This is a genomic window from Paenibacillus sp. UMB4589-SE434 (assembly GCF_030226685.1).
Classification (GTDB): Bacteria; Bacillota; Bacilli; order Paenibacillales; family Paenibacillaceae; genus Paenibacillus_B.
Genome location: NZ_JASOYK010000006.1, coordinates 57,672 through 288,357, shown reverse-complemented (window position 1 = coordinate 288,357; position 230,686 = coordinate 57,672). Strand labels below are relative to the sequence as shown.

At 46.3% G+C, this 230,686-nt stretch carries 186 protein-coding genes, 1 tRNA gene, 3 riboswitches and 1 other annotated feature (2 of these 191 only partly in view); of the genes, 71 read left to right on the top strand and 116 right to left on the bottom strand.

Going from position 1 to position 230,686, the window contains the following annotated elements:
• A protein-coding gene (locus QP775_RS19930) for a DUF2161 family putative PD-(D/E)XK-type phosphodiesterase (protein ID WP_285108631.1) crosses the window boundary here: on the top strand, positions 1-551 show its 3' portion. 439 nt of this gene lie to the left of the window's left edge; only the last 551 of its 990 coding nucleotides appear in the window; its start codon lies off the left edge, out of view; the stop codon is at positions 549-551.
• Between the two features lie 175 nt (positions 552-726).
• Here QP775_RS19930 and QP775_RS19925 read toward each other — a convergent pair whose 3' ends face one another.
• The gene (locus QP775_RS19925) at positions 727-1,935 is read right to left on the bottom strand and encodes an aminotransferase-like domain-containing protein (RefSeq protein ID WP_239331964.1); all 1,209 of its coding nucleotides are present in this window, start codon (positions 1,933-1,935) and stop codon (positions 727-729) included.
• A gap of 72 nt (positions 1,936-2,007) precedes the next feature.
• On the bottom strand, positions 2,008-4,341 hold the full coding sequence (locus tag QP775_RS19920; protein ID WP_285108629.1) for a sensor histidine kinase: 2,334 nt from the start codon (positions 4,339-4,341) through the stop codon (positions 2,008-2,010).
• A 218-nt stretch (positions 4,342-4,559) separates the two neighbouring features.
• On the opposite strand from QP775_RS19920, the gene QP775_RS19915 reads away from it, so the two are divergent.
• On the top strand, positions 4,560-4,970 hold the full coding sequence (locus QP775_RS19915; protein WP_239331967.1) for a hypothetical protein: 411 nt from the start codon (positions 4,560-4,562) through the stop codon (positions 4,968-4,970).
• 10 nt (positions 4,971-4,980) lie between these two features.
• A complete protein-coding gene (locus tag QP775_RS19910; RefSeq protein ID WP_285108659.1) occupies positions 4,981-6,045 on the top strand; it encodes a phosphodiester glycosidase family protein in 1,065 nt (354 codons plus the stop codon).
• A 365-nt stretch (positions 6,046-6,410) separates the two neighbouring features.
• Here QP775_RS19910 and QP775_RS19905 read toward each other — a convergent pair whose 3' ends face one another.
• Together QP775_RS19905 and trmL are read right to left on the bottom strand one after the other, a co-directional pair.
• Positions 6,411-6,659 (bottom strand): AbrB/MazE/SpoVT family DNA-binding domain-containing protein, encoded by a 249-nt coding sequence (locus tag QP775_RS19905; protein ID WP_239331969.1) that lies wholly within the window; start codon positions 6,657-6,659, stop codon positions 6,411-6,413.
• Positions 6,660-7,089: 430 nt separating this feature from the next.
• The gene (gene trmL, locus QP775_RS19900; protein ID WP_239331971.1) at positions 7,090-7,554 is read right to left on the bottom strand and encodes a tRNA (uridine(34)/cytosine(34)/5-carboxymethylaminomethyluridine(34)-2'-O)-methyltransferase TrmL; all 465 of its coding nucleotides are present in this window, start codon (positions 7,552-7,554) and stop codon (positions 7,090-7,092) included.
• A gap of 163 nt (positions 7,555-7,717) precedes the next feature.
• Between trmL and QP775_RS19895 the strand changes: the two genes are divergently transcribed.
• The 3 genes from QP775_RS19895 (at position 7,718) to QP775_RS19885 (ending at position 12,254) form a co-directional block, all read left to right on the top strand.
• A complete protein-coding gene (locus QP775_RS19895) occupies positions 7,718-8,167 on the top strand; it encodes a MarR family winged helix-turn-helix transcriptional regulator (RefSeq protein ID WP_239331973.1) in 450 nt (149 codons plus the stop codon).
• Positions 8,164-11,325: an MMPL family transporter gene (locus QP775_RS19890; protein WP_285108625.1), complete on the top strand. Its 3,162-nt coding sequence runs from the start codon at positions 8,164-8,166 to the stop codon at positions 11,323-11,325. Before QP775_RS19895 ends, QP775_RS19890 begins: the two co-directional genes overlap by 4 nt.
• A gap of 218 nt (positions 11,326-11,543) precedes the next feature.
• Positions 11,544-12,254, top strand: coding sequence for a response regulator transcription factor (locus QP775_RS19885; protein WP_028546081.1), 711 nt, complete (start codon positions 11,544-11,546; stop codon positions 12,252-12,254).
• A 240-nt stretch (positions 12,255-12,494) separates the two neighbouring features.
• On the opposite strand, the gene serC is transcribed toward QP775_RS19885, so the two are convergent.
• From serC to metA, 20 genes are all read right to left on the bottom strand, one after another.
• On the bottom strand, positions 12,495-13,589 hold the full coding sequence (serC, locus tag QP775_RS19880) for a 3-phosphoserine/phosphohydroxythreonine transaminase (RefSeq protein WP_239331977.1): 1,095 nt from the start codon (positions 13,587-13,589) through the stop codon (positions 12,495-12,497).
• A 518-nt stretch (positions 13,590-14,107) separates the two neighbouring features.
• Positions 14,108-15,532, bottom strand: a complete 1,425-nt coding sequence (gene glnA, locus QP775_RS19875; protein WP_239331979.1) for a type I glutamate--ammonia ligase — start codon at positions 15,530-15,532, stop codon at positions 14,108-14,110.
• A gap of 288 nt (positions 15,533-15,820) precedes the next feature.
• Positions 15,821-16,882, bottom strand: coding sequence for a 3-deoxy-7-phosphoheptulonate synthase (aroF, locus tag QP775_RS19870; protein WP_239332383.1), 1,062 nt, complete (start codon positions 16,880-16,882; stop codon positions 15,821-15,823).
• Positions 16,883-17,184: 302 nt separating this feature from the next.
• Entirely contained in the window at positions 17,185-17,646 is a 462-nt protein-coding gene (locus QP775_RS19865) for a DUF2062 domain-containing protein (RefSeq protein WP_239331981.1), read from the bottom strand.
• Positions 17,647-17,685: 39 nt separating this feature from the next.
• Entirely contained in the window at positions 17,686-18,630 is a 945-nt protein-coding gene (locus QP775_RS19860) for a 4-hydroxy-3-methylbut-2-enyl diphosphate reductase (RefSeq protein WP_239331983.1), read from the bottom strand.
• A gap of 58 nt (positions 18,631-18,688) precedes the next feature.
• Complete coding sequence (locus QP775_RS19855) at positions 18,689-20,155, bottom strand: sensor histidine kinase (protein ID WP_239331985.1); 1,467 nt, start codon at positions 20,153-20,155, stop codon at positions 18,689-18,691.
• 3 nt (positions 20,156-20,158) lie between these two features.
• A complete protein-coding gene (locus QP775_RS19850; RefSeq protein ID WP_028546074.1) occupies positions 20,159-20,845 on the bottom strand; it encodes a response regulator transcription factor in 687 nt (228 codons plus the stop codon).
• Positions 20,846-21,004: 159 nt separating this feature from the next.
• Positions 21,005-22,657, bottom strand: coding sequence for a S1C family serine protease (locus QP775_RS19845; RefSeq protein WP_285108619.1), 1,653 nt, complete (start codon positions 22,655-22,657; stop codon positions 21,005-21,007).
• A 196-nt stretch (positions 22,658-22,853) separates the two neighbouring features.
• A complete protein-coding gene (locus QP775_RS19840) occupies positions 22,854-23,264 on the bottom strand; it encodes a YugN family protein (RefSeq protein WP_285108617.1) in 411 nt (136 codons plus the stop codon).
• Between the two features lie 47 nt (positions 23,265-23,311).
• Positions 23,312-23,965 (bottom strand): response regulator, encoded by a 654-nt coding sequence (locus QP775_RS19835; RefSeq protein ID WP_285108615.1) that lies wholly within the window; start codon positions 23,963-23,965, stop codon positions 23,312-23,314.
• Complete coding sequence (locus QP775_RS19830) at positions 23,962-25,053, bottom strand: HAMP domain-containing sensor histidine kinase (protein WP_343224477.1); 1,092 nt, start codon at positions 25,051-25,053, stop codon at positions 23,962-23,964. The genes QP775_RS19835 and QP775_RS19830 overlap by 4 nt, the downstream gene beginning before the upstream one ends.
• 11 nt (positions 25,054-25,064) lie before the next feature.
• Positions 25,065-26,114, bottom strand: a complete 1,050-nt coding sequence (gene liaF / locus QP775_RS19825; RefSeq protein WP_285108613.1) for a cell wall-active antibiotics response protein LiaF — start codon at positions 26,112-26,114, stop codon at positions 25,065-25,067.
• 509 nt (positions 26,115-26,623) lie between these two features.
• The gene (locus tag QP775_RS19820; RefSeq protein ID WP_239331997.1) at positions 26,624-26,761 is read right to left on the bottom strand and encodes a hypothetical protein; all 138 of its coding nucleotides are present in this window, start codon (positions 26,759-26,761) and stop codon (positions 26,624-26,626) included.
• Positions 26,762-26,926: 165 nt separating this feature from the next.
• Complete coding sequence (locus QP775_RS19815) at positions 26,927-27,787, bottom strand: 3D domain-containing protein (protein ID WP_285108610.1); 861 nt, start codon at positions 27,785-27,787, stop codon at positions 26,927-26,929.
• A 387-nt stretch (positions 27,788-28,174) separates the two neighbouring features.
• The gene (thrS, locus tag QP775_RS19810; RefSeq protein WP_285108608.1) at positions 28,175-30,139 is read right to left on the bottom strand and encodes a threonine--tRNA ligase; all 1,965 of its coding nucleotides are present in this window, start codon (positions 30,137-30,139) and stop codon (positions 28,175-28,177) included.
• A 487-nt stretch (positions 30,140-30,626) separates the two neighbouring features.
• Positions 30,627-31,547 (bottom strand): putative sporulation protein YtxC, encoded by a 921-nt coding sequence (ytxC, locus tag QP775_RS19805; RefSeq protein ID WP_285108606.1) that lies wholly within the window; start codon positions 31,545-31,547, stop codon positions 30,627-30,629.
• 274 nt (positions 31,548-31,821) lie between these two features.
• A complete protein-coding gene (gene mqnC / locus QP775_RS19800) occupies positions 31,822-32,964 on the bottom strand; it encodes a cyclic dehypoxanthinyl futalosine synthase (RefSeq protein ID WP_275444767.1) in 1,143 nt (380 codons plus the stop codon).
• A gap of 240 nt (positions 32,965-33,204) precedes the next feature.
• Positions 33,205-34,365, bottom strand: a complete 1,161-nt coding sequence (locus QP775_RS19795) for a trans-sulfuration enzyme family protein (protein ID WP_285108604.1) — start codon at positions 34,363-34,365, stop codon at positions 33,205-33,207.
• Between the two features lie 3 nt (positions 34,366-34,368).
• A complete protein-coding gene (locus tag QP775_RS19790) occupies positions 34,369-35,577 on the bottom strand; it encodes an aminotransferase class I/II-fold pyridoxal phosphate-dependent enzyme (protein WP_239332007.1) in 1,209 nt (402 codons plus the stop codon).
• A gap of 1 nt (position 35,578) precedes the next feature.
• On the bottom strand, positions 35,579-36,520 hold the full coding sequence (gene metA / locus QP775_RS19785) for a homoserine O-acetyltransferase MetA (RefSeq protein WP_239332009.1): 942 nt from the start codon (positions 36,518-36,520) through the stop codon (positions 35,579-35,581).
• 138 nt (positions 36,521-36,658) lie between these two features.
• A riboswitch (SAM riboswitch) is annotated at positions 36,659-36,799 on the bottom strand.
• Positions 36,800-37,304: 505 nt separating this feature from the next.
• On the opposite strand from metA, the gene corA reads away from it, so the two are divergent.
• The gene (gene corA, locus QP775_RS19780) at positions 37,305-38,240 is read left to right on the top strand and encodes a magnesium/cobalt transporter CorA (RefSeq protein WP_239332387.1); all 936 of its coding nucleotides are present in this window, start codon (positions 37,305-37,307) and stop codon (positions 38,238-38,240) included.
• Positions 38,241-38,332: 92 nt separating this feature from the next.
• On the opposite strand, the gene QP775_RS19775 is transcribed toward corA, so the two are convergent.
• Positions 38,333-39,454, bottom strand: a complete 1,122-nt coding sequence (locus QP775_RS19775; protein ID WP_285108600.1) for an HRDC domain-containing protein — start codon at positions 39,452-39,454, stop codon at positions 38,333-38,335.
• Positions 39,455-39,699: 245 nt separating this feature from the next.
• Here QP775_RS19775 and QP775_RS19770 point away from each other — a divergent pair, with 245 nt between their 5' ends.
• Entirely contained in the window at positions 39,700-39,993 is a 294-nt protein-coding gene (locus QP775_RS19770) for a DUF3055 domain-containing protein (protein ID WP_239332013.1), read from the top strand.
• 137 nt (positions 39,994-40,130) lie between these two features.
• Here the strand turns inward: QP775_RS19770 and QP775_RS19765 are convergent, their stop codons facing one another.
• The 10 genes from QP775_RS19765 to QP775_RS19720 form a co-directional block, all read right to left on the bottom strand.
• Positions 40,131-41,315: a phosphodiester glycosidase family protein gene (locus QP775_RS19765; protein ID WP_285108598.1), complete on the bottom strand. Its 1,185-nt coding sequence runs from the start codon at positions 41,313-41,315 to the stop codon at positions 40,131-40,133.
• A gap of 159 nt (positions 41,316-41,474) precedes the next feature.
• A complete protein-coding gene (locus QP775_RS19760) occupies positions 41,475-42,380 on the bottom strand; it encodes a 5'-3' exonuclease (protein WP_239332017.1) in 906 nt (301 codons plus the stop codon).
• Between the two features lie 211 nt (positions 42,381-42,591).
• On the bottom strand, positions 42,592-48,117 hold the full coding sequence (locus tag QP775_RS19755) for a non-ribosomal peptide synthetase (protein WP_285108595.1): 5,526 nt from the start codon (positions 48,115-48,117) through the stop codon (positions 42,592-42,594).
• Positions 48,118-48,179: 62 nt separating this feature from the next.
• Positions 48,180-48,914 carry a VOC family protein gene (locus QP775_RS19750; RefSeq protein ID WP_285108593.1) on the bottom strand — a complete coding sequence of 245 codons (735 nt, stop codon included), beginning with the start codon at positions 48,912-48,914 and terminating at the stop codon, positions 48,180-48,182.
• Positions 48,886-51,300, bottom strand: a complete 2,415-nt coding sequence (locus QP775_RS19745; protein ID WP_285108591.1) for a bifunctional Gfo/Idh/MocA family oxidoreductase/class I SAM-dependent methyltransferase — start codon at positions 51,298-51,300, stop codon at positions 48,886-48,888. Before QP775_RS19745 ends, QP775_RS19750 begins: the two co-directional genes overlap by 29 nt.
• Positions 51,287-52,423, bottom strand: coding sequence for a saccharopine dehydrogenase family protein (locus QP775_RS19740; protein WP_285108589.1), 1,137 nt, complete (start codon positions 52,421-52,423; stop codon positions 51,287-51,289). The genes QP775_RS19745 and QP775_RS19740 overlap by 14 nt, the downstream gene beginning before the upstream one ends.
• A 281-nt stretch (positions 52,424-52,704) precedes the next feature.
• Positions 52,705-61,821 carry a non-ribosomal peptide synthetase gene (locus tag QP775_RS19735; protein ID WP_285108587.1) on the bottom strand — a complete coding sequence of 3,039 codons (9,117 nt, stop codon included), beginning with the start codon at positions 61,819-61,821 and terminating at the stop codon, positions 52,705-52,707.
• 38 nt (positions 61,822-61,859) lie between these two features.
• Positions 61,860-64,862 (bottom strand): salicylate synthase, encoded by a 3,003-nt coding sequence (locus QP775_RS19730; protein WP_285108585.1) that lies wholly within the window; start codon positions 64,860-64,862, stop codon positions 61,860-61,862.
• A gap of 134 nt (positions 64,863-64,996) precedes the next feature.
• The gene (locus QP775_RS19725; protein WP_285108583.1) at positions 64,997-65,776 is read right to left on the bottom strand and encodes a thioesterase II family protein; all 780 of its coding nucleotides are present in this window, start codon (positions 65,774-65,776) and stop codon (positions 64,997-64,999) included.
• A gap of 360 nt (positions 65,777-66,136) precedes the next feature.
• Entirely contained in the window at positions 66,137-67,150 is a 1,014-nt protein-coding gene (locus tag QP775_RS19720) for a helix-turn-helix domain-containing protein (protein WP_239332033.1), read from the bottom strand.
• A gap of 164 nt (positions 67,151-67,314) precedes the next feature.
• Here QP775_RS19720 and QP775_RS19715 point away from each other — a divergent pair, with 164 nt between their 5' ends.
• From QP775_RS19715 to QP775_RS19695, 5 genes are all read left to right on the top strand, one after another.
• On the top strand, positions 67,315-67,935 hold the full coding sequence (locus QP775_RS19715; protein WP_239332035.1) for an MptD family putative ECF transporter S component: 621 nt from the start codon (positions 67,315-67,317) through the stop codon (positions 67,933-67,935).
• On the top strand, positions 67,932-68,615 hold the full coding sequence (locus QP775_RS19710; protein WP_285108580.1) for an energy-coupling factor transporter transmembrane component T family protein: 684 nt from the start codon (positions 67,932-67,934) through the stop codon (positions 68,613-68,615). The genes QP775_RS19715 and QP775_RS19710 overlap by 4 nt, the downstream gene beginning before the upstream one ends.
• Positions 68,612-70,048: an ABC transporter ATP-binding protein gene (locus tag QP775_RS19705; protein ID WP_285108579.1), complete on the top strand. Its 1,437-nt coding sequence runs from the start codon at positions 68,612-68,614 to the stop codon at positions 70,046-70,048. Before QP775_RS19710 ends, QP775_RS19705 begins: the two co-directional genes overlap by 4 nt.
• Positions 70,049-70,143: 95 nt before the next feature.
• Complete coding sequence (locus QP775_RS19700; RefSeq protein WP_483312033.1) at positions 70,144-71,847, top strand: ABC transporter ATP-binding protein; 1,704 nt, start codon at positions 70,144-70,146, stop codon at positions 71,845-71,847.
• Positions 71,847-73,586: an ABC transporter ATP-binding protein gene (locus QP775_RS19695; protein WP_285108575.1), complete on the top strand. Its 1,740-nt coding sequence runs from the start codon at positions 71,847-71,849 to the stop codon at positions 73,584-73,586. Before QP775_RS19700 ends, QP775_RS19695 begins: the two co-directional genes overlap by 1 nt.
• Before the next feature lie 197 nt (positions 73,587-73,783).
• On the opposite strand, the gene QP775_RS19690 is transcribed toward QP775_RS19695, so the two are convergent.
• From QP775_RS19690 to QP775_RS19645, 10 genes are all read right to left on the bottom strand, one after another.
• Positions 73,784-74,152 (bottom strand): arsenate reductase family protein, encoded by a 369-nt coding sequence (locus QP775_RS19690; RefSeq protein WP_285108573.1) that lies wholly within the window; start codon positions 74,150-74,152, stop codon positions 73,784-73,786.
• The gene (locus QP775_RS19685; protein WP_285108571.1) at positions 74,149-75,156 is read right to left on the bottom strand and encodes an RluA family pseudouridine synthase; all 1,008 of its coding nucleotides are present in this window, start codon (positions 75,154-75,156) and stop codon (positions 74,149-74,151) included. The genes QP775_RS19690 and QP775_RS19685 overlap by 4 nt, the downstream gene beginning before the upstream one ends.
• Positions 75,149-75,739 (bottom strand): cob(I)yrinic acid a,c-diamide adenosyltransferase, encoded by a 591-nt coding sequence (locus tag QP775_RS19680; protein ID WP_285108569.1) that lies wholly within the window; start codon positions 75,737-75,739, stop codon positions 75,149-75,151. Before QP775_RS19680 ends, QP775_RS19685 begins: the two co-directional genes overlap by 8 nt.
• A gap of 28 nt (positions 75,740-75,767) precedes the next feature.
• On the bottom strand, positions 75,768-76,340 hold the full coding sequence (locus QP775_RS19675) for an adenosylcobinamide-phosphate guanylyltransferase (RefSeq protein ID WP_285108567.1): 573 nt from the start codon (positions 76,338-76,340) through the stop codon (positions 75,768-75,770).
• Between the two features lie 38 nt (positions 76,341-76,378).
• Positions 76,379-76,942 (bottom strand): hypothetical protein, encoded by a 564-nt coding sequence (locus tag QP775_RS19670; protein ID WP_239332062.1) that lies wholly within the window; start codon positions 76,940-76,942, stop codon positions 76,379-76,381.
• A 110-nt stretch (positions 76,943-77,052) separates the two neighbouring features.
• Complete coding sequence (locus QP775_RS19665; RefSeq protein WP_239332064.1) at positions 77,053-77,313, bottom strand: aspartyl-phosphate phosphatase Spo0E family protein; 261 nt, start codon at positions 77,311-77,313, stop codon at positions 77,053-77,055.
• Between the two features lie 148 nt (positions 77,314-77,461).
• Positions 77,462-78,670, bottom strand: coding sequence for an aminotransferase class I/II-fold pyridoxal phosphate-dependent enzyme (locus QP775_RS19660; protein WP_275444759.1), 1,209 nt, complete (start codon positions 78,668-78,670; stop codon positions 77,462-77,464).
• Positions 78,671-78,681: 11 nt separating this feature from the next.
• The gene (locus QP775_RS19655; RefSeq protein WP_239332066.1) at positions 78,682-79,182 is read right to left on the bottom strand and encodes an Lrp/AsnC family transcriptional regulator; all 501 of its coding nucleotides are present in this window, start codon (positions 79,180-79,182) and stop codon (positions 78,682-78,684) included.
• A 176-nt stretch (positions 79,183-79,358) separates the two neighbouring features.
• Positions 79,359-79,754 carry a spore coat protein gene (locus QP775_RS19650; RefSeq protein WP_239332068.1) on the bottom strand — a complete coding sequence of 132 codons (396 nt, stop codon included), beginning with the start codon at positions 79,752-79,754 and terminating at the stop codon, positions 79,359-79,361.
• Between the two features lie 28 nt (positions 79,755-79,782).
• A complete protein-coding gene (locus QP775_RS19645; protein ID WP_239332070.1) occupies positions 79,783-80,034 on the bottom strand; it encodes a hypothetical protein in 252 nt (83 codons plus the stop codon).
• A 127-nt stretch (positions 80,035-80,161) separates the two neighbouring features.
• On the opposite strand from QP775_RS19645, the gene QP775_RS19640 reads away from it, so the two are divergent.
• Entirely contained in the window at positions 80,162-81,400 is a 1,239-nt protein-coding gene (locus QP775_RS19640; RefSeq protein WP_285108561.1) for an NAD(P)/FAD-dependent oxidoreductase, read from the top strand.
• 47 nt (positions 81,401-81,447) lie between these two features.
• On the opposite strand, the gene QP775_RS19635 is transcribed toward QP775_RS19640, so the two are convergent.
• From QP775_RS19635 to QP775_RS19620, 4 genes are all read right to left on the bottom strand, one after another.
• Positions 81,448-82,641: an MFS transporter gene (locus tag QP775_RS19635; RefSeq protein ID WP_285108559.1), complete on the bottom strand. Its 1,194-nt coding sequence runs from the start codon at positions 82,639-82,641 to the stop codon at positions 81,448-81,450.
• A 105-nt stretch (positions 82,642-82,746) separates the two neighbouring features.
• Positions 82,747-83,319, bottom strand: a complete 573-nt coding sequence (locus QP775_RS19630) for a hypothetical protein (protein WP_285108557.1) — start codon at positions 83,317-83,319, stop codon at positions 82,747-82,749.
• 154 nt (positions 83,320-83,473) lie between these two features.
• A complete protein-coding gene (locus QP775_RS19625) occupies positions 83,474-83,893 on the bottom strand; it encodes a DUF350 domain-containing protein (protein ID WP_239332078.1) in 420 nt (139 codons plus the stop codon).
• A 28-nt stretch (positions 83,894-83,921) separates the two neighbouring features.
• On the bottom strand, positions 83,922-86,279 hold the full coding sequence (locus QP775_RS19620) for an endonuclease MutS2 (RefSeq protein WP_285108556.1): 2,358 nt from the start codon (positions 86,277-86,279) through the stop codon (positions 83,922-83,924).
• Between the two features lie 156 nt (positions 86,280-86,435).
• Between QP775_RS19620 and QP775_RS19615 the strand changes: the two genes are divergently transcribed.
• Both QP775_RS19615 and QP775_RS19610 read left to right on the top strand, forming a co-directional pair.
• On the top strand, positions 86,436-86,798 hold the full coding sequence (locus QP775_RS19615) for a phage holin family protein (RefSeq protein WP_239332082.1): 363 nt from the start codon (positions 86,436-86,438) through the stop codon (positions 86,796-86,798).
• A 238-nt stretch (positions 86,799-87,036) separates the two neighbouring features.
• Positions 87,037-87,414 (top strand): cupredoxin domain-containing protein, encoded by a 378-nt coding sequence (locus QP775_RS19610; protein WP_239332084.1) that lies wholly within the window; start codon positions 87,037-87,039, stop codon positions 87,412-87,414.
• A 47-nt stretch (positions 87,415-87,461) separates the two neighbouring features.
• On the opposite strand, the gene QP775_RS19605 is transcribed toward QP775_RS19610, so the two are convergent.
• The 4 genes from QP775_RS19605 to pheS all read right to left on the bottom strand — a co-directional run bounded on the left by QP775_RS19605 (position 87,462) and on the right by pheS (position 95,310).
• Entirely contained in the window at positions 87,462-88,079 is a 618-nt protein-coding gene (locus tag QP775_RS19605) for a CvpA family protein (RefSeq protein ID WP_239332086.1), read from the bottom strand.
• 13 nt (positions 88,080-88,092) lie between these two features.
• The gene (gene zapA, locus QP775_RS19600) at positions 88,093-91,485 is read right to left on the bottom strand and encodes a cell division protein ZapA (RefSeq protein WP_285108555.1); all 3,393 of its coding nucleotides are present in this window, start codon (positions 91,483-91,485) and stop codon (positions 88,093-88,095) included.
• 317 nt (positions 91,486-91,802) lie between these two features.
• The gene (pheT, locus tag QP775_RS19595; protein ID WP_285108554.1) at positions 91,803-94,241 is read right to left on the bottom strand and encodes a phenylalanine--tRNA ligase subunit beta; all 2,439 of its coding nucleotides are present in this window, start codon (positions 94,239-94,241) and stop codon (positions 91,803-91,805) included.
• Positions 94,242-94,275: 34 nt separating this feature from the next.
• Positions 94,276-95,310: a phenylalanine--tRNA ligase subunit alpha gene (pheS, locus tag QP775_RS19590; protein ID WP_239332092.1), complete on the bottom strand. Its 1,035-nt coding sequence runs from the start codon at positions 95,308-95,310 to the stop codon at positions 94,276-94,278.
• A gap of 58 nt (positions 95,311-95,368) precedes the next feature.
• Positions 95,369-95,632: a binding site (T-box leader), on the bottom strand.
• A gap of 487 nt (positions 95,633-96,119) precedes the next feature.
• Between pheS and QP775_RS19585 the strand changes: the two genes are divergently transcribed.
• The gene (locus tag QP775_RS19585; RefSeq protein ID WP_285108553.1) at positions 96,120-97,172 is read left to right on the top strand and encodes a mannose-1-phosphate guanylyltransferase; all 1,053 of its coding nucleotides are present in this window, start codon (positions 96,120-96,122) and stop codon (positions 97,170-97,172) included.
• Positions 97,169-98,119 (top strand): GDP-mannose 4,6-dehydratase, encoded by a 951-nt coding sequence (locus QP775_RS19580; RefSeq protein ID WP_239332096.1) that lies wholly within the window; start codon positions 97,169-97,171, stop codon positions 98,117-98,119. The genes QP775_RS19585 and QP775_RS19580 overlap by 4 nt, the downstream gene beginning before the upstream one ends.
• A gap of 130 nt (positions 98,120-98,249) precedes the next feature.
• On the opposite strand, the gene QP775_RS19575 is transcribed toward QP775_RS19580, so the two are convergent.
• The 4 genes from QP775_RS19575 to QP775_RS19560 form a co-directional block, all read right to left on the bottom strand.
• Positions 98,250-98,326, bottom strand: a tRNA-Pro gene (locus QP775_RS19575).
• A gap of 172 nt (positions 98,327-98,498) precedes the next feature.
• Complete coding sequence (locus QP775_RS19570; protein WP_239332098.1) at positions 98,499-99,158, bottom strand: response regulator; 660 nt, start codon at positions 99,156-99,158, stop codon at positions 98,499-98,501.
• Positions 99,109-99,993 (bottom strand): sensor histidine kinase, encoded by an 885-nt coding sequence (locus QP775_RS19565; protein WP_285108552.1) that lies wholly within the window; start codon positions 99,991-99,993, stop codon positions 99,109-99,111. Before QP775_RS19565 ends, QP775_RS19570 begins: the two co-directional genes overlap by 50 nt.
• A 200-nt stretch (positions 99,994-100,193) precedes the next feature.
• The gene (locus QP775_RS19560) at positions 100,194-101,198 is read right to left on the bottom strand and encodes a LacI family DNA-binding transcriptional regulator (RefSeq protein ID WP_285108551.1); all 1,005 of its coding nucleotides are present in this window, start codon (positions 101,196-101,198) and stop codon (positions 100,194-100,196) included.
• A gap of 291 nt (positions 101,199-101,489) precedes the next feature.
• Between QP775_RS19560 and QP775_RS19555 the strand changes: the two genes are divergently transcribed.
• Positions 101,490-101,816 carry a YbjQ family protein gene (locus tag QP775_RS19555; protein WP_239332104.1) on the top strand — a complete coding sequence of 109 codons (327 nt, stop codon included), beginning with the start codon at positions 101,490-101,492 and terminating at the stop codon, positions 101,814-101,816.
• Positions 101,816-102,076 (top strand): HD family phosphohydrolase, encoded by a 261-nt coding sequence (locus QP775_RS19550; RefSeq protein ID WP_285108550.1) that lies wholly within the window; start codon positions 101,816-101,818, stop codon positions 102,074-102,076. Before QP775_RS19555 ends, QP775_RS19550 begins: the two co-directional genes overlap by 1 nt.
• A 460-nt stretch (positions 102,077-102,536) precedes the next feature.
• On the opposite strand, the gene QP775_RS19545 is transcribed toward QP775_RS19550, so the two are convergent.
• A complete protein-coding gene (locus tag QP775_RS19545) occupies positions 102,537-103,505 on the bottom strand; it encodes an aldolase catalytic domain-containing protein (RefSeq protein ID WP_239332110.1) in 969 nt (322 codons plus the stop codon).
• A gap of 257 nt (positions 103,506-103,762) precedes the next feature.
• On the opposite strand from QP775_RS19545, the gene QP775_RS19540 reads away from it, so the two are divergent.
• From QP775_RS19540 to QP775_RS19530, 3 genes are read left to right on the top strand one after another with little or no spacing between them, the layout of a single operon-like run.
• A complete protein-coding gene (locus QP775_RS19540; protein ID WP_239332112.1) occupies positions 103,763-103,996 on the top strand; it encodes a FeoA family protein in 234 nt (77 codons plus the stop codon).
• Entirely contained in the window at positions 103,993-106,017 is a 2,025-nt protein-coding gene (gene feoB, locus QP775_RS19535; RefSeq protein ID WP_285108549.1) for a ferrous iron transport protein B, read from the top strand. Before QP775_RS19540 ends, feoB begins: the two co-directional genes overlap by 4 nt.
• Complete coding sequence (locus tag QP775_RS19530) at positions 106,018-106,206, top strand: FeoB-associated Cys-rich membrane protein (protein ID WP_350338989.1); 189 nt, start codon at positions 106,018-106,020, stop codon at positions 106,204-106,206.
• Positions 106,207-106,415: 209 nt separating this feature from the next.
• Here QP775_RS19530 and QP775_RS19525 read toward each other — a convergent pair whose 3' ends face one another.
• Positions 106,416-107,306 carry a LysR family transcriptional regulator gene (locus QP775_RS19525; RefSeq protein WP_239332118.1) on the bottom strand — a complete coding sequence of 297 codons (891 nt, stop codon included), beginning with the start codon at positions 107,304-107,306 and terminating at the stop codon, positions 106,416-106,418.
• A gap of 202 nt (positions 107,307-107,508) precedes the next feature.
• Here QP775_RS19525 and QP775_RS19520 point away from each other — a divergent pair, with 202 nt between their 5' ends.
• Positions 107,509-108,486 (top strand): DMT family transporter, encoded by a 978-nt coding sequence (locus tag QP775_RS19520; RefSeq protein WP_239332120.1) that lies wholly within the window; start codon positions 107,509-107,511, stop codon positions 108,484-108,486.
• Between the two features lie 250 nt (positions 108,487-108,736).
• Here QP775_RS19520 and QP775_RS19515 read toward each other — a convergent pair whose 3' ends face one another.
• The 3 genes from QP775_RS19515 to QP775_RS19505 form a co-directional block, all read right to left on the bottom strand.
• Positions 108,737-110,254: a leucyl aminopeptidase gene (locus QP775_RS19515; protein WP_483312032.1), complete on the bottom strand. Its 1,518-nt coding sequence runs from the start codon at positions 110,252-110,254 to the stop codon at positions 108,737-108,739.
• Between the two features lie 85 nt (positions 110,255-110,339).
• Entirely contained in the window at positions 110,340-111,794 is a 1,455-nt protein-coding gene (locus QP775_RS19510) for an ATP-binding protein (RefSeq protein WP_239332124.1), read from the bottom strand.
• Positions 111,795-112,153: 359 nt separating this feature from the next.
• Entirely contained in the window at positions 112,154-112,561 is a 408-nt protein-coding gene (locus QP775_RS19505; protein ID WP_239332126.1) for a hypothetical protein, read from the bottom strand.
• Between the two features lie 203 nt (positions 112,562-112,764).
• Here QP775_RS19505 and QP775_RS19500 point away from each other — a divergent pair, with 203 nt between their 5' ends.
• From QP775_RS19500 to QP775_RS19480, 5 genes are all read left to right on the top strand, one after another.
• A complete protein-coding gene (locus QP775_RS19500) occupies positions 112,765-112,980 on the top strand; it encodes a KTSC domain-containing protein (RefSeq protein WP_275444771.1) in 216 nt (71 codons plus the stop codon).
• 229 nt (positions 112,981-113,209) lie between these two features.
• Positions 113,210-113,749: a DUF4912 domain-containing protein gene (locus QP775_RS19495; protein WP_285108547.1), complete on the top strand. Its 540-nt coding sequence runs from the start codon at positions 113,210-113,212 to the stop codon at positions 113,747-113,749.
• Positions 113,746-116,766, top strand: coding sequence for a 1,4-alpha-glucan branching protein domain-containing protein (locus QP775_RS19490; RefSeq protein WP_285108546.1), 3,021 nt, complete (start codon positions 113,746-113,748; stop codon positions 116,764-116,766). The genes QP775_RS19495 and QP775_RS19490 overlap by 4 nt, the downstream gene beginning before the upstream one ends.
• Positions 116,766-119,192 carry a sugar phosphate nucleotidyltransferase gene (locus tag QP775_RS19485; protein ID WP_239332134.1) on the top strand — a complete coding sequence of 809 codons (2,427 nt, stop codon included), beginning with the start codon at positions 116,766-116,768 and terminating at the stop codon, positions 119,190-119,192. The genes QP775_RS19490 and QP775_RS19485 overlap by 1 nt, the downstream gene beginning before the upstream one ends.
• Positions 119,193-119,196: 4 nt before the next feature.
• Entirely contained in the window at positions 119,197-121,221 is a 2,025-nt protein-coding gene (locus tag QP775_RS19480) for a glycoside hydrolase family 15 protein (protein ID WP_239332136.1), read from the top strand.
• Positions 121,222-121,303: 82 nt separating this feature from the next.
• Here QP775_RS19480 and QP775_RS19475 read toward each other — a convergent pair whose 3' ends face one another.
• Complete coding sequence (locus QP775_RS19475; protein WP_239332138.1) at positions 121,304-121,849, bottom strand: peroxiredoxin; 546 nt, start codon at positions 121,847-121,849, stop codon at positions 121,304-121,306.
• A 428-nt stretch (positions 121,850-122,277) separates the two neighbouring features.
• Here QP775_RS19475 and QP775_RS19470 point away from each other — a divergent pair, with 428 nt between their 5' ends.
• From QP775_RS19470 to QP775_RS19450, 5 genes are all read left to right on the top strand, one after another.
• Positions 122,278-122,955 (top strand): class I SAM-dependent methyltransferase, encoded by a 678-nt coding sequence (locus tag QP775_RS19470; protein WP_285108545.1) that lies wholly within the window; start codon positions 122,278-122,280, stop codon positions 122,953-122,955.
• Between the two features lie 36 nt (positions 122,956-122,991).
• Positions 122,992-124,077, top strand: coding sequence for a glycosyltransferase family 61 protein (locus QP775_RS19465; RefSeq protein ID WP_285108544.1), 1,086 nt, complete (start codon positions 122,992-122,994; stop codon positions 124,075-124,077).
• Positions 124,078-124,266: 189 nt separating this feature from the next.
• The gene (locus QP775_RS19460) at positions 124,267-124,911 is read left to right on the top strand and encodes an acetyltransferase (RefSeq protein ID WP_285108543.1); all 645 of its coding nucleotides are present in this window, start codon (positions 124,267-124,269) and stop codon (positions 124,909-124,911) included.
• Positions 124,912-124,941: 30 nt separating this feature from the next.
• The gene (locus tag QP775_RS19455) at positions 124,942-126,048 is read left to right on the top strand and encodes a DegT/DnrJ/EryC1/StrS family aminotransferase (protein ID WP_239332146.1); all 1,107 of its coding nucleotides are present in this window, start codon (positions 124,942-124,944) and stop codon (positions 126,046-126,048) included.
• 32 nt (positions 126,049-126,080) lie between these two features.
• Entirely contained in the window at positions 126,081-127,760 is a 1,680-nt protein-coding gene (locus QP775_RS19450) for a DUF4214 domain-containing protein (RefSeq protein WP_285108540.1), read from the top strand.
• 30 nt (positions 127,761-127,790) lie between these two features.
• On the opposite strand, the gene QP775_RS19445 is transcribed toward QP775_RS19450, so the two are convergent.
• The 6 genes from QP775_RS19445 to ilvB all read right to left on the bottom strand — a co-directional run bounded on the left by QP775_RS19445 (position 127,791) and on the right by ilvB (position 135,630).
• Complete coding sequence (locus QP775_RS19445; RefSeq protein WP_285108538.1) at positions 127,791-128,960, bottom strand: glycosyltransferase; 1,170 nt, start codon at positions 128,958-128,960, stop codon at positions 127,791-127,793.
• Positions 128,961-129,184: 224 nt separating this feature from the next.
• Positions 129,185-130,279 (bottom strand): 3-isopropylmalate dehydrogenase, encoded by a 1,095-nt coding sequence (gene leuB / locus QP775_RS19440; RefSeq protein ID WP_239332152.1) that lies wholly within the window; start codon positions 130,277-130,279, stop codon positions 129,185-129,187.
• Positions 130,280-130,595: 316 nt separating this feature from the next.
• On the bottom strand, positions 130,596-132,146 hold the full coding sequence (locus tag QP775_RS19435) for a 2-isopropylmalate synthase (RefSeq protein ID WP_239332153.1): 1,551 nt from the start codon (positions 132,144-132,146) through the stop codon (positions 130,596-130,598).
• A 93-nt stretch (positions 132,147-132,239) separates the two neighbouring features.
• Positions 132,240-133,232 (bottom strand): ketol-acid reductoisomerase, encoded by a 993-nt coding sequence (gene ilvC, locus QP775_RS19430; protein ID WP_239332154.1) that lies wholly within the window; start codon positions 133,230-133,232, stop codon positions 132,240-132,242.
• A gap of 155 nt (positions 133,233-133,387) precedes the next feature.
• Positions 133,388-133,888: an acetolactate synthase small subunit gene (gene ilvN, locus QP775_RS19425; RefSeq protein ID WP_239332156.1), complete on the bottom strand. Its 501-nt coding sequence runs from the start codon at positions 133,886-133,888 to the stop codon at positions 133,388-133,390.
• The gene (gene ilvB, locus QP775_RS19420) at positions 133,885-135,630 is read right to left on the bottom strand and encodes a biosynthetic-type acetolactate synthase large subunit (RefSeq protein WP_239332158.1); all 1,746 of its coding nucleotides are present in this window, start codon (positions 135,628-135,630) and stop codon (positions 133,885-133,887) included. Before ilvB ends, ilvN begins: the two co-directional genes overlap by 4 nt.
• Positions 135,631-136,202: 572 nt before the next feature.
• On the opposite strand from ilvB, the gene QP775_RS19415 reads away from it, so the two are divergent.
• Positions 136,203-136,643 carry a GNAT family N-acetyltransferase gene (locus QP775_RS19415; RefSeq protein ID WP_285108533.1) on the top strand — a complete coding sequence of 147 codons (441 nt, stop codon included), beginning with the start codon at positions 136,203-136,205 and terminating at the stop codon, positions 136,641-136,643.
• A 140-nt stretch (positions 136,644-136,783) separates the two neighbouring features.
• Here QP775_RS19415 and QP775_RS19410 read toward each other — a convergent pair whose 3' ends face one another.
• Positions 136,784-137,116: a hypothetical protein gene (locus QP775_RS19410; protein WP_285108531.1), complete on the bottom strand. Its 333-nt coding sequence runs from the start codon at positions 137,114-137,116 to the stop codon at positions 136,784-136,786.
• A 291-nt stretch (positions 137,117-137,407) separates the two neighbouring features.
• Between QP775_RS19410 and aspD the strand changes: the two genes are divergently transcribed.
• The gene (aspD, locus tag QP775_RS19405; RefSeq protein WP_285108529.1) at positions 137,408-139,051 is read left to right on the top strand and encodes an aspartate 4-decarboxylase; all 1,644 of its coding nucleotides are present in this window, start codon (positions 137,408-137,410) and stop codon (positions 139,049-139,051) included.
• Positions 139,052-139,762: 711 nt separating this feature from the next.
• Here aspD and QP775_RS19400 read toward each other — a convergent pair.
• Positions 139,763-140,836 carry a nucleoid-associated protein gene (locus QP775_RS19400; protein WP_239332166.1) on the bottom strand — a complete coding sequence of 358 codons (1,074 nt, stop codon included), beginning with the start codon at positions 140,834-140,836 and terminating at the stop codon, positions 139,763-139,765.
• 268 nt (positions 140,837-141,104) lie between these two features.
• Between QP775_RS19400 and QP775_RS19395 the strand changes: the two genes are divergently transcribed.
• The 7 genes from QP775_RS19395 to QP775_RS19365 all read left to right on the top strand — a co-directional run bounded on the left by QP775_RS19395 (position 141,105) and on the right by QP775_RS19365 (position 148,072).
• A complete protein-coding gene (locus QP775_RS19395; RefSeq protein ID WP_239332391.1) occupies positions 141,105-142,778 on the top strand; it encodes an alkaline phosphatase in 1,674 nt (557 codons plus the stop codon).
• 61 nt (positions 142,779-142,839) lie between these two features.
• Positions 142,840-143,562: an ABC transporter ATP-binding protein gene (locus QP775_RS19390; RefSeq protein WP_285108526.1), complete on the top strand. Its 723-nt coding sequence runs from the start codon at positions 142,840-142,842 to the stop codon at positions 143,560-143,562.
• A complete protein-coding gene (locus tag QP775_RS19385) occupies positions 143,559-144,917 on the top strand; it encodes an ABC transporter permease (RefSeq protein WP_285108524.1) in 1,359 nt (452 codons plus the stop codon). Before QP775_RS19390 ends, QP775_RS19385 begins: the two co-directional genes overlap by 4 nt.
• A gap of 51 nt (positions 144,918-144,968) precedes the next feature.
• The gene (locus QP775_RS19380; RefSeq protein ID WP_285108522.1) at positions 144,969-146,027 is read left to right on the top strand and encodes a hypothetical protein; all 1,059 of its coding nucleotides are present in this window, start codon (positions 144,969-144,971) and stop codon (positions 146,025-146,027) included.
• Positions 146,028-146,180: 153 nt separating this feature from the next.
• A complete protein-coding gene (locus QP775_RS19375; protein WP_285108520.1) occupies positions 146,181-146,825 on the top strand; it encodes a TetR/AcrR family transcriptional regulator in 645 nt (214 codons plus the stop codon).
• Between the two features lie 4 nt (positions 146,826-146,829).
• A complete protein-coding gene (locus QP775_RS19370) occupies positions 146,830-147,486 on the top strand; it encodes a hypothetical protein (RefSeq protein ID WP_285108518.1) in 657 nt (218 codons plus the stop codon).
• Positions 147,467-148,072 carry a GNAT family N-acetyltransferase gene (locus QP775_RS19365; RefSeq protein ID WP_285108516.1) on the top strand — a complete coding sequence of 202 codons (606 nt, stop codon included), beginning with the start codon at positions 147,467-147,469 and terminating at the stop codon, positions 148,070-148,072. Before QP775_RS19370 ends, QP775_RS19365 begins: the two co-directional genes overlap by 20 nt.
• A gap of 145 nt (positions 148,073-148,217) precedes the next feature.
• Here QP775_RS19365 and rplT read toward each other — a convergent pair whose 3' ends face one another.
• The 6 genes from rplT to QP775_RS19335 all read right to left on the bottom strand — a co-directional run bounded on the left by rplT (position 148,218) and on the right by QP775_RS19335 (position 155,338).
• Positions 148,218-148,577, bottom strand: a complete 360-nt coding sequence (gene rplT / locus QP775_RS19360; protein WP_239332180.1) for a 50S ribosomal protein L20 — start codon at positions 148,575-148,577, stop codon at positions 148,218-148,220.
• 83 nt (positions 148,578-148,660) lie between these two features.
• Positions 148,661-148,861, bottom strand: coding sequence for a 50S ribosomal protein L35 (gene rpmI, locus QP775_RS19355; RefSeq protein ID WP_239332182.1), 201 nt, complete (start codon positions 148,859-148,861; stop codon positions 148,661-148,663).
• 72 nt (positions 148,862-148,933) lie between these two features.
• Complete coding sequence (infC, locus tag QP775_RS19350; RefSeq protein WP_239332393.1) at positions 148,934-149,431, bottom strand: translation initiation factor IF-3; 498 nt, start codon at positions 149,429-149,431, stop codon at positions 148,934-148,936.
• Positions 149,432-149,759: 328 nt separating this feature from the next.
• On the bottom strand, positions 149,760-152,066 hold the full coding sequence (locus QP775_RS19345) for a DUF4434 domain-containing protein (protein ID WP_285108514.1): 2,307 nt from the start codon (positions 152,064-152,066) through the stop codon (positions 149,760-149,762).
• A 232-nt stretch (positions 152,067-152,298) separates the two neighbouring features.
• A complete protein-coding gene (locus QP775_RS19340; RefSeq protein WP_285108512.1) occupies positions 152,299-153,540 on the bottom strand; it encodes a glycosyltransferase family 2 protein in 1,242 nt (413 codons plus the stop codon).
• A gap of 574 nt (positions 153,541-154,114) precedes the next feature.
• A complete protein-coding gene (locus QP775_RS19335; protein ID WP_285108510.1) occupies positions 154,115-155,338 on the bottom strand; it encodes a glycosyltransferase family 4 protein in 1,224 nt (407 codons plus the stop codon).
• Positions 155,339-155,582: 244 nt separating this feature from the next.
• On the opposite strand from QP775_RS19335, the gene QP775_RS19330 reads away from it, so the two are divergent.
• Entirely contained in the window at positions 155,583-156,113 is a 531-nt protein-coding gene (locus tag QP775_RS19330) for a phosphatase PAP2 family protein (RefSeq protein WP_239332192.1), read from the top strand.
• Positions 156,114-156,281: 168 nt separating this feature from the next.
• Positions 156,282-157,448: an MGDG synthase family glycosyltransferase gene (locus tag QP775_RS19325; protein ID WP_239332395.1), complete on the top strand. Its 1,167-nt coding sequence runs from the start codon at positions 156,282-156,284 to the stop codon at positions 157,446-157,448.
• 118 nt (positions 157,449-157,566) lie between these two features.
• Here QP775_RS19325 and trmB read toward each other — a convergent pair whose 3' ends face one another.
• Positions 157,567-158,289, bottom strand: a complete 723-nt coding sequence (trmB, locus tag QP775_RS19320; RefSeq protein ID WP_285108508.1) for a tRNA (guanosine(46)-N7)-methyltransferase TrmB — start codon at positions 158,287-158,289, stop codon at positions 157,567-157,569.
• Positions 158,290-158,516: 227 nt separating this feature from the next.
• Positions 158,517-158,684, bottom strand: coding sequence for a hypothetical protein (locus tag QP775_RS19315; RefSeq protein ID WP_285108506.1), 168 nt, complete (start codon positions 158,682-158,684; stop codon positions 158,517-158,519).
• Positions 158,685-159,106: 422 nt separating this feature from the next.
• On the opposite strand from QP775_RS19315, the gene mnmL reads away from it, so the two are divergent.
• The 4 genes from mnmL to QP775_RS19295 all read left to right on the top strand — a co-directional run bounded on the left by mnmL (position 159,107) and on the right by QP775_RS19295 (position 162,191).
• Entirely contained in the window at positions 159,107-160,072 is a 966-nt protein-coding gene (gene mnmL / locus QP775_RS19310) for a tRNA modification radical SAM protein MnmL/YtqA (RefSeq protein WP_285108652.1), read from the top strand.
• A 1-nt stretch (position 160,073) separates the two neighbouring features.
• The gene (gene mnmM / locus QP775_RS19305) at positions 160,074-160,658 is read left to right on the top strand and encodes a tRNA 5-(aminomethyl)-2-thiouridylate-methyltransferase MnmM (RefSeq protein WP_285108504.1); all 585 of its coding nucleotides are present in this window, start codon (positions 160,074-160,076) and stop codon (positions 160,656-160,658) included.
• 149 nt (positions 160,659-160,807) lie between these two features.
• Positions 160,808-161,200, top strand: a complete 393-nt coding sequence (locus tag QP775_RS19300) for a VOC family protein (RefSeq protein ID WP_239332202.1) — start codon at positions 160,808-160,810, stop codon at positions 161,198-161,200.
• Between the two features lie 22 nt (positions 161,201-161,222).
• On the top strand, positions 161,223-162,191 hold the full coding sequence (locus tag QP775_RS19295; RefSeq protein ID WP_285108501.1) for a type I phosphomannose isomerase catalytic subunit: 969 nt from the start codon (positions 161,223-161,225) through the stop codon (positions 162,189-162,191).
• A 250-nt stretch (positions 162,192-162,441) separates the two neighbouring features.
• On the opposite strand, the gene QP775_RS19290 is transcribed toward QP775_RS19295, so the two are convergent.
• Both QP775_RS19290 and QP775_RS19285 read right to left on the bottom strand, forming a co-directional pair.
• The gene (locus tag QP775_RS19290) at positions 162,442-162,759 is read right to left on the bottom strand and encodes an ArsR/SmtB family transcription factor (protein WP_239332206.1); all 318 of its coding nucleotides are present in this window, start codon (positions 162,757-162,759) and stop codon (positions 162,442-162,444) included.
• 150 nt (positions 162,760-162,909) lie between these two features.
• Positions 162,910-164,841 carry a helix-turn-helix transcriptional regulator gene (locus QP775_RS19285; RefSeq protein ID WP_285108498.1) on the bottom strand — a complete coding sequence of 644 codons (1,932 nt, stop codon included), beginning with the start codon at positions 164,839-164,841 and terminating at the stop codon, positions 162,910-162,912.
• 128 nt (positions 164,842-164,969) lie between these two features.
• Between QP775_RS19285 and QP775_RS19280 the strand changes: the two genes are divergently transcribed.
• On the top strand, positions 164,970-165,803 hold the full coding sequence (locus QP775_RS19280) for a CPBP family intramembrane glutamic endopeptidase (protein ID WP_285108496.1): 834 nt from the start codon (positions 164,970-164,972) through the stop codon (positions 165,801-165,803).
• A 253-nt stretch (positions 165,804-166,056) separates the two neighbouring features.
• Entirely contained in the window at positions 166,057-167,250 is a 1,194-nt protein-coding gene (locus tag QP775_RS19275) for an MFS transporter (RefSeq protein WP_285108494.1), read from the top strand.
• Positions 167,251-167,323: 73 nt separating this feature from the next.
• On the opposite strand, the gene QP775_RS19270 is transcribed toward QP775_RS19275, so the two are convergent.
• Entirely contained in the window at positions 167,324-169,120 is a 1,797-nt protein-coding gene (locus QP775_RS19270) for a B12-binding domain-containing radical SAM protein (RefSeq protein WP_239332214.1), read from the bottom strand.
• Positions 169,121-169,301: 181 nt separating this feature from the next.
• On the opposite strand from QP775_RS19270, the gene QP775_RS19265 reads away from it, so the two are divergent.
• The 4 genes from QP775_RS19265 to QP775_RS19250 all read left to right on the top strand — a co-directional run bounded on the left by QP775_RS19265 (position 169,302) and on the right by QP775_RS19250 (position 174,446).
• A complete protein-coding gene (locus tag QP775_RS19265; RefSeq protein WP_239332216.1) occupies positions 169,302-170,537 on the top strand; it encodes an aminopeptidase in 1,236 nt (411 codons plus the stop codon).
• Between the two features lie 361 nt (positions 170,538-170,898).
• Positions 170,899-171,825: a polyprenyl synthetase family protein gene (locus QP775_RS19260; protein ID WP_285108490.1), complete on the top strand. Its 927-nt coding sequence runs from the start codon at positions 170,899-170,901 to the stop codon at positions 171,823-171,825.
• A gap of 81 nt (positions 171,826-171,906) precedes the next feature.
• Positions 171,907-172,086: a hypothetical protein gene (locus QP775_RS19255; protein WP_285108488.1), complete on the top strand. Its 180-nt coding sequence runs from the start codon at positions 171,907-171,909 to the stop codon at positions 172,084-172,086.
• Complete coding sequence (locus QP775_RS19250) at positions 172,077-174,446, top strand: ATP-binding protein (protein ID WP_285108486.1); 2,370 nt, start codon at positions 172,077-172,079, stop codon at positions 174,444-174,446. Before QP775_RS19255 ends, QP775_RS19250 begins: the two co-directional genes overlap by 10 nt.
• Positions 174,447-174,643: 197 nt before the next feature.
• Here the strand turns inward: QP775_RS19250 and recQ are convergent, their stop codons facing one another.
• Complete coding sequence (gene recQ, locus QP775_RS19245; RefSeq protein ID WP_285108484.1) at positions 174,644-176,479, bottom strand: DNA helicase RecQ; 1,836 nt, start codon at positions 176,477-176,479, stop codon at positions 174,644-174,646.
• 557 nt (positions 176,480-177,036) lie between these two features.
• Here recQ and QP775_RS19240 point away from each other — a divergent pair.
• Complete coding sequence (locus QP775_RS19240; protein ID WP_239332396.1) at positions 177,037-177,924, top strand: RluA family pseudouridine synthase; 888 nt, start codon at positions 177,037-177,039, stop codon at positions 177,922-177,924.
• Between the two features lie 156 nt (positions 177,925-178,080).
• Here QP775_RS19240 and helD read toward each other — a convergent pair whose 3' ends face one another.
• Entirely contained in the window at positions 178,081-180,438 is a 2,358-nt protein-coding gene (gene helD, locus QP775_RS19235; protein WP_285108482.1) for an RNA polymerase recycling motor HelD, read from the bottom strand.
• A gap of 494 nt (positions 180,439-180,932) precedes the next feature.
• Between helD and QP775_RS19230 the strand changes: the two genes are divergently transcribed.
• The 3 genes from QP775_RS19230 to QP775_RS19220 all read left to right on the top strand — a co-directional run bounded on the left by QP775_RS19230 (position 180,933) and on the right by QP775_RS19220 (position 184,183).
• Positions 180,933-183,107, top strand: a complete 2,175-nt coding sequence (locus tag QP775_RS19230; RefSeq protein WP_285108480.1) for an anthranilate synthase component I — start codon at positions 180,933-180,935, stop codon at positions 183,105-183,107.
• A gap of 293 nt (positions 183,108-183,400) precedes the next feature.
• Positions 183,401-183,826: a GNAT family N-acetyltransferase gene (locus QP775_RS19225; RefSeq protein ID WP_285108478.1), complete on the top strand. Its 426-nt coding sequence runs from the start codon at positions 183,401-183,403 to the stop codon at positions 183,824-183,826.
• A 102-nt stretch (positions 183,827-183,928) separates the two neighbouring features.
• Positions 183,929-184,183 carry a YciI family protein gene (locus tag QP775_RS19220; protein ID WP_239332232.1) on the top strand — a complete coding sequence of 85 codons (255 nt, stop codon included), beginning with the start codon at positions 183,929-183,931 and terminating at the stop codon, positions 184,181-184,183.
• 81 nt (positions 184,184-184,264) lie between these two features.
• Here the strand turns inward: QP775_RS19220 and QP775_RS19215 are convergent, their stop codons facing one another.
• Complete coding sequence (locus QP775_RS19215; RefSeq protein WP_285108474.1) at positions 184,265-185,059, bottom strand: GNAT family N-acetyltransferase; 795 nt, start codon at positions 185,057-185,059, stop codon at positions 184,265-184,267.
• A 105-nt stretch (positions 185,060-185,164) separates the two neighbouring features.
• Between QP775_RS19215 and QP775_RS19210 the strand changes: the two genes are divergently transcribed.
• Entirely contained in the window at positions 185,165-185,554 is a 390-nt protein-coding gene (locus QP775_RS19210; protein ID WP_285108472.1) for a tautomerase family protein, read from the top strand.
• A gap of 107 nt (positions 185,555-185,661) precedes the next feature.
• Here QP775_RS19210 and QP775_RS19205 read toward each other — a convergent pair whose 3' ends face one another.
• Positions 185,662-186,039 (bottom strand): VOC family protein, encoded by a 378-nt coding sequence (locus QP775_RS19205; RefSeq protein ID WP_285108470.1) that lies wholly within the window; start codon positions 186,037-186,039, stop codon positions 185,662-185,664.
• 227 nt (positions 186,040-186,266) lie between these two features.
• On the opposite strand from QP775_RS19205, the gene QP775_RS19200 reads away from it, so the two are divergent.
• The 4 genes from QP775_RS19200 to QP775_RS19185 all read left to right on the top strand — a co-directional run bounded on the left by QP775_RS19200 (position 186,267) and on the right by QP775_RS19185 (position 190,932).
• Complete coding sequence (locus tag QP775_RS19200; protein ID WP_285108469.1) at positions 186,267-187,049, top strand: FkbM family methyltransferase; 783 nt, start codon at positions 186,267-186,269, stop codon at positions 187,047-187,049.
• A 320-nt stretch (positions 187,050-187,369) separates the two neighbouring features.
• Positions 187,370-187,702 (top strand): YnfA family protein, encoded by a 333-nt coding sequence (locus QP775_RS19195; protein ID WP_239332242.1) that lies wholly within the window; start codon positions 187,370-187,372, stop codon positions 187,700-187,702.
• Between the two features lie 209 nt (positions 187,703-187,911).
• Positions 187,912-189,408, top strand: a complete 1,497-nt coding sequence (locus QP775_RS19190) for a gluzincin family metallopeptidase (protein WP_285108465.1) — start codon at positions 187,912-187,914, stop codon at positions 189,406-189,408.
• Between the two features lie 180 nt (positions 189,409-189,588).
• Positions 189,589-190,932: an aminotransferase-like domain-containing protein gene (locus tag QP775_RS19185; RefSeq protein ID WP_285108463.1), complete on the top strand. Its 1,344-nt coding sequence runs from the start codon at positions 189,589-189,591 to the stop codon at positions 190,930-190,932.
• A 59-nt stretch (positions 190,933-190,991) separates the two neighbouring features.
• Here the strand turns inward: QP775_RS19185 and QP775_RS19180 are convergent, their stop codons facing one another.
• The 4 genes from QP775_RS19180 to QP775_RS19165 form a co-directional block, all read right to left on the bottom strand.
• Positions 190,992-191,402: a VOC family protein gene (locus QP775_RS19180; RefSeq protein WP_285108461.1), complete on the bottom strand. Its 411-nt coding sequence runs from the start codon at positions 191,400-191,402 to the stop codon at positions 190,992-190,994.
• A 179-nt stretch (positions 191,403-191,581) separates the two neighbouring features.
• Complete coding sequence (locus QP775_RS19175; protein WP_285108459.1) at positions 191,582-192,454, bottom strand: sugar phosphate isomerase/epimerase family protein; 873 nt, start codon at positions 192,452-192,454, stop codon at positions 191,582-191,584.
• Between the two features lie 87 nt (positions 192,455-192,541).
• Complete coding sequence (locus QP775_RS19170) at positions 192,542-193,606, bottom strand: Gfo/Idh/MocA family protein (protein ID WP_239332252.1); 1,065 nt, start codon at positions 193,604-193,606, stop codon at positions 192,542-192,544.
• 58 nt (positions 193,607-193,664) lie between these two features.
• On the bottom strand, positions 193,665-194,528 hold the full coding sequence (locus QP775_RS19165) for a sugar phosphate isomerase/epimerase family protein (protein ID WP_285108457.1): 864 nt from the start codon (positions 194,526-194,528) through the stop codon (positions 193,665-193,667).
• A 298-nt stretch (positions 194,529-194,826) separates the two neighbouring features.
• Here QP775_RS19165 and QP775_RS19160 point away from each other — a divergent pair, with 298 nt between their 5' ends.
• Both QP775_RS19160 and QP775_RS19155 read left to right on the top strand, forming a co-directional pair.
• Complete coding sequence (locus QP775_RS19160; protein WP_285108455.1) at positions 194,827-195,900, top strand: hypothetical protein; 1,074 nt, start codon at positions 194,827-194,829, stop codon at positions 195,898-195,900.
• 213 nt (positions 195,901-196,113) lie between these two features.
• The gene (locus tag QP775_RS19155; protein ID WP_285108453.1) at positions 196,114-196,821 is read left to right on the top strand and encodes a M50 family metallopeptidase; all 708 of its coding nucleotides are present in this window, start codon (positions 196,114-196,116) and stop codon (positions 196,819-196,821) included.
• A 219-nt stretch (positions 196,822-197,040) separates the two neighbouring features.
• On the opposite strand, the gene QP775_RS19150 is transcribed toward QP775_RS19155, so the two are convergent.
• From QP775_RS19150 to QP775_RS19125, 6 genes are all read right to left on the bottom strand, one after another.
• Positions 197,041-198,051, bottom strand: a complete 1,011-nt coding sequence (locus tag QP775_RS19150; RefSeq protein WP_285108451.1) for an ABC transporter ATP-binding protein — start codon at positions 198,049-198,051, stop codon at positions 197,041-197,043.
• Positions 198,044-199,030 carry an ABC transporter ATP-binding protein gene (locus QP775_RS19145; RefSeq protein ID WP_285108449.1) on the bottom strand — a complete coding sequence of 329 codons (987 nt, stop codon included), beginning with the start codon at positions 199,028-199,030 and terminating at the stop codon, positions 198,044-198,046. The genes QP775_RS19150 and QP775_RS19145 overlap by 8 nt, the downstream gene beginning before the upstream one ends.
• Before the next feature lie 13 nt (positions 199,031-199,043).
• Positions 199,044-199,970: an oligopeptide ABC transporter permease gene (opp4C, locus tag QP775_RS19140; RefSeq protein WP_239332264.1), complete on the bottom strand. Its 927-nt coding sequence runs from the start codon at positions 199,968-199,970 to the stop codon at positions 199,044-199,046.
• Between the two features lie 75 nt (positions 199,971-200,045).
• Entirely contained in the window at positions 200,046-200,999 is a 954-nt protein-coding gene (locus tag QP775_RS19135) for an ABC transporter permease (RefSeq protein WP_285108447.1), read from the bottom strand.
• A 67-nt stretch (positions 201,000-201,066) separates the two neighbouring features.
• The gene (locus QP775_RS19130; protein ID WP_285108445.1) at positions 201,067-202,809 is read right to left on the bottom strand and encodes an ABC transporter substrate-binding protein; all 1,743 of its coding nucleotides are present in this window, start codon (positions 202,807-202,809) and stop codon (positions 201,067-201,069) included.
• Between the two features lie 432 nt (positions 202,810-203,241).
• A complete protein-coding gene (locus QP775_RS19125; protein ID WP_285108443.1) occupies positions 203,242-204,213 on the bottom strand; it encodes a helix-turn-helix domain-containing protein in 972 nt (323 codons plus the stop codon).
• A 135-nt stretch (positions 204,214-204,348) separates the two neighbouring features.
• On the opposite strand from QP775_RS19125, the gene QP775_RS19120 reads away from it, so the two are divergent.
• Positions 204,349-205,035, top strand: coding sequence for an MOSC domain-containing protein (locus QP775_RS19120; RefSeq protein WP_285108441.1), 687 nt, complete (start codon positions 204,349-204,351; stop codon positions 205,033-205,035).
• Between the two features lie 169 nt (positions 205,036-205,204).
• Here the strand turns inward: QP775_RS19120 and QP775_RS19115 are convergent, their stop codons facing one another.
• From QP775_RS19115 to QP775_RS19085, 7 genes are all read right to left on the bottom strand, one after another.
• Entirely contained in the window at positions 205,205-205,636 is a 432-nt protein-coding gene (locus QP775_RS19115; protein WP_285108439.1) for a DUF6157 family protein, read from the bottom strand.
• Between the two features lie 182 nt (positions 205,637-205,818).
• Positions 205,819-207,264 (bottom strand): MDR family MFS transporter, encoded by a 1,446-nt coding sequence (locus QP775_RS19110; protein ID WP_285108437.1) that lies wholly within the window; start codon positions 207,262-207,264, stop codon positions 205,819-205,821.
• A gap of 230 nt (positions 207,265-207,494) precedes the next feature.
• The gene (locus QP775_RS19105) at positions 207,495-208,187 is read right to left on the bottom strand and encodes an ABC transporter permease (protein WP_239332278.1); all 693 of its coding nucleotides are present in this window, start codon (positions 208,185-208,187) and stop codon (positions 207,495-207,497) included.
• Positions 208,188-208,212: 25 nt separating this feature from the next.
• The gene (locus tag QP775_RS19100; RefSeq protein WP_285108435.1) at positions 208,213-209,115 is read right to left on the bottom strand and encodes a glycine betaine ABC transporter substrate-binding protein; all 903 of its coding nucleotides are present in this window, start codon (positions 209,113-209,115) and stop codon (positions 208,213-208,215) included.
• A 33-nt stretch (positions 209,116-209,148) separates the two neighbouring features.
• Positions 209,149-209,808, bottom strand: coding sequence for an ABC transporter permease (locus QP775_RS19095; RefSeq protein WP_239332282.1), 660 nt, complete (start codon positions 209,806-209,808; stop codon positions 209,149-209,151).
• Between the two features lie 4 nt (positions 209,809-209,812).
• Positions 209,813-210,985: an ABC transporter ATP-binding protein gene (locus QP775_RS19090; RefSeq protein WP_239332284.1), complete on the bottom strand. Its 1,173-nt coding sequence runs from the start codon at positions 210,983-210,985 to the stop codon at positions 209,813-209,815.
• Between the two features lie 369 nt (positions 210,986-211,354).
• A riboswitch (cyclic di-AMP (ydaO/yuaA leader) is annotated at positions 211,355-211,488 on the bottom strand.
• Positions 211,489-211,629: 141 nt separating this feature from the next.
• Positions 211,630-212,148 (bottom strand): DUF2179 domain-containing protein, encoded by a 519-nt coding sequence (locus tag QP775_RS19085; protein ID WP_285108432.1) that lies wholly within the window; start codon positions 212,146-212,148, stop codon positions 211,630-211,632.
• A 224-nt stretch (positions 212,149-212,372) separates the two neighbouring features.
• Between QP775_RS19085 and QP775_RS19080 the strand changes: the two genes are divergently transcribed.
• Positions 212,373-213,221, top strand: coding sequence for an EcsC family protein (locus tag QP775_RS19080; protein WP_285108430.1), 849 nt, complete (start codon positions 212,373-212,375; stop codon positions 213,219-213,221).
• A 318-nt stretch (positions 213,222-213,539) separates the two neighbouring features.
• Here QP775_RS19080 and QP775_RS19075 read toward each other — a convergent pair whose 3' ends face one another.
• The 11 genes from QP775_RS19075 to cobD form a co-directional block, all read right to left on the bottom strand.
• Positions 213,540-215,111 carry a cobyric acid synthase gene (locus QP775_RS19075; RefSeq protein WP_285108650.1) on the bottom strand — a complete coding sequence of 524 codons (1,572 nt, stop codon included), beginning with the start codon at positions 215,109-215,111 and terminating at the stop codon, positions 213,540-213,542.
• 179 nt (positions 215,112-215,290) lie between these two features.
• A complete protein-coding gene (gene cobS / locus QP775_RS19070; protein ID WP_285108428.1) occupies positions 215,291-216,133 on the bottom strand; it encodes an adenosylcobinamide-GDP ribazoletransferase in 843 nt (280 codons plus the stop codon).
• Entirely contained in the window at positions 216,130-216,687 is a 558-nt protein-coding gene (gene cobU / locus QP775_RS19065) for a bifunctional adenosylcobinamide kinase/adenosylcobinamide-phosphate guanylyltransferase (protein WP_239332292.1), read from the bottom strand. Before cobU ends, cobS begins: the two co-directional genes overlap by 4 nt.
• Positions 216,684-217,739 carry a nicotinate-nucleotide--dimethylbenzimidazole phosphoribosyltransferase gene (gene cobT, locus QP775_RS19060; RefSeq protein ID WP_239332294.1) on the bottom strand — a complete coding sequence of 352 codons (1,056 nt, stop codon included), beginning with the start codon at positions 217,737-217,739 and terminating at the stop codon, positions 216,684-216,686. Before cobT ends, cobU begins: the two co-directional genes overlap by 4 nt.
• A gap of 219 nt (positions 217,740-217,958) precedes the next feature.
• Entirely contained in the window at positions 217,959-218,903 is a 945-nt protein-coding gene (locus QP775_RS19055) for an ABC transporter ATP-binding protein (protein WP_285108424.1), read from the bottom strand.
• 7 nt (positions 218,904-218,910) lie between these two features.
• On the bottom strand, positions 218,911-219,981 hold the full coding sequence (locus QP775_RS19050; protein ID WP_239332298.1) for a FecCD family ABC transporter permease: 1,071 nt from the start codon (positions 219,979-219,981) through the stop codon (positions 218,911-218,913).
• Positions 219,982-220,039: 58 nt separating this feature from the next.
• On the bottom strand, positions 220,040-221,029 hold the full coding sequence (locus QP775_RS19045; RefSeq protein WP_239332300.1) for an ABC transporter substrate-binding protein: 990 nt from the start codon (positions 221,027-221,029) through the stop codon (positions 220,040-220,042).
• Between the two features lie 291 nt (positions 221,030-221,320).
• Positions 221,321-221,513: riboswitch (cobalamin riboswitch) on the bottom strand.
• Between the two features lie 160 nt (positions 221,514-221,673).
• The gene (locus QP775_RS19040; RefSeq protein WP_285108420.1) at positions 221,674-222,735 is read right to left on the bottom strand and encodes a histidine phosphatase family protein; all 1,062 of its coding nucleotides are present in this window, start codon (positions 222,733-222,735) and stop codon (positions 221,674-221,676) included.
• Positions 222,651-223,619 carry an adenosylcobinamide-phosphate synthase CbiB gene (cbiB, locus tag QP775_RS19035; RefSeq protein ID WP_285108418.1) on the bottom strand — a complete coding sequence of 323 codons (969 nt, stop codon included), beginning with the start codon at positions 223,617-223,619 and terminating at the stop codon, positions 222,651-222,653. Before cbiB ends, QP775_RS19040 begins: the two co-directional genes overlap by 85 nt.
• A 62-nt stretch (positions 223,620-223,681) precedes the next feature.
• Positions 223,682-224,488, bottom strand: a complete 807-nt coding sequence (locus tag QP775_RS19030; RefSeq protein ID WP_285108416.1) for an adenosylcobinamide amidohydrolase — start codon at positions 224,486-224,488, stop codon at positions 223,682-223,684.
• 22 nt (positions 224,489-224,510) lie between these two features.
• Positions 224,511-225,779: a threonine-phosphate decarboxylase CobD gene (gene cobD, locus QP775_RS19025; RefSeq protein ID WP_350338988.1), complete on the bottom strand. Its 1,269-nt coding sequence runs from the start codon at positions 225,777-225,779 to the stop codon at positions 224,511-224,513.
• A 351-nt stretch (positions 225,780-226,130) separates the two neighbouring features.
• Here cobD and QP775_RS19020 point away from each other — a divergent pair, with 351 nt between their 5' ends.
• Positions 226,131-226,595: a phosphatase gene (locus tag QP775_RS19020; RefSeq protein WP_239332310.1), complete on the top strand. Its 465-nt coding sequence runs from the start codon at positions 226,131-226,133 to the stop codon at positions 226,593-226,595.
• A 161-nt stretch (positions 226,596-226,756) separates the two neighbouring features.
• Here the strand turns inward: QP775_RS19020 and QP775_RS19015 are convergent, their stop codons facing one another.
• On the bottom strand, positions 226,757-227,311 hold the full coding sequence (locus tag QP775_RS19015; RefSeq protein ID WP_285108412.1) for a nitroreductase family protein: 555 nt from the start codon (positions 227,309-227,311) through the stop codon (positions 226,757-226,759).
• Between the two features lie 155 nt (positions 227,312-227,466).
• Here QP775_RS19015 and lplA point away from each other — a divergent pair, with 155 nt between their 5' ends.
• Together lplA and QP775_RS19005 are read left to right on the top strand one after the other, a co-directional pair.
• Positions 227,467-228,471: a lipoate--protein ligase gene (gene lplA / locus QP775_RS19010; RefSeq protein ID WP_285108410.1), complete on the top strand. Its 1,005-nt coding sequence runs from the start codon at positions 227,467-227,469 to the stop codon at positions 228,469-228,471.
• Positions 228,472-228,938: 467 nt separating this feature from the next.
• Complete coding sequence (locus QP775_RS19005; protein WP_239332316.1) at positions 228,939-229,745, top strand: Cof-type HAD-IIB family hydrolase; 807 nt, start codon at positions 228,939-228,941, stop codon at positions 229,743-229,745.
• 104 nt (positions 229,746-229,849) lie between these two features.
• On the opposite strand, the gene QP775_RS19000 is transcribed toward QP775_RS19005, so the two are convergent.
• On the bottom strand, positions 229,850-230,686 hold the 3' portion of the coding sequence (locus QP775_RS19000; RefSeq protein WP_285108406.1) for an MBL fold metallo-hydrolase. It continues 24 nt past the right edge of the window; 837 of the gene's 861 nt are visible here — the last part of the coding sequence; its start codon lies beyond the right edge, outside the window; the stop codon is at positions 229,850-229,852.

Here is a 230,686-nt window from a genome sequence, read left to right as displayed (position 1 = left end):
TTCCACGGCAGCACAAGACTGAACTACAATCCGACCAGGCAGCAGGACAAGAAACAATCATGCACACTGAAGCAGAAGTAGACACAAGGGATCAGACTCAATCGCCTAGCACATCTATAGTCTTGAGTCCCGGTGCATCCACATACGAAATACAGGATGGTGGAGCAGTGAACTACTCTGTTAATAGTGACGATAGGGGCAGCAAGGCAGCACCTAAGCCCAAAGTTCGCGCAGCTCGCCAGAGCAAGCTGCTGCGCGAATTCGCCGAACGGAGCGGCGACTATAATGTCGGCGGCAGCACAAAGCGGCCGCTTATGACCGCATACCGTGAGAAGGCGCTGCGCTTGGCGGCCGCGTTAGCCGAAGGGCCGAATCAGCCGGCAAGGCTGCGTGAGCAGAGCGGCGTCGGGGATGCTGCCGCGATCTTGCAGCACAACTATTACGGCTGGTTCGAGCGTATCAAGCGAGGGGTCTACACGCTTACGCCCGAGGGCACTACGGCGCTTGAGCGTTATGCAGATGTGCTTGCAAGCAGCATAGACAAGCCGTAGCGCAGACTTTAGAACGGTGCAAGCTGCACCTTAAGACTGCGACCACGAGCTGTTATCCACTGCGACGCCCGCCGCACATCAAAAAAAGAGCAAGCGAGGAATGAACCGATCCTCACTTGCTCCAGGCGGAATGAAGCTGTATAACTTGATTCATTCCGCTGTCATACGGCCGTGTCTACACGTGACGGCCGAGAAACTCTCCAACAGCTTCGCCCAGACGATCCATCCCCGTATGGATGACCTCAGGCTCCGCAAAGGAATAATTCAGCCGCATCGTATTCCGTTTGGCTTCGCCCGCAAAAAACGGCGTTCCCGGCACAAATGCAACTCCTTTGCCAACTGCGCATTTCAGCAGTGCCTCCGCATCCAATCCTTCCGGCAGCTCCACCCAGAAGAACATACCGCCTTGCGGCATCTTCCACACAGCTTCGCGCCAAGGAACGTCCTGCTGCAGATGTGTGGCCATCGTTTCCATTCGTTCTTTATATACAAGCGACAGCTTATGTATATGGTCATCCAAAGAGAACGTGTCCGATTCCAGCAGTTCACTAAGTATCAGCTGATCGAATACACTTGAATGTAAATCTGAAGACTGCTTGCCGCGTGCCAATCGTTGAATAACACGCTTATCGGCAACAATCCATCCGGTCCGCATGCCTGGTGTCACCGTCTTGCTGAATGTACTCGTGTAAGCAACGATTCGATTGGCTGCATTTCCTTCTAATGCCGCAATATTGGGCACCTTGTTGTTGCTAAACCGCAGCTCTCCGTAAGGATCATCCTCCAAGATCAGCACTTCATGCTCGGTGCATAGCCGCAGCAGCACCTCACGCCGCTCTACACTCCATACACGTCCCGTTGGATTGCTAAATGTTGGCACTACATACACAAACTTAGGTTTATATTTCTTCAGCTTCGCTTCAATATCCTCAGGAATCATCCCGTAATCGTCACTTTCAACACCGATCACGTTTGCCCCGTACAATTGAAGCACCTGCAAACAGGCTAGATAAGTCGGATTCTCCACTAGCACTACGTCACCGGGATCAATCATCGCCTTGGCAAATAAGTCCAAAGATTGCTGCGATCCAGATGTAATCATGATCTCGTCAAGCTCAACGGGTATATTTCGATAGGTAATCATACGTTTGGCTACCCGTTCCCGTAGTGATGTCGCACCTTCAGTTAACCCATATTGGAATGCTTGGGTTCCCATACGGAACACCTGTTCAGAAGCTGATTTAAGCGCATCGATCGGAAACCATTCCTCTGCAGGTAATCCTCCTGCAAAAGAGATAATCCCTTGTCCTTGTGTCAGCTTTAAAATATCTCTCACTGCCGAGCTTTTTACGGCTTCAATCCGTGAGGAAAATGAGTATTTCATTATATACCGCCCCTTTCACTATTTCCAAAATATACACCTATGCCCGTTACTTTGCAATCGCAAACTCATGAATCAGCCACCAATTGTGTAGGTTGAAATTTCGGTACTTTTTACCATTGGCAGGCGAATCTGGATTTTGGATCCATTACCATCTGTGCATAACGCCTCAATCGTTCCATCCAATAGCTGAACCCTATTCCTGAGCTGCATAAGTCCATGTGCAGAATCGTTCGGCTCCATAGCTAACTTGGCAGCAAATCCTACACCATCATCCACATACACCAACTCCCAGTTGTCATCTACTTGCTTGAATGACAATTGAAGCAAAGAGGCATACGCATGCCGCTTGCCATTGTGCAGCAATTCCTGTGCCATCCGAAATACATGACGTTTCCAATCTTGAGATTGAGCCTCCAGCAATTCGGCACTGCCAATCTCCATCTGAACAACTGGCATCTTCTCCGCAAATTCACCCTCGATCCAAGATCGCAGCGCATGCTGCAAACCTACCGTCTGGATTAGTGTAGGCCGCAAACCTGAATTTAGATGCTGCATATATAAACTCACATCTTCCAAATTACGCTGGATATGCTCCATCCCTGCCTGCACCTGTTCGACATCTTCTAAAGCTTTTGTTTCCTCCATCATAATTGCCATCTCATGCAGCGGCTTCATTGCCTTCTGCTGAATCGATTGTGCTACCAACCCTCTGTTCTTTTCCTGCATATCAAACAGTAAGGAAACCATGCTCTGCTCAATCGTGTCATTTCTATTGGAATGATGATATTGCAGATCTGTTAGCTGGCTTTGCAAGACTCTGGCCCGATAAATATGATTTAAGCTAATCGATAAATAAGTTAATACATGTTCCATCCACTGCTTCTCTTCCCGATTCAGCTCAGCCTTGGAAGAACGGCGCTCGATAACGATGTAATATCTATTCTCTACTTCCAAATTGATATCAAACCAGAACACATAAGGATGCTGGAAATTCCCTTTTAAGAGCTGTCTTTTAAGTAAATCAGCCTCCATCTCGCCCTCCATTATGATGTCGATGGCGCCATGTCGGTCTTTGCGGACAATAGCAGCAGCGTTACACGTCAATGTGTCAACGATAACACGCAGCACTTCTTCGTTCCAGTCTTCACGATGCTGAATGTAGCCAAGCCGAGAAGCAATACGCTTTAACGATTGATCAAGTTTAGTCTTGCGAGGAAACAATACTTCCTCCAGCTTGCCGCACGAATATTCAATCGTAAACATGAAGGTCGTAACAATAAATAGAATGAATAAAAATGTAAATATCTGAACAATCATCGACTCTTGGTCGCCGAATACAATCGCGTCCCATCCCATAATAATCGCGCTGGGAACTACAGCAATGAGACCAATTGTGAGTACACGCTTCATAATGACACTTATGTCATGCAAGCCGTAAAAGGTCGTGAGCCAAGCCAGCCCCATCATAAACATGATTCCAAACCAACCCGATATGAGCGGAGACACCAAAGGGAGTCCTGAAAAAATATTGGGCACAAAGGACAGGCTGACAATCGGCATAAATGCAATCCCAACACAAAAAGAAATCAGCGTTAAAGCTGACGTAAAATAAGTACGCTCATGTCGGTATTTGAAATACAGTCTAAACATAAACAGTACATTTACAATCGCAATTAACACAAAGAAAAAGTATGTAAATACATTATCAAATTTGTAGGCTATGTACGTGCGATCAGAAACCATATATACCCACTTCACAATCGAACATGTAAAAATAAATGTGTACAAGCCTTTGATATACTTCGTTGACAGCACCAAGCTCGCCTTCTCTTTAATATAAAGATAGACGTAATGTAAGAACATCACCGGAATTAGCATCAGTCCCGTAAACATTAGCCAGTAACTAAGCACGTCTCCACGTAAAGATGCTCCATAACACAAATAAATCAAACCCATCATAAAAAATAAACAAGCAAGCATCTTGCCCGCAGTTGACCCATCTCTTCGCTTGAGCAGCAGCCACCCGATAGTAAACAACACCATCTCCGTTATAATTGGCATAAAATCATACAAAGGATGCCGTTCATTCTGATCGAGGCGAACCGTTAGAACTTCTCCTCCCCGCGCCACAACGACAGAATTGGCTTGTTCAAGCTTATGCCATTTCTTCACTGGCATATGTGCCTCTGGCACATGTCCGTTAATACGGATGATATGATCGCCGATACGAAGCTTTCGCATATCAAATTGTTCTGTGGTCGCAAAGCGCGACACAACCCATGCATGGTCTTGTTCCTTTACGTGCACGCCAATATACGGATACTTGATAATCACAAATAACAACCATATTTGTACAATGGCTAAGCCTACAATCCCCCACTTGCGTAAACTGGTAAGGTTTATCATTTCTCTCTATTTCTCCATGTCTGTTTATATCAATCTATGAAACTTTAGTCTCAGCTATACCCGAAATTTGATCTAATTCGATTGTATCGAACGCTTTCCGATATAGCAATAAAGCGAATTCTGTCATTTTGCCCCGACTTGACAGTCATGATAGAATAATAGAATGTATTTTAAGTACTGGGTCTAATTGGATAGACTCTTGTTCGAGGTGAAGATTGATGGAACCTACTTTGGAACCCGGTCGCGAGTCATCTCGCCGTACCCGAACGAAGGCGAACGGAGCCCCTGCAAAATGGTTTTTGCTATTTTGGTTCGTCATGATCGGAATCGGCGTAACCGCGACGTATTATTACAGCCAGCACATCAAAGTGACGATGTTGACTCAATTGGAAACACAGACAAATGCCCAGATTCAAGCGGTTCAGAAAACCTATCAGGAGCAATTGCACAAGTTGGAAACCAAGCTGGTTGAAATGCAAAGTAAAATCGATTCATTTAACGAGTTACTGACCTTTACAAAAGATAACGCTTCTAATAAGACAGATAACAGCAACAAACTGTACACGCAGCTCAATGAAGTGAAGAAGCAGTTGGACACGTTAAAGAAAAAAATGGATTTGCTTAAATAAGTGAGGCGAAATAGATATGAAAGTAAAATTCGTCAACCGCTTGTTTATGATGACAACCGCACCGTTCCTCGGTCTGATGCTGTGGATGGTCTTCTCTTCCTTAACAGTATCTGTAGAGCTTACTAACGCTAAACCAGCAGAAATAAACACGTGGAACACAGCTTACGAGCACGTAACCGAGGGGTTGGATCAAGCAGGGAAGACGGCACAATATACAATTGATGCTGTCCGCCGTGTCTCTGTCCTGTACAAGCAGACGACTTCAACGATGAACGATATTGTATACACAGCATCTAAACAAGCCAATCGCCCGGAGACGATCTACAACAAACGGATATCCTCCAAACTTGGAGCGCCAATCGATCATATCGAGAGCGATAACATACGTGCCGAGTTATATGCGATTAATCAGGCTACATATAATGGTTATGCAATGAAGGTTAAGCTGAAAGAACAGAAAGCTATGAAAATGACACTTGGCAAGGATAAATACGGCGGATCAGAAACGACGATGCAAGCCGTGAAGCGTTATGGCGCAGTTGCTGGCATCAACGCTGGTGGTTATGCCGAAGGTCGCGGCAATCGCTATCCACTTGGAACAACGGTTCTGAACGGAGACTATGTGAGTGCCTTCGAGCCAAGCTTCAAAGATCTGGCTTTTGTCGGACTTGATACCTTAGGTCGGCTGATTGGCGGCAAATTTTTCGACAAGACGCAGCTTGATCAGAAGAATCCGAAGTTTGGAGCTACCTTTGTTCCACACCTGTTGAATAATGGCAACAAGCTTACGATACCCGACAAGTGGAAAGCACCCAATCGCGCTCCGCGTACGACCATCGGCAACTACAAAGACGATCAGCTCTTGATTATGGTTATTGACGGCTACAATGAAAATGGCGGATCAGGTGCAACGCTTGAAGAGATGCAGCAGAAGATGATTAATTTAGGTGTGCGAGATGCTTATAATTTGGATGGCGGGGGCTCCTCATCACTCATCTTTAAAGGACGGGTTGTGAATCACCCTTCTGACGGCGAGCTGCGTCAACTGCCTACGCACTTTTTATTTTTTGAATAGTTTAGCGTAATTTTCTTATTTACCCAAATGAAAAGCAGTTATTATAACACATCATCCATTGACTTACTGTACCATAATTCACACCTTTTTCATTTTCTTTTTGGAATGTATTGGGTATAATAATAGTAGTCTATTGGAGGTGTGCGCATCATGTCTCTTACGTTTTGGATCATTATGTTAACTCTTGCATTGTTTATTACAGCCATGCTCACATCTGGCTACAACGAAGACAAGACAAAAGGACTGTAGTCCATACTTACGCAGAAGCCTCCCATAATCATAGGGGGGCTTCTTTCGCTATTATCCCATGGACAGCACGAGGGCATCACGTTAGTGATGCCCTCGTGACCCCTATGTCGTCAACACTAACGCACCAGATGCGTCATGTCAGTCATACATTGTGAACATATGTAACGCTCTTTGAATTCGGCAACGCCATTCATAGAGCCACAGAACACACATTTTGGACGATATCGCTCTAAAATAATATGATCGCCCTGAACCAGAATTTCGACAGGATCCCCTTCATTCATTTGGTAACGCTTTCTAAGCGATTTCGGAAGAACAATTCGCCCCAGTTGGTCGACTTTACGGACAACACCGGCAGGTTTCATCAGTTACACCTCTCTTGTATATTCGTCTCCTCATGATTACCCTAGAGAACTCTGCCCCTATACCCTATTATTTTCGCTGTATTATTCATAATTCCTGCTGAAAACTGTCAAAATAATTAGTTTTTATTCAGTTACTGTCATAAAATTGTTTTTGTCTTTTGACTACCTCTGCTGCGCATCATGCCGAATAATATCCAGTGCTGCTCAAGCAAAATACAGCCAATCACAAGTGATTGGCTGTATTAGCATGAATGCAAATGAAAAAAGTTGGCCAAGCTCCACCGATTTCTGATTATTGACCACTATATAATTACCGGGCTGCGTCCTAACACGATGTCTATTAAGACTATCCTAATCGTCACCCGAAGCCTGGAATAACAACTCACTGCATCGCATATATTCGTTACGCCGCTCACGGCGGTCGCAAGGCTTATTCCATGCCTGGATAATTCAGCTGTCTTAACGCTTCATAGACAATAATCGCAGCCGAATTAGATAAGTTAAGTGAACGTACCTTGTCTGTCATCGGCATACGAATGCAGGTCTCTCGATTAGCCTCAAGCAATGGTTCCGGTAATCCCTTTGTTTCTTTGCCAAATACAAAGAAATCTCCGTCCACATACTCAAAGTCGCTATATCGCTTGTCCGCTTTGGTTGTCGCATAAAAAAAACGCGAATCTGCATAACGATCCCGCACTTCAGCGAACGAATCATGATATTCGATATTAACTGCATGCCAATAATCCAAGCCTGCACGCTTTAAAGTTCGGTCGTCCGTATTAAATCCGAGCGGTCTGACCAAATGAAGGTGTATGCCTGTTGCTGCGCATGTTCGTGCAATATTACCTGTATTAGCCGGAATTTCCGGTTCCACTAGTACGATATGTAGAGCCATCTGATGTGTCACCTCACAATTATTCCTTTCTATTATACACCAATCTGAGATTTGCCAAATAGCTCTGCCTAAGCGGTACCATTTGACAATCAAAATTCACCACGATATAGTTCTATTATCGAACTATTCGATAATAGAACTATTAGAAAGGAAGTCACTTCCCTTGACCTTTAATCCGCAGCAACTTATCCAACGGTACATGTCTGCGCAATCGACCGTGATAAAGCAGCTATTTCAACAGCTTGACAGTTCCACACCTAATACAATGACACCAGAACAGTTCCAAACCATATGTATTATCTATGATCAGGGAACATGCACGCCGACTTATCTCGCAGACACGTTAATGGTCGGCAAAAGCTCAATTACCGCCATTGTCAGCCGACTAGCCGATAGGGGGCTTGTAGAGCGCTCCCGTGATGATTCCGACAGGAGGCAAGTCTATTTATCACTCACCGAAGCCGGCCAAGAAACTTACCAGCACATGTCTGGCAAAGTGCATGCCATTGTATCTTCTTATTTAGTTCATTTTCAAGAAGAAGAAATTGAATCGTTCATTAGCAAGTTTGAAAGATTGGCTACATTAATGGCAGAAGGAAGTGACACCAAATGAGAACCATACTGAAAGCAAGATGGGCCATTATGGCTATCTGGATTGTGGCAGCAATTGCCTTATTTATGACGGCCCCCTCCCTTAGTGAGCTTGTAAAAGAAAAGGGTACTATTCGTGTCCCGGATGGTTATTCTTCGTCCAGAGCCCAGGAGATCCTGGATGAAGTAGCCGCAGCAAATGGGGACTCTCACAAGTCTCAAATCGCGCTATTATTCCATAATCCAAACGGGCTATCAACGGATGAGAAACAAGAGGTCAATCACACGTTGACAATGCTTGCAGACAGCAAAGCAAAGCTGCACATTATATCCATGCTTAACCCATTTGAACAGCCCGAATTAGCGGATAAACTTATATCCAAAGATGGCAAAACGATTTTAACCTCCCTCACCGTTGACACAGGCAGCGTCAGTTCACAAGAGGTGAAGGAAGCAATCTCTACTCAACTAAACGACGTTAAAGTTGAGCATTACATGACAGGCCGACAGCAGATTGATCACGATCAGATCGAAAGCTCACAAGCAGGCTTGAAAAAGTCAGAGTCCATTACAGTTGTCTTTATTTTGCTTATATTATTTGTAGTTTTCCGGTCGTTTGTAGCTCCGTTTATTCCCCTATTGACGGTAGGTCTGAGCTACATTGTGTCCCAATCCATTGTTTCTTTTCTGGTCGACAGTACTGATTTCCCGTTATCTACCTTTACCCAGATCTTTATGGTTGCGGTTCTCTTTGGGATAGGTACTGATTATTGCATTCTCCTGATCAGCCGTTTTAAAGAAGAGCTGGCACAGCACGAAGATACTTGGGAAGCCATTATCGCTACCTATCGTACCGCTGGCAAGACTGTTTTGTTCTCTGGACTCGCCGTACTGGTTGGGTTTTCCGTTATTGGCTTGTCACAGTTTATCCTGTACCGTTCTGCGGTTGCGGTTGCCATCGGGATTGCTGTGATGCTGCTTGCACTTGTTACGGTAGTGCCCTTCTTTATGGCAGTGCTGGGCAAGAAGCTATTTTGGCCAACTAAAGGCTCGCTTGAGCACAAGGAAAGTCGTATCTGGGGTGCCGTCGGCAGCTTCTCCCTCAAGCGTCCGCTGGCCGCTTTCTTGATTGTTGCCGCTGTAACTGTGCCGTTCTTGATAACCTATAGCGGTCAGGTATCTTTCAACAGCTTGGAGGAGATCGGTGACAAGTATGAATCTGTCAAAGCCTTTAATCTTATTTCGCAAAGCTTTGATCCGGGTGAGTCTATGCCTACTCAGGTCGTGATTAAGACGGCCAATCCACTTAAGGAAACCGAGTACATGGCATTAGCGGAGAAAATGAGCCGCGAGATCATGAAGGTGGACGGTGTATCAAGCGTGCGCAGCTTGAGTCGGCCTGCCGGCGACGAGATTCAGGATTTCAAGGTTGCCGAACAAGTTAAAAGCTTGGAAAGCGGTCTAAAAGAAGGCAACAAAGGCATCAATGACATCAAGTCTGGACTGTCGGAGGCTAACAGCCAATTAACAAAAAATGAGCCTCAGTTAAAAAAAGCAGCTTCCAGTACAGATAAATTAACTGACGGAACAAAACAATTAACATCTGGCATTACTCAGCTTCAAGGTGGACTTTCGCAAATTCAGAAAGGGATAGCAGATGGTTCGATGGGAGCTGGTCAGCTTAAGCAAGCGCTGCAGCAGGCCAAAGCAAGCGCACAACAGCTTGCACAAGCTCATGAGAAGCTGCTGCAGAGCTACCAGCAGCTTGGTGGTGGAATGGTGCAGATGAGCAATGGCCTAACTCAAATGCAGCAGCAAGTAGAGGGGGCAGCCAAGTCGCTGCAAGGGCTGGAGCAGCATTTCACCAGCTTGCAAAGCCGTTACCCTGAGCTGCAGCAGGACCCTGATTATGTGACGATTCATGCAACAGTCACCCAATCTGGCAAGGGAATTGGTCAACTTGGTGCTGCGTTAGGTCAAGTGCACAGCCAAATGCAGCAAATTAGCGGTGGCATGAAGCAGGCCAACGATGCCTATACACAAGCTGCTGCCGGTCAGAGATCGCTAGCCAGCGGACTTGATCAGCTTATTGCCGGTATCAGCAAGCTGGAATCCGGCTTGAATCAAGCCGCTGCTGGTCAAAGCCAGATTATCGGCAAGTTGCCAGGCATCGTGCATGGCCTCGAGCAGCTTCAAGATGGTCAAAACCAGATTGGCCAAGGTTTCACCCAATTGACAGGACAATTGACTCAGCTCACCAACGGTTTACAAAAGAGCGTGGACGGTCTCTCGCAAATCTCAGGTGGTCTGCATTCAGCCAACAATTATTTACAGCAAGTCGGAAGTACGGCTGACAACGAATTGGGAGGCTGGTTCGTCCCTGAGGAAGTTGTACAAAATAAAGAATTTAAGCAAGCGCTGGATTTATATTTGTCAGCTGACCGTAAAGTAATGACATTAGACGTTGTATTCAGCGTGAATCCATACGGGACTAAAGCCATTGATTCCGTAAAAGAAGTGCAAGCGGCCGTCGACCGTGCCGTAAAAAACACAAAGCTTGAACAATCCGATATTGCCCTGGGTGGCGTATCCAGTACATTTGCCGACTTAAAGCAAATTTCTGGCGAAGATTATACCCGTACTGTAGCACTAATGCTTATTGGCATCTTGTTGATTTTAATCCTATTGTTCCGTTCTATCGTTATGCCGTTGTATATTATTGCATCTTTGCTGTTAACCTTCTTTACCTCAATGGGAATAACAGAGCTTGTATTTACAAATATTTTGGGTTATTCCGGCGTGACATGGGCAACTCCGTTCTTTGGATTTGTAATGCTGATGGCACTCGGCGTTGATTACAGCATCTTCTTAATGGATCGTTTTAATGAAAATAAACATTTAAGCGTTAAGGATGCGATTTTGTTTGCCATGCGTAATATGGGACCGGTTATTATATCCGCCGTTATCATTCTGGGCGGTACATTCGCTTCATTCTACCCGTCAGGCGTGTTATCTATGATGCAGATTGCAACCGTCGTACTGTCTGGCTTATTGCTTTATACCTTCCTGCTGCTGCCATTTTTCGTACCGGTTATGGCAAAAATGTTTGGCGCAGCCAATTGGTGGCCTTTCGCTCCCAAATCGGAGCACGCTGACAAAAGTCAAAAAATAAGCGCGTAAATGGTACAGTTTATGTTTATCTAGCAAGGGGTAAGCAAGCATCGGCCCAGGCCAATGTATGCTTACCCTTGTTTTTTCAATTTTCTTGCTATTAAAATTACATATTTTACACCCATTTTACGTTAGTTTAATATGACGCTGATAAACAGGTTGCATAATAAGAATATCAACTGCAACTTAAGCGTTTATTATGAACGTAAAATCTGGGGAGGTACGTGATGAAGTCCAAAATACTGGTCGTCGACGATGAGCCATCCATCTCGACTTTGATTGAATACAACTTAAAACTAGCCGGTTATGACGTGCTGTGCGTATACGACGGAGAAGCCGTATTTGATGTCCTTTCCACGTTCCGCCCTGATCTAATCGTGTTAGACCGCATGCTCCCAAAGAGTGACGGACTTGAAGTATGCCGCAAGTTGAGAGATCACCAGAACATGGTGCCTGTTATTATGCTAACGGCGATGCAAGACGTCGGAGACAAAATTGCAGGTCTTGATAATGGCGCTGACGATTATATGACAAAACCCTTTAGTCCTCAAGAGCTCATCTCACGTATACATGCCGTAATGCGTCGCATCCAATCACTCCCGCCTTCGGACGATGGACGAATATATAGTATTGGGCACTTGAGTGTGTTAGCCGATCAACGTGAAGTAATGCTAGATGGACGTTCCGTAGAATTAACACCTAAGGAATTTGAATTGCTTGTCTTCCTTTGCCGCCATCGCGGAAAAGTGCTAAGTCGCCAGCAGCTGCTGCATGGCGTATGGGACTATCATTTCTTGGGCGATACTCGAATCGTGGACGTACACATCAGCCATCTCCGCGATAAGTTGGAGAAAAATGCACGCAATCCAGAATACATCATGACAATCCGTAACGTTGGTTATAAACTGACAGAACCGTCCAAGAAACATTTGGCATAATTGTATTACATTCTCGTCCTTATACGTATTCCTCTCATTTTCGATATGAAGCCCGTTGGCCCCCCCGAGCCAGCGGGTTTCTTTTCATTTCAGCACATCACATTGTATTCTTCCATCACATCACAGGCTGCTTTGAACTCCATGAATGCCAAATGACCCGATAAGGGGAATCCTGCCATTTGTAGCAGACTTCCTCTTTCGGGCCACTGAAAAGGGTAAAGCAAATAATTTAGCCTTTAATTAGCTGTTCTTTTGTTGAAAATGGTTCATAAACTGGCTCAAAGCAGCACAGTTCTCATGTGGAACGGCATTATAAATCGATGCACGCAAACCACCAACGCTGCGATGGCCTTTGAGGCCGATAAAGCCTTCCTGCTCCGCTTCTTTAGCGAAAAGCTTCTCCAGCTCTTCCGTTCCTAAGCGGAACGTCACGTTCATGCGAGAACGGCTGTCTACCGCTGCAACGCCTTTGTAGAACCCGCCGCTGCCGTCAATTGCATCATAGATCAGCTTTGCTTTTGCTTCGTTAGCTTCTTGAACAGCTTGTAAGCCACCACGCGCTTTAATCCATTGAAGAACCAAATTAACGATATATACTGAGAATGAAGGTGGAGTGTTATATAAGGAATTGTTTTTCTGATGAATACTGTACCGCAGCATCGTAGGAATCGTCTTCGGGCTGTTCGTTAACAGTTCTTCCTTAGCAATTACCACTGTTACACCTGAAGGACCCAGATTCTTCTGTGCACCGGCATAGATCATCCCGAACTTCGACACATCAAGCGGTCGACTAAGAATATCACTGGACATATCCGCAATCAGCGGCACCTCTCCGGTGTTCGGAAATGACTGGAATTGTGTACCTTCAATCGTCTCATTAGACGTTACATGCACATAAGCAGCATGTTCAGGTACCACAATGTCAGCGACAGCAGGCACACGTGTAAATTTATCAGCCTCCGTTGAAGCGATTACTTGTGTTTCCCCTACCAGTTCCGCTTCCTTAATCGCCTTTACGGCCCAGCTTCCCGTATTTACATAAGCACCGATCTTGCCTGGTGTCAGCAGATTCATCGGAATCATCGCAAACTGTGTGCTGGCTCCCCCTTGCAAGAACAATACATCGTACCCATCAGGAATGCCTAGCAATTCCTTTAGCAAGTCCTTCGCTTCATTGTGTACGCCCTCGTAGACTGGTCCACGGTGCGACATTTCCATGATCGACATGCCGTTGTTGCGGAAATCAACGAATTCCGTCTGGGCACGCTCCAATACTTCGAGCGGTAGTGCTGCCGGTCCCGCATTAAAGTTGTAAGCTCGTTGACGTTGTTCCATACGGTTCTCCCCACCTTCATCTTATTTCTCATCTCATATTTGCATCATACGTATGAAATATTATTTGTAATGATAGCAGGTAACGCAATCCCTATCAAGTTAATAGTACGAAAAAAAACTAGCGATATAACAGATTTCATTCGGAAATGAGGCATCATATTTACAATTTCAAAGTTATTCCTGTAATTTTCACACCATTTTAAAATAACATTGTGAAATTAAATACATTACATACTTCCTGCTGCACGCTCTTTGGCCTCTATTTTGTACCATCTCCATCTCCAGCCCCCATGCCCTTGCAGCACTATATCCATATTTTCGTAATCCCCCGAGACCGTTTTATCAATCTCCAGTTACGACTCGGACCTAATGGTTTACGCACGCAGGATACGAAAAATGTTGATGGAATGCTATCTATAATCTCATCGAGCCCCCCCCCCTCTTCGCTTCGCCCTTGCTCGCTAACACAAATAGACAGAACACGCCTTTGAAGACGCGCCCTGCCTATTGAGTCGCTATTAACAGTCGAAGTAAAGATTGTACTCTTGTGGATGGATACGGATTGCAACAGATTTCGCTTCCGAACGTTTAACGGCAATGTAGTTGTCGATAAAGTCTTTTGTGAATACGCCACCGTCTAGCAAGAATTCATGGTCAGCCTCAAGCGCATCAAGCGATTCTTCCATCGTTCCTGGTACGCTGCGAATCTCTCTCTTATCAGCATCAGATAATTCGTAAATATTTTTATCAAATGGGCCGTACCCAAGCGCACTTGGATCCAACTTTCGCTTAATGCCGTCCAGGCCAGCCATCAACATCGCGGCAAACGCCAAGTATGGGTTAGCAGTGGAATCTGGCGTACGGAACTCAATACGACAGCCTTTAGGTGTAACAGCAGCCACCGGAATACGTACCGCTGCGGAGCGGTTCCCCTTGGAGAATACCAAGTTAACCGGAGCCTCATAGCCAGGCACTAGACGCTTAAAGGAGTTCGTGCTCGGATTCGTAATGGCAAGCAGCGCAGGAGCATGGTGCAAAATGCCCCCAATATAGTGCAGTGCCATTTCACTGAGGTTTCCATACCCGCCTTTTTCATAGAACAATGGTGTGTCACCGTCAAAGATTGATTGATGAACGTGCATGCCGCTGCCATTGTCCCCAAACAACGGCTTTGGCATAAATGTTGCTACTTTGCCGAATTGGCGAGCAGTATTGTGAACGATATATTTATATTTCATCAGGTTATCAGCCGTACTTGTTAACGTATCAAAGCGGAAGTTGATCTCACCTTGGCCTGCTGTGGCTACTTCATGGTGATGACGTTCAACGCGCAGTCCTGCTTCTTGAAGCAGTCGGCACATCTCACTGCGCAAGTCCTGCTGTGTATCTACCGGAGCTACTGGCACATATCCACCTTTTGTGCGGACCTTAAAGCCCAAGTTGCCGCCTTCTTCTTTACGGTTTGTATTCCAGGAAGCTTCTTCGGAATCTACATAGAAGGAAGAGCTGTTCATAGAAGTTTCATAACGGACATCATCAAAAATAAAAAACTCGGATTCAGGGGCGAAGTAAGCAGTTGTGCCTATGCCAGCCGTTTGCAGAAACTCCTCCGCTTTCTGAGCGATACTACGTGGATCACGCTCATAACGGTCTCCATCTGGAGTATGGATGTTGCACATTACGATTAATGTGGCGTGTGCTGTAAATGGATCAACATATACCGTCTCTGTATCCGGCATCATAACCATGTCGGATTCTTCAATACCACGGAAGCCTTGAATGGAGGAACCATCAAATGCTACTCCATTAACAAAAGTATCTGCATCTACTTCCGTTGCCGGCAAGCTAATGTGGTGAGCTTTGCCGCCCAGATCCACAAAACGAAAATCTACATACTCAATCTTTTTTTCCCGAATCAATTCCAACACTTGGTTCACCGACATGTTAATTCCTCCCCAAAATCCGAACATTAACCATCCAATTGACGTTAATTGTTCAACATCGTTTTTATATTGTTGTCATTATAAATCCAGAAATTAAATCTCGTCAATACTCATGTCAGGTATTTTTTTATTTCATGTAAGGTATACTGACATCAATAAAATAATTTCCTTTTTTACCTTAAAAAGAAAATAAACTTCTGCACGTTATTTGTCTCTAACCAAACAAAAATAACCGCCCTTGGCTGCTGCCAATAACGGTTATCTTATGATAAGATTCATCATTACCTTTTATTTTTTCCAACTCTCAAATGCGGATGCTGGTTGTTTGGCTGTTGCAAATGTACTGCCGCACAGCGGTGCTAACTGTTCCAATTCTTTCAGCAGACGCGCGAATTGATCAGGGAACAACGATTGCACACCATCTCCAGTCATCGAATTGTCAGGATCTGTATGCATCTCAATAATGAGCCCATCCGCCCCAGCAGCAACTGATGCTTTAGTCATCGGTTCAACGAGTTCACGCCGCCCCGTTCCATGACTAGGATCAGAGATAACCGGCAGGTGAGTCAGTGACTTCATGACTGGAATAGCGCTAAGATCCAACGTATTACGCGTGTAACTCTCGAATGTTCGAATACCACGTTCACAGAGCATAACGTTCGGATTGCCCCCAGCCAGAATGTACTCTGCTGCATTCAGCCATTCGTCATAGGTGCTGCTAAAGCCGCGTTTCAGCAGAACTGGACGATTCGTCTCCCCAAGCTTGCGCAGCAGATCAAAGTTCTGCATGTTCCTTGTGCCTACTTGCAAGATATCAGCATACTCTGCACACACATCCACATATTCTGGTGTCATCACTTCCGTAATGGTAAGCAATCCATGCTTGCGTCCCGCCTCAGCCATCATGATAAGCCCTTCTACGCCTACCCCTTGGAAACTATAAGGACCTGTCCGTGGTTTAAAAGCCCCACCGCGCAATATTTGACCACCGGCTGATTTGACCAAACGAGCAATCTCATCGATTTGCTCTGCGGATTCTACAGCACAAGGTCCACCCATCACAACAAGTTCGCCACCCCCGATACGTACGTCACCGATCTCAATGACGGTATCTGCCGGATGGAAGTCACGGCTTGCCAGCTTATAGGACTTCGATATCTTCACAACGTTCTCTACGCCATGCAATTGACGCAGATGTTCTGCAATTGGAGGTTCTACGGTACCAATAATACCTATAACGGTACGATCTGTGCCTTTAGAAATATGGGCTTGCAGCCCTTTTCCTTCAATATAACTAACAATTTCCCCCATGCGGGCTTCCGATGTATGATTGGATACGATAACGATCATAGCATTCCCATTCCCTTCTTTTACTTCCATACTTAAACGCTTGTTCGCGTCTATGCTTTTATCAATTAAAGAAATGATACCTCTATTTATCTTTTTCGTCAAGCTATTCCCTCCTACCAATCCATATCACCCTCTGAATTGTGAACAAGCCGTCATATTTAATATGTAACCTCATGTGTTAAATCCAACTTCATAGCTATGAAAAAAACGGTCGCGCATAACGGGGACAATATATCCCACATCATGCACGGCCCGTTTTCCTATAAGCCTTGCCCTTTATTATCCTAAATCAACTTATCTGCTTACGTCGGCATACGCTGCAATCTTCGTTTCTCACGACGACGCTGTTGCAGCAATTCCAGCCCTTTCTTAACAGGCAAATACATCATAAACGCCAAAATACATCCGTCAATGATCCCACCGACAATAAGGTGCAAATTTATAGTCATCAGATGGTTCAGCCAATGCGGAATCCCATGAAAATGAACTACAAAATGTTCAGGCAGCAGCCAATGCCCCACCCGTTCATTGAGTACAGCCACCGGGATATAAATAATTTTACCAAAAATAAATCCAACCAGTGCCGAAGCCATCCGCCCGCGCAGCATATAAACAAATGGAAATATTAAAAAAAATGCCAAGCCTGCTGTCGGCAGCGTAAACATCTCAATGGCAAGACCAATGCTAAAACCTTTTGCTACAGCAGAAGCGCTGCCGTTAGTCCGCATTAGCTTAAGTGTCTGATACTTCAACCATCTTTTCATGACAGAGACCTCTTTTCGACGCCCTAGTTGATGCAAGAATTAGGATTTGTCTCGGAGCCGAGGAAGCAGCTTGCTCATATTGACGGTCCGCTTCTTCTCCCATGTGGATTCATCGGCTGGATCGTACTGCTCCAGAAACTGCACCACTTCCTTCGTAATCGGACTTGGTGTAGACGCTCCTGATGTAACTCCAACGATCTCGATGTTGTTCAGCCACTCTAAATTCAACTCCGACAAGTCCGAGATACGATGGGCAGGCACTCCCGCTATTTCTTCCGAAACCTGTGCAAGACGGTTCGAATTGTTGCTGCGCGGATCACCCACCACAATCAACAATTCACATTCGTGCGCTTGATCAGCAACAGCCTGTTGTCTTTCTTGTGTCGCCATACATATTTCATTATGGATTTCCGCTGTCGGAAATTTCTGAATGAGCCGATTCATAATATGCTTGATATCCCATTGACTCATCGTTGTCTGGTTCGTAATAATGATCCGCTCTGTATCAATCGTTAAAGAATCAATCTCTTCTTCTCGTTCGATCAAATGAACGTGAGCAGGAGCAACACCAATGGCACCTTCTGGCTCAGGATGGCCCTTCTTGCCGATATAAATAATATCATAACCATCTGCAGTCTTCTCACGAATCAAGTCATGAGTCCGCGTCACGTCTGGACACGTCGCATCAACGGTAGTCAGGCCTTTCTCTCTTGCCTTGCGACGCACTTCAGGTGAGACACCATGAGCTGTAAATATAATCGTCCCTTTATCTACCTGATCCAAAATATCCAAACGGTTCGCACCATCAAGCGTAATAATACCTTCGTCTCCGAATGCATCCGTGACATGACTATTATGCACTATCATACCTAATATATAAATCGGTCGCGGCAAGTCCAGATTGCGAGCTGTCTGCTGCGCGATAACCATCGCATCCACAACACCATAGCAATATCCTCGCGGCGTTATCTTATGAACCTTCATGATGCACCTACTTTCTAACGGATAAGATCCAGTATCACTTTTAGTGAATACTTCTCTATTATACTGGATCTACCTTATCCACGTCGACAACTGCAAGCGGCAGCCAGATAAGGAAGGTCGTTCCTTCACCCGGTTTAGTCACTACCTCGACTGAGCCTTTGTGTTCATCGATAATCCACTTCGCGATCGATAACCCCAATCCTGTTCCAGATGTTACCCCACGCGAGACGTCAGCACGATAGAAGCGTTCGAAAATATACGGTACTTCCTTTTCATTCATGCCTATGCCGGTATCTTTAATCTTAATGCCTACTTGACGATCCAAAATGACAGCACTTAATATGACAGAGCCGCTTTCTGTATATTTAAATGCATTTTCAATAAAAATGAACAACATTTGCTGCAAATAATCTTTGTTGCCGTACACAGCCACTTCTTTCAGGCCTGCTTCCTCTTCAATAACCCAATCCGCCTTACGAGGCAAAAATTGGGCACGGCGTACAACATCGTCAAGCAGCGGCTTCAACTCCAAATACTGCTTCTCCATCGTATATCCCGCATCTGCACGAGCAAGTGACAGCAGATCGTTCACCAATCTTGTCATCCGCCGTGACTCATCTGCGATATCGCTAAGCGCCTCAAGCGACATGACTTCACGCTCCTGGGCCGACAGCGGAGTCGCTTGGGACTGATTCACCCACATCTTTTCGAGGAGATCAACATTCCCCCGGATCGTCGTTAATGGTGTGCGCAGCTCATGCGAAGCATCTGACACAAATCGCCGCTGAGCACGATAGGCTTCATCCAGCTCATTGTAGAACGTTTCCATCCGACCTAGCATGCTGTTGATCGTTTCGGTGAGCTGTCCAATCTCATCCTCCGGCGCGCCTTCGCGCGGAATACGCATGCTAAGGTCCGTCCCTTTCTGAATCCGGTTAGTAGCTTTGATGACGTTCTCGATTGGCCGCAGTGACTTTTGAGCGAGAAATAGCCCTAGCGAGAAGGCTAGTACAACCGTCACCATTGATGAAATGATAAGAATACTGCGCAGTTCCCTGAAAAATCTAGCTTCTTGTCCAGTATAAGACAGTACTTGAATAGCACCGACAATCTGACTCTTGATTGTAATCGCTTGTTCATAAATCAGAAATTCATTACCGCGAATATCAACGGTCCGATAGCCGTCTCGAATGTCGCGCGGAGATTTCGGCGGCTTAAGCTCGATACGACTTGCAATCATTTCGTCTGACTGCTTGACACTTCCGTTCGTATAATTAGTAAGCTGCGTAAACAAAGCTTCATTAACAAGACGATTAGCATCCCGAGGTGTTACGTCAAAGTCAAGACCATTTTGAAAGTCCAGCGTTGGAAGAATGGTGATCTGATTCACCGTGTCACTAATGCGCTGTTTGATATCCCCGTATATTTTGTAATCAACGAATGTATAGATGGAAATTCCAAACAAAAACAACGTAAACGCCAATAACGCGGAATACCAAACGGTTAGCCGAAGACGAATCGACATCCGTTATGTGTCCCCTCTCAACACGTAGCCAGTACCACGAATCGTCTGTATGATTCGTTTTCCGCTGTGTTCCTCTGTTTTTTGTCTTAACATGGCAATATATACTTCGAGTACGTTGGACTCACCACTGTAATCGTAACCCCATATTTTCTCCATAATGACATCTCGAGGAAGAACTCGCTTTGGGTTCTGCATAAAGAGGTGCAGGAGCTCAAACTCCTTCGCTGTCAACTCAATCATATGATTGCCGCGTTTGACTTCACGTGTATGCAGATCCAATAACAGATCCTCGTATGCAAGACGATGGTTGCCGCCTTCGCTGTCTGTCCGACGTCTAAGCAGAGCACGTACACGTGCAAGCAGTTCTTCCAAAGCAAACGGCTTGACCAAATAGTCATCTGCCCCTAAGTCCAAGCCTTTCACACGATCCTGCACTTCATCTTTAGCAGTCAGCATTAATACAGGCACTGAGCTGCCCGCTTCTCTCATCCTGCGCACAACTTCCCAGCCATCTACTTCTGGCATCATCACGTCCAGCACGAGCAAGTCCGGCTCTCGCACAATCATCTCGCGCAGTCCCTCTGTCCCGTTAGAAGCTGTATTCACTTCAAAGCCTTCAAATACAAGGCCTCTTCGGAGCATGGATGTAATCTTCTCATCATCATCTACGATTAAAATGTAAGAGCGCATGTTCAGGCCGTCATCCTTTCACCGTTCCATCTTTTTCATCCTATTGTAACATGGACACGCTCATTTCAGAAAAGGAAGCGAAGAAAGTTCAATCCTCTCTTCGCTTCCCTGTCCCACTATTGTGTTTCCAAGATTAAATAGTCCTCACGCTTCCTATCCTTAAGGCTGTTCAATGTTTTCGAATTTATTTTTATCGCCAATCGTTACTTTAACATCCATCTTCTTGCCATCACGGTATACTTGGAACGAGACAACATCCCCGACCTTTTTCTTCTGGATCGCTTCAATTAGTCCCTCTTTGTTTGTTACGGCTTTACCTTCGATGCCCGTAATGACATCGTATGCACGCAGGTCACCTTTATAAGCAGGTGAACCGTAAAGGACATTGGCTACCAACGCCCCGTCCATGCTTTCGATTCCGATTTTTTTAGCGATTTCGTCAGTCATCGTCATCAAGGTAGCGCCGATGAATGGACTTGGCTCTTTAGGAATTTCTTTGTTTGCTTTCAGGTTCTCGACAACTTTGTTGATCACGTTGGATGGAATCGCAAACCCAATACCTTGCGCCTGCTTACTCACCGCAACGTTCATTCCGATCACTTCGCCTTTCATATTCAGCAGTGGACCACCAGAGTTGCCTGGATTAATAGAAGCGTCCGTTTGCAGCAAATGTTCATATTGGCGCGTCGTACCATTGTCATCAATATTAATCGAACGCTCTTTGGCGCTTAAGACACCTGTAGTTACGGTATGATCAAATCCCGACGGGTTACCAATGGCAACCATCTGCTCCCCAACTTGTGCGGCATCCGAGTTCCCAAGCTTTAACGTTGGGAAATCCTCGCCTTTAATTTTCAGAACAGCCAGATCAAGGTCCTGACTCTTTCCGAGCACCTCTGCTTCTAGCGGCTTTTCATACCCTTCAACAGTAACTTGAACCATCTCTCCGCCTTCTACCACGTGATTGTTCGTTAAAATATAACCACTCTTATCAAAGATAAATCCAGTCCCGATGCCAAGCGGCTGCAGCTCAGATTTAGGTGCAGTGCCTTCCGAACTGTTATTGCCGCCATTTCCTCCATTACCGCCATAGTTGTCACCGAAAAATTGCTTAAAGAAAGGATCATCCATCCAAGGGTTCGAAGAACCTACTCCTCCGCCTCTTCTTGCAGAAGCATATGTCTCAATCTTAACAACTGCCGGACTAGCTGACTTGGCAACCTCTGCTACGGACGAAGCTCCATTCGGGAATGGGGTTGGTGTATTATTCACAACCGTCTGTGCCGCCTCACCGGAATTATTGTTATGACTCGCAGCTTCACCTGTAAATAAGTTCGTACGATCTGCTGCATACATCAATGACGTAATTACGATCATTCCCGCCATAAAGGAAGCAAACATGGCCTTAAACGACGTCCCTTTGCGCTGAGGCTTCTGATTGTTAAAATTCCAGTTCCCCGGCGGCGCCGTCCCTGGCCCCGCGCTTGAAGCGTCAGTACCACTGCCGTATTGATTAAAAGTTTGGCGTGTAGCACTTGAAAACGGCAGCGGCTTCACTGGATTAGGCGGTGTAACTTGAACGTCACTGGATGCGCCGTATGCATCTCTTGAGGTTGTTGACGCCGTGTCTTCCGAATTAACCGACTGATAAGGACCATAGGCATAGTAGTAGGATGAATGTCCTTGCTGAGCATCACCTTGCTTGCTTGCTGCTTGCTCCTGTTCTGCCTGCTGCTGTACATTAGATGCTTCAGATGCTGTATGTTTCAGTTCCGACTCGGAATTAGAAAATGGTTTGCGATTGTCTTCCATAAAGAACCCCTCCCACGATGTTCAATATCATTATTGTTATTGTCTATAACGTTATGTTCTTATCTTGCACTCCCAACCTTAAACTTACCTTAAAAAGAACATAAAACACAATAAAACCTATTCAATCAACAAAAAAACAGCCCGTTGCTCAGCCTCCATAGACTGGAGACACGAGATAAGCTGCTTTCTAGTGGTATTATTTGTTTAATTTGTATTCAATCTGCTGGATAAGCTGTCTGCCCGCCTTCCATTCTTCATCGGACACTTCGGCATCTGGCTGCACAGGAGTTTGAAATTGATCAATCATTGCACCCATCAGGTGCATCTCAGCGTGCGGGTCGTTGCCACGCTGTACAACATGCTTCAGGACCAATGGACTACGCAGCTCAATAATCGTCTCATTATCTGATTCTGCATCAAAGTGTCCGTCGATCGCTAGAAACGGGATTCGTACAACAACATCCTGGTGTGTCTCGACCGCCTTGTCAAAGCTGCCGCCTTCGTAATTCCAATTCCCTCCGACTGCGTAGCCGCATGATTCTAATACTTCCTTAATCCCATCATATCGATATTGACGTCCAGAAATCAAACTGTCTATTTCACGCATGCTAACAACCTTCTTCCTAACGATAGTTACCATTAGGATGATTCAACTCAACTTAATTTAACCCAGCCTTTTCGATGGGCAAATACAGCCAACTGCGTACGATCCTGCATCTCGCATTTCATAAGCAGATTAGAGACATGCGTCTTTACCGTTTTAATGCTGATATGGAGCTCATCCGAAATATCTTTATTGGACTTGCCATCCGCAATCAGAAGGAGTACTTCTTTTTCACGCTCCGTTAATCCTTCATCATCAGGCCGTGCTGCACGTTTGCGAAGACCACGTGTCAATGCCTGTGACACTTCTCCGCTCATAACAGGCATTCCGCGATAAGCGCCGCGAATCGCATAGATAAGATCTTCCGCCGAGACGGTTTTCAGTACATAGCTGGTTGCTCCCGCTTGGATAGCAGCTACAACCTGCTCATCTTCCATAAAGCTCGTCAGCATGACAATACGAAGCTTGGGATACTTCAAGATAAGCTGTCTAGTCGCCTCGACTCCGTCCATATCCGGCATCATCAAGTCCATCAGCACCAGATCAGGCAACTCATCACTTCGCTGGCTGATCTTATCGATTGCATCTATTCCTCCACTTGCTTCCCCAATCACATCAATATCAGGATCAAGCATCAAGTATGTCTTCAAGCCGAGTCGAACCATCTCATGGTCATCCACGAGAAATACGGTCATCTTGCTCATTCGCTTCGCCCTCCACCTTGTTTCATTCCGTCTTCTAATTGTACGATAACGGCTTGTTGTTCATTTCCTTCAAATAAAGGAATGTATACCCGAATTGTTGTGCCTGCTCCTGGCTGGCTGACAAGGTCCATATGTCCACCTAACTTGTCCACACGTTCCCTCATCGTAGATAATCCGTAACTGCCCCCGTGTGCAGTCTTGTTCATATCGAACCCTCTGCCATCATCCGCGACTACAAGTACAATTCGGCTATCTGCTTCCTGCATCGTCAGGGTCACTTGCCTTGCCTGCGCATGCTTAACGACATTAGCCATTGCTTCCTGTATCATTAAGAAACATTGATGTTCTTTCACTTCCGATAAGCCTTCATGCAATTGAATGTCGATCTTGCCCTTGAGTCCGTTCTGATTGCAATAGTCAGGGAACCAGCGCTCCAGCGCTTCTTCCAGCGTTCTGCCGTCCAATTCGATCGGACGCAGCTGCGCGATCAGCCCCCTCATCTGTCTCTGGGCAATATGAGACATCTGAATAAGCTGCTCAACGACCACCTTCGCGCGGTTCATATCCATTTCCATTACCTTCGGCAGCGAGGACGATGACATATGCAACGCAAAAAGCTGCTGACTGACCGTATCATGCAGGTCACGTGCCAGCCGCTTTCGCTCTTCTTGTACAATCGCTTCACTTTCTCGTTCCCAGTCGATCATCTGCTGTTCAGACAGCTTTTGCAGAAGACGCAGCTTATGTTCCATCGTCTGCATCATTGCATTAAAATCAGTGTAGAGACGGGCAAAAGAAGCGTCCTCATCATCAGGAATTCGGGCAGACCAATTCCCTTTGGTCACCTGCATCATACTCAAATGAAGCACATCCAACCTTCGCTGCAAGCGAACACCAGATATATATCCAGTAATTGCCGATACAATCAGCACGGTTATAATGCCGTACAGCCACCAGTTTAAGCCATTGCCCCATTCTCCACCGTGAACTAATCCGAACCAGAGCACGCTAATGATGACACACCCAGATATAATAAAAGTGAAAAGCAATTCCCACTTTGCACTCCGGGCATTACGAAACCACTTCATCACCATGCTTTCTACCCTACCTTCATTACTTTGACATCACCAATAAACGTGTTTACAATAATTCGCACTTTCTTTCCAGCTTCGTAGAACTGTGGTGTTTCTGCTTGTACATTACGAAGGAAACCGCCCTCTTCCATATCCAATACACGCACATCGCCGATAAAGGATGTCGAGGTCACAACTACACCCAAGTCTACATCATTCGGAATGTATACCTTTACATCACCGACAAAGCTTGAAATGTTAATCTTGGTTTCGCCGTAAGGAACTTGAGCTTTGGTCAAATCAAGTGTGGTATCCCCAATAAAATGAGATACGTTCATCGGTTTAAGCTCCCAAAAATCCTGTCCCATATGAATGTCACCGATAAAACCCGATTTGTTCACAACTGTACGATGCTTGCCAAACATGGGCTCACTGTACATACGACCTTTATCTTCATTATTAGTAGTAAATTGTTTATGTGGTTCTGATTCATAATTGTAGTTATGCGGCCGAGTCCCTGCCCCTATATTGCCGTTCGTCTCACTTTCGTTGGACTGCTTGTTATCGGCGGAGTAATTAACATCCTTAAAGGGGTCCGGGTAGTTGGTGTAATCAGGATAATCCGAAACGTCCTCCTTACCATTGTTACAACCGGACTTCCATTGCTGCTTTTGCGCTTTCCATTCTTTGCGTTTGCCTCTCCATTCCTCCCGATTAGCTCTCCACTCCTGGCGATTGTTCCGGTGTCGAGTGTGACGAGGACGGAACAAAATAAAAATTCCCCCTACGATCAGTGCAAACGGAAATGCGAGCTTGATAAAGTCCCCCATGGATAACGTCACAATACCTAGATTCCTCAATAAGAAGTAAACACCTACCCCTAATGGGAACACACCCCAGAAACCACCTTGCAACAACCCGCTAAGTCCCACAAATATTACGATGAGTGGCCAATAGGTGCGTATTAAATCTCCAATATCAAATGATACGTAACCCCATTGATGCAACAGGAACACAAGTCCGATACAGATCAGTACGAAACCGCCTAACCATCTTCCGCGATTGTACTCGTTCATTTTAATCCCTCGCTTTATTATGATGCATTCGATTTGCTGCGTTATCTTTACTTATACTTGTATTGTAAAGGAAATAAAAGCTGCCGAATAGCGCCGAGGGATTGAATCCGCTCTCAGTCTCCAGACTGAGAAGTTGGTAAATCGGACCATAATCATACAAAAAATGATAAAAGCGAAGCTATACTGCCAATTATCCGCTTGCGCTCAAGTATCAGCAAACAACGCAGCACAGCTCATGTAGAACAAACCAGCTACGACCGATTGACGTGTGACTTCAACTTCTATTAATCAACAAACGGCAAGGCACATCTAAGAAGATCTCGTTATGGCATATGAATGAATGCATCCAGCCTGATGAACAGCTCTCTTTATTTATAGCAAAGCGGTCTCGGAAATTATGCTATTTCAACCGAAAAAGGCTGTCTCTTGGTCATCTAGTGATGACTTTTAAGACAGCCCTTTACATCAATTATTTAGCAGTGAGTTACCTAACACTCGTGCTGCATTTATTATTGTTGCTGCGGTTTTTGAGATTGCCCTTTAGCTGGCTTGCTGGTAGCATTGGATAAACCTGCTGCCTCAGCAGCAAATTCAGCATCAAAGCTTTGGTTAGCACCCAATTTAGAGTTTTTGTTGTTTTTACCCATCTGATGTCACCTCCTATACGATCATGCTGTCGCAATACCAAACGTTAAGAGTACACTTTCGTGTCTCCATCAAGTATTATGCGAATCGTATAGTCGCAATATGCAGTTAATCAGTTGGTGCAATCCACCATCTCTAACATCAGACATGCCATTGTCAGCATATGGCTATAATGGTTTTTTCGGCATGCCACGATGCTTAATAACCGTTTCATTCAGCTGGTTTAATAATTTTTCTGTAACTTTACCCTGACCAAGCTTAATAACCTGAACGTCGACTTCCTTTTTTCCCCATTGCTTATAAACTTGCTTTGTTGTGTCAAAATAAAGATCTAATTTCTTCCCTTTAATTTTCGAGCCAATATCTGCGACAATACCATACCCGTATCCTGGAATGTATAAAATAGTCCCCAGTGGAAATACGGATAAATCTGCTGCAATCGTGGACACATAATCACGTCGCACTTTGACTCCAGAATAGGTAATACCATACTCTGGATGACCCGGCTTCTTCCCAGTCGACTCAATACCTGCTGTATAACCAGTCGCAACCACCGTTACTTCCTTTTCAACCTGTGCTTGCACAGGTGCGTACAACTCATCGTTATAAAGCGAGCGGCCTGTCGTCGACACGGCTTGATCCTTATTCTTCTTTGGTGTGATAGCAGATCTATTTTGCGCGTCTACATATACAAATAGGGTGGATCGTTGTACCGTCTGATGAGCAGCTTTCATACTTACTGTATTTTGTTGAAGGTGATGAACTGCATCGTGTACTACCTTCACATTGTTGGAATAGAACCAATTCTCAATTGTATTCCATGCTAGCTCCTTACGCTGATGCTGACTCAAGATACCCTGAGTAATGTGTGCTGCTTGCACTTGAGCATATGGTTCACTCACCAAGCTTACTCCTAATACAACGATCATGCAGCACACCCACATCGACAACCTGTTCACTTTCACGATGATGTCACTCCACACAGTTAATGTTCTTTGTTTGCTACCATTCATGCGTATTGTAAACATATGGTCACTCCTCCCTAGTGGGAAGGATGTCCAGCGCCATTTTCTTTTATTCATTTTCGACAAAAAAAGAACGCCTACGACATCAAGAGGCACCGCGATCTGAATATATAATTACAACTTTTGATATGGCTGTGAAACTCCCCTCCTTTCTTTTCGTGATACGATGTATACACTTATCCGAGCGAATGCCACCACTTTCGACCCTTATAGACTGTACCAATCCATGCTTCTTTCACTTAATTTTTTGATTTGAATATAAATTAATATTTTCTAACTGATAACAAACAAAAAAAGCTCGGCCATATGCTTAATAGCATATGGTCGAGCTTCGAGTATCTAATGCAGAGCAGGAAGATGATTCATATCGAACCTGCATCTACTCCATATTTATTCTGCTTCCACTTTTACTTCCGGCATTTTGCGTGTACGAATCTCTTCGTTCAGCATGGCAATCGCCTCATTCAACGACATCATGCCCAGATCACCATGGCCGCGTTTACGAACGGATACTGCTCCGTTATTCTTCTCATTCTCACCCACGACGAGCATGTAAGACATCTTCTCCAGCTGTGCTTCACGAATCTTATAACCAAGCTTCTCGTTACGTACATCTGCCTCAACGCGGATACCGGCTTCGCGCAGCTGCTCTTCGACTTCTTTGGCATACTCCTCATAGTTCGGTGATACTGGCAGAATCTTAGCTTGCACCGGCGACAACCACAACGGCAAAGCACCAGCAAAGTTCTCAAGCAAGAAAGCTGTCATGCGTTCCATCGTACTAATGATGCCGCGGTGAATAACTACCGGACGGTGCTTCAATCCGTCCTCTCCAACATACTCCAGTTGGAAACGTTCTGGCAGCAAGAAGTCCAGTTGCGCCGTTCCAAGTGTCTCTTCCTTACCAAGCGCAGTCTTGATTTGCACATCCACTTTAGGGCCGTAGAATGCAGCCTCTCCTTCTGCTTCAAAGAATGGCAAGCCCATCTCTTCCACAACCTCACGCAGCATACGCTGCGACATTTCCCACATCGCATCGTCTGGGAAATACTTCTCCGTATCCTGCGGATCACGGTAGGACAAGCGGAAACGGTACTCTTTAATGCCGAAGTCCTCGTATACTTTGCGCAGCAAGTTAATGACACGTGCGAACTCTTCTTTGATCTGATCCGGACGACAGAAGATGTGCGCGTCGTTTAGCGTCATCGCTCGTACGCGGTGCAAGCCTGTTAACGCACCCGACATCTCATAACGATGCATCATACCCAGTTCTGCAATACGAATAGGCAGATCGCGATAACTGCGCATATCGCTCTTGTATACCATCATGTGATGCGGACAGTTCATTGGGCGAAGCACAAGCTCCTCGTTGTCCATTACCATCGTAGGGAACATATCCTCTTGATAGTGTTCCCAGTGACCGGATGTCTTGTACAACTCTACGTTTGCCAATACGGGTGTATATACGTGGTTGTAGCCGAGACGCTCCTCCATGTCAACAATATAACGCTCCATCGTACGACGAAGTGTAGCACCGTTAGGAAGCCAGATTGGCAGGCCTTGTCCCACTTCACGTGAGAATGTAAAGATCTTCAGCTCTTTTCCCAGCTTGCGATGATCACGTTTCTTCGCCTCTTCCAGATAATGAAGATACTCATCAAGCTGCGTTTTCTTTACAAACGCTGTTCCATAAATACGCTGCAGCATTTTGTTTTTGGCATCGCCTCTCCAATAAGCGCCTGCCAAGTTGAGCAATTTGAATACTTTTAGTTTGGATGTGCTTGGCACGTGCGGTCCGCGGCACAAATCGAAGAACTCGCCTTGATCATAGATCGTAAGCTCTGAATCCACAGGGAGATCGTTTATTAGCTCTAATTTTAAAGGATCACCAATCTCTTCGTAAATACGAAGCGCTTCTTCGCGGGATACGACACGACGACGAATCGGCAAATTCTCGTTTACGATACGCTCCATCTCTTTTTCAATCTTAACCAGATCCTCAGGCGTCAGCGATATGTTCATATCGATATCGTAATAGAAACCTTCTTCAATGACAGGTCCAATACCAAGCTTAACATCGGCATCCTTATACAACCGTTTGATCGCCTGCGCCATTAAGTGAGCAGAGCTGTGACGAATGACCTCCAATCCCTCTTCCGAATCAGGCGTTACGATCGCAACAGCCGCATCTTCATTAATTGGAGTGTACAGGTCAACCACTTTTCCATTCAACTTACCTGCTACCGCATTTTTCTTCAGTCCGCTGCTGATTGATGCTGCCACATCTTCAATTGTCGCTCCGCGCTCGTACTCACGAACAGCACCATCTGGTAAAGTTACTCGTATCATAGACATGTATGAGCTCCCCCTCATTTCTACTGATTTGTAATCATGCTATAAAAAACAAAAAAACACCCGCCCTCTAGAAGGGACGAGTGTTGTTGTTTATACCCGTGGTTCCACCCTCATTTGAACCATCCAATTCGTGCCAATCAGGCACAAACATTCGCTACGGCCCACTTCAGGAGCTGAGGCGACGGAATAATTCCTTGAGTCATTCGCTAACGAGAATGATTCGTTGAATGATACTAAATACGACAGCCTGTAAACAAGCTTGTGATCGTTCCCATTCAAAGCTCTAAAGGGGTAAATGCCTATGCGTACCGAAGGGAATTCCAGCCTAGTTCCCTCTCTCTGTCCGGACGACCATTTGCATCCATGTCTTCGTCATCGCTGCATATAGATGTAAACTTTAATATGGGATATTATATGCGAAATCAAGGAGACGGTCAAGTAATCTGTACACCTCTTATTTCTTGACCGCTTACTATTTACTACATATTTAAGGAACCAAGTCCTGAGACTTCCAATTACTCGTTAAATATGGGTCACATGAAGTGCAGTAGACGCATACATGAACCCGCGCTTCAAATATTTGTTGGATCGTTTTGATCACTTGAGATTCTGGATCACGTGTATGAATGACGATATGACCCGGCGAGACATTAATGAGCGTACTTACGATCATATCTTCCATTTCCATATCACAATCGATCATCTCAACGACCATCCCATCTACAACGTGGGACGGTTCAATCGGCTGCCATTGCTCATCCAGCAGCGTAAATTCATGGCAGCCTTTGTGCATTAGGTGGGCCATTGGAATTTTCGTATCCTGAATGTATACAAAGTACTTCAGCAGACTAATAAATTCTTGATATTGGCGTTCCAGCACATATTCATCAATTGCATAATCAACCACTTCACGCAGCTCTGTCATGTAGCTTTCCAAGCGAAACCGAATAAATCCGTCAACATTTAACACGGTGTGCTCTTCAAGGTAAAGCTGCAAGGCTTTGGATACTTTACTCTTTCGTCTGCGCCTTACTTCAGGAGAACCATGGTCCTCATAGCCATTTAGCAATTGATAGCAGTATGCTTCAATCTTGTTGCGATCCGCATCCTCAACGTGCTTTTCTTTTGCAATCAAAGCACGTATGAGCGCTCCTTCCTTTATGGCTAAAATATACTCTGCAACGGCACTAGCTGCACGTTTCCATACATCCTGTCCATGAACTTTAAGCTGGAATTCAGGCAATAAGCCGGTGCATGTCACGCCTGCTATTTTGTCTGTTCGGAAGGTGTCTAATGTAATTCTGCTTGAACTTGTATGTAAATCGCCCATCTCACATTTCAATAGCTCAGTTAAGGATTCCAGCTCTTTAAGCTGTGCACTGGGAATGGATACGGTGAACAGTTCCATGAAGCTCACTCCTTTCTGTTCCTTATTCAGTATATGGGTGCCTAGAACCATATATACGAAGTGAGATTTGGTAATCCATTCTGACGTTAACAGAACATGCCTGGTATACAGGCTCTTTATCCTCCCATCCCTTTCAGATATCGTATGTGAAATGTACGGTTTCGTGGCTTGGCTGCACTGGTTCTGCTTTAAGCTTCATACATGCAAAAAAACGTATCAAGAATAATAGCCCCCTTGGCTAATATTCTCAATACGCTTAGGATGTGGATTGATATTAATTCTGCATAATAAAGTCGCGTGCTACAGCATTCTTCTCGTCATTAAACACTTGTAAAATGTTGTACTGTGTATCCCGCTGCGCAGGTACTTTACCAGCTTCTCGAATAATGCGTAAAATACTCTCAATATTGACCTTATGTGTGGCGCCAGCTGCGGATACAACATTTTCCTCGATCATCGTACTACCGAAGTCATTGCAGCCATAACTTAATGTTTGCTTGCCTACTTCTGGCCCCATCGTCACCCATGACGATTGGAAGTTAGGGATATTATCCAGGAAAATACGGCTGATGGCAAGTGTCTTCAAATACTGTTCAGGCGTAACCCGTTCTGCCTTCATATTGGTATTATCCGGTTGGAATGTCCATGGGATAAATGCCAAAAATCCTCGTGATGGATAATTAAATTCCTTGCATTCATCTTGTGCGATCCGAATACGCTCCAAATGGAGCGCACGCTCTTCCATCGATTCGCCGAAGCCGATGACCATCGTGCCTGTAGTCGTCATACCAACTTTGTGTGCAGTCTGCATAACGTCCATCCACTCTCGCCAAGTGCCCTTTAAGCGGCTGATCTTACGACGAGTGCGGTCGTCCAATATTTCTGCACCGCCGCCTGGCAGCGAATCGAGACCCGCTTGATGAATCTGACGCACAACCTCTTCAAGGGACAATCCCTCCGACACTTCTTTCATCTTCCATATTTCAGCTGGTGAGAAAGAATGCATCGTAATCTTAGGAAAACGCTGCTTAATTTCCTTTAACAAATCCGTATAATAGCTAAACGGCAAATTAGGGTTCGTGCCGCCCTGCATCAAAATTTCAGTGCCGTTAACATCAAGTGTTTCCTGAATCTTCTGGAAAATCACTTCGTTCGGCAGTACGTAACCTTCCTTCGATCCAGGCGCTCTGTAGAAAGCGCAGAACCGACAGTAAGTGTCACATACATTCGTATAGTTAATATTACGTCCAATAACAAATGTCGCGATCGGGTCTGGATGCCACTTCTTCATAATCTCGTTAGCGACATGTCCCATCTTCTCGACCTGATCAGATTCGAACAGCGTTACGCATTCTTCTGCATTGATGCGCTCACCGCGCAAAGCTTTGTCTAAAATGCGATCTACCGGTGATATCATCGTCACCGTCACTTCCTCTCCTATTAGGATGCACGGATTCAACGGCCAAGCTCGTCGTATGTTGAAACTGTATTCGTACGTGCAATAAGTTATGAATAATAAACTTGATTCTGAAAACTAATAATCATCGTAACATAGTTTACCCCAGAAAAATACCCCCTTCACCATCGACGAAACCGATACATTTTAGCAATAAAATATATCGGTTTATCCGGCAAAGCAGGGTATTCATAAACCATCTCAATTCGTGTTCAATGCCTGTTCCAAGTCAGCTAGTAAATCTTCAATGTGCTCCAGACCGACAGAGAAACGAAGCAGACCATCCGTAATTCCTCTTTCTGCACGTACTTCCGGTGGCATTGCAGCATGTGACATCATAGCCGGGTACGATAAAATACTTTCCACTGCTCCCAAGCTGACGGCGACAAGCGGCAAACGAACCTTATTTAACACTTGTTTGGCCCGTTCGCCTGAACCTACATCAAATGATACGACAGCTCCGTATCCACTCGATTGCTGTTCATGTATTTCCCGTCCTGGGTGGTTAGGCAGCCCTGGATAATACACATTAACGATATCCTCTCGCTCACTCAACCACACAGCCAACCTGCGTGCGCTCTCTTCACTTTGCTTCATTCGAGCTTCTAATGTTTTCATGCCGCGAATAAGCAGCCAGCTATCCTGCACACCAAGCACCGTGCCAAGCCCATTCTGCAGCACTTTTACTTGGTGTCCTAGATCTTGATCATGTGTCACGATAAGGCCTGCAAGCACATCGCTGTGTCCTCCAAGGAACTTGGTGGCACTATGGATGACGATATCCACGCCTAGTTCAATCGGTCGTTGATGATATGGAGTCATAAACGTATTGTCCACCAATGTAAGGAGTCCTTTGGACTTGGCCCATGCGGTTACGGCCGCAATGTCGGTAATTCTAAGCGTCGGGTTGGATGGCGTCTCCATGTATACAGCTTTCGTATTCGGGCGAATAGCTGCCTGAACCTGCGTGATATCCGTCATGTCTACAAAAGTGGATTCAATGTTTAAGCGATTCAACACTGTAGTCAGCAAACGATATGTACCGCCGTATACATCCTCCGTAACGATGACATGATCACCTGCCGAAAATAAAAGAAAGGCCGTAGATATAGCCGCCATACCGGATGCAAATGCAAAGCCTCGCTTGCCGCCTTCCAATACCGTAATATAATCCTCTAATGCCTCGCGTGTCGGATTGCCTGAGCGGGAGTAATCATGACGCGGCGGATTATAAATATCTTCATGATGAAACGTCGAAGCTTGGATAATCGGAACGCTCGAAGCCCCCGTATGCTTACACACCTCACTGCCAAAATGAATAAGTCGCGTTGCGAACTGATCGTTATGATGTCCCTGACTCATGCTCTACACCCCTTTTGCTTCCAAAACAGGCGTTGACGCCAACTCTTCCTTGGCGGCAGATAACGCTTGTTCCAGGTCTGCAATAATGTCATCTACATGTTCGATTCCAACAGAGAAACGCAGCAGGCGATCATCAACACCTACAGCTTCCCGAATTTCTTGCGGGATGTCCGCATGGGTCTGAACTGCAGGATAGGTCATTAGTGATTCCACACCGCCCAGACTCTCCGCAAATGCAATTAGCTTAATATGACGTAAGATCGGCTCCACATAACGAGCATCACGCAAGCGGAACGATAATATTCCGGTGTTGCCTGATGATTGTTTGCGTTGGATCACATAGCCCGGGTGATCCACAAGTGCTGGATAATAAACCGTGTCTATTGATTCGTGTGTATTAAGCCACTCTGCAACACGTGTAGCGTTGTATTCATGCCGCTCCATACGCAGCGCTAACGTCTTCATTCCGCGCATGAGCTGATAAGAGTCACTCGGACTAAGCACAGCACCAATAGAATTATGAAGGAAAGCCATCTCTTCGGACAATTCTTTACCCTTTGTCACGATAAGTCCAGCAAGTACATCATTGTGTCCGCCCAAATATTTGGTAGCACTGTGTACGATAATATCCGCTCCCAGCTCAATCGGACGCTGGAAAAACGGCGTAAGTAATGTATTGTCCACGATTGTCAGCATGTTATGGGACTGCGCCCACTTGGCAACAGCTTCAATATCGGTAATCATCATAAGCGGATTCGTAGGGGTCTCGATAAATATAGCTTTAGTGGACGGTTGACGAACGGATTCTATCGCCTCAAGATCGTTTGTATCCACATAAGAAGCCGTCACACCAAACCGGGACAGCAGTCGTTCTAGCATACGATAGGTGCCACCGTATAGATCCAAAGAGACAATCAAGTGATCACCTTGTCCGAATAGGGCAAAGACGGTCTGAAGCGCCGCCATGCCCGAACTACAGGCAAAACCTGCATCTCCGCGCTCTAACAAGGCAGCCGCATCCTCCAACACCGCCCGAGTCGGGTTCTTGGTCCGAATGTAATCAAAACCTGTACTCTGTCCTAGGCGAGGATGCCGATACGCGGTAGCTTGATAAATTGGGAAGGTTACTGCGCCTGTCGTCGGCTCCTGAATGGAACCAATTTGCGCTAATTGGCTTTCCATCCGATAAGACTGCTCGTCACGGTTAATCATGCTATACACCTGCCCCTTCTTTACGTACTGCTACAGAACGTAGTTCATACGGCGTTTCTTGGTATACATAGTAGTTAAGCCAGTTGGAAAAAAGTAAGTTGGCGTGCCCTTTCCATGTTGAACGCGGTGTTTTGGTCGAATCATCATTAGGATAGTAGTTACACGGCAGCTCCATCTCCATTCCTTTAGCAACATCCCGATCATACTCCCACTTCAATGTACACGTGTCATATTCGGAATGGCCTGTTACAAAGATATGACGTCCGTCTTCGCTCGCTACCAAGTATACGCCTGCTTCGTCCGACTCAGATAAAATTTCCAAGCCTTTCTTCTGCTCAATGTCCTCTCTGCGGACTTCCGTATGACGAGATTGTGGTACTAGAAATAACTCATCAAAGCCGCGAGTCAACTTGACATTCTCCTTGCTCAATGAATGGTGGAATACACCAAAACACTTATTAGAAAGCGGATGTTTGGGTACACCGTAATGATAATACAGCCCAGCTTGTGAGGCCCAACAAATATGCATGGTTGATGTCACATGATCCTTGGACCACTCCATGATGTCGCAGAGTTCCTTCCAATAGGTTACCTCTTCGTATTCCATTTGCTCAACAGGAGCACCTGTAATGATCATGCCGTCAAATTGTTCATTTTCTACATCTTCAAATGTCTTATAGAAGGACGACAGATGCTCCGCCGATGTATTTTTGGATACGTGGGTCGCAGGATGAAGCAACGTCACATCCACTTGCAGCGGCGTATTCCCGATTAGACGTAACAACTGTGTTTCAGTGGTCTCTTTTGTCGGCATTAAGTTAAGTATAACAATTCGCAGCGGACGAATATCTTGTGTATAAGCGCGTGATTCGTCCATGACGAATATGTTCTCCTGAGTCAATATTTCTTTCGCCGGCAAATGGTCCGGTATTTTAATCGGCATGACGCTCTCCCCCTTCGAAATGTGTCCTGAAAGATGAACAATAACGTAAGCAAATTCGACTTTTGTTAAAATTGAATACAAAAAAACCTTTCTCTGTATGATACGAGAAAGGTCATGCCTGCATATATTCATGCGCCTCTCTCATCTATCAGCTGCCGGGCGCAAAACATTCGTCTACACCATGCATCTGCAAGAATTAGCACCGCTGCGCAAAACATACTGCTTGCGCCGGTTGCCGGGTATCATCGGGCTTGTCCCTCCACCTGCTCTTGATAAGATTGCCATTTGCTTATGAAATTGGTCATCAATTGGACTTGGTAATAATTTAAGGCATTGGCAAGCATTTCGTCAAGGGTCAAATCACATGTAATGGCAGTACACCATATATTGAAGGCATAAGTTTCATCTGAATATCCCTTGAAAGGCTACTAATGCCGCGTTATACTAGACAAGTGCTTCAGACCTAACGGATTAAAAGCACTTGTTTACATTCTATTTTGTAGAGGTGAATTTCGGATGGATGGCGACCCGAGGCCGTGCCACGGTAAGAACGGACAACCGAATATGACGATTCGACGATCACGTAAGCTTGTGCTTGTGGCTGTCGTTAGTTGTTCGCGCTTGAGGGACCCTATTATGGTGTCCTTACACGCCTGACTCTGTTCATTCACTCAACACTGTGAACAACTTCACCATCCCCGCATCTTCACGTTGCTAGTTATGAATCGTCATGATAACGACGACGCAAGCTACCGATAAGCGGTGGTATGAAGGAGTGATGGTGATGAAAATACGTCTCGTCAACGACGGTGTGTTTACACCGATCGAAGACATTAATGTCACATTGACCCCGCCTGATGCAGGATTCTACTGGATCGATGCGGACGTTGATGATCTTCTTGTATTACAGCCGATGTTTCATATTCACGATCTCGCAGTTGAGGATTGCCTAAGTGAGGATGAACAGCGGCCGAAGATGGAAATATACGAAGGTCATTACTTCATTGTGATTAACAGCATTCGGTTTGATGATGAAGAAATATTTCTCCGTGCTTTAAATATTTTTCTTGGCAAACACTATCTAATTACCGTTACCAAGCAGAAAATTAATGAATTGCGTACCGTTAAGCCCTTGCTGTGGGAACAGGAAGTGAGCACGCCGGACCGTATGCTCTATATACTTGCTGACACCGTTGTAGACAACTACTTTACGGTTGCGGATCGAATTGAAGCCAAGATTGACAATCTTGAGGAAGTCGTACTCGTAAATGCGAAGAAATCTCACTTAAACGAAATCATTAATCTGCGAAGCGAGATCTTGTGGCTTAAGAAGGGACTAGGTCCGCAGAAGGAAGTACTCCTTGTTCTGTATCGCAAAGACTTGCGGCTTATTGATGATAACCTCCAGAAATATTTTCGCGACATTTATGAAAATGCTGTTAAAGTGGCTGAAACATTTGAAACGTTCCGCGACTTAATGGCAAACTTACGAGAGTCTTACCAATCAAGCATTGCAAACCGGGCCAATGAAATCATGCGCGTCTTTACGGCCGTTACAACGATCTTTATGCCCCTGACCTTCATTACCGGCTTCTACGGCATGAACTTTGATTATGTGCCATTTATGCATAACGAATACGGCTCGTTATATGTCAGCGGCTTTATGCTGGCACTCGCCCTGTTTATGTTGTATTGGTTCCGTAAGAAGGATTGGCTGTAAACTTAACAATTGAACAGGTTCATTTCCTGCATAATCCGCCCGCTAATCAATAATGGTTAGCGGGCTATATGTATACTCGATCAGCTTGTAATCTAAGCCGTCTGCCTTCCCTGCTTCTTGTCACTTGACGTTCCTTCTGCCGGCGTATTTGGTGCTTTGTTAATACTTAATTCTTGTACTTCATCCTGATTCCCTGTTACTTGACCGTTCAATGTCATTCTTACGAGCCGAATGTATTCATATTTGCGCTGCAATTCACCACTTGCCATCTGCAAGGCGTCCTCTCCATACACACGAACGAATACCGGTTTTAAGTATTCAACCCCCAATTCTGCAAGTGCAGCTATAATGGATTGACGTTCCTCACTTGAAATTATGGAGAGCTCCAGCTCAATAAAGTCATGGATGTCATAACCGTCTGCGACTAATGCTTCGATCCGTACTAGCAATTCTCTTCGATCTATTTTTAAGTGCCCTGTCAACTGCTCAGCCGACATCTGATTCTGTATCCCTTCGAGTAACATTCGACGTTCTACAAGTTTTCCAAATTCATTATTCAGTTTGGCCTGCTCCTGCTCATAAACCCACTTGAGAAATACCGGTTCAGACACTGTTTCTCGCACCCAGTTCAATGGGAATTCCGCAGCGCGTCCGATCGTCTTCGTTATTGCCGTGATCGACTCCGCATACGCCCTTACCTTAGCCTCGCCGAATCCCGGCAACTGCCGCAGCTCCTCTGCCGAATAAGGCACAAATGCACTTACCAGTCTAAGCATTCGATTCGTTGCAATCCAGAATGGCGCCCTCTTCAAGGAAATCGCTTGTTCTCTGCGCCACGCCGTTAAACGTTCATACAGCGTATCATTAACGTTCAGGTCTCCGTAGCAGTTGATCCATTCGTTATGCTCTTTCATACGCCGCTCATGAATATTCGTATCTGGCATGAAGCCAAGAGCAGGCTGAAATCCAATGCTAAGCAAGCGCGCCATGCCCGATCGAAGCGCCGCCCGCATCTCAAGCCAGACCCCACCTTCATACCAAGTGACGGATTCCTGCTGTATATGGTTGTCCGTTATGTCGTCCACTTGATCAGACACGCCTGTCTCCCACAATACAATCCATTTTCCTTCTTCCTCACCAGCACTTACAAGCCCTGTAATAGTCACTCCGGCTGCTGTCACCTTCTCCATTCGTGTCATCCATACTACTAGCATATCGCCTTACCTCCTATTGAAAAATAATAGTCCTTCATAACAATCCGGCGATATGCAGACATCAAAAAGGAAGCACGCCTTCAACGTATATCGTCGTCGAAGAGGTGCTTCCTCATCCTAGTTATGAATTTAAGCTTATTATAGCATGACCATCTTTTCTGTCAATATTAGGATCGTTATTCCTATCCAATATTTGACGTAATGGGCTATAATGAGAACGTTATCTATGGAGGGGGCGAGTGGGGATGAATCACGAATTAGACTTTCTATCTGATTACACCGAAGATACGACATCACGTTTTGTGACATTTATAGGGGAAAGCTTGCATCGCTTTGACCTTGCCGTAACAACGACAAGCCGCTTCTACGGCAAGAAGCTGGTAACCGATCTGCAAAGCGGGATTACAGGCATCATCGGTCAAGATGACTTAAAAGACGAAGGTTATTTAGAAGCGCATTTTAAATTAGGCATTGAAGAAGCTGAGGAACTTCGTCAGTTTTTATACCTGGTCGTAGGGGAAGCCCATTTTACCGATTAGCGGCCGTCAACTTCAGTTCAAGCAGCAAATAGAAGCAGGCAATAGTTCCTGCTTCTATTTGTGTCATCCACACCACTTTAAAATAAATGGATTCCCACCCGCAGTCCAGCCGATTAGCTTTTGGTTTGACTTATGAGCTACGGCTTACGGAATAGTAAAGCATTGCTCAGCGCGCGCCCTGGTTCAGTCATCATTTTGCCATTAGCGTATAGGCCTGACGATGCTCCTCCATCCAGATTCATCGCCTGCTTCGCACCAAGCTGCTTCCAGATCGCCGCCCACTGGCTCATCGTTGCCGAAGGGACCGTCGCCAGCATCACCGAGCCATCCGGCATAACACCTATACCGCTGCGAGTAGCGGACAAACTTAATATTTTGTCCTGCTTAAAGCCTTCTTGCGCAGGATTCAAGGCAATTTGGCCATCTTTGACTAATCTAGGCCCAGCTCCAATTGCTGTCTGAACCTCGGACCAATCCAACTGTTTGCCTGCTGTATTCGTATACTTGGTCTGTACATCAACAAGATCACCTACAGCAAATCTGTCCGCCATACGCTTTTCCTTGCCTGTATAAACAAGTACAAAGCCGTTTGCCGGGATGGCGACATTTTTACCAGCAGCAACCTCTTTGACGATACCTTGCTCAACCACTACTGCTTTGCCATATGTAAATCCGATGTTTTTGCCACGCATTGGGGTGTAAAGAACAGCCGAAGAACCGTCTTTTGCTGGTGTTCGATTCACAAAATAGGTATACCAATTGTTCTTCTTCCCTGTTGCCTTGCTCTCCACGGTACCCGTAATCTGGATGCGAAGTGTGTCCATCAACACATTGCCTTGTCGATCAAAACCGATTATCGTTCCCGTATTGCCCACATGTTCTATCTTTCCGTTAATAATTAACGTTCCCCACGGTTCTGGTACTCCAGTGTAAGCCTCAAAGAACGTACCATTTATGGCAGCTACGGCTTGATTGGCTTTGACGATAGCGCCAAGACCGGCAGAAGTTCCATACTGCTGCTTGCCAAATGTCGCGGATACTCGATAGCCCTTAGGAATCGTGACAGTAGATACCTTAAAAGTCTGCTTACCCGTTTGGACAGACTTCAGTTGAGCCTTTGGAGCAGCAAGCGGGGCATTTTGGGATACGGATACCGCTTTTATCGACCCGACTGCATGCACTGTATTGACTTGATAAGGTACAGCAAGCGTAATCGTTACACTCAGTGCAGTGACAAGCGCAGCTATTTTTAACATAAATGTACTTCTTTGTCTGTCTGGTTGTGCCCCACTTATAATTGGAGCTGTATGCTTCTGACGCAATGCACTCTTCCTTCCCTATGTATCAGATCTTGATGCCAAATTACATCACTCTTATACTGCTGTACAAACCTAACTCAAAATTGGCCTGTAGCAGCAGGATCTGTGCAATACCGAGTGCTGGATATACACCCGGCATTGCGCATTTCAATCCTTCTATGTTTAAGACACTCCTGTAAAGGCAATCATGCTTTTCATTTCCAGCCGTTCAAAGATCAATTTCACTTCTTCAGCATCCGGAGCAAACACACATGCATCCAGCTCACATTCCAAAGGAACCTCACATTCTATGCGAGCCAGTTGTCTGGATAAATGCAGCATATCCAAATCCGCTTCAATCTTCGTACGAACCCCTTTGGTCAGCTCATGCATATGGTCTAAAATACCTTCAATCGTACCGTATTGCTGCACAAGCTTGTACGCTGTTTTCTCGCCGATGCCGCGAACACCCGGATAATTATCAGACGTATCTCCCATCAATCCTTTAACATCTATCACTTGTTCAGGAGTTAATTGACGTTCTTCCATCAAGTAGTCCGGGCTGTAAACAGCATAATTGCCATGGCCCTTCTTCATGATGATCACCTTCGTGTGCTCATGGACAAGCTGCAGCATATCGTGATCCCCTGTCAAGATCATAACATCATTCTGATCTCGATAAATGCGTGCCAGTGTCCCAATACAATCATCTGCTTCATAACCTTCACAAGATACATTTGGTATGCCGAAGGAATCCATGACATCACGGATAAGTTGGAATTGAGGCACTAGATCCTCTGGACACTCCGCTCGATTGGCTTTATATTCGGAAAATTGCTGCGAACGGAACGTCTTGCTGCTTAAATCCCAGCAGCATATGATATGAGAGGGCTTAAATCGTTCTACCGCATCCCAGAAATAACGAATAAAACCAAAGATTGCATTGGTAGGCGTGCCGTCACTCATCCTACGGATTGATCCGCCGTAAGCAGTTGCATAGTAAGCACGAAACAGCACAGCCATCCCGTCAACCAGCAGCACGCTTGGCCTCTGGCTTATAGCTGTGTTTAATTCTTGATCCTGCATCATATATTAAAATGCTCCTTTCGCGAAGCTTATGTATTTAGTATAGCATAGCTGCCTAGCAACAGCCGATAACGAATTCTGCCATTACGATGCAATACATTTGTTATGGAACAGCTGATGTGCACGCGCTTTAATTATGTCTGCTTCCTTTTCATGTGAAATATAAATAGCCCCCCGAGACAAACTCGGGGAGCTTCTATTCATAGTACAAGCGCTAGCATTTAAGCAGCGGTGCAGATACAATTTGTGCAACGTTAGCCACATGTTTGGGATCTTCTATACAACTAAAGTGATTGCCTCCAATTGTAATCACTTCAAAATCTCCTAGACAAACGTCCCTCCAAAAATCATGCGTCATTTGATCGGTACCTGGTAAAAAGCCAACCGGCTCTTCGGCTAATAAAAGTCGGATATTTCCCATATAAGGAAGCGGAGTATAACGCGACGCCATAAAGCTTTGGCAATACACTTTATACAAACCTTCAGCCATCTCAACCGGCATATGATTGCCCGTATTAGCCGTCACTGCATCCACATATGCGGTGAATCGATCCTTCATAGGCATCATCGCCATTTTATTAAATAGCGTCCCTACCTTGTCAAGTACTTTATCCCCGCCGATTGTGCAGACGGAGCCCTGCGGAACGCTTTGATTGTTCTGTTCAAAGACGTGGATCAGCCCACACCCAAGTTCTTCAGGAGTTGCATCATCAAACCCAGCTGATGCAAGGGAAATATGCAAATTGGGAACAAATAACGTTTCAATGACGAGATCATCATTAATATCAAACAACACGGGATGACTGTCAATCAGAACTAGATCACACAGTTCAATCCCCTTCTCGACTAGTCTTCTGGCCACTTCAATCGCGATCATGCCGCCCAAGCTATACCCAAGGAGCTGCATCTGTTTGCAGCCGCTTTCCAGCAAGCGCTCCGTATAGTCATCTGCAATCCGTTCAATAAGCTCTGACGGCGCCAAGGAACAGTAAGTCTCCACATCCGCAATCGAGATGCCTATAACTGCACCTAAATGATCCAGTTTAAGACGTTCCAGCAATAAGTGGAAACAATTCATCGTTCCGAGCCCTGCATGGAATACTACGCGAAGAGGTCCGGTCTCGCCTCCGCCATATGATGTAAGCGCAGCGTTGCTTGAGCTCCCTGCTGCCGCAGAGAGGGCAATAGCAGCCTGCCGTTCAGGCTCTTGATCGTATGAACGCATAAATTGGGACAGTTCCGCTACGGTGGGATAATTGAGCATTTGGCGAAGCAATGCATCATACGGAATAACGGTACGCATTGCTTGCTCTGCCAGCTTGTCACGTAGTTTGCCCGCAACTTGCGCCATAATAAGCGAGTCAGCGCCATGCTCATAAAAGCTTTGCAGCCTGCCAATACGCGGAATACCTAATGCACTTGCCCACATTTCGGCAAGCTGTGCCTCATCTTCATCCATGCTTTCTTCGGCAGCGACCATGCTGTTATCATCTCCTGTTGTAGCTGCAGGAAGCCAAGTCAGCAGCTCGCGCCGATCCAGCTTTCCATTCCCTGTTAATGGAAGGGCATCTACAATCTGTAGATGAGCAGGAATCATATACGCAGGCAGACGTTCAACGAGAAAATGCTCCAGCTCCGAAGTTTGTAAGGATAATCGATCCTGTTTCATCTGCTTGGCATACAGATGGAATCCTAAAGGGGCCAGCTTATGCTGTGATGCTGGCAAACATAAAACAGGTTCTTCCCCATACCTGTGCAGCAGTTGTAACCAGTCATCCTTACTCAGGTACGAACTGTCAGCACGAAGCTCATCGCCCGGTTCTGTCATCATAAAGGCTTGCGAAGCCAATATCCAGGCATGCTCTTCTGTTGGTTCCGTAAATATAAGCCACCCGCCTGGACTAATAAGTTGATTTAAACTGTTCATGCTGACTGGAATATCCCGTGCATTTTCCAAAACTCCAGCAGCCAGCACTACGTCGAAGCTATTAGGGGATAATCCCTGTGCCCGATAATCCTCATCTACATTAAATTGCCCAAAACGAACCCACGGATATTGTGCAAATCTGGCTTTTGCTCCCGGAATAAAGAAGGCCGTAACGTCCGTAAATACATACTCTACCTCATAACCTTCTAAAGCTTGTAATACTTTTTCTGTCGTTGCTCCTGTACCTGCCCCTACTTCCAAAATGCGCAAGCAACGTCCTTGTGGCTGGCTCGCCATAATACGCTGCAATAACGTACACATGCAATCATTGAGATAGTTCGCCATAACATGATCCACATATAAGGATCTAACGTGATCTAGCTTGCCTTCCGGAAACAATAACGATACTGCATCCTGCTGACCACCAAGCAGTTCTGACAGCTTCTCCGTATTGCTGCGCACATATGCTGTAAATCCTGATGAGCCAAGCACATTCAGCCAGATCGACTCCGCCGACACCCAGTAATCACGGACTGTTCTTTCATCGACAAGTTGCGCAGTACTGCAACGCCCATCAACATGTTCGACTAATAGCCCCGCTTGTGTCAGCTTTGCGATCCAACGCCGAACCAGCCAGCGATACTTAGGCAAGATACCTTGGCAGTATTCTATGGCCTCCTCAGCATACAGTTCGCCTGGGATAAATAGCCCTTGTTTTTGCAGTGCTAACAACATCGCGTAGTATACCGCCTGATCAAGCGCTGCTGTTGCTGATCGGATGTCTGCCACGTGTACATCACGTGTGGCTGCTGTGGCATGTTCATCGATGCCTTCCAGCAAAGGGGTCCACACCGCTTGTTCCACGCTTAACTGCCGTTCTGCCTTAAGGCCCGTTTCCACAAACGCTAACAGCGCTTGTTCTTCCCCTTTGCCAGATGCCACAACCCCTGCAGCAGCAACAACAGGATGCTGAAGCAGGGCAGATTCGATCTCTCCCAGTTCAATACGATGTCCCTTGATCTTGACTTGATTGTCTTCTCGACCAAGGAACTCAATCTCCCCGCCTGGCGTATAACGACCTAAGTCTCCCGTACGGTACAGCCGTTCTCCGTCAGAAGGATGTCTTATAAAGCGTTCCTGAGTTGCAGCCTCATTTCCCAAATATCCATCGGACAAGCCATCTCCGGAAATGTACAACTCGCCGCTAACCCACACAGGACAATCCCGCATCCGATCGTCCAATATTCGGAAGCTCTGATTATCCAACGGACGACCATAAGGAATGCTGCACCAGTCCTCTTGAAGTCCTGTATATCTATGATAGATCGACCAGATAGCAGCCTCAGTTGCTCCCCCCATACTTACAAGCTGCACCTCTGGCAACCGACTCATAATCAGATCTGGCAAAGTCAGCGGAATCCAGTCGCCGGATAAAAATACAAGCCGCAGGTCAGGGAGACAGTTGCCTGTTTCACCATTTAAGTATGCCATGAGCATTTGCATTAAGGCCGGGACCGTATTCCATACCGTAACGTTATGCTGCTCGATAAGTTCTGCCCAATGAGAAGGATCGGTACGTCGCTCATCACTTGGATAGACGACAGTTCCCCCTACTGAGAGCGGACCAAATATGTCGTAGACAGACAAGTCAAAGCTGAGCTGGGCAAGTCCCAGTACGCGATCATTATGGTTGATGTTAAATCTACGATTCAGGTCCGTAATCGTATTGGCGACAGCACGATGACTCATCACCACGCCTTTAGGCTGCCCCGTAGAACCCGAGGTGTAAATGATGTACGCAGGCAAGTCAGGATCACACTCACAGTGGACTGTATGATCCTGCATAGGTGGTAGCTGATCCACTTCGATGGTGGTTAAAGAATCAGGCCATTGAAGTCCCGTATCCGCGCACGTTAGGACATAACGAACGCCCGCTTGCTCCAGCATAGACAGACGGCGCAATTCAGGCTGCTTTGCATCGATAGGCACATATACTGCCCCGGCAGACAGCACGCCAAGTACAGCAGCTACTTGATGCGCACTTTTCTCCATAACAATAGCCACTCGATCCTGAACGACACATCCTAATGCCGTTAATCGTGCTGCCACTGCCGCAGCCCGCTGTACCAGTTCCTTGTACGTGATCGTTCCGCTGCTGTCAATGACAGCCGGCAGATCTGGTGTTGCCGCAGCTTGAACTCGTATGGGATAGTGCAAAGAATGATCTGGCAAAGGTGCTTTTGTTGCGTTGATCTCATATCTTTCGGTTAACTGCCACGCCGGCAACGAGATCGGGTCCGCTTCCTCCCAGACCAGGCTAGAACTCGCCAAAGAACGCAGCAAACCCTCAAATGCATCAAACATATCGTTAACCATCTGCTCCGGAAATACGCCGGCACGCACGTCCCAATTGACCTGCAGTCCAGCTGCGCTATCCATCGCCTGGCAATCGATCAACACTTGCGGCGTCTGGCTGATACCGTACCCACTTAATTTTCCGTCGAGAGAACTGCCTTGAGTGGGCTCAACAAGACCAATTGCACTCGTAAATACAATCGGCATCAGAGCAGCTTCACGTCCTCTTTTACGTGCAATTTCACGTAATACTTCAACTCCGGAATATAAACGATGGTCCAAGTCTTCAAATAACTGTTTTTGCAACGCCTTGGCATGTTCATAAAACCTATGGTTAGTCTCCCACTGCACAGCTAACAAGTTTACTGATGTAAAATCACCAACGAGGTCATGAACCTGAGCATGCAGCGGCAAGCGGTTTAGCAGCGTCAAGTTCAAACTAAATGTCCGATTACGACTCCAGCGCTCAATTACGGCCGCATATGCCGTCATTACCACAGCTGTTGGTGTCAAGCCGCGCTGCTGTGCATGATGCTTAAGCGTACCCCACTGTTTCTGGTCCAGTTGCAGATAGCGCCGCTCGAAACGAGGTGTCACCATCGCAAGCTGCTGCTTGGCAAGCGGCAAATCCGGCGCATACGGCAGCATATCGATGCGTTCAAGCCAATATTTTTTGTCATTGGCATAAGCTACAGTCTCGCGCAGGCCGCGCTCAGCCAGCACATAATCGCGGAAACGGAGGTTCAGTTCAGGCAGCTCTGTCCCAGGTTCTTTGTACAGTGCCTCGAACTCCGCTAACAATTGCCACATACTCGCCCAATCGGCAATCAAAAATTCCATGGATACATGGAGAATCGCACCATGACGTGTATGAGTGACACCAATATCATATAACGGCCAACGGTTCGTATCATAAATACGATGACCCATCTCTTCCCGAATTTGCTCAAGTTTAGCTTCAGCTAGCTGCTCCTCGCAATCTATCAGATTCAGCGATGCAATCTCCATACGAGGTACACTCTCCATCACTTGCTGATGACCATTTTGATCTATAATCGCCCTTAACATGTCATGACGTAAAATAAGTTGATTCCAGGCTTCCTCTGTTCGTGTCGGATCCAGTTCGGGGTAGTGGAGCTCCATATAAATATGACAAGCTACACCTCCATAACCGAACAAATCATGACGTCCTAGTAAATAAGCAGATTGGATATCGGTAAGTGGGAAAGGTTCATATCGTGAAGCTGGATCTGGCGTAAGGGCCGCTGCGGTGGATTCAGCTTGCAGCAATTCTAGCAGTTCCATTTTGTAAGCTTTTAGCAGTTGTACATCACGGTCTGTAAGCACACCTTTGGGAGATCTGAAGCGTAGATTCCCGTTTTCCTCCCACAAATGAATTCCTTCTCTGCGCAGACGCGTAAGCAGCTCTATGCAATCCGTTTTTAAGTTTACTGTCATCACTTCACACTTCCCTTCCTCTTCAATCCGGTCATTCAGCGATAGATCAATGCCGGTTCAGACTAGACAGACGTAATTACAGCACCATGCAGCAGCTTTGAGTCCAGTGTCTGGCATAGGCCTGAAAGACCGACTTCCATTACTTTTGTGTGTCTTATATGTGATGAGATGTCTACTCTGAGCCACTTATCGTTCTGTGACAAGGCATGAAATGAATCCATTTGATGTTCCGCTACCTCCATCTTGACCCACTCGACTCCGCGTGCTCCATTGGGGTGAGTGATTCGTAGAGGACGCTGGGGCGGATCATAAGTCGACACTACAAATGGCAAACCTAGCGGCTCAGTAGCAAACAGGCTATATTTCACCTTTTGCCCATCTGGACGGGTACGCCTGCCATGAATAACACGGGAGGTTGCTACACCTGCCTGATCAATTGCTTCTTTAATCACGGTCAGATCACGACCATCATCTACTGCGCCCCGCTGTGTATGCTCCATATCCTGTTCCTCCGGCTCCAGGGCAAGGTCACACCAACCTGATGCTGCTTTCGCCCAGTAAGACCAGCGTCTTCCCGCTACCTGCCCATAAAAGAGACCTAGCGGTCGTATGAAATAGGTCAATGGTTTAGGAATTTGGAAAAATTCAATAAACGGGCCTTGTTCAAACCACAATAAAGCGTTGTTCGCCCGATTCGGCGCGCTCCCCCACTGCATCGTAAATCCGAGTGCTTCATAATCCCTAACGACCTGCGAGATGTTGTCGACCTTACACAATATGTGGCTGCACTTCAGCATCTAGACCCTTCCTTACTACAAATAGTTTTTGTCCAAGTGGTGCAAGTGGATGAGCTTCATCTGGGAATGCAGCTACTTCATCGGCACCTGCCAATTGGAACACTTCCAGCCATTGATGAACAGACATAAAAGTGGTTTGGGTAAGCTGTCGATCGTCCTCGGGCACCGTCATCATAAAAGCCTGTGAGATCAACATCTCTACAAATTCCCGTGTAGGCTCTGTTATCAGCATCCAACCTCCTGGCACTAGCACTTGCATGAGGCCTTGAACCACCTTGTCCGTATCGCGCGCATTGTTAAGCATGCCTGCTGCGATTACGACATCAACGCTATGAGTCGTGAGGCCCTGCTCCGTCAGATCCCGATCAATATCCACAACGTTATAGCGCAGCCAAGGACAATGATCATAACGTTCACGAGCAGTTGATATAAAGAATTTAGAAATATCGGTAAATAAATAATCAACTGCTAGCTGTCCAGGCAGAACTTCCTGCAATCGTTTCGTTACGACGTCTGTAGTCGCTCCTGTACCTGCACCGATCTCTAGTATTCGCAGCTTGCCGTTCGTCCCGTTCCCTGTCGGGGACATTACTCGTTTGTTGGCGGCAATTCGTATGACTGCCTCAGCTACTGACTCGTTTAAGTACCGCGCAATGGCAGTGTCCCGGTACAAAGCATTGGCAACATCCATTCGACCCTCGGGAAATAATAGCAAGGCAGCTTGCTGCGTATCGCTCATCAGTTGAGGAAGCATCTCGGCATTACGCATGAGATAGTCAATCACAAGGGGAGATCCGAGCTTGCCATTCCAAGCCTGCTTAACTGCATCCCAGCGCTCATGCACCATCGCCGATGTCACCGTACCAACACTTCGAATGCGCCCCTTGTTTAATGTGATATAGCCATGTTCTGCAAGAATAGGCAGCCAGCGCTTGATCACATGTTGGTGACGTCGTGCCACCTTCCCAGCGACGAGCAACTCTTCCTCGCTGAATTCTTGATTTGTTGAAATGAATGCCCCTTGAGACTGCAGGGCAAATAACATGGAACTTAATGCTGCATCGTCCAGTCGATTCACACACGTGGTTACTTGAACGGCATTAATGCCTCCCAGTGTGCTTTCAGCGTAATCTGTACAGCGGAACACATCGAGTTCTATCACTTGATTAGGCCCCTGCCCCGAAACTACTCTCTCCTCTGTCAGTGCTTTCATGCCAACTTCATCTGTTCGGGCTGTTGAGTTTGTTGAGACAACTTGTACGATTGAATGCTCTGTCTCTTCAGGCTCTGGCGTGATCGCGGATGCTGCTGCGATTAACTGCTCTACCGCGAGCGGCTGATGACTGCTGCTTGCCCGCATGAGCGGATAGCCGAGTGCAGTCGTTAGCTCCTGCCATTGGCGTGCACACAGCAGTTCTTGCTGCGCCAACGTATCGATATCCGCTTTGGAGACATTGCCCAAAATGACATCTCTCATGGCTAACAAGTCTTGTCCGATAGCTCGCGGCCACTGCTTCAATAATATGTCTCTGTAACTCACAGATATTGCCCCGCCTAGAATTTCAGTACTGAAGCCAAGCAAGTGAGCTGAGGTCGTATTTTCCAGTTCCCCTGCAATATGAGGAAGATCCGGCACATGCAGACGAGGATGCCATACGACAGGTCCGTGAGTATCCACCAAGGATAAACTGCCACCCTCCACGCCTATTGCCATCCGGTGTAATAAATGTAGATAATTGTCCGGATCATGGGGATCTACTTCATTGTGCGCTCTTAATGTAATTGGAATATTTCCTAACGACCCAATTAATACTTGAAAGGGACCCTGCTCCCGAATCACATGGCTGATCTGCCATGGGCGAATGGTTGGTAGGGCTTCTAGCAAAATATGCATCAAAGGGAATGACACTTGTGTAGCACAAGCAACATCCAGATACAGTGCCTGCTGCTGCTCTAACAAGACACGCGCACTTCGGATAAATCTTTGTATGGCTGGCAAGTGGACATACAGATCCCCTGTCTGGAAATGAACTCCGTGCTGCCGTGCCGTTCGTAAACAAGCTGCCATATCCTTATGATGAACCGGCTGCTCTTGGATTACATGAATCCCACGGGCAAGCAGTTCCAGTGCTATTTCAGTTCCGCTGCCACCCATCACCCCGGACCGTAATACAACACAAGCTAAATCGACATGTTCGGGCAGCTGATCCAGCTCCGTATACAATGGAACACCATATCGTTCTGCACATTTACGGGACCGCTCACTACCTTTGGCAAACAGACCCACCAGCTCAAATTGTTCGGGTAGCGCAGATACGGCTTCCAGATAAAACTGGCCGAATCTAGAACCACAAACGATGGTACGTAATGGCTTAGGTTCGCTCATAGTCCACCTCCTGCTGACATTCTGTAACGGCAAGCTCAAGCTGATGATATTTAATTAAGCCATCCATCATCGCTGATACATCTATCCCTTCAGCCACAAAGAAACACCCCGGCTTTTTGCTGTGTCCTTGTGCAATTAATCGGGCAGCTTGAGCAGCCACAATACCCGATAACGCATTCCAATCATGAGGATATAATAGGCTCCCTCGAAGATGCACACGTCTGCCATCCTTGCTCCCTACAGCAGTGAGATAAAACATTGTATAATGATCTGCTGCTTGCCCGCTTCCATGAAATAGGGTGGTCAATGTCGCGGCGGACGCTTGTTTCTGCGCTTCCGTGTTGTATTGTTTGAGCGCCTTTATCATGACAAACTGGTTCAGCACAGACTTATTTGGATAAGTGTTATAAAAGTAGGCCGATTGAATGTTGTACATGTCAGCCATCCGCTGGAACTCACTATTTAAAATAGGGTACGTATCCAACAATCCTGCTGGTGGAGGCAACTCATAGCTGCGGTGGAAGGCCCCGGTCATTTTCTCTGCTTTTCCAAAATGGCTGTAGTTCATGCCCATGCCGGTGTCATCTTTAATGCTGCAGACAATGTCATAGGCCGCATTGATTGAGAATCCACCCTGGCCAGCAAAAAACACCTCAAGTTGATGAACTTCATCAAAGTATTGAACGGCCGTATAAGCAGGTAAAATTTCAGACAATCCTGGATATGCCCCTGAAGATACTAGAAATACCAGATTTTTTGCCTCAATTTCATGTGCCCGCCGCAAAAGAAGCTGATAGAGGTGCTCATCTCCAGATACATCGACATAGTGGACGCCCTGTTCCAAGCACGCAACTGCAATGATATCTTTCATTTGCTTGGATGGTCCTGCGCAATTGACAACGATTGTACATGACCGACAAAACTGATGCAGCTGCTCTGCATCGTAAACATCTACTTGCATGACGTTAATTCTTGTTTCATGCTCTGAAAAAAGAGATCGAAGCTGCTCCTGCTTACGGCCACCAAGCAAAATCGGGTACTCTGTTGCAGCTATCATCATACGCACTGCTTCTCTGCCTACATTTCCGGCAGCTCCCAGAATGCCAATCGTGTGATTGTTCAAAGTAGACCTCCTTCTTAGCCTTTTAGCCTTTTTTAGCCCTTTTAACCTTCTTCTTTATTCTGCTCCCCCTCTTTCGCCCTCAAAGAGAACATCATCCTGACATGCTGCTGCGAGTATGTCCCTACCTCTTTCAGTCTCTTAACTCAGCCTTATCATGAAATGACTGCTTTTTGATAAGTCCAACTTCTGTGTTTCATTTGCCTGTCTCATTGAAGGCGAGGAGGATTTCTGATTTTTTATATCTAGCTGCTGTGACTAGTAGTTACTGTTCATTTCCAGCTTTATATCGTTCCCTCTACATACTCCTGCTGGCACTGATCCGCACTAGACTCATTTGTTTCTAGAAACTCCGCCAGCATCCGAACGTTAGGTGCCTCAAACAGATCATGTAACGTCAAATCGATCTGATGCCGCTCCTTAAGCAAGTTAATACATTGAATAGCACGAAGTGAGTCACCTCCAAGGGCAAAGAAACTATCATCGATGCCTACTTGCTTGCAATTAAATATCTCCTCCCATATAAAGGCGATTTTCTGCTGCATATCGCTAGAAGGCGGCACATGTGAGGTATGAAGCTGGCTCGACTGCACACAACTTAGGGCAGCTAGAGCTTTGCGGTCAACCTTTCCGTTTGCTGACAGCGGCAGTTCGTCCAATAATACATATGAAGCAGGTACCATATAATCAGGCAGCTTACGCCGCATCGCATTGGACAGCTTGGCAGGCTGGAATACCGCCACCTTGTCAGGAGCCTGTGCAACAATTAAGCTCCGTCCTAGTTGGGCTGCAGCCTGATTGCTTGCCGGGAATGCAGCTTTGCTGACATAGTTATGCTGTGTTAACATCTCTAGCCAGTTCTCTGCTTTCAGTAAAGGCAAATGACATTCTCTTCGTTCATCTTCGATCTGGTTAAATCCATCCTCAAAAAAGCCAACAGTCGTCAGCATGATACGGCGATTATGAGTTGCTTCCATTAAAAAGAGATGACCGCCCGGTGCCAGCAGTGTCTGTAAATGTTTTAGGGTTGCATTCAAATTTCGTGACCGGTGAAGTGTGTTATCAGCGACAATCACATCCATACGATGAAGCTCATAACCTTGCTGGAGAGGCGAATGGTTCATGTCATATAGACTGAACTCGAGTGCAGTTGACTCGCCCCATGTCCGCTTGGCATTGTCAATGAAGTACGTGGACTCATCCACATAGAGATAATGCCCTCTACCTTCCGGCATGCAAGATACAAGCGTGCCTGTCAGACTGCCCGCCCGTGTTCCAATTTCCAGAACTCGAACCTCATGATCCGGAGGATAACTGTTTACAATCGTACTAAATACCTCACGAGCAAGCTTCAAGTCATAATCTTGGGCTAGATGAAATTGACGCAAGTTATCCGGTGTCAAGAAAGTATCTTTCTGCAGGAATAGTTCAAGCGGATCAATGTCGCCTACTAGCAGCCCCTTATATGACAAGCTGTCACGTTCGAGCAATTCAGCAAATCTCCTTGCATCTGGTGACAACAAAGGCAGCTTTAACACTCCGTCAGCTGACAGTTCCGCCAATCCCTCGTGTAAAGCTTGTTCATTCTTATATATGCCGATATCTGCAAACTCGAGCAGCCCCTCTTCAACCAATGCTTGCAGCCAATGCAGCAGTAATGTCCGATAACGAGATTGAATCTGACATTTAGCTGCCAGTTCATCAAGGGTGTATCGTTCTCCTGCATGTCTAAACACACCGAATTGATACAACGTGCGGCAAATGTAAGCCAAACTTAATCGGTCCGCCTCATCCATAAATGTTGCAACTGCCTCAACGTTAACAGAATCGGGAATATGTGCGGCTTCCCGCTCGCCTGTATGCACAATGTTCTGCCATCGTGATGTACAAACTTCAGCATCCGTGTGCTCGGTTACCATGATTTCGGAAGTTTGCTCAGCGCTTAGCACCACATAACCGACCAAGTGCTTATCTTGGTTCGACTCGCCAGCTACGAGTACAATGGCATCTTTGATCCCGTCATGACGCTTCATCGCAGCTTCTATTTCACCTAATTCAATCCGGTGTCCCCGAATTTTCACTTGACTGTCTTCGCGCCCTATAAACTCAATGTTTCCGTTTGGTAAATAACGTCCCAGATCTCCCGTACCATATAGCCGTTCACCTGTGCGAGGATGATAGATAAATCGCTCATTTGTTCTGACCGCATCGTTCCAATAGCCTCGTGCCAAACCGATTCCACCGATATATAGCTGACCTGCAACCCAAATGGGGCAGTCCTCCAGCCTTTCGTTAAGCACGTGATAGCGCTGGTTCAACATCGGGCGGCCATAGGGGATGCTTTTCCACGTTGAATCTACTTCTTGAATCGGGAATATGTTGGACCAAATAGATGCTTCTGTTGCTCCTCCAAGGCCAATAACTTCTATCTCTTGGACATGAGCCTTGATTTTGTCAGGCAAATCCAACGGTATCCAGTCGCCACTTAATAACACCAACCGCAAGGAGGATGACATGACGGCATTTCTTCCATCTCCATATTCAACCATCATCTGCATAAAGGCCGGCACTGTATTCCATATCGTTACTTCTTGTTGTTTCAACAACTCCAGCCAATGGGCAGGTTCCTTTGCCTTAGCTGCCTCAGGCATAACAATCGACGCACCTGCAGCCAAAATACCAAATATATCGTACACAGAAAGATCAAAATTCAAGTTAGAAAGCGCCAACACTCTATCCTGCGGCCCCACATGAAACCGTTTGTTTATATCCATAATCGTGTTGACAGCACCAAGATGGTCAATCATTACCCCCTTGGGTGAGCCAGTCGAACCAGAGGTATAAATGACATACGCCAGATCTAGCGGCTGTACAACAAGCTCCAGTGAATGGAGAGCGTCTGCACTTAAATTCATCTGATCTATACACCAGCAGTCTACATCGTCAGGCCAATTTAATTTTTGTTTCAGCCACGATTGGGTAAGAACGATGCGCACCTCTCCATCACGAAGCAGCTGCCATTGCCGCTCCTCAGGATGGTCTGGATCTACAGGGAGATAAGCAGCCCCAGATTTTAATATGCCGAGCACTGCTGGGATTTGTTCCCACCCCTTATCCATGACAACAGCAACCAACGTATTTGGCTTTGCGCCCTGGCCCCGTAAACGCGAGCCTATTTCATTCGAATAATGATACAAATCTTCGTAGGTCAATGTGCGATCTGGTGCAATTACCGCCGGATGTTGGGAGTTAAGGGCTGCCTGCTGGTCAAATAATTGGGTTAGTGTCTCCGTTGGAACAGTAGATTCTGTATCATTGGCTTCTAATCTCGAGTTAAGGTGAGGAACTGGTATCAGACTCGTTCCTGGTTCCCACCACACAGCATCTTCATCCGCAAGACGCTGCAGCAAACAGCAATAAGCCGTAAACATATCCTCTAGCAGCCCTTCCGGGAAAAGTCCCTCGACTGCATCCCATATCAAGAGCAGCTCACCGTCTTGTTCAACCACTTGGTGATCCAGCCATACTTGCGGTGTTTGTGTAATGTTGTACACTAGCTTGCCGAGCCACTTTCCACCAGAGTCGTCTCCGCTCCATTGGTCGACGCCAAGCGCACTCGTAAACACAACAGGCATCGATACACCTTGATGCTCTCCGTTCATTCGCGCCAATTCACGCTGTACTTGCACACCGCCGACATGAGGATGGTCAAGATCCTGCCACAACTGGTGCTGCAAGTTTCGCCCACGTGCCATAAAGGTGTTCCCCTGGGATTGATCAACTGCCAGCAGTGTCAGCGAAGTAAAATCTCCTACAATTTCCTGCACCTGCGGATGTAATGGCAGACGATTAAATTGCGTGAGATTAATCGTGAACTGGGGACGCTTGCTCCATACGCTTAGTACTTCTGCATAGGCAGTCAGGAGCAACCCGGAGGGGGTTAAACCTGCATCTGCCGAGCGTGTCTTAAGCTGCTGCCAGCTGTTACGGCTAAGCCGTGCATCTTGGCGGCAGAAGCGCTGCTCCGTCATTTGATCTGGATGCAGGGCCAGCGGCAGCTCCGGGGCAGGTGGCAAATCAGGCAGGCGGTCCAGCCAATAGGCTTCGTCCCGTAGATAAACATCGGATTGTTTTAGCTGTTCCTGCGCTAACACGTAATCACGGAATGACAGTTCGAGCACAGGCAGCGGCGCAGCCGGCTCATGATAAAGTCTGTTCCATTCACTCAGAAGATGAAACATACTCCAGCCGTCAAAGATTAGATTATCAAAGCTGATATGCAGCCTTACCTGTTGTTTACCGTAACAAGTCGCTCTCACGTCAAATAGCGGCCATTGATCAGTAGACAACACCTGATGAGACATTTCATTCCGAATGTGCTGTAGCGCAGTCTCAACCTCTGTCACAGATTGTCCACGCAAGTCGTTAAGGAAGATCGAATAGACAGCCACTTGTGGCAGTATTTGCTGAAGCTGCCCACCTGGAAGTATTACAGTTCTCATCATGCCGTGTTGTTCAATCAAACGCTGCCAGGCTCTTTCGATACGTTCAAGTTCTAGATCTGTCCCTTCAATTTCAAAGTAACAGTGGGTTGAAACGTTGCCTAAAGCATAAATCCCGCTTCTTCCTACCCAGTAAGCTTGTTGAATATCGGTTAGCGGAAACGGCATATGCTGCTGCGCGATGTCAGCTGTGATGAGCGGCAAGCTTGCAAGAGGCTTTACACTTTCCGTCTTCTTATCCAGCAGCTTCTGAATATGCTCTGCCAGCCCAGCTATTGATGGACGTTCAAATATGCTGCCCAGTGACAAATCCACCTCAAATCGAGTGCGAATGATCCCGATTAGCTTGGTAGCCACTAACGAATCTCCACCCAAAGTGAAGTAGTTGTCATTTATACCGACCTGATCCTTGTCAAACAACTCACACCAAATCGCTGTAAGAAGCTGTTCAACTTCTGTCTGCGGGGCTTGATAACGAATGTCAGACTTGTCCTTAATCAAATGATCTGAAGCCGGCAATGCTTGCCGATCTACTTTACCGTTTGCAGTAAGCGGAAGCTCCTGTAATGGAATAAAAGCAGCTGGAACCATATAATCAGGCAGCTTCTGATTCAAATAATGTGACAGTTTCTCCGGCTGGAAACGGGTGACGATATGCGGCGCCTGTGCAACAAACACATGCTGAGCGAATACAGCCGCAGCATCATCTGGTCGAGGAAATACTTCTACCTCTACAAATGTTCTCGACTGCAGCAGATGCTGCCAGGTCTCCACAGCTAGCAGCGGCTCGGCACGTCGTCCATCTTCATAAGAAGAACCTCCTGCTTCAAGAAATGCCGTGCTGATGTGCTGCAATTTGCTATTACGTGTCATCTCCGCGATGATTAATAGGCCGCCAGGAGCCAGCAGATCCTGTATATGTGTTAGTGACGTATGAATGTTACGTGCACGATGCAGGGCATTTGAAGTGATGATGACGTCATAACCATGTAGTTCATAACCTTGTGTGCCAGGATGCTGATCTATATCCAAGAGCTCATACTGAACAAAAGGATACGCACTAAACTTATGCTTGGCACGATTGATAAACAACGTGGATGAATCAGCGCATGTGTACACGCACTTGTCTCGCGATAATAAGGACAATAAAGATTCAGTCAGAACTTCGTTGCGAGCCCCTATTTCCAATATTCGAATTTCTTTCCCTTGGAGCGTGTTATGCAAGACATCGTCCAACATATGGCGTATCAATCCATTACAGTAGTCAGTCCCAGGAATAGTATTCAGCAGAATAGCCGGGGACAGTTCGTGTTCGTCGGAAAAATATAACGCTAGCGGGTCCAGCTTACCTGTCAGCAGATCCACGATATAGGGGTCCAATAGTTGCAAATAGCGCAGTAATCCCTGCGTTTGTGAGCCCCATGCAGGTGGTGCATCATGATCAAGAAAAGCAGGATCTATGAAAGGTTCGGTCAACTCTGACACTGAGTGCATTGTTTTCAAGTTAACGAAACTACCAGTTTCATCTTTGGTCAAAAAATGCTCTTGCTGCAGCGTATCAAGCCATTGTCCGATCAGCTTCTCATATCGGGGCTTAATGCTGCATTGCTGCATAATGGTATTCAGCGTATAACGCTCCCCTTGCTGTACTAAGGCACCTGCCTGCGCTAGTATACGGCACATGAAGCTGACGCTTACACGCTCCATCCACGCCCACCATGCAGGTACATACTGCAAATGAGTCCCATCCGGCCAGGCTTGAAGCTGACGCGCCTGAAGACGCCCTGCATCAGTCATTGCTGCCCAGCGCGCAGCTGCTTCTTCGAAATCCGCGTGTTCCTGCTCATAGCAGGACGATTCTTTCTCCGGATCAGTCACCACGTAACCGATCAGATGCTTCGTTCCACGCGGATCACCAGCTGCTGTTACGACCGCATCCCTTACACCTGGATACTGTTTTAATGCGGCCTCGATCTCGCCCAGCTCTATACGATGACCTCTAATCTTCACCTGGAAATCCATCCGCCCCAGGAATTCAAGGTTGCCGTCTGTCCAATATCGCCCGAGGTCACCTGTCCGATACCAACGCGAACCATGCCAGCTGACGAATCGTTGTGCTGTCAGTTCCTCGTCTCCGCGATAGCCTTGCGCAACACCGTCACCGCCAATCCACAGTTCCCCGGGTACCCAGTCTGGACAATCCCTCCCCTTGTCATCCACGACTCGGTAGGTCTGATTCGTTAATGGACGACCATAAGGAATAGATGTCCATTCAGCAGGCAGCGGAAGTGCAACATCAAAGGCATTGGACCAGATAGCTGCCTCGGTCGCTCCTCCCATCGCAACCAGATGGCATTGCTTGGCTGTGCTATTCAACCTTGATGGGAGGTCTAGTCCGATCCAATCACCCGACAGCATCGCGAGACGTAGATTCTGCAGTTGCTGCCGCTCGTGATCCGCTGCAACGAGCAGCATGTCAAGCAGCACCGGAACGGAATTCCAGATCGTAATCTGATGCTTGTTCATTAGTTCTAACCAATAGACAGCATCACGACGAGTATTTTCCGTAATCAGTACTAATGCCCCACCTGCGCTCAATAAGCCAAATAGGTCATAAACAGAAAGATCAAACTCAAGTGAAGATACTGCTAAAATACAATCCTTGTGATTCACCGCATAACGGTGATTAATGTCTGCGATCGTGTTCCACGCTGCCTTGTGTGTGATTTCCACCCCTTTAGGTTCTCCTGTGGAACCCGAGGTAAAAATAATATAAGCCAATTGCTCAGAAGAAACTGGAACAGGTCTAATTAAGGGATCTACGTGTGCCGCATCGTCGATAGCTATGCCTACGGTACCGTCAGGCCAATCTAACGTATTTGCAAATTCAAGGTTAGTAAGTACGTAACAAATGGCGGCCTTTTTATGAATGCGCTGGCGACGAACAGATGGCTGTCCAGTACTTATCGGCACATAACATGCACCGATTGCCAATACGCCAAGTACTGCAGCGACTTGCAGCATGCCCATTGGCAACGTAATTGCAACAGGCTCTCCCTCTCTTATCCCATGCCTCTGCAGCAGTGCTGCGACACGTAAAGCATAGTCAGCCAGATCACGGTAAGACCAAGTTGTGTTTGTCCCGCTGTCTATAAGGGCAGTTGCCTGCGGATTAACTTGGGCAATATCAAAAAATGAAGTGTGAATACATGGAGTAAGACGTGTATGTGAGGGAACAAGTTTATTGTTCGTTCTAGATGTAAGAGCAGCAGGATGTATCTCGGGTTCCATTTCCCAATTGTTATCTCCCACTACGAGCCAATCGATTAGTTCAGAAAAAGCGTTAAACATTTGATCGATCAGACCTTCGGGAAACAATTCGTCGACAGCGTCCCAAGCCAGCAACAAGCCGTCATTTATTTCATAGGTTTGAAAATCGAGCCATACTTGCGGCGTTTGAGAAATCATATACGAGAGCAGGCCTAACGTATGTTGGCATTCTTCATTCATAAATGGAGTTCCTAGATTACATGCGAATACAACTGGCGCAAAATCACGCTCGCCACGATGGACACGTGCCAAATCACGCTGAAGCTGTACCCCAGAGTATGCCGCATGAGCTACATCCTGATGAAATTGCGCCTGTACATCACGTACTCGCTGTAAGAAGGATACGCGCGAGCTGCAATTCACTTCAAGCAGCAGCAAATTCGTAAAGTCAGCAACAACATCCTCAAGGCCAACTTCCCCGGTCTGACGGGCAAACAATGGAATATTAATTAGGAACTTCGAATGCGTGCTCCATCGGTCGAGCACTTCCGCATAAGCGGCAAGCAGCACCATCGCAGGCGTCACATGATAAGCTGCCGCCCGCTGCTGCAACAACAACCATTCCGTATTGGCAACAACCCTATTTCTTCTATTAAATAACGGCTTTTTTATCGTATCGGCCTTCACTCTGAGCGGCAAGCCAGGAGCAGCAGGCAGCGTTAACAATCGCTCTTTCCAATAGGAAGTAGCTTGCTCCAGATCTGCGCTTCTACGCCTAGCTTCTTGGACAAGATAAGCGGCAAAGCTCCAATCAGCAGGCGCTGCAGGTGTGCACCCGTGCGTGTAGACGTCTGCCAGATCCCGCAGCAAAATGTGCAAACTTTGTACATCCGCGACCAGTAAATCGACATCCAGATGAAGCCGTGTCCGCTGATTCGGCAACAAGCTTAATTCTAGACCTGCAACTTGCCCCAGATCAACATCCAGGCGACGATGTGACAGCCGCTCACGTATATGGTCTAGTTCCTGTATAAGCTCTTCTTCCGCGTGCAGGCGTAGGTCATGTACGGGCAATACTTGATCATATGGAGTATCCATCACTTCCTGTCGACCATCACTCAGAAATCTGGCACGCAGCATCGGATGATGCATAAGCAATTTGCTCCACGCCGTTTCCAAACGAGCAGGCTCAACTCCAACACCGTCTAGTTCCAAGTAAGCATGGCAGCCAATCCCACCAAGTGGCTGGTCATCCTGACGTCCGAACCAGTAGGCCGATTGGACATCCGTAAGCGCAAAAGGCTCCCCCGTGTCCTCAACTTGGACCTGTCCCTGTATGCGTTCATCTTCTCTTTGCTTGTCTATCCCGCTTTGATCTAGCAATGACCACCAGTCACTAAGACGGGGCGAGACAATCAACTCTGCAAATGTAACGGCGGCACCGTCCCGGCGCCACTTGTTAACCAGCCTCATCATTTGCAAAGAATCGAGACCAAGCTCAATCAAGTTCTGATGATCTTCAAATTCGATTGGTACAGGCAGCATGCTCTTAATCTGCGACCGAACCTCTTCATAACTCAGCGGGGACAACAACATGACATCCGAGTTGCTGTTTGATCCATGGACCATGTACTTGATCACTCCTTTCGCTCGTACTGCCTATATTTTTAAACCTGAAATGCTCTTTCACGACTGGACACCACTAATTGTCGTGAAAAGCTGCTTAGTTTCTCACACGTTTCTTCCAGTTCCCGCGCCGGAACAGACAGCTTGACTACACCTGCGCCAGCATGGAGCCACGCCTGCTGTCCTTGCTGGTATATCGTCCGCAGCACAAGCGCAGCGTCCATCGCGCCATTACTATCAACAGTCATCACAGAACCACTGTACAGATTTCGCGGACTTGCCTCCAATCTGCCGATCGCTTCAATAGACGCTCGCTTCGGAATACCTGAAGCCGTTACAGCAGGGAACAGCGTCTGAAAAGCATGCCACGAGTTGCAGTCAGCGTTAAGCTTGCCTTTTAAACGTGAAGCAATATGCTGCACGGTCCCCCGATTGACAACGGACATAAATTGATTCATCGTAATGGTCTCCGGCTCACAAACTCGGATCAGTTCTTCGAATGCCAGCTTGACGGACACCGCATGCTCTGCGATTTCCTTCGGATCCAACAGCAACTCTTCCTTCAGCTTAAGTTCCTCTTCCAAGCTTCCTCCGCTTGAACGAGTGCCGGCAAGCGGGAAGGTGCTGACCCAGCCTTCACTGTCAACTTCAACGACCGTCTCCGGGCTAAAACCGGCTGCCTGCAAGCCGTCTATACTAAGCAAGAAAGATCTTGCAGGAGAATTCACCCTTCTTCCGGCTATGTAGCTGGCAGCCATATCAAGCTCCTGCTGCAGCGGTATTTTTCGGGATAGTATTACTTTTTCGTATTGTCGCGTTCGTATTTCTGCGACAGCATCCTGCACTTGAGCCATATAATTTTCCGCTTCATACGTATATACTTCTGGAACATCAAGCTTGGACTGATTTGCTCGTTGCGTGAGACTGCCTTTAACGGCATCGTACGGCTCCACAACCGACACATAATTAGACAGTCCCTTCACTAATCGCCCAAGTTCATCCAGCCGTTCAATCTGTAAGGACCTTATCAGAATTGAACCTGGTGTAAATCGCAGCTCCACTTGGGGAATAAACAGTTTTAGTAAACAGGGATCTTCCGCTAGCAATGGCAGGTCATGATTGTGACGACACAAACCGAAATTAGCTGTTCCATAAGCACGCCAATCATGCAGTGGGATAGTTGATAATGCGTTGTTTATCGTTTCGCTTAAGTCTCCGTTGTCCCAGCGCCGCGTATGGTCGCCTGTTCGTAAAGTCGTATGTTCCACATCAACGGATAAAAAGGCGTAAACACCCATCCCTAGCGCCAACTCTTCCCCATTTTCATATAACAGATAGTTCTCATACAGCCCTTGCTCCGTCATCTGCGCAGCCACTAGATGAGCATCACCCGTAAATGGAATCGTTTGTTCAAAGTAAGACCCTTTGGCTGGCTCTGCTTGATGCTCAGACGCTGCTGCCATTGCTGTTAATTTACGTTTATCGACCTTGCCTACGCTTGTCAGCGGCCAGGCATGGATAAGTTTGATCTGATCTGGCATTTTATAACGTGCAACTCCCATCTCGTTTAGAAATGTATAAATATCCACAAGACCAAGGTCCTCATTGTCAGTCATTAAATAAGCACAGCTTTTCTCACCAAGGTGGGGATCAGGCAGTGTGATCACAGCAGCGTCTTTAATCGCCGGATGCAGCCGCAAATAGGACTCGACTTCGGATGACATAATTTTTTCGCCAGCCCGATTGATCTGTTCTTTGATTCGTCCACCAATCTGAATGTTGCCTTCTGGTGTAATTCTCGCTTTGTCGCCGGAGCGATAGTACCCATCAGCCGTAAAATCGCTGCGGTTCTGCTCAGGTGCCCGATAGTAGCCGCTAATGGTATACGGTCCCCTCACTAGCAGCTCGCCATATGCTCCGTCTGCCACTGGCTCCCCGTTCTCATCTACAATCCGTATCTCGTCATGTGCGGACAACGGACGACCTTGACAGCTTTGGATAATAGCGTCAGAATCTGTCAGCGACGTACAGCAAATAAGACCTTCTGCCATCCCAAACACTTGCTGCAGCTTGCACGTCATCTCTGTCATAATCCGGTTAGCAACTGTAGGGTCCAGCATCGAACCGCCGACCTGCAGCACTTTGAGACTGGAAATATCGCTTGAACGATCCCATTCCAGCACCTCCAGCCACAGTTGAACAATCGCCGGGACAAGCGCAGTAATAGTTACTCTTTCTTTGGCGATCAGCGGAAAGGCTTCCTCGCAGCTTGTGGTTTGACACATAACTACTTTGCCGCCAACAGACAATGTACCTAAAATACCAGGACAGCAAAGCGGGAAATTATGTGCGATTGGCAGTACGGCAAGATAAACACTATCCGCATTCAGGCCGCTTCGTTCAGCAGCTGCTTTTGCATTATATATATAATCAGTATGAGTTCTTGGGATAAGTTTAGGGGTTCCAGTTGTTCCTCCAGATAAGAGCAGCAGTGCAGTATCTCGATATGAAGGCGATTCCAATTCTATTGAGGGCATGCTGATATCGGCAAGATTAACGCCGTTCTGACTTATGCCATCTGTTACGATAAACTTGATAGACGGATGCTTCTGCACTAGTTTATCTGCCATTTGGGTATAGTCGAAGCCAAGATATGTTGTTGGAATAATATAAGCTACTGGTTTGGCGAGGATAAAGATGCCGTCCAGTTCCGACTCCCTATGCGCAGGTAATGCCATAATCGGCAGCGCACCGACACGGAACAAAGCAAAGCAGGTGAGCATAAATGATATCCGGTTTGGCAGCTGTACGACTACATTATCGCCCTTCTTGATGCCTAGATGGACAAAACCAGAAGCAAGTTCATCCACTTTGTGATCCAGATCGCGATAAGTAAGACTGACATTCTCCTCAACAACTGCGATTCGACTTTGATAACGTTCTGCCCATGCTCGTAATTGCTGCCCAAGCGTACGTGGCTCCCAATAGCCAAGTTGTTCGTATGTTAATCCGGTCTGGTCCATACTTTCCTTATATGCGTTCATACTATCCTCCTCCTAAATAAATGCAGATGGAACCTTTGTTGTCTAAAGCCCAGTATGAAGCATTCGCTGTATGAGGATTCCTCCGCAAGGAATAGCGGCTTTGATAGGAATAATTGATAGAAATTGATGTATCTTTACTGTTGTGGAAGATCAACAAGCTGAGAGACGTACTGACGAAGTACTGTTGAGACAGCCGGCAGCAGAATATCCCTTCTTGTTTGGACAAAAAAATGATCCCCGTCGATCATCTCCAGGCTGACATTCCCTGTAGTGTGAAACTGCCACGCTTCAATCTCTTCTTGGGCAGCCTCTGTATCCTTAGTCCCGCCAAATGCAGTAATCGGACAAGAAAGCGGCTTATCTTCTACACAGCTATAAGTTTCATCCACTGTGAAGTCCGCACGCAGCATAGGGAGGAACAAATTGATCAGTTCCCTGCTCTGTAATATCGTTTCGGGTGTGCCCGCTAAGCGGCGCAGTTCTCTAATAAAAGCATCATCCGGGAGATGATGGACAGGCTTTGGTTCCGGTATGTGCGGAGCTCTGCTGCCAGACACGATCAATCGGCTAGGCTGTCTCTCCCCTACCCTGCGAAGATGGCGTGCCAATTCAAAGGCAATACGCGCACCCAGGCTGTGACCAAACAACATAAACGGCCGGTCCAGATGCGGAATAACCACCTCTGCAAGCGCATACACCAACTCCTGCATGCTGCATATCGGTTGTTCCGATATCCGATTCTCTCTGCCTGGAAGTTGAAGCGGATATACGCCCACCTCGGCGGGAAAAGCCTCCTGCCATCCCCTGTAAACAGAAGCACCTCCACCTGCATATGGCAAGCAGAACAGGCGAATTTGATCTCCTGCTTTTGGATAATTAAGCAGCCACGAATTCATTTTTGTTGCAGATTGCATCCATGCTCCTCCCCTTTTTGAAATACACGCTGTAAGTAAGTTAGTACTGCTAATTTGGCCGCCACCACTATCACTGGAGCTCGATTGTTAGGCATACTTTAAGTGTCAGGATGTAATAGGCCGCATTCAGCTGTAAACTGCTCCTTTCTAACAACATAATAATGATAATGATTATCATTGTCAAAATATTATTAGCATAAATATCAATTTATTTTTTGTAAACATGAGCCATGTCACGATTTCTCCAAGTTTATTTATCTACCTGACAGTTTCGTAAACAGGTATAAGGCCATAAAAAAGACACCTTTCCCCCACATGATTTATGTGGTCCTAAAGGTGCCTATTCATTCACTTTAAAGACTAACCTAGTACATGGCTACCCTGATCAGACCGCCCAGCTCCAGTATTGGATATGGCCAACTTGCGGTATTCGTTAGGAAGCATGCCTGTATTTTTACGGAACAACTCAGAGAAGCGGCTCGAGTTGGTATAACCTACAATTTTAGCAATCTGATTAATATTAAGGTCTGTGCTCGTTAGTAAACACTCAGCTTGGCACATACGCTTACTTTGGATATATTCTGTTATCGTGCGTTTATGGACTACTTTAAACATATATTTAAGCTTTGTTGTACCCATACAAGCAATTCGGGCCAGCTGCTCCAAACGAAGATCAAAGGAGAAATGATTATCTATGTAGGTCGCCACGGAGAGAAGGCTCTCCTGATCCTGTGCAGATAAATTCCTTATGGGGCACCAGCACTTGTGCTGTGAAGTCTTCTCTAAAATGAGCGAGACCGCCTCCGCTACTTTGCCCTCATAGTACAACTTGGCAGAGATACCTGTTCCGCGGAAATTACGAATCTGTCTCAGCAGAAAGACCAGTTCTGGAAAATCAGTCAAGCCATCCACGCCAATAAAAGCAGCTCGTGGGTCTTCATAATCACCGGGATATTTAGCATGCAGATAAGTTTCGTAATATTCCGGCATAATGATGATTCCCGTTGAGCACACGGGTATATTCTTATGATAGATTGCTTGATACAAGTTATTACAGCCAATATGGCCTTTGATACAGTTACTCGTTAATGGTTTGCATGGGTTTAGTTCCTCACCCGATACAGAATCGTAATAGTTTACACTCAAATATTCGGGCTGCTTATATTCAAAATACAAATCCTCGTAAAAAACAAAATTTTGGATAGAGATGGAAAACAAATTATTCTGGCAGTATGTCCAATAGTACCCGTCTCCTTTTTCAGGCACAACGGTAAAACAGGCTCCTTCACGACAGCATTGCTCATTACAATAATCGGGATAAAATCCGCTCCCCAACAAACAAGGCGTATGCATTTCAGCCATGATGTCGTTCATTTCATTCACCACCTTATGCCACGATCAGACGAAATTATGCCCCTAACGGACGAATAAGTTCCAATTCTGTTGACCTTAAGAGCCAGCGGACTATATGATGCTGACTAACTATATAATATATTAGCTTGATGCTGATTCCGCAAGCTAATCAGGAGGCATTGTCCATGCAAACCGAGACCGTTGTCCTGAGAAACAGCTGGAAAATGAGAGATTTTATTACTCTTGCTATATTTAATGTTGTCATGATTCTTATTTTTACGATTGGTTTTATGTTTACTTCCATACTTCTGACTCCAGCGGGATCGTACATTGCAGGTACAGGGTTAATTGCTCTGGTGAATGGCCCCATTTACATGGTTATGTCTAATAAAATTGACAGGCGAGGCATATTGTTCTTTACGTCATTAATAACAGGCGTATACTTCATCGCATTCGGTTATGCCTATTTCTTACTTACCCTTGCCATCGTAGGCGTGCTAGGCGAGCTTGCCATGTGGGGCACTCATACCTATCGTAATCCTGTTCGCAATGCGATAGGCTACAGTATTTATAATGTTGGCTTTTCCTTCTGCGGTGTAATGCCGATCCTGTTTTTTAAAGAGCAATATGAAGCTACACTCAGCCAAAGCATGTCTCCAGAACAGGTTGCGCAAAACTTGTATTATTACGGGACACCTTCTATGGTCATCCTCATGTCTGCATTTTCGCTTGTGGGCGCTGTTGTCGGCTGTGCGCTCGGAAATCGACTGCTGCATAAGCACGTTAAAAAGGCCAAACTGGTATGAAATCTCTAGATGCCAGAACTCATCTCCTCGTACTCTTATGTGCGAGCCTTCTGTCCGTCCTAGTTAGCCAGCCTGTTCAAACTGATCTCTTAGCTTCACTTTGTCTTGTATATATGCTCTTTAATCACCTGCCTCGTAAAGCCCTTCAGTATGGCTTGATCTATATCACATTGAAGGTAGTATATTACGTGCTTATAACCTATAATTTGGGAACTTTTGTTATTATTGTGTATACCTTTGTAAAATTGATGCCGATGGCGATGATTGGGGTCACCCTGATCTCGATGTCTCCAAGCGCACTTATGTGTGCTTACGCCAAAATGCGTGTGCCAAACGCTGTAATTTTTATGCTGTGCATATTACTTCGTTTCTTCCCTGTCCTGCAAATTGAAATTCGCGCTATTCGAGACGGTATTCGGGCAAGAGGCATCTTTCCTCGCTGGTACAGTGCTGCAGCACAGCCAGCTATAGCCTATGAATGCTTTTTTATGCCACTTATCGTTCGTTGTCTGAAGCTGTCAGCGGAACTGGCTTCTTCTGCGGAGCTTCGGGGCATCGAGAGTGGCTGCATGAGGACTTCTATTCATCCTGTAGGGATAAAAGTGGCTGACGGACTGACAGTCGGCATATATGTCTTGCTCGGAGCCAGCATTTATTGGGTGGGAGGCTTCGGTACATGATTCAATTCGATAATGTCTCCTTTCGGTATGGCCATGAAGATCAAATGTCCAAAGGCGAGCGCGGCGTAGAGCATATTAGCTTCTCCGTAAAACCAGGCCAGTGCCTAGTATTATGCGGCCGTTCAGGCTGCGGCAAAAGTACGATACTCCGACTAGTGAACGGTCTTGCGCCAAGCTTTTTTAGCGGAAGTCTCAGCGGCACTATTAGAGTCAGCGGCCAAAGCCCCTCCGACCTGCTGCCCGAAGCGCGTACAAGGCTGATGGGTGTTGTATTTCAGGACCCACGCAGCCAATTTTTTATGGATAATGTGCGTGATGAGCTGGCCTTTTCTGCTGAGAATCTTGGCATTGCGCCACATGAGATTATGATACGAATAAACAAGCAGGCTGCAGAGCTTGGTATTTCTCATTTACTTGACCGTTCTTTAAATCAGCTGTCCAGTGGACAGAAACAGCTTGTCGCCATAACTGCTGCTTCTGTGCTGTCCCCACCCCTGCTTATTCTGGATGAACCGACAGCAAATCTTGATCATAACGCCACGCAGGCACTGCTCGACGCCCTGATTAAGCTCAAGCAGGCCGGCACTACTCTTGTCATCAGTGAGCATCGGCTCCATGCGCTAATCCCTGTTGCTGATACATTTGTCTATATGGAAGAGGGCAGGATCTCGGATTCATGGACCAAAGATGTATTTTTACAACTTACTTATTCAGACATAAGATCATATGGTTTGCGACACCCGGATATGAGCACAGCAATAACTTCTGCGCACGCCGAAACAGCTGCTGCTGTAGAGCCTGCATTAGAGGGACGAAAACTTGCTTTTCATTACAGACGGAATGGCGACGGCATACATAACTTGAACATAACGCTGCCTAAAGGCAGCGTTACCGCACTCACAGGTGAAAATGGAGCGGGCAAAACGACGCTCTGCAAAATACTGTGTGGCCTGCTCCGCCAACGTGGTGGAACTGTACTGAGCAGAGGAATTCCGTTATCCACAAACCAACGCCGCGCTTCTAGCTATTTGGTCATGCAGGATGCGGATTATCAACTCTACGCCGACAGTGTAGGCAATGAAATCATGCTCGGCAGACAGATGAACGAACAACTGCGAGAGAGAGCCTACGCTGCGCTGGACGCCTTTGGCCTACGTCAGCTGCAGGAAAGACACCCGGCCTCACTATCTGGCGGTGAAAAGCAGCGTGTCACAATGGCAGCTGCTTATTGCTCAGATGCGGAGCTGATCGTGTTAGACGAGCCGACGAGTGGACTGGATGGCGACGGTGTCCTCAAAGTAGCCCTATGGGCGAGGCAGCTTGCGGAGGCTGGGAAAACCGTCATTATGATTACGCATGACCTTATTCTAGCAGAGCTGGCATGCGACCAAGTCATTGAGTTGAGCAAACAAAAAAGGAGTGAGAAACTTTGAAAAAAAAGGGCATCTCACGGCTATTGGAGCTTGCCGGTGAGAAAAAAGCGCTCCTTATATGGTCGGGAATACTGTCTACAGTCAGTGTATTTTTAATGCTGTTACCCTATTTATCGGTATATTACGTGATGGCTGAGCTGTTAGCGCACGCCTCATCCATCTCGTCTGTGGATGGTTCATATGTGATTACATGGGCCATATGGGGAGGTGTTGGCGTGGCAGCGGGATACTTCTTTATGTATGTAGGAGGAATGTGCTCGCACATTGCGGCGTTTCGTATCCTATATGGCATCCGGATAAAGCTCGCAGAGCACATTGGCAGACTGCCTTTAGGCTACCTGAATAAAAATGCCACTGGCAAGATCAAAAAAATAGTTGAGCTGGACGTTGAAAGAATAGAACTATTTATTGCTCACCAACTGCCGGATCTCATCAATACGGCTGTTATGCTCATCGTCATGATTGTGACGATGTTTTACTTGGATACTTGGTTTGCACTCGCCTGCGTCATTCCAATGATCATTGGATTTATATCACAATTCTCTATGATGGCTGGCAGCAAAGCAAAGGAGGGTTTGAAGGAATATTTCGACGCGCTTGAAAATATTAACACCTCTTCTATACAATATGTACGTGGTATGCCCTCTATCAAAATTTTCGGACAAACCGTCCATTCGTTCCGCAGGTTTTATGAGGATATGATCCAGTATCGGGATTTCAGCTTGAAATTTGTCGACAATTTCCAGACGGGCTACGTTACGTTTAAAACAATTATCCTTTCATTATCCACTTTTATTTTACCTATCGGTTTATTTTTCTTGAGCGGCGAGCCAAACAACATGGCCTTTGCAGTCACTTTGTTATTTTTCCTTGTGCTGACACCTGGTATTACTGCCCCCATTTTTAAGCTGAACAGCTTTGCGTCTGCCCTCAACATGATTTCAGAGGGAGTAAAGCGCATCGATGAGATGCTGGATGAAAGAACATTGGAAGAACCCGCTTCTAGTCAGAAACCTTCCTCCTACGAGGTCCAGTTTCATAATGTCTCCTTTTCCTATGGCGGTAAACAGGGCACCGAAGTGTTAAAGAGTATTTCCTTTACAGCGTCCCAAGGGGAAATTACCGCTTTGGTTGGCCCCTCCGGCTCTGGCAAATCTACGATTGCCCAGCTTATCCCTAGATTCTGGGATGTGCAGAAAGGCAGTATCAAAATTGGTGGGATTGATATCCGCGATATGGGTATGAGCGATTTGATGGACACGATGTCTTTCGTATTTCAAGACACGTTCCTCTTTTCAGATACGTTATATAACAACATTCTGGTTGGTAGACCAACTGCAACTGATGAAGAGGTGTTTGCTGCGGCAAGAGCAGCACAGTGCCATGAATTTATTAACCATCTGCCTCATGGCTACGATACTCCTATTGGAGAAGGCGGAGTCTATTTATCGGGTGGCGAGGAGCAGCGTGTATCTGTTGCCAGAGCCATTCTAAAAAATTCACCCATCCTGGTACTGGACGAGGCTACTGCTTATGCCGATCCGGAAAATGAATATCACATGCAGCTCGCGCTGCGAGAACTGATTAAAGGCAAAACCGTGCTAATTATTGCCCATCGTCTCACGACGATCTGTGAAGCGAATCAGATTCTCGTGCTCAAGGAAGGTACCCTTAACGATGCAGGCACTCATTCAGAGCTGTTGTCCCACGGGGGTTTATACAAGAAAATGTGGGATGCTTATACGTCTTCCGTAGACTGGCAGATCAATCTTGTACAGGAAAAGGAGGCGCTTGTGTAATGCTGAGCAAATTGCGTAATATTACGGCCGGACATCCAGAGAAGATGATCAAACCAATCTTGTGGTCCATATTGTCCAGTCTGATCCATATGCTTCCGTTTGGCTGCATGGCATTCGTTGTCGGAACGATCTATGTCTATTACGCCGAGAAGCAGACAACGCTTAATATGCAGCATTTGTGGCTTGCATGGGGTGGAATGGCTGTTTGCTTTATCCTGTTGTTTGTATGTGAACGGATCTCCTATCGTTCCATTTATCGCGGTGCCTACGAAGCCTCTGCAGAGGGGCGCACGAATTTGGCCGAGCACATACGCAAGCTGCCGATTGGTTTCTTGATGCGCAAAGACCCTGGCGAGCTTGGGCATACCATGATGAATGACTTCACCCAGATCGAGAATGCAGCAACGAATACGTTACCCCAGCTTGTAAGTGGCATTATTATTCCGATACTTGGATTTGTCGGACTGTTATTTATTGATTGGCGCATGTCTGTGGCCATGATTGCAGGCTTCCCGATTTCGCTGCTCATTCTCTCTGCTGTATCCCGTTTGGAACGCAAACTTGGCAACAGCCATTCAAAAGCTAAAATTGTGCAAGCAAACTGTTTGCAGGAATATTTATTTGGCATGAAAATAATTAAAGCATACAATCTACGCGGCGAGAACTTTAAAAGATTAGAGCAATCTTTTTATCATTACATGAAAGAAAGCATCAAGCTGGAGGGTGCGCTTGGACCTTTCTTTTTAGTAGCCATGGCATTTATCCAAACTGGAATGGCTTTAATTACAATTGTAGGTGCCTACCTCATACTAGGTGGGGAGCTGACTGTTCCCTTATTTGGTGTGTTTCTGTTAGTGGGCACCCATGTGTTTGACCCGCTCACCGTCGCGATCATGCGCTTGCCGGCGTTTAAATATGACGCTATGGCAGGTGAACGCATCGTGAACCTGCTTCAACAGCAAGTGATGACAGGAGACAACCCAGCACCAAGCCATCATGACATCCGCTTTGAAAATGTAACGTTCGGTTATGACAAGAGCATCGTGTTGGATCAAGTGTCTGCTGAGATGAAAGAAGGTACGCTGACCGCAATCGTCGGTCCTTCGGGTAGTGGAAAAAGCACGATGCTGCGCTTGATCGCAAGGTTCTATGACCCGCTGCAAGGCAAGGTGCTGATAGGCGGCAGTGATGAACGTGAAATAGATCCAGAAAAGCTGATTAAAAAGATCTCTATGGTATTTCAGGATGTATACCTGTTCCAAGATACGATCCGCAGCAATATCCGTTATGGCAAGGAAGATGCAACACAAGCCGAGATCGAAGCGGCAGCAAAGGAAGCCTGCTGCCATGATTTTATTATGAAGCTGCCGCAGGGGTATGACACGATGGTGGGCGAAGGCGGTTCTACCCTTTCAGGCGGGGAAAAGCAGCGTATTTCTATCGCGCGTGCGATTCTGAAAGATGCACCTGTTGTTTTGCTGGATGAAGCCACATCATCACTTGATCCAGAAAACGAGGTGGAGATGCAAAAAGCAATTGCCCGCCTAGTTAAAGGTCGTACTGTCATCATGATTGCTCATCGACTGAAAACGGTGGTACGCGCTGATTCTATCATTGTCCTTGATCGAGGTAAGGTGGTAGAACAAGGACGTCATGATGAGCTTCTTCAGCATGATGGACTTTACGCTAAGTTGTGGACACTACAGAACAAAATGAGCGGTTGGAAGATTACCGCCTAACTGTACTGCTCTTCGGGTATACATCCGAGTTTTTGACGGTCACTTGCCCTGGATACGGCCTTCGTTATTTGACCAGAGGCTTCCATTTATAGTTGATGTGGTTGTAATTCACAGACAAAAAAACATCCTATTTTATCTGATCTCTGGCACCTAACCTGCCTGTTCAGATAAAAAGGATGTTTTTGCATGGGCTTAAATTACAAGACAGGAGCTCCCCAAACCTGCTCATACATGTCTTCACGGAATCCTACCGTCACACGTTCACCATCGGTAACAACAGGACGCTTGATCAAGCGTCCATTAGACGCTAGCAGTTCGATCTGCTCCTGTTCCGACATAGAAGGCAGCTTGTCCTTGAGTGACAACGCTTTGTACACCTCGCCGGAAGTATTAAACCACTTCTTCAGCTCCAATCCACTGTCCGCAATTAGCTTACGGAGCTGCTCTGCCGTTGGCGGCTCCTCAAAGACTGGGATCAGCTCTAATTCAATGTTTTTTGCTTGCAGCCATTTCACTGCGTTGCGACATGTACCGCATTTAGCATATTGATACACCGTTACTTTCATTCTGTATAGGTCCCCTTTCGTTTGTTCAAAGTATCCTCCAACTGCGCTAGTTCAGCAGGCAGCGGTGCAGTAAAGACAACACGCTCTCCTGACATCGGATGATCAAAGGACAAATAAGCCGCGTGCAGCGCATGTCTTGTCATAGGGATCGACAAAATTGAGTCCGGATTATAAAATTTATCACCGATAAGCGGGCAGCCCAGATGCTGCATATGTACCCTTATCTGATGCGTTCGACCTGTCTCTAGCTCGCATTCGACCTTGGCGGCTATTCCACCATAGATATTAACTACAGCATAATGGGTAATGGAATCATACCCTGTTGGCGTAACTATTCTCATATGCGGTTCATCAGCGTCTCGATCGATAGGTGCATTTACCGTGCCCCGCGCTGGTTGAGGAACACCTTCAGTAAAAGCGATGTATCGCTTAACCATTTGATTTCTTTTCATTTGTTCGGACAGCTGTTGATGGGCAAATGCATGCTTGGCAACGACAAGCACACCTGAAGTTTCCTGGTCCAGGCGATGGACAGGACGAAAACGGGTATGCTCTCCTCGACTCCTCCAATAATGGACGACCCCATTCGCCAGCGTACCTGATGAATATCCCTTCGTCGGGTGTACGACGATGCCTGCTGGCTTATGCACAACTAAAATATCATCGTCTTCGAATATAACCTCAATCGGAATCGGCTCCGGTTCAATCGTGTCCAGCTGTGGTTCTGCAATACGAATACGTACGATGTCGCCTGGCTCTAGCGGCTTGTGACTGTATGTCCGCGCGTCATTAACCGTAATGGCATGCTCCAGCTTCTTTAAGCGGGTAATAAGCCGCCTCGACATATGCAGCCGTGACAATAGTACCGTACGAAGCAAGATGCCTGCTTCATCTTCTTTAACCGTATAAATAAGCTCTGCCGCTTCCCATATCGGCTGCTCGCCGCTTATATTGCTGCTGATCGAAGGCTCCGTTTGGATCGGAGATGCTATGTTATCAGTCATGCTGTTCCTTCACTTTACGACCAAATACGTTAGCGCTGCGTGTGTATTCAACATCGTTAACTAAAGCAATTACATTTGCTCTTCTTGCCACTGCAAAGAAATAATCTGACAGTCGATTCACATAATGCCGAGCTTGATCATGGATGGACTCCTCATGTGCCAGCTTCACGATATGCCGCTCTGCACGTCGGCACACCGTACGGCATACATGCAATGCTGCTGCAGCCGGGCTACCGCCAGGCAGTATAAAACGCTGCAAGGGCGGATTCACCTGCTCATGCTCATCGATCCATTGTTCCAAGCGCGCAACCATGTCCGCAGTTACTTTATATACAGCCTTGCCCTGTTTGTCCTCCGCAAAAGCCAGATCCGAACCGCAATCAAACAACTCGTGCTGAATTTCCAAAAGCTGCTCACGCAGCAAGTCATAACTACCCTCTGAACAGCATGCGATTGCAGAACCGACAAACGCATTCAACTCGTCCAACTGTCCATAGGCCTCTACGCGCAAGTGATCTTTAGGCACACGTCCACCTTTTAACGATGTCATGCCTTCATCGCCTGTTCTCGTATATAGGTTCATCTGCAAAAACGCCTCCTGTTAGCCATGTTCATAGTCCACGAAATTGTATTGCCTTTACATCAACTGCCATACCTGCTGTCATGACAAACCACTGATGACACTTTAACCCAACTGACCTATTAAATGCCCCCAACTGTTCGTGATATACACGCTCGTTAGTACTCATAAATGGTGTCAGTTCAGCAGGCTCTGCACTAATAATAAATATGTTGCCTTGATATGAAAAGAGCGCTCGCTCCAACTGCTTACGATACTCTTCAAGCCCATGTCTGTACATTTCACCTGTGATCAGGCTATCTGCGAGCAATTCATGATGGCACGCTGCAAAATATCCTGCTATGCTGTCCACGACTAGTACACGCCGATCTGCCCTAAATATGTTGGCCTCACAGTTAATACGATCCAGTACAGCAGGTAAAAGTTTGCCTTTTGCTCCTAGTACATCAATTACTTTCCACCTGAATGAATCTGTCCCCTCCATTGCAGGAATATCATTCAGGCCAGCCACAACAAAGAGGCCTTCACGGCCAAATGACGACGCGTAACGGAGCATAAAGGACGTCTTGCCGCTGCCGACATGGCCTGTTACGCCGATAATCACCGTTCATTCCTCCTGTCCAGCCTCTATATAAGATATGATTACTTTTCTCCGAGAAGCATCTTCATCACTTGTACCGACTGTTCTACGTTCGGGGTGTTGACAGGGATTGCTGCGTACAAGTACGGTTCGATAACACCATATTTCTTCATTAACGGCATCTTTGTAATTGGAATAGCAAACAGATGCTGCTCCGTAACATATTCGCTTTTACCTTTCTCTTTGCCAGGGACTTCTATTTGACCGTCCATCACGCCTTCAGGGAACTTAACCGGATCAAAATAGGTATCCAACGGAATATGACCGCCATTCTTCGTCACATTTTTTAAATCTTTTATAGGAATAATCGCGATAGAATTCGTCTCCGCCGCATATTGAAGCAGCAGCATCTGTAAATTATACATGGCTGGCGTTGTTACTGTTAATGTGAACTTCCCTGCTAATTGCTTATTCAAATCATCTTCAATGGCCTGGGTAATCGCAGAAGGAACTGTCGATTCGTTCATCATAAAGATTCGAAACCCATCACTTTTCCCACCGCATCCGCTTACAAGCAGCAGTAAAACAAGCCCGATTGACATCCATCCCCATTTTCTTTTATACATGGTGCTACTCCCTTCACTCGTATCCATAATCATGCTCTGTTGTCTCTCTCATGATACCATAAAGCGACACAGCAAAAAAAGAAGACCCTTAGGGCCTCCTCTGTGAGTCGTCACTTCTTGACGTGTGACTTCATATATTCGTTAATCTTCACATCCAGCATACTGCTGATTTCAATGACATTGTCTGCGGTAAAGGACTGCTCCTCTTGAAACATTTGTTCCATTTGCTTGCGGAGCATACGGATTTCTAGCTCTAGAGCAAGCAGCTTGGACGAAACGTCTCTTGTTTTGCCCGACCATTTTGGATGATTAAGGTCTTCCCTGAACAAATGACGCTTATAAGTTGTCAATGTAAAGTCCGAACAAAACAAGCCACTTCCCCCTTCCGCTGCTGGATAATGAACCCCCTACTGCCGCCCAAACATTCCATTTCATGGGACAAGCACGACGAGACATGTTATATTATACCAGAACATTTTGAGGAAAACTAGCGCTTTTTATTGCTAAATTTGAATGATTTCACATTTCCTGTTTGATTTTTGTCACAAGTTTTCCCATTCGCTCGATTGCTTCTGTCAACTGCGCGACAGATGTCGCATAAGAGCAGCGGATAAAGCCTTCCCCGCCTCGACCGAATACATCTCCAGGCACAGCCGCAACTTTTGCCTCATAAAGGAGACGTTCAGCAAACTGTTCAGAGGTTAAGCCTGTCGATTGAATGGATGGAAACGCATAAAATGCACCTTGAGGTTCATGGCATTCTAGTCCAATCTCCCTGAATCCTTTGACAACTAGTCTACGACGCATATTATAGGATTCTACCATATGATCTTTCTCGTCCTTGCCATTCTTTAACGCTTCGAGTGCAGCCACCTGCCCCATAATCGGCGCGCACATCACCGTATATTGATGGATCTTTAGCATGGCCGAGATCAGGTCAGGATGAGCACAAGCGTATCCCATCCGCCAGCCTGTCATCGCAAATGCTTTGGAAAATCCACTAACAAGCACAGTCCGGTCCTTCATCCCTGGCAACGAAGCAAAGCTGACATGCTTCTGATCATACGTTAACTCGGCGTAGATCTCATCCGAGATGACGATAAGATCGTTCTCTTCCACGATCTTGGCAATTGGCAGCCAATCTTCGTACGTCATTATGCCGCCCGTTGGATTGCTCGGATAACACAGGACAAGAAGCTTGGACTTTGGTGTTATAGCCGCCTGCAGCGCCTCAGGTGTCAGCTTGAATTCGTCCTTCGCAAAAGTCTCGATGCCTACCGGTATACCACCGCCGATCGAAATGATAGGCGAATAGGAGATATAACAAGGCTCCGGAACCAGAATCTCGTCACCTTGACATACAAGTGCACGCAGCGCAAGGTCGATAGCCTCGGAACCACCGACGGTTACAAGAATCTCCTTATCTGGGTCATATGTTACCTGGAAAGAATCATCTAAGTATTGTCCGATTGCTTCCCGGAGCTCAGGCATACCTGCATTAGAAGTATACTTTGTCTTGCCCCGCTCCAATGAATATACGCAGGCTTCACGCACGTGCCATGGCGTGCAAAAGTCAGGTTCGCCAACCCCAAGCGTAATAATATCTTTACTGCCGTTCACCAGATCAAAAAACTTGCGGATACCCGAAGGTTTAATTGAACGAACCAACGGGTTCAAATAATCACCCATATTACGTGATGACTTGGAAGTTATCGTATCATTTATCATGTCACATCACCTCATGGGGATATTACAAGCCGTTGATCGTCCTCACGTTCCTCGAAGATGATACCGTCTTGCTTGTATTTCTTTAAAATAAAATGGGTTTTCGTAGATAAAACAGACTTAATCGGCGAGAGCTTATCTGATACAAAGTTAGCTACCTCGCGTAAGTTCTTTCCTTCAACTTCAACCAACAGGTCGTAAGCGCCTGACATTAAATATACAGACTTTACTTGCGGGAACAAATAAATACGCTCGGCAATACCTTCAAACCCGCGCTCACGCTCAGGCGTAATCTGAACCTCAATCAATGCTGTTACTTTGTCTTCGTCTACTTTGCTCCAATTTACAACAGTCGCATACTTCACGATTACATGATCTGCTTCCATTTCGTTAATGGCTGTCTGTACTGCGCTTTCTTCTACTCCAAGCATAGTAGCGAGAAGATCAGGCGTACGACGTGCGTCTTCTTTAAGAAGCTTCAAAATATTTAAGCTCAGTTCACTTAGTTCCTTCATACCCAATATCCTCCCGCGATCGCGCTTCTTACGAACCGATCGATTGTCATGATATTCAAATATGATACACCCAATGCAACTATATGCCAAGAAGCAACCAGGCAATAAATAAAAAAGAACCCGCCAAAAGGCGAGTTCTTCCTATATTGCTTATGCTACCAGCTCATTGGGGTACCTTACATATAAACAGATGGTGGCTGCTGATGCTGCCCCGCTTGCCCTTGGACAAGATGCTGCGGCACGGTATGATGCGCCGATTGACCAAGCTTCTGCTGTATAAATTGCTGCAGCTTCTGTTGGGACTGTTGACTCTGCTGCAGTTGTTTCTGTACTTCCTGACGCAGTGCAGGGGATGAAGTGCTGTACATGTTCAACTGACTCATCAAGTTATACAGTTCACCTTGCAGCTTTAACGTACTGTTTGTCAGATCCGTAAACATCTGACGAACTGCCGGGCAATTTGATTCTGTCGTTGCGGTAGTATATTCCCCTACCGTACGCTTTAAATCAGCAAGAATCGTATACAATAGATCTTCTTCAGCCATAAACGATGAAGATGGATTCGAGTACATTTGGTAAATCTCCTTTCTGCGATTAAAACTAGGATTGAGACGATGTGGGTTGTGTCGGTGCAAGCTGCACGTGCTGCTGAATCGTGTTTAACAATATACCCATGTGCTGCTCGTGAACGTGAATCATGTGTGTCAGTGCTTGGGCAACCGCAGGATTGGACGTACTCGCTGCTGTTGCTGCGCTCTGTTTCATAAGCAGATCTTCATTGGATATGCAGTCGACAATATATTCTAACTCTTTGCCCGTTAAGGGTTTCATCTGTGAACCGTAATGCTGCATCTTGGCATCTCCTTCTGTAAAAAGGTCATAGAACCATATTTGCGCTATCCTGTGCCTACTACAAGCTTACCTGTATGTATTATGGACAGTTCAGCAGGGAAATATGTATTCGAAAGGAGAGATCTGGATGGATTTAAAGTCTGGACATATAGCCTGGACACATTCATTGGAGCAAGTCAGTACCTACCCGACGCTTACTGAAAATGCTGCCTGTGATGTGGTCATTATCGGGGCTGGCATTAGCGGTGCTTTGACAGCTTACGAACTAAGTAAAGCGGGACTGCGGGTTATCGTAGTCGATAAAAGACGCGCCGGGCATGGAAGCACTTGCGCCAGCACTGGCTTATTGCAGTTTTCTAATGATAAGACACTGACTTCCTGCATCCATACCTTCGGTCGTGAAAGTGGCACACGTTTCTACACCTTATGTAAAGAAGCGGTAGAGAAGCTGCTTCGGATAAAGGACGAGTTAATTATGGACCCCGAGCTTATTCCTCGCCAAAGTTTGTATTATGCCAGTGAAGAAGCGGATGTCCCCTCATTGAAAGAAGAATACGAGCAGTTGTCTTTATGCGGATTTGATGTGTTGTGGCTGGAAGCCCCTCAGATTAAAGCCAGATACGGTTTTAGCAAGCCCGCTGCCATCTTATCTAGTGGTGATGCAGAAGTAAATCCGTTTCGCTTCGTACATGCTCTGCTTGATACAGCTGTCTCTCGCTATCAAGTACAGATCTATGAAGAGACAAGGATTGTGCACCATGACTGGCACGTGAATGGCGTTAGGCTAATGTCTGACAAAAGGGCAGCTATAGAGGCGAGTTACGCAATATTTGCAACCGGCTATGAGACACAGGAAATGAAAGCTGACCGAAATACGGTCACTGAGAGTACATACGCCCTTGTAACAGAACCTATTCCCAACATCGATGAGATATGGCCAGACCGATGCTTAATATGGGAAACGGCACGGCCTTATTTGTACATGCGTACAACAGTGGATAATCGAATCGTGGCGGGTGGGCTTGATGTTGCAACTTCCATCCCAGAGGAAAGGGATCGACTGCTTAAGCATAAGACATATCTACTCGAGCAAGAGATCGAAAAGCTTTTTCCTACTCTAGCACCGATTCGTACCCAGTATGCTTGGGCAGCGGCTTTCTGCTCTACCCATGACGGCTATCCTATGATTGGACCGCATCCCCAATACCCACGCTGTTTTTTTATTGAAGGATATGGGGGAAATGGCATTGCCTATTCAACGATTGCCGCTAATATTATTCATCTGCTAATTGAACAAGGAGATCATCCAGACGCCCATCTATTCAGCTTGACTCGTTCTCCCCATCCGGCTCCACCTGTCAGTTAACACCACAAAAGCCGTTATCCGGCTTGCTTGGCGGATAACGGCTTTTGTTATTTTTGCTGCCGCACTAATTTACGCATCATCAACGCACTTATTACTGGCATACAGCCAATAATCGCCAGAAATACAACTATGGTCTGGATACTTGTAGACCAGGACATAATTATAATAAAGGCAACAATGGATACCATCCGACCTGCAAGTAATCCAAATTCGCGTAAAACGGTTAATTCCACCCGGTTATTAACGGCTTGTTCCGACTGCCCCATCAGGTCAAAAGTAACGGATGTCATTGGAATAATGAACAACGGTGATGTCAGCGCCATGCCAATCCCAAATGCTAGCAAAGAATGATAATCAACCCTTACAAACAAAGGTATAATCGCAAGCGCCATCGCAACTGCACCCACTATCATTCCATTGGCTCGATAATTCCATTTTAACCACCGACCTACCGCATAATAAGACAGCAGGGCAGCAATTGAGGAAATTAAGGTGTAGGTTCCTAGCTTCAATTCATTGGTTGTCGCTACAAAAACAAGCAAGCTAATCAGAAAGCTATAGGCACCGTCTCGCAGCCCTTGAGCCGCCAAAGCCCTACATGTAGTATGCCAAGGACTTGAACGGTTTTGCCACAGCTTTAACGGGATACTCCAAACATAGGCTTGACCCAGCGGTCTCTTTTTCAGCCAAAAGCTAAGGACAACACCACAAGTGAAGATGACCAATGAAGCCGTGAACATAAACGTGTAGCCCGTTTCCCCAAAGCTTGCAATTAGCAAGCCGGCTAGCCATGGTGCAACCATTGTCGATGCCGAGCCGATGAGCCCGACCCAGCCATTGAATCTGTCACGATTATCCGCGTCTGTCACTTCAAAGTACACCACATTAAAGGCAAGCCAGAAGGCTCCCATGGCAGCTCCTAGCAGCAATCCAAGCAGCCAGATCCAATGAACGGCCTGTTTGCCAAGAAGTAATACAACAGCATAAAACACCCCAGCAAGAATGATACCTAACCGCAAACAATTCATTTTATTATACTCTTTGACCCATTTGCCACCGAACATAAAAATAGCGCCCAAGGACAGCTGCTGTACAAGAGCAAACCATCCAATGAGCGCATAATCGGGCTTCAATTTCCATAGAAACACGTTTACAAACGTTCCTGAACAGGCATTGGCACAAGCAAACAAACCATATACGATTAGCAGCAACCTAGACTGCGTATCCCATTTCGCTTGCACGAGATGACCCCCTCGCTCTTCAGCTCGTTAAGCATTTCCTGCTTAATCTTCCCCGAAGCGCACTTCGTCATCAGCCTGTCTAAAATTTACTAACAGCGATCCTGCTTAGTTGTCGTTTTCGCTTAACCGATTGACTTGCGTGATAAGCGATTCCCGCTCACCTATGCTAAGTGATTTGGATACGTGGAAGCAAGATGCACATACATACACGTCCAGCGTAAAAGGCGCTTGCAGCAGCGGCTTGTCCAATGCGGCAGGGCGGTTCGGTTGGAATGCGGAAGCCGCAACAGTTTCTTGACCTGCAAGCAGCATATACTCGCGGCAGTGCGGACACTCAGGAACTTCCAGTTGATCGTGCAAGACTCGACCAACACCTTCTTCGAATTGTAATTGATTGGGTGAGCTTAACAGCATACTGTCATCTCCCCAGCCGATGGTATCGTCAGATCCCTGCGCCGATTGAGCAGCGTTGGCGTGACCTTTTCCACCTTTTTTAGTCCCTTTAACCTGCATCGATTCGATGCCTTCTTCTTCATCCTCTTCTGCCTCAAGCGGTACACTAAGCGTGCGGTACTCTTGTAATTCATTGTGGCAATAAGGACATTCTTCCTCTGGTCCAAGCACTTCATCCCATACGATTTCGGTATCACACCAAGGGCAAATTACATCTGCAGACATTTTGTTTACCAGCCTTCCCTATCCTACATATTCATCCAATAGTACACTCCAACAATTAAAAACAAAGCGGCCAATGCAAATAAAGTTCCCCATAAGTACTTCATTTGAGCTGTCCTCCGACCCCGTTAATATACAGCTTAACAGCTGTCATTCCTTATTTCAGGCTTGCGCCGATAATATACGACAGCGAGATCGATAAGATCATTGCCAACAAGCCTACAGCACGGTTATCGCGCTGAATCTCCTGATCCAGCTTAAAGTTCGGCATTAGAAAACCTACCAAAAAGTAAGCTGCCAGCAGCAGTATAAAACCCAGAACAGCCCACTGAAGCGAAGCGTACAAAGAATCATGGGCTTCTACGCCAAATCGGAATATGTTGCATATACCGAATATTTTACCGCCAGTTGCCATCGCAACACTGACGTTGCCTTTCTTGATTTCCTCCCAGCACTTATAAGGGGTAACCAATTCAAATATCGACAACAGGACCACAAGCGCTACACTTGCAACCGAAAAATAAGCGAGCATCTCAAAATACGGATTGCTCAACCATCGTTCAATCCACTGTTCCACTTTGTTCCTCCCATGACGGCTTTGCCTGTTACTTCATCTCCGCAACGGTAATGCCAGCTCCGCCCTCGCCATAATTGCCAAGCCGGAAGCTCTTGACGTGTTTATGCTTGCGTAAAAACTCCTGAATACCAGAACGTAATACACCTGTTCCTTTACCATGAATAATATAGACTTGTCCTAAATTGCTGAGCAGCGCTTCATCCAGAAAACGGTCAACTTCCATAATCGCTTCTTCAAGATTAGCACCCCGCAAATCCAACTCAGAGCGAACATTGTCATCGCGTGTACGTGTCACGCTTGGGCCCGCTTTTTGCTTCTTCGTTGCTTCCTGCTTCGCAGCAGAGACAAGCTCCAGGTCGTCTTTGCTGACTTTCATTTTCATTATACCAAGTTGTACGACCGCATCGCTGCCAGTCATCTCAACGACGTGACCCTTCTGATTCAGGCTGTATACCATCACTTCATCACCGGGTTCAATCTGGCGTATTGTCTTAGACTTCGTTCCTTGGGCATTCAGTTTCTTGGCAGGAGCAGCCTCATCTAATCGCTTGCGCGCTTCAGTAAGCTGATGATCCTTGACTTTAACACCATCCAGAGCCAGTATCCTTAGCTCAGTAATGATATCGTCTGCTTCTCTGCGAGCCTTGTCCACGATAGATCTTGCATCCTCTTCCGCACGATCGATACGCTTCTGCTTGTCAGCTTGCAGCTTGGCATGCTCCTCTTCCAGCGTTTGACGCAAAATTTCATAATCTTGCCGCAGTTTCTCTGCTGATTCACGCTCCGCTTCCGCAGTCACACGATTCTGCTCTAAAGAAGCAATCATATTTTCTACGCGCATATCCTCTTCCGTCACTTCACCACGCGCATGCTCAATAATAGAACCCGGCAGCCCAAGACGCTCGGCGATGGCAAAAGCGTTGCTTCGCCCTGGTACACCTATCAGCAAGCGATACGTAGGTCGCAATGTCTGTACATCGAATTCCATACTTGCATTGATAACACCAGAACGATCATAGGCATAAGCCTTAAGCTCGGAGTAGTGCGTTGTAGCAACCATTCGGCAACCGGTCCGATGGATATGCTCCAAAATTGCAATCGCAAGCGCTGACCCCTCAGCTGGATCGGTCCCCGCACCCACCTCATCAAGCAGTACAAGGCTTTTAGGCGTCATTTCATGTAGAATCCGAATAATATTGGTCAGGTGGCTGGAAAATGTACTTAAGCTTTGTTCTATGCTCTGCTCATCACCTATATCCGCATAAATAGCGTCAAATACGCAAAGCTCGCTGCCCTCATTGGCAGGCACAAACAAGCCGGACATCGCCATCAAGCTTAACAGTCCGATCGTCTTAAGAGATACGGTCTTACCGCCCGTATTTGGACCCGTTACAATAATCGTTGAATAATCGCTGCCTATCTCAACATCCGTAGGGACCACAATATCTCTTGAAATAAGCGGATGACGACCTTTCTTCAGCTTCAAATACCCTTGATCATTCATCATTGGTAGAGTGGCTTTCATCTCATGTGCATATCTGGCCTTGGCAAACATAAAATCCAGATCCCCGACCAAATCGGTATCATATAAAAGCATGTCTGTCTGTTCACCGACCAAATCGGTTAATCGGGACAAAATACGTTCAACTTCCCGCTCCTCACGAAGCTTAGTCTCACGAAGCTTGTTATTCATCGCTACAATGGACTCTGGCTCGATAAACAACGTTGCACCAGAGCTGGACTGGTCATGAACAATACCGCCAAAATGTGCACGATACTCTTGCTTAACGGGAATGACATACCGATCATTTCGAATCGTAACAAGCTGCTCCTGCAGCATCTTAGCTGTGCTTTGCGAACGGACAAGCGACTCAAGCTTCTCACGAATTCGTGTTTCCCCAATACGGAGTTCACGACGAATTGTAGCCAGTTCAAAGCTCGCCTGATCCATCACTTCTCCCTGATCATCAATGCATTGGCGAATCTCATCCTCAAGTGATTTCTGATCGCTGAATTGCTCTACCAAGGTGCTCAGCAAAGGCACAGGATTATCCTCATTAACAGAGCTGATGTAACGACTTAACCGTCTGCCAGCATGGATAAGCGATGAGATGTCCCACAACTCCATTGGATTAAGCATTGCACTAATACGCGCACGTTTTAAGGCTGGACGTATATCCGTAACTCCGGCAAATGGTGCTGCACCCTTTAACCGATCAACCGTGTAGGCCTCGTCAGTGGCCTGCAATCGGTTCTTCACCTCATCCAGCTTAGAGCTTGGCTGGAGGGCTAATGACGCCTGTTCCCCAAGTTCAGTAGCCGCATGACGTACCAGACCACTTAATATTTTGTTATATTCTAAAGTCTGAAATATTTTAACGTTCAAACGAAGTCACGACTCCTCTCGTTGAAATCATTATAGCCTAAGCTCTGAAGAGTGGCTATTATTGTCGAAACATGGAATTAATGAACTTCCCGCATCAGGATACACTAATTGTTGCACAAACTGCACCCTTTATAAACGAACAAGGAGGTAAAAATGATGAGTTTTCTCGGTCATGTTGTCCGTTTTATCGTAGCAGCCATCGTATTAATGGTTACGGCTTGGCTTGTCCCCGCCTTTACAGTAGGCGGTTTCTGGAGCGCATTAATCCTGGCTTTAGTCATCGCGTTGTTCGGATGGATTGTAGAGGGCATCTTCGGCAAACGCGTAACACCATTTGGCCGCGGTATCGTTGGCTTTATAGCTAGCGCCGTTGTCATCTATGTCGCCCAGTTCTTTGTCAGCGGCGTGTCCGTATCCATCATCGGTGCTTTGCTGGCAGCGTTGGTCGTCGGATTAATCGACTTGTTTATTCCGGTTGCCACTCCGTTTGAAGCCGGCCGCAGTTCAGATCGAGCATAAAGATTCGGTTTGTTGCTCACACGATTTATCGTAAATGGAATTGATAAAGGGTCAGCTATCTATTCATAACGCAAAACATAGCTGCAGCGTCCCAAAAGTCACATAACCGTCACATCTTACTTCGGTAAAACGACAGGAATTGCATATTGCGTTGCGTATAGTTATCTTCATGACACTTACCAGTGTTCAAAATACACACGTAATAACGCGTCGTGAACTACGAGGAGGATTTACAGTTATGAAACGACCTATTGCACTCGCTGCGGCTATGCTTGCGCTTGCATACGTTATGGTTGCATGCGGCAGCAATCAACAAGGGAGCGCAGGACAAGGATCTGGCGAACCTGCATCTGCGGCTAAAGAGATCATCATTAAAGCTACTAATTATAAATTCGACCAACCCGAGTATCGTGTGAAGGCGGGTGAGACCGTTAAATTCGTACTTGAATCTTCCGGCAATCACGGTATCCGAATTCAAGATATTGGTCTTGAATTAACTCCGAATCAGACCAGCCAAGTGGTTACTCCTGCGGAAACAGGCACCTACGAGTTCAAATGTACGATTATGTGCGGACCAGGCCACAAAGAAATGACAGCCAAACTCATTGTCGAATAACCAACTCATGTTCCAGTTACCCAGATGCAAGGGCCACAACATATGAACTACATCCACTGGGCCCATCGAATAGCTTGTGCAATAAATGAAGGGACCCATTCTCCTGTCTTATCCATCCATACCGAATGCCGTACCCAATCCTGCAGTGCGCCTGACGGCCAAGCTCTTAATAACACGTAAGCAATACACCAAAAACAAACAAATTGAACAATGCCAAGCAATGCCCCCATCACCCGATCGAATGTACGGATCGGCTTTACTGAAGACATCTTTTTTAGTGCGTATTTGAGCAGCCATAACCCAGCCAGTACAAACAAAAACAACATGCAAAATGAAATCACTGCATGAATGAGCTGATCCCAAGGCTGATTCAGCTCTGGTGGAGTCAGCGTAGTCGTATCTGCCTGACTTATGCTGCGTTCAGACTTAAATAGCCGTTTGCGAACCCACGGCACAAAGTATGTATAACTTCTAGCTGCGATGACAAACGCAACAACATAACCAAAGAGCGAAAGAGCTTGCGCACGCAAGCCTCTTATCGCTCCGATTATGATGCTCACTATACATGCTGAAACAATTATCCAATCCAATGTGTTCCATGTGTGCAGCAAAGCTGTGAACCATGTCCACGTTTCCATCCATTTGTCCTGTATCGTAGCTATCATCAATGAAGCCTTCCTAACTGCCGTGTTCGATAAGCTCCAGCCATTCGTTAAATTCGGATTGAAGCTTGCCATATTCCTCTTTTAGCCTATTGTATTCTTCCTCTACCTGCTGCGCCTTTGTGTGCTCCATCTCACGCTCAAGCTGCGACAATCGGAACTGATGTGACATCATCTCGAATTGTTCTTGGATCATCATGATCTCATCCGAACTTGCATTCGGCGCTGACATAGTAGTCGATGCGGCTGCTTCGTCCAATGCTTGACGCAACTCTACCAATTCCTGACGGAGACGTCGTTCTTCAGCTAGAAGCTGTTCATTCGTCTGCTCTGCATCTGCGATAACAGAAAGATTACGTGCCAATTCTTGCTCTATCGTTTGTTTTTCCAACAACCATGCATTCTGGCGCTTTTCCCATTGCTCATGAAGGTCTGATTGGATTTGTTGTGACTGGAACGACTGCTCATCCACACTTGTCATGAGCCCCTTAATTCTACCTTCATACTCTTCCTGAAACGCTCGTACACGTATTTCCGCCTGTTTGTTGGCTTCCAATACTTTTATTTCAGCAGCAGCCTGTACAGCCTTTACTTGCTGTTCCGCCTCTTCTCCTGCCAGCTTCAACAACTCGTTTGTCTCTTCCTGCAGTGACTCGTATTGCTTATTACGCTCAATCTCCATCTCATTCAACTGCTTCTCAATCTCTTCCTGAACCGCTTTAATCTGAAGGCTTGCTTCTTCTTTAGCTTCATATACACGATTATTCGCATCTTCTAGCGCATCCTGCAACTGCTGAACGCGCTGTTCAGCATCTTTCAGCGCTTCACCCACACGTCGATTCGCCTCGGTCTCAATCGCTGCTATGCGCTCAAGCGCCTGCTCTTGCTCAGCTTGAAGTCGTTCATCCGATTCTGCTTGCAACTCTGCAAGCTGTATGAGAGCTGCTTCATCTGCTGCCCGAACCTGCTCACGAGCTGTCAGGGTAGCAGCCTCAAGCTGCTCCTCTGCTAATAGCTGTGCTGCTAGAAGCTGAGCATTCAGGGATTGTTCGATAGAATGAATCCGCTCGTTTGCTGCTGCTTCCGCCGCCAGCACCCGCTGCTTGGCAGTTTCCTCTGATGCTGTAACCAACTCGTCCATCATCGCTTCTGTCGATTGAACGCGTTCATTAGCTTCCAGCTCAATTGACTTGATTCGTGCTTCAAGTGACGCTTCTGCATTCTGCGTGCGCTCTTCAGCCATGGCTTCGGCAGCTGCAACTCGAGTATCAGCAAGCTCCAGCGCTACCTGGATACGATCATTAGCAGCAGCCTCAGCTGCCTGAATACGTTCATGTGCGGCAGCTTCCACAGCTTGGATTCGTTCATTTGCCTCAACCTCAGCAGCCTTAAGCCGCTCAACTGCATCAGCCTCCACCATTTGAAGCAGTTCACCTGCATCCGCTTCAGCAGCCTGAGCACGCTTGTCCGCCTCACGCAGCACGTCTTGAACCCGTTCGTTAGCCTCAGCTTCAACTTGTTGCAAACGTTGATTAAGCTCATATCGAAGCGCTTCTAGCTCCTGCTCATGAGTCGCTTGCCAATCTTGTTTGAGGGATTCGGCTTGCTCCGCTACAGCGATCGCATGTGCTTCACGTTCAGACTGCAAAATCGCAGCCAACTCCTCATCATGCCCAACCTGCCACTGCTGCTTTAACGTCTTAGCCTGCTCTTCCAGCGCAATCGCATGTGCTTCACGCTCCGATTGCAATATGGCGTCAGACTCCAGCTGCGCTAGTTCCAGTTCTTCTTTGGCTTGCGCCTCCACCGCGTGAAGCAGTTCTAACTTCTGCTTAAGCTCAGCAAGCTGCTTGCGAGCCTGCCGCTCCTCTTGCTGCAGAGCATCGCACTGTTCCTCCAATTGCTTCTTGTCCGACTTTGTCTCTTCTTGCTCACTCGTCAACTGATTACACTGTTCTTCCAACTCTTGGATAAGCGCTTCATACGTCACACGATCTTGCTTTGACTGATCCACTGCTTCTATTTGTAAGTTCAAGCTATCCTGTAATTGTTGCACAGCTGCCAGATGCTGCTCTGCTTCTGCAAGTGCTTCATCTCGAGCACGCATGAGCCGTTCCATCTCAACTTGACGAGCACGATCCAACTCCTCAGCTCTTCCTAGATGGCCTTCAAGCTGGCGAATGCGGCTATCCTTTTGCTTGGACTGCTCTTCCCAGCCTACGCGCAGACGCTCTTCGTGGGCATCACGTGTCATCTTTAGCGTCTCGATAGCTTCCTCGTGCAGCGCGGACATCGTCACCATATCCTCCTGATGACGAGCTTCCATTGTTGCTGTCCGTTCTTCTAACTGTTTATTCAGATCCACTACGACACCTTGATGCTGTGTTTCCAATTCAGCAATTCGCGCAGATTTAAGGGTGAGTTCTTGCTGTAACTTATCTTGCACTTCCTTCATTGCAGCACTATGCTTGTCCTGCAACTGCTTGACGATGCTTTGATGCTGTTCACGCGCTTGCTTAAGCCCCGTATCATGCTTTATAGTCGTTTGTTTCATCGCCTCGACATGTTTAGCCTCTGCTTGCTTTAGGGCCTCAGCCAACTTAGCTTCGCCTTGTTTCGTTAACTCAGCTTGCTTGAATTCCGCCTGCTTGATCGCCGCAGCGTACTTTGCTTCCGACTGCTTCAAATCTGTCTCTAACTTCAAAGAAGCTGTCTTCACAGCAGCATCATGCTCACTCCGCAGCTTTTGCAAGGCCTGCTTGTGATCTTCGGTCATCGCCTGAACACGAGCATGAAGTTCCTGCTCGTGATCGTTCTTCTGCTTCTCCACTTGCTCATTTAAACGAACCAGCTTCAGCTCACTATCCTGAAGACGACGCTTCAAATCCTGCTCGCGCCCTGTGCACGCCTGAACGCGGCGCTCAGCATCCTTCACTTGCTCTTTCAGCTTCGAAACTTGCACATCTACAGCTTTCTTTGCTTCTTTTTCCAGCTGCAGCGCGGCTATTGACCGCTGCTCAGATTCACCAAGACGCTGTAACTCCTTTTGGCTTGCTTCGCGCTCCTGCTTCAGCTTTTCCTCATGACTAGCGGTCAGGGCCTGAAGCTGAGACTCCAAGCTTTGCCTAGAAACTACTGCTTCTTGCTTCTCTCTTTCGATCACTTGAATCTCATTAGCAAGACGTACCTGCTCATCCTTAATACGCTGTACCTGCTCAGCGATATGAACTGCAGACAAAACCGCAATTCGTGGGATATCAAGTCGTGGATTCCCTTCCGCTATCGTTCTCATATGCTCATCCACAATAGCAGCGATATTACGCATATATTCCTTACTGGTTGTGCCTACAATCTTATATTGTGTTCCATATATTTCAACAGTGACCCGGTGCTTGTCTGGTGAGGTCATTATACTCGTCCTCCTTCTTACTGTGAACGACAGCCGCATCCTTCGTGCTATCGGCGGCAGACCGCATGGTTATAACCATTCATTTGTAATTATTTCGATATAGTAAGCGCTTTTTCCTGCTCCTTAGCTCTGTCATTATCAGGCTTTAGCAGAAGTTTAGCTATATATCATCTTGGCGTATAAATAGGAAAAGGGCAACCCCTCCATTCCATGCGTGCGCGAAGCGGCGCTTGAAATGACGAGGTTTGCCCTATTTAACTTCCTTTAAAATCTGAAATACCTATATGGTTACAGCATATTCTGGCTTTGTTTTTCCATTATTTACGCAGTTCTGCACCTTGCGCTTCTAATGCTGCTACTACTTTACCGTGTAGTGCCGTGATTTCTTCATCTGTAAAGGTTTGTTCTGGATTGCGATAGACTAGCGAGATCGCGACACTCTTTTTGTCTGCAGCAATACGATCACCTGTGTACACATCAAATACACGTACCGATTCCAGCCAAGCCTCGGCTGTTTCCTTGGCTGTGTTCACAAAATGACCTACTTCAGCCTGGCGGTCCAGCACCAATGCAATATCGCGTTCTACTGCTGGGAAGCGTGGCAGCACTTGATACTCAATTGCAAAGCTGGTTGTGTCAATGACGGGTTGGAGCAGAATCTCGGCAACATACGTTTCACCCAGATCCTTGCTGCGCTGAAGATCCGGATGAATTTGCCCAATTGTGCCGAGCAGTACTTCACCTGAATCAGACTGCAAGTAAATGCTGGCGGATCGACCTGGATGGAAACCTGCCGGACGGTCTGCAGCATAACGTACACGCCCTATAATACCCAAGTGGCTGAACAAGCTGTCCAGCGCTCCTTTAATATCATAAAAATCAACCTGTTCCGCCTGGATATTCCATTGCGGCGTTCTACGCTTTCCTGTCATCAAAACGGCAAGCACGGATTTCTCTTCCGGAAGTTCCGCAAGCGCAGCATTGTCGGTCACATAAATGCTGCCCACTTCAAACAGCTGCACATCTTCGTTCTTGCGATTGCGGTTGTAGCCTGCTGTATCCAACAAGCCTGGTATAAAGCTTGTGCGCAGCACACTGCGGTCCTCACTCATCGGCATAGCCAGCTTTACAGCTTTGGCGTTCGGTGACAATGTTGGGAACAGCTCCGTTTCCTGTGGGTGCGTGAATGAATAAGTAATGGCTTCATGCAGCCCCCCGCCTGCCAACAAACGGCGAATTTCGCGACGGATCCGCTGCGACTTTGTCAGGTGACCTGGTGTTGTCGCCCCTTCAATCGGAGTTGTCGGAATGTTATCGTAGCCATACATCCGCGCCACTTCTTCAATCAGGTCAACGTCAAGTGTAATATCGCCGCGACGAGCCGGAATTTGCACTTCAAACACGCCGCTCTCAGCTTCGTTCCCCTCAAATCCAAGTCTTCTAAGGATCGAGTGAATCTCAGCCGCAGTGAGCGAAGTGCCTAACATCCGATTCGTCTTCTCTACTGACAACTGAATCGATTGGCGTGTATGTTGTGCTGTTACTTTCTCCACGATACCCGCTGCAACTGTGCCACCTGTCAACTGACGAATCAGTTCAGCCGCACGATTCAATGCAGGCAGGACTGATTCTGGGTTCACTTCTTTCTCAATGCGAAGAGAAGCCTCAGAACGCAACCCAAGCTGACGGGATGTCTTCCGTACAACCCCACCATCAAATTTGGCTGATTCGAGCAAAATGTTAACTGTTGATTCCGTTACCTCCGAATTTTCCCCACCCATTACACCAGCAAGTGCTACAGGCTTAACTCCGTCCGTAATCAGCAGCATCTGCGGATCCAGCTTGCGCTCTTGTCCATCAAGTGTAACAATCGTCTCTCCTGCACGAGCCATCCGTACTTCAATATGTCCATTAGACAATTGATCAGCATCAAATGCATGTAACGGCTGTCCATATTCGAGCATCACAAAGTTGGTTGCATCAACGATGTTATTGATTGGACGAACCCCTGCTGCTAACAAGCGGTTCTGAAGCCATAATGGCGAAGACGCAATCTTAACACCTGTAATGTAACGCGCTGCGTAGCGACTGCATGCCTCTGTTGCTGCAATTTCTACGGAGATGTGGTCAGACGCCGGTGCGCCCGCCTCTTCTATCATTTCATTAGGCAGCTTAACAGGACGATCCAAGATTGCACCGACTTCATAGGCCGCACCCAACATACTTAAGCAATCCGAGCGATTCGGCGTCAGATCGAACTCCAAGACATGATCATTTAAATCCAAGACTTCAGCAATCGGCGTGCCTAGTTGAACATCTGCCGGCAGAACCAGTATACCTTCCTGCATTTCTTTTGGCAGCAGCTTGTCATTCAGACCAAGCTCCTTCGCAGAGCAGATCATTCCCTGAGATTCCACACCACGCAGCTTAGCGCGCTTAATCTTCATGCCGTCAGGCATTACAGCTCCAATTGTTGCCACAGGTACCTTTTGTCCTGCATCGACGTTTTTAGCGCCGCATACGATCTGAAGCATGTCGGCTGCCCCTACGTCTACCGTACATACATTCAACTTATCCGCGTCAGGATGCTTCTCTCTAGCCGTAACATAACCAACAACGATGTTATCAAGGCCCGGGTTGCGGCTCTCCACATGGTCAATTTCAATACCTGCACGTGTGATACGCTCGGCTAATTGTTGCGCTGTTGCGCCAGTTAAATCGATATATTCAGATAACCATTTATAGGATACATTCATTATGATTTTTCCTTCCTTCCTCTAATCCTCAATCTTACATCCGGTCGAATTGCTGCAAGAAGCGAATGTCATTTGTATAAAAATGTCGAATATCGTCAATGCCGTATTTCAGCAGCGCAATACGTTCTACCCCCATACCAAACGCAAATCCGGAATATACTTCTGGATCATAGCCGCCCATTTCCAATACACGTGGATGAACCATGCCACAGCCAAGAATTTCAAGCCAGCCTGTCTGTTTGCACATCCGACACCCTTTGCCTGCACATTGTACACATGTAACGTCAACCTCAGCGCTTGGCTCCGTGAATGGGAAGAAACTAGGACGCAGGCGAATTTGCATGTGAGGTCCGAACATCTCGTTTACGAATTGCAGCAGTGTCCCTTTCAAATCGCTCATCCGGATATTTTTGTCGATGACCAGTCCCTCAATCTGATGGAACATAAAGGAGTGCGTTGCATCATCATCATCACGACGATAAACACGTCCTGGGCAGATCACTTTGAGCGGTACTTCGCCTTTCATCATTTCCATCGTCCGCACCTGAACTGGAGATGTCTGTGTACGCATCAAAATATCTTCTGTAATATAGAACGAATCTTGCATATCACGAGCAGGATGGTTCTTAGGCAGGTTAAGCGCCTCAAAGTTATAATAATCACTTTCCACTTCAGGTCCCTCTGCCACTTGGTAGCCCATTCCAATAAAGACATCTTCAATTTCTTGAATGACTTTGTTCAAAGGATGAATGGCTCCACTTGTCAACTTGCGTCCTGGAAGCGTAACGTCAATGAGCTCGGCTTGCAGACGATGCTCAGTCTGAGCACGTACAAAAGCTTCTTGTTTCTCGTTAATAATATTCTCGATCGATCCGCGCACTTCGTTAGCGACTTGGCCGATCAATGGGCGCTCTTCTGCGCTTAAACTACCCATGCCGCGCAAAATTTCCGTGAGCTCACCCTTTTTTCCTAAAAATTTAATGCGTAGATCGTTTAATTGTTGTTCCGTTATGACTTCCTGCAGCAGATCCAGCACATTTTCGCGCAGTGCGTGTAAACGCTCCTTCATGAATGTGTTCCTCCTTCATTTCCAATCCATATTCATACAAAAAAGACCTTTCCATCCGGTAAGGGACGAAAAGGCCGTGGTACCACCCTAATTAGATATTCGACACGGCATTGTCCGCTGTATCAGCCTATCTCACTTCAAGCGATAATAACGGTTCGCGGCCGGGACACTCTACTGATGAAACCGCCTCTAAACGGCTCCTGTTCAAGCTCCTGCTCCGGAGTGAAATTCAGCAAGTCCTAACTCGAAAGATGCTCTCAATCATCGGCATCTTCTCCCTGGCAAGCGGCGCAAGCTTACTTATCTCCATCTCAGCATCTTACTGTTTAACGTGAATTGGTCTAATGTCGTCGGCACATGTAAGTATGCATCAGACTAGTCTATATTATAGCCAGAAATTAATTTCTTTTGCAAGCGTCAATCACTCATTTTGACCCATTTTATTGCTTGTGGAAGCATAGCTGATGATCCTGCAAACATTCCTCCTTCGCCATGTAGTAGCGTTTATTCCACGAATGCATAGCATAGGAGATAGGATGGTACTTCGCTAAATCCAGTATGGAAAAGAATTGTTTTCTGTAAACAGGACAGAACATACCGATTACTCACTTCTTATTTTGTCCTGCTGCAGCAGTCTGCTGTCATTTTCCATCCATTACTTTCTATACTCATAGTCGTCGTAACTTTTATCTTAAAGTCGGCACAAAAGCCGTTTCAAGCCAAATTCATTTGCACATACAATAGGTACTAAAATGGATTAGAAATATGTACAGTTCTATTTTGGTCTAAACGAAATGGGGTGAACCTCGTTGAACGTCGTTATCATGGCTGGAGGCCGAGGCACACGTTTCTGGCCAAGCAGCACAACATCGAAGCCCAAGCAATTTCTCCCCCTTCTCTCCACCAAATCGATGCTGCAAGAAACGTATATGCGCTTTAGACAATGGCTCCCGGAAGAACGAATATTTGTGGCAACAATTGAGGCATATGTAGGACTTGTAAAGGAGCAATTGCCTGAGTTATCCCCTGATCGACTTATTATTGAACCTGTGGCACGCGATACAGGTCCATGTACCGCACTCACCGCATTATTTTTCCTTCGCCAGGAGCTGGATGATGTGATCGTTATGGTACCTTCCGATCAATTTATATCGGACTATCAACGATTGCGATATGCCTTGGAAGCGGCAGAACAAGAAGCACTTCATAACCGCACAACCGTAATGCTTGGAATCGTGCCGAGTCGGCCCGAAACCGGGTATGGTTACATTCGTACGTCAGAATGGGGCAAACACAGAAGGCTTCGTTCGGTATCTTCATTTATTGAGAAGCCTAACCTAAGCGTTGCGGATGAGCTCGTCAGATTACCCGGAACTTATTGGAATAGCGGTATTTTTGTATGGAGACCTTCTACAATCGCCCATTTAATGAATCGTTTCTGTCCTTCTATATGGAGTCCACTTTCGGAACACTATCCTCACATTGATACCATTTATCCCTCTATTCCTAAGCTCTCGGTTGACTACGCCATTATTGAAAAAGCACCTAATCTATTTGTTGTTCCGGTAGATTTCGAGTGGGACGATGTAGGAACATGGAATTCGGTCCGCAGGCATTACGGCACTGACCAGTCGGGCAATCTGCTGAACGGATACGTGAACTCATTACATGCGAAAGACAATATCGTAATTAGCGATAAACATACCGCTGTCATCGGCGTGCGTGATCTCATCATTATTTCAACAGAGGATGGTCTGCTCGTCTGTCATCGTTCAGAGGAACAGCGCATCAAGGAAGTCATTAACGAAAGCTTGCAGGCATGGGAGTCCCATCAACTTAAAGAGGTGAAACCAACCCAATGAAGGCTCTAGTAACCGGTATTTCTGGATTTGTCGGCAGTCATATGGCCGAATTTCTGTTGGATCAACAAGTCGAGGTGATCGGTACGATCCGCAACCGCAGCCGGATGGATCACATTGAGCACATTCAGTCTCACATTCGACTGGTCGAATGTGAGCTCCGTGATCCATTCTCAGTCGAAACGCTGCTGGCTGCAGAACGACCCGACTATATTTTCCACCTCGCTGCCCAAAGCTTCGTACCTACATCCTGGAACTCTCCAGTAGATACAATATATAACAACGTTGCAGGCCAGTTGAATATTTTTGAGGCCGTCAGACGACTGGAACTGTCTGCAAAGATCCAGATTGCTTGCTCCAGCGAGGAATACGGACATGTGGAACCACATGAGACTCCCATTAGCGAGGACAATCCGCTGCGACCACTCAGCCCTTATGCTGTCAGTAAAGCTGCTCAAGATTATCTAGGCTATCAATATTATAAGAGCTATGGCGTACATGTTATTCGAACAAGGACCTTCAACCACACCGGACCGCGCCGCGGCGAACAATTTGTGACTTCTAACTTTGCCAAGCAAATCGCAGAGATCGAAAAAGGAATTCGACCTCCTATCGTATCTGTTGGTAACCTGCAGGCCAAACGCGACTTTACGGATGTCCGAGATATTGTACGCGCATACTGGGTGGGGTTAGAAAAAGGAGAGGCCGGAGAATGTTACAACATCGCCTCTGGCACGTGTGTCACCATCGAAGAAATGTTGAATCTGCTGCTTAGCATGAGCACGATCTCCATCGAGGTGGTACCGGATCCAAGTCGGATGCGCCCATCTGACGTCGAGATTCTGCTCGGTGATGCCTCTAAATTTGAGCGCCAGACAGGTTGGAAGCCAACAATACCGTTTGAGCAGACGATGTTCGATCTACTTACCTATTGGCGCGAGCGAGTCTAAATACATGTCATTGTAAAGACAAGTAAAGACAAAGCAGCGCTGGCAGTGCTGCTTTGTCTTATTACTTGTAATTACGTGCTGGATACACAAAAAAACGTATTCCCAAAGGAATACGTTGCGATGATAATTATGGTCGGGACGACACGATTTGAACATGCGACCCCTTGGTCCCAAACCAAGTGCTCTACCAAGCTGAGCTACGTCCCGTTATATGCGCCCTATTAAGGCGACATAGACTAATATAGCACACCTTAAAATAACGTGCAATACAAATCAGGCACATTTATGAACATTTTCAACCATACAGCCTTATTCATACCCATGTGCGCTCACCTTGACCTCATAATATGCGGTTACGATAGCGCCCTTCCTGTTTAAATCATGCCAACCCATTTTCAAACGCATAGCGGGTAAGCTGTACGCGATTATCCAGATGCAGCTTCTGTAAAATATTTTTGAGATGATTCTTTACGGTATGCTCGGACAAGGTTAAGCGGAGTGCAATCTCCCGATTGGATTCACCCTTGGCAACACGCTCTAATATTTCACGTTCCCGTGCCGTTAAAGGTGAAGCGTGCACAGGACGAGCGCTCTGCTTTGGCGCAAATTCCTGCAACAACCGCATCGCTAGCTCCTGCGACATAGGTGCTTCATCAATCGCAACTGCACGTAAATATTCATGCCAAGCAGCAGGCTGCAAATTTTTAAGCAAATATCCTTGTGCCCCTACTTTCAGCGCTTCAAATAAGTGAGTGATGTCGTCGGAGACGGTAACCATCACAATTTTCACATAAGGGAACTTCTCCTTAATACGACGAGTTGCTTCTAATCCTCCCATAACAGGCATCGAGATGTCCATCAGAATCAAATCGGGCATTAAATGCTCGGTCAAGCTTAATGCTTCTTCTCCATTTACCGCTTCACCAACAAGATGAAATAAAGGATCAATGGATAAAATATCATTAATACCCTCACGCGCGTGTGCATTATCATCCGCAATTAATATGCGAAATCGCTGTTCTTGCAGTTTCGTGCTCATTCCATGACATCTCCTTTCCTTTGCTAATGCATATCACTGTTTCCTCATGCTGGCGATATACAGACATCTGCCACCCCATGTTATGAATTCGGTCTCTCATCATTTTCATACCATATTTTCCTGGGAGAGCAAACGGATCGTCCTTCATTCCCGCTCCATCATCCCGAACCTCACAATAAAACTGATCATTGCCTCCCTCTGACAAAACTGTAACATGCCTTGCCTGCGCATGCTTGCGTACATTGGTTAAGGCCTCTCGCACACAGGAAAACAACGTAATCTTCTCTTTTATCGTCATCTGCTCGTCATCAAGCCGCCAGTCTACTTCTGGCTCCCACTCCGTATCTACCCGCATTTCTTCAATCATCTGCATAAAGGTATTGCTCCAAGAGAAGTCAGCTTCCTGCGGTGCGGCTTGCAAATTGGCTATCGCTTGCCTCACATCATCATGCACGTGATGTACGGTCTGTTTCAATTTATCGAATTGGATTTGGCGCTCTTCGCCCTCCGCATGCTCCAGTCGATTAATCTTAACTGACAGCATAAACAGCGATTGCGAAATACCGTCATGCAGTTCTTGGGCAAGGCGCTCGCGCTCCTCCAGTTCAGCCTTTAATTGCTGCTCTTGCCGCAGCTTACGCTGAGTCTCTTCCAATAGTGCAAACAACTTCGTTAAGAAGATAGCCGACACAGCAAATACAATAATCGGTGCCAGCACATTACCCAGGTCCATCGACATGTAAGGGAGCAGGACAGTATGGCGTATGTACTCCCACAACCCTATCGTAATGGTTGGAATCCATAAGATAAGCCTTTTAATCATGCGATCGCTCATTACACACCTCCTGTTTGTTATGGTCTATTTTAACTATGAGGTCAGTTAGACTGTTGAATTGTTGAATTGCTATTACAAACTCACCTGCTGATACCGATTGTAAACATCAAGTCTCTCTGTGTCCATCATTTAAAAAAGCATGAGCGACCTGTGTAAGATCACTCATGCCTGATGGGTTTACAAAAGGAAAACGATTACAATTATGACTGCGGCAAGCGCGGAGCGGTTGATTCACGCACCACCAGTTCCGAATCAAATTTAAATGTCATGCTGCGTTTATTTGTGCCGTTCACTTGCTTCATCAGCACATCTACTGCCATTCTTGCGATTTGTTCAGCTGGCTGCTTCATCGTAGTCAAGCGCGGCTTAAGCTGGGAGGCCAGTATTTGATCATCATACCCCACGATGGAGACATCACGCGGTACCTTATATCCGGCTTCGGTTAAAGCGTTAATCGCGCCAATTGCCATAAAATCGTCGGCCGCGAATATCGCCTCTGGCACATTCCCTGATTCAATCCAACGCATCATCGCCTCGTAGCCGGAAGTAATGGAGAAATCACCGGTTTCCACTGCAAACGGTTCCAATCCCGCTTCCGCCATCGCCTGCATAAATCCGCGCTCGCGCTCGTGGGCACTCAAAAAGAATGCCGGTCCTCTAATGTGCGCGATACGCTTATGGCCCAGATCAATCAAATGCTGAGTGGCCTCGTACCCACCTTTTAGATTATCAACAAGCACACAGGATACTGAAGGCTGCATCACTTGATTGTCAATCAGTACAAATGGAATCTTGCGCTTCTTCAGTTCCACGATGTACAGTTCTTCATGGACAGCCGATAAGATTAGCAGTCCATCCACCCGATCTTCTTGAATCAGCTCCGTTCCGTGTCCTTCTTCTGTAGGGTAGTTGGCAACCGAAAGTGCTAAATAATATCCATAGTCCTTAAGTTGGCTAGACACGTTCTGCACTACACTGTCCAGGAATGAATCCTGTAATGTCGTTACAATTACCCCGATTACGCCTGTCTTTCCTTTAGCCAAGCTGCGAGCCGCTGCATTCGGATGATAATCCAATTCCTTCATCGCCTGCAGCACCTTCTGCCTATTTTTCTCCCGTACGGTCTTTGCATTATTAAGTACGCGCGACACCGTGACGACAGATAAGCCAGCTTTTTTGGCCACATCAAAAATACTGACTTTCATCACTATCCTACTCTCCTCATAAAAACTAAAAATATGTGCTCTATTATTATTTATCTCTGTCTCCTTACATAATAAACAATGTACAGCCTCATTCCAATAAAATCCTTCGTATTTAATAACAATTCTTTCATTTTAGCAGCAAACAATATTTGGCATGAGCCATACCGAAACTCAATTGGATCAATGAAAATAACACAAATTCGTGCATGTGAATGAAACGAATAGCGGAAACTAACCGTATTAAAAGTAAATGGCCGTCAAAATGGCCTGTGACAAAGAGGAGCTGACGTTATGCTGGTATCAACTACGGAACGTGTTGCAAATGCTGAGATCGCTGAAACTTTAGGAACGGCTTTTGGAGTTGTGGTGCGCGCTCGCGGCATTGGTGGAGACATTATGGCTTCGCTGAAGGGTCTTGTTGGAGGAGAAGTCAAACAATATACGCAAATGATTGAAGATGCACGTCGTCAAGCGATGGACCGTATGATTCAGAACGCACACGCAATGGGTGGAGACGCTGTCATCATGATGCGCTTCGACAGCGGCGACATCGGACAGAATATGAGTGAGATTGTAGCCTATGGAACTGTCGTGCGGCTTAAGCCGGTGAGTTATTAATGTCCGGACTCGCCACTTTGCTCGGTATTGCTGGAGTATTCTACGGAATACCGCTTATTGGTCTTATTATTCTTATTATTATCGGCAAGAAAGTGTACGACAAGCGCTATAAGCAGCATGATAATGCGCGGGATGCCATCGGGCTGAATGCTGATTATGTCCCTACCAAGGAAATATTTATTGATCCGCGTGACGGTTTTCAATATCAAGTATACTACAATCCCAAGACCGGTGACAGACAATACATCCGCACGAATTAATCGTGCGGATGTATTGTTGATTGCCTCGCTTTATCATGCACATCTGCCCCCGAACAACTGTACTGTCATTTTGATTTTCAACTCGCCACGCTGCTACCTCTCCCCGTATTTATATACACCTTCGACGCGCCGCATCTCGGTATGCTGCATTGGCTTCTCATCGTCGATTAGCACAACGTGCCGTTCAGGCAATGAAGCTCCATCCGAAGGTAATGAATTTCAATAAGCCTCTGCTTAGCTATCTTTTAAGGTGCTCGCCATAAGCATTAACTACACTTAGCTTTTCGATCGGTCGCAGCTCTTGCACCTCTTCTTCAAGCGCCCCCATTTCCACACAACCATATGAAAGCCAATAGCTGTTGTCTTCATGCGCGCAGCATTATGAACTACTAGAGAACAATAAAACAGCACTGTCTCTCCTTAAGAGCAACAGTGCTGTACATATTGACAACATATCAAATTATTCCGGTTTCTTCTGCACAAAGTTACCTTCTGGTGTCATCATGCGGTCATAAAATTCGGTGAACTTGTTACGCTCCGGCGAAGCCAACAGTGCCATCGCAGAACGCGGATGCTCATCCAACGTGCCTGTAATCAAATATGGCACTAGGTAGCCCCACTCCCACTTTTCACGCATCGGAATCATGTGTTTCTCCAAGAAACGTAAAGTTGGACGCAAATGGAACTTGCTGTTCTTCAAATGAGTCAGCAGCGCTTCCGTAGGACAGTTCCCTGCTCCGCGACCCATGCCGTAAACGGAGGAATCAAGCAGTTCTACGCCTTTCTCCGCTGCAACGAGCGTATTGGAGAATGCAAGCTGCATATTGTTATGTGTATGAACGCCAAGACTCTTGTTAGGCAGATGTTCTTGGAACTTCGTCACTAAGAAATGAAAATCGTTATGGTCCATGCTGCCGTACGAATCCACAATGTATACGACGTCAACCGGACTTTCCTTAATCATCAGGAAAGCTTCATTCAAGTCGTTTTCCATTACATTTGACAACGCCATAATATTCAAAGTGGTCTCATAACCACGATCGTGGAACGTCTGAATAAGCTCCAATGCTTTGTCAACGTCTTTAATGTAACAAGCCACTCGAATCAGATCTAGCAAGCTTTCACTGCGCGGAAGAATGTCATTTTCATCCACTCGTCCAATATCTACTAATGCAGACAGCTTGGTTTGACCTTTTTGCGGAATGACCTTACGCAAGAAATCATCATTCAAAAATCGCCATGGACCCGTTTCATCAGCGCCGCTTAACAGCTTAGGCGAATTTTTGTAGCCGATTTCCATATAATCGACGCCCGCTTCATTCAATGCGGCATACAGATCTTGCACAAATTCTACACTGAAGTCCCAATTATTTACGAGGCCGCCGTCTCGAATGGTGCAGTCGACAATTTTACAATGATTCGTTTTCATTCCGCTTTCTCCTTTTTACGTTTTAATTTTCTTCATTCTACTGGAAACAACGACATAAAGCAAAGTAAAAGATGCCTGATTTCGGTAATTTGATGCAAAAAAAGTGCTTATTATGACACATGTCTATCCCGAATATGATTTTGATCACAAGAGCTCCATATAAAAAGTGATACATTACAAATGTAAATGATAAAGATTATCACTCTTGAAGCTGAAAGTAGGAATCAGGTATGACTTCACACACACATTCCCCTTGTATGTGCAAATCGCTAGGACATCTAAAACCAGGTGAAACAGCATGTATTACGAATTTAGCCAAACTATCTGATGCTGTTTCCCATCGACTGCTGGATCTTGGTGTGACAAAAGGAACACTTGTGAAGGTGAAGCGCTGCAGCTTGTTAGGCGGTCCGCTGATGCTGGAAGCAAACGGACAATTGTTCGGCCTGCGCAGAGTCGAAGCGACTTTAATCGAGGTGGATGCATGTTGAGCACCTGGTCAACTGCCCTTGTCGGCAATCCGAATACTGGAAAGACTTCTTTGTTTAATTCCCTCACTCGCTCCTATGAATATGTGGGTAACTGGACTGGCGTTACCGTAGAGAAAAAAGTGGGGTTGCTTCGCAACCGTTCATCTCAATTAATTGATCTTCCCGGCATCTACTCATTGCAGCCTATGTCCAGAGATGAGGGTGTTGCTGTTCATTATTTACTGCATGATCGACCAAATGCGATGCTTAATGTCGTCGATGCCTCCCAATTGGAGAGAAATTTATTTTTAACCATACAACTGCTAGAATATGGCGCGCCGATGTTGATCGCCTTAAACATGAATGATGTGGCTGAAGGACGAGGCATATGTATTAAGTCTGAGCTCTTAGAGGCCAGATTGGGAATTCCAGTGTACAAGATCAATGCACGTCGTGATCAAGGAATCCCTAATTTACTGAACGACCTGACGCCAGACTGTATGGTTGCCAAGAAACCTTCCACCTTCCGGCTTGATTACGGTCAGCCTGTGGAAACAGCTATTCAGAGCTTGGAGGCACTGCTTCCAAATATCGAGCATATTCCAAGCAGATGGGTCGCCCTTCAATATTTAGAAAATAACAAAACAATTCACGAATGGGTTCACCAATTCGCTGATATTGAACCTGCGATTACGCGCCTATATGAAGAGACTGAGCAACAACTGCAATCTGCTGGCACAGCACTTCATCTTCCACAGCATATTCGTGCTGTCAGGACTACGTATATTCGGCAAATCGTTGCCGAGAGCTTGTTTCACGCAGCACCCGCAAAGCCAACACTAACGGATCGAATCGATGACATTGTCACAAACCGTTGGCTTGGCATTCCATTCTTTATTGCTGTGATGTACTTGATGTTTAAAGTCACTTTTGAATGGATTGGATCCCCGTTATCGGATCTGCTTGATGGTTTCTTAGGTGGCACATTTACCGATTGGACCTCATCGCTGCTTGATTTGGTCGGTGCTTCAACTTTCACCCATGCTTTGATTCAAGAAGGCATCATTGCAGGTGTCGGTGGTGTCCTAGTCTTTGTACCGCAAATTTTTATTTTGTTCTTGTTTATTTCTTTCGTCGAAGATTCCGGCTATATGGCCCGTGTCACTGTTGTTATGGACAGGTTAATGGAGGCTGTTGGATTAAACGGAAAAGCGTTCATTCCCTTTGTTATCGGATTCGGCTGCAGTGTACCTGGTATAATGGCCGCACGTACAATCGAGCAGCCGCGCGAACGTCTCGTAACAACACTGCTTGTTCCGTTTATGTCATGTTCTGCTAGACTATCGGTGTACGCTTTGTTTGCGGGTGTCTTTTTTAAACAGCATCAAGCCCTCGTCGTATTATCCTTATATCTGCTTGGGATCGTACTAACGCTAATTCTAGCAAAAGTGTTCTCCAAAAGCTTCATGAAAGAAGAGCAAACCGTCTTTGTAGTAGAATTGCCGCCCTATCGCATGCCGCAATGGCGTACCTTGTTTCGCAGCACTTGGGAGAAAGGGAAGGGCTTTATACGCAAGGCAGGCACATTTATACTTGGCGGATCTGTCCTAATCTGGCTCTTGTCCTATGCCGGCCCTACTGGCATGGGCGTAGAGATGAATGAAAGCTATCTAGCCAAACTAGGAGGCCTATTAGCACCACTGTTCGTTCCACTTGGCTTTGGTACTTGGCAAGCAGGCGCAGCTCTTGTAACCGGATTTATGGCGAAGGAAATCGTTGTATCCACGATGAACATTATCTATCACGCGCCTGACGCAGCTATGCTGGAAGCACAAATTGCACATGCATTTACGCCGTTAACGGCTTATGCCTTCTGTGCATTCGTCCTGCTGTACGTTCCATGTCTAGCGACCGTCGGCATTATTCGGCGAGAGGTAGCTTCATGGAAATGGACACTATTCGCAATGGGCTATGCTTTAGTGGTGGCGTACCTAGTAGCCTTGTTTATTCGGCTTGGCGGCATGCTGCTCGGCTTTGCTTAAATGGGAAAGGAAGCGATAACGATGTCGTGGTTCGAATTCATACTATTGGCTGCCATTTTCGGATATGCAGCCTGGGCTGTTCTAAGACATGTCAAAAAGAGTAAGCAGGGGGCATGTGCATCTTGTTCCATCAGCAATTCATGCTCTTCCAAATGCGGAGTGCAGGAGGACACATTCCCACGACCTTAGTAACTCCACATACTTGATATTCAAATGACAAAGAACCTTTCATCCGGCTTTTAGGCGTGGGATGAAAGGTTCTCTGTTTACATAAGTCCATATTCCTCATTGGCTCGCTGCCGCTAACACCAAATCCAATTCCGGCACCCGTCATAGTCCACTTGGTCGACTTCAAAAATGCCACGTACCTTACATTTGGTTATCGGTGATCGTATCTGTTATACCAATTGTCGCCTCAACTTAGTGACTTCATGGATCGTTTCCATAAATTTACGTTCCACTTCACCCAAATAGGCATCCATACGGCGAATATACAAGACAGACACATACCTGAACTGCTCTGGTATAGTATACAGCTTCACCAATCCCTCGCGCTCCAACTTCTCGACTGCGGCACGAGGAACAAGCGTAATGCCCAGTCCCGCTACCACCGTACCGATTATCGTTTCCAGCGTACCGAATTCCATCACTTTATGCGGCGTCACGCGCTCAGCTTGCATCCACTGGCGCAGCTTCGCACGGTATCCACATCCTTGACGAAAAACGAGCAGCGGCAGATGCAGTAATTCTCGTACATCGCGCAATTGAGCTAGTTCATCACGATTTGTACTGCACACCAGCACAAGCTCCTCCTCGAACACCGGGTGTTGTTCTATATTAGGCTCTTGAATAGGGCCTGACACAAATGCTCCATCAAGTTTCAATTCTAGCACTTCTTCTATTAATTTCTCCGTCACACCTGTCATCAGCGATAGGTCAACCTTCGCGTACTTGCGATGATACAGGCTTAAAATATCAGGCAAGCCAACCACTGTCTCGACAGAGCCAATAAGAAGGGAGCCCGATGGATCTTCAGGATTCTGAAAGGCCTTCCGCATCTCCGTAATCAGCAGCAGCATACGCTCGGCATAAACGAGCAGCTTCCTGCCTTCCGCATTAAGGGTCATCCCGCGGCGATGTCGGTGAAATAACGGATGTCCGATCTCTTGTTCCAACGTGCGAATACGAGCCGTTACGTTAGACTGCACATAACCAAGCTGTTCTGCAGCGCGACTGACGCTGCCCTGCTCCGCAACCGCCTTAAAAATATGGATATCACTCAAATCCACACTGAACACCTCTTCACATCAGACGTTAGGTATTAATTTAAATGATATCATAAATCACTTTCAATTATTTTACAAGATACTTCCTTAAGCCGTATGATGATTCCTGTCGATAGAAAATTAATTCAGATTTTAAATATGATTGTCTATATACATGAAACTGTCGTTACTTCATGAGTCAGACAACTAGGAGTGTGCCGTTACCATGTCCAAGTCTCAATTGTTAAAGGGAGCCTTATTATGCTTTATTGCTGCTGTCGCTTGGGGAGCGATGTTTCCCGTAGCTGAGAGTGCGCTCCACCATCTGGATCCCTTCTGGTTCTCTACCCTTCGTTATGTAACTGTTACGATCCTCCTCGTTTTGTTGTTGCTATGGAAGGAAGGTCGTTCTGCTTTCCGCCTGGATGGCAAGGGATTTAAGCTCTGGATATTTGGTACATTTGCTTTTACAATCTACAATTTTGGCGTGTTCTGGGGACAGCAGCAATTAGGAAAATCAGGTGTCCTGCTTGCCTCGATTATGGAGTCGTTTATGCCTATGTTAGTCGTACTGCTGATGTGGTTCCTAACACGAAAGCGCCCTAATCTAGGAACATTAGCCTGTGTCATCGTTGCATTTATAGGCGTGTTGTTTGTAGTAACAAAAGGTGATCTGGCGATGTTTGGTAGCAGTGGCTTTAAAATAATGCCATTGCTTTCTATTTTTGCAGCGGTCATTAGTTGGGTACTGTATACGGTAGGCAGCGGACAATTCAAAGGTTTCTCCGCGCTGCGTTATTCCACGCTAACCTGTTTATTAGGATCGATTACATCTTTAGTTATCGTATCGATAGCGACGATGTTTGGTCAACTCAAAATGCCAACATCAACTGAAATTGTGCCCGTACTGCCGGAAATGGCATTTATGATCCTTGCGGCGGGGTTGCTAGCACTGCTCAGCTGGTTAAAAGGCATTGAACTGCTATCGCCAGTTAACGGCATGTTATTTATTAACTTTGTACCTGCAACTACATTTGTAATTTCGGTTCTTCAAGGCTATAGCGTGTCTGTCGCAGAATGGATCGGTACTGCCCTTATCGTCGGCGCTTTAATCGCAAACAACATCATCAGCAGGCGTCCAGCTGCCGAAACGGCACCTAATGGCCATGCATCCAAGGTCAAATCACGCGCGAGCGTAGCTTAGTCAGTCCGGTATCCTGTTCACTAACAGTGACGACAACGTCCTCTGCTTGAGGGCTGCAAGCAATGACTTATATTTCATTCGGTTTATACCCTACAGTTAAACCATTCAGCCCGCTTCACATGCAATAACACATAGTTCCTGAATGAAACAATACAAAGAAGCACCATCTCCGCCAATAGTGTGGAGATGGTGCTTCTTTGGAATATATGTTCACGGGTATTACCTATCGTTGTCGAGCCTGCTTCAGCTCCTACAAATCAGACATAATCGTCTCTGTTATCGTTCTCACCATCACACCAGTAGCACCCTTCGGGTCTACTCCGCGCGGCTTGCCCAGGAACGCTGTTCCAGCAATATCAAGGTGAATCCAAGGCAATCCGTCTGCAAACGTGCCTACAAACAAACCTGCCGTGATCGCACCGCCACCTCGACCGCAGCTGTTGCGTACATCTGCCACATCACTCTTCAGCAGCTCTGCGTACTCGGGGTGTGATGGCAGCGGCCACACATATTCTCCAGTTCGCTTCGAAGCTGTGATAAGCTCCTGCATAAAGGTCTCGTCATTCGTCACAACGCCGGTCGTAATATCTGCCAGCGCTACTACTGCTGCACCCGTCAGCGTTGCAACATCGATCAGCTTCGAAGCGCCCAGTTCCTTGGCATAGGTCATGCCGTCTGCCAGCACCAAGCGACCTTCTGCATCCGTATTAAGCACCTCAATCGTGCGGCCGCTATATGTGGTCAGCACATCACCCGGTTTCATCGCACTGCTTGAAGGCATATTTTCTGCGGATGGAATAACGCAGAGCACGTTCTCCTTCGGCTGCAGCTGGCCAATCGCTGCCATCGTACCAAGCACAGTAGCTGCGCCGCCCATATCGCATATCATATCGTCCATGCCTTCTGCTTTCTTAAGTGAGATGCCGCCAGTATCAAAAGTAATCCCTTTCCCAACAAGTCCAAACACGTCGTTCCACTGCTCTTTGCCTTGGTATTTCAGCACAATCATGCGGGGAGGATTGACACTGCCTTTGCCTACGCCAAGCAGTCCGCCCATCCCTTTCTCTTGAATCTGCTGCTCGTCCAGCACATGTGCTTCGAAGCCGTATTGAGCTGCAAGCTGCAGTGCATAATCTGCCAGCACACTAGGCACTAGCAAATTGCCCGGCAGATTCGTCAAGTCACGCGCCACCGTCGTACCTATCGCATAAGCTTTACCAGCTTCTGCTCCCTGCTGCCATGTGCTTGCCTCAAGCTGCTCACCGCAAAGAGTCAGCGATTCAAACTTATGTATGGGCTTCGCGTCAAGCTTATAGGTGACTCGCTGATATGCGCCAAGCAAGAATCCTTCGGTGAGAGCATGGGCAGTCGCTGCCGCGTCCTTCTCTACAGTCAGAGATACCAGATCTTCCGGCACCGCAACCGCAACCCGTGCCACCCCAAGCTTATATGCTTCTTTGGCTGCATTAGCCAACATCAGTCGAACATCTTTAGTAGTCAATGGATCTTCTTTGCGGCCAACCGCAATTAGATAACGGACGTTTCCGTCACGTACCGGAAAGACGCGAGTGTTACGTTCCTCTACTTGGAACAGCCCACATTCAACTGCATCCTTGCACAGTTGACCGCCGGGCACATCCTGTGCACGATTCTGCCACTCCGACTTGGAGAATAGCACAATGACAGCATCTGCCTCTACTTCCTTCACAGACTTGGCCATTACCTGCACCGAAATGCCACCCAACTGCTCCACATTGGTCAAATTCATCATTATACCTTCCTTTACTGTCATGGTCTCGTCCTGCTAATCCTTATTATACCACACCCTTAGATTGCAATTAGAACCTATGAGGTTAGGAGTCGAAGTACAGCAGATTAGCAGGTTTTGAACCGTTAAGCGGCAGCCGAATAATAAATTCGGTCCACTCGTCCTGCTGGCTGTCTACTTCAATCGTTCCCCCGTGATTCCTTATGATGCGATAACTCACGGACAAACCTAATCCAGTACCTTCCTCCTTTGTTGTAAAAAAGGGATCAAATAAGCGTTCCAGCGTTCGCTCATCCATGCCCTTGCCATTATCTATGATGTGTATTGCTACGTAACGGCCTTCTTTAACCGTCCTGAGCGTAATAGATCCTTTACGCTTGTCGCGCACTTCATCTAAGGCGTCAATTGCGTTCCGGATCATATTTAACAGTACCTGTTTGATTTGCTTTACATCAATCGATACAAACAAGGTACCGTCTTGTATTTCGTTAAGTAGTATAATCTCGCAGCCTTTCATCAAAGCTTCGCTTTCGGTTAATAGCACAACTTCTCTCAATAGAGAGGATATCGGAATCTCAGAAGTCAGTGGAGCTGTCGGCTTGGAGGAGTTCAGAAACTCGAAGATGATATCGTTCGCACGATCAATCTCGGCTAGAATAATACGTGCATATTCTTCTTTGCCGAGCTGCATCAGATGCGGACGCAATAGTTGAATGAAGCCGCGAATCGAAGTTAATGGATTCCGAATTTCATGAGCGATGGCTGCTGCAATTTTGCCGAGTATAGCCAGCTTGTCATTTTGCACAGCCGTTTGCTCGATGCGCTTATAATCAGACACATCCTTGATGCTGAACAAATAGTCCCCATCCATCTGCTCTCCATGCGTGAACGTGACCAAAAACGTCCGACCTTGCTTATCAACGAATTCATGATAGCGCTTTCTATAAACAATGGTCTCTCGGTACATACGCAAGATAAGTTTCCGTTTTTCACGACTGATAGAAGGATGTCTCATCACTTCAAGCAGCGTGCAGCCTACAAGTTCTTTACGAGGTACATGTAGAAGTTTGGCCGCCTCTACGTTAATAAAAGACAATATGCCGGTGTCATCAAACAACACGATGGCGCTGTCCATTTGCTGAAGTACGTTCTCATACTTGTTGCGAGAAATCGTGTTTGCAAACAAGGACTGAGCAGACTGCATCCACGGTTCGCGAATCGGGTCAATGGACAATACATTCCCCTCCTTGCTACCTCGTTCCGCCTGAATGACGGACAAGCACTCCATAAAATAAGCATATGACCGATGGAACATGACTTCTGCTTCATCCAGTTCAACATGCGTCAGCATCATCGACATCGTATCTTCATGAAGATTAAGCACGTCATTTGGTTGTAATTCAGTCAGTGAACGTGCAGCCTCCCTCGCCTGTTCCAATTCCTGAGCATGGCCGTTAATAATATATCGGCGCAAGCTTCTGGAATATCTTTGTTTCCACAGAACAAGCTCACGCTCCTCACTCGCACTAATCCCACTCAATGTATCTCACCCCACTGCAGCACTAATCTGCTGTAGCTACAAATTTGGCTTGAATCATCAATGATTTCATCATAGTTAAATTAGGATATTAAAATCAACCTAATATAATGTCGAATAACAGCAAAAAAACAGGGATTGCCTAAAAGAAACCTAAACATTTAGAAAACCGTTTAAACTTTCTACAATTTCAGAGCAAATACGGAAAGATGCGCGTAACGCAAAGGTTGGGAGCATAAAATGTCTTTCTTGTAACGGAGACGAGTTGATTAAGCGGCGGTGGTGACTGCACACTTCAAAAAGGCGACTTTCGTCGCCTTTTTGTTATACGTGAAGTCCATTCGTGGGGCTGACAAGGATCATTACTTCTGCTTGGTTAATTGTGACTTTCTGCGACTCATTAGTGCTAATCGCCGTTTGAGCTGAGCTTCCCATTGGGCATCTTTCCACTGCTTGGCAAGCGCCAACAGGTCAAGAGCGGAATCAATCTGGCTGCGAACGATTTCAAGCGGATCTTCGTCTTCATGATTCACGCAATTCTCAAACAACTTCATGTCTTCTTCTGTCACGTAATCTTTAAAATCAACGTCCTCAACACCGTCTGTCTGTGCATACTCCGCTAAAATCTCATACTCATTTTCCACAAGATAATGCACTTCAATGCGCTGACACACCGGACATAATAGCAGGGGAACATTATGAATCCTTGTCCGATAATGTTGTAACGTACCTTTACTTCCAATCATGCTTGCCCCGCAACAAAAACTCATGTGCTCCCTCCTCTTAAATGCACCTTCATGTGGATGCAACATTTGGTTAAGGAACGATTGTTGTAGCATATTCGTCACACAATCAACAAATTCCTTTTTTCAAAACAAAATGAAATGAAAATCGCGGTATCATGTACGTATATTGTGCCTAATTTCTTCATATACATGTGAAACATTACAAATTGGAACGGGGTGTGTGCACCATGCCATTAAATGTATTGTTTGTCCCTTCTAAGCAAATAAGCTATCTCCTATACGATGAAACCACTAGTGAATTGGTAGCCCAATATGCAACTGGTGAAACCAAATCCTATCGAAGTGTACCCGCTAGCTGGTTCAGACAGCTTCAATTGTCTGACAATCGTTATGACGATTTTGTTGAGCTGACACAACGTATTGTGAAAGCCCCGCAAACCTGATCCTTTGCCACACCCAACTCACACACGTAATAGAGTTTTTGCCAGACCGCTTCTACTAAACTATTGTAACTCTTTTCATAGATTATCATACTTTTTCAAAAGCACCTTATTTAATATTTCTTTACTGAAACATTAGACATAGATCGTGAATATCACGGATATGATGGTTTGGAACCACTCTGTTAGCCGGTTTGTCCATCATCGTAATCACGGGTGAAAGGAGGTCTCTATGTTTAATACCACATCGATAACAGCATGGCCGCCACGCTATGACACGCAAATCATCCATCTCATGATCCAAAGCCCGACTGTGCTTTACGCATACTGGGAAATAAGTGAACGCAGGCGGCGGATGATAGCCGCCCACTACGGAAAACATTGGGATGGATTATGCAAAGTGGCCCGATTATTAAGGTCATTTACCACATCTCAAACCGGAGCGGTTGAATCGTATACGGATGTATATGTCCATGATGCTGATCGTTGGTATTTCCGGCATCTTGAACCAAATGTCGTCTACCAGTTGGAATATGGCCTTCTAACTGAAGATCACCTGTTTGTCTCACTGCTTCGCTCTCCTGCCATACGTACGCCGCGCAGCGAGCCAGTCCTGTATGAATCCAGTAATGCCGCTGACAAGAACGATGAGGGTCATCAGCATAAGTCACCAGCACATGGTACCTCCTTGTCATCATATGATCACGCTTCGCCATTCAAGCAGTTCTCGACGTATTCGTTATATCCAATTGAAGAAGGGGTTCAAAAATGACCGTTCACAAAGAGGATTTATCATCAGCCCATCATGGGCTGCCCACGGGTTATGTCGCATTGGTTCTTCACGCCCATCTGCCTTATGTGCGCCACACTCACCGAGATGACTTGATGGAAGAGCGATGGTTTTTTGAAGCGATGACGGAAACGTACTTCCCTTTGTTGGAGTGCTTCTCCCGTTTAAAGCAAGATGGCATTCCTTTTCGCTTGACGATGACGATGACGCCAACATTATTAGCTTTGATGGATGATCCCGTTATGCAGTTGCGTTACGAGAAGCACCTTGTTCACAGCATCAAGCTTGCAGAGCTTGAAATGGAACGCCATAAGGAGCATGAGCATCTGCATGACTTGGCTGCAATGTACCAAGCACGCTGGTCTAAATGGCTCCTCTTGTATCGGGAATGGGAGTATAAAATCATTCCTCGCTTCAAAACATTTGCTGATGAAGGCTATTTGGAGCTAATGACTTGTGCCGCAACACATGCATTCTTGCCCTTTATTAAAAATGAGGCGGTAGCCAGAGCCCAGATTGAATTTGGCGCCGCCGAACATGAGCGGCATTTCGGTGCCCGCCCTAACGGCATTTGGCTGCCGGAATGCGCGTATTCGCCGCATCTGTCACCTATGCTTCGTGAGAGCGGGCTCCGCTATTTCATTGTGGATGAGCATGCGATTTCACATGCCGATCCTTGTCCTACGCGCGACACACTGGCGCCCGTTCAAACCTATGACCACGTGTATGCGTTTTGTAGAGATGCCGCCTCTTCACATCAAGTGTGGAGCAGTCACGAAGGGTATCCGGGAGATCGGGATTACCGGGAGTATTACCGAGACATCGGGTATGATCTTGGCTGGCATGATCTGGAGGAATGGGAATATATTAAGCCTCATCTGCTCTCTGACGGGGCGCGGATTAATACAGGAATCAAATATTACCGCATTACTGGAGCAGGTTCCCATAAAGAACTTTATAACGAGCAATCTGCACAAGCACGTGCGTATGAGCATGCCAGACATTTTTTACATAGCAGACTTTCTCATGTCTTGCATACCAACAAGTTGGATCGTCCTCCTATCCTCCTGTGCCCTTACGATGCCGAGTTGTTTGGACATTGGTGGTATGAGGGGCCTATATGGATTGAGGCAATCTTTCGCGAACTACATCACCTACAGCAAACCATGGGATCAAGTATTGCGTTTATTTCGCCAATTGACTACATCGCACTTCATCCTGAAGCACAACAAGTTGAGCTGCCTTGCAGTAGTTGGGGGCGCGGCGGTTATGCAGAAGTATGGCTTCAAGAACGCAATGATTGGGTCTATAAGCACCTGCATCAGGCGGAAGATAGACTACTTGAATTGATAAGCAAGCAGCAGCGCCAGCTCTGGGGCTTTCGTTCTGTACAAGAGCGGTTATGCAACCAATCCATTCGCGAGCTTCTCCTGGCAGAAAGCAGTGATTGGGCGTTCATCATTGACGCCGATACCGTTCCCAGTTATGCCTCACAGCGTACAAAGGAACACATTATGCGATGCCATCATCTCCTGGATATGTTAGAGCAAGGAGTATATGACGAAGTGGTACTGTATGAGATGGAGCAAGCAATCAACTGTTTTCCTACTATAGATTATCAGGTGCTGCTGCAAATGTATAAACGCCAAGTGCAGTGCAGCACAAGCCATATGACTATAACAAATTTGACTGAACAGATCCGTCCTTCCTTGCAAGAGAAGGTCCCACTCACATCTTGGCAGCGCTCAAGTACTGCCACCAAGTGTGTCCTGATGCTGGCTTGGGAATTCCCGCCGCTAGTCGTTGGCGGTCTGTCAAGAGCTGTGTACGACTTATCGCGTCACCTGGTTCGTCATCAATGTGAGGTCCATGTCATTACACGAGAGGTGCCCGGCAGTCCGACTACAGAATGGATGCATGGTGTTATGGTACACCGTGCCCCACTGCCGTCCTGTGCAGCTCCCATTGGATTTATGGATTGGGTTCTGCAATTGAACGCAGCAATGTGTGATTGTGTAGATGAACTCATTCGGGATGGATTACACATAGACTTTGTTCATGCCCACGACTGGCTTGTGTACTTAGCAGCTAAAGATCTCAAAGATACATATCGATTCCCTCTCATCGCTACTATTCATGCTACAGAACACGGGCGCAACAATGGCACTTTACACTCTTCTGTTCAACATCGCATCCATGAAACGGAGCGTCAGCTTGTTCACGCAGCTGAGCATGTCATTGTATGCAGTCATGCAATGGTCCACGAAGTCGAACAGCTATTTGATATTAAGCGATCTGTTGTAAGCATGATCCCTAACGGGGTGGAATGTGCATGGCAGCCTGCTGCCCTTGCGGGGGTAGGCAAGGATCACATTACGTTGTCACCAAGCTTATCATTTCGGAGAGAGAGATCAGACAGCTTGCATGCTTTCCGTGCTCAATATGCTGCTCCTGGAGAACGAATTCTTTTCTTTATTGGAAGGCTCGTTTACGAAAAAGGGATTCAGGTACTGCTTCATGCGCTGCCGTTGATTAAACAGCACATCTCCAATATCAAGTTAATCATTGCTGGAACGGGTCCGATGCTAAATGAGCTGAAAAGGCAAGTTTACGAGATGAATTTAACTGACAGTGTATATTTAGCAGGCTTCGTTCAGGATGAAGTACGAGATCATTTGTTCCAGATTGCTGATTTGTGTATATTCCCCAGTCTATATGAGCCGTTTGGTATCGTTGCGCTTGAAGCGATGGGTCACGGTATTCCCGTTGTCGTGTCAGATACTGGCGGTTTGGCCGAAATTATCGATCATGGACGAGATGGCTACAAAGCGCTGCCTGGTCATGTTGAATCACTTGCCTGGCATGTGACAGAACTACTCCGCAACGAATCTCTGGCTGAACGTTATGCAGTAGAAGCTATGCGCAAAGTTCGTACGATGTATGACTGGGATTCAATTGCGGTTTCAACACGCCAAGTATATGAAGGGGTGATCGCCTGATGAAAGCCGTTATTATGGCTGGTGGAAAAGGTACCCGATTACGTCCGCTAACGTTGAATACTCCAAAACCGATGGTACCGCTGCTTAATCGTCCCTGCATGTCCTATATCATCGATTTGCTGAAACGTTATGATATTCACCAAATCGCCGTAACCGTTCAATACTTGCCTGATGTCATCCGTCAGTATTACGGTGATGGCTCTGAATATGGCGTTCAGCTGATATATGCAGAAGAAGATACCCCCCTTGGTACAGCAGGCAGCATAAAGAATGCGGCACATTTTCTAGACGAGCCGTTTATTGTTATTAGTGGCGATGCATTAACTGATTTCAACTTACGCCATGCAATTGAATACCATAGACAGAAGCAGGCTTTAGCCACGATGGTGTTAACTCAAGTCGACACGCCACTCGAATATGGCGTGGTCATGACTGGGGAAGACGGCAGAGTAGCCCGTTTCCTCGAAAAGCCGAGCTGGAGCGAAGTGTTCAGCGATACGGTGAATACAGGAATTTATGTGCTGGAACCGGAAATCCTCAACTGGATACCCGCAGGCAAGCCATATGATTTCAGTATGGACCTGTTCCCAGAGCTTCTGGCCAACCATGAGGCGTTATACGGATATGTTGCCTCTGGTTACTGGTCTGACATCGGCAATCTGCAGCAGTACCGACAAACACAATTTGATATGCTGGACCGAAAAGTGGGTGTAACAGTAGCAGCCTCTGAAGTGCTGCCTGGTCTATTTGTAGAAGCTGGTGTACGCCTTCCTTCACGTATACGACTAAGCGGACCTGCTTATATAGGAAGCGGCTGCACATTGTATCCTTCCTGCGGCATTGGACCATACACCGTGCTGGGCGAAAGTAATACTGTCCATTCCAACAGCATATTAGAGCGGACAATTGCGTGGAGCGGCAACTACATTGGTGAAGACTGCGACATTCAAGATGCCTTGATTATGGATCGTACCATCATCGGCTCTAACGCTCAGCTTCAGGAGGGAACCGTGATCGGCAGTGGTTGTACGATAGGGTCAAAGGCAACCATTCGTCAACATGTTAAGATGTGGCCAAACAAGACGGTTCCTACTAATGGCACGCTGCACACCTCGTTGATCTGGGGAGATGCCGCAGCCAAACCTCTGTTCAGCAGCAAAGGAGTAGCAGGCATTCCAAATGTCGACGTTAATCCGGAATTTATGAGTAAACTGGCTGCAGCATATGGATCTACATTGCCAGAATCATGCACCATTATGGTATCTGCATGCTCTCACACCTATTCGTCATTATTAAAAACAGCATTCACCACAGGACTGCGCTCTGTCGGAGTTCATATCGTCGATCTAGGAATAGTATCAGACGAAGTCACCCGAAATACGGTGCGGCAAGAAAAAGCAGATGGCGCTGTTCACCTGTATCTGGCTCAGCAGTCTCCCATGATGAATGTTGTCGTGGAGTGGATGGACCGCCTGGGTCTTCCGATTGCCAAATCAGCAGAACGTAAGATCGAAAATGCCTATTGGCAAGAAGACTTTGTCCGCTGTCATGCCGACCGTGTTGGCAGCTGCAAAAGCTATAAACATGCGGACAATGATTATCTTGATGCTCTGGCGCAGCACATTGACTTCAGTCTGATTCGTGATGCTAACTTCACGTATGTGCTGCTTGTCGCTCCTTGTGCGGATATGGAGCTTATACAACGCTGGTCCACATATGTAGGCGGCACCAGAATGGTCGTCCAGCAAGTCAAAGACCAATCCACCAATCTGCATGAACATGTCCACAACTGTAAGGCCAACTTTGGTGTGTACTGGGATGATGAAGGAAAGCTGTCCTTTGTTACGCCTAAAGGGTCCATTTTATCTCCTGACAAAGTGGCACTGCTTACGATGTTGGCACTTGCAGAGACAGGAACCAACGCAGTATTGGGCGTGCCTGCCAGCATGGTCGGATCGCTGCCAGCTTCTGTTGCGAGCAGCGGACTGCGAGTGATAAGAACCAAGGAATCCCTTCGCTCCGTAATGGAAGCAACCGTCGGCTTGCCGTTCTCGCCATTTGCTCATCGGTTGTATATGCTCAGCCTTATTTTACAGCACTTAGCAATAACCAATATGCCGCTTGACGATATGGCTGCCGATCTTCCCAATTCTTATACAGCGAAGGAAGAGGTCTCTTGCAATTGGAACGAAAAAGGTACGCTTATGCGCTGCTTGATGGACTGGGTTCGATCCAATGGTCAGGCAGCTGAACTGCTTGATGGCATCCGCATTCAGTCACCAGAAGGTTGCGTGCTTATATTACCCGATCAAGATGAGCCACTCTTTAAAGTTTACGCTCATGCGGACAGTCCAACTCAAGCCAAAATTCTAGCACACAATTATGCATCCCGCATCGTTCAATCTCATCAACAACTAAGGAAGTGATGGTGTGCCGCGATATCTCGTCGTAGGCAATGGGAAGTGCTTAGTGAACCTGGATCAGCACGCTTACATTCGAGACATTTATTATCCTTTTGTGGGCCAATTAAATCATGTCGGAGGTTACCGCTGTCGTTTCGGCGTTTGGGTAGATGGCGTATTCAGTTGGCTGCATGAAGAGGAATGGCAGATTCAGATCGGTTATGTAGACGAATCGCTTGTTACGGAAACTAAGGCGCATCACCCTCGTCTGCAGCTCACGTTAACGATTCATGACGCCGTTCATCAGCGAGAATCTATCTTTCTAAAGCGGGTTCACATTCAGAATCACATTAGTTCCGAACGGGAAGTCCGATTGTTCTTCCATCAGGATCTTGTCATCAATGAAACAGAAGTAGGCGACACAGCTGTCTTCTATCCGCTCAATCGAACTGTATTTCATTATAAGAAAGATTGTTACTTTATGTTTAATGGCTGCTCGTCGTACTCTCTCCCCTCTCAGTCTTCATCTACTAACATACGTGCAGCTGCTGGTCACCCTGTTTGGGAAGGGATTTTTGAGTATACAACCGGCATCAAGCGCTTTCACCAAGCAGAGGGCACTTGGAAAGATGCTGAGGACGGTCATCTGATGGGCAATGATATTGCTCAAGGATCGGTAGACAGTACGATTAGTCTTAGATCCTTTGTCCCACCACTTGGCGACAGCTACCACCATTATTGGTTTTCGGCAGGTAAACATCTGGATGAAGTCATCCGTCTAGACCAATATGTACGCGACAATCATCCTGGGCACTTGCTGGATCGGGTGGAGACTTACTGGCGGCGATGGGTCAACAAAGACAACATCTCATTTGCAAATCTAGATGCTGAACTGATCCGGTTATATAAGCAGAGCCTGCTGATTGTCCGGACACAAACCGATGTCGGTGGTGCGATCATCGCAGCTAATGATACGGACATTATGCAATTCAATCGCGACCATTACAGCTATATGTGGCCCAGAGACGGCGCTTTGGTGGCCAAAGCGATGTCGTCAGCCGGGTACCATGGCATGATCGCCCCCTTCTTCCGCTTCTGTGCCCAAGCGTTGACCAGTGAAGGTTACTTGCATCACAAGTACAATCCAGACGGTACGGTTGGTTCCAGCTGGCATCCCTATATACATGACGGGAAACAACAGCTTCCAATCCAAGAAGATGAGACTGCACTTGTACTTCATGCCTTGTGGCATGACTATACGATCCACGGCGATGTAGAATTAGCGCAGTCCTTATATCAATCCCTTATTCGCAAAGCCGCCAAGTTCTTGCTTAACTATCAGGATGAGCGGCTGCAGCTTCCGCATCCAAGCTATGATCTGTGGGAGGAGCGATATGGCATCTTTACATTTACAGCCTCTGCTGTATATGGAGGACTGACGGCTGCAGCGGAGTTTGCAGCGCTGTTTGGTGATGACGCCCGTTCTGAGCGGTACGCCCAAGGTGCAGAACGAATAAAACAAGGCATTGTTACACATTTATGGAATGAGGAGCATGGACGTTTTGCTAGAAGCCTGTTCCGCAGAGAGGGCCGCTGGGTGCAGGACATGACGCCTGAAAGCAGCATATTTGGTATTTATGAGTTCGGCGTACTCCCCCCTACCGACAGACGTGTAGTTGCGACTATGAATAGTCTGCGCAGCAGGCTCTCCATTCGAACACCGGTTGGCGGTATCGCTCGCTATTGGCAAGATTACTACTTTCAGCGCTGCTCTGACTTGGATGTGGCTCCCGGCAATCCATGGGTCATATGTACGTTGTGGTTTGCCGGCTATGATATTGCAACCGCCACCACGCTTCAGGATCTCAAACGGCCGCTCGAGACTCTGCAGTGGGTGCAGCGTCACAGCTTATCAAGCGGGCTGCTTTCTGAACAGGTTGATCCACATCATGGTCAACCTATATCTGTAGCTCCGCTCACCTGGTCGCATGCCACTTATGTTGATATCGTATTAAAATACATTAAGCGGTACGAAGAGCTTCAGGAGCAGTAATCTTGTTCCATTTACAATGCAGCGAAAAAGCCCCTCAAGGATTGATCTCCTTGAGGGGCTTGTCCGCTATATAGAATGTTAATTAGGCGTTAAGGTTTCTGTCGCCTGGTTTCCAGTTAATTGGGCACAAACCGCCGGATTGCAAAGCTTGCAACACTCGCAAAGTCTCTTCTACAGAACGGCCTACGTTATTGTGATTAACTACTTGATACTTTAATTCGCCTTCTGGATCGATAATAAACAGACCGCGAAGTGCGATACCTTCTTCTTCGATCAAAATGCCGTAGTCACGAGCAACGTTCTTCGTAATGTCAGAAGCAAGCGGGAAATTCAGCTTACCAAGACCGTTATTTTCTTTATCTGTATTGATCCATGCTTTGTGGCTGTGTACCGAGTCAACGGAAACACCCAACACTTCTGTATTCAACTTGTTGAATTCTGCTGCTGCATCACTCAAAGCTGTAATCTCAGTCGGACATACAAATGTAAAATCGAGTGGGTAGAAGAACAATACCAGCCATTTGCCACGATAGTCGGACAGTTGAGCTGCGCCGAATGCTTGTCCATCACCATTTACTGTTTCCATGTTAAAGTCTGGAGCGGGTCTTCCTACTAAACGTTCTGCCATTTGAAAAATCCTCCTTCATATATATGTATCATAATTAACGCGGGTTAATTGGCTGTTGCTTGCCGCTTGTACAGCGGAATAACTTACATACTGAATGTTATCACTAGATTATAATGAAGTCAAGATTATATTAATTATTTAATTATAATTATTATAAAATATTAATTAGTTTGTTTGTTTGCAAATCTAACTCCCCAGTGACTGCTATTCTATTTGATTTCCTCTTTAAAATGAGCTTTCCCTGCTAAGATTAGCTGCATTAATAGAAAACCACTAATTTTTTCGACATTTGATCAATGATAAGCTCATTTCATTTAAAATGTGCCATTTTGTCGTTTTACAAGCCCTTTCCTAGCATACAAGCCATTCATAGAATATAGAATCCCACTTCATTCTGGTGGAATACTTCGAAAGTGGTGAGTCTAGTTATGAAATGGAATTGTTATAATACACCATTCATCGTTGAAAACTCGCCTGAAATACCGCGTCATTTTACTGTTAGCGGAGCATGGTCAGGTCATCGTCGTTTTGCTTATGACCTGATTCGAAACAGCAAACCGCGTATGGTCGTAGAGTTGGGCACATTTTATGGTACTTCCTTCTTCAGCTTCTGCCAAGGAGCAAAGGATGAGAAACTATCAACTCGCTGCTTTGCCATTGACACATGGCAAGGTGACCCCCATAGCGGTATTTATGACCATGTCGGCGAGCAGATCTTCCAAGCGGTACAGGCCGTCAACACTAGGGAATTTCCGTCGATTGGCACACTCGTGCGCTGCGAATTCGATAAAGCATTGCCGTACTTTGCGAATGATTCCATCGATGTCCTCCATATCGACGGTTATCACACATATGAAGCCGTGCATCATGATTATACGACATGGTATCCCAAGCTCGCACCTAACGGAATTGTGCTGTTCCACGATATTGCAGTACGTTCAGGAGACTTTGGTGTTTATCGCTTTTGGGGCGAATTGAGTGCTCTGCCCCGTATCGAATTTCCTCATTTTCACGGCTTGGGCGTGCTGTTTCCAAAGGGAATCCCTGATTATGCCCGCGCCTTACTGGACCATAAAGATGCACTTATTTCACATTATATATGTTAATGCTATGTATTCATGTCTTATTATGGAGGCTGGAGTATGTACACAATTCCTGAACTATACTACGACAAAACTATCGATTGGGTCATCGATACGGTAACGGATATCCATCTAATCCATCATTTCTATAAAGTGATCCACCCGAAGGAAATACTCCATCTTCCTCCACCGAAAGGGATTGATCCCGTTCGCTGGCCAACAGCATGCAGCTTCGACGATGCCTATGTTGCTGTTATCCCGCAGGGGCGACTAGTAACAAGCAATTGTTATGTGGTGACGCCAAATAACAAGCGGCTGCGAGATGTAGAATATTACTATGATTATCCATTCCGGCAGCTACCCGCTCCAGAATACAAAGCAGGAACTGTTGCGACCTTAGTATGGGGATGGAACATACCTGACTATGTTTCTACCCAAGCAATTTATGGTCATTGGTTTTTTGATATTTTGCCACGTATTCATCTGATCGAGCAAAGTGGTATTCCTATCAGTAAATATGTAATAGGTAAGCTAACCCATGCATTTCAGTACGAATCATTGGAGCTGCTTGGTATGTCATTAGATAGATTGCTTCAAGTTGACAGACTCGACTTCCATCTAAAGGCCGAACTATTAGTCGTTCCCTCTGTCCCGCTTCTTACAGGTAAAAGTCCGAGATGGGCCTATCAATTTATTCAAGCACGACTGAAAGAACATCATGCCATTCCCAAAAAGCCCGGATATGAGCGAATTTATATTTCAAGGCAGGACGCCTTCGCACGATATGTCGTGAATGAGGACGAGGTTATACAGTACTTGCAGCAGAAAGGTTTCACGACTGTCGTGCTTACACCACTTACTATGAGGGAGAAAATATCCATCTTCTCCACAGTCGAAGTGGTAGTCGCTCCATTCGGGAGTGGCAATGCCAATCTGGCATTCTGCAATCCAGGAACTAAAGTGGTAGAATTGGCGCCTACCACCGTAATTGATCCTTATTTTTGGAGAATAAGCTGTCATGCTCAGCTTGATTATTATGAGGTCGTGTGTGAGATCGAAGAGCCCCCTAAACCAATTGGCGGGGCTGACAGTCTGATCGTAGATCTTAACAAGCTGGACCAGGTTCTAAGACTGGCCGGCATTTGAATATCATTCGCCCGCGTCCAACAACAGCGCGGGTATTTTTGACCTTACATTCATCAAAATCTTATATAAATCTCTTATTTTCAGATCTGCACAATACCTATTTTACGATAACGTACTACTTGGCCTAAACCGCACTTCGATTTTAATCATAACTTACATTAAGTCGCCAGACAGTCAGGAGGACAGGAAATGTCTAGCTCACGAAAAACCGTTATCATTGGTGCAGGCGGACACGCTAAAGTGATCATTGATATTTTGCGATCTATGCCTCAAATAGAGATTGTCGGATGCATTGACAGATCAAGCACACGCTCTATTATGCAAATTCCTGTGTTAGGAGATGACGACCTGCTCCCTCAATTATTTCATATAGGCGTTGAACATGCGTTTGTGGCAATTGGTGATAATCGAATTCGCCAGAGATTGGCGAAGCGTGCAGCAGAGATCGGATTTACACTGATTAATGCAATTAGCCCACATGCCAACATATCAGAATCTGCTAGCCTGGGTTCAGGTATTGCCATCATGCCAGGCGCCATCGTTAACGCAGAAGCCGTCATTGACAACTATGCCGTCATCAATACCAGTTCGTCCATTGATCACGAATGTCGGATTGGAGAATCCTGTCATGTAGCGCCAGGAAGCCATCTGTCAGGAAATGTCCATGTGCAGGAAGGCGCATTTCTCGGTACCGGAACTACTGTCATTGACGGGATACACATCGGCGCATGGACTGTTATTGGCGCAGGATCAGTCATCGTACGCGATATTCCTGCACACTGTCTGGCCTATGGGGTACCTGCGCGTATCCTTACACAGCAGCAGCCATTGTGAGGCGCGTCTTAATTGTAGGAGGGAGAATTCATGAAGAAATATTACCCTATAGCTACCCCCATTTTAAACGGAAATGAAAAAAAATATGTAATGGATTGTCTGGACTCAACGTGGATATCGTCCAACGGATCGTACCTGGATCGCTTCGAGCAGCAATACGCGCTATTTAATGATACAAAGCATGCGATTGCTTGCAGCAACGGCACAACAGCCCTCCATCTGGCACTGCTGGCACACGGCGTTGGTAAGGACGATGAAGTGATTATGCCGACATTAACGTTTGTGGCGACGCCTAACGCTGTCACATACTGTGGTGGTATACCCGTATTTGTTGACTCAGAGCCAGAGACGTGGAATATCGATACTTCAGCCATTGAAAACAAAATCACGGCCCGTACAAAAGGCATTATTGCTGTTCATTTATACGGACATCCCGCTAATATGGAGCCCATTATGGAAATCGCCAGCAAATATGGACTCTTTGTGATAGAAGATGCGGCTGAGGCTATTGGCGCACAGTATAAAGGACGTATGGCAGGCTCCATCGGTCATACAGCTACCTTCAGCTTGTTCGGCAATAAGATTATTACAACTGGAGAAGGCGGCATTATAACCACAAATGATGACCAAATTGCCGATACGATCAGATTACTAAGAGGACAGGGCATTGATAAGCATAAAAAATATTGGCATCCTGTTATCGGTTATAACTATCGGATGACCAATGTTCAAGCGGCTATCGGCTGCGCGCAATTAGAGAAAGTCGATTGGCACATCCAGCAGCGTATCCGAGTCGCTATGGATTATTATAAATTTTTGCAAGACGATGATCGTCTCACACTGCCCGTGCAGAAAGTATGGTCAAAAAACGTGTATTGGATGCTTGGGGTTGTCTTGAATCAAAGTACAGAACAACAGCGAGATGCCGTTATGAAGCGCTTAAAGGATAACGGTATTGAAACAAGGCCTTTCTTCTATCCCATGCATATTCTACCGCCATATTCGGATAAGCAGATATACACAGACTTTCCGGTTGCCAATCGGATTGCAGCACAGGGCATAAATCTACCAAGTCACGGTGAGCTTACAAGAGAAGATATTCAATTTATAAGTGAGACATTACGGAATAGCTTGTAACCTCTGTAATCACGCAGGAGGGGGAGATCCTATTGACTCAGCAGCATAGAGTCATTCATATTATCCATGCCATTATAAGGCTGGAAGGACACGAATTGATTAGAACGTTATACGTCCATTTTCTACACAGAGAACCCGGCCCTCATGAATTGCAGCATTACTTGCGAAGGCTGACTTCTGCAAATAAACATGCCATTATAGGTGAAGTGATGTGCAGTTCAGAAGCAGAGGCGCTGTACAAACAACCGCACGCAAGTCTCATTCCTGATCCCCATGAATCAGCTGCATCCCTGATACGTCACTTTTATCCATCAGATCCTCTCTTTTTTATACACGCGTTATATAATGAAATATTAGGTCGAAATCCAGATCCAGATGGACTTGGCCTACACTTAAAAGCAGTCCACAAAGGAGTCCCCCGCAGAAGAATGCTCCTGGAATTTTTTAATTCCGCTGAATGCAAGCACCTGTTGACCCTTTTACACATTCCCCACATTAACGAGTATCACAAGACCAAAACCGTACTTGCACCAGGAGGCCACCGCGTTATACATCACATCGGGATCTTTCTTGGCTACCCCCATCCTTTAGCATTAGAAGGTGAAGGTATCGGTCGCTTTCTTTACCGGTTAACGGAAGGCTTCCTCAGCTCTCAATCCCATATCCATATCCATATCGCAACCACTGAATATAATTATATTAACTCGGAACATTCTTTTTCGGCTCTTAGAGCACGTTTTCCAGGGAGGATCCATATAACCAATTCCAACAATATGGAATGGATTAACAACCATGTTCCGGCTGAAGTATGGATTGTCCCCATCGTCTCGCTTGAACTGGCGATGTTTTTAATTAAGCCTTATATTTTATGCCTGCATGACATGGTTCACCATGAATTTAAGGAACTTTACTTTTCCATGCATTCTGATTTCTGCTATCGAGTCGATCGTAATGCCTACTCCCTCATGAATCAAGCATCCGCTATCGTTTCGAACTCTCAGTACGTACGTGCTAACCATGCGATCGGTTTTGCCAAAATGCCCGTTGAGAAGACACATGTGATTCGAATGGCACCGCCTGTTAATGAATATCAGTCTTTCCCACCAATTGATGAAGGGACTTTCAGACAAAAGTACAATCTGTACTATCCTTACATCGTGTTTCCTACGGTACTGCGCCTTCATAAAAATTTTGAACGATTAATTGCCGCCTTTATTAGATTCAGACAGACACACGATGGCTATCATTCCGGATTACACTTGGTATTTACCGATCAGTTACACCATAATCCAAAACGGGCTGAAGTTGCTGCTCTGCTCCAACAAGCTCCTGCTGTTCGTAACAGTATCCTCTTTGTCGGGAGAATTCCAACATCTGATCTGCCTTCCCTTTATAAATATGCAGTCGGTACCATCGTCCCTACGTTATTTGAAGGAAGCTGTCCATTTCCTATTCTGGAGTCCTTAACTATGGATACCCCTGTCGCCGCCGCTAATATCGAAGTAAGCAATGAGATCATCACAGACATGTCTGCTTTTCTTGCATTTAATCCGTATTCAATTGAAGAAATGGAAGCCTCCATCCGCGCCTTATGGACACACCGTCAGCACTTGTTGCACCCACAAAAAGCTGCGCTTTCAGGCGCAATGCAGCGAACCTGGAACGACGCAGCTCGTGAATATTATGCATTGATTCAACAGGTAGCCGAATAGCAGCCACGGGGTTCGATCAGGAATTATTCTTCATTTGAGAGCCCCGTAGTATTTTAAATAAGCGATGCGGAACGCATGAATGTATTTACTGGCTACGTCATCCCATGTCTCCGAAGGATCATGGATGCCGTGCATTGCAGATGTTTTATAATGTACATAATTAGAAGATAGATGCTCTAGTGCATGCAGGATTGAATCAGTCGATTCCGGATTAAACCAACAGATGTCTGCGCTGTGTCTTGACAAATGCTCTCTCATGACAGGAATATCGGAGCAGAGTACCGGCACACCTAACTTTAACGCTTCTTCTACCGGATAACTGCCGCCACCTTCCGATAAGCTTGGCATAATAACTGCATAGGCATTCGCAATTAGTGGAATTACATCATTATCAGGAACAAAGCCAAGTGGATATATTTCTTCATCAAGCCGTAATCCTGTTCGCTTCAGTAAAGATATCAAGGTCGGGACAAACGGAGTATCGGGCCAATTCGGTGCCTGATATCTTAGCAGCTCTGTGTTATAGCCGAATAATACAAGCGGGCATTCGCGGCGCGACGTAAATTGAGAGTAGGCTAACATTAAATTGGCATGATTTTTGTGTGGACTCACATTGCTAGGATACAGAATATATTTTGCTGGTATTCGTGCAGAAAGCCACTCACTTATCGTCCTATTGGTTATTGTAGCCGCAGGTACAATTGCATGTGCAATAACAACTGCGTCATTACAACGAGGTCCAAAGTGTTCCACAAGCCGTGACTTTACATGTTGAGAGGATACAACAACAGTCGTGACGTTGTCGACCCAACCCTTGGCGGCGCGCCAATAATGCTGCACGGATGAACCGCTTAAAAACGGTAAGATGAAGTCCAATACTGTTGTATCATGGTACGTGCAAATCGTTGGCAAACCAATACTTACAAACTCGGGGCCATGCGGCCAAAAGAAATAAACAACATGGCAGTCCTGCAATAAGGCTCTGCCTTCATTCGATTGAATACTTCCATTAAAGTAGACAATGTCGATATTCGAATATCCAGTAATATCAATTCTTTCTTTAAATCGAGTCTCTGGAGCAATAACCAGTCTAACTAGATCAATGTCTGGCTGACGTGCCATTGCAGGCAGCAGGTTGGAGAGCAGTCGTGCTCCCCCACCTGCGGAAATGACGTTGGCGCACCATATCATAATTCTCATCTCACTGCTCCCCTTTTCCACAAGCATTGTTTAAGGCATGCTCATAAACTGTATGCGATTTGCGGGAAGAAGGTTCTGATTGTATTCAAGGGATTGCTTGAGAGGTTCTCCTCCCTAGATCCATACTCCCCCTTACTTGTTGCCACAATAAATAGGTTAATAAAAAAACCGATGTCTACTATTAAAATAGACACCGGTTCTAGTTATGTTGTTAACGATTAAAATTATGCATTCACGACTTGCTCGCTTAATGCAGCAACGATCAGATCCCCCATCGCTTCCGTACCAATCGCTTGGGACCGATCCACTGCAATATCGCCTGTACGATGACCAGCATCAAGCACTTGCTTTACCGCCGACTCAATGGCATTGGCTGCCTCTTCATAACCAAAGGTGAGACGGAACATTAACGCAACGGACAGTATGGTTGCGATCGGATTAGCAATCCCCTGACCCGCAATGTCTGGTGCTGACCCGTGCACCGGTTCGTAGAGACCAAAGCTGCCCTCACCCAACGAAGCTGACGACAGCATGCCGATCGAACCGGTCAGCATGGCTGCTTCGTCACTGAGAATATCTCCGAACATATTCTCTGTTACGATGACATCGAAGCTGGCAGGACGGCGCAGAAGCTGCATTGCGCAATTGTCGACCAGTACATGCTCCAGCTCAACATCTGGATATTCCGGGGCAATACGGTTTACAGTCTCACGCCACAAACGAGAAGTTTCCAGCACGTTTGCCTTATCAACTGAAGCCAGCTTCTTGCGACGCTTCTGTGCAACTTCGAAGCCTTGACGAACGATGCGCTCCACTTCTTCTACGTTGTAGACGCAAGTGTCCACCGCTTCCTGTCCCCGTTCACCCTCACGTCGGAATTTCTCCCCGAAGTAGATTCCCCCTGTTAACTCACGCACTACGATGAGATCCGTACCCTCAAGGACTTCTGGTTTAAGAGTCGACGCGTCTTTCAGACAATCAAAGACAACCGCCGGGCGAATGTTGGAGAACAAGCCCAATGCTTTACGAATGCCGAGCAGTCCAGTTTCCGGTCGCAGTTCTTTCGAATTGTTGTCCCACTTCGGGCCGCCTACTGCTCCTAGCAGTACGGAATCCGCACGCTGACACATGTCCAACGTTGCCTGTGGTAAGGGTGTCCCTGTTTCATCAATCGCAATGCCCCCGAACAATCCGTGCTCGAATTCAAATTTATAGTTAAACAGCTCTTCTGTACGCTTCATCACTTTGATTGCCTCAGCTACCACTTCCGGTCCAATACCGTCACCTGCTATAACCGCTATTTTTTTTACTTCTGTCATCTAACTCACTCCTTCATCCCCGATGGTTGTTATCCCAGCTCCTATAATAAAGCGGATAATGACACTCCGCCTGCTCACAACAACTCCAAATGTATTATTACATTTGTATCACACATCAGGTACATTTGACTAAGATATAAAATCTATCAACTTTATAGGTAAAACCTATAAGTGTTGTTCAAGTAAGCTTCATTCGAATAATACGCGTAGTGACTGCAAGACCTTCACAAATAAAAGGTTCCAGAGAAAAAAAGAAGGCTTCTCCCTATGTGCACCAGTTGGCACATTATGAGAAAAGCCTTACTTTCATGTAACCTTAGATCAAACTGATCTTATCGCGCCGACTCGAGCTGCCGCTGCTTCGCTTCTCAATCAATCGATTCAGCGCGTCAATATAAGCTCGCGCACTGGCCTCCAGAATATCCGTACTTACCCCGCGGCCAAGTACCGCAACTTCATGCTGATTCATCACCACATGCACTTCACCTTGTGCATCCTTACCGTGTGTCACTGACTTGATGGAATAGTCAGAGAGTACGACTTCTTCACCCGTCGCCTTATCAATGGCGTTATAAATCGCATCAACCGAGCCGTTCCCCTCTGCCTCTTGCTCAAGCACTTCGCCCTGCAATGTGACGATACGAACTTTGGCCGACGGTGTTGATTGGTTACCGTATGAGACGTATATCGTCTCCAGCTTGAACTCTTCTCGTGTTTCGACAAGCTTCTCCTCGATAAAGGCCCGGATATCTTCGTCGGAAACTTCTTTTTTCTTATCCGCCAAATCTTTGAACTTGGAAAATGCTGCATTTACTTGTTCTTCTTCAAGCTCATATCCCAGGTCCTGCAGTTTCTCGCGGAACGCATGACGACCAGAATGTTTGCCGAGAACTAATGTGCTCTCCTTTAAACCAATCGTCTCCGGCGAGATGATCTCATATGTTGTTTTTTCCTTCAGCATACCATCCTGATGGATACCTGATTCATGAGCAAAGGCGTTCGCGCCCACAATAGCCTTGTTACCAGGCACAACCATACCGGTGAGCTTACTGACCAGACGGCTTGTACGCGCAATCTCGGACAATACAAGTGAGGTCTTTGCCTGAAAAAAGTCCTGTCGTGTCTCCAATGCAAGCGCTACTTCCTCGATCGCCGTATTGCCGGCACGTTCCCCAATGCCATTGATGGTACCCTCAATCTGGTCTGCGCCATTCAGTACCGCAGCAAGCGCATTGGCAGTCGCCATCCCCAGATCATCATGGCAATGAGCGCTTAATTGAATACGCTCGATACCAGGTACATTTTCCTTCAGCGTCTTAAAGATGTTGCCATATTCGTAAGGGGTCAAGTACCCCACAGTATCCGGTATGTTCACAACCGATGCACCAGCCTTGATCGCCATTTCCGTCACCTGACAGAGAAAATCGAGCTCCGTACGACCAGCATCTTCCGGTGAAAACTCTACCTTGCTAAAATATTTCCTCGCATACTTAATAGCGTCCTCCGCCGTCTTCAGCATCTCTTCCTTGCTCATACGCAGCTTGTATTGACGATGAATTGGCGATGAAGCAAGGAACAAGTGCAAGCAAGGATCTTGCGCATCCTTCAATGCTTCATAGGCCGCGTCGATATCTGGAATGCGGGAACGCGACAACCCTACAACTGTCGCATTTTTGACTGCTCTCGCCACGGCATTCACCGCAGCTAAGTCTCCGGGAGACGCTGCCGGGAAGCCAGCTTCCATCCGATCGATGCCAAGCCGTTCCAACTGATGCGCAATTTCTAGCTTTTCTTTGGTGTTTAGGTTGACGCCTGGCGATTGCTCCCCGTCACGCAAAGTGGTGTCAAATATATAAATTTTACGCATCGCTGCGCCTCCTCGTTCGTCCATATAGTAAAAACGTCCACCCGCCAAATGACGGGCGGACGCTATGCGTTATCGCCTTGCCTGTTTACTCGATTATTTCTTGATCCAGTGCATCATCTCACGTAATTGACCGCCCACCACTTCGATTGGATGGCTAGCTTCATTACGGCGAGTAGCCGTCAAGAAAGCACGATTCGCTTGATTCTCCAAGATGAAGTCACGTGCAAATTTGCCTTGTTGGATATCAGACAGCACTTCTTTCATCGCTTTCTTAGTATCTTCGGTTACGATACGTGGTCCAGTAACATAGTCGCCGTATTCCGCTGTATTACTAATGGAATCACGCATAGTCGCGAGACCACCTTCATACATCAAGTCCACGATCAACTTCAGCTCATGCAAGCACTCGAAGTATGCCATCTCTGGCGCATAACCCGCTTCCGTCAGCGTCTCGAAACCTGCTTTGACAAGTGCGCTCACACCGCCGCACAGTACTGCTTGCTCACCGAACAAGTCTGTTTCCGTTTCCTCTTTGAAGGATGTTTCGAGGACACCTGCACGTGTACAGCCGATACCTTTTGCATACGCCAGACCAAGTGCTTTCGCAGTGCCGGTTGCATCCTGTTCAATTGCAATCAGTCCAGGAACGCCAAAGCCTTCTACATACGTGCGGCGAACGAGATGACCTGGAGATTTAGGTGCTACCAGCAATACATCTGTATCTTTTGGCGCTACAATTTGGCCAAAGTGTACATTAAAACCGTGGGAGAACATCAGAGCCGCGCCCTTCTTCAAGTTAGGAGCAATCTCATCACGATATACAGCAGCTTGTGTTTCATCCGGCATCAAGATTTGTACAACATCTGCACGGCTTGTTGCATCCGCAACTGACAATACTTCAAATCCGTCTTGGCGAGCTTTGTCTGCCGATTTGCCTTCACGAAGGCCAATGACCACTTGAAGACCGCTGTCGCGCAAGTTTTGCGCCTGTGCATGCCCTTGGCTGCCGTAACCGATTACCGCGATTGTTTTCCCTTGCAATACACCGAAGTCTGCATCTTTTTCATAGTACATTGTAACTGCCATAAGTGTGATCCTCCTCATATTGGTTCCCATTGTTATATTATTGTGCCTTCTCCCCAGATGAATGTGGGTATTTCAAGTGGCAATATTGGCTTGTCCCCTGAAATACCCCTTCATCCAGGGATAAGCAGATGGATGAAAGGTATAATGCCGATTAATTATTTACCGTCTGTTACTGAACCACGAATCATCGCTGTTACACCAGTTCGGCTGATCTCACGAATACCATAGGGTTGCAACAGCTCAACCATAGCTTCAATCTTGACCGAATCACCTACGACTTGAACAACCAGTGTCGTTGGCCCAATGTCTACGATGGAAGCACGGAATGTTTCTACTACACCAAGTACTTCCGGGCGCTCTCTTGGCTCTGCTTTTACTTTGATAAGCGCAAGTTCACGACCGACCATCGCTTGCGAACTTAAGTTAATTACTTTGATTACGTCGATAATCTTATACAACTGCTTTTCGATCTGCTCCAGCATATGATCATCGCCTGTTGTCACAATAACCATACGCGAGAGACCCACTTCCTCCGAAGCACCTACAGTGATGCTCTCAATGTTGAAGCCTCTGCGTCCAAACAGACCTGATACACGTTGGAGGACACCTGGCTGGTCATTTACGATAACGGCAATGGTATGTTTAGTGGTACTCATTCGCTATCCCCCATTATCATTTGATCTATCGTGCAGCCTTGCGTAACCATCGGATACACATTTTCATGCTTGCGTACAACAAACTCAACAACTGCTGGTCCAGGCGTATTTAACGCTTCCTCCCAAGCTTGAAGCGCTTCTTCTTTGTTCGTCGCACGGAATCCGCGTACACCATAAGCTTCAGCCAACTTTACAAAGTCCGGGCTGCCTGCAAGGTCAATGTGGCTGTACCGATTGTCATAAATGATCTCCTGCCACTGACGAACCATTCCCAGCACTTGGTTGTTAATAATCGCGACCTTGACCGGAATGTTGTTGATCGCACAAATTGCAAGCTCTTGTGCACACATTTGCATACCACCATCACCATTAATCGAGACAACCGTACGGTCCGGGTTCGCCATCTGAGCACCGATAGCAGACGGGAATCCGAAGCCCATCGTACCTAGTCCACCAGATGTAATAAAGGATCTAGGATTGTTAAACCGATAATATTGAGCCGACCACATCTGATGCTGACCGACATCTGTTGTCACGATGGCATTACCATGTGTCGTGTCATGAATCATCTCAATGACCCATTGCGGCTTTAATTCATCATTTGAATCGATATAACGAAGCGGCTTATCCACCTTCATCTGCTTCACCAGATTGCGCCACTCTTCCGCGTTATCGGTGTGCTTAATTACAGTATTAGCTTGCTTAAGTGTCGTCAAAATGTCGCCTACGATCGGAATATCCGTCGGAACGTTCTTGCCGATCTCCGCCGGATCGATATCGATATGAACAATTTTGGCGCAAGGCGCGAAACCTTCCAGCTTCATCGTCACCCGATCGTCAAAACGTGCGCCCACGTTGATAAGCAAATCCGCTTGTTGAATTGCATTGTTGGCGGTGTATGTGCCATGCATCCCTGGCATGCCCAGCCACAATTCATGCCCGCTAGGGAAGCCACCAAGCCCAAGTAATGTTGTAGTGACCGGAATGCCGGACTTGTTAACAAATTCCAGAAGTTCATCGTGTGCCCCAGAATGTACGACGCCTGCTCCCGCCAAGATGAGTGGACGCTCTGCCTGCTCAATAGCCTTGATCATTTTGTCGACCTGATACTTATTCGGCGTAACCGTTGGATGGTACCCGCGAATGTCAATCTCAGATACGGGTTTAAACAGCGTTTTTGCCGCTGATACATCTTTCGGAATATCGATCAATACCGGTCCTTTGCGACCTGTTGAAGCAATGTGGAATGCTTCGTGTATAACACGAGGCAAATCCTCTACATCACGTACCAGATAGCTATGTTTCGTAACAGGCATTGTAATGCCTGTAATGTCCGCTTCCTGGAAAGCATCCGTCCCAATCAGCGTAGTTGCTACGTTGCCGGTAATGACAACAAGCGGAATCGAATCCATATACGCGGTGGCAATACCCGTAACCAAGTTCGTGGCCCCCGGACCAGAAGTCGCAATACAGACGCCTACTTTGCCGCTTGCGCGAGCATAACCGTCTGCTGCATGGATAGCACCTTGCTCATGACGTGTCAGCAAGTGATTAAAATCATCAAAGCCATGCATCGCGTCATAAATGTAAAGCACTGCCCCGCCCGGATAACCGAAGACACACTCTACACCTTCCAACAATAAGCTGCGCAGCAAGATTTCCGAGCCTGTAATGACTTCCGGCTTCATCCATTTTTCTCTTAATTCATCTTTTGATCGCTTGGTCGTGTGATGTGTGCTCATTCGACATCCTCCTTAACTTAATTTCACTGTTGAATCCTTTGTAACATGTATAATTATCAAAAAAACCTTCCGTCTCCACACAGCTATAGCTGTGTAGGGACGAAAGGTTTAGCTTCCGTGGTACCACCCAAGTTCGCTGTGCATCTCGCAATGCAAAGCCTCCATAAGTACACGAGTCCAATCTCGTATACTTGACGCCTAACGCGCGTCTGACGATTCTTCCTAGTGGGATCATGTAATTCCTCAAGTCATAAGCATGTTATGACTTTCATCATCTGTTCAGAAGAACAGCTCCGAGGTGAGCTCGCACATCAGGGATTCTGGCGTCGGTTTCAGCAGTGTTCCGAACGCTCTCTGTTCAAAAGGGCCCTAAGTCTTCGTCCTCTTCATAGCCGTTGGGATTATATAACAATCCGTGTTGCCGAATGTTTAGAAACATTATATTCCTCCACCCCTAGGGAGTCAATAGGCTGTTTTTAAAAATTTGGAGCGTCGCACCCGGCAGGCCGTACTGGCATAACTTATAAAAAAATATTGCCATATGGCATAAATCGCGTCTTGGAGGTATGCTCATGCTGCGATTGCGTAGGCCGGGATCAGATGATGACGGCATCTGGCAGCTCATCGTTCAAGAGCTGATTCCGCGTTCTAACAACGAGTGGGACGCCAAGGAAATAAAAGACGAATTGCCGCAACGCTTAAAGCGCGGCATCACTTACGTATATACGGACGGACTTGACCGGATATATGGATTTATTCATGCCGTATTCAACAACCGCAAGCTTATTATCGACATGCTGGCCGTAACTACGCCTATGCATGGAAAAGGCATTGGACTGCGCCTCTTGAGCGCAACGGAGCAGACAGCTCTACAGAAAGATTGCCTATCTTCCTTGCTGCTGATCGATAAAGGCAACGACCAGGCCAAACGTTTCTATGAACGCAACGGTTATGTTATTACACGGTATATTCCAAGTCTGAAATGTTACGAGATGGAGAAGCAGCTGAAATAGTCTAACAGCGCTCATCTCGTATTAAAAAACGTAAAGCAGTCGGACACAATATCTACCTACTCTTCCCTACCTTCATGCCAAACAGCCCGGAGTCTCCCGCTCCGGGCTGCCCACTCGCCTTACATCCTCACGCGACCGACCTATTTCTCTCCTTGTCGATAGACGTTGCCGTACTGTCCGCCGCAGCACCCGTAGCCGCCGCCGTAACCGCCGCCATAGCCACCTCCATAGCCACCGTAACCGCCACCATAACCATATGGATTGCTGCTAAAAGCACCAATGGCTAGCAAGTCAAACAATACTAAAGGCAGGATCGCCTTTGTTTTTGCTTGTTTGCCTTTTGGCTGCTCCAGGACAAGTCGGTTTCCAGCTATCCGGACAAGCTTGCCAGTAATTACAGAGCCATTTTTACGCACCGCATAGATGCGCTTGCCTACCCATTTGCGGGCCTCGGCTTGTGTAACTCCACGCATGAGAACTCCTCCTTTTTCGTTCCTACGATTTAGCTTATGCACGATAGACAAGGCTGCTTGTATTGGTAACCCTATCAACTTCCAATCTGTGCTAGAGTCCTAGAAAGTAAAAACTGCACTGCATTCCCCTCATAACATTCCTTTTTTTGGACAAAATGTAGAGAAGATAACTGCCATTCGTAGTGTTTGCCCACGATAGCCGTAGGACTATATCGTATCGTTATCTTTAAATATAGTCATGCTGTCAGGACGGCTCGAACGATCCAAATTTTTTTAAAGAAGAGGGAATCCATGATCAAACCTGACCATCCGCAACGTCGAGACATGGAGCGAATATACGGCTCTATTAGTCCCTTTGAATTAAAGGACACACTGATCAGCTTTGCAAACGAGAACGCTACTGCACATGCACAAACCATGCTGAACGCAGGAAGAGGGAATCCAAACTGGATTTCAACAGAGCCACGCGAAGCCTTTTTTGCATTGGGGCAATTCGCTATTGAGGAATGCAAGCGGGTTCACTACGTTGACCCCGGACTTGCTGGCCTGCCAGAACGACAAGGGAGCTATGACAGGTTTAGAACCTATGCTGCCAAACATCGTTACACGGCAGGCATCGACTTTCTGGAGGCAGTCATCGCCTACGGTGTGAAAACGCACAACATGCGTCCAGATGATTGGGTATATGAACTGGTTGACGGCATAATTGGCGGACATTACCCATATCCCGACCGCATGCTTCCCCAAATCGAAAAAGTAGTTTACGACTTCCTTTGTCAGGAGCTTTATGGCGGCACATCACTTCAAGGGCATGCCCGCATTTATGCGGTCGAAGGTGCCACAGCAGCTATGTGTTATATTTTTGACTCTTTGATCGCTAATCAGCTGTTGGAATCAGGGGATACGATCGCCATTATGGTGCCAATCTTTACGCCGTATCTGGAAATTCCACATTTGCCCCAATATCATTTTAAGATTAAATATATTATAGCAAGCGGCACAAATGCGGACGGTTCACACAGCTGGCAGTATCCCGATTCAGAGATTGAAAAACTGAAGGACACTAGCATTAAGGCTTTATTCTGCGTTAATCCGAGTAATCCGCCTTCGGTAGCGGTGAAGCCTTGTACGGTAAATAAGCTGGTCCAAATCATTCATAATCATCATCCGAATTTAATGATTATTATGGACGATGTGTACTGTACCTTCGTTGATCAATTCAGGTCAATCATGACGGATATTCCGCGGAACAGCATCGGGGTATACTCATTTTCAAAATATTACGGTGTGACTGGTTGGCGGCTCGGGGTAATTGTTGTGCATGACAACAACGTTTTTGACGAACTGATTCGAAGTCTACCGACAGCAAAACGTGATGTCATCCAATCCAGATATAGCGCACTGACGACTCATCCTGAGAAGATAACCTTTATCGATCGTATCGTAGCCGATAGTCGACAAGTCGCACTTAACCATACTGCGGGGTTATCCACACCACAGCAGGTGCAAATGGCATTGTTTGCGATCGCAGGTCTGCTAGATAAACAAAATACCTATAAAGATTTAACGAAAAGTATTTGCCGACGCCGCAAAGCAATGCTCTACGAAGGACTTGACATGGACGTTGTTCATAACGCCTATGATGCAAGCTACTATACTGAATTTGATTTGCTCGTATGGGCACGCCGACATTGTGGAGAAGACTTCGCAAACTACTTACAGGAAAATTTTGAACCTGTGGACATTTTGTTTCGGTTAGCCGAGGAATCATCAATCGTTTTGCTGAACGGCGGCGGATTCCACGGACCGGCGTGGTCGATCCGTATATCACTTGCAAATCTCAATGATGAGGCTTATTTACAGATTGGACGGGCGATTCGCCATATACTCCACGATTATGTCAACCAATGGCATTCAATTCAAAATAAAACTTAAGACGGCTGCATTAGCAGCTTGAGCAGCAAGCAACATAAGCTGCCTCTGATGAATGTAGGGAGCTTATGTTGTTAAAGCAGATGACCTTGACCCAGCAAACTTATCGGCTCGGTGGACAGATGAAGTCGAATACGGCGAGCACTTCCAATTTAACAACAACTGTCCTCCCCCAATGGACATAAACAACAGATTATGCTGCTATTTTGCAGCGCTCATATTATCCAGTAATTTCATGCGTATTCATGATAGAACTGAATCACCAACTCCAGTTGGATGGATTATTGATACAGCTTTTGCAGGCTCATCGTGAATTCTATTTATGTTTACGTGTGATACACTTCTTAAGCTATTCCTTACCAGTCGCTCAATAATACCAACAATAGATTGTATTCCCTGCAACCTTATCGCAGTTGTTTGATTTGAATACAAGGTCACCCAGCTAATTTTCGCGAGGGTTTCTTTTCACTAAAGAGTTGAACAGCTGCTCCGCATTCATTCACATGCAGCTTTATTATATTGCTGTTGAGGCTGACTGCAATACAACGTAAATATTACACGAACGACCTATCTGTCCTCAAAGGGGAGACAATAGAATTTATTAATTCACATCCTTCTAGCTAGTTAACAACTCGAAATATTTGAGCACAAAATAACAAAAAAAAGCACACCTCCTGTTAACCCAGCTAACAGGGGCGTGCGACTTATTGCCATCTATTCTTCCTCGTTAAAATACACTTTATAGAAATACATTTGGCGCTCCTCATCATACCCGCGCTCCAAATAGGGGAAACTTTCATTTTTCAACTTGATGTCAATTCCCGTATCCGTTTTGATGTTATTGCGTATCGACTGCTTTGCCTTCTTGAGAGCCACATGTGAAATCGGCATCGCATCAAAAGGAGGTAGATCATTTGCTTCCTCATAAGTTTCCTTGTATGCCTTAAACATCGGTGCATGCTGTGCATGTTGAGGCCTCTCATGCAGCACGGTATCCACAAACGATTGCTCATCAAACGTATCATGCTTAGAAAAGTATTCCATCGTGCTATTGATGAACTCCAGCTTCTCTTTCTTCTCCGGCAGCTCTGAGGCAGGCGCAATGACGCTGTCATAAAATTCACTGCACATCGTAATAGCCTCATCCGTATAATAATGCTCGTCCTCTACCATCGCAAGCTGCAAGAAATCATCTTTCCAATATTGCGCTTCCTCAAAACCACGACTGCCCGTATCTACCATACATACCCGATATCCCGAATCTGCATATAAATTAAATATAATACATCCTTTATCCAGCTTCTTGATGTTAATACCTTCTTGCAAGTAGACACCCAGATCCGTGTCTGACTTCTCCTTTACTTGCAGAAACGCATCTTTATTTTCCGACTTAAATATACCGATCGCGTCTACGCTAAAGTTCCCATAGAGCACATTATTAAAATGAGTAACGTACAATTCTCCCGGCTTAATCTGAGGGTGTGTAGACTGTGCGTATAAGTGGTTCAGAATATGAACCGATTGCTCTTGAAAAGTTGCCGGCTGATCGAATATGCGGGAAGCAAACGTATAAATCTCATTCATGCTCAGATCTGCTTCATGGTGAAGCCGATAAAACCAATCAAACTTAAACGGCTTAACAAAATATTGCGTAAGCGCAAGCCGCAGCTCATCATCTCCCGCTACATCGGTTAAATCCCGTGAAACCCATACTCCCTCGTCACGGGCGGCGCTTCCTACTTTATGAATAATAAGTTGATGAATATTAATCTGCGATACATCAATCACGTTAAATGTTCCTCTCTTCCGTTCGGCATTCGTAAAGGAATTGTAAGCTTAGGAGTCCGGTTAGGTCAATGGATAATTTATAGCATGAAGCCTATTGGTTTGGAAAATGCTATGGCACCAGCGGATTTATTTACACGAACTTTACACGTACTTAAAAGCGACTTAACAATCAACCTTTACAATGAACTTGTTAAACCAAAAATAGTTGGAGGGGTTACTGTTGAACAAATATGTACGTAAATCGTTAGTTACTGGCTTGGCGCTGCTTATGCTCCCATATGGTGCATTGCAAACAGACGCAGCCCAAACGAATGCTAACAAAAATGCCAAGCCTTCTTCCAAAAACTTGATCGTCCTCATTGGCGACGGCATGGGTCCAGCACAAGTATCTGCTGCACGGATCTTCTCCAAAAACAAGTTGAACAAGCCCCACCTGAACATCGACAGCATCTATGTAGGTCAAGCGACTACTTTTGCTGACAAAGGCGAAGACGGGAACAAAGTCGTATCAGGTGAAGTTACGGACTCCGCATCCGCCGGAACTGCATTTGCTACAGGACACAAGACATATAATGCCGCAATCAGTGTTTCAAATGAGGACATATCCAAGCCTTTCGCATCCATTATTGAAGCCTCTGAACAAGTTGGCAAATCGACTGGCCTTGTTACTACGGCACGGATCACGCATGCTACACCTGCCGTATATGCATCACATGTCCGCAATCGCGATAACGAGAATGCAATTGCGACTCAATACCTTACATCTGGCGTAGACGTGCTTCTCGGCGGCGGCAAGCGCCACTTCGTGGGCAAAGACGAGAAAGGCAAGCGCGAGGGAAAATCAATCATTCCCGATTTCCAAGCTAAAGGCTATAAAGTCATATACGATAAAAAAGGGCTGAACGCCTTGACTGCCAAAAACGGAAAAATTCTGGGTCTCTTTAATGATTCCCATGTTGACTACGTCATCGACCGCAAGCAGGAGACACCAAGCTTAGCAGATATGACGAAGAAAGCAATCGAATCGCTCGCTACGAACAAAAAAGGCTTTACGATGATGGTTGAGGGCGGCCGTATTGACCATGCCGGCCATGCGAATGATTTCGCATCCGTTATTCAAGAGATGCTTGATTTTGACGCTGCTGTCAAAGTAGCTCTGGATTATGCCAAAAAAGACGGCAACACATCAGTTGTTATTACGGCAGACCATGAGACAGGCGGCTTGTCCCTGTCACGTGATGATATTTACGAGCTAAATGTTGACTCTTGGAACAAACAAAAGATCTCTTCCGAACAGCTTGGCCCCAAATTAAAAGCAGTTAAAACAACTGCTGAAATTAAGCAACTCGTACAAAAGTATACAGGATATAACGATCTGACAGAAGAAGAAGCTCAATTCATTATCGACGGTGACAAGTCTTCTTATGCACAAGAAGGTGCATTTAACGCAGTAATGTCGAAGCGTTATTTGGTCGGCTGGTCCGGCCACGGTCACTCTGCAGTTGATGTTGGCGTCTGGGCATATGGTCCAATTGCACAGTCCGTAAAAGGGCAAATCGATAATACTGATATCGCCAAGAGTGCAGCTAAAACTGCAGGATTAGATCTGAACAAAGCATCTGCCGACTTGCAGAGCAAGCATCTCTATCCGAAATTCAAAGTGACACGCGAAGGCAGCGTCATGTATCCTGCTCCTGCACTTGCCAAGTCACTTGGCATTACTGTAACAAGCGATAATAAGAATAACGTGACAACATTTAAAAAAGGAAAAGTGACGCTGCAAGTGAAGAACGGTACAACTGTAACCGTAAATGGCCAAGCGACATCACTTCCAGCCGAAATAGACCGTAACGTTCTCTACTTAAACTTGGATGCCTTCAGCAAATTGACAGGGAATGCTTTGAAGTGGGACTCTCTATCTGAGCGAATTGTATTAAAATAAGAGCAGTCAAATAATGGGCAGGATGGCAGCTGTCATCCTGCCCTTTCTCGTGAGGTGTCCGATGATACAAATCCACCAGATTCGCAAGTCCTATCGCACGCAGCAGCAGGAACTGCCGATTGTCCATGTTGAGAACTGGCACATACAACAAGGGGAACAAATTGCACTTCTTGGACCAAGCGGCAGCGGAAAAAGTACACTTCTATATCTGCTATGCGGCGTGCTCCCGCTCGACGAAGGCGAGCTGCATATTATGGATCAGCCATTGCATCAGATGAATGAGATGCAGCGAGATCACTTCCGTGCCAAACATATCGGAATCATATTTCAGGATTTCCATCTCATATCCTCTCTCACAGCTAGACAGAACATTGAATTAGTCTATGAAGGCCCACACAGAGGGCGCGAACGTTATGCCCATATTCAGCAATGGTTTGAACGTGTTGGTCTGCAAGATAGAATGAATCATCTGCCTGGGCAACTGTCCAGAGGACAGCAGCAGCGAGTTGCAATTGTTCGCGCCCTAGTTAACCGTCCTGCACTCTTGCTTGCAGATGAACCAACTGGAAGTCTCGACTTTGAGACAGCCCATGACACTATGAATCTGCTTTTGTCCCTATCAAGGGAAGAAAAGGCTACTTTGATCACCGTCACGCACGATCAGCATCTCGCTTTGCGATATCCAATGCAGGTTCATATTGAGGAGATCAATCGTTGTACGCAGCGTCATAACCATAAGCTTTACGGAACTGGTCCTAGCTTGAAAGGAGCGCAGCAAGCATGAATGTTTTTCACATCTTATGGCGCAACGTGATGCATCGAAAAGTATTATCGCTGTTAACGATATTATCCATAACGCTTACTACCGGGCTACTCGTCATCTTATTACAAGCAAGCGATGGCGTCGAACAGAGCGCGGAGAAAGGCTATGGTCCCTTTGAACTTACTGTAGGAGCAAAAGGCAGTCAGACACAGCTGGTGTTAAACACCTATTACCGTGTTGGATCACCAATTGGCAACATTCCGCTGCAGGTGCTGCAAGATTTGAAGCAAGAGCCAGAGGCAGCTCACGTGTATGCTATGACTGCTGGAGATGCTTATAATCGTTATCCTATTGTAGGCATCGAGCCTGATTATTTCCTGACACGTTACGGCGACCAGAGACTGCAAGCTGGCAATATGTATGCCCGTACAGGTGAAACGATCGTAGGCGCTCATGTTGCCAAAATGCTCGATCTAAAGGTCGGAGACACCTTTCACGGCAGTCACGGGCTTGTTCACGAAGGTGGAAAGTCATTTGATACGAATTCGGGAACAAATGTTAATTCTACTACCAAGGATCAGGAACAGGAGCAGGGAATACATCCTGATGAGCACCATGAAGATAACACCCATGTGGAAGAGTCTTCGGATTTGTCAGAAACACATCTGGATCAGGCGACCGCTAACCGTAATGCACAGGAGCATCATGATGATCATGAGCATTTCGAATACAAAATTGTAGGCATCCTTCCGTCACTGGGCACTGCTGATGATCGAGCTGTATTTACAACTGTTGATTATGCTTGGCATGTTCATGGCATTACACATGATGAAGACAAAACCATTACCGCCATTCTAGTGCAGCCCAAGTCACTGCTTGGGACACAATTCATCAAGAACAAGTATGACAAGCGTGTTGACGTTCAAGCCGCCTATACGAGCAAATCTGTAGCGGACGTTGTAAATGTTGTAGATCAGGGAACCGAATTAGTCAGCTTTGTCTCCATGATCTGTGTTGTACTCGCCGCCATTTCCCTGCTCCTCTCGTTAACATCAGTTGTCACTGAACGTAAAAAAGATGTGGGTCTTATGCGTCTTGTTGGCAAGTCAAGGCGATATGTATGGTCCGTACTCATTGGTGAAGGAATGCTGTTGACTTGCGTTGGACTGGTGTTCGGCCTTCTGCTCGGTCATCTTGTTACGTATCTATGTGCCAGTTCTATTCTAGAATGGACCGGCGTTCATGTTAACGCGGCCCGGATCGTATCTGGAGAAGGTTGGCTCCTGCTTGGCACACTACTTATTGGCTTTATCGCCTCCATCGGCCCAGCATGGAAAGTATATCGGGTCGATCCACTGCAACTGTTTAAGAACTAGCTACACCATGTCAAGCTTAGACTTCATTTCCTACTAAAGCGAGGGATAGATATGAATCGAAATGCAGTGTTGGCTATTACGGCTGCTATGGCCTGTGGAATTCTGCTAGCTGGCTGCGGACAATCTAACTTACCTAATGGTCAATTACCAGATTCTTTTGCAGCAGCCGCATCTAAAACAACAACTAATAGTGTCGTCACAGCTGAAAAAGCTCCTACTATTGGAGACACAGCCTCCCGAGAAGAGACTGATGTCAAAGACATACCCGAATCTACTGATGGTAACCCTGAGGAACAAACAAGCTCAGCCTATGATAAGAAGACCATCGATGCTTCCTTAAGTACGTCTGGGAACAAGTTTACGGCGATGTCATCCACACAAGCGCCCAATGGGGCTACAGCGCAAACGACTCAAGGTGCTGTAGACAAGGTCCCCCCTGTGAGACAATCAACTACTGATAGCAGGAAAAACCCTGCTCCTGATAATGATACCCATCTAGAAAGGAAAGCGGCGCTTCACAAATCGACAGATCCAATGCGAACTACACCTCCCAAGTTATCCAAGTCGGAAGGTACGTCACCATCAGCTCAAAAATCAACTCAAGTCAAAGCATCTCAATTAGCTGTGAATGACAAAAAGCTGAATAAGCCCGCAGCTGTACAAGGTCGTAGTCCTGATAGCAAAAACGAAGCAGCCAAATCGCAGTCAAAACCTGTTGTGCAGCAACCTGCGCCAAAGTCTTACTCGAATACGTTGTTATGGTCCGAATTTTTTGATAATGAGAAGCAAAACACACCATCGGAGAAATTTTGGGAGCTAAGCGGTAAACAAGTAACAATAAAAGGATACATGGGAGAAGTACTTTCCTTTGATAAGAACTGGTTCCTGCTTATCCCTGCGCCAGGTGCAGAATGTCCATTTGACAACGGTGATGAAACGTACTGGAACAAGATTATGATGGTCTTTGTCCCCAATGATACGAAGCTCCGTTACACATCAGGACCGCTTGAATTAACAGGAACACTGGATGTTGGTATCAAAATTGATGAATCTGGCTATAAAACGATGTTCCGCTTATATGATACGACATTTGAAAAAATTAGTGAGTAGCAAAAAATGCACCTGATAGAGCGCCCCTCATGGGTAAGCTTATCAGGTGCATTTTATATATCTTCGCTTTTCACTTGACAAATGTTACCTTATCGACAATAATTATGAGTATACTCATAATTGAGTTTGCTCATAATTGAAAGGAGTTGTACGATGAGCGGTATACGAACAGCTAAGAAAGAAGCGACTAGAAAGCTAATTTTGGAGCATGCCTATGATCAATTTATGCAAGTAGGCTATGGCAAAGTAACCACATCTAAAGTAGCCAAGGCAGCCGGCATCGGAGAAGGAACGTTGTTTAACTATTTTCATTCGAAAGGTGACTTGTTCGTCAGTGCCATGTTTGGTGATACGGTGATTCAGCCTTACACACTTCCTGATCAGTCTATCCACAGCATCAGAGAGTTAGCAGCAGCAATTACTAGCATCATTGATTATTATTTAAGCAAAATTAAATCAGTCAACAAGGATTTGTTAAAGGACTTCTTCTCCGTTGTGTATGGCAGCCAGGCCAGCGCCTCTACCTTAACTCGCAGCAGCTTATTTAAGCTGGATCAGTTTATCATTAGTCATATCGAGCAGCTGCTAAAATCAGTTATGGAAGAAGCTGATCACGATTTGGTCCTGCAGCCCGCACTCACTTGTATTGCCGCTTGCGTCACTCACCAGCTTAGCTTGTATGTGCTCATGGACGAATATCAATATGATGACATGCTGCTTGCTCATCAGACAGGTATTGAATTTGTGCTTCAAGGTAACCTGAGTATCCGATCCACCCACAAAGAACGGGGAGAGTGAACATATGGGAGAGCATACCCGTATTGATTGGCATTATAGCGGCAAGGAAGATTTAGGTGCTGGAACTGGCGCTTATCCCGAAGAAAAAGCACTTGGATACTCAGGCTGTATTGCACTTGTCGCATTGTTAATTTACTTGCTGCTCACAGGTTATGTGCAATGGAATTGGTTTCAGATCACGATTGCCTTCCTCCTCGCTTTTGATATTGGAGGTGGTCTCGTGAGCAATTCCCTGAATTCTTGCAAACGTTTCTACCATACTCCCCTGCTAGCAACTGAAAGCAAATGGGCTGCAATCGTAAAGAATAAATTCCTATTCAGCAGCTTTCACATTCACCCTCTTGTCGTAGGTCTGCTGTATGGCCCCATGAATATCACATACGGATTAATATGGTATCTCCTATTTATGACTTCTGTCGTTATTGTCTCCATTACCCCTTTGTATGTAAAACGTCCAGTATCTATTCTTATCATTCTATTAGCCATCCTCATTCAACTTTATGCTCTTCCTCCTATCCTGGGCTTTGAGTGGCTGATTCCACTTTTATTCCTTAAAGTTATTCATGGTCACCTCGTAAGAGAAGAACCCTACAGAAAGGCTAAACATAAACAGCCATGTCACTTTACAGGAGGTGTCCAAGGTGAGAACAATCGTTGTTAGGCCAGCCTGTGAAACAGATTTTAATTTTGCCTTTGATCGGATCATATCTGCTGGAGGTGGCCTCATCGAGAGATTGCTGGGGGGCGGGCGTCAAGAAATGGCTAGAAAGGTTATGCAAGTATTATGGACTGCTGAACCGAATCCTTTTTATTATCAAGCCAGTTTAATTGCAGAATTAAATGGCACTCCTGCTGGTTTACTCACCTCATTTGATGTTGGAACTAGCTCCTGTGCAGACCTGCCGTTGTCTTTATTGATTCGTGCTGGCGGTATTAAGCTGGTAGCCTATCACTGCCTCCACCCTCTGCTTGGCATCCAGTCGCAAAGACTAACAGCCAGAACTAGTGATGAGTGGTATATTAACTTTATAGCTACTGCTCCCTGCTATCAAGGTCTGGGAGTAGGCAACGTGCTTATGCAAGAGGCCTCTCATCAGGCAAGGCAAGCAGGAATACCCAAATGTTCCTTATTCGTGGAGCCAAGCAATACCCGTGCTATTCAACTCTACCAAAAACACGGATTTGTCGAGCAGTACTACTTAAAAAAACCCGTTCCTTTTATTAAAATGACTGCTGCTACTATCTAGCGCTAATGATCATAAGGAAATACGCTTTTTGCTTTGCTCATTTACTTCATTACAAACCAAAAGTGCACCCGTCAGATTACACAGGACAACGTCCTATGCTCATCTAAAGGGTGCACTCTATGAAATGCCCAGCTCAAAAACTGAACTATGCGTTTACTTTTTCTTTTGCTACAGCAGCCAAGGAGTTGAACGCATTGATATCGTTCACTGCCAAGTCAGCAAGCATTTTACGGTTGATGTTAACTTCAGCCAACTTCAAGCCGTGCATGAATTTGCTGTAAGACAAACCGTTCATGCGAGCTGCTGCGTTAATACGAGCGATCCACAATTTGCGGAAATCACGTTTCTTAACGCGACGATCGCGGTATGCATACAGCAAGGATTTCATCACTTGCTCGTTTGCTGTTTTGAATAAACGGTGTTTGGAGCCAAAGTAACCTTTAGCTAGTTTCAATACTTTCTTATGACGACGACGTGTAGTAAATCCGCCTTTAACTCGAGCCATTCTAGGTAACCTCCCAATTGATTCTAATATGCATATAAATGCTTATGCTTCGTGTGGCGCACACACGAGAGCGAATAAATTCATTACTTCAAGTTAGCCAATTGTTGCTTCAGACGACGAACGTCACCAGCAGCCATTACTGGGCTTGTTGCCAATACGCGCTTAGTACGTTTCGACTTGTGTGAAAGCAAGTGGTTACGGCCCGATTTATAACGGCGAACTTTACCAGTACCAGTGATTTTGAAGCGGCCTTTAAGGCTGCTGTGCGTTTTCATTTTAGGCATTATCATTTCCTCCTCAATAATTAATCCAAGCCGCCACCTTCACCTGCGTGGCGGGACCATTTAATCGTTAAATTAAGTAGTCTTAGGTGCCAATATCATAATCATGCTGCGTCCTTCCAACTTCGGTTGGCGCTCAATGATGCAAAGATCGACAGTTTCCGTCTTTACACGCTCCAACACACGTTGACCAACTGCTGCATGCGCGATTTCACGGCCGCGGAAACGAACAGAGCATTTTACTTTGTCGCCTTCGCCCAAGAACTTAATAACATTACGCAGCTTTGTCTGGAAGTCATGCTCATCAATGTTGGCACGGAACCATACTTCTTTAAGATCAACGATCTTCTGGTTCTTGCGTGCTTCCTTCTCTTTCTTCTGCTGCTCATAACGGAACTTCCCGTAGTCCATAATGCGGCACACAGGAGGCTTAGCCTGAGGAGCCACATTTACAAGATCCAGGTTCGCATCAATAGCCATCTGAAGAGCTTCACGGAAAGGCTTAATCCCGATTTGCTCACCTTCGGCACCTACAAGACGTACTTCCTTCGCACGAATTTCTTCGTTGATAATATGATCCTTACTAATGACCTGCCACCTCCAAATACGATTTACCAAACTTCATCAAAAAAAGGGATGTTAGCTCTCAAAAGAGCCCACATCCCTCACTATACATTATCGAGTGAGTACCGTCAGTACGGTAAAGTTCAAAGACCAGCCAACCAAAGTCGGTCAGGTGAGAAGCGGGCGCCTCTGCTTTTCATTAATCATACTCAAGTAATATATCACACACAAATATAATCGTCAAGTCTTAAGTTAACTTAACTTAACTTAACTTAACTTCATTTAATTTAATTGAACTTATTATCAGCCTCTTGTTATCTTTTTTCTTTATCTTTTTTCAGCGATATACCGTCATTTCATCCATGAAAGACCAGCCGCTCGAAGTTATGATTTCTACCTGTACATATCTGGCTTTGACAGTGCTGGTCAGCTTGAAGATATAGGCTTGACGTGACTTATGGTTTGCGGGCACTTTATTAAGTGTACCTCTTGTTGTAAACCGCTGACCATCTGTGGACGTCCTCACCGTTATATATTCAGGCAGGCGAATAGCCGCACCTTCGTCACGCAGAAATGAAGCGTCCAGGCGACGAAGCATTACAGGACGAAGAAGATCCAGTGTCACACTGTACTTGGCAATATCCGCTCGACCTTGCCAGGCGGAATCTGTATATTCAACGCTGCCAAGCTTACCGTCAGTCAGCTTGACACGTCTCTGATCCGGGTAAGATGATGCAGCGGCGTGAGACACTGTGTAGGGCTTATGCAGGCTTACCCGCTCTAGCGGCTCCTTAATCGGTACCCCTGCTCCTTTGTAATGATCTACATGAAATTCATCCATAAAAACCCACGATTCTGGCTTTATCGTAATAACAGCCTTGACGTAACGAGCCTGTGCTTGTGGAAATACAAGTCCAAACTGAACCTGGCGATTAACTGCTGGTTCACCGTACTTGGCACTGCGATAAGGCGCCTGTCCCAATGATCGATAGTTGATGTTGTCATCCGATATCCAATACTCCACTGTGCCCGGCAGCACTGCGCCTACCGCACCATGGGTCAGGAACTGCAGCGAGACACCCTCCACTGGTCGTATTTTCTCTAGATCCAGAATTACCGTATACGTTTCCGGCATCCTGCCAGCCTTTCTGCCCTGCCAAGCCGGGTCTAACGGTTCATTACTGGCAGCATTTCCATCCGTCAACTTGCTTTCGCGGTCCGGATAAGCTGAGTTCGCCGGCATCGATACGACGTAAGATTTGCCGAGCGCCCAGTCCGTCGCTTGATAGGACGTCGCAATTGAGATAGGGTCTGATAACCGTGAACGATTGCCCGCGGCATCTGCCGCCTCTATCCTATACCTGTACGTTGTATTCGGGATAAGCCCGGAATCCTGATACTGCGGCACGTAGGACTTTCCGATCTTCACCCCATCGCGATAAACGTAGTACATAGCCCCGATATTATCGGACGAAGGCTGCCAGACCAGCTTTACTTTATCTGTCCCCCATGCGGCCACTTGCAAGCCTGAAGGAACGGCAGGAGCTTCAGAATCTACTCGCCCTGTTCTCACGTACTGTAAATATGTTTCGTGATAATAGGAAACACCAACAATCTTTGGACTTTGATAATGGTCATAAGAGAACGTAATCAGTTCGTCAACGTAAGGCTTAATCCGCTGCATATGCTGCACGACCTCACGAATCGGCATCGGTTCTGCAAACCAAGGTTCTGGGTTGACAGAGCGGAATGTCTCCACATCTGCCCAAAGCTTGGTCATTGGGTGCCGATCCGTCACCGACTTCATAAACGCATACCATTGTATGGTTGCCTCTTTACTGCGGTAACCCCCACCCAACCCATCCTGGACAATAAGGTAATCCAGAGCTACCTGCTGTAAAATACCATCCCAAGTCTGTTTCCATGCTCGTTGATTCTGTGCAGGAGATTGAGTACACCAACTTTCAGGCCAAAGCGCCGGAGCCGTCGACGTCTTCATATTACCTGGCAGCGCATGCACGTGATCCACAATCCGTTTAAACTCTGCGGCCAGATTTCGAATGGAGGCCTTACCCTGATAACTGCAATTTTCCATCTCATTGTTCAAATAATATCCCTTCAAAGAAGGGTGCTCAGCATAACGAGCCTGAAGCTCATCCACAAATTTTAATCCATATGTAAAAAGCTGATGAAGCCACACCTGTTGATCCGCATGATATTTGTACCAATCCTGATTCTCATTCAGACCAAGCCACACTTCCAAGCCCAAAGAATCAGCTGCCTGAAGCGCGAACTCCAATGGGTCTCCCTTGTACTTTGCATCCTGCTTAAAGCCAGCCAGAGCAGTCGGATAGATCGTTTCTTTCTTCTTCGAATCACCCGTCCATTGAATAATAACAAGGCGATTACCTGCTTCTTTTAAAATAGACAGTTCTTCCAGCCAATCCTGAGCTGTCCACTCAGACGTAATATTAGGTTGAATAAAGCTGCCAATTGATCTTGCATCCCAGACGGGCTTTACAGCCTTGTCTCCGGAAGCGGCTACCGTTGTACTGCTTGTGCTGCTCCACAAGGCCGCAAAAAGCAGGATGAACAGCATGCTGTTCAACTTTCTTCTCCCTCTGGCAAACCACTGTCGTCCCACTCTAATTCTCCTTCCAATCTCTGCATCCAAACTGAGTATATATTCCCAGAAGTATAACTGGAACTTTGTACTCCATATGTAGACTGCCCTTGCATGCGTTAATTTAACAACTACATAGCATTTCCACTAGTACTCCGATATCTTTTATGCCATGAACTGACCCTTCCCACACAAAAAAGAGAGGCAGCAACTGCCCCTCTCCTGCTTGCGTATTTATTCCATGTGAAATGACTTAACTTACTTGTTTGCCGTGAACTTCATCCAAACGAACGACACGCGTGTGCTCCGTATGGCTCCATACTTTGTTGTTCTGTGTAAAGAACGCATAAAACGTAATTGGCCACCAAGACAACAGGAAGATCGGGAACGTAATAAGCGATGCATATACACGCCACGACTTGACACCCTCTAGAATGAGCGCCAATATAAAGGCCGCGCACGTAGCTACAACCGATACAATTGCCAACCAAGTCGGCAAGTATTCATAGAGCGTAGGGAAATTCGGTCCGTTAAACAACGCCGCATCCACCCACATATAACCGGTAAGTAAAAACGTAACAAGCACCGTATACACAGTAATCGTATATAATGCAGTATCAAACTTCGCCAAGTTGCGTTCCTTCAAACTCTGCCACAGCAGCGGGAAGAAATAACGGCGAGCAACCGTAAAGTGTCCCTGCATCCAACGCAACCGCTGACGTGCCGAAGCCTTGAACGTAAGTGGTTTCTCGTCATACACACGTGCCTTGTAGTTAAACACGGGATTTACGCCATTTTTCACGCAACGAACGGTAAACTCCAAATCCTCTACCAAGCTTGTCGCACCCCAGCCCATATCTTTCAGCAGCTGGTTCTCGAAACACATACCGGTGCCGCCTAAGAAATTAGCCATCTTTAAGTTCGTACGGGACAACTGCCACAAGCGATTGCAATACCAATAAGTAACACCATATGCCGCAGTAATCCATGAGTCATGCGGATTCTTTGTATCAATATATCCTTGAATGACGCGCGCTCCAGAACACAGATCGTTGTTCATTTCACGCAGAAAATCAGGGCTGACCAAGTTGTCCGCATCAAGCATGACCACCGCATCGAATTGACGAGGCATTTCCCACAGCTTCTTCAACATCCATTCAATGGCAAATCCTTTTCCGCGTTGATGAGGATTATGACGTTCACATGCTGTCCAGCCATGCTCGCGTACAATGTCAGCCGTATTATCCGTACAATTGTCACAGATAACAAACACATCATACATATCCTTTGGATAATCTACTGTCTTCAGATTTTCCATGAGTGCATCAATAACGGCTTCTTCATTATGTGCCGCAACCAAAACCGCAAAGGTCTTCTTCGGCTCGTATTCTTTATGCTTCTTTTTTCTGTAAATACCAAACAGCGACAAGGTAAATTGATAAACCCCGATTGCCGCCAATATAACTTGCAAGGCAACAAGCCACTTTTCCACCATGATTAGGTGTCCCCCTTTATTTATATACCCCTGAAACATTGGTTCTTTTTTCTCTATAATCTGTTAAAGTAACCAATTCAAACTTAGATCAGCCATTTTTCAGTTACGTCTTTATCTATTTTTATTGTAACGAAACAGAAAACGGTCAAACACGATTTTCTAACGTTTGCCCTCTTTTGTCAAAACCTTTTATTGGCTTCCACAGCCTTCTAGGTTTAATATTTGCCATTATGTCAAGAGAAAAGTCATCGGATCATGCTTTAATGCTTCATTTCGTTTTATTTTCATCCAAATGCACCGTTTTTATGGCTTTAGACCTCCTTTTTGCAATGAATGTCGAAAGCAGCGCAGCGTTGTTACTAGGGTTGATAACATTAATAAACGTCATGTCGGTTCTTACTCTGTACGCCATACTTCACTATTTAACGTACTGGACATACATAAGGTTGCAGCAACTACTACCTGTTAACCAAGAAATACGAAACTGAAACGGGAATATTCGTCAATTTATAAATGTGACGTTTTTGTGAACATAATTCAAATAGCATTTCCATCTCAGACCAAAACTAACGACTCACTCCAATTTTTTACCAAACTGCGTTAACCGTTTGTTAAGCTTCCCAACAATGTGAGCATTAGCGATCTGTCTATATTGATCTAAAATTCCACAAAACACCTGATCCCACGAACGACGTTCAGCGCAGCGTCTTCCCGCGCTCCCCATCACTGTGCTGCGCGACGATTCCACATGCGCACGCAGCAGAATGTCGCTAAGGGCCTTTATGTCATACGAAGGAACCAGCCAGCCGGTTGCATCGGATATTACAAGCTCAGCCGCAGCACCCGATTGTGTCGTAATGACAGGTAAGCCACAAGACATTGCTTCAAGAATGACGTTGCCAAATGTCTCACTTGCGGACGGAAATACAAACCAGTCCGAGATCCCGTAATATAGGGGAAGCTTATCTTGAGGTTGAAAATCAACAAACCGAATGTCGAGCAAGGTGCCATCGCCATGCAGGCGCTGAGCTTGGAGCAATCGCGCCTGACGTTCCAGCCTGATGCGTTCTGGCCCGTCGCCAACGAGCACAAGCAAGCTTTCTTCCAATTGAGCTACTGGAAGTGCAGCATAAGCTTCAATTAACAGATCTACAGATTTCTCGGCTGCCATTCTGCCCACATACAGCATGATCTGGCGATCGGTAGGCATTCCGAGCTTAATTCGTCCAATCCTTTTCTCTACAGGCGTTAACGGCTTAAATAGTTGCGCATCAACTCCCCGAGTCCAAATGTGCAGCCGATTCCAGCCCTGGGCTTCAAGCATTCTCTTTGTATAGGAAGATGGGGCATAAACAGCTTGGCAATCTCGATGAAACCAGCGCATATATTTCCATAACAGCATCTCCAAAGACTCTAAATGATAAAACTTCAAATATTGATCAAAATGAGTATGGTAAGATGCAACAAGGGGAATTCCACGAGAACGCGCATAACGAACTCCGATCAAGCCAAGCGAGAACGGAGTCGCAACATGAATAATTGAAGGATTAAAGCGATCCAACTGGCGTCCTATCCATGAAGGATTCGGCAGGGCAAAGCGGCAGTCTGGATACACCGCAAATGGAATGCTAAAGACGCGGTTAACACTCCACTCATTCTTTAAGGGGTATTGCGGTTTAGGTGCAATGACACGAACGGGTACATGATGCTTGCATAAATATTGCGTCCAACGTTTCAACGTTCTTGCTGCTCCATTAAGCTCCGGCCAATACGTATCAGTTAACAACGCAACACGCATAAGAAGCCCCCTCCAATATTAACATTTTCCCTTACACACCTATTAGGGTAAAATGACAATATAGACTGCATATCAAGGCGATGTAAAAAGATCGTGAAGATGCATTAGATGGCAGTTTTTATAAGAGGTACACGATGAGTATTTGCTGAACTTTCTTAATTGAAAATTCACAAATCGATCATCTTCTGATAATGTTATTTTGTTACCCTACTTATTGAATATACCGCATAACGGAGGGAAGACCATGACCCGTGTTATCGCGTGGCTCGGACATCGTGAGCGACAATTATTTTTCTGGATTAATCATCGTCTGCATCACCGATTCCTTAACATTATATTGTACACGCTGACCCATTTAGGAGGAGCAACCTTTACGATCACCTTTTCGGTGCTGCTGGCTCTGTTCGCTCCGCATCCGTGGGACACCGTGGGATGGCAGTGCTTGGTAGCGTTGACCGTAAGCCACATTCCAGTAGCACTCATTAAGAAAATATATCCTAGAATTCGTCCACATCTGGCGTTGCCCAATATTCGGACATTCAAGAAGCCGCTCATCGATCATTCCTTTCCATCTGGGCATACCACTGCAATCTTTTCAATTGTAGTTCCCTGCATCATGATGGTGCCGATGCTTGCATGGCTACTGCTACCTATAACTGGCATTGTAGCTTTATCACGGATGTATCTTGGGCTACATTATCCATCAGACTGCTTAGTCGGTGCCTTGCTTGGGACTAGTGCTGCTGTGGGAACTGTCATGTTGTGGCAAGGTTAAATAAGTTGAATTGGGCTGGACTACAACCTGGTTTTGGTTATCATGCAACTTTTTCCTGCACTTATACGTAGTGAACTTATTATGATAAGAGGACTTGGTTACTTAAATTATAAAAAAAGAAAGGTGACGACCATGCAACAAGCTGTTACATTGCTCCCTTCTTCTGATATGGGATTGCCTGAAGAGGACTGGGGAAGCAAGAAGCGCATTTTGTTGTTATCGGAACGCTTCGGCGCAGGTCACACTCAAGCCGCTCATGCGCTCGCAGTCAGCTTACGTAAGCTGTCGCCACACGTACAAACACGTGTTATTGAGCTGGGCAGCTTCCTGAATCCCAAGATGGCTCCGCTTATTATCCATGCTTATCGGAGAACGGTAACTGTACAACCTAAACTTGTCGGATTTATGTATAAGACCCAGTATCACCGGTCATTGAATCGTCTAACGACATTAGCACTGCACCGTGTATTTTATACGCATGCAATGGCCGTGATGAAGCAATTAAAGCCCGACATGATCGTATGTACGCACCCAATACCTAACGCGGTCGTATCTCGGCTACGCAAACACGGTTTAACTGCGCCGCTGTATACGCTCATTACCGATTATGACGCACATGCTGCCTGGGTGAGCCCGGCAGTATCCAAATACTTGGTATCTACTCCGGAAGTTAAAGACAAGTTAATGAATCATGGTGTACGTGCAGAACGTATCCATGTAACGGGCATTCCTGTCCATCCTAAGTTCTGGGAGAAGCACGATCGCGACACCAAGTCAGCCATCCGAGACAAATTTGGTTTAAAGGAAATGCCAACCGTCCTCGTAATGGGGGGTGGCTGGGGATTAATGGACCCTAACGACGTGAATGAACTATTAACCAGATGGCGAGGGGACGTCCAATTTGTTTTCTGCATCGGCAGCAACGAGAAACTGCGCAATCGCTTGTTGCGCAACCCACGGTTCCGACACGAGAACGTGCATTTAATTGGTTATACCAATGAGATCGATCAACTGATGGACGTAGCCGATTTACTTGTTACCAAGCCTGGGGGCATGACTTGTACTGAAGCATTAGCTAAAGGTATTCCAATGCTGTTTTACAGCCCACTGCCAGGACAGGAAGAAGAGAACTGCCATTACTTCACTGCTAAAGGATATGGAGAACCCATTGAGTCCTCGCATACGGTTACGAAATGGATGAACCTGCTTGTACGGCATTATGAAGAAGTCGTTCAACGCCGTAGATTGTACGAACAGAATGCGGCCCAGTATAATCCCAAAGCTTGCGCCGAAACGATTCTGACCTCATTCTTTGATAAGCATGAACCCAAGTAATCGAGACGCTCTCATTCCTTATCCAAAGCAATCGTATATTAGATCATACAAAAAGGTTCCCTTCCGATGACGGAAGAGAACCTTTTTAGGTGTAAATGACTGCGAGCATCATATAGAATTAATAGCGGCGTTTCATCAGTGACTTTTTGGCTTCATAGCGTGCTAGAGCCGCCGATCCTATCACGACTTCAACCCGATGAATGTTCATCCCTTTGCCAGAGAACTTCTGCTCGTATTCCGTCATAACATGTTCTTCATTCAAGCCACCCCGGTGCAAGTCAAGCGAGATGTTTGTCATCTGGAGACCCATATCAGCAAATGAATTTAAAGAGAACTCAAACAAAGTCACCGAATCCGTCTTCAAATGAATCTCAGCGTTATCGTTCATAATCCGACTGTACTTCTCTACAAATCTTGGATGAGTTAATCGACGGCGCGCATGTTTCTTCTTCGGCCATGGATCACTGAAATTTAAGTAAATACGATCAAGCTCTTGTTCTGCAAAGATCGTTTCTACAAATTCAAGGTTTGCACGTACAAGCTTCAAGTTAGCCGGATGCTCCAGCCCTTCTCCAGCCTGCTCACCTAGTGCTAGCGCTTTCTCGCTGGCACGAGCAATCAATTCATCGTACATATCGATACCAATAAAATTGATATCAGGGTAACGCACGCTCATCTGCGTAATAAACTGGCCTTTGCCCATCCCAAATTCTACATAGATCGGACGATCGTTGCCGAAAAGTTCCTTCCACTTTCCTTTATGGGCCTCAGGGCTCATCACCACGAGTGTGGACATTTGCGCCAACATCTCAGGTGCGCCTTTTTTGCCGCGTAAACGCATGTTTATGCCTCCATTAGTGTGTAATAGTATAATGACCACAACTAAGAATTAACTGAACTTCCCCTGTGGATGCTCGATGTCAATATCCAACAATTAATTGTGCCGAATGATCAAGCAAATGTAAAGTACGAAAAAAAGGAATGTACATAGGCAGCAACCTCGCCCTGACATTCCTGATCGTGGAACATGTATATAAGATGCTTAAGTATAAAATTAACGCTTAGCCTCTACACTTCAAACTTGCGATCAATGGCATGCTTCAGCTTACGTGTCGCGTCGCTCTTCACCTGAGGCTGATCATTAAAACGCTGACCAGACAGCGCCAATGCCTCCTTAACAGTTAGTTCAACCGTAACCTTCTCTTCTCCACGCGGAATAACGATATTTGGATTCATTATCCTTCACCTCACTAATCGTTGCTTTCCTGTTATTCAGTATAGACAGGTCATGCAGCGGATATGCCAAAAAAAGATCAATGAAAACGGTTAACACATTGCTGTTATGCGATTTTAATGTAACATGAAATGTAAGCTTTTTCAAGCCCAACTTCGCTTTTATTATCGTTTCTGATACAATAAAATAAGCTAAGGATGCCGTTTCCAACCTACTGTGAACAGGCGTGCGCAAGTACGTACTTCTGATGATTTCCAGATCAGCATGCCGCTTTAGGCTTTATGTGAATGTGCTATCCACGGCATTTTCATCTGAACAGAACACTCCGCTATCCGCTATTTGTACCTGTATGGACGGTAGCGAAGACAGCCGCACCTTCATCGCGGACTTGATATACGAAAGGGCTTGCTGAAAGTTGAGACCAATATACGAGACAGAACTATTAGATTGTGAACTTTCTCCCCTGCATTGGGGAGACAAACGTTTTCATACATGGAATTACGAGATGCGCGAGCAGTTTGGCAACAAAGTATTTAAAGTCATGCTTGATGCTGGCTTTACCTGCCCGAACCGCGACGGTGCAATTGCAATTGGCGGCTGCACATTCTGCAGCGCTCGCGGCTCCGGCGACTTTGCCGGAAAGCGCCGCGATGATCTTGTTACGCAATTTAACACAATTCGCGACAAGCAGCATGCCAAGTGGCCAAATGCCCAATACATCGGCTATTTCCAAGCCTATACGAACACGTATGCGCCGGTTGAGACGCTGCGTGAGTATTTTGAAGTCATCTTGGAGCAGCCTGGAGTTGTCGGCTTGTCTATCGCCACACGTCCAGATTGTCTGCCCGATGACGTTGTAGAATATTTGGCTGAGCTCAATCAACGCACGTATCTCTGGATTGAGATGGGGTTGCAGACCATTCATGAGTCCACATCAACGCTAATTAACCGCGCGCATGATACACAGTGTTATTTGGAGGCAGTCGAGAAGCTGCGCAAGCATAACATTCGAATTTGCACACATATCATTTACGGTCTTCCTCAGGAAAGTCACGAAATGATGTTAGATACGGCGAAGGCCGTCGCCCAGATGGACGTACAAGGTATAAAGCTCCATTTGCTGCATCTGATGCGCAAAACGCCGATGGTCAAGCAGTACGAGGCTGGCCTGCTTCGGTTTTTGGAGCAGGATGAATACGTGAAGCTTATCGTCGATTCACTTGAGATTTTGCCGCCTGAGATGATTGTGCACCGTGTAACAGGTGACGCGCCGCGCGACCTGATTATTGGCCCAATGTGGAGCCTGAAGAAGTGGGAAGTGCTTAACTCGATTGATGCAGAACTGAAACGACGCAACACATGGCAGGGCAAGTTATGGAGGGGCAAATAAGATGGGATTCTTATCCGTGCTGAGCTATGCCCAGCAGGTCGTCAAAGAGCGCGTCCACCCTGGCGACCTCGTCGTGGATGCAACGATGGGTACGGGCGTGGATACGCTGTTCCTCGCCCGCTTAGTTGGTGAACGCGGTCACGTTGCCGCGTTTGACATCCAGCATGAGGCGCTCGGACTCACCAAGGAGCGCCTGCACGCTGCGCTTGGCGTCGATGGCGCCAAGCATGTGGCCTTGCGCCATGCGAGCCACGCTGGCATGGCAGCCCTGCTGCCGCCCTCGTGGCTTGGGCAGACGGCTGCCGTCATGTTTAACTTGGGCTTTCTGCCTGTGGCAGAAGCCGACAAGTCGGTCATGACGGAGCCGGACACGACGCTGAGCGCGCTTGAGGGCGCGCTCAGCCTGCTGCGCCCAGGCGGGGTGCTCAGCGTCGTGCTGTACCCAGGCCACGATGGTGGCGATCGCGAAGCGGCCGCTGTAGAAGCGTGGGCAGAGCAACTTCCCGCGCACGCAGGACAAGCGGTCGTGTACCGTATGGTCCAGCGTCAACACGCACCTTACGTAATCGCGATTGAGAAGCGATAGTATACATCCAAGGTGTATATTTTAAGGTATTAAAATAGAGAACAAATCTATAATATGAACACTCTTTTTCGCTTTTCCTTGATTAATATAGAAGATATACAGTGTGATAATGGAACATTTTCTATTCAAGCCGTAAGGAGATGGAGTAGATGACTGTACGCAAGCTAGAGCATACTGGCATTATGGTCGGTGACTTGGACGCATCCATTCAATTTTACACGCAAGTGATTGGTATGACTCTCAAGGACATCGTGAATCATTCTAACGGTGTGATTCGCCTTGCCTTCCTTAGTTTTGAAGGACAAGAAAGCATTGAACTTGAGCTGATCGAGGGATATAACGGTCAACTGCCTGTTGAAGGAAAAGTCCATCATTTGGCGTTTACCGTAGATGACATTGAGTCTGAATTTAAGCGTATTCAAGCAATCGGTATCGAACTTATCGACCAAGAGATCGTCACACTTCCTAATGGAAGCCGATACTTCTTCTTTAAAGGTCCTGAGGGCGAATGGCTTGAAATGTTCCAATCAACAAGAAATTAGACTACGCATGGGAGTGAAGAGCATGATTACACCATACCCGCTTAAGTTTCAACCCGAATTCAAAGAACGTGTCTGGGGCGGACGCGCATTAGAGCAGTTCGGCTTAGCCTTGCCTGAAGGTCATATCGGAGAAGGCTGGATGATCGGAGACCATCCGAACGGTATCACTCGTGTTGTCAATGGCGAACTGGCTGGCAAAGGTCTGGACGATGTTCGCGAGCAATACGGCAAGGAATGGTTTGGAACAAAAGGCTTTTCCGAGAAAAATGGTCGTTTCCCATTATTAATAAAACTGCTTGATTGTAATGATGACTTGTCCGTTCAGGTTCATCCAACTGACGAGTACGAGGGCTTGCCGCAAGGTGAACTTGGCAAAACAGAGATGTGGTACGTACTAGATGCCAAGCCGGATGCCAAGATTATTTATGGCTTAAAAGAAGGCATCGATCGTGAAGCGTTAGCAAAAGCGATCGATGAGGATCGTATTATGGAAGCGCTGCAGGAAGTTCCCGTTCAAGCAGGCGATTCCTTCTACATCCCTGCTGGCACGGTCCATGCCCTTTGCGCTGGCGTGGTTGTAGCTGAGGTTCAACAGAACTCTGACACCACGTATCGTTTGTATGATTACGAGCGTCCTGGACTTGACGGCAAACCGCGTGAATTGCATATCGAAGACTCCCTTAACGTGATTGCTTATGAGGGGGCAGGTGCTTCCCGTATGAAGACGGACGATGCACAGCCTAACGAGTGGCTCACGCTTGCACAATCTCCTTACTTTATCGTGGAGAAGGGAATCGTCACCGCGGAGTGGGCTTTGACGACTACATCGGAGAGCTTTGTGATTCTGGTTGTGTGCGAAGGAACAGGGACACTACGCTGGACAGATGGCTCCATTGACTTCCGTTCAGGAGAGTGCTTCTTGCTTCCAGCAAACCTGGGAGAATACTCACTGGATGGCAATTGTACTGTATTACGTTCAGTAGCTCCTTAACTGCACGTATCACCTTGTAATCTTCATGCACATGCGGCATATTTTGCAGTTGCATTTATTGTACTTACAAGAAACAGAAGCCTATTTCTGGCTTCTGTTTCTTTATTTACTCCGTTATAAAATTTCTCAACTATGAAACTTTATTTCCAACTCCAGGCTTCATAGCTATTCAATTGAGTTCGCATAAATGGAGCAGCGAAGCGTTCAAAAAAGCAGGACACATCGTGCCCCGCTTCATTCGAAACTAACTTCATACTATCGGATTCTTTTGTTCATAATGAAGGATAATGGCCAGTAAACCAGGGAAACGATCATCCAGATCTTCAATTCGTAGAGATACGAATCGCAGCGTTCCTTCTACTCTTGTTCTCATAATGCCCGCTTCTCTCAGCACTTTAAAGTGATGTGACAATGTAGACTTTGGCAAGGCGAGCTCAAATCGTCCGCAGGATAACTCCGGCTCAATCATGAGACGACGCACCATCGTTAATCGAATGGGGTCGCTTAGCGCATAAAATACACGCTCTAATTCAATATCCTTGCGCTCTGGGTGAAATAATGTTCTCATATTTATATTATACGCCTCTCTCATTAGTCATTCAAATGTTCGAGTAGATACAAACTTATATCATTTATGGCCAATCGTACCTGAAACTGCAAGCTGCAATGCTGCATTTCACTTGTGTAGGTCCACTAACTATATGATAAGATTAAACATTTAAAGTTTAATCTTTCTGATCAAACGAGCATCTCGACCAGCATTTGCTGCAGATTGACGATCACTGACACCTAATTTGGCATACAGACTCGAAATATAGTTGCGTATCGTTCCCTCTGACAAAAATAATCGCTCCGCAATCTGCCGATATTTCAAACCCTCAGCCAAACTATCCAGCACTTCACGTTCTCGTTCCGTCAGACCATAAGGATCAACTGCTGCATCAGGATCATAATCGTATTGAAATTGCTGTTTATTTGCCCGAAGTTCCCGCAGTTCTTGCATCATAGAGCTAGCCAAATCAGGAGATAGCAGCGTACCTCCGTTATATACTAAGCGAAGACTTGCAAGCAATTCCTTAGGGTGGATAGACTTAAGCAAGTACCCCTCAGCCCCAGCCTCAATAGCCTGTGCCGCACTATCAATCTCATCCAATGTCGTCAGCAGCAGTACTTTAACCTGAGGATAATGTTCTTTAATAGCGACCGTGCAGGCTAATCCGTCCATACGCGGCATTCGGACATCCATCAGCACAACATCTAGGAAATTGGGGACTTGCGCTTCAGATAGATTCGGAATAGATGCCGCCATATGATGCACTTGCTCTACAACGTGCACCCCATCTGTCGCAGTAGCTACAACTTGAATATCCTGCTCTTGCTCACATAGGTAATGCAAGCTTTCCCGAATTAACTGCTCGTCATCGGCTATGAGAATACGAATTGTGCTGCCCTGTTTAACTTGACTTAACAGAGGTAGCGTGCAAGCAAGTGTAGTCCCCTGATCCAGACAGGATTCTACACGAAGTTGTCCTCCATAAGCTTGTAATCGGTCTCGCATCGCTGTCAGACCAAAGCCAAAGCGCACTTCTTCAACACCTTGTCCGTTATCTCGCAAAATCATCTGCAGTTCACGCTCACCATACTCCAGCAAGCAGTGAATATGAGTAGCTCGTCCGTGCTTCACGGCATTGGTCATCGCTTCTTGAGCACAGCGAAGCAGCAGGTTCTGATGAGCAGAAGCTAATACGACCTGCTCGCCCGTAATCCGCAAATGAACGTGCAGCCCTGTCTGTGCGACCATATCATCACCTAAGCGCCTTATGCTTGTTTCCAGATCAATCTCCTCATCATGCCCTGCAATTCCGTGAATATGGCTTCGAATAGACGAAAAGTTAAGTCTTGCGTGATCTAAAATAACATCCAGCCGTTCTTGTGCAAGCATGACGTCCGTAACGATTGCACTCTTCACTGTTTCCAATCCCATTAATAGCGACACATGGGCATGGCCCACCGTATCATGAAGTTCAGCAGCCATCCTGGATCTTTCCTCCTGAACCGTCAGCTGTTCCACTTGGGCTGCATACTGTTGGATGACACGATATTGTTGGTGATTATGCGCAAGCAGTTGCTGCAGCCGTTCCTGACTGAACAATAACATGTTAAAGCCGATGCCAATACCAAACAAGATCAAGTGGTTCATCATTTGGTCCATACTTTGCAGCACCGACAGTTTACCACTCCATATTCCAATGAACGGGAATAAGATTACGATCGGGCCTGACCAACGAACAGAAGATGTTGTTGACAGAAATCCGGCCGTTAGCGCTACAAGCACCATGTTATCGATATAATTCATCATCGATACATGCATCAGTATATTAATACCGCCAAAACAGATTATTTCCGAGGCAATAAATCGTTCTGCTTGAATCTTTCCTGGTCTCCAAAACAGAAAAGGAACAGCAACAGACAATATATATAACCCGATAGAAGGCCACTTAGGCGGGGCAATCATATCCGTTAAGATGTACACATACACAAATCCGGATATGACCCAAAGCAGAAATAATCCATACAAAGCCCAGTCGATCCACTGCCAGGATCGATTCTGTATGATGCGATCCGGCAACTTGATTCGAGTTTGTTTCATCTACAGACTACCTTTCCGACAAAATCATACTTTTATATGATTGCTTTCCGATATGTATCACTACACATCCTACTCCTATTTTAATACGCTAGTACAGCATACAAAAGAAAAAAATTGGAGGAACAAATATGTTTACACAAATTACAGATCAAATGAAGGCCATCATCTTTACAATAGTAGTGCTGCTGCTAGCTGTAGTTTTTGCATTACTACCGAATGTGAATTCACTCGTCTACATGCTAACCCCCACGCTGGCTGCGCTAATCATGATGTTTGTGTTTACTCGTGATGGCTTCAGCCGTGCTGGTTGGGCTGCATTAGGCTTGCATCGTTGGGGCTTCAGGGGTTACATGCCTGCCTTCTTCATCCCGCTGATTATAGCCTTTATCAGCTTTACTCTCGCATGGTCTTGCGGATTGATAAAGATTCAGCTTCCCGAGCAGTATGGAGGGGCACCATGGGCTGTGTTCCCAATCCTGATACTCCTCACTTTTGTAATTAATGTACTGACGACATCTTTAGGCGAAGAACTAGGTTGGCGAGGATATTGGCTGCCGATTTTAGTAAGAGTATTAGGAGAAAGACGAGCTTATGCTGCCAATGGCATCATTCATGGCCTATGGCATGCTCCTATTCTGCTTATGACACCCATCTATCACGCTGAGCAGCAGCCTCTTCTTGCCATACTGCTGCTTATTGTGAATTGTATAGCTCTTGCTCCACTCATTGGCAGCCTAAGGCTTCGGACCAACAGCATCTGGCCAGCCTCCATTTTACATACGACGCATAACCTGACTTGGAATGTGTTGATGAGCATGACAATACCACAATCCGCCCTCTCTTCCTATATCAGCGCCGAGAACGGTTTAATTACAGTTGCCTGTTATACGATAGCAGCCTCTGCTGTTTATTATCGCATATATAAAAAGACATTGTTCACACAAGACACCACCGTTCACTAGTTATATAAGCGATTCCCGATGTGATAAACCACTAACACTTCCCCCACGTAAGTGTCCCTACAATCGTGTGTAATAAGACTGCCTGTTCCACCAGGCAGTCTCTATTCCCATATCCGATAAAACCTAACCAAACAATTAAAGCGTTGACATCTAAACATAGTTCGAATAAAATCGAATTATCGAACAATGAGCCTGCACCTCTTGTTATAACTTCTCGCGGTTAAACCGTTTTTATGTCAAAGGAGTCTTTTATATGAAATCGATCATCTGGATGTTGTTTGCTATTATGTTTGTCATCGGTACGGATACCTTTATTGTATCTCCGCTGCTCCCCTTGCTTGATGCCAAGTTAGCGATTCCTATAGAGCTCTCAGGCTGGCTTGTATCGGCCTACGCAATCGGGTACTGTGTTACTGCTTTATTTGCAGGCCCCTTGTCGGACCGATGGAACCGTAAATCCTCGTTAATGATTGGGCTTGCCGCATTTGCTCTGTTTACTGCGGGCTGCGGACTAGCCTTCAACTTTTGGAGCTTGTTCCTATTCCGTCTTCTGGCAGGGATTAGCGCAGCTTTCGTATCACCACAAGTGTGGGCATCTATTCCACAACTCGTCCCTCAACATCAGATCATGCGCGCGATGGGCATAACAAGTGCTGGGCTTGCATGCGCCCAATGCTTCGGTGTCCCGCTTGGCAGCTACCTTTCAGCTTCGCACTGGCAGACACCATTTGTGGTTATCGGCGTGTTGGCGCTGCTGCTGATCGGCATCGTATACGCACAATTCCCTAATTTACCTGCACAAACATTAACATCGGGACATGCTGTCAACAGCATAAGCCGCATGTACCATGAATTACTGCGTAAACCCCATGCCATTAGATGGTTTGCTGGTTATTTCATATTTACGATGGGGATGTTCGCCGTTTTCTCCTTTATCGGCCATTGGCTTACGGATACATATAAACTTACTGTCTCTCAGATTGGCACCTTTGTGCTCGTTATTGGTGCTGGGAATCTGATCGGCAGCTTACTTGCATCTCACGTCGCCCAGCATGGATCACGTCGACGGGTCATATCCTTACTTATTACAGGTATGATCGCAGGATTTATCGTTGTGGCATACAGCACTTATCTGCCACTTGCTGCAAGTGCTTACTTTGCACTGACTGCATTAGGCGGCATTCTGTTCCCGCTGTTGATGATGATGCTGCAATCCTTGCATTCCGAAGCTCGCGGCATGATCGCTGCCCTGGCTAACGCAATGATGTATGGCGGCACGACGGTCGGTGCAGCCTGTGCAGGCATTCTCTATACGGTGGGCAGTGGCTTCACCACTATTATTTGGTTTACCATGGTGTGCTATCTCATTGCCTTAATTTTGTTCCGCACGAAAGATGATATTTCCGTATCCAACATTTCATTATCAAAAGTTTCTCTAAAAGTATAACTGCAACGCAGTCCATGAGAACAGGCCTGCCCTAATTGACATAGGAGCAGACCTGTTTGACTATATAATCAGCTTACTTCAGTACGAGATTATGTTCCGGCACAAAGAACAACAGCGGTTTCTCATCTTCCGTCTGTTGGTATAACACGATCACGATGGTGGACGTCTCATGCTCAACAGTCTTTTTGTTAGAATTCACAGCTTCAGCATTATCTAAAGTCATCCACTGCAGCGCGTCAAATGATAGACGTTCCACAACAGCATGCTTATGAAGCTCTTTCTCACTTAATCCAAGACTCGCAAACACGCTGGACACTTGATCTGGTTGCTGGGCTGCGTAACGTAATACATTGGCGGCTTCGTCTTTTGACAACGATACATCCCACCATATTTTACGCGGCTTGTACTTATGGTTCATAAAGTAATCCAGCTTCATCAACCCAAGCGCAACGGATGTCTGTTTTAATTCCCGCTCCTGCAAGAAGCCCCGAAGTCGCACAAATAAATCTTCTAGCTGATGGCCGATCTTCTGCCAGCCTTTGGACTCCCAATAATCACCGAACGCCTGAAAGAAATCAAATGGTGAATCAAACTCCCGTTCCATCAGATGTTCCATCGTATAGTCCATGCGATGTGAATTCCAATATTTCTCCAGCACATCTTCAAGCCTCTTTAAACGAACCACATCATCAAAAGGCATCACGTTATTGCTTAACATTTCATAAGGTGCATGGTCCATATAAATATATCCATACTTCTCTGCATCTCGTCTTAGTCCCGTTCCCCGCAGCATTTTTAAGAATCCAAGCTGCAGTTCCTCCGGTCTTAACGCAAACACATCATTAAACGTTTTACGGAATGTGTCATAGTCTTCAAGCGGCAATCCGGCAATTAAATCCAAATGCTGATCGATTTTCAGACTATCCTTCACTTTGTTCACTGTACGTGTCAGCTTCGCAAAGTTCTGACGACGCTGTACCAATTCGTTAGTCGAATCGTTCGTAGATTGTACACCAATTTCAAATCGGAATATGCCTGGAGGCGCATTCTCTGCCAAGAAATCCAGTACTTCAGGTCGCATAATATCAGCCGTAATCTCAAACTGAAAAACACAACCTTGGTGGTTGTCAATCAGAAATTGGAACATTTCCATTGCATAGTCACGTTTAATATTAAAGGTACGGTCCACAAACTTAATCAGATTTGCCCCGTTTTCAATCAAGTATAAAATATCAGCCTTCGTTCGCTCCATATCAAAATAACGCACGCCTACTTCAATACTGGACAAACAGAACTGACAGCTGAATGGACATCCACGACTGGTCTCAAAATAAACTACACGTTTACCGAGCTCACCAATATCCTCCTTAAAGCGATGAGGGGACGGGATTTCATTCAGATCCAACTTGGGACGAGGCGGATTAATGGCAACTTTGCCGTGCTTGTCCCGATATGCAAGTCCAAACACAAAGTGGTATTTTTGATCTGTGCTCATCTCACGCAGCAGATGTAATAATGTTTCCTCCCCTTCGCCCACAACGATGAAATCAACATCCGTTACTCTTTCCATCCAATATTGAGTGTCGTATGACACCTCAGGACCCCCGAGGAGAATCCGAACGTCCGGACGAACCTTACGCAGCATGCTTATCACTTTAATCGTCTCTTCAATATTCCATATATAACACGAGAAACCGATCACATCCGCATTTCGCTGGTACAAATCAGATACGATGTTCATCACCGGATCCTTTATCGTGTACTCTGCCAATTCTACGTCAAATTCATGCTCACAATGCGCCTTCAAGTACCGGATCGCAAGCGAGGTATGAATATACTTTGCATTTAATGTCGCTAATACAACTTTCATAATTTCTCCTTTCTGCTAACAGCAGCCCTTCCCATTATAACCATTTGCATCAATTAATTCGACAATCGCTGCGATTATGTCCAAACACCAAAATTTGTAGATTTCAAAAGTCTGTTTTGATTGAGATCGTAAAATGGTTTATATTTGTAACACAGGTCAATTATTAAAGGAGGATTTCCCAATGACTGCATCATTTGAACACAACTTAAAAAAATATGCGAATCTAATCGTAAAAGTAGGCGTAAACGTTCAGCCAGGACAAGATGTATACGTAACCGCGACTACTGAAGTTGCTCCGCTTGCCCGCCTGGTAGCTCGCGAAGCCTATGAAGCCGGCGCAGCCAACGTTCATGTCGACTGGGTTGACGAGGAATTGTCCCGCTTAAAATATGAGAAAGCAGCAGATGAAGTGTTTACGGAATACCCAGAATTCGAGGCTTTAAAACGAAACACATTTGTCGACAAGCGTGCCGCATTTGTTGCAATTGTCTCATCTAACCCTGACTTGTTAAAAGGCATCGATCCGCAGCGAATCGGTAACTTCCAGAAAGCATCCGGCCAAGCACTTGATCATTATCGCAAAGCCGTTCAATCTGACAAAGTAAGCTGGACAGTCGTTGGTGCTGCTAGTGTAGACTGGGCTGCCAAGGTATTCCCCGATTCAAGCCCTGAAGATGCAGTAGATAAGTTATGGGATGCCATCTTTGCCTCTGTACGCCTCCATGCGGAAGATCCTGTACAAGCTTGGGCCGACCATAATACTACCTTACATAAGAAAGTCGATGTTCTGAACGGCCAGCATTTCCATAAGCTGCATTACCGGGCTCCAGGCACAGATCTGACGATTGAGCTGCCAGAGAAGCACCTATGGGTTGGCGCAGGCAGCACTAACGAGCAAGAAGTTCCGTTTATGGCGAACATGCCAACGGAAGAAGTGTTCACAGTGCCGTTTAAGGAAGGTGTTAACGGCTACGTGTCCAGTACGAAACCGCTCAGCTATGGTGGCAATCTAATTGATAACTTTAAGCTGACGTTTGAGCAGGGCCGGATTGTCAAAGTAGAAGCAGAACAAGGTCAAGAAATTTTGCAGCACCTTGTGGATACAGACGAAGGTTCGCATTATCTGGGGGAAGTTGCACTTGTTCCACATCACTCCCCGATCTCAGAGTCGAACATTTTGTTCTACAACACGTTATTTGACGAAAATGCTTCCAATCACCTTGCGATCGGCAGTGGTTATGCATTTAACGTAGAAGGCGGCAAAAAAATGTCCAGTGAGGAGCTGAGCGCTAACGGCGTAAATAACAGCATCACACATGTGGACTTTATGATCGGCTCAGCCGAGATGGATATCGACGGCATCTTGCAGGATGGCACAGTCGTGCCTGTATTCAGAAAAGGTAACTGGGCTATTTAATAAAATCATTATGCATAAAGCGGCAGAGCCTTCAGGCTTCTGCCGCTTATTTAATTGCCGGGGACAGGTAGATGGAACCGCCAACACGGGTCGATCTCTGGTCATGCTGTGAGTTTCATGACAGGCTTCAAGGAAGCTAATTAAACGTTATTTAACGGTTAGTATACAACAAAGCAAGGGCGTCAAGCTCCTGACTTCTCCCTTTAATACACTTTCAATTGGGACGAAGCTGGATAAGAAATATTTCACTTAAAATGTTTATCGATATCATTTTTAATAACAGCTCTTATTCAGTTGCCTGTTTTTTCTTTTGTAGTTATTATTATCATTAGTAGTATAGTATCAATTGTGGAGGTGAGACATGGAAATAGAACTAGTGAGAATGAAAGAGGAACTGTACGCATTGATCGATGATTTTTTTACAGATTCGATAAGATTATATGCGCGTCGTTTCTTGGATGACAAACTAGAAGAAGGTACTCATTTTGGTTTGTTGACCATATTCCACTATCGGATGTTTGGGGGAGAAGGAGAACTGATTTATAAAGCTGGCGCTGCTATGGAACTGTTCATGCTTAGTTATGATATCTTCGACGACGTACAAGACCAAGACGCCTCACATAAGTCCTGGATGCAGATTCCCCAGCCCTTGGCCATTAATGTTGCAATCGGATTATTGAACTTGGGACATTATGCTCTACAGTCTAGTTCAACAGACTTGGAACGTGTTCGTTTAGTCGCTAATCTGGCGCATCGTCATTTGTTAGCTGCTGTGAATGGACAGACGATAGACCTTATGAACAGCGTTGTGGATATGGAATCATACATGAACATGATTGAACAGAAATCTGCTTCCATGTTGATTATGGCGTGTACAACAGGAGTACTGCTTGCTACAGGAGAATACAATACTACCGTCGAGACCTACGCAAGAGAAATGGGCTTTGGAGCCCAATTGTTTAACGATTACCGTAATATGATTCGCTGGGAACACTCCAGTGATATCGCTTCAGGTAGAAGGACGCTGCCAATTCTAATTCTGTTGGATGAGCTTCACAAAGCAGAATACTTAAGCGAAGCACAATTCAACAAGCTTCCAGAATATATAAGCAGCGAACCGTTCAGAAGCGAAATTATTCGTCTATTTGAGAACGCTGATGTTGAAATGTACATTGATGTCCTTCTCAGAACACATTATTTCCAATGCATGGAGCACTTTGATTCCTTATCTTTGCCTGATTCCAGCAGAACCTTATTTATTAATTATTTTGTTAATGGTCTAAAGTAAACCGCATCCGTTAGTTGGAGAAAAAGTAACATCTCTAGCGTCCAATAAGATTAAAAGTATTTATAAAATGGAGGGATTTACATGTTATTAAACATTATGAAGGAACTTAAAAACGATGCTGGCAAAATGGAATTGTTTATGACTGGGCAGCTGCAGTTTGCAGGAATGTCAGCGAGTCAAGAGCGAGCGCTTAAAGCTTCTTTGAATACACACAAGGAGGCTAGAGAGAAATACTCATTTGGGTTCTGGGCGTGGGCGTAAAAAGAAAATTCATTAACTGGATAGATGCACTTTTTGTTATCGTTCTACTGTTCGTTATCATTCATCTCGTCAATGTATCATTAGCTAATGCTAAAATAGGGCTAATCGTGACCCAATCTTCAGGAGAATATCGGATTACCGAGGTGTATCCATTTGATCAAGCTGATCAAAATAAGATACAAGTAGGGGATATATTACTTGAAGTGAATGGCCGCGATGCAGGTGAGCATTACTATGTTGAAAAGTACAGAAGTGTAGAACAAGCTGACACATTACTCATTCAAAAACAAAATGGCGAAATCCAGGAAATACATATTAACAATAAAAACTGGCTGGATAACATTAATACAAACACCTTGTTTTTTACCATCATCGTACCTGGCTTATTTTTATTCGTTTTTCTTCTAATGTCTTTTATTGTGTACGTCAAAAAGAAAGATGATAATGCAGCCAGACTACTTATTCTTTTTTTTATTTCTGTCGGCATGATCTATTTTGCTTCTCCTGCCTCTGGCAGACTAGACCTCGTGGGCAAGCTGCTTATGTCCTTACTACCTCTTTGTTTCTGCATATATATGTATTTCATGAACGTGTATCTAGCTCGCTTCAAAATCAAATTTGTCAAACCAGTGATTATTCATACACTTACTGCTATTGTAGCCACACAATGTATTCTTAGTGGTTTATTTATGGTGGACACTATCGAGTTCGACATTATTTGGATGATCAACCCGATCTTTTTAGCTTTGATCGCGGTTAGTTATTTGATCTGTTTGTACCGACTAATCATCATATTTAAGCGATATCGATACACAAAGCTCAATCCGTTATTTAAATTTATGCTTGTTGCCCATGCGGCGTCTTTTATCCCTTTTGTATTAAGTAATGTTATTACGCTATTTTTCTTTAAAGTCCAACTGCTTCCCGCCTTTTTCAGCACCTTGTTCTTGTTGGCGTTGCCCGTAAGCTATCTGTATTTATTTACTTCAAATCGTTTATTCGATATTGATTTTATGCTTACAAGGTTTAAGTACTACACCGCATTATCCGTATTACCTGCACTTGGCGTTCTGCTCTTTATAGCGGTAATTCTTAATATTAAGTATGACAAGACGTGGGTTCAATGGTTTCAGATCTACGTAGTCATTCATATCGGGTTCACGCTTTTTCTTTACCTCAAAGAGCTTATTGATTATAAGTTTCGCCCCAAATTTTTTAAACAGATGTATAGCTACCAGGACAGTCTTGACCGCTTCTCCCGTTCGATGGCACGTGTCATGAAAAAAGACGACCTGATTCGTGCCATTGAACAAGAAGTGTCAATCATGCTGCCTTATTGTAAATATCAGTTTTTAACGGTCAACAGCGATCACCAGAGCGTGACTCCAGTTCCCTCTAGTGACATTGACCAAGCGATCTCAAAAGCACTATTAGCAAGCGCCTATACTTTTCAAATCGCTGATGTGATCACGATGCCGCATGGTGTCGCCTTAATAATTGGCAAACGAAAAGATTGTCTGTATGTACTTTGGATTGGAAATAAAAATAACCGTACCTTATTTAATGTGGATGAGCTTCAATGGCTGAAGACCATTGCTAACTACACTAGCATTGTGCACGAGAACTTGTACTTTCTTGAGAATCTAATGGAGCAGCTAGAAGAAGAAATGAGTCAAGCACAGTCTGCTTCAGCATCTCCTTGGCTGCTTCGGCTCTTGTTCCTCCTGTCCGAGAATGAACGACGTCGACTAGCTTCAGATCTCCATGATTCAGCTCTACAGGACCAACTCATCTGGTACAGAAGACTTGAAACTTTTATGGTAGACAATAAGATGTCTGCACATATGCACAATGAGCTGTACCAGATCAAAGAAGGATTGCTCGACGTCATCCATCAGATTCGTGAAACGTGCAATGAATTAAGGCCTCCGTTAATCAACGAGCTCGGCATTGTAGAGGCGATACAATCTCTAACGGATCACCTGCAGCTTCAAGTAAACTTCGCTGTCATTCTACAGGGCAAGCCCGTGGCGGCAAAGCTGAGCGAAGAACAGATTACAGCAGTTTATCGAATTATGCAGGAATTATTGCGTAATACAGAAAAGCATGCGAAAGCGAATCAGGTCATTATTGATATCGAGGAAATCGACCGTCATATTCATCTTGCTTATAAAGACGATGGTATTGGCATGAACCTCGAAAACATGCAATCATCATTTAGTCGTATGGGCTTATCAGGAATTCGTGAGCGAGTGATCAGTCTGGAGGGGAAAATTGAGTTCCATTCTGAAGAAGGTGCAGGCTTCAGTGTACATATGATAATACCGATCAGCTTATCAAACCGACGAGAAGAAGTGTGACTATCAATGTGGCTATCGTTGATTCGTATCTGATCAGCTAATGAAGAAGGACCCGGCGATTCGGGTCCTTTACTTGTAGGTTGAGGGTATTGGTTAATAGTTGATAAATGTTGATAATAAGAGCTCATAATGACCCCCTTACAAAGATGCAAAGGAAGTTCACTATTGCCAGACAACCGCCCATTGAATAGATATGCTCATTCGTCTATTTCTTCCCAGTCGCCACGCTCATCTTGCTCCGCTTCTGCATCCTTTAACTGCCGGAACAGTTCCAAGAACGGCATTCCAAACTTCTTGATCTTGGCTTCCCCGACACCTTTCACCTTTAAGAAAGCAAGCTCTGTCGTCGGACGTGTCTCTGCCATCTCGCGCAGTGTGCTGTCATTAAAGACGATGTATGGCGGCACATTCGCTTTGTTGGCAATGTCACGACGCAGCAGTCGAAGCTGCTCAAACAACGTCTCATCCACCGCAGCTGACGCCTTGGGTTTAAGCGAGCTGGCAACTCTCTGCATGACCTTGAGCTGCCCTTTCAGAACATCTGCAGCCGGTTGAAGCAGCCGGACAACCGGATACTGGCCTTCGCTAAGCTGCAAGTATCCATCTGCAATCAATACGTAGATCAAGTCTGCGATCGCCTTATCGGTTAGATGACGCATCTCACCATGAGTAGACAGCGTATCAAATCGATAGTCGAGTACTTTCTTGTTCCGTGATCCTTTGAGCACAGAGGCAACCATCGAGACACCAAATCGCTCTCGCATCCGATAAATACATGAGAAGATCTTCTGCGCTTCAACGGTAATGTCTACCTCTTCACGCTCATCTTTGCAGTTGCCGCATACGCCGCAGGGGATCTCGTTCTCCTCACCGAAGTACTTAAGCATATAAGTCTGCAGACAGCCAAGCGTATAGCAATAATCGATCATTGATTGCAGCTTCTTATACTCATGTGCCTTGCGTTCAGGCAACGACTCACTCTGCTCGATAAAGAACTTTTGTGTCTGTATGTCCTGCGGATGGAATAACAGCACGCATTCACTAGGCTCACCGTCACGCCCTGCACGCCCCGCTTCTTGTACATATGCCTCCATATGCTTCGGCATATTGTAGTGCAGGACATAACGTACGTTCGACTTATCGATACCCATGCCAAATGCATTTGTCGCCACAATGACCCGAATGTCGTCATAAAGGAAGGCTTCCTGCATTTTAGCCCGCTCGTCGTCCGATAAGCCTGCGTGGTAACGGCCTGCAGGAACGCCTGCCTTCTCCAGCATCTCGTGCAAATCCTCCACTTCCTTACGTGTGGAGGCGTAGATCACTCCTGACTGACTAGCCCGCTGCTTGACATAGTTAAGCGTGAATTCTTTGCGATTCTCTCCGCGCAGCACGGTAAAAGCAAGATTATCCCGCTTGAAGCCGGTAATCACCAGCTCGGGCTGGCGCAGCTCCAGCAGGCGAATAATGTCTTCCGTCACTTCAGGCGTCGCGGTCGCCGTAAATGCCGCCACGAGTGGACGCTCGCCAAATTCATGCGCGGCAAGCGCGCGCACAAAAGGTGCGATTGCTCGGTAACTCGGGCGGAAGTCATGCCCCCATTGCGAGACGCAGTGGGATTCATCAACTGCGATAAAAGAAATTCGCAGGGAGGCCGCCCGTTCACGGAACCAATCGCTTTCAAGCCGCTCAGGTGCTACATAGAGCAGCTTCAGTTTCCCTTGTTCCGCCTGACGAAGAATACGGTTTACCTCGGCAGCTTCTTGTGTGCTATTAATAAATGCGGCTTCAACACCTAACGTGTGGAGCGCATCTACCTGATCCTTCATCAGCGAGATCAACGGCGAAATAACCAATGTCAGCCCGTGCTGAAGCAGTGCCGGGATTTGGTAGCAGATCGACTTACCTCCACCCGTCGGCATAATACCTACTGTATCCTGTCTATTTAACAAATGCTCGATAATGAGTGTCTGGCCTTCCCGGAAATCTTCATATCCATAAATACGCTTAAGCGTGTCCCGTGCATCCATCATCGTTAATGCCATTGCAGCAATCTACTCCCTTTGTTCAAGATCCCGTATATCACGATCCAGTTGTGTATGTTGTTAGTATACCATGTGAGTACTGCTCGTGCAGGGCTAATCAACTCCACTTAAACTTAGAAAAAAGCAGGCTTTAGCCATCTTATAGCGGTTGTTCGCCCTTTTTGATATGATAGGAATATTAAATTCGGTTACGAATGAGGAGCTATCCATCTATGAAATCACAGCGTCAGCCAAGAAAGACCAACCACGCTAACAAATCCACTGCCCAACGGCAGCCTAAGCATGGATCAAACACATATACAGCATCATCGAACTCTAACGCTAAGAGCAAGTTTGATTACGCAGCAGCACCTTCGAGGAACGATCGCTCATCTGCCCAACAATCTGCTGGGGCTCCTGGCAAGCAAGCCCATTCCTCTGCCAGACACACAGCCGCCAACAAGGGTGCACGGTCTGCTTTTGAATATTCGACTAAGCCAGTTCCAGCTTCTGCCTCCAAGCATAAAGCAGACACCAAGCGCCAAGATAAACCTGCCACGGCACCTATAAAGTCAAAGTCCTATGAAGTCAAGCAGCAAGGCGAACTTCTTGCTTTCCTGTTGGAACAGATGTCCGGTTCTGGACGCAACGCCGTCAAGGCGATGCTTGCGCGTGGTCAAATAGCGGTTAACGGTCGCGTAACCAAGGCCTACAACTACAACCTTGAGCCCGGGCAGACCGTTATCGTCCGTATAGGCCGCGCCCCAGAAGAAGTGCCAATGATTGGCTTGCGCATCATCCATGAAGATGATGATGTCCTTATTATTCATAAGGATGCTGGTTTGTTGTCCATTTCTTCGCATAATGACTTTCCAGGTGATGAAGTGACGGCTTACCGCCAGCTGATGGCTCATGTTCGCAAATCAGGCTCAAACAACCGTGTATTTGTTGTACATCGGCTTGATCGCGATACGTCGGGGGTTATGATGTTTGCAAAAAGCGAACATGTACAGCAGACGCTGCAGCAATCGTGGCAGGATACGGTTCAAGAGCGTACCTATATTGCGCTTGTAGAAGGCGCTGTAAAGAAGCCTGAGGGTACTGTAAAATCATGGCTCAAAGAAACCAAAACGCTTAAAATGTACTCCAGTCCATTCGCGAATGATGGCCAGCTAGCGATTACGCATTACAAATCACTGCAAACGAATCGCCATTATTCTCTATTAGAGGTAAACCTGGAAACCGGCCGCAAAAATCAGATCCGTGTCCATATGCATGATATCGGGCATCCAATTGTAGGCGATAAGAAATATGGCGCCAAGTCCAAAACCATTGGACGTCTTGGACTACATGCTCGCGTCTTGGCGTTTAAGCATCCGACTTCAGGCAAGCTGATGCGCTTTGAGACAGATATCCCTAAAACATTTACCAATCTGTTTCGTGAAGAACGGTAATTCATAAGCGTATAATTGAAATAAGCCTGGCAGCTCACCTGCCAGGCTTATTTCTAGCTCGAATTCTTCGTAAGATCATCTTGAACCAAACTATAACACCAAACGCAATCGTTAATATGCATCATATCCCACTCGCAGAAGCCTAACAGTTCACTACTAATTTCCTTCTACGTGTACGTAGCTGTCTTCACCAACTTCATTAATAAATGGGCTTCGCTCCCCCGTATAATACATGTAGAGTTCATGCATGGCACGGGTACATGCGGTATAGAACAGTTTTCGTTCTCCTTCTTGGGCGTAATGTTCAGCGGATGTGTTATATACAAGCACAGCATCGAACTCCACACCCTTAGCCAAATACGAAGGGATAACCAGCGTCCCGCGCTCAAAAGAAGCTGTGTTCTTGCCGATGAGTCGAAGCTGAACCAGATCCTTCAGCGCCGCATGCGCACGTTCACTTTCAGCAGCCGTCTTGCAGATAACGGCGATAGACTGGTACCCTTCCGCTTGAAGTGATTGAATACGCTGAGCTATATTCTTTATTAGTACTGCTTCATTGGGTACCTTCATTAAGGTCGGCATCACACCGTTCCGATTAAACGGCTGGATCACCTCGCCGCCTTTAATCAACTGCCGCGTGAATTCGACGATCTGCCTTGTTGATCGATAGCTCTGCGTTAATACAAAGGTCTCTGTCTCGCCATCGTCATAATGCTCCTTGATCGCTTGCAACCCACTACCTGAACCTGCATGCGTAAAGATGGCTTGGTTCAAGTCGCCAAGCACTGTCATCCGGCTGCGCGGGAACATACGCTTCACAAAGAAGTATTGATAAGGCGAGTAATCCTGTCCTTCGTCAATAAAGACATGGCGGATTGTCGTATTGACGTGTACACCTTCAATTCGCCCTTGAAGATCAAGATAAGGCGTTGCATCCTCATAGAGCAGAATACCAGCATACAGACGTTCTGTCGTCATCCGGGCAATGCCCGCCCACTCATTTGGCAGCTTTGACTGCAAAGAAGCGGCTATACGAGTATTCTCGAACAACTGCATGTAAATGCCTTGCAAATCGATAAACATCAATTTTTTAACCATATTTCGCAGCGGTTTTAACGCATCCTGAACAATCTTAATCGCCATCAGTTCCTGTTCACGATCAAAATCATCAAAGGTATCCTCTTCAGGCGTACTTCCGCGTCTGCGTCGAAGTTCTTGATGCGCCCACAAGTAGTCCTCTTTTTCCAGCAGCTCCATCTGTTCTTCTACCCATGGCTTTTGAGTCTGCGTTCGAGAATATGCCTTTAACTGTTTGAGTATCCAATCCTTCAGCATATCCACCCGATTCGGAATTGAAATCGCCTGACTATACGAATAGAACAGCTCACATAATCGTTCAGCAGAAACAATCACATCATCATGGAAGTAAATAGACTTAAATATCATACCTTCTCGCCCCAAATACTCCACATATCGTTCGATCGTCTCCATAAAACTGACGGAAGATTTATAACTGACAGCAGCCATTCGCACACCGTAAGCAGCATCATCTTTGGCTGAATGCTCATATTCCAGCAAATCAATCGGATCTTCCACTGCAAAGAAGGGACTTAAGCGGTGATCCAAAAACTCCTGATAAGTAACCTGCTGCATATTTTCCTCACCAAGCTCTGGCAGCACCGTTGATACATAATGGTTAAACATCGGGTTAGGGGAAAATAACACAATTTGTTCTGCACTGAGCGTCTGACGATAACGATACAGGAGATAAGCAACACGCTGCAATGCAGCCGAAGTCTTACCACTACCCGCTGCACCTTGCACGACAAGCAGTCTGCTGTGTTCATTGCGAATAATGCGATTCTGCTCACTTTGGATCGTAGCTACGATACTCTTCATTTGAGAGTCTGCCTGTTTCCCCAACACTTCTTTAAGCAGTTCGTCGCCAATTGTCACACCCGTATCAAACATGCTGCTGATGCGACCATTACGAATAATAAACTGCCGTTTTAATTGCATCTCACCATCAATTGCTCCACCAGGCGTCTCGTATTTGGCTGGGCCTGGCGGGTAATCGTAATACAAGCTGGATACTGGTGCTCGCCAATCATAAATTAGGAACTCCATTCCACTCTTATCTAATAATGAAGCAATGCCAAGGTACACCTTATCCGCACCTGGCTCGCCCGTCTCCTTAAAATCAATGCGGCCGAAATAAGGTGACTGCTCCAGCCTTGCCAATGTCTTCATTTGCTTTTGCGCATGACGATGGCTCCGTTCCCGCTCGGACATCAGCTCGGCTTGCTGCTTAATGCTCGCTGCCGTCTCAGCGGCTTCATCACCGTCCTCAAAGTTAACGGTTACGTCGTCCCAGAACGTCTTTCGGATGTCTACGATATCCGTTCTCACGTCACTTACTTGATGCCCCAGAACTTCAATACGATCATGGATTTCAGCCACAATACGATTGACGCGTTCCTGCTCGTTCAGCCACTCTTGATTGTCTGTACTCATGTCACCGCTCCCTTTATGTTAATAATTACATACTGTTTGACAAAGCATTATTTCTGTGGTAATCTATTATTAGATAATAATGCTTAAATCACTAAACGCTAGACAATAAGTACTCCCATCTTAGCATATGAGTGGGCTAGCTTCAAGCTATTGTTAGCATTTCCCAGATGAATTAAGACATCGTTTATTAATAACAGGCGAAGACTTTATGTCTTCGCTTTTTTGATGTTCGGAACAGCTTTCCTTTGACGAACTCGACCTTTTTCATTACAATGAGATAAATCTTAGTATAGAAAGCTAAGACAGGCATGAAAGCGAGCGAATTCGGCAGTTGACTGTACGATGTGCAAGCCGTTCATGCAGGATACCAGTTGAGCAGAGTAGAGCAGAGAGAACGTTGAGATGAGTTGAGTCGAGCAAAGTTATATATTTATCTACGCTAGGGGATTCTTCTTCTCAGCTCTCTTCTCCACATTTTAAGGAGGAAGAGACAGATGAGCATTCACTTTCCATTATCCGCACAGCAACACAATTATGTTACCCACGGCGGCGTTCACGTTACCCGTCATTTAATTCCGACTGAAATTGAGGCATCCATCACAAGAATAGTGTCTCGGATCGATCAGGTTCGAGGTGCTTTGTTTACGAGTGGTTATGAATATCCCGGACGTTATTCGCGCTGGGATATCGGATTTACCGATCCACCACTGGAACTGCGTGCCTCTGGCAAGCAGTTTGAATGTCGTGCGCTTAATGCACGCGGTTGTGTACTCCTTGACATCATTCGCCCTCACCTTGAACGTACATCTGAACTAATAATTAAATCAAATACCGATAGCACCATTCTCGGCACTATGGAATCGGCTGAGGAAGTTGTATTTGAAGAAGAACGGACACGCCAGCCCTCCATCTTCATGCTGATGCGTCTCTTCAAAGACATATTTCACTCGCCTGAAGACTCCCACCTTGGCTTATATGGTGCCTTTGGATACGATCTTGTGTTTCAATTTGAGTCTTTGCGCTTAAAACATACACGTTCCGACACCCATACAGATCTTGTACTTTACGTGCCCGATGAGATTGTTATCGTCGATCGACATATCGGCCAGGCCTATACGCTTTATTATGATTTCGCATTTGAGGGGCTCACAACACAGGATATGGAACGAGCAATTGCCAATGATATCACTGGTACAGATGCTCACATTCCCTCACCACAGCCTTACCAGCCAGGAAAATACGGGCAACTCGTCGAAGAAGCTGTCCATGAATTTCGTGCGGGCAACTTGTTTGAAGTGGTGCCCTCCCATACGCTCGTGGAGCCTTATCATGACAAGCCTTCCGAAGTATTTAAACGGTTAAATGCGATTAACCCCAGTCCTTACGGATTTTTTATCCATCTGGGACATGAGCATCTGGTTGGATCATCACCCGAAATGTACGTGCGCGTAGAAGGAAATCGGGTTGAAACTTGCCCGATCTCCGGTACGATTAAGCGTGGTATATCTCCGCTAGAAGATGCGGAGCAGATTCGTACCTTGCTTAATTCCAAGAAGGACGAAGCGGAGCTAACGATGTGCTCAGATGTAGATCGGAACGATAAGTCACGGATTTGTGTTCCTGGCAGTGTCAACGTAATTGGCCGACGCCAGCTGGAAATGTACTCCCATTTGATCCATACCGTAGATCATATTGAAGGCAGACTATTGCCGGAATTTGATGCCTTAGATGCGTTTATGACACATATGTGGGCGGTTACAGTTACAGGCGCTCCCAAGCGTGCCGCGATCCAATGGATCGAAGACCACGAGGCAGACGCGCGCGGCTGGTACGGCGGTGCTGTCGGCATGTACACGTTTAACGGCAATCTGAATACGGGTCTGACACTCCGTACCATTAGGATGAGTCACGGTGTTGCCCAAGTGCGGGTAGGAGCTACCCTGCTGTATGATTCCATCCCTGAAGAGGAAGAACAAGAAACACTTGTAAAAGGTGCTGCCCTCATTCAGGCTATCCGCGGTACTACAAAAGTGAAAAATGCTGAACAAGAGGACAATTTAACGGGTGTTGGACAGCGTATTTTGTTTGTTGACCACGAAGATTCCTTTGTCCATACGCTCGCCAGCTATTTCAGGCAAACAGGCGCTGAAGTCATAACGGTCAGAACCAAACACGCGCAGCAGCTGCTTCGTCAAAATAATACCTTTGATCTTGTTGTCCTGTCGCCAGGACCTGGGACACCGAGCGACTTTGATCTTCACACGACAATACAGCTGTGTGCGGATCGCCAGCTGCCGATATTTGGCGTTTGCTTAGGCTTGCAAGGGATTGTCGAATACTTTGGCGGTCAACTAGGTGTTCTGGACTATCCACAGCACGGTAAACCGGCATGCCTGTCTATTACGCAGCGTACTCCGCTCTGGGATGGGCTGCCGTCCAGCTTTAAGATTGGCCGCTACCATTCACTGTACGCCGCACAAGTACCCGAGTGCTTGCAGGCTACTGCCATGGCCGATGACGGAGTTGTGATGGCAGTGGAGCACAAGGAGTTGCCCATCGCGGCCGTCCAATTCCATCCGGAATCCATTTTGACCATGTCTGGTGCCGCGGGGCATAGGATCGTGTCAAACGTAATGGCGATGCGCCGCACAGCAGTACAGGCGAACTAAGTCACACAGACGGGCACAAAGCACACAATCCATCAGCTTGTAAGATCATTTAAGATAAACCGTAAAAACTAGCAAAAAGAAACACAAAAGAGCGGGTCTGCCCCGTTTTCTTTTGTGTTTCTTTTACTCCTTTTTATTGATAGCTGAAAGAGAAATTAATACTGTACTCCCGAGTGCGCGTACCTTGCTTATTTATCCAGCCTCACCATTGCTTTATAATAATCTTATGGACATGTTTTCAATCCAGAAAAGGATCATGTCCCATCAATTGATCTACCTATGGAGGGTATAATATGGATTCAGCAAACAGCAAGATAACCGTACTATACGAAGCTCCCCAACCTGAAGAATACTTACAATTAAGAGCACAGACTGGACTTAGCCTCAAATCGCTTGATGGAGCAAAAATCGGATTATCCAACTCCATTTTTGCTGTTATTTTACGCCAAGAGGACAAGCTAATCGGGATGGGAAGAATAATTGGAGACGGCGGCTGCTTTTATCAAGTAGTAGACATTGCAGTTGATCCTGCGCAGCAAGGCCAAGGATTAGGTAAGCTGATTATGAACGAAATAACGACATATTTGGACATCCATGCACCTAAAGGCGCATATATCAGTCTACTCGCTGATGTTCCAGCCGACCAACTGTATAAGCAATTTGGCTTTGACTATACGCAACCAAAGTCTTTAGGGATGTATAGACTCATCGCATTATAAGGCGGCTGACTGATAGCCGCTTTCCTTAAGTGCACTGCACAACCATCCCATTTAAGCTATAATAGTCTAATGAATCTACTAGTATCAAAGGAGAGCGATCATATGGCTTACTTTGCAGCAGTATTGGACATGAAAGACGAATCCAAAAACTTGACGTTCCGTCCGCATCATTTAGAGTACTTAGCTACGCTCAGCGAACAAGGAAAAGTACACTTAAAAGGTCCATTTAAAGACGGTTCCGGCGGCATGGTGATCTACATAGCAGATTCGCTGGAAGAAGCTCAGCAGCTTGCCGAAAACGATCCTTATGTAGTTGAAGGTGTGCGCAGTCTGCATCTCCGAGAATGGGGCATTTAACATGAACGCCAAGAGGACCGCTTAGCGGTCCTCTTTTATTTATGACAGAAAGCATGGGCTAGTACAGTACTTAAATGCCCTTTAACTAGAAACCTTTGTAATAACCGTATAGGCATTTGCGTGAGAAAAGCTGAGCTTTTCAGCCAGGCGCATCGATGATTTGTTGTCTATATTACATTCCCAACGCGGCATTAGACCTTGACGCCAACTATGCTGTATGAATGCCGCTGCAGCAATACGACCTAGACCTAGTCCACGGAATTCCGGATGTGTCGCAATATCTACTTCTACATAGGGATGTCCAAGGAAGATTGCCGTACATTCGCATACGATTCGTTCCTCGTAAGTAATGACATACCCGAAGCCTTTTCGTAAAAATCGTGTGACAGAACCCCAATACTCTTCGTAATAAGCAGCCTTAAACATCAAGCTCTCTTGTATCGTCTCCGGTGTTATACGCTTAAGCCCAAAACCTGCCTCCACATATGCGGGAGGAAATGAGTCCAGCTTGTGACGCAGCACATAAGAGGCTCTGCGGTGCCTTTCGCCGTTATCCCCCATCATATCGGTCAGCACCCGCTCCCATTCCGGTGATGAAACAAACACTGAAAAACGCTTGTTGGAATCTCGATATCGGTACGTATAAAGGCTGTTCAGCCATGCATACACATGGTGATCTGCCGCATTCCCCAATACAGCAAATAAACCGCTCTTTGTACCAATTACCGCCGTTGTTGGATTTAAGTTGTCATTTACCCAGACCGAACCTTCAATATTGTCATGCAGCACGGCATGTATGAGAGAAGGAACATACGTCATCTGTTCAATTAGAGGCTGCAAGAGCCGGTGAAGCGGCTTGGCGTCCAACAAAATCATGATGACTCCCCTTTTTATGAGCAAAATATGGAAACTTTTTATATGAATTATTATAATGTATTTTATAGTCTATCACCACTTCATATACAGGGGGCTCATTACCTGATGGGACAAGTCAAGGTATACGGCATACGAACGCAATTAAAGCCACGACAAGCTCAATTGTCGATGATTATTCATTCCTGCATCGTTGATGCACTACAGTGTCCTCCAGACAAAAAATTTCATCGATTCATCCATCTAGATCCAGAGGACTTCAGTTTTCCGTCTGACAGAAGTGCGAAGTACACCGTGATCGAGATCCTTATGTTTGAAGGGCGTTCCGTCGAAACAAAAAAACGTCTGATCAGCATGCTGTATCAGCATATTACGGAGCAGTTGGATATCGAAATGAATGATATCGAGATCACGATTATTGAATCTCCGAAGCATAATTGGGGGATACGCGGCCGTACTGGGGATGAACTGGAGTTAGCCTATCCAATTAATCTTTGATCAGATTGTTGGTAGGATGAAGTATCTTTTACGCTTCAAACTAATCTGCTGTACATAGAAAAGAGTCGCAGTGCGACCCTTCAGCAACATAGGTATTCCTTTGATGATTACGCGCATATCATGAGCAGATTCCCATCTGGATCTTTAAAAACAAACCAATGTCCATTCTCGATCTCTGTAACAAGCTCGATTCCTCTTTCCTGCATATATGCAAAGGAGGCATATATGTCATCGGTTTTTAACATCACCGCAGGTGTCTGGTAGGTCGGCGGACCATCAGGCGCCTTGCCGCCCCACATCGGCATCGTATCTAGAATAATACCAGTACCGTCTCGCATTGGGAGAGAACATAAGTGACCGCCAATAATGTCACATTCCACGGACAGTCCAAGCAGTGTACAATACCAGTCACGAGCTGCTTCTATGTTGCTGACAGGGATAAACACATTAGAGACCTCATTTAGAATAGGATTCGCAGCTGTCATCGCTTAATCTCCTCTCGCCTTTTCGATTTAACTCCCATACTCCTATCCTTATCCAGATTACACCAATTGGATTATATTGTATACTCGCATGTGCGACTATTCTAATTCACTAAACATGTATTCACAAGTATCTCATCAGCCTATGCATGCAACTACTTAACCACCCATAAACTGCTTATTAACAGCCTTATCGCACAGGCAAAAGCAAAAATAATGAGGTGGTACCTATGGATGCGTGCTATATTGGTAACCAGCGCATGCTGTTAAAAACGGGATACGGTGGCTTGCTTATCTGTCCGTCAGATGATTTAAGCTTGATGCCCTTTTTAGCCCTCACGGGGGTGTTCGAGTCTCCCTTAACGAATTACTTTTCTCGTATGGTTAAGCCTGGTCAGGTCGTTGTTGATGTCGGTGCCAATATCGGTTACTTTTCTGTTCTGCTTGGCCATCTGATCGGCCAAACAGGACACTTGTATGCCTATGAAGCAAATCCACATTTGCTCCATTTCCTAAATGATAACCTGTCATTAAATTATTTGCACGACCGCACTCAGGTGCGGCAAGAAGCTGTGTACCATGAGCCTGGGGATGTAACTTTTCATATCGCGAAGCGGTTTATGGGCAACAGTTCCATTCGCGAGCATGATCAAGCATACAACCAGCATTACACCGATGAGTTCGAAATCGTATCTGTAAAAGCGGCCGTTCTTGATCAAGAGCTGAAGCACCTGCCCCGTATTGACTGGCTTAAGGTTGATATAGAAGGAGGGGAATACGAAGCCTTCTTAGGCATGGAACAGCTTTTGCGAAATAAGGTTAACGTAACCGTGTTTGAAGTAAATAAAGCCATGATGCAGCATCGCTGGACCGCATTTACTGAACTACTGCAGAAGTACCACCACGACTGGGGCAAGTCGTTCTATATGCTGTCCCAAGAAGGTCTCCCCATACCGATTACATTGGAGCAGGTCATTCAAGACGGCAACTATCCTTTCGTGTTAATGTGCTAGGATAGCTTGTCAGTCTTTCGTCATTATAAGCAAGCATGGGGAGCAGGAGCCCATGCTTTTTTTGTCAGTCAAATGACCAGAACATGAACCCCAACTTCCTTTTTAAGAGTACTGCGCTATAATAATCGTAGAGCGTAAAATTACGGTCCGATTGGTTGCGTGGGTACATATCCGTTTAATTGCAGCGGCATGCTGGCCGCACTCTCCTCTACACAGCAAGGGAGCTTACGCATCACACACAGTAAATGCAAGCAGTATTCGTACACCATACGAAGTCAACCGCCATCGTTATTTTTAAATAAGAGAGGAGCATGTAATACGTGTTTATAGCCATTTTACTCTTTATCGCTGCAGGACTCGCTGAGATTGGGGGCGGATATCTCGTATGGTTATGGCTTCGAGAAGCAAAGCCACTCTGGTACGGTATCGTAGGCAGCTTGATCTTGATTGGATACGGCATTGTACCGACGCTTCAGAACTTTCCATCATTCGGCAGAGTGTATGCCGCATATGGCGGCGTATTTATTGTACTAGCCGTCTTGTGGGGATGGCTGGTTGACAAGAAGCTCCCTGATCGCTACGATGTGATCGGTGCAGCCATCTGTATCATTGGTGTCGCCATCATCCTATGGGCACCTCGAACATCCGCATAACACCAATCCCCCTTCTCGGGCTTCTTATCTCTAGCAGAATTGGAACTTCATGAGAAAGCTCATTGATTCCAGCCAGAGGCATGGAAGTTCATTACAATGCTGTAAGCTTTCTGTAAGTTATATCAATACTCCATCGTTCCTGTTTGCGATACAGTTGATCTTAGGTATCTTCAATAAAGATTGACTAAGCAGGAAGGAGTCCTATTACTATGTACCGATTCAAGCCCCAGCGCACGGTAATGATTATCGCCATGCTGCTCATTATCATTTTAATCGTACTGGCGGGTATAAAGATCAACCAGCGGCCGGCAATTAGCGAAGCGGCCCATACAGACCCACCTCTCCTATATAATATCCATGCAAGATGGTTGGATAACAGCCATACGCTGCAGACAACAGCCGATATTACGTTTAGAAATGAATACGGCGATCCTTTGTCCGAACTCGTATTTCACTGGTTCGCAGATGTGTATCGTAACATCTCCAAGCAGCCTATACGTGATAGACAGTTAAATAAATCATTATTGGAAACAAAGCAGGAAGGCGCACAAAAAGTGGTAGACGATTTTCAAGGCGGAATTACCACTTACTCTGTTACAACAGCGAGTGGCAAGCCCCTCACTTATAACCATCAGAACCAAGCGTTAACGATAAAGCTCCCAAAAAGGATGCAGCCAGGGACGACAATCAAACTAACTATAAGATACGAGGTAAAATTCCCGTTTGGCGCTCACGCGCTAAGCTACTCCGATCACACGGTTGGCGGCTACATGTGGACGCCACAACTTGCTGTATATAACCAATCTGATCGCGGGTGGAATCGTGTACCTTATAACTCGTCCTACCGCAGCGACTTCTACCCAATGGGGCAATATCATGTCATGCTTGATGTACCCGAAGCTTGGGAAATGGTAACGACCGGGCAAGAAATTGATCGCAAACAGAAGGATGGGCGACTGCTACTAGAAACAAAGTCAGAGGCAAGCAGACAATTTGCTTTCTACGGGGGCCGTTATAAGCAGGAAGGTGAACGTACATTAAAAAATAATTTACGCTTAAGTGTTCACCGTATTCATGCCGTAAACGATCAGAAGTCCGTTGATTACGCTGCTGTCCTTGACACCGTCGCTTCTGCAGCAGATTGGCTATCTGCCACAGTCGGACCATTGCCTTATCCTGAGCTCAAGTTAGTAGAAGCTCCCTATAATGGAATGTCCTACAGCCCTGATGGAATCGTTGTATTCAGCCGCCAACCAGACGGTTCCGTTCGTCAGGATGAACTAATACGCGCTGTAGCTAAGCAGTGGACTCAAAATGTAATTGGCTCCAATGCGAGCACAGACGGCTTTATAAGTGACGGATTATCCGCGTTTTTAACGGCCTATTTCGAGCATGATCAGAAAAATAAACCATGGCCTCAGCCTGCGATCCTAAATACAGATATGTATCCTCCCGCAGCACCAGCAGTAAGATTGGGGGCTGATGCTGAGCTGCATTACCAGACAAAAGGCACCGCTGCGCTCATTCAATGGGTGAATCAATATAAGTTAGAGGCCTTTAACAGCTGGATACAATCTTTTTATAAGACTTATTCTGGTAAAATGACCTCTGTCAACGGCCTTCTTAATACGGTAAGTGAGCAGATTAGCCCACAAGCAAAGGCTGACTTGGAGGCACTACTTACACACGCTAAGCCTTCCTCATAGTTTATGAGTCAGACCAACTAAGAACAGTCAACAATACACCGGGGACCACTACCCCCGGTGTAATTGTTTGGGGTCAACTACATTTGCATGCTATTAACATAAAAATGACTTTTTCCAAACTGTATCGGTACAGTTTACTTCATGTATAATAAATAAGACTTTATAAAAGGAGGCAGAGGGATGAAAAAATATGATGCCATTTTATCCGATATGGAAGAGAAAATAAAAAATCAGCAGTACAAGCCCGGCCACAAGCTGCCTTCTGTACGAAGTGCTGCAGCATTGTACCATTGCAGTATTAGCACGATTATACGGGCGTACGCAGAACTCGAAAAACGGCATGCCATCTATTCCATTCCACAGAGCGGCTTCTACGTGGTCGACATACTTGGGAATAGTTGTGACAACGCAGACAATGACATGATAGATTTTGCATCAGCGTCGCCGGATATCAACGTTTTTCCTTATTTGGATTTTCAGCATTGCCTTAATAAAGCAATTGATACTTATAAATACAACCTCTTTACATACGGCGATACCCATGGTCTAGATAAACTGCGTCATACGCTTGTTTCCCACTTGGCTAGTGATCAAGTATTTGCACCGGCAGAGCGTATCTTTGTCACATCTGGCATCCAGCCAGTGCTTGAACTGCTGTCGAATATGGATTTCCCAGGCAGCGGGACGTCCATCCTCGTTGAGCAGCCAGGATACGATATCTATTTGCGCTACTTGGAAAGCAAAAATATCCCGGTCATCGGGATCGCCCGCACAGCGGCTGGTATTGACTTGGCAGCGCTTGAGGCACACTTTAGCAGCGGGAAGATCAAGTTTTTCTACACGATGCCAAGATACCAAAATCCACTGGGAACCACGTTGAGCGCAGACGAAAGAAAAGCGATCGCTGAGCTTGCTACCAAATACGATGTTTTTATCGTCGAGGATGATTATATGGCAGATTTAGGCGTTGAACGCAATTTTGAGCCCATCTTTGCCTACAATAGATCTTCCCACGTGATTTATGTGAAGAGCTTTTCTAAAATCATTTTTCCAGGCTTAAGATTGGGTGCAGCCGTGCTGCCTGATCGACTAATAAACAAGTTCAACGATGCCAGCAGATACGGCGACACCTCGCTATTGTCTCAGGCGGCGCTTGAAGTGTATATCAATAACGGTATGTACGAACGGCACAAGCACAAAATAATAAGTCAGTACGAAGAACGAATCCGTTTACTTAACGAAGCAGTAGGACGGTACAACGAAGCAGGACTGATTGAAGTTCCGGTTATCAATTCAGGAATTTATATTCAGTTTAAACTGCCACAAAAGGTTAATTTGGAACAATTAACGAGGCGACTCGCTAAACGAAAAGTACACGTTGTGTCTGGGCGCGGATTTTATTTGAATGATTATGCAGAACGAGAAAAGTTTATTAGAATTAGCATCTCCCGAGCAAAGTCGGAGTCGATTGATGATGGCGTGAAAGCGATTATCGAGGAGATCCAGCAGGGAATCAGGTGGTAAGATGGCCAAGCCGCTACTCGAAATACAGCGGCGGCTTGACAACACCTATCACCTAATATCTAATTGTCTGTTAGCGTTAACTGCCAAGTGACGCCGTATTTGTCAGCCACCCAGCCAAACTTCTTGCTAAATGGGTATGCTCCCAGCGGCATAAGTACAGAGCCTCCCTCGGATAATGCTGCAAAGACATGGTCAATTTCTGCTTCCGTATCACAATTCACGTATAAAGAAATGGCCGGCGTAAATGTAAAGCCATGCTTCACACTGCTATCGATGCACATAAACGTTTGTCCTTGCAATTTAAAAGCAGCATGAATTATACTTCCTTCCGCACCAGCTTCATTCGCCCCATAACGAGAAATACTTACGACTTCCGAATCATCAAACAACGAGATATAGAAATTCATCGCAGCCTCTGCTTGTCCTTCAAACATTAAAAAGGTTACTATTTTCTGATTGATGCTGCCCATTCATGCCAACTCCTCTATCCAAATTCGTTTTCATTTGCACTGCGGCATGACCTACTAACTTTACTCGCCATGCACTTTCCTCTAACTGACACGTAGTATAGTTGAATCGACCTCTTCATGCAAATGGATACACAAAAGGCGCCACTGCTCAAAGTTGCGAGCAATGGCGCCTTCGTCTGTTACTTGTAGCGCTTAATAAATTCTACCGCTTTACGAATATCTACTTCTGGCGAGTCGCCCACTTCTCGTTCGATCGTCAAATATCCGGTGTATCCGATATCAGCGACAGCTTGGAAATAAGCATCAAAATCGACTTTGCCCTCACCTAACGGCAGCTCAGCAAATGGACCGGAAGTTGCCATCTCGGCAATCTTCTCATGCGACATCGGCTCGTAGCCGAGCATGCCGTATACGTCACGCGGATCAACATCCTGCAGCTTTACACCGTCTTTGACGTGCGTGTGTACCACGTAATCCTTGAGCGTAATTAGGCCTTGTACCGGATCATCTCCCGTAACCATTACCATGTTAGCAGGGTCAAAGTTAACCGCTACGCCTTTGCCTGTGAGAGTGTCCAGGAACGATTTCAGATGTGCCGCTGTTTCTGGACCTGTTTCAATGGCAAAATGCCCGCCTAGACTGTTCGCATATAAGCTCAGCCCTTCGCATGCCTTCTGCATTTCTTCGAAAATATAGTTCTGCTCGTGAGGTACCAGCCCAATATGTGTTGTCACAATATGTGTCCCAAGATCAAATGCGAGATCCATAATCCGCTTCGATTTCTCAATCTTTGCTGGATTAGCTTCCTTGTCCTGGAAGCCGTGGCCTCCAAGGTCACCGACCAGTGCGGATACTTGCAGCCCCAGGCTGTCGATATAATCTCGCAGTTCCTTACGGGCAGCCTTACTTAGGTTAGCCGGGTCCATCTCTCCCGACACTGCATATATTTGCACACCGTCTGCGCCGACTTCCTTGGCCTTTACTAGCGCTTCCCTTACCGGCAAACGAAAACTATCCGTGATGACCCCTATCGGGTTGTTCAGCTTTACCATATCCGCACGCACTCCTCTATTTAGAAAGTTCTGACATGACTACCCTTCTTCTATTACACCGAATGGCTATCAAATATACGATTCATGCTATGAGGAGTATACGACTTCGCGTCCTGTCGCACTGGACTCATAAATACCGCACAAAATTTTGAGCATTTCGACCCCGTCCTCAACTGGGCAGATCGTTTCTTCCTTGCCAAGACAACAGTTTACAAAATGATCGATTTCATTCTGGAACCCTTTATCAAAATCAAAACTCAGATGATCGATCTGCGGTGTCATGTTGACCATCGTATTATGCTTTTCGCCAATAATCGTCAACTTCGGCTCAATCTCAGCGCCGCCTTTATCACCAAATAGCTTCATGCTAATTTCATCTTCTTTCGCCATCAACGAGAAGCTGACATCAACGGCAAGCGAAGCACCATTTTCGAACCGAATCAAGGCATTCGCCATGTCCTCCACCGTATTGTGCTCTGCATCATAGTCCGCTGCTTTATAGAAATCGTAATTTTCAATATGATTACGATTGCCAAGCTTCTTATAGGCATTGCCGGTGACCGATTTGACCTTGGGCTTGCCCATCATGTACCAGCACAAGTCGATGACATGAACACCGATATCAATCAGTGGACCACCGCCCGAACGCTCCACATCACTGAACCATCCGCCTGGATTGCCGAGCCGACGAATACAAGAAGCTTTTGCGTAATAAATATCCCCCAGATCGCCTGCTTCAATAAATTTCTTCAGCACTTTAGTGTTAGTACCATACCGGCGAACGTACCCTACTTGAAGTGTACGATCTGATGAACGAACGGCCTCTTCTACGGCCAACGCCTCCTCAACCGTCTTACACATCGGCTTCTCCACCAGTACATGCTTGCCCGCTTTAACTGCCGCAATACTGATCGGGGCATGGGTGTTATTCCACGTACAAATGCTGACGGCATCAATGTCGGGATTCGCAAGCAGCTCATTATAATCGGTATATACGTGAGCCGCACCGTACTTATCCGCTTTGGCCTTTGCACGCTCTTCGTTCAAATCACAGATCGCGTAAATTTCTACGTTATCATTTTTTTGGTATCCGTCCAGATGACACTCGGAAATGGAGCCTGCACCGATAATACCTACTTTAATCTTGCTCATCTCGATCCCCTCCATAAATGTAAAGCTGCTTATTCCTGATCTAATCTTGTTTGTTACGTTACGCTTGCTCCCAGAGCCGGCGCGCGTTGGCAATCGCAATTCGAGTGGCCTGCAAACAATCTTCCATACCTTCAAATTCGATGGAGAAGTAACCGTCATACCCATTGTTCTTTACAACTTGTATAATGTCGCTAATCGGCAGGTCTCCTTGTCCTACAATCGCGCCGCGCAGATGCTGACCGTGCAAAGAGTTAAACCAGCCTTCCCCAGGATTGTAGTTAGCAGGTCGGATATAAAAATCCTTCAAGTGTACCATTGATGCATACGGCAAGTTCTGCTGCACCGCATACAAAGACGGTTCATCTACGCAAATAAAGTTGCCGACGTCGAGTGTTGTCTTAAAGTTCGGCCGATTCACCGCTATCACGAGCCGCCGTACGCGCTCACTTGCCTGCAAGTAGAAGCCGTGATTCTCCACACTTGTTGTGATGCCATATTGTAATGCATAGTCCGCTACACGTTGGCAGGCCTCCACAAGCTGCGGAAAGTCCTGCTCGAAGTATTCTGTGCCTGTCATTGCATGTGGTCTGGAGGCCACGTCGTGTCTCATCAGCTTTACGCCTAAACGGTGTGCAACATCTACATGTGCTTGAACCCGCTTCACTTCAGCCTCGAAAGCAGCTTCATCCAGTCCCGCAAAATTTGCACCGATACAATAATTGGACAATTCCAAGCCGATTTCTTCTGCCTTTGCACGAATATCTTCTGCCAATTGGGAATCATCCAGCAGATCAAATCCAAGTGGAACGATCTCTGCGTGTTCTGCACCCTGTTCTTTTAACCATTCAAGCGCACCAAGCACATCCAATTGGCCGTTCTGGATTGCGTTGTACAAGCTATAAGTACTAACTCCAAGTTTCATCTGGCTCACTCCATTCCAAGTTGGGCAATCGCTGCTCAGCATTCATGCAAGCGCTCGCAAGTTGTGTGTTGTCTTCCTACATTATAGGTCGAAAACGTTTACACCCATTGCACTATGTTCCACAAATGTTGTACTTTCTTACACAGATTTGATTCCGCTACGTACTGTATTCACTTTATTCAAAGAATACAGCTTCATGACGAACAGGATATTTTGCCATTTTATAACTGGATATGATAGAGTTGTAATTTTATAATAGGAGAGCTTGTATAAGAGAAATAGGGGGAAACTTCAAATCATGAGAAAGTCATACTGGCTTGTACTTGTACTTGTTTTATTTATCTGCTTTACTCCTATTGCAGGAGCAGCTCAACCTGTCAACACGAATAAAGAAATTAGTACATTTTATAACGGCAAGCTGCAAATATCACCTTACAAATCCGTTATCGTAAACGATGCTGCAACCTACGTTCCGCTCCGGCTTATCGAATCGTTTGATCATATTAAAGTTCAATATGATGGACCTTCCATTCGTGTTGTTACCGATAAAGGAACATTTTCCATCGACAAACAAAATACGATTCTGCACCAGAATACGACATATATCACCTTTAAGAAGCTGCAGCAGATGAGCGCGATTACAGGAAAGTACATATCAAGTGCAACATCGCTGTTTCTGTGGGATACCGCTGTTGGGGCAGCAAAGACTGACGAGCTGGTTTCTCATATCTCAACTGTGCCTGGTAGCCTGCGTGAAGACTTTGGCAAAAAGATATTTCCCACATCTGAATTCAGTTCCAGATGGATCATCGACGTCACAAAATCTGCCGTTGATCCTGATGATTACAACATCGAAGTAATGAAGCCTGACGGGACAACGGAAACGATTCCCTATCAATATGTATCTGAGACAGATTTACGTGCATCAAAGAACGTACTGCTTAACCAAACCATGTGGATAAATAAAAGTAAAGCAGATACGATTTTCAGTTCTAATCTGAAACACCTTGAAAAAGTTACAATTACTTCGATCAAGTATAAGGACAGCAGCTTATACTATACGTTGCGTAAGCAAAATGGAACTCAAGCGACTGTATCCCATGCTGTTTTTGGAACAGGACCAATAAGTGAAAGGTTTCCATTCTTCGGCAAGAACCTAAAGAGTTTGTATAATTGGAAACAAAGCGTATGGAAGAGTATTGAAAATGAAACGGTAACCGTCGGAATGGAGATGTTTCAAGTTTGGTTGGCTTGGGGTGAGCCAGATAGAACTTATCCTTCTGCATCCCATATTGGTGACGCAGATATGTGGATTTACGGTAATACCTATTTGTATTTCACGAACTACAAACTAAGTCTGATACAAGACTAATAACGATGCCGATATCCCTGGAACGGGGCGTCGGCTTATCCGTTTACATCCTTCTGCTCCTATCTCGTGTTCCGTTAACCGCTCTAGTACATGTACAGTGCCATCTTTTTCAACATCATCTACTTTTCAATTCATATAAAAAATGACGTGATGTCCCGCTCCCGTTTCGTTACAATAGAAGGGCGTATTGTGGCACATACAGGAGGTTAAGAGATGAATCGCTGGTGGAAGACGATTTTATTTATAGTAGGCGCGGCAGTGCTGACACGGTTCATTCCGTTTTCATCTTTTTTCAAAAGTGTGGATACGTTAATCCATGAATTCGGGCATGCCTTGATGACACTACTGGTGTCAGGAAAAGTGTGGTACATTCATCTATTTGCTGACCACAGCGGAGTAACTTACTCCTCAGCCGCTCACGCTTGGCAGTTCATACCGATCGCGCTAGCCGGCTATCTTACATCTGCACTATTTGCCATGCTGTTATTTTTCCTGTATTCACGCGGCAGGACGCAAGTAGGACTGATCGTACTAACCGTGCTGACCGCTGTATGTCTGCTCTTCTTCTTGCGTAATTCGTTTGGCGTGACGTGGGGCATCGGATTTATCCTATTAAGCGGAGCAGTGTGCTTCGCCCCTTGGCGATGGCTGCAGGAGTTTTATTATTTGCTGGTTGCGTTTATTTGTCTTGTGGAATCCGTGTTAAGTCCCTTGATCCTGGTGATGCTGTCCGTACAAAGTCCTTCGCAAGCAGGTGATGCAGCTAACTTGGCGCGTATGACCGCCATTCCAGCTTTGTTCTGGTCCTTGCTCTTTGTACTGGCTACCATCGCATGCGCACGTGTGTCGATGAGCTTGTTCTTTAAGCCGCGTCCAGTACGAGAGCAGGTGCGAACTAGCGCTTGGCACCAACGCAATTAGCAGCATTCGCACTATTGCTTACTCATAAGGCCGCGAGCTCCATCATGTGGATGCTGGCGGCTTCTTTGTTTATTACTCCTCGGGCGGATAACAAATGCACAAGCTGAATTCGGCCAATCCAACGAACAACAGCATTCCCTCCCTCCAAGCAACACAAAACCCCTGCCTTGCAGGCCAGGGGTTGCGCAGTCCGACTGTAGTCGGCACACCAGAGTATAGTTAGACCAGGTGGCAAGCTACATAATGCTCGCTGCCCATGTGCCGGAATTCCGGCACGAGCTGACGGCAGATGTCCGTCGCATATGGGCAGCGCGTATGGAACTTACATCCTGCCGGCGGATTCGCCGGATTCGGGATGTCGCCTTTTAATACGATACGCTCGCGTTTCAAACGCGGGATCGGTACAGGCACCGCTGACAGAAGCGCCTTTGTGTAGGGATGGAGCGGATGCTTAAACAATTCATCACGCGGTGCTGTCTCCATCATCGTCCCCAAGTACATAACCCCGATCCGAGAACATAGATGTTCAACTACACTCAAATCATGCGAAATAAATAAATAAGTTAACCCGCGTGTCAGCTGCAGCTTGCGGAATAGATTAATAATCTGTGCTTGAATGGATACATCTAGCGCAGATACGGGCTCGTCGGCAATAATTAGATCGGGATTCAGCACAAGCGCACGTGCTATGCCGATGCGCTGACGCTGTCCTCCCGAGAATTCATGCGGAAAACGGTCGATATGATATGAAGAAAGGCCGCATGCTTGCAGCACATCCAACACCCGATCACGAATTTCTTCTTTTGGCGCAAGTCCGTGGTTAAGCAGTGCCTCTCCAATAGCATCGCCAACTCGAACCCTCGGATTAAGCGAACTGTAAGGATCTTGGAAGATTAGCTGCATCTTGGGACGCAAATGCCGCAGCTCTTTCTCTGGCATGTTGTAGAGATCGATCCCTTTATACAGCACCTCGCCGGATGTCTTCTCGGTTAAGCGAATAATCGATCTGCCGACCGTACTCTTACCGCTGCCCGATTCCCCTACCAGTCCAAATGTCTCACCCTCCTGCAGCGTGAAACTAATGCCATCTACGGCTTTAACGTGACCAACCGTCCGATTGAACAAACCTGATTTGATCGGGAAGTATTTTTTCAAATCTCTAACCTCAAGCAAAGGCGCTTCTTGCTGCGGCATAATCCTTTCAGATGTTGCAATCGTCAGTTCAGCCATGGCTCACACCTTCCTCGTACAGCCAGCAGGCCACTTTTTGTCTTCCTTCCATCGGATGAAGTACAGGCTGCTGTGTACGACATACCGACATGCAATGCTCACATCGGTCATGAAAATAACACGATTCCGTCAATTCAAGCGGATTAGGAACTTGACCCGGAATGGAATACAAATCCTCCTGACGCTGACCGATAATAGGCTTGGAACGCAGCAGCCCTTGCGTATATGGATGCTTCGGGTGCTCGAATAGCTCGACTACATCGCCTTCCTCAACAATTTTGCCAGAGTACATGACGATTACATAATCAGCAATCTCCGCTACTACGCCCAGATCATGCGTAATTAACAGGATTGAAGTGTTGGATTCCTCCTTGATCTGGCGCAGCATATCCAGAATCTGCGCTTGAATCGTAACATCCAGTGCCGTCGTCGGCTCGTCGGCAATCAGGAGCTTCGGATGACAGGAGATCGCGATAGCAATCATAATTCGCTGCAGCATACCACCGCTTAATTCATGCGGATAGCTCTCAACAATTTGCTCTGGTCGAGAAATGCCAACCAATTCAACTAGCTCAATCGCCCGTTTGCGCGCTTCCTTTTTACTTAGCTTCTGGTGCTCCATCAGCGGCTCCATAATCTGCGTGCCAATCGTTAGTACCGGATTAAGTGATGACATCGGTTCCTGGAAGATCATCGCGATGTCGTTGCCACGAATTTGACGCAGTTCATTTTTGTCGATGCTGAGCAGGTCTCTTCCTTCAAAATGGATTCTCCCGTCCACCACCTTGCCGCTTGGCTCCTCGACAAGCCCCATAATGGACATCGCGGTCACACTCTTGCCGCAGCCCGATTCGCCCACGATACAGACAGTCTCACCTTCACGTATACGCAGACTGACGTCATTAACCGCTTTAACGGCACCTTCCTCTGTATAGAAATACGTACTGAGATGATCGATCTCGATTACATTATTTTTCATCAGATGTCATTCCTTACTTCTTCTGTTTAGGATCCAACACATCCCGCAGCCCATCTCCAAAAATATTAATTGCAATAACCGTCGTAAAAATGGCCACACCCGGGGGTATCCACAGCCAAGGATGCTGTTCAAAATCAATTAGGTTGTTCGCTGCATCAATCATGTTCCCCCACGTAGGTGTGGGAGGCATAACACCTAACCCAAAGAAACTCAGTACAGACTCGCTTAAGATGGCACCGCCAATGCTTAGCGTGGCAATAACGATAAGCAGTGGTACGATGTTAGGAATCATATGGTTAAATAGCTTTCTCCGGTCATTTAAGCCCAGCACAATGGCTGCCTGCATATATTCACGCTCGCGGATCGTGAGCATCTGGCTGCGAACAAGACGGGCAAGACCCGGCCAGCCCACAAAGCTCAACATCAGCATTACGATATACATCCGGTATTCAACTGGCACTTTCCATTCCGACAACAGCGCACCGAGAATAAATAAGATCGGCAAGCTTGGAATCGTCAATAACAGGTCAGCGATTCGCATAATAATCTGATCGACAATACCTCTGTAATAAGCGGCAACAGCGCCTAATATCGATCCGATAATGACCGAGATAATCATCGATGCAATCCCGACCGTTAAGGAGATGCGACCTGCCTGCAGCAGTCGTGTCAGCACATCCCGTCCAAGCAAGTCAGTACCAAGCCAATGTTTAAACGAGGGGGCCTGATTCATAATGGCTGGATTAATCTTGTTGTTGGCATAGGGTGAGAATAAAGGCCCTATAAAGCACACCAGAAACATAAACACAATAAAAGCAAATCCGGCCATAGCCAGCTTATTTTTACGGAGACGACGGAAAGCTTGGCGCCATAACGAAGAGCGAATCGGAGCTGCCGCTGTCCGCTTCATATCCGTCAATCCGCCAGTAATGGATGACATGGTGAAACCTCCCTGCAATGCGCGTTTAACAAATGCTTGCTGATTAATGCTTTTGCCCTGTCCGCTTCTGTATGATCACAACTTGATTCGTGGATCAGCTGCGTGGTACAAAACGTCCGATACAAGCGTACCTATCACGGTTAGAATGGCGATAAACATCGTAAAGCCCATAAGAAGCGGATAATCCCTGACGGTAAAGGACTGCATATACAGTTGACCGATTCCCGGCCAGTTAAATATTTTCTCAATGATAAGCGAGCCTCCGAACAAACCTGGCAGCTCAAAGCCAATCAGCGTAATCGCCGGCAGCATTGCATTACGAAGTGCATGTCGGTAAAGAACAACTCGTTCCTTCATCCCCTTGGCGCGTGCTGTGCGGATAAAGTCCTGGCGAATGACGTCCAGCATGTTGCTGCGAAAATAACGAGTCAGCGAACCAACACCAAGCAGCGTCATTACGACGACTGGAAGGAACATATGATGGACAACTTCCTTTATATATTCCATGCCGGTTGCGTTACTCCCCGTAACCAGCATGCCGCCCGGCGGCAGCCACTTCAGGTCAACGGCCATAATCTTGATGAGAAACAGCCCGATAAAGAAAGAGGGAATCGACATTGCCGCAAATATAAAGATCATCACCATCGTATCAAACCAAGAATACTGCTTGTATGCCGCCGCAACGCCGATGACAACCGCCAGCAGCCACGTAAAGAACGTCGACGTAATGGCAAGCAAAAATGAATTCCAAATATAATCGTTAAACAACGTGAGAACAGGCTTCTGCTGCGATAACGAGAATCCGAAGTTGCCATGGAACGCATTGTTCATCCAATTCATATAACGTTCAAGCACAGGCTTGTTCAGGCCGTATATCTCTCGCAGCTCTGCCTTGCGTTCAGCGGGCAGCTTAAAGTTATTGGTGACAAAGTCCCCTGGCATCATCGCATACAGCAAAAAGATAAGCAGCGAAGCGCCTAACAATATGAGTATCATATACATCAATCTACGTAATAAATAGGTGCTCATGACCGTCTCCTTTGCAAGTCATTCACCCCCGGGCTTAGCAGTACTTCTGTCCGGGGGCAAGGAGTTGTTATTTTAATTTCCAGTCAGGCAAGCTTGCAGACAGACCTCGAAGCGGGCTGATCGACAAGCCCTCGATCCGTCCATTGTAAGCTACAACCGATTTTCGGTAGCTAGTGAAGATGTATGGCGCATCGTCATTAATGACCTGATACAGCTCTTTGTACACCACTTTCCGCGCTTCGATATCGCTCGTTGCCAAGCCTTTTTCGTACAGTTCCTTCACTTTCGGATTGTCATATCCTTTCACTTCTCCATTCACGAAGGAAATAACACCATCTGAAGGATCGCCTAGAATTGGCGTAGAGAAGGATACCAGATCAAAGTCTCCGCTCTCGAACTTGGCAATTTGCGCATTAAAGTCCGCAAACTGCTCAGCTTCCAGCTGAACGCCGATCGCCGTGTAATTTTCTTTTGCCACAGCAATAAAGATATCCGTCGCTTTGCTTTTCGAACCAATGAAATGAATTTTCAGCTTCTGGCCATCTTTTTCCCGAATACCGTCAGCGCCTTCCTTCCATCCAGCTTCATCAAGCAGCTGCTTTGCTTTCTCTGGCTCGTAGTTATAAGGGTTAATTCCCTCTTCCGTATAGGACCATGAGATTGGTGACGCCGGAATATTAGCAATCTGTCCAGCACCTTGGTTCGCGTCGACATAGATCGTTTTTCGATCCAGACCGTATGTCAGCGCTTGGCGAACTTTCTTATCTTTAAGAGTTGGATGCTCCAAGTTAAATTGCAAATAGCCATAGTTGTTAGCTGTGTAAGGAATAATGTTAAGGAAGCCAAGCCCCTTTAACTTATCAATATTTTCTTGCGTAGCTTGGAAGCTGCCATAGTCCTGTTCACCAGTTTCAATAAATTGCCATGTATCGCCTTCTGTTGTTTTATAAATAAAGTGCTCTGTCTTCGGTTTGCCTTTGTAATAGAACTCATTTGCTACAAATCGTACCTCTTGACCTGGAATAAACTTTTCCAGCTTGTATGGACCAGTACCAACAGGAGTCGCATGCAGTTTCTTGATATAATCGAGACTGCCGAACTTGTAATCTTTGCCATAATAAGCTTTGGACAAAATTTCGCTCCCTAGTATAGTCAGTCCCTTAGCATTAGGCTTATCAATAGTGACTGAAATTGTCTCTGGATCAATAACTTTAATGCCCTCAATCAACTTAGCCTTGCCTTCTTTGTATGCTTTGCCGCCTTTAATCGCAATCGTAGTCAGCAGTTCGCTTTGCCCGTCGTAGGACTTATCGTGGATCAGCGTCCACGTGAAAGCAACGTCATCCGCGGTGAGCGGTGTGCCATCGCTGAATTTCAAGTCTTTGCGGAGATGGAATGTATAAGTAAGGCCGTCCGGGGATATATCCCACTTTTCTGCAAGATCTGGAATCGGAAGTCCTTTATCGTCAACCGTTACAAGTGACGCGTACAGTACGGAGGAGACATTGCCGTCATAACCGCTCTGTTGGAAATAAGGTGTAAAAGCACCACTTGGGTCTGTAAGACCTACAATAATCGTGTCGGTCCGTTTTTGCGCTTGGGCTGGAAGCTTGGAGAGGTCACTCGCCGCAATTGGCGCCGTAAGCTCCGCTACTGCAGGTGTGGTGCTGCTGTTTTCCGTTCCTTTTGTGTCTGCTGTAGCTGACTGTGCGCTGCCTGAAGCAGGTGCTGAACTATCATTGGAGCAAGCTGCCAACAGGATGCTGCTTGCCATTGTGATCGACAATAAGGTAATCAATAATTTCTTCATAGTGACCCTCCCTGAAAACATATGTTTATTATTTATAATCCCTATCAGTTAACTAGGAATTCAATGAACCTCATTATAGACCTATAGTTAATAAATGTAAACCCATCTTTTCTTAAAATTTTCCACCTGTTTCAATTCATCGCCTTTCCTTCCACAGCATCGTGCCGTTGCACACAACAAAAAAGCGAACAACCCTATACTGTATAAGGGTTATTCGCTTTCGCAGTTATTTAGAAGTGTAAACTCCACTCTGGATACGTTATATACATTTTTAAGTGTCTGGTTATTTATTTGACCTCAGTTAAACGGCTTAACATCAACATATTATGGATTGTATGGGTCAAGATCAAAGCCCCATCCAACTGTGCCCGTCTACTAATGTGTAGTCTAAGATAAAGACATAAATTCAATATGAATTTATGTTTCGTGCCACTATACGGATGATGCATTTTTCTTAAAATGGGTCGGTGTCACACCTGTCTGGCGCTTGAACACACGTGAAAAGTACGGGACGTCATTAAATCCGACTTGAAAACAAATGTCTGTTACCGTCATGTCAGTGTCAATAAGCATCGCAGCAGCTTGATGAACGCGATAATCGATCAGATAGTCGTTATAAGTCTTTCCTGTGAAGCGCTTGAATAAGGCGCAAAAATACGATTTGGAAATGCTGAACTTGCGACACAGCTTCTCAAGCCGCAATTCTTCATTGTAATGCTCATGAATATAGTGAATAGCTGCTGTCATTAGTTCCCTAAACTTCTCTACCCGCTCATCTTCCTCATTCGATTGACCTGACTGTCGTGCCATTTCCCGCATAATGACAGACATCAGCTTCAACAAATTTGCTTTCAGCACCAGCTCATAATAACGCTTGCCAGACTGGAACTCATCCAGCATGTCATGAAGTAGACGGGACACCTCAAGATCCGTCTCTCCACTGAGCGCTAGTTTAGGGGTCACATGCTCCTCATCCAACATAAATTGTTCTAGGTAGGAATAATCAAAGCTGTCTTTGCCCCCGCTATGCGGCTGATACTGTTCATCAATAAAATGAGGCAAAAACTCGCAGCCGATGATATCGATATCTTGACCGGGCACCAGATCAACCCGGTGAACAGCATAAGGAGGAATTACAAAGATATTCCCTTTGACCATGGAATAGGTATGCTGATTAATCGTATGAATGAACTCTCCTTTGACGACATACCAAATTTGGAAATAATCATGGGTATGATCGCGAATACTCCCACCAGCTCTATTCCAACGGTATACTTTAAATGGAAGCAGCGTTCCGATCTCACTCTCAGCCCGATAAAAAATGACATCTTCCTTTCGGGACTGCAACGGTGCTAGATTATGCTCCTGATCCGACAACTTTATCACCCTGACTATACTGTTCATTTAATGGCAAATGCACTATATTATTAACTAGATTAGGTCATGCCAATACAACACTTTATTGTTAGGACATATAACAAGCTTAACCTACCAACTCATACATGTAAATTGGATAACATTATCTTAAGGAGGCAGTTCATGCAAGCTACAATTATTTCATTAAATGTCGCATTGCCAACTGATTCGCTCACTTATAACGGCAAGTTAGTTCGTTCCGGTATGGTCAAGCAGCCTGTTGAGCTGCCTATACAGTTGCAGGAGCTTGGCTTTGAAGGAGATGGCGTCGCAGATACGAAGCACCATGGTGGGCCCGACAAAGCGATTTGCGTCTACGCCAGTGAGCACTATGCCTTCTGGCAGCGGGAATGGGATCGCGAATTGCCGCATGCGGCGTTTGGGGAGAACTTGACGACTAGCGGACTGATAGAGACAGACGTCCACATCGGTGACACGTTCCGTATTGGGGAAGCAATCGTACAGGTGACACAGCCTCGTCAGCCATGCTTTAAGCTTGCCGCGCGTTATGATATGAAGGAAATCCCAGTATGGATGCAGGACACTGGATTTACAGGCTATTATTTGCGTGTGCTAGAGCCTGGATTCGTGAGGCCAGAAGATATGCTGACCTTAATTCAGCCAGATGATGCCGCCATATCCATTCAATATGCCAATGACGTGATGCATCATCACAAGCACGGTGAGGAAGGGATTGCTCGTATGCTCGCCAATACCGCACTGTCCGCCAGTTGGCGTGCAACTTTAACAAAGCGGCTGCAAGGAATCTCGCAAGATACATCTGCGCGGATTCAAGGCACGCAAAGCTAAACCCAGTAGTTGGTGTACAAGCGATTCTATCGTGCAGCCCACCATAAGCAGCGTGTACATGCGCCTTACAAACCAGTGTGTTCCAAATCGCTGCACTGGTTTGTAAGTTCAACATCTTTATAATGAATTGTACAGTCATTCATATCAGCATATAAATAAAGTCCTATACTTATCTATTCTTACTTTTGTTACGCATGGCAGACACAATCTGTAATGTTCCGTCTCCGTTCTCTAATAAACGGTTGTATTCAGGAGATTCCATCGGTACAAGCGCCAATTTGCCCTCCGCGTTAAAATGAATACCCCAGCCAAACTTTTTGGACAGCATGGAAGCTCTGAGACAAGCCTTCGGCTTGTTAAAGAACGCTTGTCTAAGCTCGGCATCACACAACTTCAACTCATCCGCTGGAATGGCCTTATGTCGAATATGAACCTGAAAAAGTAGTTCCTCTTGTGTATACTCATAGGGATGCTCAGCAACGAGATCATATTCGATTCCATGTTTGGACATACCATCCTTCTTAGCAGGAGGCATAGTTCCAAATTGAACCGGACAATCTGGTGCTACTGTAATAAACGTATTATAGTAATTCCAATCCATATGCATAATCTCCCCTCTAAATTCACTACCATTATAACCCAAAATAATCATTCATATCGATGAATGTCATCTCCTTGTCCATATAAAAAAGAACGTCCTTGCCGCCGCGTTGGCTAAGAACGTTCATCATATCCTACTATCACGCTGCTCCTGATGAAGCAGCATGACAACAAGTCCTTCCTTTATTCCTCGATCTGCTGCGCAATCTTTCCCTTCCGCTCTTTAAGCAAGAAAGCTACTGGAATTCCCACCAGCGTCATGATAAAACTAATAAAATTAATATCATTAATACCATGCGTATACGCAATTGGCTTTATTATCGCGATGTCGCCTCCCGTAGTGCTAAGCTCCGCAACATACGAAATGGTACGGGCCGCCAGCAGCGACGAGAACAAGCCAATGGACAACGAGGCTAGTCCCTGACGAATCCAGCTATTGATGGACGAGGCGTAGCCAGACCATTCCCTTTTTACAGCGCTCATCCCTGCGTTCATCGCCGGCGTATTAGCAAGTGCTATTCCTACATTACGCAGTGCCATCCATAGTGTAATTTCCAAATGAGGCGTGTTTACATCTAGCCGACTGAGCATGTAAGTGCCACAGCCCATAAATAGGAGACCAACTACGATCAGTTTAACCGGGCCGTACTTTGAGTACCATCTGCCTGTAAAAGGAATTAACAACGCCATCAGCAAGGAGGCGGGAAGCAAAATAAGTCCGGCTGTCAACGCAGATGCACCCTGTACATTTTGTAGAAATAAGGGCGTTAACAAACCACCTGCATATAGACTGATCGTGATGATGCTGACCAGCAGCATCGAGTATGAAAAGCGTAAATAACGGAATACACGGAATTCGAGCAAAGGATGCTCCTGTTTCAGAGAACGGCGTATAAACAGCCCGATAATCAACAGCCCCCCTATAATAAAGCCCAACGTCTTCATAGAAGCCCAGCCCCAGCCCTGTCCATTGCCAAAGGCGAGCAGCAGCAGCAGGCTTCCTGTTATAACCATAATAAAGCCAAGCTTATCGAATCGCTGCTGCTCACTCATGCGATACATCGGAATAAACTTAACGACAGCGAGCAGTGCCACTAATCCGATCGGCACGTTCATCCAGAACAGCCAATGCCAATCGGCAACATGGATGATCCATCCCGCCAGCGTAGGCCCGATAGCAGGTGCAAGCATGGCGGACAAGCTCCAAATGCTAATGCCAAAGGCTTGCTGCTCCCGCGGTATAATCTGATATACGATAGTCATCGTTGTTGGCATAATAATACCGCTGAACAACCCCTGCAGCACTCGAAATGCAATCAAACTATGTTCATCCCAAGATATTGCACATAAGACTGAGGTTAGCACAAAGCCACTTAACGCAAACAAATACAACCGCTTCGTGCTAATCCGGTTAGCAAAATATCCTACAGCAGGTGCCACCGTGCCCGTTGCCAGCATAAACCCTGTTAGTACCCATTGAATAGACGGCAGCTCCACGTCAAAGTGCTTCATGAGTACAGGCAGCGCAACATTAACGGTATTTGTGCTTAATACAGCAAGGAAATTGCCAAAGAAAATAGCAAACATAATGCTCCAAAACGTTTTCTTGGATAATCGTTCTTCATTCATAACTCTCATTCCACCATTCACTTGTATCCGTTTGGTATCGTCCTTACCGACTTTCACTACTTATCCCAGTGTAATAGTATTGAATTAATACGTCAACGTTTACATATAAAACGTAAGAAAAAGGGATAAATTCCTTCTAGAATCCGAAATACATGCATTAAAAATACACCTTTCGTATAGATAGCAGGTGCTCCTAAACGAGCATGCATCCATCAAAAGGTGTAAGTTGTTTACGTAGTGCTAATTTTCTTATTTCCTTGACGCTTCACCTTACGCTCGTCAAACTTAAGCTTGCGTTGGAAGTAGCCCAGTACGATATCTGCCACAATTGCCAGCAATGCAGCGGGGATCGCCCCCGCATAAATGCGCAGCGGGTTCTGGTTGTTAATGCCCGCGTAAATCTCGCGACCAAGTCCTTCTCCGCCAACCATTGGCGCAATCGTGACAACCCCAATCGCAATGACAGCTGCGATCCGCAGCCCTGTCATCATGTACGTCAGCGCAAGCGGAAAGCGAACTTTCATCAGCAATTGCAGCGGACTCATGCCAATCCCGCGTCCAGCTTCAATATAGCTTGGGTTCACCTGCTTTAGTCCCACGTACGTATTCCTTACGATTGGATTTAATGAATAGAACAGCAAACCAATAATAACGGTTGTACTGCCGAGCCCTAATACGAGCATCAGCAGCACTAGCAAAGCTAAGCTCGGTATAACCTGCAGCACGCCTGTAATTCCTAGAATGAATTTAGCCAGCCTTTCATTTTTCGAACATAATATGCCTAAAGGCAAACCTATCACAATCGCTAACCCAAGACCGCTCAGCACCATCACAACATGTGACACAAAGTACTCCCAGAGCATACCCGAGTTACGACTCATGTAAGCTAACAAATCTGCTATCGACCATTGATAATCTCCCATTGTATCCTCCTTTCTTGTCTATACACTATTTCTTACTCAAAAGCCCTTTGTCTTGCAAATATTGAAGCGCAACCTCGCGCTCACTCTTCTTCTCCATATCAACCTGATAATTCAGGTTGATCATCGTATTCACATCAATGCTGCCAATCAGCACCTCAATGGCCTTGGCCGCTTCCGGATGCTGCCGCAAGGCATCTTCGCGCATCACTGGCGACGCATCATAGGGTGGGAAAAACTGCTTATCATCCTCTAATGTAATCAGATTGTAGGCCTTTAAGCGCGAGTCTGTTGAGTACGCCACCACGATATCCACTTGATTGTTCCCAACTGCCTGGTAGACTAAGCTTTGCTCCATTGGATACGACTTGCCGAATTTATATTGATAAGCTTTTCGGAATGCTGGATAGCCAACGTCTGTTCGTTCGAGCCATGTCGTGTCTACCCCGAGACGCAAATCAGCTGCATCTTTGCTTATATCCGAAATTTGCTTATATCCTTTCTCATCCGCTAAATCTTTTCGAACGGTGAAGGCATACGTATTTTCAAACCCTAACGAATCAAACCACTTGAGACCCCAATACTTATGGAAGCCTTCTTTTGCCTGCCGTAGCACACGATCGCGATCCTTTGTCTCTTCAATCGGGAAATGGTTGTTAAAAATCTCGCCACTGTACAAGGTGCCTAACTGCACGTCATCATTTTTAATTGCATTTAGAACAACGGTGCTGGACGCTAGGTCTGGAATCACTTTGACCTTGATGTCCGTCCGATCTTCGATAAGAGCTTTATACATTTCAGCCAAAATCTTCGTTTCCGTAAATGTCTGTGTTCCGATAATAAATTGGTGCTCTGTGCCACAGCCAGCCAGAAGTACCGTTATCATAAGCATGACGCCTGTAAGTCCGGCTGTTATTTTGTTGCGTAGCATACCGTTTCCTCCTCCTCGTGCTCTAGTTCGGTTTTATGCAGCAATCGAACTTGTCCGTCCGAATCGTTTTGTTAACAAACGCTCCATCCAGCCAAGCAGAGCATCAGCAAGCAGCGCCAGCAGGATTGCTCCCGCAGCTCCCGTCACAATCAGCTCCAACTTGTTCACGCCAAGTCCAGATACGATAAGCTGCCCAAGACCGCCAGCACCAATCAGCGTCGCAAGCGTAGCCCAGCTGATGATGTAAACTGTCGTAATGCGAATTCCCGACATTACATAAGGTAGTGACAGTGGAAATTGAATGCGTAAAATACGCTGCATCGTTCCATACCCCATCCCCCTTGCCGACTCCAGCACACTGGAATCTACAGAAGCAAAGCCATCATACGTATTACGCAGTATCGGCATGATGGAATACAGGAACAAGGCTACCACCGCAGGCTTCATGCCTATGCCGAGAAAGGGAATAAGAATGGCGAGCAATGCCAAGCTTGGTACGGTCTGCAGTAAGTTTGCAAAGAAAAACACGATGCTGTTGATCCATTTGAAACGGTTATATACAAGTAAAATACCTAATGGAATGGACAGCAAGCAGCCTAGCAATACGGATGCAAAAGTGATGACCAAATGCTCCTGAAGTGCGATTGCAATATCAGCACCTCGTTCTTGAAAAAAGGAAACCAAGTTATTCATAGGTCTAGGCCTCCTCTCCGAGGCTAGAAGCAAATTGTTCCACAATCGTCGGATAAACTTCATTCAGATGCTTAACGATGCTACCCCGCGTAATCAGTCCAAGCAGACGACCATCGTCATCTACCACGGCCAGGTTTGTTAATCTGTGATTGCTCATCATCTCAATAGCTACTGGAAGTGATGTACCCGGAGCGACCTGATAGCCAATGGGACGCATGACGTCACCGACCGTCTTATTTTCCTCGTTAAACATATTAAGCACACGATAAATGGACACGATACCAAGCAGCTTGCGGAAGCGGTCTACTACAAACAAGGAGTCAACCCTGCGCCCTTCCATAATTTTGACGGCTTCTGCCAATCCACGGTTGGGATATGTTGTCGCCGGCTGCGTAACCATCACGTCATCTACAGTAGATAGACGCAGCGGCTCTCCCTGCGGTCCTTCCTCCATCCGTTTCTGCCCGATAAAGGTGCGAACGAAGTCATTTGCGGGATAGCGCAGTATTGATTCAGGTGACCCCGTCTGAACAACCTCTCCATCCTTCATCATCACGATCGTATCGGCGATCTTTATGGCTTCGTCCATATCGTGGGTAACAAATATGATCGTCTTATGTAGCTCCTCTTGCAGACGACTCAGTTCCTCTTGAAGTTGTTCGCGACTTATCGGATCTAATGCGCTAAACGGCTCATCCATCAAAATAATGTCCGGATCAGCGGCCAATGCGCGAATAACCCCGATACGCTGCTGCTGCCCCCCGCTCAGCTCAGATGGATATCGATCACGGTAAACCTCAGGGTCCAAATTAACCATCCGCATCAATTCATCTACTCGCGGTTGAATGCGATCCTGCTCCCATTTTTTCAAATGCGGCACCACTGCAACATTTCTCGCAATGGTCATATGCGGAAACAAACCAACGTTCTGGATCACATAACCTATATTCCGTCTGAGCTCAACCGGGTTCTGTTCGGAAATGTCTTTGCCATTAATAAGCACTTTACCGCTAGAAGGGGTAATCAAGCGATTGATCATTTTCATGGTAGTGGATTTGCCACAGCCGCTCGGGCCAATAAAGACGGTAAGCTCACCTTTTTTGATCGTGAGGTTAATATCTTTTAAAGCATGGAATCCATCATCATATACTTTGTTTACCTGCTGCAGTTCAATCATTTACAGTCACCTCTTCTATCTATTCTGTTCTAAGCCACGTGCAGACACCTTGTATCCTTAAACTTATCCGTTTATTTTCAATCAAAAATGAAAACTGCCGCCGTGCTTTTCGTTCGAAAAAATGCGATTATAGCCAGTTTGTTCATAAACCTCCTTTCTAATTCTACATTTGTGCAGAGCAGTGCCAGTTAATAAAAGAGATGGGCCTGGAGAGAAATAACACGGGTAATAAAGAGTGCTACTTGCGCGGGAATCCGAAATAAGAAAACCCCGAACAAACGGATCGTCATCATGACATCCGATTCATCAGGGTCTGTAAATGCAAAAAAGAACCCAAAATCACGTTCGGGTCCTAAGCCAAATGATCATAAATAGACCCATCTCCTACTGACGAGGTTAGCTGACGGGCTCGGAAAAGATGGATTCCTACGCCATAATGGCGATTCGCCCCAATGAAACGGTTCCCCCGCTTCCCTTGGTTGGGAATTAAGCATATGTAATATTATATATAGGTTTGTGCATATAGTCAACTTTGGTCAAATGTTTGAGCTCATACCCTTCGCTTATTTAAGCCATGAACGTAATAAGTTCAGCACCTATAATCACATAAAAACACCTATGCCGACCCCCCTGAAAGGATATCGCTAACGCCTAGTCGCCTTCGCCCAAAAGCCCCCATGAAGACGCGTCGGCTCAGATGTCACAATAAATGCGCGCGGCTCCACATCCATGATGGACTGATATAGTTTTTTTTGATTTTTACGGCGTGCCAGTACCTCCAGCATTAACCGATGTCCGTCTCGCCCGCTCCCAATCCAAGTCGTCACACCGTAACCCAGATCACGCAGATGGTTGGGCAAACCACTCTCTGGATTGTTTACAATCACCCGCAGTGTGACATAACCAAGCGCTATCTTTTCTTCAATCCAAGATCCAACTAACACACCCAATCCATAACCAAGTGCATATACGATCAAACTTATCGGCTGATCCAAATACTTGAGCACCATGTTTAAACCAAGCACATAAATCGTAATTTCGACACAGCTCAGCGCAGCGGCATAATACTTCTGCCCTTTCAGGGTTAGGATCATCCGAAGTGTGAAAAAGGAGACGTAAACGATTTGGATGATAAAAATAGAAACCAATAACCCTATTACCATGAATTTCTCTCTCCTTGGAACTGCCCTTAGTTTATATCTTCATCATTACCCTGACAGCCTACATTCCAAACGGAACAAAAACAGGATATTTCATACATTTCGTTGAAACAATGCGCTTGTCTACACGTACAACTCCTTATTAGTAGTTGAATGCTTCTTGTGTTGCAGACCGTGCAAAGCGAGAACCGCCTTAGCCAATTCGTGAATCCTATCAGGAGGTCATTATGACGACATACGAGCAACGTGACACACTACTGCAGGCCAAAATGGAAATTGAAAAGTGGGAAAAAGAACAGCGTGATCTCTGGTTTTGGGAGAAGATTGGGCGTATCCCGTTTATGATAATTGACAAGCTTAGCCCTAAAATATTGCAGCGCAAAGTTGGTCAGGTACTAGATGAAGTCGGCAGCTACCTGCACACAGGGGGACGTTATTTAATCCAAGAAAAGCACGTGTTAAACAAAATTGAAAGCCACTGGAAGAAGACCGCTCCTCAGCAAGGTCTAACCGTCGCGAGTATCGACGATGTTCAGCATGTTCCTCTTGCGGTACGCGACGAAGTCGCGTCTCAACTGCGGGAATCCCATAAAACTGCTGCTTTTGCCCAAGGCGCTACGACAGGCTTTGGCGGCATATTCACGCTGGCGATTGATATTCCTGCAATTTTGGGCATATCGCTCAAGGTCATTCAGGAGACAGCAATCAGCTATGGATTTGATCCGAATGAACGCGAAGAACGTGTATTTGTTGTAAAATGTATGCAGTTTGCTTCGTCTGATATTGTGGGTAAGCAGGCGATTCTTAAAGAGCTCACCGAATTCCATCGTGCTGACCGCGATCGTGAGGCACTGTCAGAGATGCAGGGCTGGCGCGAGACTATGATCGCCTTTACTGATAATTTTGGATGGAAAAAATTGTTCCAGGCGATTCCGATAGCTGGTATGGTGTTTGGCTCCTTTATGAATCGTTCGCTCATTCATGATGTGGCGGAGACGGCACAGATGATGTATAGGAAACGAGTCGTGCTGAAGATGCTTCAGGAGATGGACAATGAGGATGGGGAGATTTCTTAAAGCATAAAAGGAACTGTGGAGCTGAGCTAACGCGAAGCGTGGACGCATTTAAGCACAGCCTGGATAGGTAAAGCACAGATAATGCGGCGGTAGCACAGCTTATCTAACAAGGCACTGACAGGCGCAGCAGCACAGCTAGGATAGCAAGTCACAAATGGACGCGGTAGGACACTCTCGCAGCAGAGCAGCTTCAATTGGATATCAGCTTCCTATATTCGTAAAGTCAGTTACCAATAATGAATGTGGCAGACTCACACATTATTATCGGCACTGACTTCACGGGCCATTATCGCTTCACATGGCCCCTTTGCACGTTCATTAATCGCACCCTATCACCTTGCGAATCGCTTCCATATTCAAATGCTTGCGTGTGAGCTCTGCAAGCCGATCATACGCCTGCTCTTTCTTCTCTTTAAACCGAAGCTGCACAGGCAATGGGTCAAATCCCTTAGAAGTACGGATTGTGTTTAACCAACCACGGCGAAATTCATCGTTGTGGAACAATCCATGCAAATACGTTCCAAACACGAATCCATCCTCACTTACACAACCGTCATCCGTTTTGCTTAATGTGGAAATATCCGACACTCCACTGTCCCCAGGAGAATCCGCTGCAACTGCCGCTAATCTAACAAGTGCAGTTGCATCACTTGATAACTTGACCGAGCGTCCCATATGAATCTCATACCCTTCCATAGCCAGCCCTTGCAGCGGCCTCCATGAGGGCGAGCTCGTGATCAACGTGCCTTTCACTTGCTCCGTTCGTTTTATAGCGGCAAATTCCGTCTCGATAGGCAGCAAACCTAAGCCATCCACTATAGTTCCCGGCTCCGCTTCTACACCTTCCAGATCGATCAATAACTTGCCCAGCATCTGATAGCCTCCGCAAATGCCGACGATCCGCAAATCTTTCTCTTCTCTGCTTCTTCGCTCACGGAGCACGGTCAATGCTTCTGCCAAGCCTGTTGTCTGCAACCACAGCAGATCGGCAATTGTACTCTTCGAACCCGGAATAATAACAACATCTGGATCGCCTAATTGCTGCGGGTGTTTGACGTATCGGGTACGCACGTCAGATTCAGATGTTAGAGGATCAATATCGGTAAAATTAGAAATTCGCGGGATGGCAAGTACCGCAATATCAATATCCCGTTCTGGATCTATTCGACCTTTCCATTGTTCCAGCGCTACTGAATCCTCAGCTTCAATGTCCAAGTCGTCCGCGTAGGGCAGAACGCCCAGTACAGGCTTACCCGTCCGCTCCTCCAACCATGTTAATCCAGGTCGCAAAAGCTCCAGATCGCCTCGGAACTTGTTAATAATAAATCCGACGACGCGCTCGCGTTCATCCGGCTCTAACAGCTCCAACGTACCTACAATCGAGGCAAATACTCCACCACGATCAATGTCTGCGATTAAAATGACGGGTGCATCCGCCCATTTAGCCATATTCATATTAACAATATCATTATGCTTCAGATTAATTTCAGCAGGACTCCCTGCACCTTCCATCACAACGATGTCATACTCTGCCTTTAATCGTTCAACTGCTTCCGTTACAAGCTGACGAGCCACTGGGAGAAAGTCCGAGCGATAATGGAGCGCACTCATATTACGATACGGTTTGCCGTGCACAATGATTTGCGACTGCATGTCCTGCATCGGCTTGATCAGAACGGGGTTCATATCTGTGGTGGCCGTTATTCCGCACGCTTCAGCTTGAACGCCCTGTGCGCGGCCTATTTCTTTGCCGTCAGGAGTTACGTATGAGTTTAACGCCATATTTTGTGATTTAAAAGGCGCAACCCGATAACCATCCTGTTTAAAAATGCGGCAGAGTGCCGTCGTCACCACGCTTTTCCCGACATCAGAAGCAGTACCTTGGAGCATAATCGTCTTTCCAGCAGCCTTCTGCGCAGCACAAGCAGCAACGGCTGCACCCGCAAGGATCTTCTGATCTACATGTGCACCCACTGCACTTTCAAGATTTATTCTATTTTCATGCCCATTGGCTTCATCCTCTAGTCTATTCACCTCTGCACAAACCTGATGGATCTGTCGTTGCTGGCTCATCGTCCTCCACCTCCGTCTAATCCCAAATTGATAACAAGTCCTAACAGCAGCAGCGTCAGCATAATCTCACATATGGCTCCATACGTATCACCGGTTAAACCACCTAATTTACGCGAAATGCTGCGAGAACAAGCCCAACTGAATATTTGGACAATAAGAATATAACCGCCCAACAACAGGATCGGACTCCACCGCCAAGCCTGTTCCATACCCCCAGCTGCAAATGGTGCGGGAAGATTCAATCCCCCGAATAAAAACAACGCTGAGAGTGCAATCGTAGTCAGCATCGTCCCTAGCACATAAAACATATGAACCCCTTGAAACATAACACCAAGCCCTGATTCCTTGCGTGCACAAGGCTCCGATGCAATTGCCCACACCATCGCGTAACGACTGCCGATAAACGGGAGAGCAATAAACAATCCCCATTGTCCATGCTCCATCATCACGGCAAACAATGACCATTGAACGAGCAAAACGATAAAACAGACGATAACCCCCATCGCCCCGACGCGGCTATCCTTCATAATTTCCAGCATCCGCTCCCGCGGTCGGTGGCTTAGAATACCATCTGCGGTATCCATAAGGCCATCTAAATGCAATCCTCCTGTTAACCCCAATGCAATGAGCAGCACGACTGCTGCTGCAGGCCATGGCGGAAGCACAGCTGTTAGCCCTGCCCCTGCCAGCCATACCAATATGCCTACCAGGCCACCCGCAAGCGGAAAGAACACGACACTGCGCTTTAACACTTGATTTGTAAATGGAACCTCCACGGGAAATGGGATACGAGTCAGAAATTGTACGGCAGCCACTAAGGCCTGCAGCCAAAGCTTCATAGGTCTACCCTCAGTCTTTTTATTTCAACAGGAATGCCTGCTGTCACCAGATACACTTCATCTGCAAGCGCAGCCATACGTTGATTCAAGCGGCCAGCAGCATCCCGGAAGGTTCGACCCAGCTTGTAGGCTGGAACTACACCGCTTCCAACCTCGTTTGTTACACATACAAGCATGCCGTCGAATCCTGCTGCCGCCTCTACTATTTGGGTGATGCAATCGTCCACAAGCTGCTCCACGCGCGGATGCTGCTCAACAGCAAGCAGCTCATTCGAAAGCCAGATGGTCAAGCAATCGACAAGTACCGCTGGCTCCGCAGCAGCATTTATCCATGCTGGTAAGCCCCGAGGACTCTCAGCTATACTCCATTTATAATTAGCCTCAACTCTTTGCTGCTGATGAAGGCGGATTCGCTCCCTCATCTCATCGTCATATGCCTCGGCAGTTGCGACATATGTGCTGCCCTGCGGCGAGTGCTTCATGACATATCGCTCAGCAAATGAGCTCTTGCCACTGCGGGCTCCGCCTGTGACCAGAACAATGCGGCCACTCATTTTACATCCTCTTGTCCGGATACGCCTGCCTGCGCAAATGTCGCCATCTCCCGCATAACTCGGCAAGCGGCATCAATAAGTTGGAACAGAATTACTGCCCCCGTTCCTTCACCCAAACGCATATTCAAGTGGAGCGGAGCTTGCAAGCGCAGCTCCTGCAGAAGCGCCCGATGCCCTCTTTCATCTGACAAATGTGATCCAATTAAATACCCATGAACCTCTGGCGCTAGTCTCACAGCTGTCAAAGCCGCTGCGCTGGAAATAAATCCGTCAATAACGATAGGTGCCCGATGACGTGCAGCACCCAAAATAACTCCGACAAGTCCAGCAATTTCCAAGCCGCCTACTTTGGCCAGCACGTCAAGCGCATCTTCCGCCTTCGGTTGATTAAACTCAAGCGCCCGGCGCACCACATTACATTTGTGCTGCCACTGTTCATCACCTATACCAGTACCACGTCCGACTGCATCCTCTGGTGCCATCCCCGTAAATGCGCATAAGATGGCGGCACTTGCCGTCGTATTGCCAATTCCCATCTCACCAGTTGCAAATAGGCGGACGCCTTGCTGCACCAGCTCTTCAACCGTATCCACGCCTGCTTGTATAGCAGCTAACGCTTCTTCACGTGACATCGCGGCCTCTTTTACCATATTAGACGTACCATATCGTACCTTACGAGACACCAGATTAGGATGGTTCAATTCGGCATTAACACCCACATCCACGCACACAACCTGCGCCCCCGCTTCGCGTGCCAGCACATTAACAGCCGCGCCGCCGTGTATGAAATTTAACACCATTTGTGGGGTCACTTCTGCTGGAAATGCACTAACGCCTTCCTCACATACACCGTGATCACCCGCCATAACGATAACTGCTTTTTTATCTAATTGAGGGACTGTTTCTCCCGTGATGGCTGCAAGCTGCAGTGAAAGCTGTTCCAGTACACCAAGACTTCCCGGCGGCTTTGTTAACTGATTCTGGTGATTAAGAGCTGCCTGGCGGGCCTCTTCATTTAAATTTGGGATTACGTTACTCCATTGCTGTGTCATCATTCATCATCTCCATTTGTGTCGGTTTATTCTTAGGTGCATCGAAGTGAGTTATCTTCATCATAGATATGAACCGTAAGATCAAACAAATTAGTTTGAGTTTTCTTTACGTTCAAATCAGGCCTTCACACGTACGCTACTGCCTCTTCTACAGCAGTTCATCTTGCAAAACAAACACTAAAGCGCTGCATAACCTAACCTATAAGCAGCAGTAGCACGCTATTGCTTGTCTCCTATTGATCCAGGACAAACGAGTACTTGCGGCCTACTGCAGTCCGGATGCGGCACAATGACCGTCTTGGTATCAAATACATGCTGCAGTAATTCCGTCGTCATAAGCTGCTGCGGCGTGCCTTCCGCCGCGATCACACCTTCCTGCATCACCATGATCCGATCACAGTACAGCGCGGCCAAGTTCAAATCGTGCAGGACAGACACAACCGTCAAACCGCAATCCTGCTGCCAATCCCTAATCACATCCATAAACTGAACCTGATAGCGAATATCAAGATAAGTGGTCGGTTCATCCAACAAAACAATACTAGGCGATTGCGCCATCAATTTGCCGAGCGCTGCCCGCTGTCGCTGTCCTCCGCTCAAGCGGTCCAGTGGGCGATCTGCGATCTGTTCCAGTTGGAGCTTAGACATAATATGATCCACGATCAGCCCGCTGTCTTCGCGTTCACTGCCAAACCAGGATTGATAGGGAAATCTGCCCATTTCAACAATATCCCGCACCGTGAAATGCACAGGCGGCAAAGCTTCCTGCTGCAGCACTGCCATAAGACGGGATAATTCCTTTCGCTTATAAGCATGAATGGCTTTTCCATAAATGGATACCGCGCCCTTTGACGGTGTCTCTGCATTAGACAGCAGGGATAACAGCGTTGATTTGCCGCTGCCATTAGGGCCGATAATGCCCAGCCATTCACCTGCTTGAACAGAGAGCGAGACATCATGCAGCACTTGTCGGCCGCCATAGCTATGATACAATCCAGCAGCAGCAATGACAGGGACTTCGGTCACAGCATACGGTATGCTTGACGTGTAATCACTAGCATTAGCGCCGTCAGAGCTGGTATTAGATTCGATCTTTCCTTTGGACTCCGACATACCTGCTGTTTTTAACGTCACACTCCCTGGGCCTTGATGTTGATGTGCCATTAGCGCCTCACTCCCCCCGTCTCACCTTTTTGTTGCGTATCAATAAATAAGCAAAGAATGGTGCACCGATAAAGGCAGTGACAACACCCAGCGGAATTTCCGTAGGTGCCAGCGCTGAGCGCGCAATCGTATCTGCCCACATCACGTATATACCACCGCCCAAAGCTGACATCGGCATAAGCAATCTATAATCAGGTCCTACGATAAGTCGAAGCATATGAGGGACCACCAGTCCTACGAACCCGATGACTCCGGATACAGAGACAGCCCCTGCCGTTACTAACGTTGCAGTTAACAGCACGATCCATTTGGTCCGCTCTACGTCCAATCCCAGATGGGACGCCTGTCGCTCGCCAAGGGCAAGCAGATTGAGCTGCCGTGTATAAGCACACAACACAATAAAGGTTACTGCAAAGTAAGGGGCAATTACATAAATATAAGGCCAGCCTCTTAAAGCCAAACTCCCCATTACCCAAAACAAAATTTCATTGATCGTCTGCTTGGACATAGCTACCATAAAGGACACAATAGCCCCTAGAAATGCATTGGTCACCACACCCGACAGTATTAGGGTCTCGATCGGAATTTTGCCATTTTCCCTTGCCATTCGCAAGACAACAATAAGCGTAAGTACTCCCGTTACAAATGCAACAACTGGTATTGTCCATTGTCCGAAGAAGGCGTACTGCAGCCCAAAATAAATAAGCAGCGCTGCACCAACTGAGGCTCCAGATGATACCCCCAATGTATAAGGATCTGCTAATGGATTACGCAGCACCCCTTGAAACGCGGTCCCCGCAATGCCTAACGAGGCCCCTACCAAAACAGCCAGCAGCACACGCGGGAAACGAACATTCATCATTATTTGAGCAGAAGCATCATCCCATGTAACTGGAACCTGATCCCCGATCCAAGGAAGGTGGTGCAGCAAAATACGTGTAATCTCGCCAAATGGCATATGTACGGAACCGATTGCAAGACATCCTACAACGGACAAAAGGAGCAGCAATATGCCTGCTCCTCCTGCGATTGTGATGTGTCGCCACGTTAAACGCGATGTTCGGTTGATGTTATTCATCATGCCTCATCCCATCTTAAGTTGCTCATCTTGGTGTAATCTCTCAACAATTGTGGTATTACTTGATTAAATCTGGATAGATGGCTTTTGCAATGATCTTGAGTCCTTCCGCTACACGAGGTCCCGGACGGCTAATCAAGTTCGAGTCAACGCCAATGACCTGGTTGTTCTTGATTGCGTTAATGTTTTCCCAGCCCTTGCGTCCACGTATAATCTCTTCAAGCGTCTTGTTTGTAGCCGAATCTACAATACCTTGCGTGAACATGATTACATCTGGGTTGCTCTTAATGATGTTTTCTTCATTGATCTGAACCCAGCCTTGCGCATCCGCTGCTACGTTTACGCCACCTGCCAGCTCGATCAATTCATTCATAAACTCGCCGCTGCCAACCGTCCAGCCTGGTGAGAACTCAATATATACTTTTTTCTTCTCCGTTACATCTTTAACAGCCGTTTGGATATCGTCACGTGTCTTTTTCATGCCCTCTACAATATCTTTCGCTTGCTGCTGACGGTCCGTAATCAGACCATACAATTCGATATTTTTAAGTACATCATCAAATGATTTAGGTTCTACTTTAAATATCGTAATTCCCAAATCACGGAACTTCTTCACCACATCTTCTTTCATGGAGATGCCGGTAAATACGATATCAGGCTTTGCTGCGATAATGGCCTCTTCGTTAGGCTTCATAATGCCGCCCATTTTAGCTTTAGTCTTCGCTGCTTCCGGGTAGTCATCATAATCAGATACCCCTGCAATCTGGCTATCCAGCCCTAAAGCAAACAGGGATTCTGTCTCTGCAGGAGACACCGACACAATACGCTCAGGAGCTTTGTCAAACTTAAACTCTTCTCCTGTTACATCCTTCACTGTTAACGGATATGTAGTCTTTAAGGCATCAGTAGATGTCTCTGTTCCCGTCTGTTCCTGCTGCTTGTCTGGTGCTGGTGTGCCTTCTTCCTTAGCTCCGCCACAAGCAGCGAGGCTTACAGCCAACACGCATACCATCAAAGCTGCTAAAGTACGATTCCACCATGGTTTCATGAATAAATCTCCCCTTATCTTGACAAATAACTTGTTCTCATTCCAGAAACGGTCAGCGCATTTCAGCATCGCTCTTTCGCTCTTCGGATATTGTTAACTATTCCCTACCACATAATAAAATCCCTATTCCACAACATAGCGGGAATAGGGATCTGATCGACTGACATCGTACAGCAGAAGCTTATCGCAGTCAGCTGTCGACATATGCCTCGGATTCATGTCCGCACACATATATCGTCGCTAACAAGCGACCGATAGGAGTTGACGTTGGTCCTTTCCGCGAAGGATTGTTGCTCGTCACGTCTTCTGGCAGGTTTCCTGACTTACGGAATTCATGATGACTATTCCTCCCCATCAGGGTCGGACATTAGCTCATCATAGGGTAACTCCGTTATACAGTGGCGGGACCGTGCCGGAATTGCACCGGCTTCCCTATTACCTGTCTCCTTGCATCTGGGACAGGACCTGAAGACGTCATATACACTTGTCCGTTCCAATTGTGAACTTAATGATTGATTATAGGTGAACAACAGAGGGATAGCAAGTTACATATTTCGCAATCCTACCTTTTCCATCTGGCTCATACGTAGATTGATCTCACCTATCAAGTAATTCTCATGGAAATGTATGATGCCAACAAAGCACTACACAAGCGGCTCTGTCCGCAGGAATCGCCACTGCCTGCCCCACCGCTGCGCGATGATGATATACCCGCCTCCAGTTGGCACTGTCATGTCCCAGAATGATGCCTCTGGCCAAGCAAGTGTGTACAAGCTGCGCACCACTCCACCGTGTGTCACGATCAAAATGTCCTTAAGGGGGACACTCCTCGGTGAACGGAATGTTCTGCGTACTTTGGAGCATCGGGACACCCATGGTTTACTTCCCTTAGAAGGGGAGCGGACTAACGCGCTTGCCAGAATCGCTTGCCATGCGTCTGCTGTACGTGCTTCAAAGCTGGACCACGACTCCCCGCCTGGCGGGACAACCGCCTCCATGTTGTCCAGCCAGGCGCGATAGTGGTCGTCCGCTTGCAAGTCGCTGTATGTCAGGCCTTCCCATTGGCCGAAATCAAGCTCGCGCAAGCGCTCATCAAACACGGCCCGCTGTGCGCCGTGTGGGCACACCTGCGCCAAGGTGCTCACGCACCGGCGCATATCGCTCGCGAATGCGAGCGGACGCCGCGCTGCCAGCTTGCGGCGCAGCGGGCGTAAAGCCGCTCCGGCCTCAGGCAGGAGCGGCACGTCCGAGCGGCTGACATACCGCCGCTCGACATTAGCGCGCGTCACACCGTGGCGCGCAACATACAGTCGCACCAGCACAGGGGTGCGACGATTGCCGGCTGTGCCCCTATTGCGGGCTAAGCCTTTATGTAGAGCCTCACTCCTGTCACACGCCATTTGCTTACTGCGAGTCGCACTTTGGCTAACCGCGGAGCTTCTACCGCTCAACACACGTTTGCCTGGTGACTTACGACAGCCACGTGCTGAACATCGGGTAAACGCTATGCTATTGCCACCTGTCGTTGCATCCCTTGCCTCACCTCTCGCTGGCTTGCGACGATTTGCCACGCTATCCCCTCTAGCTGCTCGACGATGCCCTACTGCTCGTGGAAGTGACATCACAGCAGCCACCCACCGCGCAGCATAAGCGCGAGCAAGCCCAGCACCGCGAACAGCAGTGAAGTACCACGCAGCAGCCGACAAGTTGCCGGAATATGCTTGGCTGCCAGTTCCTCCAACGGTTTCCCCATATAGGCACGGAAAGATCGAACGCCTTTGTACACGTTGTAGCCCCCCAAGCGTATGTGGAGCGCGCCCGCAACCGCCGCTTCCGGCCAGCCGCTGTTCGGACTCGGGTGTTCCTCCGCGTCGTGCAGCGCCGTCTGCCACGCACGCTTCGCATCACCTGCCCGGAACAGCCAGGCACTAACAGTCAGCAGCAGAGCGGTAACACGTGCAGGAATCCAGTTCGCCAAATCGTCCAAGCGGGCTGATGCCCATCCGAGATTCATGTATTTTTCATTTTTATACCCAACCATCGAATCTAACGTATTAATGGCTCTATAGGCCATGGCGAGTGGGGCACCACCAAATAACGCAAAAAATAACGGAGAAATAACCGCATCCACGATATTTTCAGCCACAGTTTCTACTGTAGCCCGAACAATTTCGGGTTCATCCAGCGTATCTGTGTCACGTCCGACAATCATGCCCACCTCTCGTCTAGCACCAGCTAAGTCTCCCCCCGCAAGCTTGCGGTATACCGCCATCCCGGCATCTTGCAGCCCCTTGACCGCAATTGTGGTCCCAATCAGCAGAGCTTCTACTCCCCACGCCAGCCACGGATGGACATGATGCAGTGCAAAGAGCAGCGTCCATGTCACACCCCAAGTCCCGCCGACGATGACAAGCGGCAGCAGGCTGCCTAATGGCTTCAACATCCTTTCCGACCCCGATACACGCCGGATAAATCGCTCCATTGCAGTTATTCCCTTACCGATCATGACAACCGGATGCGGCAGCCAACGCGGATCGCCAACAATGCGATCCCATATGTAAGCTGCAGCCCATATTGCCGCTGCGTACATGTTCTACGTCCCCCTTGCCGCCTTTATACTTTATCTAGTTCCTACCTTGTTACGAAACCTAGCTAGACAGCATCATTATCATCTTCAAACTGGGTACGTACCGATTCGGACACCGTATTATAGACCAGCATGCCGAGCTCATTACCAATCGTTGTTGCTGTGCCGCCATACTGATGTTCGGCCGTATAGCGTCCACGATCCAATATCGCGATTGCTACCGTATCCGTTGTTGTACCCGTAGCGATTAATCCAGTTTCACGATCCCGGATATTTAAATCAGCAAGCGCAGCTGCCTTAGCTTCCACTGCACTTTGAAGCAGGTTCAACACAGCGGCTTCCTGAATACGTGCCTCAATAACAATGATTGTATTAATTGTGCCTGGTATCATCCCAGAGAACTTATCGTCTTTATGGTCCTGCGCTTTTGCAAGTGAATCCTTACGCTCCAAGTTCTCATCAAGAGTCAAGTAAGAGGAGTATGTCTCTCGCTTCATACCCGCTCGTGCTGCATTAGAGGTGCCAGCTGTTGTAGCGCAGAATAACGAGAATTGATCACCCTCCAGTCCTTCTACAGACAAGTGTGTCATCCTGGCTGCAGTTAGCAAACCAACCGTTTGTTTGGCATCATAACCCCATTCCTTACACTTCAACTCCATATAACCTACAGGATCGCTGCAATCGAATCCTTTGCCCACCATATGATTGACAATTTTAGTAGCTTGAGCATGTCCGCCGTGGAAGACTGCACTGCTCCACACATCGGCTGTCTCTTCCCACTCTACGACGGCATGTTCATTGCGCCAAGTTACTTTAACCCCTTGCACATCTTGAGATTCATAATATTGACTTCCTTTTCGGTAAGGCTGCACTTGATTGTCCTCCTTTTATGAACTACAATCTCAATACGTCCACTAGTTCCTGCATCAATCTTTCATTAGCTGTACGGTTTTTGACAGCAAGCCGGAAATGCCCGTCCTGCAGTCCGTCATACATTGCGCAGCTGCGAATCAGAATCCCTCGCGTACCCAACTGCTGCTGCAGCTTTTCCGCTGACCAAGGTGCAGGGAGATGACACAACATAAAGTTCGCCGCGCTTCGCCATGAACGGACACCTTGCTTTGTTAATTGCTCTTCCATCCACGTACGTTCTGAGCTCACCATGTTTCTAGTCTGATGTTCATATTCAATTAGCAACTGTCGGTTGTTCTTATCAAATAACGCCTCTCCCGCTGCCAATGCAAAGCCATTCACACTCCATGTCACCTGTTTTCTTGTCATCTCAGCAATTCGCGTAGGCGAAGCGAGCGCATAACCAAGTCTTAGACCAGGAATGGCATAAAACTTCGTTAAAGAGCGTAGGATGACGATGTGGTTAAATTCCGTTAACAACGGAAGGGCTGTATAAGCGGCCTCATCATCCAGAAAGTCGATAAACGCTTCATCTACGACCAATATACAGCCCGATTGCTCCGCAGCTATAGCAGCCTTACGAAGTGTGCTTCTGTCATACAAAGCACCAGTCGGATTGTTAGGGTGCCCGATAAAGCACACCTCGACTTTTCGGATCAACGATACGATCTGGTCCTCAGAAGCACGGTAATCCGGATCGCTGCCAGTAACATGTAATACATTTGCACCGTATTGCTTGGCGAGCGCTTCGTATTCGGAGAAGCAAGGAGACACTACACCAACTAAGCTTGGATTGTATGCCAGCAATACAAGTGCCATACATTCAGCTGCCCCATTACCTAGCATCAACTGCGACTCCGTCACTTGAAGCCTGTCCGCAAGTGATGCCTTTAGGATGCGGTGAGCAGGGTCTGGATATTGAAGCATTCGGTCCCATGCTTGTTTTAACGACTCACGTACAAATAAAGGAGGTCCCAAAGGATTAATATTGGCGCTGTAATCCAGAAATTCATCCGCTCGGCCACCAAACGCGGCTGCCGCTGTCCAAACGTCACCCCCGTGACCATAACGTTCTACTTTAGCCATGCTGGCATCCTCCACAACACTAGTACTTTGTAATGATCTTGCATCAGTTAAATCTTTTCTTGCCTGCAGCACATTTCGCTGACGTTCCGGTTTGTTTCCTATCCTGCTCTTATTTAATTTTGCTGTGTTATTCAGGTTTACTACTTCACAATTCATTACTTTCATGTTAGCACTCCGCTAACAGTGCTTTATCGCGCTGATGCTCTTATGTATCATCGTTCATTTTAATCCTGTAAGCTCCAACTTACAATGACCCACGTCAACATCTCCTCACAGGCACTATTGCCAAACTGTTAATTGTTATATACTAAAGACAACGCTATTGCTTATTTTAGAAATATGGCATACCCTTGTTTCATCTTAATTAGATTCTTTCACAACCAATTAAGATAACGCTTACATTCGTACCTTATTCTAGCTGTTGTCTAGGCCGAAGCTCTATCTCAATAGGTGCAATTCGGTTTTAAATTTGCGATAATACAATAGAACCACCCTTATATTCAAGGAGGAACCCTTATGTCGGTGCATCACAAAACATCATGGGCATCGCTTGGCGCCGCCATTGTCGTTACCGTCTATTATACGATTGTGCTGCTGACGCTAAAAGGAAATATTGCGCTGTACAGCACCGAAATGATGGCACTTGCCCGCAATGTATTCGGAATCGCCGTGGTGTTCCAAGTACTTATGTATTTTGTTAACTTTATGTCCAAAGACGAAGCGGAAGACAAAGAAGTGGCGCGGCACATCTCGCTCAGAGCGAATCAAGGCGCACTATTCTTTATGGTCCTTGCGGTAGCATGCTGCGCTGCCTATTTGATATACGTATCCGATACGCGAACACTGCTGTTGTCACCACTTGTATGCGCCCATCTGCTCGTCAGCGTACTGTTGGCTGCCTGGATCGTCAAATATTTATCTGAGCTTATTTTCTACCGTCGTACGTTCCGAGCAGATCCGCTAGACAACGAACTATCCTGACGCTAAATGTAAACGATTTCTTGTCATATGCATGCTTCATGAACTTGCCTAGCTTATGTAAGCTAACAAAGACTGCCCTCTCGTGTAAAGTTCACGATGCGGGCAGTCTTTTGTCATCTCTATTCTAAATGTTTATACGTCTTCAGAAGGACGATAATAACTTACAGCACCGTGAAGCGCTCTTCAGCAGGTGTGCGTGGACGTGCCGCACCAGCTTTGTCCACGAAGCCCATATGCAATACGGCAATGATCTTCTCGCCAGGTTGAACACCGAGCGTGTTACGGAAGTCTTTGTTGTAAATATATTCGCCCGTATGCCAGAGCATCCCAATGCCTTCTTCCCATGCAGCTAACTGGAAATTCTGGACTAGACTGGCTGCAGCCATCATATCCTCGTCCCGAATGTGCGGATGTGCAGCCTCTGGCATCACTACGACCAAGTAAGCTGGAACAGAGTTGGCATATTTAAGCCATTTGGCTTTCTGCTCTTCGTCAGCACCTTTGAACTTTCCTTTTAACAAAATATTGTAGAGGCAGTTTACCAGCTGACTTTTGCCCTCATCGGCTGCAAATATAAATCTCCAAGGCTCACGCAAACCATGATTAGGTGCCCAGACTGCATCGTTAAGCAGGCGAATTACAGTCTCCTGCGGCAATATTTGTTCCTTAAATTGGTTGGTAGTACGGCGATTACGGATCGTTTCAGATATAGACATATTGGTACCTCCCCATTTATATAAAAATTGTATGATCAAGTTTTCTTCTTTATTATATTTGATAACGATTATCAATTTCAAACATCATTTTATATTTACTAGGGAATCGATTACAATGTATATATAACAGCTGCACCCAAGAGGAGGACCATTAGATGAAATTTATTGACAACCAAGGCATTACTGACCCGCGCATTAACTTGGCGATTGAGGAGTTCGTACTTAAGCATCTTCCGATGGACGAGGATAGCTATTTGTTATTTTACATAAATGAGCCATCTATCATTATCGGCCGCAACCAGAATACAATCGAGGAAATCAATGCCGATTATGTGAAAGAGCAAAATATTCATGTCGTGCGCCGCTTATCTGGCGGCGGTGCCGTCTATCATGACCTTGGAAACCTGAACTTCAGCTTTCTGACCAAGGATGATGGCGAATCGTTCAGCAATTTCCGTAAGTTTACACAGCCTGTTATCGATATGCTCCGCTCGCTTGGCGTAGATGCGGACCTGACAGGCCGTAACGATATTCAAGTTGGTGAGCGCAAAATATCCGGTAACGCACAATTTGCTAGTCGCGGCCGTATGTTCAGTCATGGCACGCTGCTGTTTGACTCACAAATGGAGCACGTCGCTTCCGCACTTAAAGTTAAGCAGATGAAGATTGAATCGAAGAGCACCAAGTCAGTGCGCTCCCGCGTCGCCAACATTACCGAATTTTTGGACGAGTCCATGTCAGTCGAAGAGTTCCGTGCTGCTATTCTGCGTCATATCTTCGGTATGGAGCCAGGTCAAGTGCCACAATACAAGCTTACCGAGGAAGACTGGAAGAAGATATACGAAATCTCGGAAGAACGTTACCAGAGCTGGGATTGGAACTATGGCTACTCACCTAAATTCAACGTACAGAACGCCAAAAAATATCCGGCGGGCATCATCGATGTACGTCTTGATGTCAAGGACGGACGCATTCAAGCCGTCAAAATATTCGGAGACTTCTTCGGCATTGGCGAAGTAAATGATGTAGAGACCTTGCTGGCTGACGTAAAGTTCGAGGAGCAAGCCGTACGTTCTGCATTAGCTGATTTGGATATGGTGCATTACTTCGGTAATATCGAGAAGGAAGATTTTGTTCAGCTGTTGTTGCTCCAGCAATAATAGCTTCCGTATGAGATATTAGACCCCGTAGTCTCAAGTGAAAACAACTGCTTTATTGATGAACAACCTGAACCAAAGGGACATTTAGTAACACGGCCATTAGCAATCAAACAGGACATGCCTACACACGTTAATCGTGTTTAAGGTAAGTGTCCTGTTTATTTTTTTAGAGGGTTGCATTGCCAAACACCACTCCTATAAAATAATTAGTTTGCTTTCTGGGTGCAGACTTGGAGCCAGCGTTATACAACCCCTGTGCGTATTGTCATCCTTTTTGCCTTGGAGCCGTGGCTGCCGCACTTACGACATTATTATCTTTGCAGGATATAAGCTGGGAGTGCTTGCGTTGTGGGTTTGTATCTGCATTTTTGCCAGTATGATCGTTGCGGAATTGAAATGGGGCTCACATCAGGTACAATAGAGTAAGGAACACAATATACAAATATATAAATCCAAGGAGAGAACTGATGTACAAATTAATCGCAATAGACGTTGATGATACACTGATCACGGACGAGAAGCTCGTAACAGAAGGTACAAAGCGAGCATTGGAACAAGCCGTCGCGCAAGGCGTGCACGTCACACTCGCAACAGGACGTATGTATGCTTCTGCGCGCAAGATCGCACTGCAAACAGGGTTAAACGTACCACTTATTACGTATCAAGGCTCCTTGATCAAAAATATTATGGACGGCGAGGTCCTTTACGAACGCGCTGTGCCAAATACGGCTGCCCAAAAATTGCTCCAATACTGCACGGAGCATAATGTGCACCTGCAGTTGTATGTGAATGACCTTTTGTATGCCCGTGAAGAAAATGATAAATTGATTGGCTATTCTCAATTAAACAATATTCCATACGTGATTGAGCCGGACTTTGACAAGCTGCTAGCTTCCCCGTCAACTAAAATGCTCATGATCGATGAGCCGGCACGACTGGATGAAATTGCACCTGAACTTCGCGAGCTGCTTGGTTCTGAGGTTCATATTACGAAGTCCAAGCCGCACTTCTTGGAAGTAACCCATCATGAAGGCACAAAAGGCAATGCACTTCGCTTTCTGGCCGACCATTTTGGCTGCTCCATTGAAGAAACGATTGGTATTGGCGATTCATGGAATGATCATGATTTGATCGAAGTCGCTGGTCTTGGTGTTGCGATGGAAAATGCGGTGGACTCACTGAAACAAGTCGCAAACTATGTGACGTTGTCCAATAACGAAGAAGGTGTTCGTCACGTTATTGAGAAGTTTGTACTGCAAACTAGCAAGGTGTAACCCAATCATATTAAAACGACCACAGTCTCCTTTTCAAGGCGATTGTGGTCGTTTTTTCACTTTTCAAATAATAGAGTCTTTCGTCTACTTCTACACGGCTGGAATTACAGCGTTATCGTTAGACCCGTATGCGCCAATCTGACCTCTTTCGGGAGCGGGTAAGGCTCACGCACATCAACTCCATGTGACATGTGTGTAAATATCGTATGTGTAGGTCGAATTTCCTGCAGAAGCTCAATCGCCTCAACCATATCGTATACAGATCGTGTCTCGTAAGCAAATGGTTCGTGATAGAAATTAGTTCCAATTACTAGCAAATTGAGTTGCTGCAGCTGCGACTTTTCATATTCACCAAGTCCGATAGCATCCGAAGCATACGCCCATGCTTCGATACTCTTCCTAGCACGCCCATTTACCGCAGAATCCGATTCAGAAGGCTGATCCCGTTCAAACCGGTACGCATACGAGTAGCCATTTTTACCATGATTGACTCGGATTGGTCGAACACGCCACGCCTCCCATATCCACTCTTGCTCCATCGGAATAAAATCGATATGTCGATCCAACCAGCCATACATCTGCTTGATCGTATCGATAACCTCTTGAGGCGCAATTACACGCCCACGCCGCTCAAGCCATCGGCACACATCCGCATAAGCGGGCAAGCCGGCAATATGGTCCTGATGCGCATGCGTAATTAAAATATCCGCAATAAAACGAATGCCTGTCAACTCCATTTGCAAAGGCCAATCTGGACCACAATCCACAAGCAACTGCCGATCACCTTGATATAACAAGACGGATGAACGATAACGTCGATTGTGACCAACTTGTCTCGCTTCTTCACACACTGGACAATTACAATATACACGCGGAACGCCAAGGGAATCACTGTTGCCTAGAAATACACATTGCCATTCCAGCCTATCTCGATTCAACTG

Bases quoted from the DNA above. Each gene is read 5' to 3' on its own strand.
- QP775_RS19925 (WP_239331964.1), bottom strand. From the start codon at position 1,935: ATGAAATACTCATTTTCCTCACGGATTGAAGCCGTAAAAAGCTCGGCA.
- QP775_RS19920 (WP_285108629.1), bottom strand. From the start codon at position 4,341: ATGATAAACCTTACCAGTTTACGCAAGTGGGGGATTGTAGGCTTAGCC.
- QP775_RS19915 (WP_239331967.1), top strand. From the start codon at position 4,560: ATGGAACCTACTTTGGAACCCGGTCGCGAGTCATCTCGCCGTACCCGA.
- QP775_RS19905 (WP_239331969.1), bottom strand. From the start codon at position 6,659: ATGAAACCTGCCGGTGTTGTCCGTAAAGTCGACCAACTGGGGCGAATT.
- trmL (WP_239331971.1), bottom strand. From the start codon at position 7,554: ATGGCTCTACATATCGTACTAGTGGAACCGGAAATTCCGGCTAATACA.
- QP775_RS19890 (WP_285108625.1), top strand. From the start codon at position 8,164: ATGAGAACCATACTGAAAGCAAGATGGGCCATTATGGCTATCTGGATT.
- QP775_RS19885 (WP_028546081.1), top strand. From the start codon at position 11,544: ATGAAGTCCAAAATACTGGTCGTCGACGATGAGCCATCCATCTCGACT.
- serC (WP_239331977.1), bottom strand. From the start codon at position 13,589: ATGGAACAACGTCAACGAGCTTACAACTTTAATGCGGGACCGGCAGCA.
- glnA (WP_239331979.1), bottom strand. From the start codon at position 15,532: ATGTCGGTGAACCAAGTGTTGGAATTGATTCGGGAAAAAAAGATTGAG.
- aroF (WP_239332383.1), bottom strand. From the start codon at position 16,882: ATGATCGTTATCGTATCCAATCATACATCGGAAGCCCGCATGGGGGAA.
- QP775_RS19865 (WP_239331981.1), bottom strand. From the start codon at position 17,646: ATGAAAAGATGGTTGAAGTATCAGACACTTAAGCTAATGCGGACTAAC.
- QP775_RS19860 (WP_239331983.1), bottom strand. From the start codon at position 18,630: ATGAAGGTTCATAAGATAACGCCGCGAGGATATTGCTATGGTGTTGTG.
- QP775_RS19855 (WP_239331985.1), bottom strand. From the start codon at position 20,155: ATGTCGATTCGTCTTCGGCTAACCGTTTGGTATTCCGCGTTATTGGCG.
- QP775_RS19850 (WP_028546074.1), bottom strand. From the start codon at position 20,845: ATGCGCTCTTACATTTTAATCGTAGATGATGATGAGAAGATTACATCC.
- QP775_RS19845 (WP_285108619.1), bottom strand. From the start codon at position 22,657: ATGGAAGACAATCGCAAACCATTTTCTAATTCCGAGTCGGAACTGAAA.
- QP775_RS19840 (WP_285108617.1), bottom strand. From the start codon at position 23,264: ATGCGTGAAATAGACAGTTTGATTTCTGGACGTCAATATCGATATGAT.
- QP775_RS19835 (WP_285108615.1), bottom strand. From the start codon at position 23,965: ATGAGCAAGATGACCGTATTTCTCGTGGATGACCATGAGATGGTTCGA.
- QP775_RS19830 (WP_343224477.1), bottom strand. From the start codon at position 25,053: ATGAAGTGGTTTCGTAATGCCCGGAGTGCAAAGTGGGAATTGCTTTTC.
- liaF (WP_285108613.1), bottom strand. From the start codon at position 26,114: ATGAACGAGTACAATCGCGGAAGATGGTTAGGCGGTTTCGTACTGATC.
- QP775_RS19820 (WP_239331997.1), bottom strand. From the start codon at position 26,761: ATGGGTAAAAACAACAAAAACTCTAAATTGGGTGCTAACCAAAGCTTT.
- QP775_RS19815 (WP_285108610.1), bottom strand. From the start codon at position 27,787: ATGTTTACAATACGCATGAATGGTAGCAAACAAAGAACATTAACTGTG.
- thrS (WP_285108608.1), bottom strand. From the start codon at position 30,139: ATGTCTATGATACGAGTAACTTTACCAGATGGTGCTGTTCGTGAGTAC.
- ytxC (WP_285108606.1), bottom strand. From the start codon at position 31,547: ATGGAACTGTTCACCGTATCCATTCCCAGTGCACAGCTTAAAGAGCTG.
- mqnC (WP_275444767.1), bottom strand. From the start codon at position 32,964: ATGATATCACCGGTAGATCGCATTTTAGACAAAGCTTTGCGCGGTGAG.
- QP775_RS19795 (WP_285108604.1), bottom strand. From the start codon at position 34,365: ATGAGTCAGGGACATCATAACGATCAGTTCGCAACGCGACTTATTCAT.
- QP775_RS19790 (WP_239332007.1), bottom strand. From the start codon at position 35,577: ATGATTAACCGTGACGAGCAGTCTTATCGGATGGAAAGCCAATTAGCG.
- metA (WP_239332009.1), bottom strand. From the start codon at position 36,520: ATGCCGATTAAAATACCGGACCATTTGCCGGCGAAAGAAATATTGACT.
- corA (WP_239332387.1), top strand. From the start codon at position 37,305: ATGAAAATACGTCTCGTCAACGACGGTGTGTTTACACCGATCGAAGAC.
- QP775_RS19775 (WP_285108600.1), bottom strand. From the start codon at position 39,454: ATGCTAGTAGTATGGATGACACGAATGGAGAAGGTGACAGCAGCCGGA.
- QP775_RS19770 (WP_239332013.1), top strand. From the start codon at position 39,700: ATGAATCACGAATTAGACTTTCTATCTGATTACACCGAAGATACGACA.
- QP775_RS19760 (WP_239332017.1), bottom strand. From the start codon at position 42,380: ATGATGCAGGATCAAGAATTAAACACAGCTATAAGCCAGAGGCCAAGC.
- QP775_RS19755 (WP_285108595.1), bottom strand. From the start codon at position 48,117: ATGACAGTAAACTTAAAAACGGATTGCATAGAGCTGCTTACGCGTCTG.
- QP775_RS19750 (WP_285108593.1), bottom strand. From the start codon at position 48,914: ATGCTGAAGTGCAGCCACATATTGTGTAAGGTCGACAACATCTCGCAG.
- QP775_RS19745 (WP_285108591.1), bottom strand. From the start codon at position 51,300: ATGAGCGAACCTAAGCCATTACGTACCATCGTTTGTGGTTCTAGATTC.
- QP775_RS19735 (WP_285108587.1), bottom strand. From the start codon at position 61,821: ATGGTCCATGGATCAAACAGCAACTCGGATGTCATGTTGTTGTCCCCG.
- QP775_RS19730 (WP_285108585.1), bottom strand. From the start codon at position 64,862: ATGAACGCATATAAGGAAAGTATGGACCAGACCGGATTAACATACGAA.
- QP775_RS19725 (WP_285108583.1), bottom strand. From the start codon at position 65,776: ATGCAATCTGCAACAAAAATGAATTCGTGGCTGCTTAATTATCCAAAA.
- QP775_RS19720 (WP_239332033.1), bottom strand. From the start codon at position 67,150: ATGAACGACATCATGGCTGAAATGCATACGCCTTGTTTGTTGGGGAGC.
- QP775_RS19715 (WP_239332035.1), top strand. From the start codon at position 67,315: ATGCAAACCGAGACCGTTGTCCTGAGAAACAGCTGGAAAATGAGAGAT.
- QP775_RS19710 (WP_285108580.1), top strand. From the start codon at position 67,932: ATGAAATCTCTAGATGCCAGAACTCATCTCCTCGTACTCTTATGTGCG.
- QP775_RS19705 (WP_285108579.1), top strand. From the start codon at position 68,612: ATGATTCAATTCGATAATGTCTCCTTTCGGTATGGCCATGAAGATCAA.
- QP775_RS19700 (WP_483312033.1), top strand. From the start codon at position 70,144: ATGCTGTTACCCTATTTATCGGTATATTACGTGATGGCTGAGCTGTTA.
- QP775_RS19695 (WP_285108575.1), top strand. From the start codon at position 71,847: ATGCTGAGCAAATTGCGTAATATTACGGCCGGACATCCAGAGAAGATG.
- QP775_RS19690 (WP_285108573.1), bottom strand. From the start codon at position 74,152: ATGAAAGTAACGGTGTATCAATATGCTAAATGCGGTACATGTCGCAAC.
- QP775_RS19685 (WP_285108571.1), bottom strand. From the start codon at position 75,156: ATGACTGATAACATAGCATCTCCGATCCAAACGGAGCCTTCGATCAGC.
- QP775_RS19680 (WP_285108569.1), bottom strand. From the start codon at position 75,739: ATGAACCTATATACGAGAACAGGCGATGAAGGCATGACATCGTTAAAA.
- QP775_RS19670 (WP_239332062.1), bottom strand. From the start codon at position 76,942: ATGTATAAAAGAAAATGGGGATGGATGTCAATCGGGCTTGTTTTACTG.
- QP775_RS19660 (WP_275444759.1), bottom strand. From the start codon at position 78,670: ATGATAAATGATACGATAACTTCCAAGTCATCACGTAATATGGGTGAT.
- QP775_RS19655 (WP_239332066.1), bottom strand. From the start codon at position 79,182: ATGAAGGAACTAAGTGAACTGAGCTTAAATATTTTGAAGCTTCTTAAA.
- QP775_RS19650 (WP_239332068.1), bottom strand. From the start codon at position 79,754: ATGTACTCGAATCCATCTTCATCGTTTATGGCTGAAGAAGATCTATTG.
- QP775_RS19645 (WP_239332070.1), bottom strand. From the start codon at position 80,034: ATGCAGCATTACGGTTCACAGATGAAACCCTTAACGGGCAAAGAGTTA.
- QP775_RS19640 (WP_285108561.1), top strand. From the start codon at position 80,162: ATGGATTTAAAGTCTGGACATATAGCCTGGACACATTCATTGGAGCAA.
- QP775_RS19630 (WP_285108557.1), bottom strand. From the start codon at position 83,319: ATGTCTGCAGATGTAATTTGCCCTTGGTGTGATACCGAAATCGTATGG.
- QP775_RS19615 (WP_239332082.1), top strand. From the start codon at position 86,436: ATGAGTTTTCTCGGTCATGTTGTCCGTTTTATCGTAGCAGCCATCGTA.
- QP775_RS19610 (WP_239332084.1), top strand. From the start codon at position 87,037: ATGAAACGACCTATTGCACTCGCTGCGGCTATGCTTGCGCTTGCATAC.
- QP775_RS19605 (WP_239332086.1), bottom strand. From the start codon at position 88,079: ATGATAGCTACGATACAGGACAAATGGATGGAAACGTGGACATGGTTC.
- zapA (WP_285108555.1), bottom strand. From the start codon at position 91,485: ATGACCTCACCAGACAAGCACCGGGTCACTGTTGAAATATATGGAACA.
- pheT (WP_285108554.1), bottom strand. From the start codon at position 94,241: ATGAATGTATCCTATAAATGGTTATCTGAATATATCGATTTAACTGGC.
- pheS (WP_239332092.1), bottom strand. From the start codon at position 95,310: ATGAAGGAGCGTTTACACGCACTGCGCGAAAATGTGCTGGATCTGCTG.
- QP775_RS19580 (WP_239332096.1), top strand. From the start codon at position 97,169: ATGAAGGCTCTAGTAACCGGTATTTCTGGATTTGTCGGCAGTCATATG.
- QP775_RS19570 (WP_239332098.1), bottom strand. From the start codon at position 99,158: ATGAGCACGAAACTGCAAGAACAGCGATTTCGCATATTAATTGCGGAT.
- QP775_RS19565 (WP_285108552.1), bottom strand. From the start codon at position 99,993: ATGAGCGATCGCATGATTAAAAGGCTTATCTTATGGATTCCAACCATT.
- QP775_RS19560 (WP_285108551.1), bottom strand. From the start codon at position 101,198: ATGAAAGTCAGTATTTTTGATGTGGCCAAAAAAGCTGGCTTATCTGTC.
- QP775_RS19555 (WP_239332104.1), top strand. From the start codon at position 101,490: ATGCTGGTATCAACTACGGAACGTGTTGCAAATGCTGAGATCGCTGAA.
- QP775_RS19550 (WP_285108550.1), top strand. From the start codon at position 101,816: ATGTCCGGACTCGCCACTTTGCTCGGTATTGCTGGAGTATTCTACGGA.
- QP775_RS19545 (WP_239332110.1), bottom strand. From the start codon at position 103,505: ATGAAAACGAATCATTGTAAAATTGTCGACTGCACCATTCGAGACGGC.
- QP775_RS19540 (WP_239332112.1), top strand. From the start codon at position 103,763: ATGTGCAAATCGCTAGGACATCTAAAACCAGGTGAAACAGCATGTATT.
- QP775_RS19530 (WP_350338989.1), top strand. From the start codon at position 106,018: ATGGGAAAGGAAGCGATAACGATGTCGTGGTTCGAATTCATACTATTG.
- QP775_RS19520 (WP_239332120.1), top strand. From the start codon at position 107,509: ATGTCCAAGTCTCAATTGTTAAAGGGAGCCTTATTATGCTTTATTGCT.
- QP775_RS19515 (WP_483312032.1), bottom strand. From the start codon at position 110,254: ATGAATTTGACCAATGTGGAGCAGTTGGGTGGCATTTCGGTGCAGGTA.
- QP775_RS19505 (WP_239332126.1), bottom strand. From the start codon at position 112,561: ATGAGTTTTTGTTGCGGGGCAAGCATGATTGGAAGTAAAGGTACGTTA.
- QP775_RS19500 (WP_275444771.1), top strand. From the start codon at position 112,765: ATGCCATTAAATGTATTGTTTGTCCCTTCTAAGCAAATAAGCTATCTC.
- QP775_RS19495 (WP_285108547.1), top strand. From the start codon at position 113,210: ATGTTTAATACCACATCGATAACAGCATGGCCGCCACGCTATGACACG.
- QP775_RS19490 (WP_285108546.1), top strand. From the start codon at position 113,746: ATGACCGTTCACAAAGAGGATTTATCATCAGCCCATCATGGGCTGCCC.
- QP775_RS19485 (WP_239332134.1), top strand. From the start codon at position 116,766: ATGAAAGCCGTTATTATGGCTGGTGGAAAAGGTACCCGATTACGTCCG.
- QP775_RS19475 (WP_239332138.1), bottom strand. From the start codon at position 121,849: ATGGCAGAACGTTTAGTAGGAAGACCCGCTCCAGACTTTAACATGGAA.
- QP775_RS19470 (WP_285108545.1), top strand. From the start codon at position 122,278: ATGAAATGGAATTGTTATAATACACCATTCATCGTTGAAAACTCGCCT.
- QP775_RS19465 (WP_285108544.1), top strand. From the start codon at position 122,992: ATGTACACAATTCCTGAACTATACTACGACAAAACTATCGATTGGGTC.
- QP775_RS19460 (WP_285108543.1), top strand. From the start codon at position 124,267: ATGTCTAGCTCACGAAAAACCGTTATCATTGGTGCAGGCGGACACGCT.
- QP775_RS19455 (WP_239332146.1), top strand. From the start codon at position 124,942: ATGAAGAAATATTACCCTATAGCTACCCCCATTTTAAACGGAAATGAA.
- QP775_RS19445 (WP_285108538.1), bottom strand. From the start codon at position 128,960: ATGAGAATTATGATATGGTGCGCCAACGTCATTTCCGCAGGTGGGGGA.
- leuB (WP_239332152.1), bottom strand. From the start codon at position 130,279: ATGACAGAAGTAAAAAAAATAGCGGTTATAGCAGGTGACGGTATTGGA.
- QP775_RS19435 (WP_239332153.1), bottom strand. From the start codon at position 132,146: ATGCGTAAAATTTATATATTTGACACCACTTTGCGTGACGGGGAGCAA.
- ilvC (WP_239332154.1), bottom strand. From the start codon at position 133,232: ATGGCAGTTACAATGTACTATGAAAAAGATGCAGACTTCGGTGTATTG.
- ilvN (WP_239332156.1), bottom strand. From the start codon at position 133,888: ATGAGTACCACTAAACATACCATTGCCGTTATCGTAAATGACCAGCCA.
- ilvB (WP_239332158.1), bottom strand. From the start codon at position 135,630: ATGAGCACACATCACACGACCAAGCGATCAAAAGATGAATTAAGAGAA.
- QP775_RS19415 (WP_285108533.1), top strand. From the start codon at position 136,203: ATGCTGCGATTGCGTAGGCCGGGATCAGATGATGACGGCATCTGGCAG.
- QP775_RS19410 (WP_285108531.1), bottom strand. From the start codon at position 137,116: ATGCGTGGAGTTACACAAGCCGAGGCCCGCAAATGGGTAGGCAAGCGC.
- aspD (WP_285108529.1), top strand. From the start codon at position 137,408: ATGATCAAACCTGACCATCCGCAACGTCGAGACATGGAGCGAATATAC.
- QP775_RS19395 (WP_239332391.1), top strand. From the start codon at position 141,105: ATGCTCCCATATGGTGCATTGCAAACAGACGCAGCCCAAACGAATGCT.
- QP775_RS19390 (WP_285108526.1), top strand. From the start codon at position 142,840: ATGATACAAATCCACCAGATTCGCAAGTCCTATCGCACGCAGCAGCAG.
- QP775_RS19385 (WP_285108524.1), top strand. From the start codon at position 143,559: ATGAATGTTTTTCACATCTTATGGCGCAACGTGATGCATCGAAAAGTA.
- QP775_RS19380 (WP_285108522.1), top strand. From the start codon at position 144,969: ATGAATCGAAATGCAGTGTTGGCTATTACGGCTGCTATGGCCTGTGGA.
- QP775_RS19375 (WP_285108520.1), top strand. From the start codon at position 146,181: ATGAGCGGTATACGAACAGCTAAGAAAGAAGCGACTAGAAAGCTAATT.
- QP775_RS19370 (WP_285108518.1), top strand. From the start codon at position 146,830: ATGGGAGAGCATACCCGTATTGATTGGCATTATAGCGGCAAGGAAGAT.
- rplT (WP_239332180.1), bottom strand. From the start codon at position 148,577: ATGGCTCGAGTTAAAGGCGGATTTACTACACGTCGTCGTCATAAGAAA.
- rpmI (WP_239332182.1), bottom strand. From the start codon at position 148,861: ATGCCTAAAATGAAAACGCACAGCAGCCTTAAAGGCCGCTTCAAAATC.
- QP775_RS19340 (WP_285108512.1), bottom strand. From the start codon at position 153,540: ATGGTGGAAAAGTGGCTTGTTGCCTTGCAAGTTATATTGGCGGCAATC.
- QP775_RS19335 (WP_285108510.1), bottom strand. From the start codon at position 155,338: ATGCGTGTTGCGTTGTTAACTGATACGTATTGGCCGGAGCTTAATGGA.
- QP775_RS19330 (WP_239332192.1), top strand. From the start codon at position 155,583: ATGACCCGTGTTATCGCGTGGCTCGGACATCGTGAGCGACAATTATTT.
- QP775_RS19325 (WP_239332395.1), top strand. From the start codon at position 156,282: ATGGGATTGCCTGAAGAGGACTGGGGAAGCAAGAAGCGCATTTTGTTG.
- trmB (WP_285108508.1), bottom strand. From the start codon at position 158,289: ATGCGTTTACGCGGCAAAAAAGGCGCACCTGAGATGTTGGCGCAAATG.
- QP775_RS19315 (WP_285108506.1), bottom strand. From the start codon at position 158,684: ATGAATCCAAATATCGTTATTCCGCGTGGAGAAGAGAAGGTTACGGTT.
- mnmM (WP_285108504.1), top strand. From the start codon at position 160,074: ATGGGATTCTTATCCGTGCTGAGCTATGCCCAGCAGGTCGTCAAAGAG.
- QP775_RS19300 (WP_239332202.1), top strand. From the start codon at position 160,808: ATGACTGTACGCAAGCTAGAGCATACTGGCATTATGGTCGGTGACTTG.
- QP775_RS19295 (WP_285108501.1), top strand. From the start codon at position 161,223: ATGATTACACCATACCCGCTTAAGTTTCAACCCGAATTCAAAGAACGT.
- QP775_RS19290 (WP_239332206.1), bottom strand. From the start codon at position 162,759: ATGAGAACATTATTTCACCCAGAGCGCAAGGATATTGAATTAGAGCGT.
- QP775_RS19285 (WP_285108498.1), bottom strand. From the start codon at position 164,841: ATGAAACAAACTCGAATCAAGTTGCCGGATCGCATCATACAGAATCGA.
- QP775_RS19280 (WP_285108496.1), top strand. From the start codon at position 164,970: ATGTTTACACAAATTACAGATCAAATGAAGGCCATCATCTTTACAATA.
- QP775_RS19275 (WP_285108494.1), top strand. From the start codon at position 166,057: ATGAAATCGATCATCTGGATGTTGTTTGCTATTATGTTTGTCATCGGT.
- QP775_RS19270 (WP_239332214.1), bottom strand. From the start codon at position 169,120: ATGAAAGTTGTATTAGCGACATTAAATGCAAAGTATATTCATACCTCG.
- QP775_RS19265 (WP_239332216.1), top strand. From the start codon at position 169,302: ATGACTGCATCATTTGAACACAACTTAAAAAAATATGCGAATCTAATC.
- QP775_RS19260 (WP_285108490.1), top strand. From the start codon at position 170,899: ATGGAAATAGAACTAGTGAGAATGAAAGAGGAACTGTACGCATTGATC.
- QP775_RS19255 (WP_285108488.1), top strand. From the start codon at position 171,907: ATGTTATTAAACATTATGAAGGAACTTAAAAACGATGCTGGCAAAATG.
- recQ (WP_285108484.1), bottom strand. From the start codon at position 176,479: ATGATGGATGCACGGGACACGCTTAAGCGTATTTATGGATATGAAGAT.
- helD (WP_285108482.1), bottom strand. From the start codon at position 180,438: ATGAGTACAGACAATCAAGAGTGGCTGAACGAGCAGGAACGCGTCAAT.
- QP775_RS19230 (WP_285108480.1), top strand. From the start codon at position 180,933: ATGAGCATTCACTTTCCATTATCCGCACAGCAACACAATTATGTTACC.
- QP775_RS19225 (WP_285108478.1), top strand. From the start codon at position 183,401: ATGGATTCAGCAAACAGCAAGATAACCGTACTATACGAAGCTCCCCAA.
- QP775_RS19220 (WP_239332232.1), top strand. From the start codon at position 183,929: ATGGCTTACTTTGCAGCAGTATTGGACATGAAAGACGAATCCAAAAAC.
- QP775_RS19215 (WP_285108474.1), bottom strand. From the start codon at position 185,059: ATGATTTTGTTGGACGCCAAGCCGCTTCACCGGCTCTTGCAGCCTCTA.
- QP775_RS19210 (WP_285108472.1), top strand. From the start codon at position 185,165: ATGGGACAAGTCAAGGTATACGGCATACGAACGCAATTAAAGCCACGA.
- QP775_RS19205 (WP_285108470.1), bottom strand. From the start codon at position 186,039: ATGACAGCTGCGAATCCTATTCTAAATGAGGTCTCTAATGTGTTTATC.
- QP775_RS19200 (WP_285108469.1), top strand. From the start codon at position 186,267: ATGGATGCGTGCTATATTGGTAACCAGCGCATGCTGTTAAAAACGGGA.
- QP775_RS19190 (WP_285108465.1), top strand. From the start codon at position 187,912: ATGTACCGATTCAAGCCCCAGCGCACGGTAATGATTATCGCCATGCTG.
- QP775_RS19185 (WP_285108463.1), top strand. From the start codon at position 189,589: ATGAAAAAATATGATGCCATTTTATCCGATATGGAAGAGAAAATAAAA.
- QP775_RS19180 (WP_285108461.1), bottom strand. From the start codon at position 191,402: ATGGGCAGCATCAATCAGAAAATAGTAACCTTTTTAATGTTTGAAGGA.
- QP775_RS19175 (WP_285108459.1), bottom strand. From the start codon at position 192,454: ATGGTAAAGCTGAACAACCCGATAGGGGTCATCACGGATAGTTTTCGT.
- QP775_RS19170 (WP_239332252.1), bottom strand. From the start codon at position 193,606: ATGAGCAAGATTAAAGTAGGTATTATCGGTGCAGGCTCCATTTCCGAG.
- QP775_RS19165 (WP_285108457.1), bottom strand. From the start codon at position 194,528: ATGAAACTTGGAGTTAGTACTTATAGCTTGTACAACGCAATCCAGAAC.
- QP775_RS19160 (WP_285108455.1), top strand. From the start codon at position 194,827: ATGAGAAAGTCATACTGGCTTGTACTTGTACTTGTTTTATTTATCTGC.
- QP775_RS19155 (WP_285108453.1), top strand. From the start codon at position 196,114: ATGAATCGCTGGTGGAAGACGATTTTATTTATAGTAGGCGCGGCAGTG.
- QP775_RS19150 (WP_285108451.1), bottom strand. From the start codon at position 198,051: ATGGCTGAACTGACGATTGCAACATCTGAAAGGATTATGCCGCAGCAA.
- QP775_RS19145 (WP_285108449.1), bottom strand. From the start codon at position 199,030: ATGAAAAATAATGTAATCGAGATCGATCATCTCAGTACGTATTTCTAT.
- opp4C (WP_239332264.1), bottom strand. From the start codon at position 199,970: ATGTCATCCATTACTGGCGGATTGACGGATATGAAGCGGACAGCGGCA.
- QP775_RS19135 (WP_285108447.1), bottom strand. From the start codon at position 200,999: ATGAGCACCTATTTATTACGTAGATTGATGTATATGATACTCATATTG.
- QP775_RS19130 (WP_285108445.1), bottom strand. From the start codon at position 202,809: ATGAAGAAATTATTGATTACCTTATTGTCGATCACAATGGCAAGCAGC.
- QP775_RS19125 (WP_285108443.1), bottom strand. From the start codon at position 204,213: ATGAACAGTATAGTCAGGGTGATAAAGTTGTCGGATCAGGAGCATAAT.
- QP775_RS19120 (WP_285108441.1), top strand. From the start codon at position 204,349: ATGCAAGCTACAATTATTTCATTAAATGTCGCATTGCCAACTGATTCG.
- QP775_RS19115 (WP_285108439.1), bottom strand. From the start codon at position 205,636: ATGGATTGGAATTACTATAATACGTTTATTACAGTAGCACCAGATTGT.
- QP775_RS19110 (WP_285108437.1), bottom strand. From the start codon at position 207,264: ATGAATGAAGAACGATTATCCAAGAAAACGTTTTGGAGCATTATGTTT.
- QP775_RS19105 (WP_239332278.1), bottom strand. From the start codon at position 208,187: ATGGGAGATTATCAATGGTCGATAGCAGATTTGTTAGCTTACATGAGT.
- QP775_RS19100 (WP_285108435.1), bottom strand. From the start codon at position 209,115: ATGCTACGCAACAAAATAACAGCCGGACTTACAGGCGTCATGCTTATG.
- QP775_RS19095 (WP_239332282.1), bottom strand. From the start codon at position 209,808: ATGAATAACTTGGTTTCCTTTTTTCAAGAACGAGGTGCTGATATTGCA.
- QP775_RS19090 (WP_239332284.1), bottom strand. From the start codon at position 210,985: ATGATTGAACTGCAGCAGGTAAACAAAGTATATGATGATGGATTCCAT.
- QP775_RS19085 (WP_285108432.1), bottom strand. From the start codon at position 212,148: ATGGTAATAGGGTTATTGGTTTCTATTTTTATCATCCAAATCGTTTAC.
- QP775_RS19080 (WP_285108430.1), top strand. From the start codon at position 212,373: ATGACGACATACGAGCAACGTGACACACTACTGCAGGCCAAAATGGAA.
- QP775_RS19075 (WP_285108650.1), bottom strand. From the start codon at position 215,111: ATGCTCCAAGGTACTGCTTCTGATGTCGGGAAAAGCGTGGTGACGACG.
- cobS (WP_285108428.1), bottom strand. From the start codon at position 216,133: ATGAAGCTTTGGCTGCAGGCCTTAGTGGCTGCCGTACAATTTCTGACT.
- cobU (WP_239332292.1), bottom strand. From the start codon at position 216,687: ATGAGTGGCCGCATTGTTCTGGTCACAGGCGGAGCCCGCAGTGGCAAG.
- cobT (WP_239332294.1), bottom strand. From the start codon at position 217,739: ATGACACAGCAATGGAGTAACGTAATCCCAAATTTAAATGAAGAGGCC.
- QP775_RS19055 (WP_285108424.1), bottom strand. From the start codon at position 218,903: ATGGCACATCAACATCAAGGCCCAGGGAGTGTGACGTTAAAAACAGCA.
- QP775_RS19050 (WP_239332298.1), bottom strand. From the start codon at position 219,981: ATGAATAACATCAACCGAACATCGCGTTTAACGTGGCGACACATCACA.
- QP775_RS19045 (WP_239332300.1), bottom strand. From the start codon at position 221,029: ATGAAACCATGGTGGAATCGTACTTTAGCAGCTTTGATGGTATGCGTG.
- cbiB (WP_285108418.1), bottom strand. From the start codon at position 223,619: ATGTACGCAGCGGCAATATGGGCTGCAGCTTACATATGGGATCGCATT.
- cobD (WP_350338988.1), bottom strand. From the start codon at position 225,779: ATGAAAGTAATGAATTGTGAAGTAGTAAACCTGAATAACACAGCAAAA.
- QP775_RS19020 (WP_239332310.1), top strand. From the start codon at position 226,131: ATGTCGGTGCATCACAAAACATCATGGGCATCGCTTGGCGCCGCCATT.
- QP775_RS19015 (WP_285108412.1), bottom strand. From the start codon at position 227,311: ATGTCTATATCTGAAACGATCCGTAATCGCCGTACTACCAACCAATTT.
- lplA (WP_285108410.1), top strand. From the start codon at position 227,467: ATGAAATTTATTGACAACCAAGGCATTACTGACCCGCGCATTAACTTG.
- QP775_RS19005 (WP_239332316.1), top strand. From the start codon at position 228,939: ATGTACAAATTAATCGCAATAGACGTTGATGATACACTGATCACGGAC.